Annotated in this window: 180 protein-coding genes and 7 pseudogenes (1 of these 187 only partly in view); 101 read left to right on the top strand and 86 right to left on the bottom strand. The window is 71.8% G+C overall.

The window, feature by feature from the left end; all coding sequences use genetic code 11:
• Together ACWD1U_RS02960 and ACWD1U_RS02955 are read right to left on the bottom strand one after the other, a co-directional pair.
• Positions 1 to 331: the 5' end (the start) of an aldo/keto reductase gene (locus ACWD1U_RS02960; RefSeq protein WP_451103892.1), read on the bottom strand. It extends 725 nt beyond the left edge of the window; 331 of the gene's 1056 nt are visible here — the first part of the coding sequence; its start codon is at positions 329 to 331; its stop codon lies off the left edge, out of view.
• 58 nt (positions 332 to 389) lie between these two features.
• The gene (locus ACWD1U_RS02955) at positions 390 to 1082 is read right to left on the bottom strand and encodes an SDR family oxidoreductase (RefSeq protein WP_451103891.1); all 693 of its coding nucleotides are present in this window, start codon (positions 1080 to 1082) and stop codon (positions 390 to 392) included.
• 115 nt (positions 1083 to 1197) lie between these two features.
• On the opposite strand from ACWD1U_RS02955, the gene ACWD1U_RS02950 reads away from it, so the two are divergent.
• Positions 1198 to 1758 (top strand): TetR/AcrR family transcriptional regulator, encoded by a 561-nt coding sequence (locus ACWD1U_RS02950; protein ID WP_451103890.1) that lies wholly within the window; start codon positions 1198 to 1200, stop codon positions 1756 to 1758.
• Positions 1759 to 2049: 291 nt separating this feature from the next.
• Here the strand turns inward: ACWD1U_RS02950 and ACWD1U_RS02945 are convergent, their stop codons facing one another.
• On the bottom strand, positions 2050 to 3636 hold the full coding sequence (locus ACWD1U_RS02945; protein ID WP_451103889.1) for a (2,3-dihydroxybenzoyl)adenylate synthase: 1587 nt from the start codon (positions 3634 to 3636) through the stop codon (positions 2050 to 2052).
• A 361-nt stretch (positions 3637 to 3997) separates the two neighbouring features.
• On the opposite strand from ACWD1U_RS02945, the gene ACWD1U_RS02940 reads away from it, so the two are divergent.
• The 9 genes from ACWD1U_RS02940 to ACWD1U_RS02900 all read left to right on the top strand — a co-directional run bounded on the left by ACWD1U_RS02940 (position 3998) and on the right by ACWD1U_RS02900 (position 27080).
• Entirely contained in the window at positions 3998 to 4744 is a 747-nt protein-coding gene (locus tag ACWD1U_RS02940) for a thioesterase II family protein (RefSeq protein ID WP_451103888.1), read from the top strand.
• An 11-nt stretch (positions 4745 to 4755) separates the two neighbouring features.
• Positions 4756 to 5790 carry an isocitrate/isopropylmalate dehydrogenase family protein gene (locus tag ACWD1U_RS02935; RefSeq protein WP_451103887.1) on the top strand — a complete coding sequence of 345 codons (1035 nt, stop codon included), beginning with the start codon at positions 4756 to 4758 and terminating at the stop codon, positions 5788 to 5790.
• A gap of 66 nt (positions 5791 to 5856) precedes the next feature.
• Positions 5857 to 7233 (top strand): FAD-dependent oxidoreductase, encoded by a 1377-nt coding sequence (locus tag ACWD1U_RS02930; RefSeq protein ID WP_451103886.1) that lies wholly within the window; start codon positions 5857 to 5859, stop codon positions 7231 to 7233.
• The gene (locus tag ACWD1U_RS02925) at positions 7224 to 7562 is read left to right on the top strand and encodes an antibiotic biosynthesis monooxygenase family protein (protein ID WP_451103885.1); all 339 of its coding nucleotides are present in this window, start codon (positions 7224 to 7226) and stop codon (positions 7560 to 7562) included. Before ACWD1U_RS02930 ends, ACWD1U_RS02925 begins: the two co-directional genes overlap by 10 nt.
• Before the next feature lie 249 nt (positions 7563 to 7811).
• Positions 7812 to 15608: an amino acid adenylation domain-containing protein gene (locus ACWD1U_RS02920; protein WP_451103884.1), complete on the top strand. Its 7797-nt coding sequence runs from the start codon at positions 7812 to 7814 to the stop codon at positions 15606 to 15608.
• Between the two features lie 9 nt (positions 15609 to 15617).
• The gene (locus tag ACWD1U_RS02915; protein WP_451103883.1) at positions 15618 to 25031 is read left to right on the top strand and encodes an amino acid adenylation domain-containing protein; all 9414 of its coding nucleotides are present in this window, start codon (positions 15618 to 15620) and stop codon (positions 25029 to 25031) included.
• Between the two features lie 47 nt (positions 25032 to 25078).
• On the top strand, positions 25079 to 25291 hold the full coding sequence (locus tag ACWD1U_RS02910) for an MbtH family protein (RefSeq protein ID WP_451103882.1): 213 nt from the start codon (positions 25079 to 25081) through the stop codon (positions 25289 to 25291).
• A 204-nt stretch (positions 25292 to 25495) separates the two neighbouring features.
• Positions 25496 to 25903 (top strand): helix-turn-helix domain-containing protein, encoded by a 408-nt coding sequence (locus ACWD1U_RS02905; RefSeq protein WP_451103881.1) that lies wholly within the window; start codon positions 25496 to 25498, stop codon positions 25901 to 25903.
• A 418-nt stretch (positions 25904 to 26321) separates the two neighbouring features.
• Complete coding sequence (locus ACWD1U_RS02900) at positions 26322 to 27080, top strand: TetR/AcrR family transcriptional regulator (protein WP_451103880.1); 759 nt, start codon at positions 26322 to 26324, stop codon at positions 27078 to 27080.
• Between the two features lie 86 nt (positions 27081 to 27166).
• On the opposite strand, the gene ACWD1U_RS02895 is transcribed toward ACWD1U_RS02900, so the two are convergent.
• Positions 27167 to 27853 (bottom strand): tryptophan 2,3-dioxygenase family protein, encoded by a 687-nt coding sequence (locus tag ACWD1U_RS02895; protein ID WP_451103973.1) that lies wholly within the window; start codon positions 27851 to 27853, stop codon positions 27167 to 27169.
• A 197-nt stretch (positions 27854 to 28050) separates the two neighbouring features.
• Between ACWD1U_RS02895 and ACWD1U_RS02890 the strand changes: the two genes are divergently transcribed.
• Positions 28051 to 29238 (top strand): cytochrome P450, encoded by a 1188-nt coding sequence (locus ACWD1U_RS02890; protein WP_451103879.1) that lies wholly within the window; start codon positions 28051 to 28053, stop codon positions 29236 to 29238.
• A gap of 6 nt (positions 29239 to 29244) precedes the next feature.
• Here ACWD1U_RS02890 and ACWD1U_RS02885 read toward each other — a convergent pair whose 3' ends face one another.
• From ACWD1U_RS02885 to ACWD1U_RS02875, 3 genes are all read right to left on the bottom strand, one after another.
• Positions 29245 to 31005: a non-ribosomal peptide synthetase gene (locus tag ACWD1U_RS02885; RefSeq protein ID WP_451103878.1), complete on the bottom strand. Its 1761-nt coding sequence runs from the start codon at positions 31003 to 31005 to the stop codon at positions 29245 to 29247.
• An 89-nt stretch (positions 31006 to 31094) separates the two neighbouring features.
• Positions 31095 to 32303 (bottom strand): erythromycin esterase family protein, encoded by a 1209-nt coding sequence (locus ACWD1U_RS02880; protein WP_451103877.1) that lies wholly within the window; start codon positions 32301 to 32303, stop codon positions 31095 to 31097.
• A gap of 68 nt (positions 32304 to 32371) precedes the next feature.
• Complete coding sequence (locus tag ACWD1U_RS02875) at positions 32372 to 33148, bottom strand: TioE family transcriptional regulator (protein ID WP_451103876.1); 777 nt, start codon at positions 33146 to 33148, stop codon at positions 32372 to 32374.
• A gap of 157 nt (positions 33149 to 33305) precedes the next feature.
• Between ACWD1U_RS02875 and ACWD1U_RS02870 the strand changes: the two genes are divergently transcribed.
• The 5 genes from ACWD1U_RS02870 to ACWD1U_RS02850 all read left to right on the top strand — a co-directional run bounded on the left by ACWD1U_RS02870 (position 33306) and on the right by ACWD1U_RS02850 (position 40813).
• Complete coding sequence (locus ACWD1U_RS02870; protein ID WP_451103875.1) at positions 33306 to 35684, top strand: ATP-binding cassette domain-containing protein; 2379 nt, start codon at positions 33306 to 33308, stop codon at positions 35682 to 35684.
• Between the two features lie 292 nt (positions 35685 to 35976).
• Complete coding sequence (locus ACWD1U_RS02865; RefSeq protein ID WP_451103874.1) at positions 35977 to 36912, top strand: NAD(P)/FAD-dependent oxidoreductase; 936 nt, start codon at positions 35977 to 35979, stop codon at positions 36910 to 36912.
• A gap of 354 nt (positions 36913 to 37266) precedes the next feature.
• Positions 37267 to 37941, top strand: a complete 675-nt coding sequence (locus tag ACWD1U_RS02860) for a class I SAM-dependent methyltransferase (protein WP_451103873.1) — start codon at positions 37267 to 37269, stop codon at positions 37939 to 37941.
• 40 nt (positions 37942 to 37981) lie between these two features.
• Positions 37982 to 39364: a hypothetical protein gene (locus ACWD1U_RS02855; RefSeq protein WP_451103872.1), complete on the top strand. Its 1383-nt coding sequence runs from the start codon at positions 37982 to 37984 to the stop codon at positions 39362 to 39364.
• Positions 39365 to 39430: 66 nt separating this feature from the next.
• The gene (locus tag ACWD1U_RS02850; protein WP_451103871.1) at positions 39431 to 40813 is read left to right on the top strand and encodes an FAD-binding oxidoreductase; all 1383 of its coding nucleotides are present in this window, start codon (positions 39431 to 39433) and stop codon (positions 40811 to 40813) included.
• 285 nt (positions 40814 to 41098) lie between these two features.
• Here the strand turns inward: ACWD1U_RS02850 and ACWD1U_RS02845 are convergent, their stop codons facing one another.
• Both ACWD1U_RS02845 and ACWD1U_RS02840 read right to left on the bottom strand, forming a co-directional pair.
• Complete coding sequence (locus ACWD1U_RS02845) at positions 41099 to 41455, bottom strand: hypothetical protein (RefSeq protein ID WP_451103870.1); 357 nt, start codon at positions 41453 to 41455, stop codon at positions 41099 to 41101.
• A 35-nt stretch (positions 41456 to 41490) separates the two neighbouring features.
• Entirely contained in the window at positions 41491 to 43173 is a 1683-nt protein-coding gene (locus ACWD1U_RS02840; RefSeq protein ID WP_451103869.1) for a SpoIIE family protein phosphatase, read from the bottom strand.
• Between the two features lie 567 nt (positions 43174 to 43740).
• Between ACWD1U_RS02840 and ACWD1U_RS02835 the strand changes: the two genes are divergently transcribed.
• The 12 genes from ACWD1U_RS02835 to ACWD1U_RS02780 all read left to right on the top strand — a co-directional run bounded on the left by ACWD1U_RS02835 (position 43741) and on the right by ACWD1U_RS02780 (position 56725).
• Positions 43741 to 44742 carry an acyl-CoA desaturase gene (locus tag ACWD1U_RS02835; protein ID WP_451103868.1) on the top strand — a complete coding sequence of 334 codons (1002 nt, stop codon included), beginning with the start codon at positions 43741 to 43743 and terminating at the stop codon, positions 44740 to 44742.
• 42 nt (positions 44743 to 44784) lie between these two features.
• Positions 44785 to 45183, top strand: coding sequence for a DUF5994 family protein (locus ACWD1U_RS02830; protein WP_451103867.1), 399 nt, complete (start codon positions 44785 to 44787; stop codon positions 45181 to 45183).
• Positions 45184 to 45435: 252 nt separating this feature from the next.
• On the top strand, positions 45436 to 45948 hold the full coding sequence (locus ACWD1U_RS02825) for a DUF5994 family protein (protein ID WP_451103866.1): 513 nt from the start codon (positions 45436 to 45438) through the stop codon (positions 45946 to 45948).
• Positions 45949 to 46206: 258 nt separating this feature from the next.
• Positions 46207 to 46803, top strand: a complete 597-nt coding sequence (locus ACWD1U_RS02820; RefSeq protein ID WP_451103865.1) for a DUF5994 family protein — start codon at positions 46207 to 46209, stop codon at positions 46801 to 46803.
• Positions 46804 to 46808: 5 nt separating this feature from the next.
• The gene (locus ACWD1U_RS02815; protein ID WP_451103864.1) at positions 46809 to 47126 is read left to right on the top strand and encodes a hypothetical protein; all 318 of its coding nucleotides are present in this window, start codon (positions 46809 to 46811) and stop codon (positions 47124 to 47126) included.
• Between the two features lie 318 nt (positions 47127 to 47444).
• Complete coding sequence (locus tag ACWD1U_RS02810; protein ID WP_451103863.1) at positions 47445 to 47816, top strand: STAS domain-containing protein; 372 nt, start codon at positions 47445 to 47447, stop codon at positions 47814 to 47816.
• Positions 47817 to 47893: 77 nt separating this feature from the next.
• On the top strand, positions 47894 to 48493 hold the full coding sequence (locus tag ACWD1U_RS02805; RefSeq protein ID WP_451103862.1) for a hypothetical protein: 600 nt from the start codon (positions 47894 to 47896) through the stop codon (positions 48491 to 48493).
• 241 nt (positions 48494 to 48734) lie between these two features.
• Positions 48735 to 49835, top strand: coding sequence for a carboxylate-amine ligase (locus tag ACWD1U_RS02800; protein WP_451103861.1), 1101 nt, complete (start codon positions 48735 to 48737; stop codon positions 49833 to 49835).
• A 563-nt stretch (positions 49836 to 50398) separates the two neighbouring features.
• Positions 50399 to 52183 (top strand): N-acetylglutaminylglutamine amidotransferase, encoded by a 1785-nt coding sequence (locus ACWD1U_RS02795; protein WP_451103860.1) that lies wholly within the window; start codon positions 50399 to 50401, stop codon positions 52181 to 52183.
• Positions 52156 to 54387: a S9 family peptidase gene (locus ACWD1U_RS02790; RefSeq protein WP_451103859.1), complete on the top strand. Its 2232-nt coding sequence runs from the start codon at positions 52156 to 52158 to the stop codon at positions 54385 to 54387. The genes ACWD1U_RS02795 and ACWD1U_RS02790 overlap by 28 nt, the downstream gene beginning before the upstream one ends.
• Before the next feature lie 260 nt (positions 54388 to 54647).
• A complete protein-coding gene (gene ctaD / locus ACWD1U_RS02785; RefSeq protein WP_451103858.1) occupies positions 54648 to 56363 on the top strand; it encodes an aa3-type cytochrome oxidase subunit I in 1716 nt (571 codons plus the stop codon).
• Positions 56360 to 56725, top strand: coding sequence for a hypothetical protein (locus ACWD1U_RS02780; RefSeq protein ID WP_451103857.1), 366 nt, complete (start codon positions 56360 to 56362; stop codon positions 56723 to 56725). The genes ctaD and ACWD1U_RS02780 overlap by 4 nt, the downstream gene beginning before the upstream one ends.
• Before the next feature lie 131 nt (positions 56726 to 56856).
• On the opposite strand, the gene ACWD1U_RS02775 is transcribed toward ACWD1U_RS02780, so the two are convergent.
• Positions 56857 to 57348 carry an SPW repeat protein gene (locus ACWD1U_RS02775; protein WP_451103856.1) on the bottom strand — a complete coding sequence of 164 codons (492 nt, stop codon included), beginning with the start codon at positions 57346 to 57348 and terminating at the stop codon, positions 56857 to 56859.
• A 708-nt stretch (positions 57349 to 58056) separates the two neighbouring features.
• On the opposite strand from ACWD1U_RS02775, the gene ACWD1U_RS02770 reads away from it, so the two are divergent.
• Positions 58057 to 59118, top strand: coding sequence for a peptidoglycan recognition protein family protein (locus tag ACWD1U_RS02770; RefSeq protein ID WP_451103855.1), 1062 nt, complete (start codon positions 58057 to 58059; stop codon positions 59116 to 59118).
• A 161-nt stretch (positions 59119 to 59279) separates the two neighbouring features.
• A complete protein-coding gene (locus ACWD1U_RS02765) occupies positions 59280 to 60407 on the top strand; it encodes an acyltransferase family protein (RefSeq protein ID WP_451103854.1) in 1128 nt (375 codons plus the stop codon).
• Positions 60408 to 60737: 330 nt separating this feature from the next.
• Here the strand turns inward: ACWD1U_RS02765 and ACWD1U_RS02760 are convergent, their stop codons facing one another.
• From ACWD1U_RS02760 to ACWD1U_RS02730, 7 genes are all read right to left on the bottom strand, one after another.
• Complete coding sequence (locus tag ACWD1U_RS02760) at positions 60738 to 61160, bottom strand: hypothetical protein (RefSeq protein WP_451103853.1); 423 nt, start codon at positions 61158 to 61160, stop codon at positions 60738 to 60740.
• A gap of 102 nt (positions 61161 to 61262) precedes the next feature.
• Positions 61263 to 61436 carry a hypothetical protein gene (locus ACWD1U_RS02755; RefSeq protein WP_451103852.1) on the bottom strand — a complete coding sequence of 58 codons (174 nt, stop codon included), beginning with the start codon at positions 61434 to 61436 and terminating at the stop codon, positions 61263 to 61265.
• Between the two features lie 205 nt (positions 61437 to 61641).
• A complete protein-coding gene (locus tag ACWD1U_RS02750; protein WP_451103851.1) occupies positions 61642 to 61869 on the bottom strand; it encodes a hypothetical protein in 228 nt (75 codons plus the stop codon).
• 391 nt (positions 61870 to 62260) lie between these two features.
• On the bottom strand, positions 62261 to 63283 hold the full coding sequence (locus tag ACWD1U_RS02745; RefSeq protein ID WP_451103850.1) for a hemolysin family protein: 1023 nt from the start codon (positions 63281 to 63283) through the stop codon (positions 62261 to 62263).
• Positions 63280 to 64632 carry a hemolysin family protein gene (locus tag ACWD1U_RS02740; protein ID WP_451103849.1) on the bottom strand — a complete coding sequence of 451 codons (1353 nt, stop codon included), beginning with the start codon at positions 64630 to 64632 and terminating at the stop codon, positions 63280 to 63282. Before ACWD1U_RS02740 ends, ACWD1U_RS02745 begins: the two co-directional genes overlap by 4 nt.
• A gap of 283 nt (positions 64633 to 64915) precedes the next feature.
• On the bottom strand, positions 64916 to 66595 hold the full coding sequence (locus tag ACWD1U_RS02735; protein ID WP_451103972.1) for a hypothetical protein: 1680 nt from the start codon (positions 66593 to 66595) through the stop codon (positions 64916 to 64918).
• A gap of 209 nt (positions 66596 to 66804) precedes the next feature.
• Complete coding sequence (locus ACWD1U_RS02730) at positions 66805 to 70824, bottom strand: molybdopterin-dependent oxidoreductase (RefSeq protein ID WP_451103848.1); 4020 nt, start codon at positions 70822 to 70824, stop codon at positions 66805 to 66807.
• 193 nt (positions 70825 to 71017) lie between these two features.
• On the opposite strand from ACWD1U_RS02730, the gene ACWD1U_RS02725 reads away from it, so the two are divergent.
• The 10 genes from ACWD1U_RS02725 (at position 71018) to ACWD1U_RS02680 (ending at position 83829) form a co-directional block, all read left to right on the top strand.
• Positions 71018 to 71413 (top strand): cell division protein SepF, encoded by a 396-nt coding sequence (locus tag ACWD1U_RS02725; RefSeq protein ID WP_451103847.1) that lies wholly within the window; start codon positions 71018 to 71020, stop codon positions 71411 to 71413.
• Between the two features lie 296 nt (positions 71414 to 71709).
• The gene (locus ACWD1U_RS02720; RefSeq protein WP_451103846.1) at positions 71710 to 73005 is read left to right on the top strand and encodes an ATP-binding protein; all 1296 of its coding nucleotides are present in this window, start codon (positions 71710 to 71712) and stop codon (positions 73003 to 73005) included.
• Positions 72998 to 73357 (top strand): nucleotide pyrophosphohydrolase, encoded by a 360-nt coding sequence (locus ACWD1U_RS02715; protein ID WP_451103845.1) that lies wholly within the window; start codon positions 72998 to 73000, stop codon positions 73355 to 73357. The genes ACWD1U_RS02720 and ACWD1U_RS02715 overlap by 8 nt, the downstream gene beginning before the upstream one ends.
• 198 nt (positions 73358 to 73555) lie before the next feature.
• Positions 73556 to 74122, top strand: a complete 567-nt coding sequence (locus tag ACWD1U_RS02710) for a DUF6099 family protein (protein ID WP_451103844.1) — start codon at positions 73556 to 73558, stop codon at positions 74120 to 74122.
• A gap of 420 nt (positions 74123 to 74542) precedes the next feature.
• Positions 74543 to 75466, top strand: coding sequence for an LLM class F420-dependent oxidoreductase (locus tag ACWD1U_RS02705; protein ID WP_451103843.1), 924 nt, complete (start codon positions 74543 to 74545; stop codon positions 75464 to 75466).
• A gap of 201 nt (positions 75467 to 75667) precedes the next feature.
• Complete coding sequence (locus ACWD1U_RS02700; RefSeq protein ID WP_451103842.1) at positions 75668 to 77131, top strand: 3' terminal RNA ribose 2'-O-methyltransferase Hen1; 1464 nt, start codon at positions 75668 to 75670, stop codon at positions 77129 to 77131.
• On the top strand, positions 77128 to 79668 hold the full coding sequence (locus tag ACWD1U_RS02695; RefSeq protein WP_451103841.1) for a polynucleotide kinase-phosphatase: 2541 nt from the start codon (positions 77128 to 77130) through the stop codon (positions 79666 to 79668). Before ACWD1U_RS02700 ends, ACWD1U_RS02695 begins: the two co-directional genes overlap by 4 nt.
• 128 nt (positions 79669 to 79796) lie before the next feature.
• Positions 79797 to 81020, top strand: a complete 1224-nt coding sequence (locus ACWD1U_RS02690) for an arginine deiminase (protein ID WP_451103840.1) — start codon at positions 79797 to 79799, stop codon at positions 81018 to 81020.
• A 103-nt stretch (positions 81021 to 81123) separates the two neighbouring features.
• On the top strand, positions 81124 to 82131 hold the full coding sequence (argF, locus tag ACWD1U_RS02685; RefSeq protein WP_451103839.1) for an ornithine carbamoyltransferase: 1008 nt from the start codon (positions 81124 to 81126) through the stop codon (positions 82129 to 82131).
• 267 nt (positions 82132 to 82398) lie between these two features.
• Positions 82399 to 83829, top strand: coding sequence for an amino acid permease (locus ACWD1U_RS02680; RefSeq protein ID WP_451103838.1), 1431 nt, complete (start codon positions 82399 to 82401; stop codon positions 83827 to 83829).
• On the opposite strand, the gene ACWD1U_RS02675 is transcribed toward ACWD1U_RS02680, so the two are convergent.
• Positions 83786 to 84253 (bottom strand): ATP-binding protein, encoded by a 468-nt coding sequence (locus ACWD1U_RS02675; RefSeq protein WP_451103837.1) that lies wholly within the window; start codon positions 84251 to 84253, stop codon positions 83786 to 83788. The two genes, ACWD1U_RS02680 and ACWD1U_RS02675, sit on opposite strands and share 44 nt — an antisense overlap.
• A 307-nt stretch (positions 84254 to 84560) precedes the next feature.
• On the opposite strand from ACWD1U_RS02675, the gene ACWD1U_RS02670 reads away from it, so the two are divergent.
• Both ACWD1U_RS02670 and ACWD1U_RS02665 read left to right on the top strand, forming a co-directional pair.
• The gene (locus ACWD1U_RS02670) at positions 84561 to 85388 is read left to right on the top strand and encodes an enoyl-CoA hydratase family protein (RefSeq protein ID WP_451103836.1); all 828 of its coding nucleotides are present in this window, start codon (positions 84561 to 84563) and stop codon (positions 85386 to 85388) included.
• 86 nt (positions 85389 to 85474) lie between these two features.
• The gene (locus ACWD1U_RS02665) at positions 85475 to 87730 is read left to right on the top strand and encodes a bifunctional salicylyl-CoA 5-hydroxylase/oxidoreductase (protein ID WP_451103971.1); all 2256 of its coding nucleotides are present in this window, start codon (positions 85475 to 85477) and stop codon (positions 87728 to 87730) included.
• Between the two features lie 11 nt (positions 87731 to 87741).
• Here the strand turns inward: ACWD1U_RS02665 and ACWD1U_RS02660 are convergent, their stop codons facing one another.
• The 3 genes from ACWD1U_RS02660 to ACWD1U_RS02650 all read right to left on the bottom strand — a co-directional run bounded on the left by ACWD1U_RS02660 (position 87742) and on the right by ACWD1U_RS02650 (position 90873).
• Complete coding sequence (locus ACWD1U_RS02660) at positions 87742 to 88311, bottom strand: cysteine hydrolase family protein (RefSeq protein ID WP_451103835.1); 570 nt, start codon at positions 88309 to 88311, stop codon at positions 87742 to 87744.
• A 110-nt stretch (positions 88312 to 88421) separates the two neighbouring features.
• Complete coding sequence (locus ACWD1U_RS02655; protein WP_451103834.1) at positions 88422 to 89234, bottom strand: PaaX family transcriptional regulator; 813 nt, start codon at positions 89232 to 89234, stop codon at positions 88422 to 88424.
• A gap of 16 nt (positions 89235 to 89250) precedes the next feature.
• Complete coding sequence (locus tag ACWD1U_RS02650; protein WP_451103833.1) at positions 89251 to 90873, bottom strand: AMP-binding protein; 1623 nt, start codon at positions 90871 to 90873, stop codon at positions 89251 to 89253.
• Between the two features lie 127 nt (positions 90874 to 91000).
• On the opposite strand from ACWD1U_RS02650, the gene ACWD1U_RS02645 reads away from it, so the two are divergent.
• Together ACWD1U_RS02645 and ACWD1U_RS02640 are read left to right on the top strand one after the other, a co-directional pair.
• A complete protein-coding gene (locus ACWD1U_RS02645) occupies positions 91001 to 92275 on the top strand; it encodes an acyl-CoA dehydrogenase family protein (RefSeq protein WP_451103832.1) in 1275 nt (424 codons plus the stop codon).
• The gene (locus ACWD1U_RS02640; protein WP_451103831.1) at positions 92272 to 92670 is read left to right on the top strand and encodes a RidA family protein; all 399 of its coding nucleotides are present in this window, start codon (positions 92272 to 92274) and stop codon (positions 92668 to 92670) included. The genes ACWD1U_RS02645 and ACWD1U_RS02640 overlap by 4 nt, the downstream gene beginning before the upstream one ends.
• A 13-nt stretch (positions 92671 to 92683) precedes the next feature.
• Here the strand turns inward: ACWD1U_RS02640 and ACWD1U_RS02635 are convergent, their stop codons facing one another.
• The 7 genes from ACWD1U_RS02635 to ACWD1U_RS02605 form a co-directional block, all read right to left on the bottom strand.
• Entirely contained in the window at positions 92684 to 92878 is a 195-nt protein-coding gene (locus tag ACWD1U_RS02635; RefSeq protein ID WP_451103830.1) for a DUF5999 family protein, read from the bottom strand.
• A 352-nt stretch (positions 92879 to 93230) separates the two neighbouring features.
• A complete protein-coding gene (locus tag ACWD1U_RS02630) occupies positions 93231 to 93542 on the bottom strand; it encodes an ArsR/SmtB family transcription factor (protein WP_451103829.1) in 312 nt (103 codons plus the stop codon).
• 66 nt (positions 93543 to 93608) lie between these two features.
• Positions 93609 to 93908 carry a hypothetical protein gene (locus ACWD1U_RS02625; RefSeq protein ID WP_451103828.1) on the bottom strand — a complete coding sequence of 100 codons (300 nt, stop codon included), beginning with the start codon at positions 93906 to 93908 and terminating at the stop codon, positions 93609 to 93611.
• Between the two features lie 144 nt (positions 93909 to 94052).
• Entirely contained in the window at positions 94053 to 94817 is a 765-nt protein-coding gene (locus ACWD1U_RS02620) for a class I SAM-dependent methyltransferase (RefSeq protein WP_451103827.1), read from the bottom strand.
• 90 nt (positions 94818 to 94907) lie between these two features.
• Positions 94908 to 96104, bottom strand: coding sequence for an aminotransferase class V-fold PLP-dependent enzyme (locus tag ACWD1U_RS02615; RefSeq protein ID WP_451103826.1), 1197 nt, complete (start codon positions 96102 to 96104; stop codon positions 94908 to 94910).
• A gap of 5 nt (positions 96105 to 96109) precedes the next feature.
• Positions 96110 to 97429 (bottom strand): pyridoxal-phosphate dependent enzyme, encoded by a 1320-nt coding sequence (locus ACWD1U_RS02610; RefSeq protein WP_451103825.1) that lies wholly within the window; start codon positions 97427 to 97429, stop codon positions 96110 to 96112.
• Positions 97426 to 98892 (bottom strand): Y4yA family PLP-dependent enzyme, encoded by a 1467-nt coding sequence (locus tag ACWD1U_RS02605; RefSeq protein ID WP_451103824.1) that lies wholly within the window; start codon positions 98890 to 98892, stop codon positions 97426 to 97428. Before ACWD1U_RS02605 ends, ACWD1U_RS02610 begins: the two co-directional genes overlap by 4 nt.
• Positions 98893 to 99199: 307 nt before the next feature.
• Between ACWD1U_RS02605 and ACWD1U_RS02600 the strand changes: the two genes are divergently transcribed.
• Positions 99200 to 100273 (top strand): type I phosphomannose isomerase catalytic subunit, encoded by a 1074-nt coding sequence (locus tag ACWD1U_RS02600; protein WP_451103823.1) that lies wholly within the window; start codon positions 99200 to 99202, stop codon positions 100271 to 100273.
• A gap of 115 nt (positions 100274 to 100388) precedes the next feature.
• The gene (locus tag ACWD1U_RS02595) at positions 100389 to 101021 is read left to right on the top strand and encodes a hypothetical protein (RefSeq protein WP_451103822.1); all 633 of its coding nucleotides are present in this window, start codon (positions 100389 to 100391) and stop codon (positions 101019 to 101021) included.
• Positions 101022 to 101026: 5 nt separating this feature from the next.
• Here the strand turns inward: ACWD1U_RS02595 and ACWD1U_RS02590 are convergent, their stop codons facing one another.
• From ACWD1U_RS02590 to ACWD1U_RS02580, 3 genes and pseudogenes are all read right to left on the bottom strand, one after another.
• A complete protein-coding gene (locus tag ACWD1U_RS02590) occupies positions 101027 to 101629 on the bottom strand; it encodes a DUF488 domain-containing protein (RefSeq protein ID WP_451103970.1) in 603 nt (200 codons plus the stop codon).
• A gap of 111 nt (positions 101630 to 101740) precedes the next feature.
• Positions 101741 to 102091: pseudogene (locus tag ACWD1U_RS02585) on the bottom strand (IS3 family transposase); the annotation flags it as partial.
• A gap of 98 nt (positions 102092 to 102189) precedes the next feature.
• Positions 102190 to 102326 (bottom strand): annotated as a pseudogene (locus ACWD1U_RS02580) (IS630 family transposase); the annotation flags it as partial.
• Between the two features lie 212 nt (positions 102327 to 102538).
• Here ACWD1U_RS02580 and ACWD1U_RS02575 point away from each other — a divergent pair.
• Entirely contained in the window at positions 102539 to 103270 is a 732-nt protein-coding gene (locus ACWD1U_RS02575; protein WP_451103969.1) for an RNA polymerase sigma factor, read from the top strand.
• The gene (locus ACWD1U_RS02570; protein WP_451103821.1) at positions 103267 to 104196 is read left to right on the top strand and encodes a CU044_5270 family protein; all 930 of its coding nucleotides are present in this window, start codon (positions 103267 to 103269) and stop codon (positions 104194 to 104196) included. Before ACWD1U_RS02575 ends, ACWD1U_RS02570 begins: the two co-directional genes overlap by 4 nt.
• A 381-nt stretch (positions 104197 to 104577) precedes the next feature.
• Here the strand turns inward: ACWD1U_RS02570 and ACWD1U_RS02565 are convergent, their stop codons facing one another.
• Positions 104578 to 106077, bottom strand: coding sequence for a helix-turn-helix domain-containing protein (locus tag ACWD1U_RS02565; protein WP_451103820.1), 1500 nt, complete (start codon positions 106075 to 106077; stop codon positions 104578 to 104580).
• A gap of 344 nt (positions 106078 to 106421) precedes the next feature.
• Here ACWD1U_RS02565 and ACWD1U_RS02560 point away from each other — a divergent pair, with 344 nt between their 5' ends.
• Complete coding sequence (locus ACWD1U_RS02560) at positions 106422 to 106736, top strand: DUF4232 domain-containing protein (protein ID WP_451103819.1); 315 nt, start codon at positions 106422 to 106424, stop codon at positions 106734 to 106736.
• A complete protein-coding gene (locus ACWD1U_RS02555; RefSeq protein ID WP_451103818.1) occupies positions 106730 to 106963 on the top strand; it encodes a hypothetical protein in 234 nt (77 codons plus the stop codon). Before ACWD1U_RS02560 ends, ACWD1U_RS02555 begins: the two co-directional genes overlap by 7 nt.
• A 38-nt stretch (positions 106964 to 107001) precedes the next feature.
• On the opposite strand, the gene ACWD1U_RS02550 is transcribed toward ACWD1U_RS02555, so the two are convergent.
• From ACWD1U_RS02550 to ACWD1U_RS02540, 3 genes are all read right to left on the bottom strand, one after another.
• A complete protein-coding gene (locus ACWD1U_RS02550) occupies positions 107002 to 108531 on the bottom strand; it encodes a helix-turn-helix domain-containing protein (RefSeq protein ID WP_451103817.1) in 1530 nt (509 codons plus the stop codon).
• A gap of 84 nt (positions 108532 to 108615) precedes the next feature.
• A complete protein-coding gene (locus ACWD1U_RS02545) occupies positions 108616 to 108816 on the bottom strand; it encodes a DUF4236 domain-containing protein (RefSeq protein ID WP_010033921.1) in 201 nt (66 codons plus the stop codon).
• A gap of 514 nt (positions 108817 to 109330) precedes the next feature.
• Positions 109331 to 110062, bottom strand: a complete 732-nt coding sequence (locus ACWD1U_RS02540) for a dienelactone hydrolase family protein (RefSeq protein WP_451103816.1) — start codon at positions 110060 to 110062, stop codon at positions 109331 to 109333.
• Positions 110063 to 110900: 838 nt separating this feature from the next.
• Between ACWD1U_RS02540 and ACWD1U_RS02535 the strand changes: the two genes are divergently transcribed.
• Positions 110901 to 111791 (top strand): aminoglycoside phosphotransferase family protein, encoded by an 891-nt coding sequence (locus tag ACWD1U_RS02535; protein ID WP_451103968.1) that lies wholly within the window; start codon positions 110901 to 110903, stop codon positions 111789 to 111791.
• 120 nt (positions 111792 to 111911) lie between these two features.
• Here ACWD1U_RS02535 and ACWD1U_RS02530 read toward each other — a convergent pair.
• Positions 111912 to 112151, bottom strand: a pseudogene (locus ACWD1U_RS02530) (TnsA-like heteromeric transposase endonuclease subunit); the annotation flags it as partial.
• A 326-nt stretch (positions 112152 to 112477) separates the two neighbouring features.
• Between ACWD1U_RS02530 and ACWD1U_RS02525 the strand changes: the two are divergent.
• A complete protein-coding gene (locus ACWD1U_RS02525) occupies positions 112478 to 115285 on the top strand; it encodes an aconitate hydratase (RefSeq protein ID WP_451103815.1) in 2808 nt (935 codons plus the stop codon).
• 332 nt (positions 115286 to 115617) lie between these two features.
• On the opposite strand, the gene ACWD1U_RS02520 is transcribed toward ACWD1U_RS02525, so the two are convergent.
• The 5 genes from ACWD1U_RS02520 to ACWD1U_RS02500 form a co-directional block, all read right to left on the bottom strand.
• A complete protein-coding gene (locus ACWD1U_RS02520) occupies positions 115618 to 116973 on the bottom strand; it encodes an ABC transporter substrate-binding protein (protein WP_451103814.1) in 1356 nt (451 codons plus the stop codon).
• 61 nt (positions 116974 to 117034) lie between these two features.
• Positions 117035 to 118321 carry a sugar ABC transporter permease gene (locus ACWD1U_RS02515; RefSeq protein WP_451103813.1) on the bottom strand — a complete coding sequence of 429 codons (1287 nt, stop codon included), beginning with the start codon at positions 118319 to 118321 and terminating at the stop codon, positions 117035 to 117037.
• Positions 118312 to 119091 carry an ATP-binding cassette domain-containing protein gene (locus ACWD1U_RS02510; protein WP_451103812.1) on the bottom strand — a complete coding sequence of 260 codons (780 nt, stop codon included), beginning with the start codon at positions 119089 to 119091 and terminating at the stop codon, positions 118312 to 118314. Before ACWD1U_RS02510 ends, ACWD1U_RS02515 begins: the two co-directional genes overlap by 10 nt.
• 10 nt (positions 119092 to 119101) lie before the next feature.
• Positions 119102 to 120187, bottom strand: coding sequence for a sugar ABC transporter substrate-binding protein (locus ACWD1U_RS02505; protein ID WP_451103811.1), 1086 nt, complete (start codon positions 120185 to 120187; stop codon positions 119102 to 119104).
• Positions 120184 to 123114, bottom strand: a complete 2931-nt coding sequence (locus ACWD1U_RS02500; protein WP_451103810.1) for a SpoIIE family protein phosphatase — start codon at positions 123112 to 123114, stop codon at positions 120184 to 120186. Before ACWD1U_RS02500 ends, ACWD1U_RS02505 begins: the two co-directional genes overlap by 4 nt.
• Before the next feature lie 553 nt (positions 123115 to 123667).
• On the opposite strand from ACWD1U_RS02500, the pseudogene ACWD1U_RS02495 reads away from it, so the two are divergent.
• Positions 123668 to 123793, top strand: a pseudogene (locus tag ACWD1U_RS02495) (dihydropteroate synthase); the annotation flags it as partial.
• Between the two features lie 243 nt (positions 123794 to 124036).
• On the opposite strand, the gene ACWD1U_RS02490 reads toward ACWD1U_RS02495, so the two are convergent.
• Positions 124037 to 125128 (bottom strand): lytic polysaccharide monooxygenase auxiliary activity family 9 protein, encoded by a 1092-nt coding sequence (locus tag ACWD1U_RS02490; protein WP_451103809.1) that lies wholly within the window; start codon positions 125126 to 125128, stop codon positions 124037 to 124039.
• 374 nt (positions 125129 to 125502) lie between these two features.
• Positions 125503 to 125633, bottom strand: a pseudogene (locus ACWD1U_RS02485) (hypothetical protein); the annotation flags it as partial.
• A gap of 605 nt (positions 125634 to 126238) precedes the next feature.
• Between ACWD1U_RS02485 and ngcE the strand changes: the two are divergent.
• From ngcE to ACWD1U_RS02440, 9 genes are all read left to right on the top strand, one after another.
• Positions 126239 to 127693, top strand: a complete 1455-nt coding sequence (gene ngcE / locus ACWD1U_RS02480; RefSeq protein ID WP_451103808.1) for an N-acetylglucosamine/diacetylchitobiose ABC transporter substrate-binding protein — start codon at positions 126239 to 126241, stop codon at positions 127691 to 127693.
• A 42-nt stretch (positions 127694 to 127735) separates the two neighbouring features.
• Positions 127736 to 128662, top strand: a complete 927-nt coding sequence (locus tag ACWD1U_RS02475; RefSeq protein ID WP_451103807.1) for a carbohydrate ABC transporter permease — start codon at positions 127736 to 127738, stop codon at positions 128660 to 128662.
• A complete protein-coding gene (locus tag ACWD1U_RS02470; protein WP_451103806.1) occupies positions 128662 to 129585 on the top strand; it encodes a carbohydrate ABC transporter permease in 924 nt (307 codons plus the stop codon). The genes ACWD1U_RS02475 and ACWD1U_RS02470 overlap by 1 nt, the downstream gene beginning before the upstream one ends.
• Positions 129586 to 129904: 319 nt before the next feature.
• Entirely contained in the window at positions 129905 to 131116 is a 1212-nt protein-coding gene (locus ACWD1U_RS02465; RefSeq protein WP_451103805.1) for an ROK family transcriptional regulator, read from the top strand.
• Positions 131117 to 131249: 133 nt separating this feature from the next.
• A complete protein-coding gene (locus ACWD1U_RS02460; protein WP_451103967.1) occupies positions 131250 to 132350 on the top strand; it encodes an ABC transporter substrate-binding protein in 1101 nt (366 codons plus the stop codon).
• Between the two features lie 199 nt (positions 132351 to 132549).
• The gene (locus tag ACWD1U_RS02455; RefSeq protein WP_190903104.1) at positions 132550 to 133341 is read left to right on the top strand and encodes an ATP-binding cassette domain-containing protein; all 792 of its coding nucleotides are present in this window, start codon (positions 132550 to 132552) and stop codon (positions 133339 to 133341) included.
• The gene (locus tag ACWD1U_RS02450; protein WP_451103804.1) at positions 133338 to 134630 is read left to right on the top strand and encodes a sugar ABC transporter permease; all 1293 of its coding nucleotides are present in this window, start codon (positions 133338 to 133340) and stop codon (positions 134628 to 134630) included. Before ACWD1U_RS02455 ends, ACWD1U_RS02450 begins: the two co-directional genes overlap by 4 nt.
• Positions 134631 to 134810: 180 nt before the next feature.
• A complete protein-coding gene (gene dxs / locus ACWD1U_RS02445) occupies positions 134811 to 136742 on the top strand; it encodes a 1-deoxy-D-xylulose-5-phosphate synthase (RefSeq protein WP_451103803.1) in 1932 nt (643 codons plus the stop codon).
• 154 nt (positions 136743 to 136896) lie between these two features.
• Complete coding sequence (locus ACWD1U_RS02440) at positions 136897 to 138384, top strand: amino acid permease (protein WP_451103802.1); 1488 nt, start codon at positions 136897 to 136899, stop codon at positions 138382 to 138384.
• 402 nt (positions 138385 to 138786) lie between these two features.
• Here the strand turns inward: ACWD1U_RS02440 and ACWD1U_RS02435 are convergent, their stop codons facing one another.
• From ACWD1U_RS02435 to ACWD1U_RS02420, 4 genes and pseudogenes are all read right to left on the bottom strand, one after another.
• Positions 138787 to 139227 carry a pyridoxamine 5'-phosphate oxidase family protein gene (locus tag ACWD1U_RS02435; RefSeq protein WP_451103801.1) on the bottom strand — a complete coding sequence of 147 codons (441 nt, stop codon included), beginning with the start codon at positions 139225 to 139227 and terminating at the stop codon, positions 138787 to 138789.
• Positions 139228 to 139273: 46 nt separating this feature from the next.
• Positions 139274 to 140193 (bottom strand): annotated as a pseudogene (locus ACWD1U_RS02430) (MFS transporter).
• Positions 140194 to 140415: 222 nt separating this feature from the next.
• The gene (locus tag ACWD1U_RS02425; protein ID WP_451103800.1) at positions 140416 to 140901 is read right to left on the bottom strand and encodes a MarR family winged helix-turn-helix transcriptional regulator; all 486 of its coding nucleotides are present in this window, start codon (positions 140899 to 140901) and stop codon (positions 140416 to 140418) included.
• 115 nt (positions 140902 to 141016) lie between these two features.
• The gene (locus tag ACWD1U_RS02420; RefSeq protein WP_451103799.1) at positions 141017 to 141388 is read right to left on the bottom strand and encodes an NTP pyrophosphohydrolase; all 372 of its coding nucleotides are present in this window, start codon (positions 141386 to 141388) and stop codon (positions 141017 to 141019) included.
• Positions 141389 to 141468: 80 nt separating this feature from the next.
• Between ACWD1U_RS02420 and ACWD1U_RS02415 the strand changes: the two genes are divergently transcribed.
• Positions 141469 to 142488 carry a hypothetical protein gene (locus ACWD1U_RS02415; RefSeq protein ID WP_451103798.1) on the top strand — a complete coding sequence of 340 codons (1020 nt, stop codon included), beginning with the start codon at positions 141469 to 141471 and terminating at the stop codon, positions 142486 to 142488.
• A gap of 105 nt (positions 142489 to 142593) precedes the next feature.
• Here the strand turns inward: ACWD1U_RS02415 and ACWD1U_RS02410 are convergent, their stop codons facing one another.
• The 4 genes from ACWD1U_RS02410 to ACWD1U_RS02395 all read right to left on the bottom strand — a co-directional run bounded on the left by ACWD1U_RS02410 (position 142594) and on the right by ACWD1U_RS02395 (position 149497).
• The gene (locus tag ACWD1U_RS02410; protein WP_451103797.1) at positions 142594 to 144723 is read right to left on the bottom strand and encodes a 3-hydroxyacyl-CoA dehydrogenase NAD-binding domain-containing protein; all 2130 of its coding nucleotides are present in this window, start codon (positions 144721 to 144723) and stop codon (positions 142594 to 142596) included.
• Positions 144720 to 145937: a thiolase family protein gene (locus ACWD1U_RS02405; protein WP_451103796.1), complete on the bottom strand. Its 1218-nt coding sequence runs from the start codon at positions 145935 to 145937 to the stop codon at positions 144720 to 144722. The genes ACWD1U_RS02410 and ACWD1U_RS02405 overlap by 4 nt, the downstream gene beginning before the upstream one ends.
• A gap of 120 nt (positions 145938 to 146057) precedes the next feature.
• Complete coding sequence (locus ACWD1U_RS02400; RefSeq protein WP_451103795.1) at positions 146058 to 147095, bottom strand: LacI family DNA-binding transcriptional regulator; 1038 nt, start codon at positions 147093 to 147095, stop codon at positions 146058 to 146060.
• The gene (locus ACWD1U_RS02395; RefSeq protein ID WP_451103794.1) at positions 147092 to 149497 is read right to left on the bottom strand and encodes a glycoside hydrolase family 2 protein; all 2406 of its coding nucleotides are present in this window, start codon (positions 149495 to 149497) and stop codon (positions 147092 to 147094) included. The genes ACWD1U_RS02400 and ACWD1U_RS02395 overlap by 4 nt, the downstream gene beginning before the upstream one ends.
• Positions 149498 to 149660: 163 nt before the next feature.
• On the opposite strand from ACWD1U_RS02395, the gene ACWD1U_RS02390 reads away from it, so the two are divergent.
• From ACWD1U_RS02390 to ACWD1U_RS02380, 3 genes are read left to right on the top strand one after another with little or no spacing between them, the layout of a single operon-like run.
• On the top strand, positions 149661 to 150974 hold the full coding sequence (locus ACWD1U_RS02390; protein ID WP_451103793.1) for an ABC transporter substrate-binding protein: 1314 nt from the start codon (positions 149661 to 149663) through the stop codon (positions 150972 to 150974).
• Positions 150974 to 151921 carry a carbohydrate ABC transporter permease gene (locus tag ACWD1U_RS02385; RefSeq protein WP_451103792.1) on the top strand — a complete coding sequence of 316 codons (948 nt, stop codon included), beginning with the start codon at positions 150974 to 150976 and terminating at the stop codon, positions 151919 to 151921. The genes ACWD1U_RS02390 and ACWD1U_RS02385 overlap by 1 nt, the downstream gene beginning before the upstream one ends.
• Entirely contained in the window at positions 151918 to 152748 is an 831-nt protein-coding gene (locus tag ACWD1U_RS02380; protein ID WP_451103791.1) for a carbohydrate ABC transporter permease, read from the top strand. The genes ACWD1U_RS02385 and ACWD1U_RS02380 overlap by 4 nt, the downstream gene beginning before the upstream one ends.
• A 111-nt stretch (positions 152749 to 152859) precedes the next feature.
• On the opposite strand, the gene ACWD1U_RS02375 is transcribed toward ACWD1U_RS02380, so the two are convergent.
• The 3 genes from ACWD1U_RS02375 to ACWD1U_RS02365 form a co-directional block, all read right to left on the bottom strand.
• On the bottom strand, positions 152860 to 154149 hold the full coding sequence (locus ACWD1U_RS02375; protein WP_451103790.1) for a ribonuclease D: 1290 nt from the start codon (positions 154147 to 154149) through the stop codon (positions 152860 to 152862).
• A gap of 185 nt (positions 154150 to 154334) precedes the next feature.
• Complete coding sequence (locus tag ACWD1U_RS02370) at positions 154335 to 154997, bottom strand: response regulator transcription factor (RefSeq protein WP_003993737.1); 663 nt, start codon at positions 154995 to 154997, stop codon at positions 154335 to 154337.
• 324 nt (positions 154998 to 155321) lie between these two features.
• Positions 155322 to 155996, bottom strand: coding sequence for a DUF3000 domain-containing protein (locus ACWD1U_RS02365; protein WP_451103789.1), 675 nt, complete (start codon positions 155994 to 155996; stop codon positions 155322 to 155324).
• A 102-nt stretch (positions 155997 to 156098) separates the two neighbouring features.
• Between ACWD1U_RS02365 and hemE the strand changes: the two genes are divergently transcribed.
• Together hemE and ACWD1U_RS02355 are read left to right on the top strand one after the other, a co-directional pair.
• Positions 156099 to 157166: a uroporphyrinogen decarboxylase gene (gene hemE / locus ACWD1U_RS02360; protein ID WP_451103788.1), complete on the top strand. Its 1068-nt coding sequence runs from the start codon at positions 156099 to 156101 to the stop codon at positions 157164 to 157166.
• A 114-nt stretch (positions 157167 to 157280) separates the two neighbouring features.
• Positions 157281 to 157613, top strand: a complete 333-nt coding sequence (locus tag ACWD1U_RS02355) for a hypothetical protein (RefSeq protein WP_451103787.1) — start codon at positions 157281 to 157283, stop codon at positions 157611 to 157613.
• Positions 157614 to 157738: 125 nt separating this feature from the next.
• On the opposite strand, the gene ACWD1U_RS02350 is transcribed toward ACWD1U_RS02355, so the two are convergent.
• Positions 157739 to 159130 carry an FAD-dependent oxidoreductase gene (locus tag ACWD1U_RS02350; protein ID WP_451103786.1) on the bottom strand — a complete coding sequence of 464 codons (1392 nt, stop codon included), beginning with the start codon at positions 159128 to 159130 and terminating at the stop codon, positions 157739 to 157741.
• Positions 159131 to 159157: 27 nt separating this feature from the next.
• Positions 159158 to 160147: a DUF4349 domain-containing protein gene (locus tag ACWD1U_RS02345; RefSeq protein ID WP_451103785.1), complete on the bottom strand. Its 990-nt coding sequence runs from the start codon at positions 160145 to 160147 to the stop codon at positions 159158 to 159160.
• Positions 160148 to 160305: 158 nt separating this feature from the next.
• Between ACWD1U_RS02345 and hemG the strand changes: the two genes are divergently transcribed.
• Together hemG and hemQ are read left to right on the top strand one after the other, a co-directional pair.
• The gene (gene hemG / locus ACWD1U_RS02340; protein ID WP_451103784.1) at positions 160306 to 161766 is read left to right on the top strand and encodes a protoporphyrinogen oxidase; all 1461 of its coding nucleotides are present in this window, start codon (positions 160306 to 160308) and stop codon (positions 161764 to 161766) included.
• A 5-nt stretch (positions 161767 to 161771) separates the two neighbouring features.
• Positions 161772 to 162515 (top strand): hydrogen peroxide-dependent heme synthase, encoded by a 744-nt coding sequence (gene hemQ / locus ACWD1U_RS02335; protein WP_451103783.1) that lies wholly within the window; start codon positions 161772 to 161774, stop codon positions 162513 to 162515.
• On the opposite strand, the gene ACWD1U_RS02330 is transcribed toward hemQ, so the two are convergent.
• The 3 genes from ACWD1U_RS02330 to ACWD1U_RS02320 form a co-directional block, all read right to left on the bottom strand.
• Complete coding sequence (locus tag ACWD1U_RS02330) at positions 162516 to 164183, bottom strand: alpha/beta hydrolase (protein WP_451103782.1); 1668 nt, start codon at positions 164181 to 164183, stop codon at positions 162516 to 162518.
• A 114-nt stretch (positions 164184 to 164297) separates the two neighbouring features.
• Entirely contained in the window at positions 164298 to 165068 is a 771-nt protein-coding gene (locus ACWD1U_RS02325; RefSeq protein ID WP_451103781.1) for a TIGR04222 domain-containing membrane protein, read from the bottom strand.
• 128 nt (positions 165069 to 165196) lie between these two features.
• The gene (locus ACWD1U_RS02320) at positions 165197 to 166738 is read right to left on the bottom strand and encodes a DUF692 domain-containing protein (protein WP_451103780.1); all 1542 of its coding nucleotides are present in this window, start codon (positions 166736 to 166738) and stop codon (positions 165197 to 165199) included.
• A 239-nt stretch (positions 166739 to 166977) separates the two neighbouring features.
• On the opposite strand from ACWD1U_RS02320, the gene ACWD1U_RS02315 reads away from it, so the two are divergent.
• Complete coding sequence (locus tag ACWD1U_RS02315) at positions 166978 to 167547, top strand: potassium channel family protein (RefSeq protein WP_451103779.1); 570 nt, start codon at positions 166978 to 166980, stop codon at positions 167545 to 167547.
• Positions 167548 to 167554: 7 nt separating this feature from the next.
• On the opposite strand, the gene ACWD1U_RS02310 is transcribed toward ACWD1U_RS02315, so the two are convergent.
• On the bottom strand, positions 167555 to 168016 hold the full coding sequence (locus ACWD1U_RS02310; protein ID WP_451103778.1) for a DUF7144 family membrane protein: 462 nt from the start codon (positions 168014 to 168016) through the stop codon (positions 167555 to 167557).
• 70 nt (positions 168017 to 168086) lie between these two features.
• Positions 168087 to 168848 carry an aminoacyl-tRNA hydrolase gene (locus ACWD1U_RS02305; protein ID WP_451103777.1) on the bottom strand — a complete coding sequence of 254 codons (762 nt, stop codon included), beginning with the start codon at positions 168846 to 168848 and terminating at the stop codon, positions 168087 to 168089.
• 42 nt (positions 168849 to 168890) lie between these two features.
• Here ACWD1U_RS02305 and ACWD1U_RS02300 point away from each other — a divergent pair, with 42 nt between their 5' ends.
• Together ACWD1U_RS02300 and ACWD1U_RS02295 are read left to right on the top strand one after the other, a co-directional pair.
• Entirely contained in the window at positions 168891 to 169757 is an 867-nt protein-coding gene (locus tag ACWD1U_RS02300; protein ID WP_451103776.1) for an ABC transporter ATP-binding protein, read from the top strand.
• A 118-nt stretch (positions 169758 to 169875) separates the two neighbouring features.
• On the top strand, positions 169876 to 170547 hold the full coding sequence (locus ACWD1U_RS02295) for an ABC transporter (protein WP_451103775.1): 672 nt from the start codon (positions 169876 to 169878) through the stop codon (positions 170545 to 170547).
• Here ACWD1U_RS02295 and ACWD1U_RS02290 read toward each other — a convergent pair.
• The 3 genes from ACWD1U_RS02290 to ACWD1U_RS02280 form a co-directional block, all read right to left on the bottom strand.
• Positions 170539 to 170718: a hypothetical protein gene (locus ACWD1U_RS02290; protein ID WP_451103774.1), complete on the bottom strand. Its 180-nt coding sequence runs from the start codon at positions 170716 to 170718 to the stop codon at positions 170539 to 170541. The two genes, ACWD1U_RS02295 and ACWD1U_RS02290, sit on opposite strands and share 9 nt — an antisense overlap.
• Positions 170719 to 170736: 18 nt before the next feature.
• Positions 170737 to 171588, bottom strand: coding sequence for a polysaccharide deacetylase family protein (locus ACWD1U_RS02285; protein WP_451103773.1), 852 nt, complete (start codon positions 171586 to 171588; stop codon positions 170737 to 170739).
• Between the two features lie 62 nt (positions 171589 to 171650).
• Positions 171651 to 173168, bottom strand: coding sequence for an FAD-dependent oxidoreductase (locus ACWD1U_RS02280; RefSeq protein ID WP_451103772.1), 1518 nt, complete (start codon positions 173166 to 173168; stop codon positions 171651 to 171653).
• Between the two features lie 84 nt (positions 173169 to 173252).
• On the opposite strand from ACWD1U_RS02280, the gene ACWD1U_RS02275 reads away from it, so the two are divergent.
• Both ACWD1U_RS02275 and ACWD1U_RS02270 read left to right on the top strand, forming a co-directional pair.
• Positions 173253 to 173642 carry an ArsR/SmtB family transcription factor gene (locus tag ACWD1U_RS02275; RefSeq protein WP_451103771.1) on the top strand — a complete coding sequence of 130 codons (390 nt, stop codon included), beginning with the start codon at positions 173253 to 173255 and terminating at the stop codon, positions 173640 to 173642.
• On the top strand, positions 173639 to 174124 hold the full coding sequence (locus tag ACWD1U_RS02270) for an SRPBCC family protein (RefSeq protein ID WP_451103770.1): 486 nt from the start codon (positions 173639 to 173641) through the stop codon (positions 174122 to 174124). Before ACWD1U_RS02275 ends, ACWD1U_RS02270 begins: the two co-directional genes overlap by 4 nt.
• A gap of 9 nt (positions 174125 to 174133) precedes the next feature.
• Here ACWD1U_RS02270 and ACWD1U_RS02265 read toward each other — a convergent pair whose 3' ends face one another.
• The 6 genes from ACWD1U_RS02265 to zapE all read right to left on the bottom strand — a co-directional run bounded on the left by ACWD1U_RS02265 (position 174134) and on the right by zapE (position 181476).
• Positions 174134 to 174991, bottom strand: a complete 858-nt coding sequence (locus ACWD1U_RS02265) for a PPK2 family polyphosphate kinase (RefSeq protein ID WP_451103769.1) — start codon at positions 174989 to 174991, stop codon at positions 174134 to 174136.
• Between the two features lie 86 nt (positions 174992 to 175077).
• A complete protein-coding gene (locus ACWD1U_RS02260; protein WP_451103768.1) occupies positions 175078 to 176460 on the bottom strand; it encodes a PhoX family protein in 1383 nt (460 codons plus the stop codon).
• A gap of 90 nt (positions 176461 to 176550) precedes the next feature.
• Entirely contained in the window at positions 176551 to 177414 is an 864-nt protein-coding gene (locus ACWD1U_RS02255; RefSeq protein WP_451103767.1) for a slipin family protein, read from the bottom strand.
• 166 nt (positions 177415 to 177580) lie between these two features.
• Positions 177581 to 179068, bottom strand: a complete 1488-nt coding sequence (locus ACWD1U_RS02250; RefSeq protein ID WP_451103966.1) for a SulP family inorganic anion transporter — start codon at positions 179066 to 179068, stop codon at positions 177581 to 177583.
• Between the two features lie 18 nt (positions 179069 to 179086).
• On the bottom strand, positions 179087 to 179668 hold the full coding sequence (locus ACWD1U_RS02245) for a carbonic anhydrase (protein ID WP_451103766.1): 582 nt from the start codon (positions 179666 to 179668) through the stop codon (positions 179087 to 179089).
• 710 nt (positions 179669 to 180378) lie between these two features.
• Positions 180379 to 181476, bottom strand: coding sequence for a cell division protein ZapE (gene zapE, locus ACWD1U_RS02240; protein WP_451103765.1), 1098 nt, complete (start codon positions 181474 to 181476; stop codon positions 180379 to 180381).
• Between the two features lie 37 nt (positions 181477 to 181513).
• Here zapE and ACWD1U_RS02235 point away from each other — a divergent pair, with 37 nt between their 5' ends.
• From ACWD1U_RS02235 to msrB, 4 genes are all read left to right on the top strand, one after another.
• Complete coding sequence (locus ACWD1U_RS02235; protein WP_451103764.1) at positions 181514 to 182317, top strand: pyrimidine reductase family protein; 804 nt, start codon at positions 181514 to 181516, stop codon at positions 182315 to 182317.
• A gap of 250 nt (positions 182318 to 182567) precedes the next feature.
• A complete protein-coding gene (locus tag ACWD1U_RS02230; protein WP_451103763.1) occupies positions 182568 to 183041 on the top strand; it encodes an indole-3-glycerol phosphate synthase in 474 nt (157 codons plus the stop codon).
• 141 nt (positions 183042 to 183182) lie between these two features.
• The gene (gene murC, locus ACWD1U_RS02225) at positions 183183 to 184574 is read left to right on the top strand and encodes a UDP-N-acetylmuramate--L-alanine ligase (RefSeq protein ID WP_451103762.1); all 1392 of its coding nucleotides are present in this window, start codon (positions 183183 to 183185) and stop codon (positions 184572 to 184574) included.
• A gap of 14 nt (positions 184575 to 184588) precedes the next feature.
• Entirely contained in the window at positions 184589 to 184996 is a 408-nt protein-coding gene (gene msrB, locus ACWD1U_RS02220) for a peptide-methionine (R)-S-oxide reductase MsrB (protein WP_451103761.1), read from the top strand.
• 282 nt (positions 184997 to 185278) lie between these two features.
• On the opposite strand, the gene ACWD1U_RS02215 is transcribed toward msrB, so the two are convergent.
• The 3 genes from ACWD1U_RS02215 to ACWD1U_RS02205 are packed head-to-tail and all read right to left on the bottom strand — an operon-like array spanning position 185279 to position 187778.
• Positions 185279 to 186007 carry an FAD:protein FMN transferase gene (locus ACWD1U_RS02215; protein WP_451103760.1) on the bottom strand — a complete coding sequence of 243 codons (729 nt, stop codon included), beginning with the start codon at positions 186005 to 186007 and terminating at the stop codon, positions 185279 to 185281.
• A 3-nt stretch (positions 186008 to 186010) separates the two neighbouring features.
• On the bottom strand, positions 186011 to 186424 hold the full coding sequence (locus ACWD1U_RS02210; RefSeq protein WP_451103759.1) for an FMN-binding protein: 414 nt from the start codon (positions 186422 to 186424) through the stop codon (positions 186011 to 186013).
• A 13-nt stretch (positions 186425 to 186437) separates the two neighbouring features.
• Entirely contained in the window at positions 186438 to 187778 is a 1341-nt protein-coding gene (locus tag ACWD1U_RS02205; RefSeq protein ID WP_451103758.1) for a ferredoxin reductase family protein, read from the bottom strand.
• 152 nt (positions 187779 to 187930) lie between these two features.
• Between ACWD1U_RS02205 and ACWD1U_RS02200 the strand changes: the two genes are divergently transcribed.
• From ACWD1U_RS02200 to ACWD1U_RS02170, 7 genes are all read left to right on the top strand, one after another.
• Complete coding sequence (locus tag ACWD1U_RS02200) at positions 187931 to 188629, top strand: response regulator transcription factor (protein WP_451103757.1); 699 nt, start codon at positions 187931 to 187933, stop codon at positions 188627 to 188629.
• Positions 188626 to 190107, top strand: a complete 1482-nt coding sequence (locus ACWD1U_RS02195) for a sensor histidine kinase (protein ID WP_451103756.1) — start codon at positions 188626 to 188628, stop codon at positions 190105 to 190107. The genes ACWD1U_RS02200 and ACWD1U_RS02195 overlap by 4 nt, the downstream gene beginning before the upstream one ends.
• Positions 190108 to 190172: 65 nt before the next feature.
• Positions 190173 to 191294: an ABC transporter ATP-binding protein gene (locus ACWD1U_RS02190; protein WP_451103755.1), complete on the top strand. Its 1122-nt coding sequence runs from the start codon at positions 190173 to 190175 to the stop codon at positions 191292 to 191294.
• Complete coding sequence (locus ACWD1U_RS02185; protein ID WP_451103754.1) at positions 191291 to 191989, top strand: ABC transporter permease; 699 nt, start codon at positions 191291 to 191293, stop codon at positions 191987 to 191989. The genes ACWD1U_RS02190 and ACWD1U_RS02185 overlap by 4 nt, the downstream gene beginning before the upstream one ends.
• A complete protein-coding gene (locus ACWD1U_RS02180; RefSeq protein ID WP_451103753.1) occupies positions 191986 to 192651 on the top strand; it encodes an ABC transporter permease in 666 nt (221 codons plus the stop codon). The genes ACWD1U_RS02185 and ACWD1U_RS02180 overlap by 4 nt, the downstream gene beginning before the upstream one ends.
• A 90-nt stretch (positions 192652 to 192741) precedes the next feature.
• Positions 192742 to 193713 carry an ABC transporter substrate-binding protein gene (locus tag ACWD1U_RS02175; RefSeq protein WP_451103752.1) on the top strand — a complete coding sequence of 324 codons (972 nt, stop codon included), beginning with the start codon at positions 192742 to 192744 and terminating at the stop codon, positions 193711 to 193713.
• Between the two features lie 158 nt (positions 193714 to 193871).
• Complete coding sequence (locus tag ACWD1U_RS02170; RefSeq protein WP_451103751.1) at positions 193872 to 194804, top strand: hypothetical protein; 933 nt, start codon at positions 193872 to 193874, stop codon at positions 194802 to 194804.
• A gap of 32 nt (positions 194805 to 194836) precedes the next feature.
• Here ACWD1U_RS02170 and ACWD1U_RS02165 read toward each other — a convergent pair whose 3' ends face one another.
• From ACWD1U_RS02165 to ACWD1U_RS02145, 5 genes are all read right to left on the bottom strand, one after another.
• A complete protein-coding gene (locus tag ACWD1U_RS02165; RefSeq protein ID WP_451103750.1) occupies positions 194837 to 195421 on the bottom strand; it encodes a GTP-binding protein in 585 nt (194 codons plus the stop codon).
• Positions 195408 to 195767 carry a DUF742 domain-containing protein gene (locus tag ACWD1U_RS02160; protein WP_451103749.1) on the bottom strand — a complete coding sequence of 120 codons (360 nt, stop codon included), beginning with the start codon at positions 195765 to 195767 and terminating at the stop codon, positions 195408 to 195410. Before ACWD1U_RS02160 ends, ACWD1U_RS02165 begins: the two co-directional genes overlap by 14 nt.
• Before the next feature lies 1 nt (position 195768).
• On the bottom strand, positions 195769 to 196200 hold the full coding sequence (locus tag ACWD1U_RS02155) for a roadblock/LC7 domain-containing protein (RefSeq protein ID WP_451103748.1): 432 nt from the start codon (positions 196198 to 196200) through the stop codon (positions 195769 to 195771).
• Between the two features lie 14 nt (positions 196201 to 196214).
• Complete coding sequence (locus tag ACWD1U_RS02150) at positions 196215 to 198689, bottom strand: sensor histidine kinase (RefSeq protein WP_451103747.1); 2475 nt, start codon at positions 198687 to 198689, stop codon at positions 196215 to 196217.
• Positions 198690 to 198883: 194 nt separating this feature from the next.
• Positions 198884 to 199897, bottom strand: a complete 1014-nt coding sequence (locus ACWD1U_RS02145) for a substrate-binding domain-containing protein (RefSeq protein ID WP_451103746.1) — start codon at positions 199895 to 199897, stop codon at positions 198884 to 198886.
• A 521-nt stretch (positions 199898 to 200418) separates the two neighbouring features.
• On the opposite strand from ACWD1U_RS02145, the gene ACWD1U_RS02140 reads away from it, so the two are divergent.
• The 3 genes from ACWD1U_RS02140 to tatA all read left to right on the top strand — a co-directional run bounded on the left by ACWD1U_RS02140 (position 200419) and on the right by tatA (position 203679).
• Positions 200419 to 200763 (top strand): ArsR/SmtB family transcription factor, encoded by a 345-nt coding sequence (locus tag ACWD1U_RS02140; RefSeq protein ID WP_451103745.1) that lies wholly within the window; start codon positions 200419 to 200421, stop codon positions 200761 to 200763.
• Positions 200753 to 203245, top strand: a complete 2493-nt coding sequence (gene mgtA, locus ACWD1U_RS02135; protein WP_451103744.1) for a magnesium-translocating P-type ATPase — start codon at positions 200753 to 200755, stop codon at positions 203243 to 203245. Before ACWD1U_RS02140 ends, mgtA begins: the two co-directional genes overlap by 11 nt.
• Before the next feature lie 221 nt (positions 203246 to 203466).
• A complete protein-coding gene (gene tatA, locus ACWD1U_RS02130) occupies positions 203467 to 203679 on the top strand; it encodes a Sec-independent protein translocase subunit TatA (protein ID WP_451103743.1) in 213 nt (70 codons plus the stop codon).
• On the opposite strand, the gene ACWD1U_RS02125 is transcribed toward tatA, so the two are convergent.
• Positions 203676 to 204113, bottom strand: a complete 438-nt coding sequence (locus tag ACWD1U_RS02125; RefSeq protein ID WP_451103742.1) for a DUF6114 domain-containing protein — start codon at positions 204111 to 204113, stop codon at positions 203676 to 203678. The two genes, tatA and ACWD1U_RS02125, sit on opposite strands and share 4 nt — an antisense overlap.
• On the bottom strand, positions 204113 to 204784 hold the full coding sequence (locus tag ACWD1U_RS02120) for a DUF6230 family protein (protein ID WP_451103741.1): 672 nt from the start codon (positions 204782 to 204784) through the stop codon (positions 204113 to 204115). Before ACWD1U_RS02120 ends, ACWD1U_RS02125 begins: the two co-directional genes overlap by 1 nt.
• A gap of 645 nt (positions 204785 to 205429) precedes the next feature.
• Between ACWD1U_RS02120 and ACWD1U_RS02115 the strand changes: the two genes are divergently transcribed.
• Positions 205430 to 206071: a Tat pathway signal sequence domain protein gene (locus tag ACWD1U_RS02115; protein WP_451103740.1), complete on the top strand. Its 642-nt coding sequence runs from the start codon at positions 205430 to 205432 to the stop codon at positions 206069 to 206071.
• Between the two features lie 18 nt (positions 206072 to 206089).
• Here the strand turns inward: ACWD1U_RS02115 and ACWD1U_RS02110 are convergent, their stop codons facing one another.
• Positions 206090 to 206995 carry a lytic polysaccharide monooxygenase gene (locus ACWD1U_RS02110; protein WP_451103739.1) on the bottom strand — a complete coding sequence of 302 codons (906 nt, stop codon included), beginning with the start codon at positions 206993 to 206995 and terminating at the stop codon, positions 206090 to 206092.
• Positions 206996 to 207353: 358 nt separating this feature from the next.
• On the opposite strand from ACWD1U_RS02110, the gene ACWD1U_RS02105 reads away from it, so the two are divergent.
• The 7 genes from ACWD1U_RS02105 to ACWD1U_RS02075 all read left to right on the top strand — a co-directional run bounded on the left by ACWD1U_RS02105 (position 207354) and on the right by ACWD1U_RS02075 (position 217063).
• A complete protein-coding gene (locus tag ACWD1U_RS02105; RefSeq protein WP_451103738.1) occupies positions 207354 to 209153 on the top strand; it encodes a S8 family peptidase in 1800 nt (599 codons plus the stop codon).
• Positions 209154 to 209440: 287 nt separating this feature from the next.
• Positions 209441 to 210088: a ScbR family autoregulator-binding transcription factor gene (locus tag ACWD1U_RS02100; RefSeq protein ID WP_451103737.1), complete on the top strand. Its 648-nt coding sequence runs from the start codon at positions 209441 to 209443 to the stop codon at positions 210086 to 210088.
• Positions 210089 to 210132: 44 nt separating this feature from the next.
• Entirely contained in the window at positions 210133 to 211368 is a 1236-nt protein-coding gene (locus ACWD1U_RS02095) for a damage-control phosphatase ARMT1 family protein (RefSeq protein WP_451103736.1), read from the top strand.
• Between the two features lie 51 nt (positions 211369 to 211419).
• Complete coding sequence (gene cyc2, locus ACWD1U_RS02090) at positions 211420 to 213585, top strand: germacradienol/geosmin synthase Cyc2 (RefSeq protein ID WP_451103735.1); 2166 nt, start codon at positions 211420 to 211422, stop codon at positions 213583 to 213585.
• A gap of 362 nt (positions 213586 to 213947) precedes the next feature.
• Entirely contained in the window at positions 213948 to 214520 is a 573-nt protein-coding gene (locus ACWD1U_RS02085; RefSeq protein WP_451103734.1) for a PDZ domain-containing protein, read from the top strand.
• 426 nt (positions 214521 to 214946) lie between these two features.
• Entirely contained in the window at positions 214947 to 216074 is a 1128-nt protein-coding gene (locus ACWD1U_RS02080) for an aminopeptidase P family protein (protein WP_451103733.1), read from the top strand.
• Positions 216075 to 216121: 47 nt separating this feature from the next.
• Positions 216122 to 217063 (top strand): aminoglycoside phosphotransferase family protein, encoded by a 942-nt coding sequence (locus ACWD1U_RS02075; protein ID WP_451103965.1) that lies wholly within the window; start codon positions 216122 to 216124, stop codon positions 217061 to 217063.
• Between the two features lie 121 nt (positions 217064 to 217184).
• Here the strand turns inward: ACWD1U_RS02075 and treZ are convergent, their stop codons facing one another.
• Positions 217185 to 218930: a malto-oligosyltrehalose trehalohydrolase gene (treZ, locus tag ACWD1U_RS02070; protein ID WP_451103732.1), complete on the bottom strand. Its 1746-nt coding sequence runs from the start codon at positions 218928 to 218930 to the stop codon at positions 217185 to 217187.
• A 173-nt stretch (positions 218931 to 219103) separates the two neighbouring features.
• On the opposite strand from treZ, the gene ACWD1U_RS02065 reads away from it, so the two are divergent.
• Together ACWD1U_RS02065 and ACWD1U_RS02060 are read left to right on the top strand one after the other, a co-directional pair.
• A complete protein-coding gene (locus tag ACWD1U_RS02065; RefSeq protein ID WP_451103731.1) occupies positions 219104 to 219655 on the top strand; it encodes an FHA domain-containing protein in 552 nt (183 codons plus the stop codon).
• Between the two features lie 176 nt (positions 219656 to 219831).
• Positions 219832 to 221173, top strand: a pseudogene (locus tag ACWD1U_RS02060) (M14 family zinc carboxypeptidase).
• Positions 221174 to 221186: 13 nt separating this feature from the next.
• Here the strand turns inward: ACWD1U_RS02060 and ACWD1U_RS02055 are convergent.
• Together ACWD1U_RS02055 and lpdA are read right to left on the bottom strand one after the other, a co-directional pair.
• Entirely contained in the window at positions 221187 to 222437 is a 1251-nt protein-coding gene (locus ACWD1U_RS02055) for a M14 family zinc carboxypeptidase (RefSeq protein ID WP_451103730.1), read from the bottom strand.
• Positions 222438 to 222592: 155 nt separating this feature from the next.
• The gene (gene lpdA / locus ACWD1U_RS02050; RefSeq protein ID WP_451103729.1) at positions 222593 to 224032 is read right to left on the bottom strand and encodes a dihydrolipoyl dehydrogenase; all 1440 of its coding nucleotides are present in this window, start codon (positions 224030 to 224032) and stop codon (positions 222593 to 222595) included.
• Between the two features lie 85 nt (positions 224033 to 224117).
• Here lpdA and ACWD1U_RS02045 point away from each other — a divergent pair, with 85 nt between their 5' ends.
• The gene (locus ACWD1U_RS02045) at positions 224118 to 225056 is read left to right on the top strand and encodes a LysR family transcriptional regulator (protein ID WP_451103728.1); all 939 of its coding nucleotides are present in this window, start codon (positions 224118 to 224120) and stop codon (positions 225054 to 225056) included.
• Positions 225057 to 225058: 2 nt separating this feature from the next.
• Here the strand turns inward: ACWD1U_RS02045 and treY are convergent, their stop codons facing one another.
• Both treY and glgX read right to left on the bottom strand, forming a co-directional pair.
• The gene (treY, locus tag ACWD1U_RS02040; protein WP_451103727.1) at positions 225059 to 227428 is read right to left on the bottom strand and encodes a malto-oligosyltrehalose synthase; all 2370 of its coding nucleotides are present in this window, start codon (positions 227426 to 227428) and stop codon (positions 225059 to 225061) included.
• Positions 227429 to 227555: 127 nt separating this feature from the next.
• Positions 227556 to 229688 carry a glycogen debranching protein GlgX gene (glgX, locus tag ACWD1U_RS02035; RefSeq protein ID WP_451103726.1) on the bottom strand — a complete coding sequence of 711 codons (2133 nt, stop codon included), beginning with the start codon at positions 229686 to 229688 and terminating at the stop codon, positions 227556 to 227558.
• A 181-nt stretch (positions 229689 to 229869) separates the two neighbouring features.
• Between glgX and ACWD1U_RS02030 the strand changes: the two genes are divergently transcribed.
• A complete protein-coding gene (locus ACWD1U_RS02030; protein ID WP_451103725.1) occupies positions 229870 to 230682 on the top strand; it encodes a Tat pathway signal sequence domain protein in 813 nt (270 codons plus the stop codon).
• The last annotated feature ends 4 nt before the right edge of the window (positions 230683 to 230686 follow it).

The following is a 230686-nucleotide window of genomic DNA, read 5'->3' as shown; positions in this document are numbered from 1 at the left end:
TGGCCTCGACAGAGGCGACCATGTTCTTGCGGCTGTTGCCGGTCTTGGAGATGTCCGGCTGCGGGGCGGCGCCGAGGGTGAACTTCGTGGCCAGGACGAAGTGGTCGCGGTCGGCGGAGATCAGCTTTCCGGTCAGTTCTTCCGACTCGCCGAACTGGTAGCCGTCCGCGCTGTCGAGAAAGGTCCCGCCGGCCTCGGCGAACCGGTCGAAGATCCGCCGGGCCTCGTCGGGCTCGGCGCCTGCGCCCCAGCCGGTGCCGAAATTCGCGGTGCCGAGCGCGTACTCGGAGACGCGCAGCCCGGTCCGGTGGCCGAAGGTCGTGTAGCGCAATGAGATGTCCTTGCATGAGGGGTGTGAGGGCGGTCGCGCCTGAGTGGAGGGGTGAGCGTCAGTCCGCGTTCGGCTGGGGTGCCGCGGACAGGCTCTGCTTGACGTACCGGCTGGTCTCGTCGGCGAGGATCTCGGGCAGGCCGGTCTCGATGCCGTACAGGGCCTGGGCCGCGACGTCGGCGGCGGCGACCTTCTGATCGGCGGGCACGCCGGCGGCCATGTCGGTGTCCATATAGCCGACGTGCAGCGCCGAGACGGTGATCCCGCGCGGTGCCAGCTCCTCACGGATCGCGTCGCTCAGAGCCCAAGCGGCGGCCTTCGACGCGGCGTAGGAGCCGAGTCCTGCCGGGTGGAACCAGGACAGGGCGGACAGGACGTTGAGCACGGCGCCGCCGCCGTTGCCCTCGATCACGGGGGCGAAGGCGCGGGTCGCGGCGAGCGGGCCGAAGAAGTTGGTCTCCATCTCCCGGCGCACCTCAGCGACGTCGCCTCCCATCAGCGTCGCGCCGGTGGAGATGCCCGCGTTGTTGATCAGCAGTGTCGCGTCGGACGCCACGCGCGCGGCCTCTCGTATCGACGCCTCGTCCGTGACGTCCAGCCGCAGCGGGATGACGCCCGGCACGTCGACCGTCTCAGGGCGTCGGGCCGCGCCGTACACCTTCGCGCCGCGCTCGACGAGCTGGGCGGCCAGGTGTCGCCCGAAGCCCCGATTGGCGCCGGTGACGACTGCGACCGCGTTCTTCAGTTCCATGTCCACTCCTGGTCGTGGCGGGCGCCGTCGGCCACCCGCAACTACTTAGATTATGAGAGCAATCTAAACACAGGCCTATGATAGATGCCAGTCGACATCCAAATGGGAGGTGGTCATGGGCCGCGTATCGCAGGCGCAGGCGGAGGAAAATCGCAGGCGGGTGGTGGACACTGCATCCCGGCTGTTCCGGGAGCAGGGCATGCAGGTCAGCGTCGCCGACCTGATGAAGGCGGCCGGTCTGACCCACGGCGCCTTCTACAAGCAGTTCGCCTCCAAGGAGGCACTCGTCGACGAGGCCACCGCCCACGCCTTCGCCGAGCTCGCCCAGCGCTACAGCGCCGGGCTCGAGCGGCACGACGGGCAGCGCGCCGCCGCCCAGCAGGCGCTGATCGACGCCTACCTCTCCGTCGAGCACCGCGACGCCCCGGCGGACGGCTGCCCCGTCGCCGCGCTCGCCACCGACATCGCGCGCGAGGGCGGGGGGCGCGAGGCCCGTCGCGTCTACGCCGAGGGGGTGGCCGACTTCGCCGGTTTCCTGGCCAGTGACGACCAGGACGGCATCGTCCGCCTCTGCACACTGTTCGGTGCGCTGGTCCTGTCCCGGGCCACCAAGGGCTCCCCGCTCTCCGGGGAGATCCTCGCCGCCGCGCACGCGGCCTTGACTGAAGCGGGCTGATCACGGGCGCGGTGGCCGCGTCGTGGCAGCCGTCCGGTCCCTGGGGAAGTGACGAGCCGGTCGTCATGACGCTCGTTTGACGCTCTGCGCACGTGGAGAGGGAGGCAGAGAGCCGACAAGCGCTCTGACCTGGTCGATGACGATCTCAGGGGCGTCAAGAGGTCTCGGTGCCGCGGTCTGTTTGCCGCCCTGCAGCATTCCTCCGTAGGCGAGCGAGTTGGCCGGCGGCATCACCACCGGGCCGAGGCAGGCGCGGGACGGAGCAGAATCCGTCCCGCGCCACGGGCATCGTCAGCGTTCCGAGGTGGCGATCCCCGCACGCAGTGCCTTCTTGTCGACCTTCCCCATCGGTGTGCGCGGAAGCTGAGGCATCGGTATCAGCCGGTCGGGGATCTTGTAAGCGGCCAGGCCGCGGCCCCTGAGGAACTCCTTCATGGCGGACGGGCGGACGTCCACGTCGCTGAGGACGACGAACGCGTAGGTCCGTTCGCCGAGCACGGTGTCCGTCACGCCGATCACGGCCGCGTCCTGCACGGCGGGGTGGGTGCGCAGCTGCCGCTCCACCTCCTCCGCGGAGACCTTCTCGCCGGCCCGGTTGATGACGTCCTTGATCCTGCCGACGATCATGATGTTGCCGTCCGGCCTGCGCCGGACGAGGTCGCCGGTGCGGAAGAAGCCGTCCGGCGTGAACGAGCGGGCGTTCTCCTCGGGGGCCCGGTAATACCCGCGGATGGTGTACGGCCCCCGTACCTGCATCTCGCCCGCCTCCCCATCGGGCACGGGGTTCCCCGACTCGTCGACGATCCGGACCTCGTCATCCGGTGACATCGGGCGGCCGTCCGTGTTGACGGCCACCTCCTCCGGGTCGTCGAGCCGGGTGTGGGTCAGCACCCCCTCGCTGATGCCGTACCACCGCTGGACCCGGCAGCCCAGCACCTGGGCCGCACGGCGCGCCAGGGCCGGGTCGAGCGGCGCGCTGCCCACCTGGATCAGCAGGCGGGACAGTTCGCCGGGCGGTCGTCCGGAATCGGCCCACAGCCGCAGCACCGAAGGCACGACCGTGGTCACGGTGACCCCCTCGCGACGGATCAGCGAGAAGACGTCATCGGGCCGCACGCTCGACGTGAGGACCGCCTTCCCGCCCAGCAGGAGACTGCCGAACACACCCGGACAGGCGAGGGCCGCCTGGTGCGCGACCGGGTTGACGGCCAGGTACACCACCTCCGGGCCGACCCGCATCGCCTCCGCGCTGGCCCGCATGACGTACTCGTAGTCGTCGTGGGTCCGGGGAATCAGCTTCGGCAGTCCGGTGGTGCCCCCGGAGAGCAGGAACAGCGCGGGGTCGGACGCGTCCACCCGGGGCAGCGCGACGTCCGGGGCATCCAGCGACTCCAGCTGTGTGAACTCCTCGGCGTCGCCGCTGACGATCACGTGCGGGACCGACGGGAGCTCCCGGGCGATCGTGCGGTAGTCGAACCCGCCGAACTCGTCCTTCGCCACATAGGCAACGGCGCCGGAGTGCGCGCACAGATGCGTGATCTCGGCCCTGCGGTGACCGGGCAGCGCCAGCACCGGGATGGCTCCGGCCCGCAGCAGCGCGAAGACCAGGACGACGAACTCCGGGATGTTGGGGAGGTGCACCACCACCCGGTCCAGGGGCTTGATGCCCAGTCCGATCAGGCCGCCCGCCAGCCCGTCCGCCCGCTGGGACAGCTCCGCGTAGGTCATCCGGCGTGCGCCGCACACCACGGCCACCCGCTCGGCGTTCCGTTCGCACGACTCGTGCAACAAGTCACTGAGCGGCCGGCCGAGCCAGACCCCTGTCCGGCGCAGCTCCGCCGCGAGCTGTTCGGGCCAGTGCACAAAGCCGTCAAGCATGATCGCGTTCCCTTTCAGCGGTCGGTCGAGGCGTGGATCGAGGGGGCGCGGAGGTCCGGGTGGAGCCGCGGGTGCGCTCGGTCCGTCCCGGCCGGCCGGCGGCAATGCGGCCGGAGGGCGGGTGCCTCCACGCGGTGGCGGGCGGTGTCCGGTGCGGTGGTGCGCGAGGTCCGCGCACGACGTGAGCCTGGTGCTGTGCGGCGGCGTGCCTGCGGTCCTTGCTGTCCTGTCCCTTGGCATCGTCAGCGCCGCGGTCCACCGCCCCCCGATCTCTTGCCGACATCTGTCGCGGGCCGCGCGAATCCGCGGCGAGTGGAAAACATGGTGCGGACGGAACGACGGCCGGCCAGGAGGGAAGAGGATGAGCCGGATACGGGAACGCGGATGGGTGCGGTCGATGACCACCGGTGACCCGCTCGGCGTGCGCGTGGTGTGCTTCCCGCACTCGGGGGGCTCGGGGATCGCCTTCGGTGCGTGGTCCGCCGCGGTGCCGCCCGGTGTGTCGCTGATGGCCGTCCAGTACCCGGGCCGCGGCGACCGCTTCGGAGAGCCGCCCGTGGACGATGTGGTCGCGATGGCCGGCTGCGTGGCGGCGGAGCTGCTGCGGTTGCCGCCGGGCGACCACATACTCTTCGGGCACAGCCTGGGCGCGCTGGTCGCCTACGAGACCGCCCTGCTGCTGCGGGACGCCGGCGAGGAACCCCCGGCGCTCTGTGTGTCCGCCGCTCTGCCGCCCGGACGGATGAACAACAGAAGCATCCACCTGGCACCCGACGACGAGTTCTGGACGACGCTGTGCGCGCTGGGCGGCATCGAACCCGCGATCGCCGAGAACGCCGAGCTGCGCGACCTCCTCCTGCCCGTGATCCGCTCGGACCTGCGGGCCCACGCGACCTATCGGCCCCGTCCGGGCACCCCTTCGCTGTCCTGCCCCGTGCGCTGCTACCACGGCGAGGGAGACCCGCTGGTGGAGCAGGCCCAGCTGGCGGGGTGGGCGAGCATCACCTCCGGCGGCTTCACGGAAACCGTGCGGCCGGGCGGGCACTTCCATGTGACGACCGACGTCGCGGAACTCGTCGCGGACGTGCTGAGCCAGGGCCGGAAGTGAGGCGGGCGGCCTTGACCACCATCGCCGTGATCCCCGGTGACGGCATCGGCCCCGAGGTCATCGAGCCGGCGCTGGACGTCCTCGACGCCCTCGGCCTCGGGGCGCGGACGGACGTCCTGGACCACGTCAACGCGGACACCTACCTGCGCACCGGAACGGCCCTGACCGGAGCCGACCTCGACCGGATCAGGTCCAGCGAGGCGGCGCTCCTCGGCGCGGTCGGCGATCCCCGGCTCAGCGACACCGCGTACGTGCGCGCTGTCCTCACCACCCTGCGTCTCGAACTCGACCTCTACGTCAACTACCGGCCCGCCAGACTCTGGCACGACAGGCTCAGTCCGCTGCGCGACCCGGCCCGCCGGGCGATCGACTGCGTGATCGTCAGGGAGAACACCGAGGGCCTCTACAGCGGCATCGGCGGCGGTACGCGCACCGGGACCCCCCACGAGATCGCCATCGACGTGGACCTCAACACCCGTCAAGGCGTGTCAAGGGTCCTGGAGTTCGCCTTCTCCGTGGCGCGCAGGTCGGTGTGCCTCGTCGACAAGGCCAACGCCGTCCGCAACGGCGGGCAGTTGTGGCAGCGGTGCTGGAGCGAGGCGGTCGCACGGCACCCGCACGTCGAGACGTCCCACCTCTACGTGGACACCGCCGCCCTGCGGCTGGCCACCGATCCGACCGCCTTCGACGTCATCGTCACCAACAACTCCTACGGCGACATCCTCAGCGACCTCACGGCCGCGCTCGCCGGCGGCCTGGGCGTCGCGGCGTCGGCGAATCTCAACCCCGTGACCGGACAGGCGCTCTTCGAGCCCGTGCACGGCAGCGCCCCGGACATCGCGGGTACCGGCACCGCCAACCCGTTCGGCGCGATCCTCTCCGTGGCCCTGCTGGCCGAGCACCTGGGCCGGACCGAGGAGGCGGACGCGGTCCGCCGGGCGGTCGCCGCTGCCGTGGCGGCCGGCCGCGTCACCCGCGATCTCGGCGGATCCCTCAGCACGAAGGAGGTGGGCACCGTGGTCCTGACCGAACTGCGGCGGCCATAGCGAGGTGCGGACGCGGACACGACCGCGGAACCGCGGGCGGAACGACGGACGAAGGGCGGGGACAGCATGAACGGCAACGGCACGAACCGCACGGACGGGAACCCGGAGACCGTCATCGTGGGGGCCGGTCTGGTGGGCGCGGTCACGGCTTGCTACCTCGCCCGCCGTTTCGGACCGGTCACCCTGCTGGAGAAGCGGGCGGACCCCAGACTGGAGCCCGGCCGAGAACGCCGGTCGCTCGTCGTGATGCTGTCGTCGCGCGGCTGGCGCGCCCTGTCGGACCTGGGCGTTGCGGACGCCGTGCGCCGGAGCTGCGTCCCCCTGCACGGACGCTGCGGGCACCTGCCCGACGGCCGGACGCGGTTGACTCCCTACAGCCGGGACGGACAGCCCATCTGGGCGGTGGAGCGCCGGCGGCTGCACCAGATCCTGCTGGACGCCGCCGAGGCCACCCCCGGAGTGCGCATCCGTTTCGGGCAGCGGGTGCGCTCGGTGGACCTGGACGAACCCGCGGTGCTGGTGGAGGACCGGCACGGCTCGCGCCGGCTGACGTGCCGCCGGGTCCTCGGCTGCGACGGCGCACACTCCGCCGCCCGGGCCGCCCTGGAGGAGCGCAGCGCCCGGGTCGAGGTGCGCAAGCTGGACCTGGCCTACCAGGAGATCGACGTACCGGCCGGCCGGCTGGACCCGACCATCACGCACTACTGGCCCACCGGGAAGGCGATGTTCGCCGCGCACCCCCTGCCGTCGGGGAGGCTCTCCGGCTCCTTGTTCATGCGTCTCGACGGCCCTGCCCCGTCCTACGCGGCGGCCCGTGGCGGCCAGGACCTGTACGAGATGTTCGCCGCCCACTTTCCCGAGCCGACCGCGATCATCCCCGACATCGCGGAACAGCTGGCCGCCAAGGCCGTCTCGACCCTCACGACCGTCCGCTGCGACCGATGGGTCTGGCGCGACACCTTTGCCCTGCTCGGTGACTCCTGTCACGCGATGGCGCCCTTCATGGGGCAGGGCATGAACTGCGGCTTCGAGGACGCCCGGGTCCTCGTCGACTGCCTCGACGCCTCCGCCGGCTGGGCGGCGGGCCTGGCCGCCTACGAGAAGTCGCGGACCGAGGACGCCGACGCGATCTCCCGGCTCTCCTACCGCCACTACTTCACCATGGCCGACCCACCTCGCGAGGAGACCGCCGCGGACGTGCTGCGCGGGCGACTGACGGCCCTCTTCCCCGACCGGTTCGTGCCGCTGTACGAGCGATGCGCCTTCACCGAGGAGAGCTACGCCTCCGTACTGCGCGACGACCGGCGTCTGGACCGGCTCGTGGCGGATCTGCTGGCCCGGTACGGCACCGAGCTGGTCTCGGCGCCCGACGACCGGCTGCGCGCCTGCACCCCGCCCACCGCCCCGACCACAGCCACCCTGGAGGACTCCGGATGTTCGTGATCCTGTTCAAGTCGCACCTGTCCGAGCAGGCCGGCGAGGAGTACCACGCCACCGAGGAGCGGATGCAGGAGCGGGTCCGCGCCATCGCCGGGTCCGACCCGGTGGAGGTCAAGCACTACACCGGGGAGGACGGTGAACGTCTCGCCGTCATGATGTGGCGCGACGAGGAGACGTTGGACCAGTGGCGTTGCGACCCCGAGCACCAGGTGGCGCAGCGCATGGGCAGGAGGCACTGGTACTCCGCCTACGAGCTGACCGTCGCCCAGGTGATCCGGACCAGCGCGCACGACAACCGGAGCTCGGCCGCAGCGGCCGAGGAGGCGCGCTAGCAGGCGGAGGACGGCCGCGGGAACGACCGGATGCGCCGGCGCAGGAAGTCCTCCGAGGGCGGTTGCGGCGGGCGACGGACGGACGCCGGCCCGTGCCGTGTGGCGGAGTTCTTTCGGGTGATGGCCAGTTCCTCTTCGATCTCTGGCCAACATCTTTCATCGCAGTTGTTCAACCACATGGGCCGCGACAAGCATCGGCACGGCGAGGGGCCGCCGACCGGGAAAACTACTTTGCTGGGGGGCATTTGGATGGGTTGCACCGGCGTCACATCCGCGCAGGAAGCCATGTGGCTCGCGCAGGAGTTCACCCCTGACGTACCGAACAACGTGGCGACTCTCTGGGACATCGACGGTGACCTGGACACCGCCCTGCTCGCCGAGGCCCTGCGGGCGGCGGTGGCGGAAGCCGACGCGCTGAGGGTGAACTTCCGCCGCGACGACGACGGACTGCGGCCGGTCGCCCGGGACCTCGGGGCGTGGGAGCCGTTCCGCCTCGACGTCGGCGATGCCGCCGACCCCGCCGACGCGGCCCGCGCCGTCGTCGCCGATCTCGTGCGCCGGCCCTTCGACCTGACCGAGGACGCGCTGCTGCGGATCGGCTCCATCCGGCTGGGCCCCGGCCGTCACCTGCTCGTGCTCGTCTTCCACCACATCCTCACCGACGCGTTCGGCGTTCTCACCCTGCTGTCCCGGCGGATCGCCGAGATCTACCGCGCGCTGCGCGCCGGCTCCGCGTTGCCGGAAAGCGCCCCCAACCCGCCGGAGGACGCGGCGGTGAAGGACGCCGCCTACCGGGCGTCGAAGCGGTTTGCCGACGCCGAGCGGTTCTGGTCCGACTACCTCGCCGGAGACCTGCCCGCCGCCCGCCTGCCCGCCGGTGTCCGTCCCGGCGCCGGCGCCCCCGCCGGTGAGCCCGGGTACTGGGACGGCCTCACCGCACCGCAGGGGATGTCCACCCGCACCGTGACGGTCCCGGCCGCCGAACTCGCCGCCTGGGAACACGCCTCCACCGCGGCCGGGACCTCGGTGCCCGACCTGATCGCCTCGGCCGCGACCGCGTTTCTCGGGCACATGTGCGGTCTGTCCGAGCCGCTGCTGACCATCACCGTCAATCACCGCGTCGGCGCACTGCGCCGCTCCCTCGGCCTGCTCTCCAACCGGGTGCCGCTGCGCTCGCGGGTGGACCCCGCAGCCGACTTCGTGGAACTGGCCGAGGCGCTCGGCCGGGAGCGACGCCGTGTCCTGCGGCACGCCCGGCACGACATATCCCTGATCAAACGGGCCACCGGCCACGCCGGCGACGCGCGCAGTCCGTTCGGTGCCGTCGTCAACGTGCTCCCCGCCGTCGAAGCGCTCGACCTGGCGGGCGCCTCAGCCCACTTCGCCGGTGGCACCTTCGGCGTGATCGACGAGGTGATGGTCTGCGTCTACACCGACGGAAGGGCCGACAGCGACCTGTACGTCCGGTTCGACGCGCCGCGGGCCGAGTACGACGACCAGGACATCGCCGGGCTCGCCGAGCGGTTCGTGACGTTCCTGCGGACGGCCCTGGCCGACCCGCACGCCCCGGCCGGGACCGTCACCGCGCTGCACCCCTCCGAACGCCGCGCGCTGCTCACCGAGTACGCCGGCCTCACGGTGACCCCGCCCCCGGCGACCCTGACCGAACTGCTGGACCGGCAGGCCCGCGCCACCCCGGACGCCGTCGCGCTGACCTTCGAGGATTCCCGGACGACCTACCGGGAACTGGCCGAGAGATCCGGCCGGCTCGCCCGCCTGCTGACCGAGCGCGGCGCCGGGCCCGAGCGGTTCGTCGCGGTCGCGGTGCCCCGCTCCCCGGAACTGGTCGTCGCGCTGGTCGCGGTCCTCAGGGCGGGCGCCGCCTACGTCCCCGTCGATCCGGACTACCCGGCCGCGCGGGTGGAGTTCATGCTCGCCGACGCCAAGCCCGCGCTGCTGCTGACGGTCAAGGACACCGCGGACCGGCTGCCCCGGACGGATGTCCCCGTGGTCATGGTCGACGACACCCCGCTCACCGAAGAACCCGTCACCTCCGCCCCGCACGGTGTCGACCATCCCGCCTACATGATCTACACGTCGGGATCGACCGGGCGGCCCAAGGGCGTCGTCGTCACGCACGCCGCGATCGTCAACCGGCTGCTCTGGATGCAGGACCGCTTCCGGCTCGACGGCACCGACCGGGTCCTGCAGAAGACGTCCGCCTCGTTCGACGTGTCCGTCTGGGAGTTCTTCTGGCCGCTGATCACCGGCGCCACCCTGGTGGTCGCCCGGCCGGACGGGCACCGGGACCCGGACTACCTCGCCGAGGTGATCAGGCGGGCCGGTGTCACGACGGCGCACTTCGTCCCGTCGATGCTGGCCGAGTTCGTCACCGAGGAGACGGCCGCCGCGTGCACCGGTCTGCGCCGCGTCGTGTGCAGCGGAGAGGCGCTGCCGGCCGAGCTGGCCGCGCGATTCCACCGGACCTTCGGCGTGCCGCTGCACAACCTCTACGGGCCGACCGAGGCGGCCGTGGACGTCACCGCGTGGCAGTACCGGCCCGGGGTGCGCACGATCCCGATCGGCACCCCGATCTGGAACACCGCGCTCTACGTCCTCGACAGCCGCCTGCGACCGCTGCCGCCCGGCGTCTTCGGTGACCTCTACATCGCGGGCGTCGGACTCGCCCGGGGCTACCACGACCGCCGGGGCCTGACCGCGGAGCGCTTCGTGGCCTGCCCCTTCGGGGAACCCGGGCGGCGCATGTACCGGACCGGCGACCTGGCGCGCTGGAACGCCGACGGCGAGCTGGAGTTCGCCGGCCGCGCCGACCAGCAGGTGAAGATCCGCGGCTTCCGGGTCGAGCCCCAGGAGATCGAGGACACGCTGACCGACCACCCCGGAGTGCTCAGGGCGGCCGTCCTCGCCCGGCCCGGCCGGGGCGCGGACGGAGCCGCGCAGCTCGTTGCCTACGTCGTCCCGGCCACCTCCGGCGGCAGCGGCCCGGCCGGCGCCGACTGGGATCTGCACGCCGGTCTGGACCTCGCCGAGCTGCGGGGCTTCGTCGCGGCCCGGCTGCCCGCCCACCTGGTGCCCGCCGTCTTCGTCGCCCTGGACCGCATGCCGGTGACCGCGAACGGCAAGCTGGACCGGGCCGGGCTGCCGGAGCCGGAGATCACCGGCCGCGCCCACCGGCCGCCCCGGACCGGTGACGAGAGCCTCCTGGCCGCCGCGTTCGCCGAGGTGCTCGGCCTGAGCGAGATCGGGGTGGACGACGACTTCTTCGTCCTGGGCGGCGACAGCATCCGGGCGATCCAGGTGGTGGCCCGCGCCCGCGCCGGCGGTCTCGCGTTCAGCCCGCGCACCGTGTTCGAGTGCCGCACCGTCGCCGCGCTCGCACAGGCCGCGACCCGCGACACCGCCCCGGCCGCCCTCGCCGAACTCGAGGGCGGCGGCGTCGGCCTGCTGCCGCTGCCCCCCATGGCCCGGCTGTACGCCGAGCGGGGCCCCGGCCTGGACCGCCTCACCCAGTGGCTGGTGCTGGAACTGCCCGCAGCCGTCGACCTCCCCGGCCTCACCGCGGCCCTGCGCTGCGTCCTGGACCGGCACGACGTCCTGCGCTCACGGCTGACGGACGACGGCCTGCTGGTGCGGCCACCCGGGACTGTGGACGCCGGCGCGCTCGTCGGCCGGGCCGACTGCCCGGGGGACTGGGACGGGGAGGCGTGGCAGACCCTGCTGCGCGCCGAGGCCGCCGAGGCCGTGCGGCACATCGACGCCCGGGCCGGGCAGATGATCCGGCTGGTCTGGTTCCGGGGGGCCGCGGGCGGGCCCGGGCGGCTGCTGGTCGCGGCCCACCACCTGGTCGTCGACGGCATGTCCTGGCGGGTGCTGCTGCCCGACCTGGCCGCGGCCTGGCACCAGGTCCAGGAAGGCCGGATCCCCACGCTGCCGCGGGTGGGCACCTCCCTGCGCCGATGGCTGCACGCCCTGGCCGACGAGGCGGCCCGCCCCGAACGGGTGGCGGAGGTGACGTTGTGGCGCGACCTGCTCGCGGCCCCCGTCGCACCCGTGGGCTCCCGGCCGCTCGACCCCGGCCGGGACCTCACCTCCACCACCGACACCGTCCGGGTGGAGCTCCCGGCCGACCTCACGAACGCGATCCTGACCTCCGTCCCCGCGGCCTACCGCAGCGGCGCGGACGACGTCCTGCTCACCGCCCTCGTCCTCGCGCTGGCCCGGGAACGGCGGGGCCCCACCGGCGGCACGACGGTCGTACGGATCGAAGGGCACGGCCGGCAGGAGGAACTGGTGCCGGGTGCGGACCTGTCCCGCACGGTCGGCTGGTTCACCACGGTCACCCCCGTACGCCTCGATGTCTCGGGGATCGACGTCGACGCCGCGATCACCGGAGGAGCCGCCGCCGGTGACGCCCTGAAGCGGGTGAAGGAGCAGCGGCGGGCCCTGCCCGACCAGGGCATCGGCTACACCCTGCTGCGCTACGTCAACGACGACACCGCGGCGCTGCTGCGCCCGTATCCGGCGGACGACATCGGATTCAACTTCCTGGGCCGCTTCTCCTTCGAACGCCCGGAGCCGGTGTCCGGCCGGGACCCCACCCGCGGCTCCGGATGGACCCCGGCGCCCGAATGCGCCGAGCTGGTCGCCGCGCCCGCCGCGGACATGCCGACGCCCAGCGCGCTCGAACTGAACGCCCTGGTGACCGGCACCGGCGACGACGCGCGCCTCACCGCCCTGTTCACCTTCGCCACCGGAGCTCTGACCGCCGACGAGGTCCGCGCCCTGTCCCGCACCTGGTGCGCCGCCCTGCGCGGGCTGCGGAGCCTGGTCGAGTCCGGCGGTCGGGGACTGACCCCGTCCGACGTCCCGCTGGTCACCGTCGGCCAGGAAGAACTGGACGACTGGCAACGGCGCTTCGGACGCGTCGGCGACGTATGGCCGCTCACGCCGTTGCAGGACGGGCTGCTGTACCACACGATGCTCGCGCAGAGCGCGTCCGAGGCGTACCAGACGCAGTTCGTGTTCCGGCTCGAAGGCCCGGTGGACCCGGCGCGCCTGCGGGCGGCGGGCCAGGCCCTGCTCGACCGGCACCCGAACCTGCGGGTCGCGTTCCAGCCGAGCGCCACCGGTGAGCCCGTGCAGGTCGTCGTGGACGACGTCCCGCTGCCCTGGCGGCACCTCGACCTCACCGGCACGGCCGACGCCGCCACGCGGCTGGAGGAGATCCTCGCCGAGGAGCGGGACGCCCGCTTCCGCCCGGACAGCCCACCGCTGCTGCGCCTGACCCTCGTCACCCTCGGCCCCCGGCACGCCGAACTGGCCCTCACCGCCCACCACGTGCTGCTCGACGGCTGGTCCGTGCCGCTCATCGAGCGCGAGCTGATGGACCTGTACACGGCCGTCGGCGCCGGCACCGCACCGGCGCGCCCGCACGGCTACCGGGACTTCCTGAGCTGGCTGTCACGGCAGGACACGGCACGCTCCGCCCGCGCGTGGGCCGAGGAACTCGCCGGTGTGGCGGAGCCGACCCTGCTGGCGCCCACGACGCCCGGGCCCCGGCCGGCCGGCAGCGGCAGCGGGCAGATCGACGTCCCGCTCACCGGCGAGGACACCACCAGGTTGGCGCGCCGCGCCGCGGAGTGGGGCGTGACCACCAACACTTTGGTGCAGGGCGCGTGGGCCATGGTGCTGGCGCAGCTCACCGGCGGCCGGGAGGTGCTGTTCGGCGCCACGGTCGCTGGCCGTCCCTCCGCGCTTCCGGGCGCGAACAGCACGATCGGCCTGTTCATCAACACGGTGCCGGTGCGGGTGCGCTGCACGCCGGCCGACCCGGTCCCGGAGGTGCTCGGCCGGCTCCAGGACGCCCAGGCGAGACTGCTGGACCATCACCATGTGGGGCTCGCCGACATCCAGCGGGCGACCGGCCTGAACGAACTGTTCGACACGCTGGTGGTGTTCGAGTCGTTCCCCGTCGACCGGTCCGGCCACGCGGCGGCGGGCGCGTCGGCGCAACCGGTGGTGACCGGTATCCGTCCCTACGCCCCGCCGCACTATCCGCTGACCGTGATCGCGGCGGCCGACCCGCTGCTGCGGATCTCCTTCCAGTACCGCCGCAACGTCTTCGAGCGGACCGCCGTGGAGGCGCTCGCCGACCGGCTGGTGCGGGTGCTGCGGCAGTTCGCCGCCGATTCGCGGGCCACCGTCGGCGCGCTCGACGTGCTGTCCGACGCCGAGCGCGAACAGGTGCTGCACGGCTGGAACGACACCGCGGTCCCGCCGCCCGAGCGGACCGTCCCCGACCTGCTCGCGGCGCGGGCGGCCCAGACGCCGGACACGGTCTGTGTCGAGTACCGCGGGCACCGGCTGACCTACCGGGAGCTGGACGAGCGGGCCGGCCGGCTGGCGCACTGGCTGGCCGGGCAGGGCGTCGGTCCGGAGTCCCGGGTCGTGGTGCTGCTGCCCCGCTCGGCCGACCTGGTGGTGGCCCTGCTGGCCGTGTGGAAGGCCGGCGGCACGTATGTGCCGGTGGACCCGGAGTATCCGGTCGCCCGGGTGCGGGCCGTGGTCGAGGACAGCGCACCGGTGCTGGTCCTCGATGAGAAGCGGCTGGCCGGGGTGGACCTGTCCGACCGGTCCCCGCACCCTTCCCACGGCCCGCGCGTTCCGGTCGGCGCCGACCACGCCGCCTACGTCATCTACACCTCCGGCTCCACGGGGACGCCCAAGGGCGTGGTGGTCCGGCACGGTGCGCTGGCGATCCTGCTGACCGGCATGCAGAATCGATTCACCCTGACGCCGGACGACCGGTTGCTGGCCTGCGCCACCGTCGCGTTCGACATCGCCGCGCTGGAACTCTTCCTGCCCCTGCTCGTCGGCGGCCGGGTGGTACTGGCCGGCAAGGACGACATCACCCAGCCGTCAGCACTGCTGGACCTCGTCGAACAGTCCGGCGTCACCGTCATGCAGGCCACCCCCGCGCTCTGGCAGAGCCTGGTCACCCACGCGCCGGCCTGCCTGACCGGGCTGCGGGTGATCTCCACCGGCGAGGCCCTGCCCCTGGCGCTCGCCGAAACCCTGTGCCGGCACGCCGCCGAGGTCACCAACCTCTACGGCCCGACCGAGACCACCGTCTACGCCACCGCCGCTCGTCTGCTCCCCGGCCACTGCGGCATGCCTCCCTCCGTCGGCGGCCCGGTCGCCGGCACCCGGATCCTCGTGCTGGACCATGCGTTGCGCCCGGTGCCGCCCGGCGCCACCGGTGAACTCTGGATCGCCGGCGAGGGCCTGGCCCGTGGCTACCACGACAAGCCGGGCATGACCGCGGAGCGGTTCGTGGCCTGCCCGTTCGGGCCACCGGGCGCCCGGATGTACCGCAGCGGGGATCTCGCCCGCTGGACGGTCACGGGTGAGGTGGAGTACCTCGGCCGCTCCGACCACCAGATCAAGCTGCGCGGTTACCGGATCGAGCCCGCCGAGATCGAGTACACCCTGACCCGCCACCCCGTGGTCCGCCGGGCTGTCGTCATCGCCCGCGAGGACCGGCCGGGGGACCGCCGGCTGGTGGCGTACGTGGTGCCGGAGACCGGCGCCGAACCGCCCACCACGGAGCTCCTGCGGGAGTCGGTCGGAGAGCGGCTGCCGGCCCATATGATCCCGGCCGCGTTCGTGACGCTCACGGAACTGCCGCTGACGCCCAACGGCAAGCTCGACCGTTCCGCCCTGCCCCGCCCGGAGTTCGCCGCGGACGAGTACCGGGCTCCCCGCACGCCCCGGGAACAGACGCTGTGCGCGTTGTTCGCCGAGGTTCTGGGCGCTGAGCGGATCGGTCTCGACGACGATTTCTTCCTCCTGGGCGGCCATTCGCTGATGGCCACCCGGCTGGTGGCCCGGGTACGCGCGGAAATGGGCGTGGAAATCCCGATGCGCATCCTCTTCACCGCCCCGACCGTCGCCGAACTGACCGCCCGCTGGAACGAGATGTCGGCCTCCACTCGAAAGCCGCTGCGGAGAATGACCGAAAGGTAGGAAAAACCCATGACCCCCCTGTCGTACGCGCAGCGGCGAATGTGGTTCATCAACCGCTTCGAAGGCCCTTCCTCCACCTACAACATCCCGCTGCTCCTGCGCTGCCACGGCCCGCTCGACACCGTCGCGCTGCGGGCGGCGTTTCGTGACGTGATGGTGCGCCACGAAGTCCTGCGCACGGTCTTCGGGGAGACCGACGGCCAGCCGTACCAGCGTGTTCTCGACCCTGCGGAGATCGACCTGCCCTGGCAGGACTGGGGCCGGGTGGCCCCCGAGCGGGTGCCCGGCGTCGTGGCGTCGGTGAGCGGCAGCTGGTTCAACCTGTCGACGGACGTGCCGCTGCGCGGCTGCGTCCTCCAGAGCGACGACGAGGAGTTCCTGGTCGTCCTGGTGATCCACCACATCGCTGGCGACGGCGGCTCGCTGGCCCCGCTCGCACGTGACGTGTCGACGGCCTACCGGGCCCGGGTGACCGGCACGGCACTGGACTGGCCCGAACTGCCCGTGCAGTACTCGGACTACGCGCTGTGGCAGCAGGAAATGCTGGGTGACGAAAATGACCCGGACAGCGTCGTCTCGGTGCAGAGCGCCTATTGGCGCGAGGAACTGGCCGGTCTGTCCAAGCCTCTTCCCTTGCCCCTGGACCGGCCCCGTCCCGAGGTGGCGAGTTTCCGGGGCGGAACGGTTCCGGTCGGGTTGTCCGCCGAACTGCGCGCCGCCACTGAGAAGTTGGCGCAAACCAATGGTGTCACGACGGCGATAGTGCTCCAGGCCGCCTTGGTGGTATTGCTGCATCGTCTGGGAGGAGGCAAGGATGTGACCGTCGGCTCGCCGATCGCGGGCCGTACGGAGGAGGCACTGAGTGAACTGGTGGGCTTCTTTGTCAATACCTGGACGCTGCGCGTGCAGGTGACCGCGGACCGGACCTTCGAGTGGGTGCTCGAACAGGTACGGAAGAAGGCGCTTGCCGCCTACGATCACCAGGATGTGCCGTTCGAGCGGCTCGTGGAGCTGCTGCGGCCGGAGCGGTCGACCGCGTACCACCCCTTGTTCCAGGTGGTGCTGGCGTGGCAGAACAACATTGCACCGCACCTGGACCTGCCGGGTCTCACCGTAACGATGGAACCGCTGCCCACCGGCAGCGCCAAGTTCGACCTGTTCTTCAACCTGGCGCCGGACGACTCCACCGGCTCCGTCGTCGGTGAGATCGAGTACGCCACCGATATCTTCGACCGCTCCACCGTGGAGGACATCGCGGCACGGTTCGTGGCCGTTGTCGAAGAGGTCGTGGCCGACCCGAGGACCACCGTCGCCGCAGTGGCCGAGGCCGGGCCCGGCCGGTCCGGCGACACTCTCGACGCCGCCGAGCGCCACAAGATCCTCGTCGAGTGGAACCACACCGCCCACCCCGTCCACTGCCCGGGACCGGTCCACCTGCTCTTCGAGGAGCAGGCCGCACGGCGCCCGGACGCCACCGCCCTGCGCTGGGCCGGCGGCACCATGACCTACGGCGAGCTGAACCGGTGGGCCAACCGCGTCGCCTGGGACCTCAAGGAACGCGGCGTCGGCCCGGAGACCGTCGTCGGCGTCGGCGTCCCCCGTGGGCCGGCCATGATCGCCGCCGTCCTGGGCGTGCTCAAAGCGGGCGGCGCCTATCTGCCGCTCGAACCGGCGCTGCCCGCCGACCGCGTGGCCGGCATGCTCGCCGACGCCGGGTGCTCCCTCGTGCTGTCCACGCCGGACACCGAACGCTGGTCCCTGCCGGACGGCGTCCGGCTCGCCGAACTCGCCGACGCCCGGTCGCCCGGCGCCGACCACGATCCGGAGCCGGCCGCGGGACCGGACAACACGGCGTACATCATCTTCACCTCCGGCAGCACCGGGAAACCGAAGGGCGTCGCGGTCACCCACCGCCCGGTGCACAACCTGCTCGACTGGTGTTACCGCACGTTCGCGTTCGGCCCCGACGACGTCGTCCTGTGCGTCACCTCGCTCGGCTTCGACCTCTCCGTCTTCGACATCTTCGGCCTGCTCGGCTGCGGCGGCGGCGTCTACATCGCGGACGCCGTCCAGCAGCGCGATCCGCAGCTGCTCCTGGACGTCCTGCTCACGGAGCCGATCACCTTCTGGGACTCGGTGCCCACCACCCTCAACCAGGTCGCATCCCTGCTCACGGAGGACGGCGGGTACGAGGGCACCGACGACCTGCGCCTGGTGTTCCTCTCCGGTGACTACACCCCGCTGGCGCTGCCCGACGAGGTCCGGCGGGTGTTCACCGGCGCGGAGATCGTCAGCCTCGGCGGCGCCACCGAGGCGACGGTGTGGTCCAACTACTTCCGGGTCCGGGAGATCGACCCGTCCTGGCGCAGCATCCCCTACGGCCGTCCCATCGACAACGCCCGCTACTACGTGCTCGACGACAACATGGAGCCGTGCCCCGTCGGCGTCGAGGGCGACCTGTACATCGGTGGGGACTGTCTCTGCGTCGGCTACGTCAACCGGCCCGAGCTGACCGCAGAACGATTCGTCCGTGACCCGTTCAGCGCGCGTGAGGGCGACCGGCTGTACCGCACCGGCGACCGCGCCAGCTTCTTCCCGGACGGCAACATCTGCTTCCTCGGCCGCGCCGACAACCAGGTCAAGCTGCGCGGGTTCCGCGTCGAGCCCGGCGAGATCGAGCACGCCCTGGTCCGGCACCCGGCCGTCCGCCAGGCCATCGTCACCGCCCGCGAGGACCAGCCCGGCGACCTGCGCCTGGTCGCCTACGTCGTCCCCGACACCGGCGCCCTGCCGCCCGTCGGCGGCACCGACGACCAGGTGGGGGAGTGGCAGGAGGTCTACGACCAGACCTACTCCGACGACGGCGGACACGGATTCGGTGAGGACTTCACCGGCTGGAACAACTCCTCCACCGGTGAGCCGATCCCGCTCGACGAGATGCGGGCCTGGCGCGACGCCGCCGTGGAAGGCGTCCTGCGCTGGTCACCCCGGCGCGTCCTCGAACTCGGCGTCGGCACCGGACTCCTGCTCGCGCACATCGCCGGCCGGGTGGAGGAGTACTGGGCCACCGACTTCTCCCGGGCCGTGATCGACCGGCTCGGCGACCAGGTGACCCGGGCCGGCCTGACCGACCGGGTCCGGTTGCGCCACCAGGCCGCCGACGATCTCACCGGACTGCCCCGGGGCGGATTCGACACCGTGGTGCTCAACTCGGTCGTGCAGTACTTCCCCGACGAGCGCTACCTCGCCCGGGTCCTGGACGGCGCCTGGGAACTGCTCGCGCCGGGCGGCCGGATCGTCCTCGGCGATATCCGGCGGGCGGCCTCCCTGCGCACGCTCCAGACGGGCGTCCAGCGGGCCAAGCACCCCGATGCGGCACCGGCCGTCCTGCGCACCGCGGTCGACCAGGCCGTCCTGCTGGAGAAGGAACTGGTGGTCGACCCCGAGTGGTTCTTGCGCTGGGCAGACGGGGCCGGGGCGGCCGGAGCCGACATCCGCGCCAAGGACGGCATCCACCACAACGAACTGACCCGGCACCGCTACGAGGTCGTGCTGCACAAGCCGGGCACGGAACCGGCGGACGCCCCGCGACGGCTCGACGGCGTCCCCACTCTGGCCTGGGAGGGCGACCTGGGCCGGCTCGCCGACCGCATGGGCGACCGGCCCGAGCCGACGGTGCGGATCACCGGAATCCCGAACGCCCGCCTCACCGAGGAGGCCGCAGCGGCCCGCGCCCTCGGCGTCGACGGCTCCGCCGCGCCCGAGCTGCCGCCGCTCGACCCCGCCGAGATACGCGCCTGGGCCGCCCGGCACGGCTGGGACGCGGTGCCGACCTGGTCGGCCGACGCGGTCGACCTGCTCGACGTCGTCGTGCTGCGCGACGGCCCGGCGGCCGGCACCCCCCTCACCGGCACGTACCTGCCGGCCACCGACGGACGCACCCCGGCGAACGCCCCCGCGGCCGCCGCCGCCGTCACGGCACTGCTGCCCGGCCTGCGCGGCCATCTGCGGGAGACTCTGCCCGAGTACATGATCCCGGCCGCCATCGTGCCCATCGCCGCCGTGCCGCTGACCGACAACGGCAAGCCCGACCGGAGCGCCCTGCCCACGCCCGACTACACGGCCGGTGGCGGCCGGGCCCCCGCCACACCGCAGGAGGAGTCGCTGTGCGCGCTGTTCGCGGCGGTCCTCGGTCTCGACCGGGTCGGCGTGGACGACAACTTCTTCACCATCGGCGGCCACTCGCTCCTGGCCACCCGGCTGGTCAGCCGCATCCGGGCCGAGCACGGCGTGGAGATCCCCATCCGGGCCGTCTTCCAGTCGCCCACCGTCGCCGAACTCGCGGTCCACCTGACCACCCTGAATCACCTCCGCGCGCCCCTGCGGCCCCAGGTCCGGCCCGAACGGCTGCCCCTGTCCTACGCCCAGCAGCGGCTGTGGTTCATCCACCGCTTCGAGGGACCCTCGGCGACCTACAACATCGCGTTGGCCCTGCGGATGCGCGGCGCGCTCGACGCGGCCGCGCTGCGCCGCGCCGTGCACGACGTCGTCGTGCGGCACGAATCGCTGCGCACCGTCTTCGGCGAGGCGGATGGGCAGCCGTACCAACGGATCATGCCCCCGGCCGCGGTCGAGGTCCCGTGGGAGGAACGCGAGGTCACCGAGGCCGAACTGCCCGGCGTCCTGCGGGCGGCGGCGCGCCGCCCGTTCGACCTGGCGGCCGAGATCCCGCTCCGCTCCTGGCTGCTGCGGACCGGTGAACGCGAGGCGGTTTTCCTCATCGGCGCGCACCACATCGCCGCCGACGGCTGGTCCGCCCTCCCGCTCGCCGAGGACCTCACCACCGCCTACGAGGCCCGCCGCGCGGGCCGGGCGCCCGACTGGGAACCGCTTCCCGTGCAGTACGCCGACTACACGCTCTGGCAGCGGGAACTGCTGGGCGACAGTGAGAACCCTGGCAGCCTCTACCGGCGGCAGCTGGACTACTGGACGACCCAGCTGGCCGGCCTGCCCGAGACCGTCACGCCCCCCACCGACCGGCCCCGGCCCGCCGTCGCGTCGTACGCCGGCGATCTGGTGCCGCTCGCACTCGACCCCCAGCTGACCGACGGCGTGCGCCGGATGGCCCGGGAGTCCGGCGCCACGGTGTCGATGGTGCTCCAGGCGGCCCTCGCCGCGCTGCTCACCAGGCTCGGCGCGGGCACGGACGTGCCGATCGGCTCACCCATCGCCGGACGCACCGACGAGGCGCTCAACCGGCTGGTCGGCTTCTTCGTCAACACGTGGGTGCTGCGCGCGGACACCTCCGGTGACCCCTCCTTCGCCGAACTCGTCGGCCGGGTCCGCGAGAGCAGCCTCGCCGCCTACGACTACCAGGACATCCCGTTCGAGCACCTGGTCGAGGTGCTCAACCCGGCCCGCTCGCCCGCCCACCACCCGCTCTTCCAGGTGTGCCTGGCCCTCCAGAACAACACGCGGCCGGAGTTCCACCTGGCCGGCCTGACCGTGACCGAGGAGCCGTTCTCCCTCGGCACCGCGCGCTTCGACCTGTTCATCAGCGTCACCGAGCGGGACGAGGAAGGCGAACCGGCCCGCATCGAGGGCTTCGCGGAGTACGCCACCGAACTCTTCGACGCCGGGACGGTCAGGGCCCTGCTCGACCGCTGGCTGCACTTCCTGCGCCAGGCGGTCGCGGCGCCGGACACGCGCATCGGTTCCGTCGGTGTCCTGACCGAGCACGAACGCGCGGCGCTGAGTGCCTGGGGCGGCCCGGCCCGAGACGCCGGGTTCGAGGCCGACACCCTTCCCGAGCGGTTCGCCGCCGCGGTCGCCGCGACTCCGGACGCGACCGCGCTGGTCTCCGCGGACGGAACGCTCACCTGGACCTACGCCGAACTGGACCGCTGGGCCAACCGCCTCGCGCACCACTTCCGGGCCCGCGGCGCCCGCCCGGCCGACCGCGTCGCGCTCGTGATGGAACGCTCGCCGCTGCTGGTCGCCGCCATCCTCGGTGTCCTCAAGGCCGGTGCCGCCTACGCGCCGGTCGACCCGACCTACCCGCCCGAGCGCATCGACTTCGTGCTCGCGGACCTTGATCCGGCGGTCACCGTGGACGAGGGACTCGCCGAGGAGGATCTCGACGGGCTGCCCGACTCGCCGCCCGAGGTGGAGGGCGTCGGCGAGCACGCCGTCGCCTACGTGATGTACACCTCGGGCTCCACCGGCCGCCCCAAGGGCGTGGAGGTGACCCACCGCAACGTCGTCGACCTCGCGCTCGACGGCTGCTTCCGCACCGGCGCCCATCGCCGCGTCCTCGTCCACTCGCCGCACACCTTCGACGCGTCGACGTACGAGATGTGGGTGCCGCTGCTCGGCGGCGGCACGGCCGTGGTGGCCCGCGCCGGCCAGCCGGGCACCGCGGAACTCGCCCGGGTGATCGCCGAGCGGGGGGTGACGGCGCTGTGGCTGACCGCCGGACTGTTCGCCGTGATGGCCGAACAGCACGCCGAGTGCTTCGGCGCCGTCCAGGAGGTGTGGGCCGGCGGGGACGTCCTGTCGCCGACCGCCGTCCGCGCGGTCCTCGACGCCTGCCCCGGCGTCACCGTGGTCAACGGCTACGGCCCGACCGAGACCACCACGTTCGCCTCCCGGCACCGGATGACTGCCGCGGCGCAGTGCACCGACCCGCTGCCCATCGGCACCCCGATGGACGGCAGTCGGCTCCTCGTCCTGGACGACCGGCTGCGGCCGGTGCCACCCGGCGTGGTGGGCGAGCTGTACATCGGTGGCGACGGCGTGGCGCGCGGTTACGCGGGCCGCCCGGGCCTGACCGCCACCCGGTTCGTGCCCGACCCGTCCGCACAGCCCGGAGCGCGCGTGTACCGCACCGGCGACCTGGTGCGCTGGGACACCGCCGGTCGCCTTCACTACGTCAGCCGCAGCGACGACCAGCTCAAGCTGCGCGGCTTCCGCGTCGAGCCCGGCGAGTTGGAGGCGGTGCTGCGCGAACAGGACGGCGTGGCGAACGCGGTGGTCGCCGTGCGCCGGGACCGGCTCGGCGAACGCCGCATGGTCGCCTACGTGGTGCCCGACAGCATCGCGTCCACCGGCCGTGACGCCGCCGAACAGATCGGCGAGTGGCGCGAGGTCTACGACACCATGTACGGCGGGACAGAGGTCGCCACCGACACGGTCGGCGAGGACTTCACCGGCTGGAACAGTTCCTACACCGGCCGTCCCATCCCGCTGGCGCAGATGCGGTCCTGGCGCGAGGCGGTGCTGCGGCGGGTGCGGTCCCTGCACCCGCGCCGGGTGCTGGAGATCGGCGTCGGCTCCGGCCTGCTGCTCGGCCCGCTCGCACCGGAGGCCGAGGAGTACTGGGGCACCGACTTCTCGTCGCCCGTCATCGAACGACTGCGCACCCAGACCAGCGCCGACCGGCGGCTGTCGGGCAAGGTGACCCTGCGCTGCCAGCCCGCCGACGACGCCGACGGCCTGCCCGCCGGGTACTTCGACACGGTGATCCTCAACTCGGTCGTGCAGTACTTCCCGGACGCCGACTACCTCACCCGGGTGCTCGATCTCGCGATGGACCGGCTCGCACCCGGCGGGCGCGTGGTGCTCGGCGACATCCGCAACTACCGCACCCTGCGCCCGTTCGCCGCGGCGGTGCACCGCTGCCGGCAGCCCGCCGACGGCCCGGCCGCCGTGCAGGCCGCCGTCGAACGCGCGGTGCTCGCCGAGAAGGAACTCGTCGTCGACCCGGGCTTCTTCACCCGTTGGGCCGAGGCCCGCCCGGACGCCGTCGCCGCCGACATCCGCCTCAAGCAGGGCACCCACCACAACGAGCTGACCCGCCACCGCTACGAGGTCGTGCTGCACAAGGCGCCGGCGAAGCCGCTGGACCTCGGGGACCTGCCCGAGGCGGTCTGGGCGTCGGAGGTCCGCGAACTGGCCGACCTGGAGACCGCGCTGGCCCGGCACGGCGGCCGGCTCCGCCTGACCCGCATCCCCAACGCCCGCCTGGCCGGCGAGGCCGCCGAATGGGGCGCTCCCGCCGAGCTGGGCGGCACCCTCGACCCCGCCGAACTGGAGGCGTGGGGCGCCCGGCGCGGGCTCGCGGTGTACTGCACGTGGTCGGCCCGGGCAGGTGACTGCTTCGAGGCGGCCATTCTGCCCGACGTCGACGCCGTCTGCTGCGACGGCCTGTACCGGCCCGCAGACGCCCCCTCGGCCCGGCTGGCGAACGTCCCCGCGGTCTCCCGCCGTGCCTCCCGGCTGCCCTCCCTGCTGCGCGAGCGGCTCGCCGGCCGACTCCCGGAGTTCATGATGCCCGCCGAGATCGTCGTCCTCGACCGGCTCCCGCTCACCGAGAACGGCAAGGTGGACCGGGCCGCGCTCCCCGAGCCGGACCCGGTCGGCGGGCAACACCGGGCCCCGCGCACCCCGCGCGAGGAGGAACTCGCCGCGCTCTTCGCCGAGGTCCTGGGCCTGGACCGGATCGGCATCGACGACGACTTCTTCGCCTGCGGTGGCCACTCCCTGCGGCTGACGCGTCTGGTCTGGCGGATCCACGAGAAGATGGGCGTGGACGTCCCGATCCGCACCGTGTTCCAGTATCCGACTGTCGCCGAACTGGCGGCACAGCTGTCCACCGACGCCGACGCCGACGCCGACTTCGAGGACCCGTTCGCTGTCCTGCTGCCGATCCGCACCGAGGGGCAACAGCCACCTCTGTGGTGGCTGCACCCGGGTGGCGGGCTGAGCTGGCCCTACCTCGGCTTCGCCCGCCACCTGGACCCGGCCTGGCCGCTGTACGGCATTCAGGCACGCGGCTTCGACGGGACCACTGCGCCGGCCGGCTCCATCGAGGAGATGGTCGAGGACTACCTGGGACAGGTGCTCCAGGTCCAGCCGAGCGGCCCCTACCACCTGCTGGGCTGGTCCTTCGGCGGCACCCTCGCGCACGCCATGGCGGCCGAACTCCAGCGCCGCGGACACGAAGTGGCACTCCTGGCGCTTCTGGACGCCGCGCCCTCCAGCCACTTCGCCGGCCTGGAAGCGCTGGACGAGTCCATGGTCCGCCGCTACCTCGCCAACTACATGGGACACCTGGCAGGGATGGAGGAATACCCGTCGCTCGTCACCACCGCCTCCTCGATCTTCATCGGACAGATGGAGCAGATGCGGCGGTTCACCTCACCGCGGTACCGAGGTGACGTCGTCTTCTTCAACGCACTCCTCGACCCGGATACCCACGACAAGCGGGAACTGGCCGAGGACCTGGACGTGCTCTGGCAGGACCACGTCGACGGTCGTGTGCAGCGCATCGACATCGCCTGCGCTCACAACGAGATGTACTGGCCGCGGAACGCGGCCGAGATCAGCCGAACCATCAACCGGATGCTGCGGGCGGCGCAGTGACCCTGTTCCAGCCCGCAGCTGCTGAGACGATATCTGGAGGACACAAGGTGAGCACCAACCCGTTCGATGACGAGAACGGCCAGTTCCACGTGCTGGTCAACGACGAGGACCAGCACTCACTGTGGCCGGCCTTCGCCGAGGTGCCCGCTGGATGGCGCAGCGTCTTCGGCCCCGCCGCGAGACCGGAGAGCGTCGCCTACGTGGAGGAGCACTGGACCGACATGCGGCCGCGCAGTCTCCGGGAGACGGCGAACGGCTAGCGCCGTGCCGCGGCCTGCGGCCTGTTGCGTTTGTTCGGTCGGCGTGAGAACGCCGTGGGCCGGCGATGACAGTGACCACCTGTATGCGTCGACGGGGAGGCGCACGCTGTGCGATGCACGACCAGCGATGTCATGTTCGTCCGATGGCCGGCCCAGACAGACCTTCGGAACCGATGTAGGAGGGACGGCGTACCCCGTCTCCTCGTGGTGGAGGCGGGTGCCCGTCCGCCGGTCTGCAACGACCCCTTCGAGGATTGGGTCCGGGCGCCCATCTCCCGGGACGATCTCGACGCCCGGGTCAGGGCGCTCCAGAACCGGCTCGACAGCCGGCAGACACCCACCCTCGACTCCGCCGGAACACTCACCTTCGGTTCGCACTCGATCACCATCTCCAACGTCCAGACCGAATTGATGGAACTGCTCATCGAGCACTTCGGGGAGGTGGTGTACCGGCACGAACTCTCACAACGGCTCGCGGAACGCGTGCAGAGGCCGACGAGGAACTCGCTCGACCTCCACATCATGCGGCTCCGACGCCGTCTGTCAGCGACCGACCTGGTGATCCGCACGGCCTGGGGCCGCGGTTATGCCCTGGAGGTCGAAGCCCGCTAGCTCCTGTCGTCACACTCCCGCTGCGCCCGGAGGACGGGCCTCGCGGCGTCAGGTGTGTGCTCTGGAAGCCCCGGCCGGAGACCGGGGGAAGTCCCGGCACTGAGCCTCTCACTGGACGTGCTCGGGTCTTAGGGGTGTTTTCACTGTGAGTGTCCGATCAGGTCGCGTGGTCTGCGCGGTGCCAGGCCGCGCGACCCGGGCGGGCACAGTGCGAGGACCCCTTGGCCCGGTGCCGCGAGAGCGCGTATGGCGTCGCCGGGCAGGCGGGGAGTGTGACGGCAGGGGCCGGCCACTCCGGGGCGTTGGGGCCGGTTGCCTCCGCGCGGCCGGGTCACGCAGCGTGTCGGCCTCACCCCCCTGCGGGCCGGCCGCGGCCCTAGCATCTGAGAACTGATCTCAGTCGGAAGAAGGTGCGTCGGTGACGAAGCGGGCAGATCGGTCGACGCGGGACAGTCTCTGGCGGAAGGGCGAGGTCCGGCGCCGGGGGCGCGGCGGGCAGCCCTCCGGGCTGGACCGGGAGCGGATCACCGCGGCGTCGGTGCGGCTGCTGGACGCCGAGGGACTCGCCAAGTTCTCCATGCGCCGGCTGGCCGCCGAACTGAACGTCACCGCCATGTCCCTGTACTGGTACATCGACACCAAGGACGACCTGCTCGAACTCGTCCTGGACGCGGTTTACGCCGAACTGGAGCTGCCCGACCCGGACCTCACCGACGAGGACTGGCGCGAGCAGCTGCGGGGGCTGGCCGGTGCGTACCGGGGACTGCTGGTCCGCCACCCCTGGCTGTCGCCGCTCGCCGGGCGTTACCTCAACATCGGCCCGAACTCGCTCGCGTTCTCCCGCGCGGTCCAGCGGCTCGTCCGCCGGGCGGGGCTGCCCGCGCACGGGGTGACCGGGGCGCTCTCGGCCGTCTTCCAGTTCGTCTATGGCTACGGCACGATCGAGAGCCGCTTCCTGACCCGGATCGCGGACACCGGACTGTCCCCGGAGGAGTACTTCCAGCAGGTCATGTCCCTGGTGGACGAGGCCCCCGGAAGCGCCGAGATCATCCGGAAGTCCAAGGACATCATGGCGGCACGCGGCGGCGACACGGTGGCCGAGATGCTGGACAGCGACTTCAGCTTCGCCCTGGACCTGCTGATCGCGGGTATCGAGGCCTTGGCCGTCCGGAGCTGATGATCTTTCTCGACCAGCCGCGCCGGAAAACCGCCCGTCGCCACTGCCGCCACCGCCGTGGATGCACGTCGGCGGCGGCCGGAAGGCTATGTGTGGTGCACCTTACCGCGCAGCCGGCGAAGTTCCGGGAAGGGCCGGGTGACTCGGCGGGCGAGGAAGTCGACACCGCTCGAGCCGCCGGTTCCGCTCTGCTCCCCGATCATCTTCGACACCAGCGCCAGGTGAGCCACCTTCCAGTGCCAGTACCCGTTCCCCAAGTCCACCAGTGCTTCCGCGAGGCGGTGCAGCACGCCGGACTCCACGCCACGTCGGCAGACGTCGTGCACGGACTGCCCGCGGTACTCGACCGCCGCCGCGAACGCCTCGTAGAGACTGCCCTGGTGGTGACTGTTGCCCAGCAGTGCCGTCAGCCGCCGGAACTGCGCGGACTGCGCGCCGCTCGCCGTGTCCAGATAGGTCCGGAACTGGGCGAAGTACCGCAGTGGCAGTTTCTCCAGCACCAGCAACTGCTGCTGAAGCACTCGTATCAACTCGCCGGACCGCAGGAGGAATTCCAGCCCCAGCTCCAAATCGTGCGGGTCACAGGGCGGCAGGAGCGCCTCGGCGGCGGCGTCCAGATCAGCCGCGAGCTGCTTCAGCCACAGCTCGCAGGACTGGTGGGTGATGATGAAGAACTGTTCGGCCAGGACGACCGCGCGGCCGGCTGTGTGGGGGGCCTGCGGCTCTTGGAGCGAAAGCAGGGTCTCCATGTGGAGATAGTCCCCATACGTCAGAGTACTCAGGACGCCGCCTCCTCGTCATAGGTGAGCTGCCGGCCGCAGCCGGACGATCCGGCGGCGTCCAACGACCCATATTTCTGAGCGTGACACGGGAAGAACCGGCTGATCAGCAATCTTTCGTCTCTCATTCAAGAAGAAAGACCTGCGCAAGAGCTGCCCGGCGTCGGTGCCGCCGATGTGACGATTTGGGCATGACCACCCCGCCCGAGCTGGACCTGACCGACGCGACCGCCTTCGTACGGCACGACGCATACGAGTTCTGGCGCGACGTGCGCAAGCACCGGCCCGTGTACTGGCACGAGGGAAATCCCGGTTTCTGGGTCGTCGCCCGTCACGCCGACGTGCTGTCCTGCTACGCCGACGTACGCTCCCTGAGCTCCGCTCGCGGGACCGTACTGGACGTCCTTCTGAGCGGCGGTGACTCGGCAGGCGGCAAGATGCTCGCGGTCACCGACCGGCCCCGCCACCGCGAGCTGCGCAACCTGATGCTCCGCGCCTTCTCCCCGCGCGTCCTCGGCGCGGTGGAGGAGAAGGTGTGGAAACGGACCTCACGGCTCATCAGGACCGTCGCTCAGCAGGGGGAGTTCGACTTCGCCGCGGAGGTCGCCGAGCACATCCCGATGAACACGATCTGCGATCTGCTCTCCATTCCGGAGGCGGACCGCGAGAAGCTGCTGCGCTGGAACCAGCTGGCCCTCTCCTCGGACGACGCCGAGTCCGACCGGCTGGACTCCCTGGAGGCCCGGAACGAGCTCATCGGCTACTTCATGGACCTCGCCCGGCACCGCCGCGGCGACCCCGGCGACGACGTGATCAGCATGATCGCGACGGCGGAGGCGGGAGGCCGCCCGCTGACGCTGGAGGAGGTCGCGCTCAACTGCTACAGCCTCGTGCTCGGCGGCGACGAGTCCTCCCGCGTGTCCGCGATCTGCGCGGTGAAGACGTTCGCCGAGCACCCCGCCCAGTGGCGGGCGTTGCGCGAAGGGTCGGCCGCGATCGACACGGCCGTCGAGGAGGTGCTGCGCTGGGCCACACCGGCCATGCACTTCGCCCGCACCGCGACCCGGGACATGCGGATAGGCGGCCGGCAGGTGCGCGCGGGCGACATCGTGACGCTGTGGAACACCTCCGCCAACAACGACGAGGAGGTGTTCGACCAGCCGCGCCGGTTCGACCCGGCCCGCTCGCCCAACAAGCACCTCTCCTTCGGACACGGCCCGCACTTCTGCGTCGGCGCCTTCCTCGGCCGAGCGGAACTGCGCGCACTGCTGAGCTCGCTCACCGAGTCGGTCGGCGAGATCGAGGTGTGCGGCGAGCCCGCCCCGATCTACTCCAACTTCCTGAACGGCTACGCCAGTCTGCCGGTCGCCTTCCGCTGACGGCCGTCAGCCGGGCAGCCGGCTCTCGACGGCCGCGGCCAGCTCGCCGATCGTCGCCGCCTCCAGCACGGTCCGGATCGACAGCGCGACCTCGAACCGCTCCCGGATCCGGGCGACCAGCCTGGTCGCCTGCACGGAGTGCCCGCCGAGCTGGAAGAAGTTGTCGGCGGCCGTCGCCTCCGGTGTCCCGAGGACTTCCCGCACGATCGCGCAGACCACGGCCGCGTAGTCGTCCGCCTCGACGGCCTCCGGCGCCCGCCCGCCGCCCGGAAGTTCCCCGGTGCCCGCGTCCGGCTGCGGCAGGGCCCCCCGGTCGATCTTGCCGTTGGCCAGCGTCGGGAACCGCTCCAGCACCGTGACCCGTGCGGGCACCATGTGTACGGGCAGCGACTCGGCGACATGGGCGCGCAGATCACCCGGCTCGACCGGCGCCGTGGTGGTGACGTAGCCGACGACATGCGCGTCGGCCAGCTCACCCCGCAGCACGGCGACGGCGACGTCCACCGCCGGATGGGCGGCGAGCTGGGCTTCGATCTCACCGAGCTCGACGCGGAAACCGCGCAGCTTCACCTGGCCGTCGGCGCGGCCCGCGAAGAACAGCTCGCCGTCCGGCCGCCTGCGGCCCCGGTCGCCCGTACGGTACATCCGGGTGCCCGGCGGCCCGAACGGGTCGGCCACGAACTTCGCCGCGGTCGCCGGGTACCGGTTGAGATAGCCGCGCGCCAGCCCGCTGCCGGCGATGTACAGCTCGCCTTCCGTGCCGGGCGGCACCGGGCGCAGGCGCTCGTCGAGCACGTGCACCTCCTTGCCGACCCAAGGAGTGCCGATCCCGATGTCACCGGCGTCGCGCACCGGCCCGGCGATCGTCGCCCCGACGGTCACCTCGGTCGGACCGTAACCGTTGAACATCCGCCGCGCCCGCGACCACTTGCGCACCAGCGTCGGCGTACAGCTGTCCCCCGTGGACATGACGGTACCGCCGGGCAGGACGTCCTCGGCGTCGGTCTCGCTGAGCGCCACCGGGGGCAGTACGGCGTGCGTGATGCCGTACTTGAGAAGGGTGTTCCACAGCGGATGGCCCGGCAGCAGGTCGTCGGCGGGCACCATGACGAGGGCCGCCCCGGACAGCAGCGCCAGGGACACGTCCCAGAAGGCGGCGTCGAAACTGATGGACGCCCACTGGAGCACGCGGTCGCCCGGGCCCGCCCGCAGGACGGCCGCCTGGGTGGCGGCCATGTCGCGCACACCGCTGTGCGGCACGGCGACGCCCTTTGGTTTCCCGGTCGACCCCGAGGTGTAGATGACGTACATCAGGTGCTCGGGGCGCAGTGCGGCGCGGCGCTCGTGCTGGGCGACGTCGTGCCCCGGCAGAGCCGCGCACGCGGCATGGAACGCCGGGTCGTCGAGGACGAGTTCCTCCGGACCCGCTCCGAGGGGCGCCACCGAGGAGGACCGCAGCAGCAGCACCGGCCGTGCGTCGGACAGCATGAACGACAGTCGTTCCGCCGGATAGTCCGGGTCGAGCGGGAGGTAGGCGCCGCCGGCCTTGAGCACCGCCATGATCGCCACGATCAGTTCTCGCGACTTCGGCATCGCGATCGCGACGAGCGAGTCGGGACCGACACCGTGCGCGATGAGCCTGCGGGCGAGCCGGTTGATCCGGGTGTTCAGCTCCGTGTACCCAAGGGTGCCCTCCCCGTCGACGAGGGCGGGTTCGCCACCCTGTCGGGCGACGATTGACTCGAACAGTGCAGGAACCGTGTTCAAGCGCGGTCAGCTCCTTCGAGAGGCTCCCCGATCGACGGCGAATCTAATCTCCGGCGCCCGGGGAGCCCGGCGAATCCTTCCCGTCTCTGTCAGTGCTCGCTCCGGGCGCCGGCGGGGGTGCGCAGGAGGTCCCCCGACCGGGTGACGGCGGAGCCGTCGCGGACGTGCAGGACCGCGTCGGCGGTGTCCAGGAGGGCCTGGTCGAGCGGAAAGTAGCCCTGCTGCGGGGTGGTGTCCGTCCGGGTCCGGGCGGCGGTGACCGTGCCGGTGGGGGCCAGGGCCCAATCGGTGACGCGGTCCTGCAGAACGCTCTCGTGGGTGCCCGGCTCGGGGTCGCCCAGCCCGATGGCCTCACTGCGGCCCAGGCTGCCGGCGACGAAGACGTACTGCTCGCCCAGCAGCGGTGCCACGACGGTGCCGGCCCCGGGCCAGCCGACGCGCAGGTCTCCCAGGCTCCAAGTGCTCGGGGTCCGCTGGAGGTGCACGTTGTGGGCGAAGACCAGCGTCGCGCCCCGGCGGCCCTCGATGCTGCGGATGTCGAGGAGGTTCTGCGCCATGAGCGCGTCCCGGGTGGCGAACAGCCGGGACAGCCGGGTGTTGTTCTCCAGGCGCTGGGCCGCCTGCCGGTGGTAGCGCAGCAGCCCGAGGCCGGCGGTGAGGTGCGTCCTGGCCCGGAGCCACTCCGCGCGCGAGGTCTGCGCGATCCGCTCGGCGGCGTTGGAGTGGAGCAGGGCGAGCATGTCGTCGGCGAGGGACCGCAGCCGCTCGGCCTCGGGCGTGGCGCCGACCGACATGGCCGGGTCCATCACCGCCTCCGTACGGCTCCACTGGTCGTCCGCGCCGAGCAGCCCGGTCAGGTCGAGGTCGAGCCCCAGATAGTCCCGGGCGTGCTCGAGACAGGTCCGCGGGCTGGGGGCGCTCGTCGTCTCCGTCGGGACGTCGAAGCCGTGGAAGGTCAGCCTTTCCTCCGGCGGCAGGTTCGCGTTGTGGTCGCGCATCCAGGCGACGAGGCGCCGGTTGGTCTCCAGGTTCCCGAAGCCGTGGGAGAAGCCCTCCCGCGCCACCTCGTCGAGATCCCCGTCGCCGCCCTTGACGAAGTCGTCGACGCGCAGCGCGGCCACGCGGTCGGTCTCCAGGGCGATCGAGCGGAAGCCGAGGCGGGCCAGCCGGGCGAACAACTCGTTGCGCACCCACCCGAAGGCGGGTTCCCGGTGGGTGGGTTCGCCGAGCGCCAGCACGGAGCACGAGGCAACGGGCAGGTCGTGGAAGTCCTTTCTCATGTCTGTCCATCGAATCATTGAAAGACCTGTTGAGGCTTACGGCGGTGCCGTCGGCGCCGCGGGCGGACCCGCCGGGTCGCGAGGTCTCAAACCGTCGGCGGGGACCCCGGCGCGGGAGCGGGTTCCGCGGCGGCCGGCGGTCCGGCCGGGGCGATGCCGAGGAGGGCCACGTACCCGCCGAGACGGGCTGCCGCGTCGAGCATGGACACACCGCGGGCCGTGAGCCGTCGCCGCCAGTCCTCGAGGGCGGCGGACAGCGCTTCGGTGCCGCCGGCCGTGCGGATCTGCCGAACCACCGTGCTGATGTGCTCCAGTGGGTAGCCGCCGCGCCGCAGGAGATGGGTCAGTTCGGCGTCGCGCACGTCCGTGGCGCCGAACGAACGGTGGCCGGTGACCGGCTCCCGGGCGGGGATGAGGATGCCCACCGCCTCCCAGTTCCGCAGGGTCGCCGCGGTCACCCCCAGACGGCGCGCGAGTTCGCCGATGCTGAGCGGCTCGCTGCCGGCGGTGGTGTGCTCGGCGGGGCCGGGGCCGCTGGTGAGGTGCGCCACCGCCCGCCCCACCGCGTCCAGCGTGCTGCGGTCGCGCAGCAGTTGGGCGTGGCCGCGGTCCACGGCCGTCAGCGCGGCGTCGAGGTCGCCGGTGTTGAGCGACCGCATGATCTCGCCGCCCGTGGCGTAACCGTATGCCTGGACGAGCGCCAGATAGGCGCGCAGGGCCGCCGCGTGGATCTCGGTGTAGGTGCGGTAGCCGGACGGGGTGCGCCGGGCGAGCGGGATGAACCCGTCCCGCTCGTAGTTGCGGACCGCCTGGGTGGAAATGCCGTGCTCACGGGCCAGGTCGTAGGGACGCAGGTACTTCACGGTTTGAGACTCTATCCGAAGAGATCCGCGTGGTGCCTCCAAAACCCTCAACCGGCTTTGCAGGTATACGCTTGAGCCCATGAACCGGGACGTTCAGGAACTGGTCACCACGTCGCATGACGAAGGCGTGCCGCGTCCGACAAACGGGAGGGACACCATGACGGCCGGCACCGAGACGGACACCCAGCCCGCTGCGCTCTGTGCCGCCGACAGCCATGACATGATCCGTGTGTACGGAGCACGTGAGAACAACCTCAAGAACGTGCATGTGGAGATCCCTAAACGGCGGCTGACCGTGTTCACCGGGGTCTCCGGCTCGGGCAAGAGCTCCCTGGTGTTCGACACGATCGCCGCGGAGTCGCAACGGCTGATCAACGAGACGTACAGCGCCTTCATCCAGGGCTTCATGCCCACTCTGGCGCGGCCCGAGGTCGACGTGCTCGACGGGCTGACCACCGCGATCCTGGTCGACCAGCAGCCGATGGGCGCCAGCCTCCGCTCCACGGTCGGCACCGCCACCGACGCGGGCACACTGCTGCGCATCCTCTTCAGCCGGCTCGCCAAGCCTTACATCGGGTCGCAGAAGGCGTTCGCCTTCAACGTCGCGTCGGCCGACGCGTCGGGTGTCCTCGTGGTGAACGGCAAGAAGATCGAGAAGGGCTTCAGCGTCGTCGGCGGCATGTGCCTGCGGTGCGAGGGCATGGGCACCGTCTCGGACATCGATCCCGCCCAGCTGTTCGACGATTCCAAGTCGCTCGCGGACGGCGCGATCACAGTCCCCGGATGGAAGCCCGACGGCTGGGTGGTGCAGTCGTTCACCGAGTCGGGCTTCCTCGACCCGCACAAGCCGATCCGCGACTACACCGAGGAGGAACGGCACGACTTCCTGCACCGGGACCCGGTCAAGGTCAAGGTGAAGGGGGTCAACACCACCTACGAGGGCCTCCTCGCGCGGGTGCGCAAGTCGTTCCTGTCCAAGGACAAGGAGACGCTCCAGCCGCATATCCGTGCCTTCGTGGAACGGGCGGTGGCGTTCTCCGTCTGCCCCGAGTGCCACGGCACCCGGCTCAGCGAGACCGCCCGGTCCGCGAAGATCGACGGCCTCAGCATCGCCGACGCCTGCGCCATGCAGATCAGCGACCTCGCGGCCTGGATCCGCGGTCTGACCGACCCGTCGGTCACGACACTGCTCACGGTGCTCGGCCAGACCCTCGACTCGTTCGTCCAGATCGGCCTCGGCTACCTCTCGCTCGACCGGTCCTCGAGCACGCTCTCGGGCGGTGAGGCCCAGCGCGTCAAGATGGTCCGTCACCTGGGCTCCTCGCTCACCGACGTCACTTACGTCTTCGACGAGCCCACCGTCGGCCTGCACCCGCATGACATCCAGCGGATGAACGACCTGCTGCTGCGGCTGCGGGACAAGGGCAACACCGTGCTGGTCGTGGAGCACAAGCCGGAGACGATCGTGATCGCCGACCACGTCGTCGACCTGGGACCGATGGCCGGTACCAAGGGCGGCGAGGTGGTCTTCGAGGGCACCGTCGAGGGTCTGCGGGCCAGCGGTACCGTCACCGGGCGGCATCTGGACGACCGGGCCTCGCTGAAGCCGTCCGTGCGCGAGCGGTCCGGTGTGCTGGAGGTGCGCGGCGCCAACGCCCACAACCTGCGCGACGTCGACGTGGACATCCCGCTCGGCCTGCTCACCGTGGTCACCGGGGTCGCGGGCTCCGGCAAGAGTTCACTGATCCACGGCTCGGTAGCGGGCCGGGACGGCGTCGTCACGGTGGACCAGTCGCCCATCAAGGGCTCCCGGCGCAGCAACCCGGCCACTTACACGGGCATGCTCGAACCGATCCGCAAGACGTTCGCCAAGGTCAACGGGGTCAAGCCCGCCCTGTTCAGCCCCAACTCCGAGGGTGCCTGCCCCACGTGCAAGGGCGCCGGTGTCATCTACACCGACCTGGCGATCATGGCCGGTGTCGCCACCACCTGCGAGGACTGCGAGGGCAAGCGGTTCCAGGCGTCGGTGCTCCAGTACCGGCTCGGCGGCCGGGACATCAGCGAGGTGTTCGCGATGCCGGTGGCCGAGGCCGCCGAGTTCTTCCGCAGCGGTGAGGCACGGACGCCGGCCGCGTACACCGTCCTCGACCGGCTCGCCGAGGTCGGTCTGGGCTACCTCAGCCTCGGCCAGCCGCTCACCACCCTCTCCGGCGGCGAGCGGCAACGGCTGAAGCTCGCCGGCCACATGGGGGGAACGGGCAGCGTCTACATCCTCGACGAGCCGACCAGCGGCCTGCACCTGGCCGACGTCGAGCAACTGCTCGCCCTGCTCGACCGGTTGGTGGACGCCGGCAAGACGGTCATCGTCGTGGAGCACCACCAGGCGGTCATGGCCCACGCCGACTGGATCATCGACCTCGGCCCCGGCGCCGGCCACGACGGCGGCCGGATCGTCTTCGAGGGCACTCCCGCCGAACTCGTCGCCGCCCGCCCGACCCTCACCGGCGAGCACCTCGCCCAGTACGTCAGCGCCTGACGCGACGCGGCCGTCCGCCTGCCCCCGCCTGGTGACTCGGGGCGGGGGCGTCGACCGTGGCCGGCTCGTACCCGGGCGCCAAGTCGGCATCGGGCGTGCCGCGCGGGCGCACGACTGTCTGGCTCACCTCTTTCGCCCGCACCTTTCCACCAGCGCGGCGGCGACCACAATGCGGGCCGACGGCTTCCGCCCGCCGACAGCCCATTCCGGCGTTCCCACACCGAGCACCTGCCGGACCGCTCCTGCGGTGGACGGACCCCGCTCATGCCGCCCGACGGAAGGGATCACACCGATGTCCTCGCACACCGACCACACCACCGTGATCGTGGGAGCCGGCCCCGCCGGGCTCACAGCGGCGCTCGGTCTGGCCAGATACCGGCACCCGGTGATCGTCGTGGACAGCCCCCGGGCACCGCGCAACAGCGCGTCGGCGGGCGTTCACGGCCACATCGGCATGGACGGCCTCACTCCCGCCGAGTTCCGGGAGCGCGCCTGGCGGGAACTCTGCCGGTACACGACCGTGGAGCGGCTGGAGGACGACGCCGACAGCGTGTCCCCCGCTCCCGGCGGGGGCTTCCGGGTCGCCCTCGGCGGCGGTGAGACCGTCGAGGCCCGAACCGTCCTGCTCGCGACCGGTGTCGTCGACGTCCATCCGGCCGACGTGGACGGCTTCACGGAGTGCTGGGGCCGCAGCGTGATCCACTGCCCGTTCTGCCTCGGTGAGGAGAACGCCGGTCGGCGCTGGGCGACGGTCGCCGACAACGCGGAACTCGCCGGACTGTCGGCCGTGGCCTTCCGCGCCTGGAGCGAGGACACGATCGCGATCTGCCAGGAGTCGATGCCCGGCCTGGAGACCGCTCGCGCGACCGCGCGAAGCAGGGGAGGGGACGTCGTCACGGGAACGGTCCGCCGCCTGCACCACCGGGAAGGGGACCTGTACGGCATCGAGTTGGCCGACGGCAGGGTCCTGGAGCGGCAGACCCTGGTGTGGACGCCGCGACAACGGCAGCAACCCGTCGTGCAGCGGGCGGCCGACGAACTCAAGCTGACGGTCGACGACGCCGGCTTCGTCGGCGTCGACGCCTCCCAGTGCACCAGCGTGCCCGGCCTGTACGCGGCCGGGGACCTGACCAGTCGCTGGAAGCAGTCGGTCACCGCGTCGACCGCGGCGGGCGCGGCGGCCGCCGACGCCATCCACACGTCAGCCTTAGGGGTCCTTGCACTATGAGCGTCCGATCAGGCCGCGCGACCCGGGCGGGCATAGTGCAAGGACCCCTTACTCGGTGCCGTGCACCACTGAACCGGGTCGCCGCCCCGCCACCCCGCACCCCAGGGCGCGCCGGACCGGGAAAGGAGTCACGGCAGATGCCGGCAGCGATCAGAACGGCCGGACTGTGCAAGCGTTTCGGCTCGCTCCCCGCACCCGACCGCCTCGTGGTTCGGTCCGCACGTACGGCTTGCGCTGACCGGCGGACGACACCACCGTGACAGAGTTCCGCAAGAGACCGAGGAGGCGCCGGGGGGCGACGCAATCATGGCAGCCATGACTGAACCTGCCGGCGCACCCGACGGACCCGCGGTGATGACTGAGGTATTCGACGCCGTCTACCGCGGGGAGAGCCCGTTCGGCAAGCGCCCGCCGTGGGACATCGGGGCGCCCCAACCCGCCTACGTCGCCCTTGAGGAAGCGGGGCTCATCCGCGGCACGGTGCTCGACGCGGGCTGCGGCACTGGCGAGGACGCCCTCCACCTGGCGGGCAAGGGCTACGCGGTGACGGGGCTGGACCTGTCCCCGACGGCCATCTCCCTCGCCCGGGACAAGGCCGCCGCACGCGGACTGGGCGCCGTCTTCGAAGTCGCCGACGCCCTCGACCTCACGGGCTACGAAGGACGTTTCGACACCGTGATCGACTCCGGCCTCGCCCACACCTTCGAGGGCGACAGGCTGCGCGCCTACGCGGCGGCCCTGCACCGGGCCTGCCGCCCGGGGGCGGTGGCGCACATCCTCTCGATCAGCGACCGGGGATCCGCGGAGATGCAGGCGCGGCTCGCCGAGGCCATCGAGGAGATACCGGCGCCACTCCCGGACGACGACGAGCCGCCCGCCCTCAAGCGCTCCGCCGACCACTTGCGCGACGGCTTCGCCGACGGCTGGACGGTCGAGTCGATCGACGAGGCCCTCATGCGCGGCATCATCCCGCCCACGTCGGAACTCCTCGACGTGCACGCCTGGCTCGGACGTTTCCGCCGTAGCTGACCGCGACCACCGAAGACGGCCCCTGAGAAGGTGATGAACGATGAACGTGCGAGTAGGCAAGTGGCTGCGGAACGTCGCGTCTTCACCGGCCGGCCGTGCGGCCAGACGCGCGTTCCCGCCGGGCGGCACCTCCCCGGCCCCGCCGAAGTGGGCCGGGGCCGCCCGCACCGCCTACCGGTTCGGCTGCGTCTACGCCGGCCTCTACTGCCTGACCTCGCCGCAGGTCTATCTGGCCCTGCGCGGGGGCGGAATGGGGCGTCTGCAGGAAGCGGCCGACGCCTGGGCGAAGGTCTGGGCGATACGCCCGGTGCGGAACTGGATGTCCGTCCGGTTCCTCGGCAGGGAGCTGGGTGACCGTTTCGACGGCGGCGACGACCCGCACACCTGGGCCGGGCAGCTCTGCTGGCTCGCGGGTGCCGCCGCGGCCACCCCGGTCTGGTCCGTGCTCGACCGGCACCGGACGGACTGCGCGACGCTGGACGAGTGGTTCCGTCTGGCCGCCCGTTTCTGCCTCGCGGGGCAGATGTTCTCCTACGGCGCGGCCAAGGCTGTCCCGCTCCAGTTCCAGCTGCCGCCGTCCAAGCTGGTCGAGCCGCTCGGCGACCTGAGCCCGATGAGCCTGCTGTGGGCGCAGACCGGATCCTCGACGCCGTACCAGATACTGCTCGGCTGTGCGGAGATCGCGGGCGGGCTGCTCCTCATCGTGCCGCGCACGGCGTCGCTGGGCGCGCTGCTGTCCGCGGCGGAGATGGCCCAGGTGCTCCTGCTCAACATGACCTTCGACGTCCCCGTCAAGGTCCACTCCTTCCAGCTGCTCCTGCTCAGCCTGCTTCTGCTGGCCCCGCACGCGCCTCGCCTGGCCGGGGCCGTGCTCACGGAGCGCCCGCTCCCCGGGGCCGCCCGCGCGGACCTCTTCCGTTCCCACCGGGCGAACCGGATCGCCACCGCCCTCCAGGCCGGGGCCGGACTCTGGCTGCTCGGCGCGCAACTGCGCAACGACTGGACGTTCTGGAAGAATCACGGAGGCGGACGGCAGAAGCCCGAGTTGTACGGCGTCTGGGACGTCATCGACTTCTCCGCCGACGGCGAGCAGCATCCGCCTGTGACGACCGACGGCCGGCGCTGGCGCCGAGTCGTCGTGGACTCCGTCGACGCCGTGGCCATCCAGCACATGGACGACTCGCTCGCCCCCTGCATGGCCGCGATCGACATGAACGCCCGTTCGATCGCCCTGACCAAGATGGCCGACCCGAAGTGGCAGGTGACGTTCGCCTTCGAGCGCCCAGCCGACGATCACCTGATCCTGGAGGGCAAGGCCGACGGCTGCCACCTCCGCCTGCAACTGCGCCGCCGCGACCTCGGCACCTTCCCGCTGGTCAGCCGTGGCTTCCACTGGGTGCAGGAGAACTCGTCCCTGCGCTAGCGGACCTGTGGGCCGAGCGGCACTCGCGGGGCGGTGGCCACGCCGTCCACGGAAGGAGAACAACGGATGAGCGTGGACGTGGCGACGCTGGCCGCCGAGGTGCGAGGACCCGTCCTCCTGCCCGGCAGCCGGGAGTACGACGAGGAACGGACCGGTTTCCAGGCCGGCTTCCGGCACCGCCCCGCCGTCGTCGTCGGCGCCACCCGCCCCGAGGACGTGCGCGCCGCGGTCCGCTTCGCCGCCGAGCGGAGGCTTCCCGTCGCCGTGCAGTCCACCGGACACGGCATCGTCACCGCCCTGGACGGCGAGGGCGTTCTCATCACCACCCGCCGGATGAGGGCCGTCGCGGTGGACGCGGAGGCCGGAACCGTCAAGGCCCAGGCCGGCGTGCTGTGGGGAGAGGTCATCGAGCGGGCCGCCCCGCACGGCCTGGCCCCCGTCAACGGCTCGGCCCCACACATCGGCGTCGTTGGCTACCTCCTCGGCGGCGGTATCGCCCTGCTCGGCCGTCGGACCGGTTACGCCAGCGATTACGTCCGCGCCATCGACATCGTCACCGCGGACGGCGCGCTGCGCCACGTCACGGCCGGCTCCGACCCCGACCTGTTCTGGGCGCTGCGCGGTGGCGGCGGCAACTTCGGCGCCGTCACCGCCATCGACACCGCCCTCGTGCCGGTGACGCGGCTCTACGGCGGTGGCCTCCACTTCGCCGCGGACCACCCCGTCGACCTGCTGCACGCCTACCGGGCATGGACCCTGACGCTGCCTGAGGAGCTCACCTCCTCGATCTGCCTCATGACCTGCCCGCCGTGGCCGTCCGTCCCCGAACCGCTGCGCGGACGCTACGTCGCACACGTGCGGATCGCCTTCACGGGCCCCGCCGAGGAGGGCGAACGGCTCGTGGCGCCCCTGCGGGCGCTCGGCCCGCGGCTGGTCGACACCGTCCGGGAGATGCCGTACACACAGGTCGGCACCATCTACCAGGACCCGCACGTCCCGCACGCCTACTTCGGCGACAACGTCCAGCTGCGCGAACTCGATCCCGCGGCCCTGCGGACCGTCGTGGATGTGGCCGGGCCCGATGCGGCCGTGCCCTGCATCGTGGAGATCCGTCACCTCGGCGGGGCCTTCGCCCGCCGGCCCCCCGACCCGGGCGCGGTCGGCGGACGGGACGCTGCTTACATGCTGCGCGTGATGACCGGCGGTACGGCCGCGCCGTCCACGGCCGCCCGACCGGTCCATCAGCGCGTCTACGACGCCCTGAAGCCCTGGACCGTCGGCCGCAGCCTCAACTCCGTCTACAACGACGGCGCCCCGGTCTCCCAGGAGCGGGTGCGGGAACTCTTCGCGGCCGAGGATTACGAGCGGCTGCGACGCGTGAAGACGCTGTACGACCGGCACAACCTGTTCCGGTTCACCCATAACATCCGACCGGAAGAAAGCGATTGACTGAGGTTTTTCGCATGCACGCGGGAACCGTGCCGCTCGCCGAGGTCCCCGGCGTCCGGGCCCGAGACGTCCGTAGGGGTGGTGCGGGGTGCTGTGGGCTGGAGGACGCTGACCTGGGAAACCGGTTCTGACCAGGGCTTTTCTGAGACCTGTTCAGGCCGACATCTTTCCGATGACGTCGCACGTGGAGTGCGTGGCCATTCTGGAACCGGCCAAGTAAGTCCTGGCGGTGTGGGTCCGGCCGGACCCACACCGCCGGCAACGGCCTTCCGCCGCAGCGATGGCTCAGCGGTCGGAATAGCTGAAGTCGCCCATGGTCCAAGCGCTGACGTCTTCGATCGCGACGCGGTACATGCCGCCCGTCTCGGGGATCCCCACCGTGCCCTGCAGGATGCGGGCGACATGGAAGTGGAGATGCGTAGGAGGCCCGTTCTTCGCGGGCGTGTCGAACACGGCGGAGAACTCGGCCAAGTGGTCCGAATCCGTGAGCACATCCGACACCCTCTGCCTCCACAGTGCTTCGGGAGCCAGCCGACCGGTGATGACAGCACCGCCGGTGACCACGGTCAGGGACATCTGATTGCTCTGCCCGGATTCCACCAGGGCGGCGACTTCGACCAGCAGCTCGTCAGGCTTCGACATGAGGCAGATTGTATTCACCGTCCGTCCGGCTGCTGTCACGCACCAGGCAGACGCAGCACCAGAAGCGCCACGTCGTCGGTGCTGCGCGGCATGCGGGCGAGCAACTGGTCGCACAGGGTGTCCAGCGGGGCGTCGGCGAGTGCGAGGGCGTGGCGGCGCAGGCGGCCGAGGCCGGTGTCCAGGTCGCTTCCGGGGATCTCGATCAAACCGTCGGTGTAGAGCAGGAGGGTGGAGCCGGGTGGCAGGGGCTGTGTGCCGTTCGGCCTGCTGCCGCCGGTGCCCAGGCGGGCGCCGAGGAGGAGTCCCTGCCCGGCTTCGAGGTACTGCGCGTGCCCGCCGGGGGTCAGCAGGAGAGGCGGCGGGTGTCCGGCGCTGGTCCAGCGCAGGGTCCACGGGCCCGTTTCGAGGTCGCCTTCGACCCGGGCGAGGACGAGGGTGGCCAGGGGGACGGTGGTGATGGCGGGCATGGCGTCGTCGAGGCGGTCGACGACGGTGCCCGGCGGCCCCGCGTGGTCCCAGGCCATCGAGCGCAGGATGCCGTGCAGTTGGGCCATCCCGCCCGCCGCGGTCAGATCGTGGCCCACGACGTCGCCGATGACCAGCGCGAGCGTGCCGTCCTTCAACTCGAACGCGTCGTACCAGTCGCCACCGACCTGGGAACCGGCCGGTGCCGGCTGGTAGCGGGCGGCCAGCCGCAGGCGGCCGGGCTGGGGGAGCGGGGCGAGCAGGTTGCGCTGCATCGCCTCGGCGACTGCGCGCTGGCGGCCGAACCGCCGGGCGTTGTCGATGACGAGGCCGACCCGGCGGCCGATGTCGCTCACCACCTCCAGGTCACCGCCGTCGAAGGGGTGCGCGGGAGCGGTGCGCACCAGCGTCAGGGCTCCGGTGACCTGCCGTCTCGAGCTCAGCGGCACCGTGATGGCGGACGTCGCCCCCACCGTCCGCAGGAAATCGCCGTGCGCGGCGGCCAGGGGAGAGCCGGGCGGTGCGGCCGTCCGCGCCTCGTCCAGCAGGACGGGATCACCGCCGTTCAGCACCTGGACGAGAGGTGAGTGATCCCCCTCCGCGGGGTCGGGCAGGCGCTCGCGCCTGCTCTCCAGCGCGGCGTCCCGACCCGCCGGACCGGTCACCGCCACCCGGTGGACCTGCCCCGAGCCGGTACGGAGATCCACCGCCGCCCAGTCGGCCAGGCGCGGCACCAGCAGGCGGCCCAGCCGGGCGAGGGCCTCGTCGGTCTCCAGGGTCTGGCCCAGGACGTCGGTGATCTCCGCGACCAGCGTCAGCCGCTCGTTGAGGTCCTCCAGCGCACTGGTATAGGCCGCACGTTCCCGGCGCGCGCCGTGGTCACCCGTGACGTCGGTGAACAGCACGGCCGTGCCCTCGAACGAGCCGTCGCCCGTCAGCGGAGAAGCGGACCAGGAGATCGTGACCAGGCGACCGTCACCGCGCAGATAGCGGTCGCCCTCCCCGCGCGCGGAAGTCCTCTCGGCCAGCGCCTGGAGCAGCGGACACCGCTCCCGGAGCAGTGCGCCACCGGCCGCATCCCGGTGCAGCAGCTCGTGCGCGTCCTTCCCGTGCATCGCGTCGGCGGCCCGGCCCAGCAGCCGCTCGGCAGCCGGGTTGACGGCCAGGATCCGTCCCGCCGGATCGACCACCATCACGCCTGTGCTCAGCTGTGCGACGACCCACTGCCACCAGCCTGCTCCCTCACCGGCCACGACCCACCCTTCACTCGCCGAACCTGGCACCCCACCTTCCCCCACACCGCCCTGAAAACGCGGCGCAGCCTCGCGGGGAGCTGTTTTTCCCTACGCCTTCCGACGTCAGCGGACGGGACGCCGCCCGGCGCGCCGGGACAGCCACACCTAGAAGAAGATCACGTCGACGGCGAGGAGCGCGATGCCGACGGCCAGGAGTCAGCGCGAGCCCTGGGCCGTCGCACCGATGATCCCCGATGCGACGGCCACGAGGACGACGAGCGGGGAGAGCTCTGTCACCCGGCCACCTCTTCCTGTCGAAACATCCTGCCTGACGGGGAGTACGTCACGGTCAGTACGGCGACGGGTGAACGCGATGCCGATTCCGCTCGGGCTCGGTTGTTACACAAGCGGGAGTACGGTGGAGAGCACGCGCACTTCCGTATGCCGGAATCCCCGGCCCTGGACCGTCGCCTCGTCTCCGGCGAGTCCTCCCGAGCACGTCTCTCCGACAGCACGTCACCGTCCCTTGCCGGTTCAGCCCGTGACCCCGGCCGCGCCATCCGCATCCAAGCCGAGGAGCCACGTATGCCGTCCGATCCGAGCACGACCACGACAGTCACGCCATCGGGCCCCGCCCCGCCGGCCCAGGGCTACGACGGGACCTCCCCCTTCCCGTCCGACGGCCCGGCGCCCGCACGCGACGGCGGTGACCGGCTGTACGTCGCGGTGACGGGGGTGATCGTCGTTCTGCCGTTCGTCGCGATCGCGCTCGCTGGCTGGCTCATGTGGGGGAGCCTCATCCACCCTGCCGACATCGTGCTCGCCCTCGTCCTCTACACGATCACGGGGCTCGGCGTCACGGTCGGCTTCCACCGCGGCCTCACCCACGGCGGCTACCGTGCCGCCCGCCCCGTGCGCATCGCCCTGGCGGTGGCAGGGTCGATGAGTTTCCAGGGCGACGTCATCGGCTGGGTCGCCACCCACCGCCGCCATCACGCCTTCACCGACCGGCCGGGGGACCCGCACTCCCCGTACCGCTACGGCACACATCTGCGAGGTCAGTTGCGCGGGCTGCTGCACGCCCACGTCGGTTGGTTGTTCCGCAACGACCGCACACCGGCGGACCGGTACGCCCCCGATCTCCTCGCCGACCGCGACATCCGTGCCATCTCCCGGGCCTTCCCGGCCCTGTGCGTCCTCACGCTCGCCCTGCCGTTCGCGGTGGGCTGGGCCATCGGCGGCAGTTGGTGGTACGGCGTGACCGCCCTGCTGTGGGCGGGACTTGTGCGCATAGCGCTGCTCCATCACGTCACCTGGAGCGTGAACTCCCTCTGCCACCTGATCGGTGAGCGTCCGTTCCGCACCCGGCGCCACGACCGGGCCACCAACCTGTGGCCCCTCGCCCTGCTCTCGTTCGGCGAAAGCTGGCACAACCTCCACCACGCCGACCCCACCAGCGCCCGCCACGGCGTCGACCGCGGTCAGGTCGACCCCTCCGCCGCCTTCATCCGTCTCCTCGAACGCCTCGGCTGGGTGCGCGACGTGCGCTGGCCTGCCGCGGAGCGGGTCGCCGCCCGTCGCGTCTGACACCGCCCACCCGATCCCGCACACAGCCGGCAGGAGCCCGTCATGACCACCGCACTACAGCCCCCGCTCTCCTCCCACCCCGTCCTCCGGTTGCGTCTCGCACCCCGCAGCGGCATGCCGCGGCCCATCGACGGCGCGTGGTGGCCCCGCTCGTACGACCTGCTCGCGGAACTCCCGACGCTGCTCGCCGGACTGCCTCGTGCGTGGGGTCACATCACCAGCGTCACCGTCAACGGGGGGACCTGGTCCCCGGCGCCCGGCCGGATGCTCGTCTGCAACCAGGTGGTACAGCTGCACAGATCCTTCGCGGCATCCGCCCCGGACACCGTCCTCCTGCTCGCGCCGGGCCGGGGGCGCTGGGACCTGCTGGTCGTGCCGCCGGACACGGCCGAGGAGGCCGCGGAACCGCTCATGGCGGCCGCCGCGGGCGAACATGTGTGACCACCCCCGCCGGGCGCTGTCCCGCTGAGGCGGCGGTGCGTGCCGCGCGCTGTGCCGCGCTGAAGGGAACGGGCGACCTCGAAGTCCGATGTCCCGGTACGAGACGGGACGGATCTCCCACCCTGCTCCGGCATGCCTCACGGCCCTCGCGTCTGGTGGCATGAGGGCTCTCCGGGCCGCCGCCGGCCGGGAGAGTACCGTGAAACGAGGAGGCCGGTGGGTCCCTCATCCCAGGCAGGGCAGGCGAGAGCGATGTCCGAAGCAGACTCCCCGCGTGCGCCCAGGCCCCTGCCGGACGCCTTTCACCAGGGCGTGCGGCCCGGGACGGCTGTCGTACGGCTGGAGACGACACACGACCGGCAGGGCGTGCTGGACGGGGCGTGGTGGCCGCGTTCCCGCGACCTCGCCACCGAACTCCCCGGCCTGATCACCGCACTGACCGAGTACCTCGGGCCCATCACCCGTGTCGGCGTGGACGCCGGTGCCTGGGAAGGGCCGCCGACGCGGATGACCGTCGACGACCGGGTCGTCCACATCGACTCCTCCCCGGTCGGCGACGACACCGTCCTCATCACCCGGGGCGAGCAGGACCTCTTCTCCCTCCTCGTGGTCCCGCCGCACGCGACGCTCGATGCCGCACGCGCCGCCATGACCGAGGCCGTCCGCGCCGGCAGCGTGACGCAGGCCGAGCAGATCCTCATAGAGACCGGGACCGGGCGAGTGGAACCGGGTGGCACGGACGTGGCGGACGCCCCCGGCGAATAGCCGCGGGATCGTCCGCGGTGTTCATATCGCCCGGGAGTTCGCGGCGATGATCACGAGGGAGTGTTGCCTCAGGGACACGGTTGCAGGGCAGGGGTGAATGGGGCCGTTCCTCCCTCGGCCGTACGGTCCGTTGGGCCTGTCGGAGGAGTACGCTTGAATCACCGAGGATATTTCGCGCACCGGCTTCCAGGCTCGTGTCGTTTTCGGCGAAGGAATATGCCGGGCCGGTTGCGGTCGGCCCGGGGCAGGGTTCGCGTCATGACTGCGACCATCTCCCACCGGCCGACAGCCGAAGCCGATGACCGGTTCTCCTCGTCCCCTCCACGTCTGTCGCTCGCCCCCGACGGTCTCGCACCGTCTCTGCTGGACGGCGCCTGGTGGCCCCGCTCCCGCGATCTCGAAGCCGAACTCCCCGCCTTGGCCGCCGTATTGGATCCGTTGTGGGGCCGGATCACGCGGGTCACGGTGAATCCCACCCAGTGGCCGGCCATTCCACGCAAGGTGCGGGTCGCCGGCCATGTCGTGAACGTGGGCTGGTTCCTGGACGAACAGGACCCGCACGAGTTGCTGTTGCTCTCGTACCACGTGGGCCGCTGGAACCTGCTGGTGGTCCCGCCGCAGACGACTCCCGACTCGGCCGCCTGGCTGATGGCCGCCGCGAGTGACCCGCACGGCACGTGGTCCGGGAGCCGGTTGATGGAGGAGGCGGCGCGCCTGACGACGCTGACCGCTGCCGACCGGGCCGTGGAAGCGGTCTGGCTCTCCGAAGGGGGACACGAGGCCCGCGACTTGGCCGCACGCCCACGGACCCCGGCCGTGAACGTCGCGATGCCGCGGCAGCCGATGGGAAGGTGAGGACCGTGGAGATCCTCGTGACCGTGGCGGCGATCCTGGCGATGACCGCCCTCGGCGTGCTCCTCATCCGCCTGCTCAACTCGCAGCACGGCGACCGCTTCGGTGCCATGCACTACGGCCGCTCCGGGATGCCCATGGCGGGACCGGCTCCGTCGGCACCGCGCAAGTCCCGCGGCCGGAAAGGGCGAGCGGCACCGGCCGCCCCGACCACCCCGGGCCCGGCGGACGCGGACGGTGCCACCGGCGCCGCCCCCGTGGCCGAGCCGGATGAGCCCACCCACGATGCGGGCTCTCAGAGCCCGTCACCGAACGGGCCGAAGTGACCGGACCGAACTGACGACAGCACAGCCCGCAGCCCCGGCCGCAGCACCACAGGTGAGAGGCCGGGGTCCTGCCGCGTCCCGTGCCTCCGGGGCGGGCGACACGGAGCCACCAAGACCTCAGGACACGATGCCCGCAGGGCACGGACCTCCCGTCCGTTTCACGGCGCATCCCGGACAGCCACGGCGCTCGCCGACTCAGGCTTGAGGACCGGCCGTTCACCCGCCTCCCCGCACACCCCGTTCGGCGGCTCGCCGTGGCGGCCCGGACCTGGTCCGGCCCCCACGGCACCTGCGACGGGCACTTCGAACCGAGGAGCCATGCCCCTTCCACGGCTGTACGTCCACCGGCACGACCACACCACCCGCGCGCTGGTCACCCTCGCGGGCGAGATCGATCTGGCCACCGTGCCGCTCGTGCGGGTCACGCTGGCCGCGTGCCTGCACGACGGCATCCGCACCACCGATGTCGATCTCACTGCGGTCACCTTCTGCGACGCCAGCGGACTCAACGCCTTCCTCACGGCATCCCGGCTCGCCACCGATGCCGGAACGACCCTCCAAGTGCACTACCCGCCCCCGGTGCTGGCCCGCATCATCGAGATGACCGGCTCCTCGTTCCTGCTCCACGCGCCCCACGCCGATCGGCCCCCCTCACGCCGGGTCGCCGCTGCCACGGACGGTGCGCCGTGACGGCCCCGCTCCGCCGGCAGCCGCCCCAGGGCGAGGGAAGCACACCGACTCCCGCCCATGCCGTAAGACTGCGCCGGTTGAACCGCTGGCAGGCCGAGACCCTGCAGGAGGACCTGGCCGATCTGTACGTGGAGTCCTCCAGCACGCAGACGGGCCGGCAGTACCGGGCCCGGGAGGCGTTCCTGCGACGGCTCACCGGTGCCATCCGGCGAGCCGGGTTCGCCCTGCTGATCGGGGAGGACACGGCCTTCGCCGGGTGTGCCTACGGGTTCCCCGTACCCCGCGAGGGGACATGGTGGAGGGGGTTCGACGGGGCTCTTCCGCAGAACGTCGAACAACTCACCGCGTCCGGACACGTCTTCGCGATCACCGAGATCGTGGTGCACCCCCACACGGACGACCAGGGGCTCGCTCGCAGGTTCCAGGAACGCCTGCTGGCCGACCACCACGCCTCGCTCGGGGCGACACTGGTCGACCAGGCCGACGCTCCGGCCTACGACGCCTTCCTGTCGTGGGGCTGGCAGGACATCGGGGCGATCCGCCGGCCGACGGATCCCACGGCCCTCCGGCCGCCGCCTTCCGTGCTGCTGCGGGCCCTGGTCCTTCCCATCGGGTCACGCGCGACTGCCCGCACGGACGGCCTCGCACACGACAACCGCACCCAACGGCCCGGCTGACGACCGACATGCGATCCGGGCGGGCCGGCCCACAGGCCGGCCAGGCCCGCTGCCCGACGCGAGCGCGTTCGCGCTTCTCGTGATCGGCGCCACTTCTCCCCATTCGTGTGGGGTTTGTGATGAAGGGATCGCGGCACTCGGTGAGCCCCCAGGGCGCGCGCCTCGCCGAGGCGATCCGCACCGCGACGGGCGTCGAGGATCGCGAGCCGGAGCACGGCAGCGAGGAAGCAGAGGGCGGTCGATGACGACGATCGGCGTGGAAGAGGAGTACCTGCTGGTCGACCCCATAGCGGGGTTTCCGGCGCCCCAGGCGGAAAAGGTCTGCATGGCCGCCGGCCTGGCGCACTGCGTGGGTGATCGGGAGATCCAGTCCGAACTGCTCCAGGCGCAGGTCGAGGTGGCAACGCCCGTGTGCGGGACGCTCGACGAGGTCGGTGGGCATCTGCTGCGTCTGCGACACGCCGTCGGGGCGGCGGCCGAGGAGCACGGTTGCCGGATCTCGGCCTGCGCGACTCCGCCGCTGCGCGACGGGCGGCCCGTGCCGGTCACCGACCGGGCTCGCTACCGGGCCATGGCCGCGCAGGCGCCGCAGCTCGTCGCGGAGCAGCTGGTCAACGGCATGCATGTGCACGTCGGCGTGCCCAGCCGGGAGGCAGGTGTCGAGGTCCTGAACCGCCTCAGGGTGTGGTTGCCGGTCCTGACGGCGATGTCGGCGAACTCTCCCTTGTGGGACGGTCACGACACCGGCTTCGCCAGCTGGCGCACGGTGATCTTCAACCGGTGGCCGGTGGCCGGTGTGACTCCGGCCTTCCGTGACGCCGCCGACTACGACCGACGTATCCAGCACCTCGTGGAGAGCGGTCTGATCTCGGACACCGGTCAGGTGTACTGGCAGGCGCGCCTTTCCGAACGGTATCCCACCGTCGAGGTGCGCTGCCTGGACGTCCAGCTGCGCGCGGACGACGCGGTCATGTGCGCCGGAATCGTCCGGGCTCTGATGGAGACCGCCCTCGCGGAGGCGACCGCCGACCGGGTCCCCGCCGCGGACTGCGCGCCGGAACTGCTGCACGCGAGCATGTGGCACGCGGCCCGGCACGGTCTCGGCGACACCTTGATCGATCCCAGCGGCGGCGAGCGACGCCGTGCCGGGGACGTGCTGTGCCGGCTCCTGCGGTACGTGGCTCCCGCACTCGACGCGTCCGGTGACACCCGGCAGGTCACGGCCCTGGTCCATCGGCTTCTGCGCAACGGCACCGGCGCTGACCGGCAGCGCGCTGCCCTTGCGGAAGGCGGCCTCGGTGCGGTCGTCGGCCTGATCATCGACGAGAGCACGACGCCGTGACCACACGGCGTCCGGCTTATCCGCTCATGGTCTGGGAACCCGGTAGGCGGCACAGCCACCGAAACCGCCCGGTGCCGGGACGGGTCCCACGGTGGGCGCGCCGCGCCCGGCACCCTTGGGAGTGACCGTGAGCATCGGCATCCGTGTGGGGGCGCGGGATGCCGGGCCGTGCCGACCTGCTGATCGCCGGGAAACGCGGCGAGCGCGGGGGCCGCGGGGGTCTCGGGGGCCGCGGGGGTCTCGGGCCCGCTCCGCGCGCCCGCGGTTCCACCCCGGCCGTCGGCGCGGGCGGCCCGCACGCCAAAGCAGTTCCAGGGATGTCCGACGGCATCGACCGCTGATGTACCGGCGCGGGTCACCGGGGGATTCGCCGGCGCGTCGCGGGTGCGCCCGGCAGGGGCCGTCACCGCCTCCGCGCGCCTCACAGCCGTACGACGAAGTCCGTCCCCGAGCAGAAAGGATCTTGTCATGTCTCGCAGAACCGTCCGGGTCCTCACCGGAGGGCGTGCGCCCGGACTCCGGTCGCGGCGCGTGACCGCCGGTACGCGGAAGGGAGGCGGGCCATGTGCGGGCTGAGCGGGGAGATCCGGTTCGACGGCGCCCGAGCCGACCTGGCGGCCGTCGAGCGCATGAGCGGCCGACTTTCCGCCCGCGGACCCGACGGGCAGGGCACCTGGACGCGGGGCGCGGTCGCGCTGGGGCACCGGCGGCTGAAGATCATCGACCTGTCGGACCAGGGAGCCCAGCCGATGACCGATGCCCGCGGGCAGGTCACCGGCGTCTTCAACGGCTGCGTGTACAACTATCCGGAACTGCGCGAGGAACTGCGCGGTCTCGGGTACCGCTTCGAGTCCACATCGGACACGGAGGTGGTGCTCAACGCCTACCTGCAGTGGGGAACCGCCTGCGTCGAGCGCTTCCGCGGCATGTTCGCCTTCGCGATCGTCGAGCACCGGACCGGCCGTGCCGTCCTCGCCCGGGACCGGCTCGGGATCAAGCCCCTGTACCTGGCGCGGACGCCGGGCCGGCTGCGGTTCGCGTCGACACTGCCCGCCCTCCTCGCCGCCGGGGACGTGGACACCTCACTCGACCCGGTGGCCCTGCACCACTACCTGAGCTGGCACGCGACGGTCCCGGCGCCGCGCACGGTCCTCAACGGAGTGCGCAAGCTCCCCCCGGCCACCGTGCGGGTCGTCGAGCCGGACGGCACCCACCGGGACCACCGCTACTGGCAGCCGTCCTACACGCGCCGGCCCGAGTACGCCGGCATGGGCCCCGACGAATGGCGTGACGCCGTGCTGGACGCGCTGCGCACGGCCGTGCGCCGCCGGATGGTGGCCGACGTACCGGTCGGTGTCCTGCTCTCGGGCGGCCTCGACTCCAGTCTGATCGTCGGGCTGCTCGCCGACGAGGGCCAGCGTGACCTGATGACGTTCAGCGTCGGGTTCGAGTCGGAGGGTGGGGAGAAGGGCGACGAGTTCCGGTACTCGGACCTGGTGGCCCGGGAGTTCGGGACCGACCACCGTCGGCTGATGGTTCCCTCCGGCCGGGTGTCGACGGCTCTGGACGGTGCGGTGGCCGCGATGAGCGAGCCGATGATCAGTCACGACGTGGTCGCCTTCCACCTGCTGTCCGAACAGGTGTCCAAGGAGGTGAAGGTCGTCCAGAGCGGGCAGGGCGCCGATGAGGTCTTCGCCGGTTACCACTGGTATCCGGAGCTGGCGGAGGTCCCGCGCGAGGACGAACCCGAGCAGTACGCGGCGACCTATTTCGACCGGCCGCACGCCGACCTCGCCGCCGTCCTGCGTCCGGACACGCTGCCCCGGAGCGACGTCTCGGGCCGCTTCGTCCGCGAGCACATGGCGGCCCCGGGGGCGCAGACCGCGCTGGACGCCGCTCTGCGGCTGGACACGCACGTCATGCTCGTCGACGACCCCGTCAAGCGGGTCGACAACATGACCATGGCCTGGGGCCTGGAGGCCCGGGTGCCCTTCCTCGACCACGAACTGGTGGAGCTGGCGGCGGCCTGCCCGCCGGAGCTCAAACTGGCCGACGGCGGCAAGGGCGTGCTGAAGGAGGCGGGCCGCAAGCTCCTGCCCCACGAGGTCGTCGACCGCCCCAAGGGCTACTTCCCGGTGCCGGCCATCCGGCACATGGCGGGCCCCGTGCTGGAACGGGTGCGTGAGGCGCTCGAAGCACCCGAGGCGAAGCGACGCGGCCTGTTCCAGGAGGCCTACGTGGCCCGGTTGCTGGCGGCGCCCGACGAGCACCGGACCAAGCGGGGTGCGAACGCCCTGTGGCAGATGGCTTTGCTGGAGATATGGCTGCAGACCCACGGGATCAAGTGACCGACGACGGCGGGCGGACGACGCACGGTCCGGCGCCCCGGCTCGCGGGCTCCGGGGCACTCGGTTCCGTGCCCGTGCGGCCCCCGGACCGCCGGACGGGGGACCTGCGCGGCGCCGCCCGCGACGCCGCTCCCGCTCCGGTGCTGCTGCCCGGGGCGGAAGGCCCGCAGGACCCGGTGACACGGCTGCGCGTACACGGCTGCTGGTACCCCTGCGCCGACGCCGACGGCACCGAGGCGGCCTTCATCTGCGACCGGGGCGGCGTGCCCCAGCTCTGGGCCGGCCCCGTCGACGGCGAGGAGGTGCGCCTGCTCGACTCCTCACCGGACCCCGTCAAAGAGGTGGCCTGGTCACCGGACGGACGCTGGATCGCGTACACCACCGCGCCGGGCGGTGGTGAGCACTCACGGGTGCTGTGCGTGCGGCCCGACGGGACCGGCCGCCGCATCCTGGCGGGGGCCGACCCGGCCAGTTCCGCCCATCTGGGGTGCTGGGCGCACGACGGCTCGGCCGTCGCCGTCACCGTCGCGGCTCCGGCCGTCACCGCGTCCGTGGGCCGCGCGGGGCAGGCCGCCCCGGACCACGGCCCGGCCGACGGCCTGCTCGCCGGGGCCCGTCCGGCGGCCGACCGGGCGGACCGGGACGGTCGTGCGACGCTCCTCGGCCCGGCCGCCTACGACGTGGCACCGGGGGCGTCGCCGAACGGGACGCCGGCCGGCACCACGGTCCCGGCGGCCCGGTCCGGTGGGGCCCTGTCGGTCTACCTGATCGATCCCGACGGTCTGGTCTCCCCCGTGCTGCTCACCACGGAGGCGCACGCCGCCTCCCTGCGTGCGTGCGACCTCAGCCGTGACGGCGGACTCGTGCTGCTGCGCCGGGGACCGCGCGGACGACGTGAGGCGGTCGTCCGGCGCACCGCCGACTCGGCGGCCACCTTCGCGGTGCCGGTCGCCGACGGCGACCCGTGGATCGGCCGGTTCTCCCCGGACGGGCGGACCCTGTGGCTGCGCAGCAACGTCGACCGCGAGTACGCGGCGCTCCTCGCGGTCGCCCTGGACGCCGACGGCGGACCGCGCGCAGTGTCCGTCGCGGCGGAACGCGAGGGAAGCGACCTCGAACTCCTCGCGCCGGCGCACGACGGCCGCACTGCCGCGCTGGCGTGGAACACGCAGGGCGCGAGCGAGCTGGAACTCGTCGAGACCTTCCCGACCGGCCACGCCGCGGGCAGCGCGGGACCGGCGAGGCCCCTCGCCCTGCCCCACGAGGTCGTCACGCGCGTGACCGCCGCCGGCGCCGGGCGCCTGCTGCTCGCGTTGTCCGGGTCGCAGCGCCGTCCGGGCGTCTGGTGGGCCCACGAAGGCGTGTCGCTGCTGCGCACGCCGTGGTCCGCCCAGGACGCGGACGCCGTTCCCCCGGGCCGCCCACCGGTACGCCCCGTACCCGTGCGTCTGACAGCACGGGACAGGCTGCCCCTGAGCGGTTGGTACTACAGGGCGCCGGGGCGTGCCCCCGGCGAACCGGCGCCCTGTGTGATCCATCTGCACGGCGGCCCGGAGGAACAGGAACGCCCGGTGTTCAACCCGCTCTACCACGAGCTGGCCGACCGGGGCCTGGACGTCTTCGCCCCCGACGTCCGGGGGTCGTCGGGGCACGGCCGGTCGTTCGTCGACGCGGACCTCGGCGCAGGCCGCTTCGCAGCTCTGGACGACGTCGCGGACTGCGCGGCCCACGCCGTCACGGCGGGCCCCGCGGATCCGACGCGGCTGGCGGTCATGGGCCGCTCCTACGGCGGCTATCTGACGTTCGCCTCGCTCGTGTGGCACCCGGACCTCTTCCGTACCGGGGTCGCGGTCTGCGGCATGTCGGACTTCCTCACCTTCTTCGCCGGTACGGAGCCCTGGATCGCAGAATCGGCGGCGCACAAGTACGGCCATCCGGAGCGGGACCGCGAGCTGCTGCGCGCACTGTCGCCGATGAGCCGCATCGACGCGCTGCGCGTCCCGCTGCTCGCCGTCCACGGCGAACACGACACCAACGTGCCGCCGGGGGAGTCCCGGCGTTTCGTACGGGCCGCGCGCGAACGGGGCGTCCCCGCCGAACTGCTGACCCTGCGCGACGAGGGCCACGACTTCCTGCGTGCGGACAACCGCCGGCTGTTCCGCCGGGCCGCCGCGGACTGGCTGGCGCGGCACCTCCACGTGTGAAACGCGTCCGAGTCGGCGTCATGACCGATGTTCGGGCGCGGGACGCACCTCCAGGTCACTCGCGGTCCGGGCCATGCACCCGGATGGCTAGAAAAATCGGCCGATCGGCGTATACCCCTCGGCTGCGCGTGGGGGTTGTCGAAACAGCGGGACTAGGTTCCTGGCACATCGTCACGCGCTGCCCGACAACGCGGGCGACGTACAGGCGCAGCACCGCTTACCGACAATTCCGTGTTTTCAGTTATGGACTAGGGACGCTGATGGCGACACATGTGACGGAGCCGGTCTCTCCCGTGCCGGCGGTGGAACGTCGCACCAAGGGGCAGGTGATCGTCTCGTGGCTGACCACCACCGACCACAAGAAGATCGGCCATCTCTACCTGATCACGTCGTTCGCGTTCTTCCTGGTCGGAGGAGCGCTGGCGATGGTGATCCGGGCCGAGCTGGCCCGGCCGGGGCTGCAGATTCTGTCCAGTGAGCAGTACAACCAGTCGTTCACGATGCACGGCACGATCATGCTGCTGCTCTTCGCGACGCCGACCTTCGCCGGGTTCGCCAACGCGATCATGCCTTTGCAGATCGGTTCCCCGGACGTCGCCTTCCCACGACTGAACATGCTTTCCTACTGGCTGTTCGCCTTCGGCGGCCTGATCGTGCTCAGCAGTTTCCTCACCCCGCAGGGCGCCGCCGACTTCGGCTGGACCGCGTACACCCCGCTCAGCGGTGGTGAACGCACCCCCTACGTCGGCGGAGACCTGTGGATCATGGGCCTGGCCCTGGCCGGGTTCGGCACGATCCTCGGTTCGGTCAACTTCGTCACCACCATCATCTGCATGCGGGCCCCCGGCATGACCATGTTCCGCATGCCGATCTTCACCTGGAACGTGCTGCTCACCTCGGTGCTGGTACTGCTCGCCTTCCCGGTGCTGGCGGCGGCACTGTTCGCCCTGGAGGCCGACCGCCGCTTCGGGGCGCAGGTGTTCAACCCGGAGAACGGAGGAGCGGTCCTCTGGCAGCACCTGTTCTGGTTCTTCGGCCACCCCGAGGTGTACATCCTGGCGCTGCCGTTCTTCGGCGTGATCACCGAAATCATCCCGGTCTTCTCACGCACGCCGATCTTCGGTTACACGGGGTTGATCGGAGCCACCATCGCCATCACGGGCCTGTCGGTGACGGTATGGGCGCACCACATGTTCGCCACCGGCGCGGTGTTGCTGCCGTTCTTCGCCTTCATGACCTATCTGATCGCGGTGCCGACGGGCGTGAAGTTCTTCAACTGGATCGGCACGATGTGGAAGGGCTCGCTGTCCTTCGAACCACCGATGCTGTGGGCGGCCGGTTTCCTGGTGACCTTCCTGTTCGGCGGACTGACCGGCGTCATTCTCGGCTCGCCGCCGCTGGACTGGCACGTCACCGACTCCTACTTCGTGGTCGCCCATTTCCACTACGTGCTCTTCGGTACCATCGTGTTCGCGATGTTCGGCGGATTCAGTTTCTGGTGGCCGAAGATGACGGGCACCATGCTCAACGAACGCCTCGAGAAAATTCACTTCTGGACGCTGTTCGTCGGCTTCCACACCACGTTCCTCGTGCAGCACTGGCTGGGTGCCGAGGGCATGCCCCGCCGTTACGCCGACTATCTCGCCGCCGACGGCTTCACCGCCCTCAACACCGCCTCCTCGATCGGCGCCTTCCTCCTCGGCCTGTCCACCCTGCCCTTCCTCTACAACGTGTGGCGGACCGCCCAGAAGGGCGAGAAGGTCGAGGTCGACGACCCGTGGGGGTACGGCCGTTCCCTGGAGTGGGCCACCTCCTGCCCGCCGCCGCGGCACAACTTCGTCACCCTGCCGCGGATCCGCTCGGAGTCCCCGGCCTTCGACCTGACCCACCCGGACATCGCACAGGTGGACCAGGCGGAGAACACCGGACGGCGCGACGTGGTGGAGGCCGAGGGCCACAAGGGCGACCGCTCATGACCAAGGGCCGGCGGAGCCGTGCGCCCGCCGGCGAGGGCCCGGCCCTCGCCGGCGAAGTCGAGGGCTACCTCAAGGCCCAGACCTACTACGCCGAGGCATGCCACGAAGCGGAGCTGCTGCGCGCGAGACTGCCGTGGATGACCACTGCGCAAACCGAAGAGGTCACACGCCATTACGTCGAACTGCGCATCGGTCTCACGCGGCAGACCTTGGTCCGCCACATCGAGGATCTCCGCGAGCAGTACGAGACCCGCTATCGGGAGCTACGGCGGAACCTGCTCAGACGCCACGCCGCGGTCGCCTGCGCGGTACTGGCCGCCTCGGCGGGCATCAACGCGGCTGCCGGCGTCCTATGGCGCTGACGCCGGTCACGCCCCGTGCGCGTGCCTGCGGGGAAGCGGCCCGCATCATGGCGGCACCGGCGGCGACGCCGAGGTCCTCCGGTCGGCCGGCGCCTGAGCCGGACCGGCCGACCGGGCCCACCGCCCGGCCCTCAGGTGGTCCCCGCGGTACCGGACATCCCGGGGTCTCCAGCCGCTGGCCGGGACGGGCGTTCGGTGCGGGCGGCGGCGCTGGCCGCCAGGGCCAGCAGCAGGGCGAGGACACCGACGATGATGTTGTTGACGATGCTCCGCGTGGTGCTGACGTCACCCGCTATGACCCAGGGGGCGACGACGGTCCACACGCCGAGGGCGCAGGCGGCCCACGCCATGCTGTGGGTGCGCTCGTAGGCCCGGCCGAAGCCGCCGCTCATCAGGAGGGCGTACGCGATGCCGACGATCAGGTTGGTGACGGCCAGCCGGGTGAGGTTGTCGAATCCGGCGATCCACGGCGATGCCGCCAGGTAGATGCCGGTGAGGAAGGCCATGGTCTCGACGGCCTGCGCCCGGGGTGTGGTCGCCGCGCGTTCGGCCATCTCGTGGCGGGAACGCATCTCGATGATGTCCGGGTGTGTCTCCATGGACGACCGGGGGGAAGTGGCCATTCCTGTCACCTCCAAGGTGACGCATCGAAGTGCTGACATGCCCGAGTACCCAGGTCGCACGAACAAACCTTCACGGTCGTGTCCCTCACGTGCGCGAGCTGCGGACTTTCGTCCCCCGCACAGCCGGGAGACGGCGAGCGCCCCGCCCGTCGCCCGCACGATCCACGTGCTCAGGCGGTCGGAGGAGAGGGCACGTACGCCATCGGGTCGGACCGGCGCAGCGGGAGCCGGAGGAAGGCCCGTAGCGCCGGGGCAGCCTCGTTGCGCGCGCACCTCGCGGTGAGGTCCGCTTGTCCCGGTGATGCACCAGCGTCGTAATCCCGCCGATTTTGCGGACGTGGCGTACGGGGAGGTGAGCGATGGGGCGAGCGGCGGGAGAATGGTAGTGCCTGGCGAGTTCGGCGCGGCGCATCGGGCGAAACCATCCGCCGGACGCGTGCCGCCGCCCCGTCCCGGCACGCGCCGCCGACCTGGCCGGCACCCCGCTACGCGCACGCACCACCCCGCCACGGCACGTGCCCCGGACGCACGGCACGTGCCCCCGACAGGGCACGCTCCCGAGACACGCGGCACCTGCCCCCTACAGGGCACGTACCCGATCCGGCCTCCCCGGACAGGCAAGCGCACGTCCCGAGATCGGCACGCTCCCCAGATGTGATCGGACCGTCTTCAGACCGGCACCCGCGCGCCGGAACGGAGGACTGACTCATGGCCATCCCGCTCACCGCCGCCCGGCTCGTCGCCGCGCTGAAGGCCGAGGGCTGCACCGTTCACGAGGTCGGCGGATGGCGCACCAACAACCGCAACCACAAAGGCCCTTGGGGGCCCGTGCACGGTGTGATGATCCACCACACCGTCACCGGCCCCGGCGCGGACGTCGTCGCGCTGATCTACCGCGGTCACAGCGCCCTGCCCGGCCCGCTCGCCACCGGCTGCATCACCAAGGACGGTGTCGTCCACCTGACCGGCAACGGCCGGGCGAACCACGCCGGCGGTGGTGACGGCGACGTGCTCGACGCCGTCATCGGCGAGTCGTACGGCGCGTACCCGCCCCCGACGCACGAACACGACGGCTCGGCCGGAGCGGTCGACGGCAACGCCCGGTTCTACGGCTGGGAGTGCGAGAACAAGGGCGACGGCAGGGACCCCTGGCCGCCCGCCCAGTACCTCGCGATGGTCAAGGCCACCGCCGCGATCTGCCGCGCGCACGGCTGGGGCGCCAGGAGCACGATCGGCCACCTGGAATGGAGTGACTGGAAGGTCGACCCGCGCGGGGTCGACATGGCCGGCTTCCGCCGTGACGTCGCCGACGCCCTGGCCCTCCCGGCGGGCCTGTGGGAAGGAGAGGACCCCATGCCCCAGTACGTCAACCTCGGTGTCACCCGGCCGTACCAACTCGCGCCCGGCGCCTGGGACTCGGTGGAGCTCACCACGGAGTGGACCGACGAGACCGGCGACCACGCCACCGGCGGCAGCGTCTTCGCCCGTGGCCCGGCCCGCTTCACCGGCACCGTCAGCCTCCACATCGACAATCTGCCGGCGGGCGCGGTCGTCCAGGCCCGCATGTCGGAGTACCAGGGCGACCAGCCCCGCGCCGACCACCCGATCCACGAGATCGTCGGGACCGGCGGCGGCACCTTCGCCGTCCTGCCCGTGACGAAACGCCTTCCGTCGGGGCGCAGCATGCGGGTCCGGCTGCTGAACCAGGCCGCCGTCCCCGTCACCGTCGCGAGCGCCGTGCTGACCGTGCTGGTGTGGCAGGAGACGTGAGTACCCATACCCGGGCTTGAACCGAAGCAACGCACACGCGTTGCGAGTTGAACCGGAGTGCCGCCCTGTGATTAGGGTGCGGGTGATGTTCTGCGCAGCCGCCCCACCCTTGTCCCGAGCAAGAAGAGGCACCGCCGCCGCGAGTCGCTTCGGGAGGGCCCGTGAGTGACACGGTGACGACGCCCCGCCCGGTGGCCGCGACGACCCGGGCGCCCCAGCCGAGGGAACAGGGCACGCCGGCCCGCCCGGCCCGGCAGCGGGACGCGTTCTTCGACAACGCCAAGTACCTGGCGATCGTGCTGGTGGCCGTGGGACACGCATGGGAGCCGCTGCGGCCGGGCAGCAGGGCCGTCACCGCCCTCTACATGCTCGTCTACGCCTTCCACATGCCGGCGTTCATCATCATCTCGGGCTACTTCTCCCGCACCTTCGACGGCAGCCCGGGCCGGCTCAAGCGCCTGGTCACCGGTGTCGTCGTCCCGTACGTGGTGTTCGAGACGGCGTACACGCTGTTCACCAGATGGACCAGCCAGCACCCCGACCGCCCGGTCAGCCTGCTGGACCCCCTGTATCTGACCTGGTTCCTGGCGGCGCTGTTCGTCTGGCGGCTGACCACGCCGGTGTGGCGGCAGGTGCGGTGGCCGCTGCCGGTCGCCCTCGTCATCGCGATGCTGGCGACGCTCTCGCCGTCCATCGGCCACGACCTCGACCTGCAGCGCACCCTGCAGTTCCTGCCGTACTTCGTGTCCGGCCTGCTGCTGCGGCCGGAGCACTTCCGGCTGGTGCGACGCCGCAAGGCGCGGATCCTCGCCGTGCCGGTGGCCGTCGGTGCCCTGGGTGTGGCGTACTGGGCGGTCCCGCGAATGAACTACGCCTGGTTCTTCCACGCCGACAGTGCCCGGGACCTGGCCGCGCCCCCGTGGTACGGGCCCCTGATGACCCTGGCAGCCTTCGGCTGCTCGGTGGTCCTGGTGGCCTGCTTCCTCGCCTGGGTGCCCGGACGCCGCATGTGGTTCACGGTGCTGGGCGCGGGCACGTTGTGCGGCTATCTGCTGCACGGATTCGTCGCGCAGGCGGCCAAGCACTGGGGCTGGTACGAGCCGGACTGGGTGCGGGGGCCTCTCGGCGCGGTCGCCGCCACCCTGGTCGCGGCCGTGGTCGTCACCGCGCTGTGCACGCCTCCCGTACGGCGGGTGTTCCGCTGTGTGACGGAGCCCGGGATGGCGTGGGCCTTCGCCACGGGGCACACGGCCACGCCCCCGGGCGATGCCCGTCGAGCTGCGCGGTGAGGGCCGGGCCCGCACGCTGCGATCCGAACCCTGGCCGCCGGGTGAGCGGCCGTGCCACCCGCTGTCCTGCCACTGCGGCAGCGCCTGGCCCCACGACCACGCGTCATCGCGCCCGGCCTCGTCCGCCACGGACTGCCGTGGGAACTCGCGTGGCTCACGGAGGGGCTCGTGGCGACGTCCGCCCGTCACGGGCACCGGCTGCCCGAGGTCATCGCCGGCTACGACCGCTCCGTCGCGCCGAAGCCGGTGCCGTACCCGTACTCGCCGCAGGCGTGGGCGGCGGCGAGCACGCTTCGCCCTGCGCACGGCACGGGGCTGACGTGCACCGGGTCAGGCGTGGCGCGTGTGGAGTCGGTAGAACAGCAGCAGGAAGAGGCCCGCCGTGAGGGCCAGCGACATCAGGACCATGGCCCGGGGATCATTGTCGGACCGGCTGTAGAGGAATCCGAACGCGACACCGGCGAACACGGCCCGGCTCAGGGCGCGCAAGGCGTGCAGGTCTGGCCGCAGGCTCCGGGCCACCAGGTCCACGGCGGCGTACAGCACGAAGAACGCGAGTGCGCTGAACACTCCCAGCCGGACGTCGCCCGCGGTGATCGGACCGCCGTGACGCCAGTTGACGGCAGCCCAGTTGCCGTAGACGGGGGCGATGACCCCGGGCAGGCCCCATCGCGCGATCTTGTGGGTCCGCTCGCTGAAGACGTCGGGCCTCCCGGTGCGGATGCCGCTCGGCGCGGGTGCTGTCGGTGCCATCGGTCCATTCCCTTCCTCCGCGCTCACGCGGTCACAGCGGCCCAATCTCGCATGCCCGGCATAGGGGTGGCGTCAGTTTTCGCTGTGTGCCGCGCGGTATGCCTACTGCGGGGGACGGGGCTCGTGCTCCACCCCCGCGTGCCCGCTCAGCGCCAGGCTCATCTGCTGCTGGGTCTCCTCGGCCACCACACGAGCCTCCTCGACGACGTCACCGCGCTCGCGGATGAGGCTCTCGTAGATGGGCAGTTCTTCGGTCCGGGTCGAGTCGGGTTTCACAGGGGTTTCCTATCGCTTCGCAGCTGAAATCTGGGGGGTCCGAGTAAGTCTGCGTCATGGCCCCTCTCCGCGTTACCCACCCCCGTCCTGTCCAGAATTCGGTCACGTACTTCGCGAATTCCCCATCTTTGCGACCGCGAGTTGTGCATACCGCACGTGAAAGGGCCCCGGGAATCGCTTCCCGGGGCCCTTCACGCGGAAATCGTCAGAGCGAGGTCGTGTGAACGCCCGCGCTCGTGCCCGCCGCAGCGCCCTCCGTCGAGAGAACCGCCTGCACGGTGGCGCAGGCCTCGCCGGTCAGGGGACCGACCAGGCCGGCGGAGAGGCCGCCCACGAGGCCCGCGGAGGCGCTGACGCCCGCGTTGCCGCCGGAGACCTGCTCCAGGGCGGCGTCGGACAGCTCGGCGGTGTCGACCCGAGGGGTGAGGTTCATAGGGGTGTTTCCCTTCACGTGAATGTCTCGCCATGGCGGTGAGCGCGGGATGGTCGCCGGATCCGTGAACCGGGATTCCGTCCCCGGCGGTACCGCCGTACGCAGGATCAAAACACTTCCCGGGAGGAGACGGCCAGTCGCCCGCCGACCGCGCACGGTGCTTTTCGGTGACCGTCTTCACCGCTATGACCACGGAGTCACCGGATATACACACTCCTTCACGCGGCCCGCCGCCCGGCCCCGCCCGGGAGTGTTGCGCGCTCATTCCCGAAGCGGGCACTTCGGCCCCAAGCCCTCTTGCCCGTGCGCGGATCCGGCGGCGGGACGGGTGTCCCGCCGCCGAATCCGCCCACGGTGTGCAGATGTGCTGGAGCTTCGGGCCACGTCCCCGTCAGGCCGCCGCGGCCGGCTGCATCAGACGGGCCAGCAGGTCGTCCAGGGTGACCAGACCGGTGAGCCGGCCGGAGCCGTCGCGGACCACGGCCAGAGAGGCCCGGCGGCGGCGCAGCACCTCGATCGCGTCGGCGACCGTGGTGGCCTCCGTCAGCTCCGGCACCGGCCGGGCCAGTTCCCGCGCGGACGTGGCACGTCCCCGGGCCCGGGCGACCAGGGCGTCCCGGGCGTGCACCGACCCGAGGACGACGCCGTTCTCGCGCACGAGCAGCCGGGTGCGGTCGTGGGCGGCGGCCAGCCGCAGCAGCGCCTCGACATCCGCGCCGCCCTCGACCCAGCTGATCTCGGCCGCCGGGATCCGCAGTGCGGCCACCGGCGTCTCCGGCTCGGTCAGCGAGCGGGTCAGCAGCTCCGAATCGGCCGCGCTGATCAGGCCCAGCCGCTCGGACTCCTCCACCAGACGCGTCAACTGCTCCCGGTTGTGCACCGAGGCCAGCTCGTCACGCGGCGCCACCCGGCACAGCCGTACCAGGGAGTTGCTCACCCGGTTGAGCAGCCGGATCAGCGGACGTACGGTCCGCACCACCGCCCGGAAGGGCGGCGACAGCAGCATCGCCGAACGCTCGGGGTGGGCGATCGCCCAGGACTTGGGCGCCATCTCGCCGACCACCATGTGCAGGAACACCACCACGACCATCGCCACGGCGAACGCGACGCCGTAACTCACGGCGCTGGGCAGGCCCAGCTCGTGCAGCAGCGGGTCGAGTTCGTGCGAGATCGCCGGCTTCGACACCGAGCCCAGCCCCAGGGTGCACACGGTGATGCCCAGCTGGGCGCCGGCCAGCATCAGCGACAGCTCGCGCATCCCGGCCAGGGCCGCCCCGGCGCCGCGCCGGCCCTCGGCCGCCGCCTTCTCCATGCGGTGCCGCTTGGCGGCGACCAGCGCGAACTCGGCCGCCACGAAGAAGCCGCTGCCGATGAGCAGCAGCACGGTCACGAAGACCGCCATCGGGAAACTCACGCCATCTCCTCGGCTTCCGCGGCTTCCTCGGCTGCCGCGAACGGACTGATCCGTACGCGGTCGGCCACGTGCCGGTCGAGCGTGCGGACGTCGATCACGGCCCGGCCGCCCTCGGGCAGCTCGGCCGTGACCCGGTCGCCCACCGTCGGGAAGCGGCCGAGCCGGTCCACGACCAGGCCGGCCACGGTGTCGTAGTCGTCGTCCTCCGGCAGCCGGATCCCGGTGGCCTCGGCCACCTCGTCCAGCCGGCGGCCCGCGTCCACCAGCCAGCCGTCGCCGTCCGCGACGGCGAGCACGGTGACCTTGTCGGACTCGTCGGCGATGTCACCGACCAGCTCCTCGGCGATGTCCTCGTACGTGACGATGCCGGCCACGCCGCCGTGCTCGTCCAGGACGACCGCGAACTCGTCGTCCTGCTCCCGCATCCGCGCCACGGCGTCGGGCAGCGCGAGCGTGTCCGGCAGCAGCAGCGGCTTCCGGGCCACCTCACCGGCGGTGGCGCCGGCGAGGGGGGCGGCGGGCAGCGCCATCAGCTCGCGCACGCCCAGCACACCGGCGATGTCGTCCGGGTGGTCGCCGAGCACCGGGTAGTTGGAGTGACCGTGCTCGGCGATCAGGCCGATCGCCTCCTCGGCGACGGCGTCCTTGCGCACGAAGACGGCGTCGGCGCGCGGCACCATCACCTCGTCGAGGGTGCGCTCGGAGAACTCCAGCGCGTGGTCCAGCAGCGCGGCGGTGTCCTTGGGCAGCTCGCCCCGCTCGTGGGACTCGCCGATCAGGTGGCCCAGCTCCTCCAGCGTGGCGCCGTGGTGCAGCTCCTCGACCGGTTCGATGCCGGCCTTGCGCAGCAGCCTGTTCGCCGCGCTGTCGAAGACGTGCACGAGGGGGCCGACGACCTTCAGATACGCCAGCGTGGACGGAGCCAGCGCCTTCGCCAGCCGCTCGGGCACGGCGATGGCGAGGTTCTTCGGGGCCAGCTCGCCCAGCACCATCTGCACGACCGTGGCCAGCACGAAGGCGAGCACCACGGAGACGCCGCTCACGGCCGCGTCGGGCAGGCCGAGCCCGGACAGGGCGGGCTTCAGCAGTGCGGACACCGACGGCTCGGCGGTGAAGCCGACGACCAGCCCGGTGACGGTGATGCCGAGCTGCGCGCCCGACAGCATGAACGACAGCCGCTCCAGCACCCTCAGGGCGCGGGCGGCCTTGCGGTCACCGGCCTCGGCCTCACGCGCGAGGGTGAGCCGGTCGGCGGAGACGTAGGCGAACTCCTGGGCCACGAAGTAGCCGGTGCCCGCGGTCAGCACGAACACGGCGAGCAGACCCAGCAGGGCCTCGGCGGCACTCATCGAACACCACCCCGCCATGTGCCGCGATCACTGGTGCCGTGGCGGGATGGTCGGGGACTGTGCCCCGGAGGGTCCGTCGGACTGGCGGACAAGAACGTGCTCCTCATGTGTGGTCTGTATCCGGGACAACGTTCGCCGTCGCGCCGGTGTTCCCGGATTCTACGACCGTGTAGATCACACCGTCGGAGGACGCGACGCCCGGGGCTGCCCGGCAGACGGGGGTGCGGCCGGACCACGGTCACCGTCACCCTCCGCTTCGCCCGTGCCGTTCGGCCTGACGGCCTCAGGGCGTTCGGCGCACCGCCTGCTGCACGTCCGCGCTCGACAGGGTCTGCGGAGACGCCGTGAACGCCCGCAGGCGGATCCGGACCCCCGGCCGGGGCAGGCCGTAGCGGCCCGCGGGCGGGCGCAGTTCGTACCGGGCGGTGCGGTGTGCCGGCAGCGTGCGCGGGCCCCGGACGATCCGCCAGTACGGGTCCATGCCCTGGCCCGTGGTCAGGGTGAAGTGGGGGGCGAGGGGGGTGTCGTCCGTGTTGGTGACCTGGAGGGCGAGGCGGGAGACGGTCGCCGGGGTGGCGTGGCGGACCGCCGTGACCCGCATGCGCAGGGGCGGCGTGCCCGTTGCCGCCACCGCGGCGCTGCCCAGCGCGGGCACGAGCAGCAGCGCCACCGCCACGTGACGGGCCGGACGGCGGCGCGGCCCGGACAGCAGGCGCAGGCGCGGCTGCCACCCCCGGGCGAAGGCCGACGCCGGAGCGGTCACCGCCGCCGCCAGCCACAGCGGCGTCATCATCAGGTAGTAGCCGTCCTGCGACCGGGTCGCCAGAAAGAAGGCACACCAGGGCAGGACGGTCGCGGCCGGGCCCAGCCGCCGGACGAACAGCACGAACAGCGCGAGCAGGCCGGCGAGCAGCAGCAAGCTCGCGTGGGAGTACCAGTCGAGCCGGTCGCTGCCGTTCGTCAGGTACAGCGAGATGCCCACCACGCCCTGCCCGTGCAGCACCGCACCCTGCGTCAGCGGCAGCGCGACCCCCGCCAGCCAGCGGCCGGGTTCGGTCACGATGAAGTAGGCGTTGATCAGCAGCCACACGGCCGTCGCCGCACCGGCGTACCGCAGCACCACCCGTGCCGCAGCCCGTCCGCCCAGTTCGCCGCGCCGTACCGCGTAGATCCCGGCCAGCAGGAACGGCGCCAGGAACCACGGCAGTTGCTGCGCCGCGCACGCCGCCCCCAGACACGCGGCCCGCGCCAGGCCGGCCGTTCCGAGCAGCCCGCCCTCACCGGTCCGATGCCAGCGCACCACCACCGGCACCAGCAGGGCCAGCGCCACGATCGCCGGGTAGCCGAGCCGCCCGTACGACGGCAGCATGCCGAAGCCCAGGCACACCATGGTCGCCGCCGACCGCCACGGCGCCGGCAGCATCCGCCACAGCACGACCGTGCCGGCGATCAGCGCGCTCGTGCTCACCGCCGTCGCCGGCGCACCACCGTGCCCCAGCCACAGCAGCGGCGCGGCCAGCAGCGGGGCCAGCGGCGGATAGCCGTAGGTGAGGTCGTAGCCGCCGCTGACCGTCGGGGTGAGCGCCACGCCGTGGCCGAAGAGCCAGGGCCACGGCTGTCCGTACACCGCATGCCCCGTGGCCAGTTCCCGTGCCGCCTGGGTGGTGAGCAGCGCCTCGTCGGAGCCGTTGTGGAGCATGATCCACGCGCACAGCGTGATCGTCACGCCCGTCACCAGCACGCACAGGTCCACCCGGGCCAGCGAACGGGACCGGCGGACGACCAGGGCCAGCACCCCGCACGCCAGGATCGAGGCGTAGCACAGCGAGATCACCGCGGCCACGGCCGGCCGGTGACTGGCCGCAGCCGTCCACACCGCCCGCGTGCCGATCAGCAGACTGATGTCGGCGAGCAAGGTCAGGACGCGATGCCACTGGGCCGGGGGAGGCGGCGGCACCGACACCGCCGACTGCGTCCGCGGGCCGGGCACCACCAGCGTGGTTTCTGCCGAGTACACGCCGCAGGACGCTAGTCGCCGCCGGTGAGGGAGGCCCGGACGGAGGTGAAGATTCCGGTGTGAGCCGAGTAAGGGGTCCTTGCACTATGAGCGTCCGATCAGGCCGCGCGACCCGGGCGGGCATAGTGCTAGGACCCCTAAGCGGCCCAGCCGTTTCAGTACACGTCCCGCACGTACCGCTTGTCCGCCGCGAGCTGCTTCACGTACGCGGCGGCCTCCGCCTCGCCCAGCCCGCCGTGCGCCACGGCGATGTCCCGGAGCGCCCGGTCCACGTCCCTCGCCATGCGGGAGGCGTCACCGCAGACGTAGAAGCGGGCCCCGTCGCGCAGCCAGTGCCACAGCTCCGGCCCGTGCTCGCGCATCCGGTCCTGCACGTACACCTTGTTGCGCTGGTCGCGGGAGAAGGCGGTGTCCAGACGCGTGAGAGTGCCCTCGTCGAGCAGGGCCGTCAGCTCGTCCTCGTAGTAGAAGTCCGTCGTGCGGTGCTGCTCGCCGAAGAACAGCCAGTTGGGGGCCCGGTGCCCGAGCGCCCGCCGCTCCTCGAGGAAGCCGACGAAGGGCGCCACGCCGGTGCCCGGGCCGACCATGATTATCGGCGTCGACGCGTCGGCCGGCGGCCGGAAGTGCGGCGAGCGCTGCACGAACACCGGCACCTCGGTGTCCGGTTCCGAGTCGGCCAGGAACGGCGAGCACACCCCGCCCCGCGCCCGGCCGTGCAGGTTCTCGTACCGCACCACGGACACGGTCAGCGACACCCGCCGGGGATCGACCAGGGGGCTGGACGATATGGAGTACAGCCGCGGCTGGAGCTTCCTGAGCACCCCCGCCCACTCCCCGGCGCTCGCCCGCACCCCGTACTCGGCGACCACGTCCACGGCCTGCCGACCCCAACTCCACTGCGCCAGCCCGTCCTTGTTGTCGGGCCGCAGCAGCCTGCGCAACTCGTGCCTGTCCCGGGCGCGTTCGGCCACGAAGCGCAGCAGGTCCGGGGTGATCCGCGTGATGTCGAGGTGCCGGTGCAGGGCTTCGGAGAACGGGACCTCGCCCACGCCCGCGACCTCCACGGCCGCCGACGCGTCCAGCCCGGTCACCGCCAGCCACTCCTCCACCAGCGCGGGCGCGTTGACGGGCCGCACCCCCAGCGCGTCCCCGGCCTCGTAGGCCAGGTCCGTGCCGCTCGTGTCGAAGGTGAACCGCCGCACCTCCTTGCCCGCGCCCGGCCCGCTGAGCAGCCGGTTGCCCACGAGACGGGCGGTGGTGACGGGCTCGGCCTTCGTCCTGGGCTTCTCGGTGGGGCCGCCGGCCGTACCGCCCAGCGCCGAGAGCACCTGGTCGAGCCACTCCCCGGCGGACGGCTCGTAGTCCGGCTCGCAGTCCGTACGCGGGGCCAGCCGCACCCCGCCCAGTTCGCCGAGTCGCGCGTCCAGCCGCCGCCCGTGCCCGCAGAAGTCGTCGTACGAGGAGTCGCCGAAGGCCAGCACGGCGTACCGCACCCCGTCCAGCCGCGGGGCCCGCTCGCCGCAGAGCGCGTCCCAGAAGCCGGAGCCGTTGTCGGGCGCGTCGCCGTCCCCGAACGTGCTGGTGATGAAGAGCAGGTCGGCCGTGCGGGCGAGCGCCCCGACATCGGCGTCGTCCATGCCGACGAGGGTCGTACGGTGCCCGGTCGCGGTCAGCCGTTCGGCGGTGGCGGAGGCGAATTCCTCGGCGTTGCCGGTCTGCGAGGCCCACAGCACGACGACCTCACGGCCGGACTTCTCCTGCGGGGCCGCGGCCGCGGTCCGCGAGTACATGCCGGCGAGGACCCCGTTGACCCACAGCGCGTGCTCGGGTGAGAAGGGCGCGTCGGGCGGCAGCACCGGCACGCCCGGGGCGCCCGAGCCGAGCCCGGCCAGGAAACCGGTGAGGTACTGGCGTTCCTGGGCGGACAGGACCGGGGGCGGGGAGGGTTCGATGCCGAAGGGGCCGGTGCCGCCCGGCGTCACGGCCGTGGGTGTCAGGGCCGGTCCCTCCGGCGCGGGCGTCGCCACCCTCGCCAGCGACACGGCACACACCTTGAACTCCGGCTGGAACGACAGCGGATCGACCGCGTCGCTCGTCACCGCGTTGATGCTCAGGTACTCGCCGAACAGGTCGTTCCAGTGGAACGGCGCGAAGCAGCACCCCGGCCGCACCCGGTCCGTCACCACCGCCGGCAGCACGGCCCGCCCGCGCCGCGAGGCGACCTCGACGAGATCGCCCTCCGCGACGCCGAGCCCGTCCGCGTCCTGCGGATGGATCTCCACGAACGGCCCGGGGTTCAGCTTGTTGAGCTTGGCGACCTTCCCGGTCTTCGTCAGGGTGTGCCACTGGTGCTGCACCCGCCCGGTGTTGAGCACGAACGGGTAGTCGTCGTCCGGCATCTCGGCGGCGGGCAGGTGCGGCCGGGCGAAGAAGACGGCCCGCCCGCTCGCCGTCGGGAACCGCAGCCCACCGCCCCCGACGTACCGGATCGGATTGCGCGCCGGCCCGTCCTCGCTCGCGGCCGGCCACTGCACGGGTGTCTCCCGCAGCCGCTCGTAGCTCACCCCGTGCAGATCCCACCCGGTCTTCGGGTTCCCGAACCGCCGGATCTCCTCGAAGACCTGCTCCGCGCTGTCGTACGAGAACCCCTTCTCGTACCCCATCGCGCACGCGACCTCCGCGATGATCCGCCAGTCGGCCATCGCCTCCCCGGGCGGGTCCGCGGCGGACTGTGTCAGCGTGAGGTTGCGCTCGCTGTTGACGAAGACGCCCTCCGCCTCGGTCCACATCGCGCCGGGCAGGACGACATCGGCGTACGCGTTCGTCTCGGTGTCCGTGAACACGTCCTGCGTGACGACGAACTCGGCGGCCTCCAGACCCTCGATGACCGTGCGGCGGTTGGCGACCGAGGCGACCGGGTTGGTGCAGATGATCCAGCAGGCCTTGATCTCCCCGTCGGCCATCTTCCGGAACATCTCGACCGTGCCCTGCCCGACACCGTCCTTGCGCAGCGTCCCGGGCGGCAGCTCCCACACCTCCTCGGTGAACGCCCGCTCCTCGTCTACGAGCACGGACCGCTGCCCCGGCAGCCCCGGGCCCATGTAGCCCATCTCGCGCCCGCCCATGGCGTTGGGCTGTCCGGTCAGGGAGAAGGGCCCGGCGCCGGGACGGCAGATGGCGCCGGTCGCCAGATGCAGGTTGACCAGGGCGTTGGTGTTCCAGGTGCCGTGCGTGGACTGGTTGAGGCCCATGGTCCAGCAGGACATCCACCGGGTGCCGGCCTCGCCGATCAGCCGGGCGGCTTCCCGCAGGTCGTCCTCCGCGAGTCCGGTGATCTCCGCGACGGCCGCCGGGGTGTACTCGGCGAGGAAGCCGGGCAGTTCCTCCCAGCCCTCGGTGTGCGCGGCGACGAACTCCGCGTCGGTGTGCCCGCTCTCGTACAGCAGATGCAGCAGACCGTTCAGCAGCGCCAGGTCGGTCCCCGGTTCGAGCTGCAGGAACAGATCGGCTTTGGCGGCGGTCGCGGTCCGCCGCGGATCGACGACGATCAGCTTGGCGCCCGCCTTGACCCGCTCCATCATCCGCAGGAAGAGAATCGGATGGCAGTCGGCCATGTTCGACCCGATGACGAGGAACGCGTCCGCCCGGTCGAAGTCCTCGTACGACCCGGGCGGCCCGTCCGCGCCCAGCGACAGCTTGTAGCCGGTGCCCGCGCTCGCCATGCACAGCCGCGAGTTCGACTCGATCCGGTTCGTCCGTACGAACCCCTTGGCCAGCTTGTTCGCCAGGTACTGCGCCTCCAGGCTCATCTGCCCGGACACGTAGAAGGCGACCGCGTCCGGCCCGTGCTCGTCGACGATCGCCCGCAGCCGTGCGGCGGTCCCGGCGATCGCGTCGGCCACCGGCGCCGGGGCCGCCTCCTCGCCCCGGTCGTCCCGCACCAGCGCGGTGGTCAGCCGGCCGGGCGCGGCGAGCATGTCGGCCGTGGTCGCGCCCTTGGTGCACAGCCGGCCGGCATTCGCCGGGTGCGCCTTGTCACCGGAGGCCTTGAGGACGGTGCGCCGCCCGTCGGGCCCCGTCCCCACGTCGAGCACGAGGCCGCAGCCGACACCGCAGTACGAGCAGACGGTGCGCACCTGCCGTGTGTCCTGCGGGGTCCCGGGAATCGTGGTCATGCCCCCGACGGTACGAATCGCCCGTTACGCCACTGTCACACGGCTTGATCATCAGGGGTTACGCCCGTCACACAGCCGCCTTCCGGCCGTTGTGAGGTGCGGTGAGGTCGCGGAGCGTGTCGCATTGGGCCGAACGGGTGACCGTGCGCAACAATTGACCGATGCAGACAGCCAGCGCGAGCCAGGACGGAGCATGCCGGTGAACAGCCACGATGTCACCGACGAACAGTGGGAGGGGCTCGCCCAGGTCGTGCCGCTGCGGGGCCGGGACGCCTGGCCTTCCTCCGTCGACCACCGGTCCGTGCCCGAGGCCGAGACAGAGGCTCGGCGCCGCTTCGTCGTCCTGCGGGTGAACGTCTTCGCCGACGCCCGCGACGTCGCCGAGACGTTGATGGCGGGCGTGCCCGTCCTCCTCGACCTGACCAGCGCGGAGACGGAGGTCGCGAAGCGGGTGCTCGACTTCAGCACGGGGGTCGTCTTCGGCCTGGCGAGCGGGATGCATCGGGTGGACCGCAACGTGTTCCTGCTGACACCGGCGGGGACCGAGGTGACGGGGCTGATGGAGGGGGTCGGTGTCCCCGATCTGTGACGCCGACGGTGCCGAGGGCTGCGTGGTGGCCCCGGAGGCCTTGAGGCATGAGTGCGCCCGGCTGCCGGAGCGGCCGGGAGGCACTGGGGTGTGAGGGGGCCGGCAGCCCCTGAGGCGTGAGCGGGCCTGGCTGCCGGAGCGGCTTTGTGGTTCCGGGGCGCGAGCGTGCACGGGTTGCCGGAGTGGCCGGGCGGTTCCGAGGCGCGTGAGCGGGCCGTGCTGCCGGGTCGCCCGATCGTAGGAACCCCCCGGAGACGGAACGGTTCGTCCCGCCTGCGGAGCCCTACCGTCCGCGTATGACCCACCCCCCGCACCCCGACCGCACCCGTGTCACGGAACTGCGTCTGGCCGCCTTCGCCGCCCACCGCCGCGCCTCGTTCCCGCTCGGGCCGCTGACCCTCCTCGCCGGTCCCAGCGGCTCCGGAAAGACCAGCGCGCTGCGGGCGTACGAGGCTCTCGCCCGGCTCGGCGGCGGCGCCGGACTCGACGAGGCGTTCCCGGACCCCGTGGCCTGCGTCCCGGAGCGGGCCCGGCCCGACGCGCAGCACCGCCGCGGCTTCCGCATCGGCTGTACGGCCGACGGCCCCGCAGGCCCGGTCCGGCTCGATGTCGCCGTGCAGGCCGAGCCCGAGCTGCGCATCGTCGGTGAGCGCCTGACGGCCGACGGACTGGTCCTGCTGGAGACCGCCCTGCGCGACCCGGGGAAGCGCACCGTCCAGGCCGCCTGGCACACGGCCGGGCCGACACCGGTGACCCGCGGCCCCCTGCCCGACGACCGGCTCGGCACCGCCCTGCTCCCGCTGCGCGTGGCCGGCACGACGCCTGGGCAGCGCAGGGTGCTGGCCGCCGCCGAGCAGATGGTGGTCGCCCTGCGCTCCGCCTTCTCGTGCGACCCCGAACCCGCCCGCATGCGCGGCCCCGCCCCTACCGGCTCCGGCCGGCTGCTCGGCGACTGCGGCAACCTCGCCGACGTCCTGTGTCGCACCCGCGCCGAGTGCGGCCGGCGGCACGCGCAGTTCGTGGCGGCGGTGCGGGCGGGCTGTGCCGGGCCCGTGGCGGACGTGCTCGCGGAGCGGACGGCTCACCCCCTCGCCGGACCGGTCGGAGGCAGGCCCACTGGACCGACTGCGGACGGGCTCGCCCCGCCGGCGGGGGGCAGGCTCACCCGCAAGGCCGGGGACACGCCCCGGCCGCCTGCGGACGCGCTCGCCCGCCCGGCGGGCAAGCTCGTCCGGCCGGACGCTCCGGCGACCGTCCGCGCGGTGCTCGATCGCGGCGACGGCGTCCGCACGGACCTGGGACGGCTCGGCCACGGCGAACTCCGCTACGTCGCCCTCGCACTCGTCCTGCTCACCGGCCCCGGCGTCCTGGAGGTCGACCCGGCCGGTGAAGTGCCCGCCGCGCTGCAGACGCTCACCGTCCTCGCCGACGGCTTCGACCGGGGCCTGGACCCGCGGCAGCGGCAGGAACTGCTGCGGCTGGCGGCGCGGATGTGCGAGCGGGGGCACATCCGGCTCCTCGGCGCGGTCGGCGACGCCTCCTGGGCCGCCGGGGTGGAGGGAGTCACGGTGGTACACCTGAACCGTGACTGATCCACTGGACGCACCGCAGCGCGGCCCCCGTGACGAACCCCTGGACGTGGCGGGGCTCCAGCGCCGGCTGGCCGAATTCGCCGCCGCGCGGAACTGGCAGCCGTACCACACCCCCAAGAACCTGGTCGCCGCCCTCAGCGTGGAGGCGTCCGAACTGGTCGAGATCTTCCAGTGGTTGACGCCCGAGGAGTCGGCCCGGGTCATGACAGATCCGGACACCGCGCAGCGCGTCACCGACGAGGTGGCCGACGTGCTCGCGTATCTGCTCCAGCTGTGCGAGGTGCTCGGCATCGACCCGCTGGCCGCGCTGGACGCGAAGATCGACCGGAACGAGGGGAGGTTCCCGATCTAGCAGCGGCCCCCGATCCAGGAGCCGAACAGTCCACTTGTACTCTGCGTGACCAAGGTGCGGTCCGAATCCGAATTGTTGTCCGCAGATTTCCGTCTTCCTCTGGCTTTTCGTCTCACTCGCCCTCACTCTGGGTAGTGAACAAGGGAGTTCGGGCAGCGGACGCGCGGAGCGCGTCGGGACAGACGGGGGCAGCGCATCATGGACGCAGTGCGGCTCATCGTGACGAGCAGGCGGTCCCTGGCCGCGGGCGGCGAGGTGCGGGAGATCCTGGCCGAGGTGTGGCAGGCGCAGGCCCTCGCACAGGCGATAGGCAGCCGCCTCGCGGTCGCCGGGCCGCCCGAACTGCGCGGCGAGGCACTGGGGTTGACGGAGCTGGCGGGCCGGGGCTGCGGCGTCCTCGACCCGCCCGAACTGGGTCCTGGTGAGCTGCGGGCGGGCCAGCTCACCGACTTGGGCGACGCCCGCCCCACCCTGATGTACCTCGGCGGCCTCCTCGGCGAGGTCGGCATCGCCCTCGTGGGCCTGGCCAGCGCCGCGGACGACGAGGGCACGTACTGGCAGTGCATGGAGGCGATCGACGCGGCCGACGAGTCCCGCGACCGGGTCCTGGAGATGCTCCGCAGACTCGCCGACCGGGAGCAGGCGTTACCGGAGAAGGAGGAGGAGCGGGCGGAGCAGCGGGAAGGGGGAGCCGGGCGGCGCGGATCCCCGGGCGCGGTGGCGGCCTCGGGCCCTGTCGCCACATTCCCGTCCGCCCCACGATGACGACAGGGCCCTAACCGGCCTGCCCTTCCTCGACAACCCCCGACCCGAATCCCCCGCGGCCTGAAGGTCCGCGTCCAGTGCCGACAGATCCGCGTTCAAGGCCGCCGTCAGCTCCTCCATCTGCTGCAACAGCCCTCTCGGCTGCCCCGTCCCGCCCTGCTGCGGCACGGTCTCTTCGACATGACGGCCTCCTCGGGCCCCTGGCCCCCGGGGAGGCCGACGCGGGTGACGCCCCGGCGTCACCGGCCGGTGCGGAAGCCGCTGGCTCCGGCTCCGCCCGAGCCAGCGATCATCACCGGGGCCGGTCACCGGCCGGGTCAGGCCCGACCCGCGGTATGGATGTGATTTCACCCGACCGGGGACCGGCCGGGACGGGGGACCGACCTCATGATCGCGGAACCCGGCGTGCAGGATGGAAGCATGGATCTCCGCATCTTCACCGAGCCCCAGCAGGGGGCCACCTATGACACTCTGCTCGCCGTCGCCAAGGCCACCGAGGACCTCGGCTTCGACGCCTTCTTCCGTTCCGACCACTACCTCCGCATGGGCAACGCGGACGGTCTGCCCGGCCCCACCGACGCCTGGATCACCCTGGCCGGGCTCGCCCGTGAGACCAAGCGCATCCGCCTCGGCACCCTGATGACCGCAGGCACGTTCCGGCTGCCCGGCGTACTCGCCATCCAGGTCGCGCAGGTCGACCAGATGTCCGGCGGCCGGGTCGAACTCGGCCTGGGCGCCGGCTGGTTCGAGGAGGAGCACAAGGCCTACGGCATCCCCTTCCCCAAGGAGAAGTTCGCCCGCCTCGAGGAGCAGCTGGAGATCGTCACCGGCCTGTGGGCGACGGACCCCGGCAAGACCTTCGATTTCCACGGCACCTACTACGACCTCACGGACTCTCCCGCGCTGCCCAAGCCGGCGCAGAAGAAGATCCCCGTGCTCGTCGGCGGCCACGGCCCGGCCCGCACCCCGCGGCTGGCCGCCAAGTACGCCGACGAGTTCAACATGCCGTTCGCCTCCGTCGAGGACAGCGAGCGCCAGTTCGGCCGGGTGCGCGCCGCCGCCGAGGAGGCCGGCCGCCGCGGCGACGACCTGACCTACTCCAACGCCCTGGTCGTCTGCGTCGGCCGGGACGACCAGGAGGTCGCCCGCCGGGCCGCCGCGATCGGCCGCGAGGTCGACGAGCTGAAGCTCAACGGCCTGGCCGGCTCCCCGGCAGAGGTCGTCGACAAGATCGGCCGCTACGCGGAGGCCGGCTCCCGCCGCATCTACCTCCAGGTCCTCGACCTGGACGACCTGGACCACCTGGAACTGATCTCCTCGCAGGTGCAGTCACAGCTGTCGTAACAAGGACCGGCCGCCCCCGGCCCGCCGCGGCGGCCCTCACCAGGGCACCCGCCCCCACCGCTACCGATAAACGAAGGCGCTGGTGGGCACGCGTGTGCGAAGCTGTGGGCGTCGTCCTGCCGAGCCCCCAGGATCACCCCTCCTGGGGGCTTTCGCGCGCACGGCACCGCAGTCGTCCACCCAGCCGGAGAGGCCCTCCGCATGTTCCTGACGATCAGTACCACCGGCACTCCAGAGCGCCCCGCGACCGACCTCGGCTACCTGCTGCACAAGCATCCCGACAAGGCGCAGGCGTTCTCCACCTCCTACGGCACGGCCCACGTCCTCTACCCGGAGGCGGACGCCCAGCGCTGCACGGCGGCGCTGCTGCTGGAGGTGGACGCGGTGGCCCTGGTCAGGCGCGGCAAGGGCAAGGGCCGCGGCGGCGCCCCGGACGCGGCACTCGCGCAGTACGTCAACGACCGCCCCTACGCGGCCTCCTCCCTGCTCGCCGTGGCGCTGAGCGGCGTCTTCTCCAGCGCGATGAAGGGCGTCTGCAACGCCCGCCCGGAACTCCCCGGACAGGCCAGGCCCCTGCGGGTCGAGGTGCCCGCGCTGCCCGCCCGTGGCGGCCCCGGCCTCGTACGGGCCCTCTTCGAGCCGCTCGGCTGGACGGTCACCGCCGAGCCCGTGCCGCTGGACACCCGGTTCCCCGAGTGGGGCGACTCGCGGTACGTGCGCCTCGTCCTGGAATCGCCCGCGCTCACCCTCGCCGAGGCGCTGCGCCACCTCTACGTCCTGCTCCCGGTCCTGGACGACGCCAAGCACTACTGGGTCGCCGCCGACGAGGTCGACAAGCTGCTGCGCGCCGGTGAGGGCTGGCTGCCCGGCCACCCGGAGCAGAAGCTGATCACCAGCCGCTACCTCTCGCGCCGCTGGTCTTTGACCCGTGCCGCGACGGAGCGGCTGGAGCTCGTGCGGCTCGCCGAGGCCGACGACAGCGAGGTCGAGGAGATCGACAACGCGGTGGAGGCCGAGGCCGAGACCGAGGAGAAGCCGACCCCGCTGGCCGTGCAGCGCCGCGAGGCGATCGTCACGGCGCTGCGGCAGTCCGGGGCCGCCCGGGTGCTCGACCTCGGCTGCGGCCAGGGCCAGTTGGCGCAGACACTGCTCAAGGACCCGGCGTTCACCGAGATCGTCGGCGTCGACGTGTCGATGCGCGCGCTCACCATCGCCTCGCGGCGGCTGAAGCTGGACCGCATGGGCGAGCGGCAGGCCGCGCGCGTGCGGCTCTTCCAGGGTTCGCTCGCCTACACCGACCGCCGGCTCAAGGGCTACGACGCCGCCGTGCTCAGCGAGGTGATCGAGCACCTCGACCTGCCCCGGCTGCCCGCGCTGGAGTACGCCGTGTTCGGCTCGGCCCGCCCGCGCACGGTCCTCGTGACCACCCCGAACGTCGAGTACAACGTGCGCTGGGAGAGCCTCCCGGCCGGCCACGTCCGGCACGGCGACCACCGCTTCGAGTGGACCCGCGCCGAGTTCCGGGCCTGGGCGGAGCCGCTGGCCGAACGGCACGGCTACGCCGTCGAGTTCGTACCCGTCGGCCCCGACGACCCCGAGGTGGGGCCGCCCACCCAGATGGCCGTGTTCACCATGACCACCCCGAAGGAGGCGAAGGCGGCATGACCGACGTGACGCAGGGGCGCGTGCTGCCCGTCACCGACCTGTCCCTGGTGGTACTCGTCGGGGCTTCCGGCTCCGGCAAGTCCACCTTCGCCCGCAGGCACTTCAAACCGACCGAGATCATCTCCTCCGACTTCTGCCGGGGCCTCGTCTCGGACGACGAGAACGACCAGAGCGCCACCAAGGACGCCTTCGACGTCCTGCACTACATCGCGGGCAAGCGCCTGGCCGCCGGCCGCCGCACCGTCGTGGACGCGACCAGCGTGCAGCCCGACGCCCGCCGCCAGCTGATCGACCTGGCCCGGCAGTACGACGTCCTGCCGATCGCCCTCGTGCTCGACGTGCCCGAGGATGTGTGCGCCGAGCGCAACGCGGCCCGCACCGACCGGGCGGACATGCCCCGCCGGGTCATCCAGCGCCACATCCGCGAACTCCGCCGCTCCCTGCGTCATCTGGAGCGCGAGGGCTTCCGCAAGGTGCACGTCCTGCGGGGCGTGGAGGAGATCGAGTACGCCACGGTCGTCACCGAGAAGCGGTTCAACGACCTGACCCACCTCACCGGTCCCTTCGACATCATCGGCGACATCCACGGCTGCGCCGCCGAACTGGAGGCGCTGCTGGGCAAGCTCGGCTACGTCGACGGCGTCCACCCGGAGGGCCGTACCGCCGTCTTCGTCGGCGACCTGGTCGACCGCGGCCCGGACAGCCCGGGCGTGCTGCGCCGCGTGATGGCGATGGTCAAGTCCGGCAACGCCCTGTGCGTGCCCGGCAACCACGAGAACAAGTACGGCCGTTACCTCAGGGGCCGCAAGGTCCAGCACACCCACGGCCTCGCCGAGACCATCGAGCAGATGGCGGACGAGAGCGAGGAGTTCGTCGCCGAGGTACGGGAGTTCCTCGACGGCCTGGTCAGCCACTACGTCCTCGACGGCGGCCGGCTGGTCGTCTGCCACGCGGGTCTGCCCGAGAAGTACCACGGCCGCACCTCCGGCCGGGTCCGCTCGCACGCCCTGTACGGCGACACGACGGGCGAGACGGACGAGTTCGGCCTGCCGGTGCGCTACCCGTGGGCGGAGGACTACCGCGGCCGGGCGGCCGTGGTCTACGGCCACACCCCGGTCCCGGAGGCCACCTGGCTCAACAACACGATCTGCCTGGACACCGGAGCCGTCTTCGGCGGCAAGCTCACCGCGCTGCGCTGGCCGGAGCGCGAGCTGGTCGAGGTACCGGCCGAGCGGGTCTGGTACGAGCCGGCGAAGCCGCTGCGCACCGAGGCGCCCGGCGGGCAGGACGGCCGCCCGCTGGACCTGGCGGACGTGCAGGGCCGCCGGGTCGTGGAGACCCGGCACCAGGGCCGCGTCTCGATCCGTGAGGAGAACGCGGCGGCCGCGCTGGAGGTCATGAGCCGCTTCGCGGTGGACCCCCGGCTGCTGCCGTACCTGCCCCCGACGATGGCCCCGACCGCGACCTCGCACGTCGAGGGCTTCCTCGAGCACCCGGCCGAGGCCTTCGCCCAGTACGCGGCCGACGGGGTGGCGCGGGTCGTGTGCGAGGAGAAGCACATGGGCTCGCGGGCGGTGGCCCTGGTGTGCCGGGACGCCGAGGCGGCCCGCAAGCGTTTCGGTGTGGACGGCCCCACCGGGTCCCTCTACACCCGCACCGGCCGGCCCTTCCTCGACGACGTGGTCCTCACCGAGGAGATCCTCGACCGGGTGCGCACGGCGATCGGCGAGGCCGGTCTCTGGGGCGAGCTGGAGACGGACTGGCTGCTGCTGGACGCCGAGCTGATGCCCTGGTCGCTGAAGGCGTCCGGGCTGCTGCGGTCGCAGTACGCCGCCGTGGGTGCCGCGTCCGGCGCGGTGCTCCCGGAGGCGCTGGCCGCGCTCGACGGCGCGGCGGCGCGAGGGGTGGACGTGACCGGGCTGCTGTCCCGCACCCGCGACCGGTCCGCCGACGCCGCCGCGTTCACCGAGGCGTACCGCCGCTACTGCTGGACCACGGACGGCCTGGACGGCGTCCGCCTGGCACCGTTCCAGATCCTCGCGGTCCAGGGCCGCAACCTCGCCGGCCTGCCGCACGACGAGCAGCTCGCCCTGCTCGACCGGCTCGTCGAGCACGACGGCAGCGGCCTGCTCCAGACCACCCGGCGGCTCTACGTCGACACCGCCGACCCGGAGTCGGTGCAGGCCGGCGTCGACTGGTGGCTGGAGATGACCGGCCGCGGCGGCGAGGGCATGGTCGTCAAGCCGGTCGGCGCCCTGGTCCGCGACAGCCAGGGCCGCCTGGTGCAGCCCGGCATCAAGTGCCGGGGCCGCGAGTACCTGCGGATCATCTACGGGCCCGAGTACACCCGCCCGGAGAACCTGACCCGTCTGCGATCCCGGTTCCTCAACCACAAGCGGTCCCTGGCGATCCGCGAATACGCGCTGGGCCTGGAGGCCCTGGACCGCCTGGCCGAGGGCGAGCCGCTGTGGCGGGTGCACGAGGCGGTGTTCGGGGTGCTGGCGCTGGAGTCGGAGCCGGTGGACCCGCGGTTGTAGCGAGAGCCGGGCCGAGCACCCCGCCCGGGGTGCTCGGCCGGGTCGTTGTCGTCAGAGCGACGCGAACAAGACGTGCGGAAACGCGCAAGGAGCGCGTCAACGCGGGCTTGGATGGTCAGGATGGAGGCATGGCATACCACGTCCACTCCGAGGCCGGGCGGCTGCGCCGTGTCATCCTGCACCGGCCCGATCTCGAGCTCAAAAGGCTCACCCCCAGCAATAAGACCTCGCTGCTCTTCGACGACGTGCTGTGGGTGCGCAGGGCCCGCGCCGAGCACGACGGGTTCGCCGATGTGCTGCGCGACCGGGGCGTCGCCGTCCACCTCTTCGGTGACCTGCTGGCCGAGACACTGGAGGTCCCGGCGGCCAGAGCCCTCGTCCTGGACAGAGTCTTCGACGAGAAGGAGTACGGCCCGCTGGCCGCCGACCACCTCAGAGCCGCCTTCGAGGACCTGCCCGGGCGGGAACTGGCCGAGGTGCTGGTCGGCGGCATGACGAAACGCGAGTTCCTGGACGTGCACCCGGAGCCGACCTCCGTGCGCTTCCACGTCATGGAACTGGACGAGTTCCTGCTGCACCCCCTGCCCAACCACCTCTTCACCCGCGACACCTCCGCATGGATCTACGACGGCGTCTCCATCAACGCCATGCGCTGGCCCGCCCGGCAGCGCGAGACCGTGCACTTCGAGGCGATCTACCGGCACCACCCGCTGTTCCGGGAGGAGACGTTCCACGTGTGGTCCGAGGGGCAGCCCGACTACCCGTCGACCATCGAGGGCGGGGACGTGCTGGTCATCGGCAACGGGGCCGTCCTCATCGGCATGAGCGAGCGCACCACCCCGCAGGCCGTCGAGATGCTCGCCCACAAGCTGTTCGCCGCCGGTTCAGCCGAGACGATCGTGGCGCTGGACATGCCCAAGCGGCGTGCCTTCATGCACCTCGACACCGTGATGACGATGGTCGACGGCGACACCTTCACCCAGTACGCGGGGCTCGGCATGCTCCGCTCCTACACGATCGAACCGGGCGTCGGCGAGACGGAGCTGAAGGTCACCGACCATCCGCCGGAGCACATGCACCGTGCCATCGCCGCCGCGCTCGGCCTGAACGAGATCCGTGTCCTGACCGCCACCCAGGACGTGCACGCAGCCGAGCGGGAGCAGTGGGACGACGGCTGCAACGTCCTGGCTGTCGAGCCCGGGGTCGTCGTCGCCTACGAACGGAACGCCACCACCAACACCCACCTGCGTAAACAGGGCATCGAGGTGATAGAGATCCCGGGCAGCGAGCTGGGGCGGGGCAGGGGCGGGCCGCGCTGCATGAGCTGCCCGGTGGCACGGGACCCCGTGTAGGCGTCCGGCCCCCGGCCCCGGGCACCCGTCCGGCTCCGTATAGGCATGCCGAGCCTCGTATAGTATTTCAAGTGTCTGTGTCCCCTTATTCCTGGAGCGCCCCATGGCGACTGTCCCGACCGCCCTCGCCGGCCGCCACTTCCTCAAGGAGCTGGACCTCACCGAGGAGGAGTTCCGCGCCCTGGTCGAGCTGGCCGCGGAGTTGAAGGCCGCCAAGAAGGCCGGGGCGGAGACCCAGTACCTGCGGGGCCGGAACATCGCGCTGATCTTCGAGAAGACCTCCACCCGTACCCGCTGCGCGTTCGAGGTCGCGGCCGCCGACCAGGGAGCCTCCACCACGTACCTCGACCCCTCCGGCTCCCAGATCGGGCACAAGGAGTCCGTCAAGGACACCGCCCGGGTGCTGGGCCGGATGTACGACGCGATCGAGTACCGAGGGGACAGCCAGCGGAAAGTGGAGGAGCTGGCGGAACACGCCGGGGTGCCCGTCTACAACGGGCTCACCGACGACTGGCACCCCACCCAGATGCTCGCCGACGTGCTCACCATGACCGAGCACTGCGCCAAGCCGCTGACCGAGACCGCCTTCGCCTACCTGGGCGACGCCCGCTTCAACATGGGCAACTCCTACCTGGTCACCGGTGCCCTGCTCGGCATGGACGTCCGCCTCGTCGCGCCGAAGGAGTACTGGCCGGCCGAGGAGGTCGTGGACCGGGCCCGCGCGCTCGCCGAGAGCAGCGGCGCCCGCATCACGCTCACCGAGACGCTGGACGAGGGCGTCCGCGGCGCCGATTTCGTCGCCACGGACGTCTGGGTCTCCATGGGCGAGCCGAACGAGATCTGGGCCGAGCGCATCACCGCCCTCGCCCCGTACGCCGTGACCATGGACGTCCTGCGCGCCACCGGCAACCCGGACGTGAAGTTCCTGCACTGCCTGCCCGCCTTCCACGACCTCGGCACCAAGGTCGGCCGGGAGGTCCACGCGGCGCACGGCCTGGAGTACCTGGAGGTCTCCGACGAGGTCTTCGAGTCGGCCCACTCGGTCGTCTTCGACGAGGCGGAGAACCGCATGCACACCATCAAGGCGGTCATGGTGGCAACCCTCGCCTGAACAGGCCTCAGGGGTCCTCGCACGATGCCCCGCCCGGGTCGCACGGCCTGGCACCGCGCCTCGCCGCGTTGCCGAAGCGCCCAGGCAGCTCCACTACCAGGGCACTCCGGCGCCTTGCGATGCACGGCACCGGACCACGCGACCTGATCGGACGCTCATGGTGCAAGGGCCCCTTATGCTGACGGGCGGCCCGGAACCACCCCTTTCCGCGGCCGTCGCGCGACGAACCCGTCGCGACCCGCACCACCAGAAACGAGCACCACCCGTATGCCCCGCTACAAGTCGCCCCATCTCCTGGTGGCCGAATCCGGCGCCGACCGTGAAGGCCACGGCCTCCAGCGCACGATGGGCCTCTTCCAGCTCGTCTGCTTCGGCGTCGGCGCCATCGTCGGCACCGGCATCTTCGTCGGACTGTCCGACTCGGTCGCCCAGGCCGGTCCGGGCGTCGTCGTCTCGTTCCTCCTGGCCGCGATCACCTGCGTCTTCACCGCGTTCGCCTTCGCCGAGCTGGGCGGCGCGATCCCGGTCTCCGGTTCCTCGTACTCCTTCGCCTACGCCGGACTCGGTGAGAGCACGGCCTTCCTCGTCGGCTGGTGCCTGCTGCTGGAGTACGGCGTGTCGGTGTCCGCGGTGGCGGTCGGCTGGAGCCAGTACGTCGACGAACTGCTCGACAGCCTCGTCGGACTGCACCTGCCCACGACCCTGTCCGCCGGTCCCGGCGAGGGCGGAGTGGTCAACCTCCCGGCCGTCGTCGTCATCGCCATGGCCGCCGTCCTGCTGGTGCGCGGGGTGCGCGAGAGCGCCCGGGCCACGGCCGCGATGGCCGTGCTGAAGCTCGCCGTCCTCGTGGCCTTCGTGGCGATCGGCTTCACCGCCTTCGAGGACGGCAACCTCACGCCGTTCTCGCCGGAGGGCCTGGCCGGCATCGGCGCGGGCACCACCGCCGCCTTCTTCTCCTACATCGGCTTCGACGCGATCACCACGGCCGGCGAGGAGGCGAAGAACCCCCGGCGGGACATCCCCGTCGCGATCCTCGTCTGCATCGGCCTGGTCACGCTGCTCTACTGCGCGGTCGCGCTCGCCGCGATCGGCGCCATCGGCGGCGACGCGGTCGGCGGCCGGCCCGCGGCGCTCTCCTATGTCGTCGACCAGGTCACCGGCTCCACCGTCGGCGGCGGCGTGATCGCCTTCGGCGCGGTCGTCGCCATCGCCTCGGTGGTGCTCGCCGTGATGTACGGCCAGACCCGGATCCTGCTGTCCATGTCCCGCGACGGTCTGATCCCGCGCGTCTTCGAGAAGGTCTCGCCGAGGACCTCCACCCCGGTCGCCGGCACGCTGATCGTCGCCGTGGTCTTCGCGCTCCCCGCGGCCTTCGCCCCGCTGGACGCGGTGGTCAACCTGTGCACCATCGGCACGCTCGCCACCATGGCCGCCGTCAACATCGCCGTCATCGCCCTGCGCCGCCGCGAGCCGGGCCTCGCCCGCACCTTCCGGGTGCCGCTGTACCCCGTCATCCCGCTGCTCGGCGTCGGCTTCTGCCTGTACCTGATGTACGAGACGGGCCGGACGACGTGGATCCAGTTCGCGGTGTTCCTCGCGGTGGGGATCGCCCTGTACCTCGTCTACGGGCGCCGGAACTCCCGGCTCGCCCGCGTCACGCCGACGGACGCCGCTGAGCCGGTACCACAGGGAGTCTGAACCACACCGCCTTGCCGGAGTCGGTCGGCCGGTGCCCGCAGGAGGAGCTCAGGGCGCGGATCAGCAGCAGCCCGCGCCCGTGCTCCTGCCACGGGTCGGGCGGCCCGCCGGCCGGGCAGGTGAGGTCGCCGGGCGGTGCCGGGTCGGTGTCGTGCACCTCGACCTGGCAGCCCGACGGCATCAGCTCCACGACCAGCTCTATGGGCGTCTCGCCGGTGGTGTGCTCCACGGCGTTCGCCACCAGCTCGGCCGTGAGCAGCTCCGCGGTGTCGCAGTCCGCCCCGTGCTCCAGCTCGGTCAGCGCCGTACGGACCAGGGCACGGGCCACGGGCACCGCCGCGGCGGTGTGCGGCAGCGCGATGCGCCAGGAGGCAGGGGCTGAGGAGAGTTCGTACAAGGCGGGTCCGTTCATGGAGCAGGACATCCTGCTTTCAACCTTATGAATGGTACGGCGCCGCTTCTCGAAGGCGTCCGAGGGGCACCGCCGGGGCATCTTCGTCCCTCTGCCGGACGGCTTACCCAGGTGAACGCGGTGCCGCGCACCGCTGCTCCCGCCGTTACGCCGGTGTGGACGATCTGTGACGGATGTAACCGGCCCAGGTCACACCCGGGCCCCTCAGGATTCCTACCCGGACGGTCTATCGCGCACTCATGACGACAGTCACGAATGAGTGATAGCTTCGTGGGGTAGAGCTCAGTGAGGCAGTGCCCGCCCGAGGAGGCCGCACGTCATGAGTCCCTTCACCGGCTCCGCCGCCCGCACCCCACGCTGGGAGCAGCTGCGCGTCGACCTCACCGACGGCGTCGCCACCGTCACCCTCGCCCGGCCCGAGAAACTCAACGCGCTCACCTTCGGGGCCTACGCCGATTTGCGCGACCTGCTCGCGGAGCTGTCCCGGGAGCGGTCCGTACGGGCCTTGGTGCTGGCCGGTGAGGGCCGCGGCTTCTGCTCCGGCGGCGATGTCGACGAGATCATCGGCGCCACGCTGTCCATGGACACCGCCCAGCTCCTCGACTTCAACCGGATGACCGGCCAGGTGGTCCGCGCGATCCGCGAGTGCCCGTTCCCGGTGATCGCGGCCCTGCACGGCGTGGCGGCCGGCGCCGGGGCGGTCCTCGCCCTGGCCGCGGACTTCCGCATCGCCGACCCCAGCGCCCGCTTCGCCTTCCTCTTCACCCGCGTCGGCCTCTCCGGCGGCGACATGGGCGCGGCCTACCTCCTGCCCCGGGTCGTTGGGCTGGGCCACGCGACCCGCCTGCTGATGCTCGGCGACCCGGTCCGCGCCGCGGAGGCCGAGCGCATCGGCCTGATCAGCGAGCTGACGCAGGACGGCCGAGCGGACGAGGCGGCACAACAGCTGGCCCACCGCCTGGCAGGCGGCCCGGCTCTGGCGTACGCCCGGACGAAGGCGCTGCTGACGGCCGAACTGGACATGCCGCTGGCGGCTTCGGTCGAACTGGACGCCTCCACCCAAGCCCTCCTGATGACGGGCGAGGACTACGCGGAATTCCACGCGGCGTTCACCCAGAAGCGCCCTCCGAAGTGGAGCGGACGGTGAGTGCGTCCCCGTCACAGGCGCGGCGCCGGCTCGGCGGCGGGACGCGACCGGCCGGCGCGCACCGGCGCGACAACAGCAGCCATCCCCTGCGCGTCGCCGTCATCGGCGGCGGCCCCGGCGGCCTCTACGCCGCCGCCCTCCTCAAACGCCTCCACCCCGCCCGAGAAGTCACCGTCTGGGAACGCAACCCCCCGGACACCACCTTCGGCTTCGGCGTGGTCCTCTCCGACGAGACCCTGGGCGGCATAGAACACGCCGACCCCAAGGTCTACGAAGCCCTCCGGGGGCACTTCGTCCGCTGGGACGACGTCGGCATCGTCCACCGCAACACTCGCCACACCTCCGGAGGCCACGGCTTCGCGGCCCTGGGCCGCCAACGCCTCCTGGAGATCCTCCACGGCCGCTGCCACGACCTCGGCGTAAACCTCCGCTTCCGCACCGAGGCCCCGGCAGACCTCCCGCAGACCCACGACCTGGTCATCGCGGCCGACGGCATCCACAGCACGACCCGTGAAACGTACGCGGGCGTCTTCCGCCCCAGGGTCACCGCCCATCGCTGCCGCTACATCTGGCTCGCCGCCGACTTCCCCTTCGACTCCTTCCGCTTCGAGATCGCTGAAACCGAACACGGCGTGATGCAGCTCCACGGCTATCCCTACGCCCCCGATGCCTCCACCGTGATCATCGAGATGCGCGAAGAGGTCTGGCACGCGGCCGGTTTCGACGAGCTCGGCGAAGCGGAGTCGATCGAGCGCTGCGCCAAGATCTTCGCGGAAGCGCTCCGCGGCCGCCCCCTGCAGTCGAACAACTCCACGTGGACGACCTTCCGCACGGTCGTCAACGAGCACTGGTCGCACGGCAACGTCGTCCTCCTCGGCGACGCCGCCCACACGGCCCACTTCTCCATCGGCTCCGGGACCAAGCTCGCCGTCGAGGACGCCCTGGCCCTGGCCGCCTGCCTGGAGGAGCAGGACTCACTGCCCGAGGCCCTGGCCCGGTACGAGGCGGAACGGCGCCCGGTCGTGGCCTCCACGCAGCGCGCTGCCCGCGCCAGCCTGGAGTGGTTCGAGAACCTTGCCCTCTACCTCGACCAGCCGCCGCGCCAGTTCGCCTTCAACCTGCTCACCCGCAGCCGCCGTGTCACGCACGGCAACCTGAGACTGCGCGACGCCCGTTTCACGGAGACGGTCGAGCGCGAGTTCGGCTGCCCGCCCGGCACGCCGCCCATGTTCATGCCGTTCCGGATGCGCGGCCTGACCCTGCGCAACCGGGTCGTCGTCTCGCCGATGGACATGTACTCGGCGGCCGACGGCGTTCCCGGCGACTTCCACCTGGTCCATCTGGGCGCACGGGCGCTGGGCGGGGCGGGGCTGGTGATGACCGAGATGGTGTGCGTCAGCGAGGAGGGCCGGATCACGCCCGGCTGCGCCGGCCTGTACACCGGACGGCAGGCCGAGGCCTGGAGACGGATCACGAACTTCGTGCACGACCGGGCACCCGGCACCGCCATCGGCGTTCAGTTGGGCCACAGCGGCCGCAAGGGCTCCACGAAGCTGATGTGGGAGGGCGTGGACGAGCCGCTGGAGGAGGGAAACTGGCCGCTCGTGGCCGCCTCGGCGCTCCCGTACAAGCCGTTCAGCCAGACCCCGCGGGAGCTGTCCCGGGCCCAGCTCACCGACCTCCGGGAGCAGTTCGCGGCCGCCGCCTGCCGGGCCGCCCGGGCCGGCTTCGACCTGCTCGAACTGCACTGCGCCCACGGTTACCTGCTCTCCGGCTTCCTCTCCCCACTGACCAACCGCCGCACCGACGCCTACGGCGGCTCCCTGGAGAAGCGGCTCCGCTTCCCGCTGGAGGTCTTCGACGCCGTACGGAACGCCTGGCCGGGGGAGCGGCCCATGACGGTCCGCATCTCCGCGTCCGACTGGGCGGAAGGCGGCACCACGGTCGAGGAGGCCGTCGAGATCGCCCGGGCCTTCGCCGCGCACGGTGTCGACGCGATCGACGTCTCGACCGGGCAGGTGGTGGCGGACGAGCGGCCCGAGTTCGGACGGTCGTACCAGACACCGTTCGCCGACCGCATCCGCCATGCCACCGGCATCCCGGTGATCGCGGTCGGCGCGATCTCCTCCTGGGACGACGTCAACTCCCTGATCCTGGCGGGCCGTACGGACCTGTGCGCCCTGGCCCGACCCCACCTCTACGACCCGCACTGGACCCTGCACGCGGCGGCCGAACAGGGCTACACGGGCCCGGGCGCCGTCTGGCCGGCCCCTTACCGGGCGGGCAGCCGCCGCCCGCAGACCGGCCGCACGGATGCGCCGAAACCGCGCTTGAGTCTGTGACGACAGGGCCTCTAGCGCGCGGTCGGCGTGAAGTCGGTTTCCTTCGCCGTGACGATCCGGGCGCCCATGTTGCGCTCCATCATCTCCAGAGCGGCGGAGGCCAGGTGAGGGTGGATGGAGGCGACGGCGTCCTTGGGCACCGTGACTTCCAGGTGCCGGATGTGCGCGTCGAGGGCGGAGTAGAGGACGCACTGTTCGGTGACCTGGCCGGTCAGCACCACGTGTCCGACGCCCAGGCTCCACAGGAGGTAGGCCAGCGGCGTCTCGTAGAAGACGGAATGGCGCGCCTTCATCACGAAGAGCGACTCGTCGTCGGGCCGGATCGGCTCGATCAGGTGGGCGTGCGGCCGGGTCAGCGCGGTGTCGACGAGCTCTCCGTGGTGCGAGCGCCACCGTCCGAAGTTGTCGTTCACGTAGATCACCGGCACGTCCGCCTCCCGGGCCCGGGCGATCAGCTCCGCGATGACCGGCACGACCTGTTCGACGGACGGCAGGAGCAGCTCGGCGTCCTCGTGGTCGTACGTGTTGATCATGTCGACCACGATCAGAGCCGGCCGCGTCGGGCCTGCCTGCCGTTCCATCGATCGTGTCTCCCGAGTGAAGCGTGTGGTGCGGGTTCCGGGATCGCGCTGACGAGTACCCGGTGGTCCGGTGGACGTAACAGGGGCGAGGCTTCGGCTCCCGCCGGGGCTCACACCCCCACGAACCCCGCCCCCGCGTCCCGCAACCGCTCGTGCAGCCCCTGGAACACCGCCGCCGAGCGCACCCCGGGCCAGTCCTCGGGCAGGAGCGCGGAGGGCAGGCCCGGGTCGGTGTAGGGGAGGTGGCGCCAGGAGTCGAGGGCGAGGAGGTAGTCGCGGTAGGCCTCCTCGGGCGGGGTGTCGTCCCGCTTGTCCCATTCGTGCAGGACGCGCTCGTGGCGGTCGAGGAACGCCTCGTGCTCCTTGGCGATGGCGGCCAGGTCCCACCAGCGGGCGACGGCCTCGGCGGTCGGGGCGAAGCCGAGGTGGGCGCCGCGGAAGAAGTCGACGTACGCGTCCAGCCGCAGCCGCTGGAGGGTGTGCCGGGTCTCCTCGTACAGCCGCGCGGGCGCGATCCACACGCCCGGAGCGGCCGTTCCGAAGCCGAGACCGGCCAGCCGGGAGCGCAGCACATGCCGCTTCTGCCGCTCCGACTCCGGCACGGAGAACACCGCGAGCACCCAGCCCTCGTCCTCGGGCGGGGCCGTGGCGTAGATGCGGCGGTCGCCGTCGTCGAGCAACTGGCGGGCGTCCGGGGACAGTTCGTACCCGGCCGCGCCCTGCGCGGTGCGGGCGGGCACGAGCAGTCCGCGTCTCTTGAGCCGCGACACCGAGGAGCGTACGGACGGGGCGTCCACGCCGACCGCGGCCAGCAGCCGGATCAGTTCGGCGACGGGCACGGGGCCCGGCGCGAAGCGCCCGTACGCGCCGTAGAGCGTGACGATGAGAGACCGTGGTGCATGCTGGTCGGACACGTTGATCATCTTAGGTCGTTACGGATCATTCCCGGTCGCCTTCCGCCGAGCAGTCCGGGGTTCCTCCCGTGCGCAGTCTGAAACGCTGCAGCTTGCCGGTGGCCGTGCGCGGCAGCGCTTCCAGGAAGACGATCTCGCGCGGACACTTGTACGGCGCCAGTTCGGTCTTGACGAAGGCGCGCAGCGCCTCGGCGTCCCGTGCGGCACCCTCCTTGAGGACGGCGAACGCCGTCACGACCTGACCGCGTGCCTCGTCGGGACGTCCCACGACCGCCGTTTCCACCACGTCCGGATGCCGTAGCAGCGCGTCCTCGACCTCGGGGCCCGCGATGTTGTACCCGGCCGAGATGATCATGTCGTCGGCGCGCGCGACATAGCGGAACCAGCCGTCGGGTTCGCGGACGTAGGTGTCGCCGGTGACGTTCCAGCCGCCGCGTACGTACTCCCGCTGCCGTGGGTCGGCGAGGTAGCGGCAGCCGACCGGCCCGCGTACGGCGAGCAGCCCCGGCTCCCCGTCGGGCACGGGCTGCCCGTCCGCGTCCTGCACGCGGGCCTGCCAGCCGGGCACGGGCGTCCCCGTCGTCCCGGGCCGGATCCGCTCGTCGGCCGCGGAGATGAAGATGTGCAGCAGCTCGGTGGCGCCGATGCCGTTGATGACGCGCAGGCCGGTCCGTTCGTGCCAGGCCCGCCAGGTGGCCGCGGGCAGGTTCTCGCCGGCCGAGACGCAGCGGCGCAGGGACGACACGTCGTGGCCGTCGAGCTCGTCGAGCATCGCCCGGTACGCCGTCGGGGCGGTGAACAGCACGGTGACCCGGTGCCGGGCGATGGCGGGCAGCAGCTGCCTGGGGCCCGCGTGCTCCAGCAGGAGCGTGCTCGCCCCGGCCCGCAGCGGGAAGACCACCAGCCCGCCGAGGCCGAAGGTGAAGCCGAGCGGGGGGCTGCCGGTGAACACGTCGTCCGCGTCGGGTCTCAGGATGTGCCGGGAGAAGGTGTCGGCGATCGCCAGGACGTCCCGGTGGAAGTGCATGCAGCCCTTGGGGCGGCCGGTGGTGCCGGAGGTGAAGGCGATCAGCGCCACGTCGTCGGCCGCCGTCCGGACAGCCTCGTACGGGGTGTCGGGCGCCGGGCGGTTGAGCAGGTCGTCCGGGGCGTCACCGCCGTAGGTCGTGATCCGCAGATCCGGGATCTCGGCCTTGGCGAGGTCGTCGACGGCCCGGATGTCGCACAGCGCGTGCCGCACCCGTGCGATCTCGCACATCGTGCTCAGCTCGTGCGGGCGCTGCTGGGCGAGCACCGTGACCGCCACGGCCCCCGCCTTCAGCACCGCCAGCCAGCAGGCGGCGAGCCAGGGTGTGGTGGGGCCGCGCAGCAGCACCCGGTTGCCGGGGACGACGCCGAGCTCGCCGGTGAGCAGGTGGGCGATGCGGTCCACCCGGGCCCGCAGATCGCCGTAGGACCACGGCTCGCCGGCCGGGGTGAGGAACGCCGGGCGGTGGTCGGGCGGGCCGCTCAGCAGCGCGGCCGCGCAGTTGAGCCGTTCGGGGTAGCGCAGCTCCGGCAGGTCGAACCGGAGCTCGGGCCATTGGTCCAAGGGTGGCAGATGGTCGCGCGTGAAGGTGTCGACGTGGGCCGTGCGCCGTGAATTCATACGGTTCGCCCCCTTGGCGTGGTGGGCTCGCCTCCGGAGCGTATCGTGTTGGTGACGACAGTCAACGGTCCGCGATAGTCTCGGAGTGGCCCGGCCGGAACGCAGGGTGGCGGAGAAGGGACCGGCGATGACCGCATTCTCGCTCGAACCGGCACAACTCGCCTGGTGTGCCGAGTTGCGCACCCTGGCCGCGGAGCGGCTGCGCCCGCTGGCCGAGAAGGGTGAGCCCGGCCATGTGAACCGGACCCTCGTCGCCGAACTCGGCCGACTTGGCCTGCTGGGGCGCCTGTTCACCTCGGGCGCGCTCGACCTGTGCCTGATGCGCGAGTCCCTCGCCCACGGCTGCACGGAAGCCGAAACGGCCCTCGCCCTCCAGGGCCTCGGCGCCCACCCGGTCCACGCCTACGGCACGGCGGCGCAACGGGCCCGCTGGCTGCCCGGGGTGGCCGACGGCACCGCGATCGCGGCCTTCGCCCTGAGCGAGCCGGGGGCGGGATCGGACGCGGCGGCGCTGGAGTTGCGGGCGGAGCGGGAAGGCACGCGGGCCCCGGCACCGCCCACCGCCCGCCCACCGGCCTCGGCGGCACCGGCCGCCGCACCCGGCGGTTCACCGGCCCCTGCGGCACCGGCCGCCGCCCCCGGTCGCTCACCCGCCCCCGCCGACCTGACCGCCACCCCCGACGGCCCCACACGCTGGCGTCTCACCGGTGAGAAGTGCTGGATCTCCAACGCCCCCGAGGCCGACTTCTACACCGTCTTCGCCCGGACCACCCCGGGTGCCGGGGCCCGCGGTGTCACGGCCTTCCTCGTGCCCGCCGACCGGCCGGGACTGACCGGCACCGGGCTCGACATGCTCTCCCCGCACCCCATCGGCGCCCTGGACTTCGACGCCGTGCCCGTGACCGCCGACGACGTGCTCGGCGACGTCGACCGCGGCTTCCAGGTCGCCATGGGCACGCTCAACCTGTTCCGGCCCAGCGTCGGCGCCTTCGCGGTCGGCATGGCGCAGGCGGCTCTGGACGCGACTCTCGCCCACACCGCCGGCCGGGACGCTTTCGGCGGCAAACTGCGGGACCTGCAGGCCGTCTCCCACCAGGTCGCCGAGATGGCTCTGCGCGCGGAGGCGGCCCGGCTGATGGTCTACGCGGCGGCGACGGCGTACGACGAGAACGCCCCGGACGTGCCCCGGCGTTCCGCGATGGCGAAACTGCTCGCCACCGAGACCGCGCAGTACGTCGTCGACACGGCCGTTCAGCTGCACGGTGCCCGGGCGCTGCGGCGCGGCCATCTGCTCGAACACCTCTACCGCGAGGTGCGCGCCCCGCGCGTCTACGAAGGTGCCAGCGAGGTCCAACGCGGCATCATCGCCAAGGAGTTGTACGCCCACCTGGAGGTCCGGTGACCGCCCAGCGCGTCAATCCGCCCGGCCTGTCCCCGGCGACCGGCTTCTCCCACGCCGTCGTGGCCTCCGGGTCCCGCGTGGTGTTCCTGGCGGGCCAGACCGCCCTCGACGCCGACGGCAAGGTGGTCGGGCGGACCCTGCCCGAGCAGTTCGAGAAGGCCCTCGCCAACCTGCTTGCGGCCCTCACGGCCGTCGGCGGCACCCCGTCCGACCTCGCCCGTGTCACCGTCTACGCCACCGACGTCGAGGCCTACCGCACCCACGCACCCGAACTGGGCCGGATATGGCGCGAGTCGGCCGGACGCGACTACCCGGCCATGGCGGTCGTCGAGGTCGTCCGGCTGTGGGACGCGGAGGCGATGGTGGAACTGGACGGCTTCGCGGTCCTGCCGTAGCGCGATCCTGCGGTCAGGCCGCGACGGTCAGCCCTTCCGCCGTGACCCGGTGGGGCTCCACCACGCGTCCGTCAGGCAGGAGTTCGCCGGTGTCGTCGAAGACGATCGCCCCGTCGCAGAGCAGGCTCCACCCCTGTTCGTGGTGGGCGGCGACGACGTGCGCGTCGGGGGAGTCGGTCGCGGGGCACAGGGGCTGGTGGGCACACATGGCGCACCTCCACGTCGGTAGGGCCGTCCGAAGGGTTCGAATGGCTCTTACGGACAGACGATCCTCCCATCTCGAACACATCGGAACGACGTGATGGGAAACGTGACACGCCCCGGACATTCCGGAACCGTTCGACCACGGCCGGCGCGGACTCGCCGCCGAAGAGGTGAGAGGGCCGGCGGCCGCCCTGGTCCGCGGGGTGCCACCGGTCCTTTCCGTCCCCGGCGGCGTGGGTCTTTTCGCCGGGCAGTGGTGCGCCGGAGCCCTCCTTGGCCGAGAGGGGACTCCCGCACGGGGAGCCGAGTCGGGACGGGGTGTCGGCCTACTGTGGCGCGGCCTGGCCCGAGGTGCGCTACTCCTGGGCGTGCCGGATGGCGTCCAGCACGATGTGCGCCACATGGTCGTCGGTGAGGGTGTACCGCGTCTCGCGGGCCTCGCGGCGGGCGCTGACGATCCGGGACGTGCGCAGCACCCTCAGGTGCTGGGAGACCAGCGGCTGGCTGGCCGCCAGCGCGGTCACCAGCTCATGGACGTACTTCCCGCCGCCGGACAGTTCCCGCACGATGCCCAGCCGTACGGGCGAGGCCAGGGCGCGCAGCAGCTCGCTGGCCGCCTGCAGGGTCTGGTCCGGCTCGTCCGAGGAGGCGGAGGACGTCGTTGTCATATGCGCACATTAGCATATGACAACGATTCCCAATACGTTCGCCCGCGAGGGATCCCGGGCGTGCCGTCAGTGATCGTCCCAGTGTCCCTCGTGGGCGGCGTGCCGGTGATCGTCGTGCACGTAGTCGGTGTGGTCGTCGTGCCGGACGGCCAGATGGCCGCAGTGGTCGCCGTGCTGGTGGTCGTGGTTCTGGTGCACCGTGTGGCCGCCGTTCGCGCACTCGTCGACGTGGTCGCCGTGCATCCGGTGGATGTGGCCGTCGTGGGCGTAGTCGGTGTGGTCGCCGTGGGTGAAGGCGACGTGGCCGCACTCGTCACCGTGGGTGTGCGCGTGGTCCTGGTGGCTGATGTGCTCGGCGGTGGTCATGAGGGGGACTCCTTGCGTGTGCTCGTGGCTGCCCGGGTAGGCATGGCGACATTAACATATAGTGATTCCTGCATGTATTGTCCGGCGAACGGTCGCCGCCCACCACCTGACGGGTGCGGAAGGGTGACCGCCGGACCTCCGGACCTAGCGGACCGCCACGACCACGCAGCTGTCGCCGTACTGCCAGACCGGTCCAGCCTTGCGGAAGCCCGCCTGCCGGAGCAGGTCCAGATGGGCGGAGAGGGGGAGTTCGGCCGGGCGGCCGGTACCGACAGGGGTCTCGCGGCGGCGGCGGTCGGCCAGGAGGTCGGTCAGTTCCGGGTCGTGGGCGACGGCGGCCCACCAGGAGCCCCAGTCCTCGTGGGCGAACACCCGCTGACGCTCGGCCCGGCACCGCCCGACATGGGCGGCGATCCCGGCCGGGCCCGTGTCGCCCTGGGGGAGATGGTCGCCGTTCACGAGGACACCCCCGGGGCGCAGCAGTGCGGCGAGCTGACGGTACGTGGCGAGCAGGGTCTCGCGGTCGAGGTAGTGCAGGGCCGTGGTGGAGACGGCCGCGTCCAAGGGACGGTCCAGGTCCAGGGCCCACACCCAGCCGGGTGCGCCGATCTCCGCGTCGACGTAGCGGGCCGCGTCGGGGTGGTGGGTGCGGCCCAGTTCCAGCAGGAGTGGATCCCGGTCCACGGCCACGATCTCCGCGGCCGGCATTCGCCGGATCAGCCGGGCGGCCAGCGAGCCGGGTCCGCAGCCCAGGTCGACGACGAGGGGCGGGGTCACCTGCCCAGCCGTGACGTGCTCGACGACGTCCGCGATCACTGTGAACCGCTCCTCGCGGTCTACGGCGTACCGCTGCTGCTGGAGCTCCCAGCGCTCCACCCATCGCTCCGCCGTCGCCAGACTCAGCCCCATCCGGTCGCGCCACCTCGCCGTCTCGCACCTGGTTCCTGTCGTCCCGAGCCTACAGGTGGAAACGGTTCCCATTACGCCCAGCGGGCTGAGTCACTCGAGTGATGCGAGAACGGACAGCAGCCGGTCGATCTCCTCAACGGTGTTGTAGACGTGCAGACTCACCCGCACCGAACCTGTCTTCTCGCCGGCGTCGCCCTGGCAGTGGTTGTCCGAGCGGACCATGAACCCGTGGCTGAAGAGGATGAAGCCCAGGTCGCCCGAGTCGATGGCGCGATGCCGCAGGGTGACGATGCTCTGTCGCCGCTGCACGGTCGAGTCGGCGGCCAGACTGAGCGGGCAGCCGAGGATCTCGTAGGAGTCCAGCCGGCGCAGCCCGTCGGTGAGCCGGGCCGCCAGGCCGACCGTCCAGCGTTCGATGCGCTCCACACCGGCGGCGTCCAGCCAGTCGAGGGCCGCTTCGAGGGAGGCGATGCCCACGGTGTTCGGGGTGCCGCTCCACCCCCCGGGCGAGAACGCCGGGCCGCGCTCCTGCCGCGCCCACACCGCCCCGGAACCGGGCAGCGCCAGCGCCTTGTGCCCCGAGAAGACCACGAAGTCGACGTCCGACTCGGTCACGGACAGCGGCAGATGACCGACACTCTGCGCCGCGTCCAGACAGATCACCGCGTCCGGGCCCACCGCCCGGCGGATGCGGTGCACGTTCATGTCGCCGCCGTACACATGGTGCACGTGCGTGGTGGCGACGAACCGGGTCCGCGGCCCGGCCCGTTCGGCCAGCGCGCGGTGGTCGTAGTCCCCGGAACCGCTCTGGTACGGCATCGGCACCACCCGCACGTGCACGCCCTCGCGAGCGAGCAGCCGCTGGGCCTCCAGCCAGGGCGCGATGTTGGCCTGGTGATCGGCGTCCGGTACGACGATCTCGTCGCCGTCACGCAGGAACCCGGGCAGCCAGTCCCGGGCGATCGCGCGCAGCCCCTCGGTCGTGCCGCTGGTGAAGTGCACGGCGGAGCGCTCGGGCCGGCTGTCCCCGAGGAACCGGGCGACGCGCTCGCGGGTCCGCTCGACCAGCTCCGTGGTCCGGTTCGCCCAGGTGTAAGTGCCGCGCGCCGCGTTGGCGTTGGAGGTGGTCAGGTACGTCTGCACGGCATCCAGGACGGCCTGCGGCTTCTGTGCCGTGGCCGCGCTGTCCAGGTACGCCAGCTCCGGGTGCCCGGTGACGATGGGGAACTGGGCGCGCAGCGCCTGCTGCCACTGGTGCAGATCCTCGCGGGTGGTGGGTGCGGTCATGGCGGTCAGTCCCGCACCAGGGGCGCGCCCGCGTCCCGCCAGGCGATGATGCCGCCGGCCAGGCTGCGCACGTCCGGGTGGCCCATCCGGGTCAGCAGCGCCGCGTACCGGGCGGACTGCTCGCCCACCGGGCAGGCCAGCAGCACTGGTCGGCGCCGGCTGAACGGCAGGCCGCCCTGGACGAGTTCGGCGAACAGCTCGTCGACGATGTTGACCGACCCGTCGATGTGCAGCGCCGCGTACGCGAACGGGCTGCGCAGGTCGATCACCAGCGGCCCGTCGGTCTCGATCCAGCGCCGGGCCTCGGCCACGGTGACCGACGGCGCCTTGCCGACCTCGGCGTCGGTCAGGTCCGCCGGCGAGTTCTTCCGGGGCGGTCGGCCCAGCAGGTCGGGCCGCCGCTGCCGGACGTAGCTCAGATAGCTCTCCACGCGGTCGCAGACGATGAACACCGCGGTCCGCCGCTCGTCCGACTCCTCGTCCACGGCACGCAGATGACGGACGGCGCCGAAATAGGCGGCCCCTCCGGTGGGGCCGCCCAGGATGCCGCAGCGGCGGTTCAGGGTGAGCATCCCCTCGATGGCCTCGTCGGCGCTGACCGACTCCATCGTGTCGTACGTCTCCGGGTCGAACAGACCGACCTCCTGCACCTCATCGATGGTGCGGATCCCGGGGATGAAGTCGGACTTGGCCGCGACCAGGCCGACCACCCGCACGGCCGGGTCCTCCTCCCGCAACGCGCGGGCGACGCCCGTGGACGATCCGGCCGTACCCACACAGGCGACGAACCAGTCCGGGACCCGGCCGTCCAGGTCCTTCACGATCTCCGGGCCGGTGCCGGTGAGATGGGCCTCGGTGTTGCGCGGGTTGAAGTACTGGTCGGTGTGCAGATAGGCGTTGCCGGAGGCGGACAGGGTCCGGTGGAAGAGGGTCAGCGGGTCGTCCGTGGCGGTCGGGTCCAGGCACTCGCTCTGGCCCGGCAGCTCCTCGATCTCCGCGCCGAGCAGCAGCAGGAGGTCCTTGATCTCCGGAACCCGCATCCGGTTGGTGACGCTCTTGAAGCCCAGCCCGTGCATGCCCGCGACGACCGCCAGCGCCTTGGCCGTGTTGCCGCTGGACAACTCGACCACCTGGCTGCCCTGTTCGACCGCCTCGGCCAGCAGGGGCCGTGCCATGTTCCAGGCGGCCCGGTCCTTGACCGATCCGAACGGGTTGAGCATCTCCAGCTTGGCGTACAGGTCGATGTTGCGCAGCCCGTGCACGGCCGGGTCGATCCGCACCAGTGGGGTGTTGCCTATCGCCTCGGTGATGCTGTCGTACCTCACTGGACTCCCCCCGAGGGCGTGATCGGCCAGAACTGGTCGTCGAGGCACCACCGCCAGGCGTCCCCGTCCTGCCAGGCGGCGACCTTGCGGGCGGCGGGCTGGTGCTGGGCACCGGTGGCGTGGAAGTCCATGGCGTAGCCGGCGGTGTTGGCGAAGGCCAGGAGGTCACCGGGCTCGGGACGGCGGGGCAGGAACACCGTGCGCCGGGTGATCAGATCTGTCTCCAGGCACAGACTGCCGAAGAGGTGGACGGCGACGGGCCCCGCGCCGGGCCCGCCTCCGCTTCTGGGTATGACGACCGGGTCCATCAGCACTCCGTGGTCCTCCAGGGCGATGTCGTCCGCCTTCGCGGCCAGCCGTACCAGCAGCTCGCCCCCCGCCTCCTGGGGGCGGACCTCCAGCACTCTCGCCAGGGTCAGTCCGCACTGGTCCAGCAGCGCCCGGCCGGGCTCGGTGTGCAGGTCGTAGAGGTGCTCCAGCAGCAGCGAGGCCAGGGGGCGGCCACCCAGGGAGGCGGCGGGCTGGGCCAGCAGCTCGTCCAGGTAGGCGGCGCCGGCGACGGACCGGTGCGCCGGGTAGAGGCCGAGCGTGCCGCGCAGGGTGCCGGACTCGTTGCGCAGCCCGTAGCCGTGCCCACCCCAGGCCAGGGGCGGGCGGCGGCCCAGGACGGCGGCGGTGAGCTCCGACGTGTACGCCTCCCACTGCTCCCGCTCGGCGAGGTAGCTCACGCCGAACCCGCCACCGATGTCCACGGCCCGGGGCCGCAGCCCCCGGCTCCTGCACGACTCCAGGGCCGCCAGGCACCCTTCGAGCGCGGCCGCCTTCTCCGCGACACTCGTCGTGTCCAGATGGAAGGCCACCCCGGTCAGCTCGACCGCGTCACCATGCCGCTCGGCCGCCTCCAGCAGCGGCTCCAACTCCCTTACAGGCGTGCCGAAGCGACTGCGCCGGCTCAGCACCCTGACCCCCGACGTCTCGAACCCCGACAGCCGCAGCAGCACCCGCACCGGGGCGAGCGCGTGCTTGCGCACCAGCGTGGCCAGCTGATCCAGCTCCGAGGCGGCATCGACGCCGACCGTCACGCCCGTGCGGGCCGCGAGCCACAGGAACTCGGGGTTCTTCGGCCCCGTGGCCGTGATCCGGCCGGCGCTGAAACCGGCACCGAGTGCGTGCTGCAACTCGCCCAGCGAAGCGACGTCCACCCCCGCGTCCGTCGCCGCGAGCCGCCGCAGCAGCGCGCTGGACCGGTTGGCCTTGTGCGCGTAGAAGACCTGGCCGGGCAGATGGTGCGCGCGGTACACGGACCTGAACCGCTCCAGGTTCTCGGCGATCTGGTCGGGCACGACGACGTGCAGGGGTGAGCCGAGCGCGTCGATGAGCGAGCGCAGTGTGCCGTGCGCCGCCACGAGTGACCTCAGCCGAGGCTCCAGCCGCGGTTCGAGATACAAGGGCCGGCCGTCCATGCACGCTCCCTCCCCTGAAGCCGCAGCGCCCGGCATCCGGGCACGTCGGACACTCCCCGCGTTTCGCCGTATGACCCATATCCATTCTTCGATCGCTTTACGCCATGTAAGGCACGGGCCTGCCCCTCCGTCGGTGTGAAGTGGATCACGGGCCGTGCGTGCGGCGCGCGCCGGGCGCGAAGCGGCGGCGCTCGTCGTTCGGCGGCTCGTCAAGGGCACGACCCGGCGCTTCCCTCAGCCGCACGCATGCGCCTCTCGCCCCAGGGGTACCCCGGCCGAAACCGGCACCGATCCGCAGAGGAGGGACGTGGACTGGCATCCGCTGCGGCTCACCACCCCCGTCAAGCAGCACGTCTTCGGCGGGCGGGCCATCGCCGAGCGGCTGGGCCGCACCGGCCTGCCCGACGGCCCGGTCGCCGAGACCTGGGAGGTCAGCGACGTCGAGGGCGAGGCCTCGACCGTCCTCGAGGGCCCCCTGGCCGGGCGCACCCTGGGGCAGATCACGGCCGACCATCCCGAGGAGCTGCTGGGCCCCCGGCTCGACCCCGGCCCCCGCTTCCCGCTGCTCACCAAGTTCATCGACGGCAGGGGCCCGCTCCCGGTCCATCTGCACGCCGACGACGCCACCGCCCGGCGCCTGGAGGGCCAGCCCAACGGCAAGACCGAGGCCTGGCACGTCCTGGACGCCGCCCCGGGAGCCACCGCCCTGGTCGGCGTACGCCCCGGCGTCGACCGCGACACCCTGCACCGCGCGCTGCTCGCGCAGGACTTCGACGCGGTCATGCGCCGCCTGCCGGTCCGCGCCGGGCAGACGGTCTACGTCCCCGGCGGCACCCTGCACAGCTTCGGCCCGGGCACGCTCGTCTACGAGATCGAGCAGACCTCCGACATCCAGCAGCACGCCATGCGCAGCCACATGGAGGACGGCTCACCCGTCCCCGACCCGGAGTGGCACGCCAACCTCGGCCGTCTGCTCGACGAGTGGCGCCCTGACCCCAGGCCCGCGTTCCACCCGGGCCTGAGCATCCGCGAGGACGACGGACCGGAGCGCACCGTCCTCTGCGCCGGCCCGCACTTCGCCCTCGAACGCCGCACCTCCGGCGCGGCGACGCCCCTGGTGCACCGCTTCTCCACCGCGCGGATCCTCACCAACGCGGGCGCCCCGGTCAGCGTCACCGCCGGCCCCTGGACCGGCCGCCTGGACCGTGCCCGCACCCTTCTCCTCCCCGCCGCCCTCGGCGAGGTCCGAATCCAGGGCCCCGCCGACGTCCTCATCGGCTACGTTCCCGACCTGGACCGTGACATCCGCGCCCCACTCCTCGCCGCCGGCCACGGCCCGGCCGCCATCGCCGCCCTCGGTGAGGGGCTCGACCCGCGGTAGCCCGCCGGTGACATTCGGGACGGATCCGTAGCGGGGCCCCAGGGCAACGGAAGCCGCCAGTGACGGGTCGTAGGAGAAGCAAGGGCAGAAGCCCGCGCATCCGACAGGGGGAACCATGGGGGAGACCATGCAGATCCGCACCCGAGGCATCCGCACCACCGTGGCCGCGCTGGCGGCCGTGGCCGGTGTCGCCGCAGCCGCCGTCCCGGCCGTAGCCGTCACCGCGCCGGCCTCCGGCACACCCCGGTTCCTGGAGCCGGCCGACCTGCCGCCGCACCCCACCTCGCCCTGGTACGCCGGCCCGGTCACCGCCGGTCAGCCGGACCCGCTGCCGGTCTGCGTCGGCGAGGCGCTGCCCTCCACGACCACCCACCGCTCCTACTGGACCGAGTTCGACACCAGCGCCCGGCAGATCACTGTCGTGGAGCGCGACGAGAGCCGCGCCAAGGACTTCGCGGCACTGCTGCGCAAGGACATCGCCGGCTGCGCGAGGAAGCTCATGGAGCAGGACCCGGACCTGACGGCGACCCAGAAGACCTACGGCCGCCTCGACGTCGAGGAGGGCGCCCACGTCTACGGCCTCCACACCGCCTCGGCCTGGGGCTCCTCCGACATCGGCCTCTTCTCGGTCGGCCGCGACGGCCGCACCGTCACGGTCGTCCTGTGGGGTCGGATGGGCACCTTCCGGCACGCCCAGGTCGCGGACTTCAAGGCCACCACCGTCAAGGCGGTGAACAAGCTGTACTGACGGACTCAGGCACCGGCCTGCCCCGCGCCCCCGTCATGGCCGTCGTACACGAGCAGCCCGTCGTCGCGCAGCCGTACGCCGGGTGTCGGCGTATGGGTGCGCAGACGCCCGTCGTGCATGAGGTGGTGAACCGGTACGCCGCGGGCGAGCACCGCGAAGTCGGCGATCAGACGGCGGTGGCAGCGCCACCAGACCGCCTCGCTGCACATCACGGCGGTGCGGGCGTCCGCGGCCTCGCGCAGCACCCGGTCCATCGCGGCGACGAACTCGGGGGAGCGGGTGTGGGCGGCGTATCCGCGGAAGGAGGAGTTGCGCCAGACGACGTCCGGGCTGTCCGGGGGCAGGGGGCGGAACCCGCCGAGGGCGGGTTCCCACCGGTAGCCGATGCCGCTGCCCGGCAGCCACTCGGCGAGCCGCTCCCGCAACAGGTCGGGGTCGCGGCGGCTGCCGGGAGCGGTCCGTACGTCCACGACGGTCGTGACACCGGCGCGGCGCAGCAGCTCGGTGATCCGCTCCCGGCCGGCGGTGCTGTGCCCGAAGGTCAGCAGAAGCGCGTCCACAGTGTCGGTCTTTCCCGTTCGGGCGGGCGCACACCTCGGCCGCGCCATCGGGTCGGATGTCCCGGAAGAGACCAGCGGACGCGGTGACCTGCCGCTATGTATTCGCTGCCCCCGATCGTTGTCCGGCCGGGTCAACGCTTTCCGTCGGCGCGGCGGCTTGCGACCCCGCAGGCCGAGCTCGGCCATGATATCGGCGACGGTGTTCTCGGAGACCTGCCGGCCCTCCTCCCACAGGTCCATCGGGACCCTCGGTGCCCCGCCACGCCTTTCCGGAACTGTCGAAGAAGTAGCCGCGAGCGCGGGCGACCCGGCTGCAGGGTGGTCTCCTTCACCCCAGGTCCTTGGCCTCGGTGACGACCCGCCCGGCCCCCTGGCGGAACTCCGCGTCCTTCCATTCGAGTTCCAGTCGAGGCCCCCAAGATGCTTGATCCCGACTGACGGCAGAACATCGAGGACCCCAAGCGCATCACGGTCGCGAAGAAGCTCGCCGGCAAGCAGGCGGCCTGACACCGCCGGTGGCCCAGGTCGTCACGCGCGACGCGTCGTCGGAACTCTGGGAAGGGCTTCCGGCGGCGCGAGGTGACGGGTGACGGTGAGAAGCCAGGCCGACCGTGGAAGTAGCGCACTCCGTGGATGCGGTGGAAGGTGGCCGGGTGCCGGTCGGGCCTGCTCCGGCCCAGCAGGTCCCGGCGGCCGGGCGGATGCCGAGCGAGCCGAACTCGTCGAAGGCGAAGGTGCGGTCCGGGCGCTTGGGCCAGCCGACGGAATTCGCTGACCTGCTGAAACGCGGCCTCTTCGGCGTGGGGTTCCCGCGCAGGAGCGTGGAGTTTCCCGTTGAACCGCGTGCGGGAGTGCCTGTTCTCCGTCGTCCTTGACAGCTGGGCGACGTACTGGGGCTCGCACACTGGTGTGAGCAGCGTCACGGAGATGCCTGGTGCCGGGCGGACAGAGGTGGGTGTGGAAATTTCTCTGCGCGCCCGGATACGGGCCGGTGATCCGCAGGCGTTCGCCCAGCTCTTCCGCGCCCACGCACAGGCGGTGTACAGCCATGCGGCTCGGATGACCGGGGACCGGAACACGGCGGAGGACGTCGTGTCACTGACGTTCCTGGAGGCGTGGCGGCTGCGGGAGAAGCTGAAACCCGACGCCGAGTGGCCCGATCAGGGTGAGGGCGAAGGTGACGGACTGCGCGCCTGGCTGTTCGGCGTGGCCACCAACGTTCTGCGCAACACGCGGCGGGCCGCCCGGCGCCACGCGGCCGCCCTCGCGCGGCTGCCGGGCCGGGCGGCTGATCACGAGACGGTGCCCGACTTCGCCGACGCGCTGGTCGGCCGCATGGAGGACGCGGACCGGCTGGCGGCCGCCCGTGCGGCCCTGGACCGGCTGAGCAGACGCGAGCGGGAGGTGTTCGCGCTGTGCGTCTGGTCGGAACTGAGCTATGCGGCCGCCGCCGAGGCCCTCGACGTGCCGGTCAGCACCGTACGGTCCCGGCTGTCCCGCGCCCGGCAGCGGCTGCGCCGCCTGGCGGAGGCCGAACTCGCCCGCCGCACCAGCGCGTCCGCAAAGCCCCCGGCACCACCGACTCCGACAGCCGAAAACGAAACGAGATCCCCCCGCGGCAGCGGACAGGAACGGGGTGGCCGCACCGACGCGGTCCGGTCGACACAGGCACAGGAGAATCGCCGATGAAGCCCGCAGAAAGCGAAGAACTGGCCCGGCTGCTGCCGAGCCCGGGTGACCCGGTCCTGCCGAGCGACCGTCTGTCGCAACTGGAGGACCACCTGATGCAGGAGATCACCCGTCAAGCCGCCCCGCACACACGTGTCACACCCCCGGCACCGCGCGCAGCCCATCGCCCCCGGCGGCGGCTCGCCCTGATCGCCGTTCCGCTGGGCACCGCCGCCGCACTCGTCGCGACCGTCCTCGCGCTCGGCGTGAGCGGCGGGACCGAACGCCCGGCCACCGACAAGGAGGCTGTGAACCTCTTGAACCGTATCGCCACGGTCGCCGCCGCGAAGAACACCACCCAGGTCCGCGACGACCAGTACGTCTACACGCAGACCCAAGGCACCCAGCAGGTCATGGACCAGGGCGAGGACACCTTCCGCCGCTCCGACTGGCACACCGTCGACGGCAGCCGGGACGGACTGGCCCGGATCACCGTCCTCTCCGGCCCCTCCGACCCCTCCGGCCAGGGGACCTACGACATGAAGCTCGAGGCCGACCCGAACGCCACCACCTACCGCGAACTCCAGGCTCTGCCCACCGACCCCGACAAGCTGTACCAGCAGGTCTGGGCCGCCACCGAAGGCCAGGGCCCGACGCACGAGGAAGCGGCCCTGGAGAAGATCGGCACCATGCTGCCGGGCGCCATCCTGCTGCCCCAGGTGGACGCGGCCCTCTACCGTGCCGCCGCCAGGATTCCGGGCGTCACCGTCGTCGACAACGCCGAGGACGCAGCCGGCCGCCCCGGCGTCGGCCTGACCTTCGGCGACGGCGACGACCGCCAGGTATGGGTCTTCGACAGGAACAGCCTCAACTACCTCGGCTCCGACGAGGTTGCCCTGCTCAAGGTCGGCGTCGTCGACAAAATTGGCGAAACCCCGGCCGACTGAGGCCCCGTAAGGCGGCGCCGGCACCAGACGACCCGGCGCCGCTTGGGCTCCCCTCCTGCGCATGCCTCCCCAGTCCGTGGAACTCACCGCGGCGCAAGCGCCGACGAACCGCAGGGCGCGTCCAGCTCGCTGACGCCGTCCCGTGCCTTCCGTCACTGTGGGAGCCACATGTCGTCGATCCCCTGCTTGTTGAGGGCGTACTCGATCCGGTCCAGCTCGGCGTCCTTGTCCGGGTCAGTGGACTCCAGAATTGCCAACCCATCCGGACCAAGCCGGCGCAGTCACCCGAAGCGAAACAGGGAGGCTGGTACGCGGTGGGCCGGCCGGACTTCTGAAGTCCGGCCGTCCCACCGGCATTTTCGGTGATGTGTGCGGGGACGGCTACCGCTGCTGCTCCTGCTCGATCCACTCGGTGCGGCCGGGGACGTGACCGTAAAGTGGGCGGCCCGTCATGGACGTGGTGTGGAAGGGCTTTTCGCCGTCCCTGATCTCTATCGTTCCCTGGCGGCCGCCGCTGCTCCACTGCAGCTCCAGGTACCACTTCACGTCACGGGTGTCGGTGTGGGAGGTGATGTGCAGCACCTCGGGGTCGGATTGGCTGACCTTGTAGGGGAAGCCGCGCTGGCCCCCCTTCGGCTTCACAGTGGGCCGTGCCGCGTCGAGGTCCAGCCCGAACTCCCGTGGTTCCACCCCTCCGCCGCAGCCCACCCCCATCACGTACGCGGTCCAGGGCAAAGGCACGTTCGAGCCGACCACGCGGACGTGCAGCGACTCGATGACGACGGCTTTGTCCCCGGTGCCCTGGACGGTCACCGACACACGATGCCTGCCGGCGGAGACGGCACCGACGTCGCTCGCCCACTTCGGGGCGTCCCGGATCGTGGGCGGTGGCAGGGGGACCTGGGCGGGGAGGCGGTCGACCAGGTAGAACGTCCCGCAGTAATCCTCCCAGTCGTGGGCGCGGGCGCTCACCGTCAGCGGCACGGGTCCATCCTCCGGGGCGGCATCCGGTGGGCTGTCCGGGGCCGCGGCGGCAGCACCGCCGCTCACCGACGCCGACGGCTTCGCGCTTGGCGTCTTCGAGGCGGACGAGCGGCTCGGCCGCGCTGAGGGGGACTTCGACGGGGACGCCGACCCGGGCGATGCCGAGGGAGCGGTGGACAGGGTGACGGCGCCCTCCGGTCGGACGTCTGCCGAGTCCTCGCCACGGTCCGGGTTCATGATGATGGCTGTGGACAAAGCGACCACGGCCACGGTGCTCGCGGCGACCACGGCCCCCCGCTTACGGAAGCCGAAGCGGCGCAGCACCGAGCCCTGAGTGCGGACCTCCACTTCCGGTGGCAACGCGGAACCGGGTGCGGGCACGCTCTCGGGCGTGGGCCCGGGCCCGGATACGGACGCCGGTACCGCTGCCGCTGCCGCTGCCGCCCCGGGCTCCGGCACGGCCGCCGACTCGCGACCGGCCGCCGGTCGCGCCGCGGGCCCGGCTGCGCGTTCGGGAGCACGCTCCGGCTCGGAGCCGGGTTCGGGTGCCCGGTGCTCCCGCGCGGAGCCGGGTTCAGGCGCGCGCTCCTGGCCCGCGGCCGCCGGCGTCCTTTCCGCCCGGCCCGCCGCGGCTTGCCGTGAGCGTTCCCGTGCCGCGTCCGCCATGACCCATCGACGGTGCAGCTCGACCACTTCCTCCGGGGTCGCCTTGCACACCCGCGCGAAACGCGAGACCGACGCGTAGTCGGCCGGCACCCCCTCCCCCTTGCAGTAGCGGTGCAGCGTCGACGTGCTCATGTGCGCCCGCTTGGCCAGGGCTTCGTAGCTCAGCCCCGAACGTTGCTTCAACGCGCGTAGAAGCGCGGCGAAATCAGCTGTCTCCTCAGCCGCCCCCACCAGTCCTCCATCTCGTTCGGCGTCCCGCGAAGGGACGTTCCCCCTGTTCAAAGCCGGTGCCGGCGTCCCAGCGTTCCAAAGGTCAGCTTGGAATGGGACGGAGCGTGGCACAGGCTTTGGCCATCGAAGCACGCCGCTCCGCCCGACGCGGTGACGGCGCTCTCAACTTCGTTTTTCGGGCGCGTATCTGACCTGAAAGCAGTCGGTCGCACAGTTGCGAGAACCGGCACCCGGCCGGGCAGCGGTCCGCAACCCACGCGGCGCACCAAGCAGGACCGAACGGCACCCATCAATCAGAAGATCGCCTTCCAACCATGAGAAACCCACAGAAAGCAGTGCATTCCATGCGTATCGCAAACCGCTTCCCCACCCGCGTGGCCGCCTCCTCCGTGGTCGTCGCCGCTGTCGCGCTCGCCGGTGTCCAGACCGCCTCCGCCGCCATCCCGAAGAAGGCCGCCTCGATCGTCGACTGCACCACGGCGAACACGAAACTGACCGTCGAGGAGGTAGTCCGACCCATCAACCACCTGCTGCTCACGGCCACCAACACCGGCACCAAGCCCTGCAACCTCGACGGCGCGCCCTACCTGGCCGCCGGCGAGGGTGCCCAGGCCCCCCCGTCCCGTGGCTGGAGTCCAGCCGCCCTCAGGCTGTGGTGACGCTGGCTCCCGGAGCGTCCGGGTACGCCGCCGTCGGGACCAGCGGCCCCGACGGTTACGAGGGCTACACCGCCAAGACCCTGGGCGTGACCTTCTCCAGCAAGAAGCTGAACGGCTCGATCGGCAAGGGCATCACGCTGAAGCTCCCCAACGGCGGCGTGTACTTCAACAGCTCCAACTACGTCACCTACTGGCAGAGCGACGTGCAGGACGCGCTGATCCACTGAGCCACCCGGCGTCCCGCGGCACCGGCGGCATCCGCGGTTCAGATGTCCCGGAAGATCTCGATCTGCGCCCCGATCGAGTTCAGCCGCTCCGCCAGGTCCTCGTAGCCCCGGTTGATGACATACACGTTGCGCAGCACCGACGTGCCCTCGGCCGCCATCATCGCGAGCAGGACGACCACCGCGGGGCGCAGGGCCGGTGGGCACATCATCTCGGCGGCGCGCCAGCGGGTCGGGCCCTCGACCAGGACGCGGTGGGGGTCCAGCAGCTGGAGCCGGCCGCCGAGGCGGTTCAGGTCGGTCAGGTAGATCGCGCGGTTGTCGTAGACCCAGTCGTGGATGAGGGTCTTGCCCTGCGCGACCGCCGCGATGGCCGCGAAGAAGGGGACGTTGTCGATGTTCAGGCCGGGGAACGGCATGGGGTGGATCTTGTCGATCGGCGCCTCCAGCTTGGAGGGCCGGACGGTGAGGTCCACCAGCCGGGTGCGGCCGTTGTCGGCGAAGTACTCGGGCGTGCGGTCGTGGTCGAGGCCCATCTCCTCGAGCACGGCCAGCTCGATCTCCAGGAACTCGATCGGCACCCGACGCACCGTCAGCTCCGACTCGGTGACGACGGCCGCCGCGACCAGGCTCATCGCCTCGACCGGGTCCTCGGAGGGGGAGTAGTCCACGTCGACGTCGACGGTCGGCACGCCGTGCACGGTGAGCGTGGTCGTGCCGATGCCGTCGACCTTGACGCCGAGGGCCTCCAGGAAGAAGCACAGGTCCTGGACCATGTAGTTCGACGAGGCGTTGCGGATGACGGTGATGCCGTCGTGCCGGGCGGCCGCCAGCAGCGCGTTCTCGGTCACCGTGTCGCCGCGCTCGGTCAGCACGATCGGACGGTCCGGGCGGACCGAGCGGTCCACCACCGCGTGGTACTGGCCCTCGGTGGCTGCGATGTCGAGACCGAACCGGCGCAGCGCGATCATGTGGGGCTCGACCGTGCGGGTACCGAGGTCGCAGCCGCCGGCGTACGGCAGCATGAAGCGGTCCATGCGGTGCAGCAGAGGGCCGAGGAACATGATGATCGAGCGGGTGCGGCGGGCCGCGTCCGCGTCGATCGCCGCGAGGTCCAGCTCGGCCGACGGCACGATCTCCAGGTCCACACCGTCGTTGATCCACCGGGTGCGCACCCCGATGGAGCCGAGCACCTCGAGGAGGCGGTACACCTCCTCGATGCGGGCGACGCGACGCAGCACCGTGCGCCCCTGGTTGAGCAGTGAGGCGCACAGCAGCGCCACGCACGCGTTCTTGCTGGTCTTCACGTCGATGGCACCGGACAGTCGGCGGCCGCCGACGACGCGCAGGTGCATCGGGCCGGCGTAGCCGAGCGACACGATCTCGCTGTCGAGGGCCTCCCCGATGCGCGCGATCATCTCAAGGCTGATGTTCTGATTGCCGCGCTCGATCCGGTTGACGGCGCTCTGACTGGTGCCGAGCGCCTCCGCCAGCTGCGACTGAGTCCAGCCCCGGTGCTGCCGGGCGTCACGGATGAGCTTGCCGATGCGTACGAGGTAGTCGTCTGCCATGTGGTTGAGGTTATCTCAGATATGAGATGGCACCTGCCCGGGGGGTCCGTTCGGGTGACGCGGCGTCAATCCTGCCCGGCGGCCTCAGTGGCGCCGCGCCGTCCGGGTGCGCCGCCACCCGAAAGGTCCGGGCAGATCCATCGATGTCGTACGACGTCCCGTGCTGCTGCGCGTGTGGCGCGGGCCGTTCTTTCCGCCGCCGGTGGTGATGGACCAGGAGCGCTTGTTGATGTTCAGTCGCACTCCGGGAAGGATCCGGAAACTCTTGCGGAACGTGAGGGGCATTCAGGGCCTCCTTCCGGTGTTCACCGGGCTTCCCCGGTTCCGTTCGGTTACCCCGAGTTCGTCCACTGATGGCAGAACGGGAGGCGTCGTCTCGTCGCACCCACGGCACCGCGAGCGCTCCCCGCTCCGCCCGACCGCCCTGGGGAGCGAAGGTGGCCTGTATCCACGGCCGGCCGGTATCGGGACGGCGTCGCCGAGGTGCCGGAAAGTCCGGACCGCTCTCGCTCAGCGAATTGGTCGCCACAGATGCCGCTGACCTGTCTGGACTGGATCGGCTGAGGAAGCCGTCACGGCCTGGGACGTCCCGTTCGGCGGGACGGCCCGGCGGCGACGGCGAGCAACTCCGCGGCGCCGAGCGAGAGCATTCGGACGAAGTCCGGCTGCTCGACGGCCATCCGGCGTTCGTTGGCCGGGCGGGCCGGCCACGTCGACATCGGTGTGGCCCGCCGGGCCTTCTGCCGGTCGCAGTCGTGTGCTTCAGCTCTGGTTTCCGAGCCGGAGCCTCAGCTGCTGGCTAATGAGTCAGTGCGCCGTCGAGAAGCGGGAGCAGGCGGTCCCAGTGGCGCTGCAGTCCGGCGGGGTCGAAGGCGTCGGTGTCGGACATGGTGAACCCGTGGAGGGTGCCGGGGTAGATCTCGGAGGTGTAGTCGACCTTCGCGGCGTCCAGGGACCGGTTGAGCTCGCCCAGAGCCTCGGGCGTCAGGTCGCTTTCGGCATGGCCCAAGTGGATCTGGGCGGTGATCTTTGCGAAGGTCTCGGGCCCGTCGGCACCCACGGGGCCGTGGAACGCGGCGACTGCGGCCACCTGGCCGGAGTGGGCCGCGGTGGTGCGCATCGCCAGGAGGCCGCCTATGCAGTAGCCGGTCACCGCGACCGGTCCGGCGGCGACCTCGGGCTGGGTGGTGAGGAACCTGAGGTAGGCGTCGGCGTCGCTCAGTGCGCGTTCGGCGGTGTGCGCCTCGATCAGGGGCATCAGTTGGGCCATGAGCGTGGGCCGGACCTCTTCTCCGATGTGCTCGGGAAGTTCGATCAGTGGTGCCGGGCCGTGCCGGTAGAAGAGGTTGGGGACCAGCACGTAGTACCCGTGACCGGCCAGTTCGCAGGCCATCTCCCGCAGCACAGGCCGGATGCCGAAGCCGTCCGCGTACATCAGCACCGCCGGGTGACGCTCGCCGTGGTCGGGGAGGGCGGCGAAGGCGTCCGCGTGGCCGTCCGCGGTGGGGATCTGCAGTGTCTTGGTGGGCATGAGGTCTCCTCCTGTCGTGGTTGATGTGTCGAGCCTGTGATCAACACGACGGAGGCGGAGCCCGTGCAGCGGCGCGGGATCCCCGTTCGAAGGGCGGGCCCGAACCGGCCCGAACGGCGCTCAGAAGGGCACCGGGTCACCCATCAGTGTGTGGCGCGATGCCGTCCCGGTATTCATGGCCGGACAGCCTAGCCCACCGGGCAGAGGTGTCTGCTTCGCGGCGGTGGCAAGGCGGGTCGGGGCTGCCGTTTCGCGGCGTAACGCTGAGGGCGGCGCGAGCGGACGTAGGGGCGGAGGTCCCGTCGCCCGCCGGCCCGCGAAGTGACGCTCGCCACGAGGCCGGCGAAACGGCCGCACCGGCGCGGCGTCCTCGGGCCGGGCCGACACCCGATCCAGCAGCGGACGGCGTTGCCGCTCGCGTACCGCGTCCACGCGAGCTCGACGTACGGCTCCACCGGATCCACTCAGCAGGTACGGCAAACCCGGCACCCCCGGTAGGGCTGGGTCCGCCGAGTGGACGCCGCTGTGGGATGAGAGCGGTCAGCGACGACTGTCCTTTGACTTCGAAGTTAGTCGGTTGCGAGGCTTTGACCTCGAGCGACTAGGTTCGATGGCAAACGATCGCTCTCGGTGGGTGCCTCTCGTGTTCCGTCTCAAGTGATCTGGTCCAAAGCCGCGGCTGTGACCTGGGGCGGCCAGAACGGTTGAGACACCTGGGTGGCCGAAAAAATCTCAGTTGATCTGGAACCTGGCGCCTGAATACTGGCTGTCGTCTCAGTTGATCTGGACCGCTTCCGTCGTTTCGAACCGGCTAGTGGAAGGGCCTGCGAGATTGACCATGCACGATGACCAAGTGGATGTGACCACCGACATCGTCGCGACCTTGATCCAAGAACAGTTCCCTCAGTGGAGCGGCAAGGCGATCCAACTCCTGTCGTCGACCGGGACAGTCCACGCCATCTTCCGCATCGGGGATGACCTCTCCGCGCGTTTCCCGCTGCGTCTGACCGATGCCGCTCAGGCGCTGGCGGTTCTGGAAAGGGAAGCCCAGGCGAGCGCGGAGCTGGCACAGGTGTCTCGGTTCCCCGTTCCGGAACCCGTCGCCCTGGGAAAGCCTGGAGCGGGTTACCCCATGCCGTGGTCGGTCCAGACATGGCTGCCGGGAACGGTCGCCTTTGATGCCGACCCGAGTGGGTCGGACGCTTTCGCCGAGGATCTTGCGGCCTTCATCGCAGCCCTGCGGGACGCCGAGACGTGGGGGCGGCGTTTCAGCGGCGAGAACCGTGGCGGCGTTCTCGCTCACCACGACGATTGGATGGCGCAGTGCTTCGAGGAGAGTAAGGGGCTGCTCGACGTGCCCCGGCTGCGCCAGGTGTGGAGCCACCTCCGGGAGTTGCCACGCACGGCTGCCGACGTGATGAGCCATGGTGACTTGATTCCCGGCAACGTACTGGTCACGGGAGACCGGCTCAGCGGCGTACTCGACACCGGCGGCTTCGGCCCGGCCGACCCCGCGCTGGATCTGGTCAGCGCCTGGCACCTGTTGCAACCGGGCCCACGGGAAGTGCTCCGGCGGGGACTGGCCTGCGACGATCTGGAGTGGGAGCGCGGCAAGGCATGGGCCTTCGAACAGGCGATGGGTCTCGTCTGGTACTACGTCGAGAGCAATCCGACGATGAGCAGAATGGGGCGCCGGACACTCGACCGCATTCTGGAGTCGACGAAGTGATGTCGCCCCGATCGTAGGCCGTGGCAGAGACGATCGCTTGCCGCCCCCAACCGACACAGCACCAACGTGAACAGATCTACTGAGACCAGACATCTCGTCTCGACTCAGCATCTTTTCCTCCGGAACGCCGACCCGCTCGAAGTCCCACCCCGCCTGACGGCAGGCCCGGCGCGTCACCTCGAACGCCTCCGCGTCCCTCGGCCCGATCCGCTCATCAGCGCGGACATCCACAACCACCGCCGAACCGTCCACGCGGCGCACGAAGGAGTCCGGAGCATGCCGACGCTCACGCTCACCGTCGTGCCAGTTCAGCCAGAACGGCCGCGAGGTGATCCCCACCACCCCGGGATCGAAATCCATCATGACTCCGCAAGATCCACCCCGCCCGGTACGGCCACCCAGCACCCCCAGTACGTCCCCTCGTACGACTGGGTTCGCCGGCAAGGAAGCCAGAACGACTTGGTTCGCTGTCAAACGCCTGGATCGGATGACAGCGGACAACGATTCCGGGCATGACCAACCGGCTCGGGTGTACTAGAGTTATCTCGACATCGAGATATCTGCCGAGGAGCACCGCAGCGCACGTCGCCATCGGGTCCCACGGTAAGGCTTGCCTAACTTAGCCTTACCTTAGCGGATCGGTCGAGAGGCCGTGGCGGCAGGATCGTGGTGGTACGCGCACATCAATGAAGGAGACTGTCGTGTCGGCGAACAGCTTCGACGCCCGCAGCACGCTGCAGGTGGGCGACGAGTCGTACGAGATCTTCCGGCTGGACAAGGTGGAGGGCTCGGCCCGCCTCCCCTACAGCCTCAAGGTCCTGCTGGAGAACCTGCTCCGCACCGAGGACGGCGCGAACATCACCGCCGACCACATCCGTGCCCTCGGTGGATGGGACTCGCAGGCCCAGCCCAGCCAGGAGATCCAGTTCACGCCGGCCCGCGTGATCATGCAGGACTTCACCGGCGTGCCCTGCGTCGTGGACCTCGCGACCATGCGTGAGGCCGTCAAGGAGCTGGGCGGCGACCCGGCGAAGATCAACCCGCTGGCCCCGGCCGAGCTGGTCATCGACCACTCCGTCATCGCCGACAAGTTCGGCACCAACGAGGCCTTCGCGCAGAACGTCGAGCTGGAGTACGGCCGCAACAGGGAGCGCTACCAGTTCCTGCGCTGGGGCCAGACCGCCTTCGACGAGTTCAAGGTCGTCCCGCCCGGCACCGGCATCGTCCACCAGGTGAACATCGAGCACCTGGCCCGCACGGTCATGGTCCGTAACGGCCAGGCCTACCCCGACACCCTCGTCGGCACCGACTCGCACACCACCATGGTCAACGGCCTGGGCGTTCTCGGCTGGGGCGTCGGCGGCATCGAGGCCGAGGCGGCCATGCTCGGCCAGCCGGTCTCCATGCTCATCCCGCGTGTCGTCGGCTTCAAGCTCACCGGCGAGCTCACCCCAGGCACCACGGCCACCGACCTGGTGCTCACCATCACCGAGATGCTGCGCAAGCACGGCGTCGTCGGCAAGTTCGTCGAGTTCTACGGCGAGGGCGTGGCGGCCACCAGCCTCGCCAACCGCGCCACCATCGGCAACATGTCGCCGGAGTTCGGCTCCACCGCCGCGATCTTCCCGATCGACGACGAGACCATCAAGTACCTGAAGCTCACCGGCCGCTCCGAGCAGCAGCTCGCGCTGGTCGAGGCGTACGCCAAGGAGCAGGGCCTCTGGCTGGACCCGAAGGCCGAGCCGGACTTCTCCGAGAAGCTGGAGCTCGACCTGTCGACGGTCGTCCCCTCCATCGCCGGCCCGAAGCGCCCGCAGGACCGCATCGTCCTCGCCGAGGCCGCCCAGCAGTTCGCGAAGGACGTCCTCAACTACGTCGAGGCGCCCGTCGCCCAGCAGACCGCCGCCTCCCCGGTCGACGAGGCGAGCGCCGAGTCCTTCCCGGCCTCCGACGCCCCCGCCTACGGCAACCAGGAGAACGGCGCCGGCGCGCCGCAGCACGCCGAGGGCACCGGTGCCGCCGTCCCGTCGAACCCGGTCACCGTCACCGCCCCCGACGGCTCGACCTACGAGATCGACCACGGCGCCGTGACCGTCGCGGCCATCACCTCCTGCACCAACACCTCCAACCCGTACGTCATGGTCGCCGCCGCCCTGGTGGCCAAGAAGGCGGTGGAGAAGGGCCTGACCCGCAAGCCGTGGGTCAAGACCACCCTCGCGCCGGGCTCCAAGGTCGTCACCGACTACTTCGACAAGGCGGGCCTGACCCCGTACCTCGACAAGGTCGGCTTCAACCTCGTCGGCTACGGCTGCACCACCTGCATCGGCAACTCCGGCCCGCTGCCGGAGGAGGTCTCCAAGGCCGTCAACGACAACGACCTCGCCGTCACCTCGGTCCTCTCCGGCAACCGCAACTTCGAGGGCCGTATCAACCCCGACGTCAAGATGAACTACCTGGCGTCCCCGCCGCTGGTCGTCGCCTACGCCCTCGCGGGCTCCATGAAGGTGGACATCACCAAGGACGCCCTGGGCACCGACCAGGACGGCAACCCGGTCTTCCTGAAGGACATCTGGCCGACCGAGGCCGAGGTCAACGACGTCGTCGCCAACGCCATCGGCGAGGACATGTTCTCCAAGTCCTACAGCGACGTGTTCGCGGGCGACGCCCAGTGGCAGGCGCTGCCGATCCCGACCGGCAACACCTTCGAGTGGGACGCCGAGTCCACCTACGTGCGCAAGCCCCCGTACTTCGAGGGCATGACGATGGAGACCACCCCGGTCTCCGACATCTCCGGCGCCCGCGTCCTCGCCAAGCTCGGCGACTCGGTCACCACCGACCACATCTCCCCGGCCGGCGCCATCAAGGCCGACACCCCGGCGGGCAAGTACCTCACCGAGCACGGCGTCGAGCGCCGCGACTTCAACAGCTACGGCTCCCGCCGCGGCAACCACGAGGTCATGATCCGCGGTACGTTCGCCAACATCCGCCTGCGCAACCAGATCGCGCCGGGCACCGAGGGCGGCTACACGCGTGACTTCACGCAGGACGGCGGCCCGGTCTCCTTCATCTACGACGCCTCGCAGAACTACCAGGCCGCCGGCATCCCGCTGGTCGTCCTGGCCGGCAAGGAGTACGGCTCCGGTTCGTCCCGCGACTGGGCGGCCAAGGGCACCGCGCTCCTCGGCGTCAAGGCCGTCATCGCCGAGTCCTACGAGCGCATCCACCGCTCGAACCTCATCGGCATGGGCGTCCTGCCGCTGCAGTTCCCGGAGGGCCGGTCCGCCGAGTCCCTCGGCCTGTCCGGTGAGGAAACCTTCTCCATCTCCGGCGTCACCGAGCTCAACGACGGCACCACCCCGCGCACGGTGAAGGTCACCACCGACACCGGCGTCGAGTTCGACGCGGTCGTCCGCATCGACACCCCGGGTGAGGCTGACTACTACCGCAACGGCGGCATCATGCAGTACGTGCTGCGCAGCCTGATCCGCAAGTAAGCGGAGCGGCACGGCGGTTCGAAGGCCGCGTTCCCGGGTGACCGGGGGCGCGGCCCCGCGCCGTTCGGCGCGCGGACGGCGCCGGGGCCCGGCCTCAACACCGGGTTCTCCCGGCGGACGGGGACACGATCGGTACGTGCCCGGCACCCTGAAGCCCCCAGCGGCCGTATCCGAGCCCGGTCCTCCGCCGGCTCGTCGGGACCGGCGGAGGACGGCAGGTGATGACGTGCCGTCCGCCCGCCGGATACCGGAGATGAGGAAGCGCCGTCCGCCCGCCGGATACCGCAGATGATCACGCGCGGCTCCCCGAGGAGCGGTGAGTGACCGTCGGCTCACTCGTCCCGGTACTTCGCCGCCGCGGCGTGCGCGAGGTCCTGCGCCTTGTCCAGGGCGGCGTCCACCGACTGCTGCCCGGCGATCGCCGCGGCGATCTGCTCGGAGACCGCCGTACCCAGCACCGCGAACTCGGGAATGCTGAGGAAGCCGATGCCGGAGTAGGGGCGCGGGCCGACGCCGGGGTTCTTCGGATCGGCGGAGTCCGTCGCCGCCGTGTACTCCTGCCGGTACCAGGCGCCGGCCGCCTGCTGGTACTCGGGGTTGTCGTAGAGCGACCTGCGGTTCCCGGCGGGTGCCGAGGTCCAGCCCACCTCCTGGCCGACCTGCGCCTGGTACTCCTTGGAGGAGGCCCAGGAGATGAACTCCCAGGCGGCGTCCTTCTTGTCGGAGGCCTGCTGGATACCCCACGCCCAGGTCCACAGCCAGCCGGCCTTCTCGGTTTTGTGGTGCGGGGCCGGGACGTAGCCCACCTTGCCCTTGACCGAGGAACCGTCGGCCTCGATCGACGAGGCCAGCGACGTGGCGTCGTACATCATGGCGCACTCGCCCGCGACGAAGCTGTCGAGGATCTCCATCACGCCCATCCGCTCGGCGCCGGGCTGCCCGTGCGAGCGGAGCAGGTCGACGTAGAACCGGACGGCCTCCTTGAACTCCGGTGAGGTCAGACGGGCGTTCCAGTCCATGTCGTACCAGGCGCCGCCGAAGGTGTTGACGACCGTGTTGATCGGGGCGAGGTTCTGGCCCCAGCCGGGCAGGCCGCGCAGGCAGATGCCGCTCGCGCCGTCGGTGCCGTCGACCCGGGCGGCGAGATCGGCGACCTGCTTCCACGTCGGGTTCGCGGGCATCGTCAGCCCGTCCTTGTGGAAGAGGTCCTTGCGGTACATCAGGAAGGAACCCTCGCCGTAGAACGGCTCGGCGTAGAGCTTGCCCTCCTCCCCGGTCAGCGACGCCACCAGGTTCGGGAAGACGTCGTCCTGGTCGAAGTCCTCGTCCGCCGCCACATAGGAGTCCAGGGGGGCGAGCCAGCCGTTGTCCGCGTAGATCGGCACCTCGTACGCGCTGACGCTCGCGACGTCGTAGTTCCCGGCCTGCGTCGCGAACTCGCGGTTCATCCGGTCCCGGCCCTCGTTCTCCGGCAGCAGCGTGTAGTCGACCGTGATGCCGGTCTCCACCGTGAAGTGCTCCTTGGTGAGCCTCTTGAGGGTCTGCATCTGGGGCGCGTCCACCGCGAGCACACTCAGGTCGGCCTGATCCGTGCCGCCGGGCGGATCGGTGTCACCGCATCCGGCGGCGGCCAGACCCGCGGCGACCGTCGCGGCCACGGCCCATTTGGCGAGGCGGCTCCGTGTCATGGCATTCCGGCCCCTACCCGCCTTTGCCGGATCTTAGACATATCTAGACAAAAGGAATGGATCAGGGGAGGCCTCGCCCGGCCTGAGCCCGTCTGGAGAGCGCGTCGGCGGCTACGGCGGCCAGCAGCACGCCTCCCGTGATCATGAACTGCACGGCGTCCTCGACCCCGAGCAGCCCCATGCCCGAGGCGATCGACTGGATGACCAGCACCCCCAATAGCACCGACCAGGGCGAACCCCGCCCGCCGAACAGACTCGTCCCGCCGATCACGGCCGCCGCGATCGCGTTGATCAGCAGCATCCCGGAACCGGCGGCACGGGCCGTCGTGGGGCTCGCCGAGGTCAGCCCCGACGCCACGAACAGCCCGCCCACCGCGGCCAGCGTCCCCGACACCATGAACATCGCGACCCGCACCCGCTCCACCCCGATGCCCGCCCGCCGCGCCGCCTCGACCCCGCCGCCCAGCGCGTACACCCGCCGCCCGTAGCGGGTGCGGCGCAGCACGTAGTCCGAGACGACCAGCACCACCAGGAAGATCAGCAGCGCGAGCGGCAGCCCCTGGAAACGGTTGAGGGTGTGCGCCGCAGCGAAGGCGACCACCGCGAGGAGAGCGGTGCGCAGCCAGATCTCGCCCTCCGGCTGGTACGGCATCCCGGCGGCCCGGTGCCGGCTCCGCCTGCGCCGGGCGGCCAGGAAGTACCCGGCCGTGCCGAGCGCCGCGACCGCGTACGCCACGATGTCGTCACCGAAGTGCCGGCTGGTCAGGGAGGCGACCAGCCCCTCCTCGTCGATGTTGATCGTGCCGCTCGCGCCCAGCAGGTCGAGCGTCAGGCCGTTCCACACCAGCAGCCCCGCGAGCGTCACCACGAACGCGGGAACGCCGAGCCAGGCGAAGAAGACCCCGTGGAAGGCGCCCACGGCCATGCCGGCGGCCACCGCCACGATCACCGCGAGCCACTCCGGCACCCCGTGGTTCACGTTCAGGACGGCGAACGCGGCCCCCGCCAGACCGCTGACCGAGCCGACCGACAGATCGATCTCCCGGATCAGCAGCACGAACACGATGCCGACGGCGACCAGACCGGTCCCGACGATGTCCACGCCGATGTTGGACAGGTTGCGCGGCGAGAGGAACTTGTCGTCCAGCGCCTGGAAGACGGCCCAGATCACGATCAGCCCGGCGATGACCAGGAGCGGCCCGCGCTCGCCGTCCCGCACACTGCCGCGGACGTCCGAGGCGTACTCCCGCAGGTTGTCCTGCCAGCCGCGGGTACGCGCTTCCCGGCCGGCCGTGACGGGCCCGGTCCCCCCGCCGTCCCGGTGCGGCCCGCCGCGGCTCACGGCCATGCCTCCTCGCCGCCCTTCGAGCGATGGGCCACCGCGTTGTCCGCCGCCCCGGTGACCGAGGAGATGATCTGTTCCTGCGTCACCGTGCTCACGTCGAACAGACCGTTGTTGCGGCCCAGTCGCAGCACGGCGACCCGGTCCGCGACGGCCTTGATGTCCCCCATGTTGTGACTGATCAGGATGATCGCCATCCCGCGGTCGCGCACCTCCTCGATGAGGTCGAGCAGGTGGCTGGTCTGCTCCACCCCCAGGGCCGCGGTCGGCTCGTCGAGCAGCAGGACCTTGGGCGCGCCCAAGAGCGAGCGGGAGATCGCGACGGCCTGCCGCTGCCCGGCGGACAGCGCCGCCACGGGCATCCGCACATCCGGGACACGGATCGACAGCGCGCGCATCAGATCACGGGCACGGCGCTCCATCTCCACCTCGTCGAGGATGCCCACCCGGTCGATCTCCCGGCCGAGGAACAGATTCCCCACGACATCCAGGTTGTCGCACATGGCGACGTCCTGGTACACGGTCGCGATGCCCAAGGCGTGGGCGTCGTGCGGGCGCTTGATCTGCACCAGGCGCCCCTCCCACTCGATGACGCCCCGGTCGGCCGGGCTGACCCCGGAGACCACCTTCACCAGCGTGGATTTGCCGGCTCCGTTGTCACCCGCGAGGGCCACGACCTCACCGGCCCGGACCCGCAGGTTCACGTCCACGAGCGCCTGGACGCCGCCGAACCGCTTGGAGATGCCGCGCAACGCCAGCACGGGCGGATGAGCCACGGGGACCACCTCACTCACCGGTGAGTCCGATCCGGTCGCAGGCGGGCCGGAGCTTCGGGATGCAGATCTGGTCGATCGTGTAGACACCGTCCCGGACGAGCGTCCGGCCGATGTCGTCCCGCGTCACCGGGATCGGGCTGAGCAGCAACGCAGGCACGTCCCGGGTCGTGGGACTGTCCACCGTCGTCGTGACGAGGGCGTCCAGATCGTTGCCGCGCGCCAGGGCGACGGCCATCGCGGCGGCCGCGTCGGTCTCTTGCCGGAAGGGCTTGTAGACGGTCATGTACTGCTCGCCCTTGACGATGCGCCGCACCGCGTCGAGGTCGGCGTCCTGGCCGGTGACCGGGGGCAGCGGCGAGATCCGGGCGCTCTTCAGCGCCGCGATGACACCGGCGGCGATGGAGTCGTTGGCCGCGAGCACCCCGTCGATCCGGCTCGGGCCCAGGGTGCTGATCGCGGCGGACATGTGGTCGTGGGCGTTCTCCGTGCGCCAGCCGAGGGTGTCGTACGACTTGAGGATCCGGACCCGGCCCTCGAGGACGGACCTGGCCCCGCCCTCGTACCAGGCGGCGTTGGGGCTGGAGGGGTCGCCGTTCACCAGGACGGCACCGCCGCCGTCGGCCCTCGCTCCCATGCCCTTCAGGAGCGCCTCGCCCTGGAGCCGGCCGACCTGGCCGCCGTCGAAGCTGACGAACCCCGAGATCGGGCCCTCGGCGAGCCGGTCGTAGGCGATGACCGGAATGCCCTCGCGCTGCGCCGCCCGGACCGAGGAGCGCAGGGCCTTGGGGTCGACGACGTCCAGGATCAGCACCGAGGCGCCCCGGGTGATCATGGAGTTCATCTGCTGGCGCTGGCTCGCCGCGTCGTTCTCGGCGTTGGCGTACATCACAGCGCATTCGGCGCACAGCTCCTTGACCCGCTTCTCGATCATGGGCTTGTCGGAATGCTCCCAGCGCGGCACCGCACGGCTCGGCAGCAGCAGTCCGACGGTGAGACGCTCCCCGCCGTCCCCGCCGTCGTCGGTGCACCCGGGGAGGGACAGCGCCAGCACGGCCGCCAGCAGGACGACAGCCGCACGCCACGTACGTCCTCTCATGGCGGACCTCCCTCGCCGGACCGCCACCGGCCCCGGCCGAGCCCCCGGTTCCGGGCGTTGTCGGGGTTCCGGTCCCGTCCTCTGTTCCGGTCCCGGTCCTTGTCCGGTTCCCGGTCTCCGCTCCGATCGGCGTCCTGATACCGGTCCCGGTCCGCCTCCCGCTGCCGGACCCTGTTCCGGTCCCGGATCCGGCCCACGCCCCAGCCCCTGCCACGGCTCCGGTCGGGGGCCCGCTCCTTCTCGGGCTCGGGCTCCGGTTCCGCCTGCGGGTCGGGTTCCGGCGCCGGCTCCGGCCGGGACACGACGATCTCGCTCCACACCTGCTTGCCGCCACCGATCGGCACCGAGCCCCAGGCCGCCGACATGGCCTCGACGAGGAAGAGCCCCCGGCCGCCCGTCGACTCCCAGTCCACGACCACCGGCTTGGCCGGTGCGCGCGGCGAGGAGTCGCTCACGGTCACCCGCAGCCGGTCCGCCGCCAGGGTCAGGTCCACACGGACCGCGCCCTGCGTGTGCACCAGCGCGTTGGTGACCAGCTCCGACACCACCAGCAGGACGGTGTCGGCCTCGTCCACGACGTCCCACGACCGCAGCGTGCGCGCACTGAACCGGCGGGCGTGCATCACCGCGTCCGGCAGCCGCCACACCACCCAGCCCGCCCGCACCGGCCGTACCCGCATCCCGTCGTAGCGCAGCAGCAGCAACGCCACGTCGTCCTCCCGGCGACCCTCCTCGCCGAGCAGTTCGTCGGCCATCCGCCCCGCGTCGGCGGGATCGGCCGCGGCGAGCGCCTCCCGAACGAGCCGCATGCCCTCGTCCAGATGCAGATCCGCCGACTCGACCAGGCCGTCCGTCACCAGCGCGAGCACGGAACCCGGGGCCAGCGCCAGCGCCGTCAGCGGGAACTCCGCGTCGGCGAGGACGCCCAGCGGAAGCCCGCCCTCGACCGCGATCTCCTCGGTGCCGCCGTCGGGATACCGCACCAGCGGGGCCAGATGGCCGGCCCGCACGAACAGCGCGTTGCCCTCCTCCATGTCCAGCTCGACATAGCAGCACGTGGCGAACAGGTCGGTCTCCATGCCGACGAGCAGCCGGTTGGCGTGCGCGACGACCACGTCCGGCGGATGGCCCTCGACGGCGTAGGCCCGGACCGCGGTACGCATCTGGCCCATGATCGTCGCGGCGGCGGCGCTGTGCCCCTGAACGTCCCCGATGACCAGGGCCACCTTCCCCTCCGACAGGGCGATCACGTCGTACCAGTCGCCGCCCACCTGCAGGCCCCGCCGGGCGGGCAGGTAGCGGGCCACGGCGATGCCGCCGGGCAGCCGGGGGAGGCGGCGGGGCAGCAGGCTGCGCTGGAGCATCGTCGCGAGTTCCTGCTCGGCGTCGTAGGCGTGCGCGCGCTTCAGCGCCTGCCCCACCAGCCCCGCGGTCGCGGTCAGCAGGGCCCGCTCCTCGGGGGCGAACTCGTGCGGGGTGTCCCAGCCGACCAGGCACACCCCGGCCACCCGGCTCTTGGCGGGCAGCGGCAGCACCGCGAGACCGCCGGGGCCGATGCCCGCGAGGCCCGGTTCCAGCGCGGCGCCCGCCGGCCACAGGCTCATCCGCCCGTCCCGCAGCGCGGCGTGGAGCGTGGGCAGGGCGCTGACCGGTGCGTCCGGCCACTCCGAGCGCCACTCGGAACGCCACAACTCCGGCCAGGCGCCCGGACCCGGCGGGTCGAGCACCGTGACCGCCAGCCGGTCGTCCAGCAGCTCGGCGAGTGCGACCCGGTCGGCTCCCAGCGGCTCGCGCAGCGCGGCGACGACCACCCGGCTGACGTCCCGCACCGTCGTCGCGTCGTCGAGCGCGGCCGTCAGCCACTGGATGCGGGCGACGTCGCTGGCGCCGCGGCGCAGCACGGGCGCCGCGCTCACCACACCGAGCACGCGCTCCGGAAGGCCCTCCGGCCCCTTCAGCACACGGCAGTCCAGGCGCAGCCAGCACAGTTCACCGGTGGGCCGGCGGATACGGAACTCCAGCTCACGGCGCCCCGGGGCCTGCGCGGACGGTTCGATGACCGACAGCAGTGCGGGCACGTCCTCCGGGACGCTGCAGGAGAGCAGGGTGTCGGTCTTGCCGTCGAAACCGTCCTCGGGGATGCCGACGAGTTCGAGCAGGGTCGTGTCCGTCTCGACCAGCCCGGTGCCGGGCGTGAGGGCGAAGGAGCCGACCCCCATCGCCCGCAGGGCGGAATCCAGCAGGGGCAAGGGCGCCGACCGGTCGGCCTCGCCCCGCAGCCGCCCGGCGACCGCCTCGGCATACCGCTCCAGGAACTCCCGCTGCTCAACCCCGAAACCCTCCCCGGCCTCTCCCACCACGACCAGACACCCCAGCCACCCACCCGCCGCCCCGAGCGGCAGCGCCCCGACCGGAGCGGCGGCGGCTCCGCCTTCTCCGGCGGCGGCGAGCACCGCGCCGTCGAGCCAGCGGGGCCGCCCGCGCAGGTAGGCCTCGGCGATTGCGGATGCGCTGTTTGTCCTGGCCGATGCGGCAGGGGGTGCCGGGGTGGGGGCGCTCGGGTGCGAGGCGGGTGCGGGAGGGGCGCCGGGGGCCGGAGCGGAGCCGTCCCCGAGCCCGGCCGCCGCCCCACCGTCCCTCGGCGGCGACGTGCCCTGCCGCGGCTCTTCGACCTCGGGCGAGCCCTCCGGGACCCGTACGCGGCCCGGCAGCCCGTACCGCTCCGGTTCGCCCCCGGACGACTCCACCACCCGGAGTTCCGCCCCGTCCTCGCTCCGTACGTACACCGCCGCCAGCGCCACCCCGGCGAAGGCCAGGACGCGCTCCCTCGCGGCGAGCTCCGGCGTGGGGCGAGGCGGACCGGTGCCCCCGTTCCCGGGCGCCCGAAGACCGGGGGCCGCGGCCAGGGCATCGCCGTCATGGGGCATCTCCGCATCCACCTCCCGTCCGTGCCGCGGCCACCGGCAGGTGGGAGTCCCGGGACCCGGGCGACGCCGACGCGGGCACAGGACCGGCGGCGCCGGGGCACGCCTCCCACGGCGGAGCCACGCCGCACACGAGCGGCAGGGCACCCACACCTCAGAATCGCACACCTGGATAACAGCGACATATGGGGCGGACGGGCCGACTCGGCCAGTACGTCCGCAGCCTCGGCTCGGCCCCTCGCCCCCTCGACCCCTGGCTCGGGCGACCGGCGCATTTCCGATCACACACCCGGCACCCCGGGCCGCCGCCCCCCGTGCGGCCGCGCCGCATGTCCACCACGCGGATCGAGATCACACCGGCACCGGTCCGGGACCTCCTGCGCGGCCAGCACCCGACCCCGGCCGATCAGCCGGTGCTGCTCGGCCCGCGCGGCTGCGACAACCGGCTCTGGCGGCCCGGCGACGACCTCGCCGTCAGGCTGCCGGGGCGACACGGTCCGCGGACGCGTTACCGCGCAAGGAACACGCCTGACCGTCCGCCCTCGCCGGGCACCTGGAGGAGGTCCGGCGGACGATCGGGTTCGTGGCGGAGGTGCGGCGGCGGTTCCCGGACGTGATCATCAGCGTGGACACGTGGCGGGCCGAGGTCGGCCATGCCCTGTGCGAGGCCGGGGCAGATCTGCCACCCCTCCAGGTCCCGGTCCCGCGGCGCCTCGACCCTCCGCCGCCCCGGTGGCTGGGCCCTCCTGCGCACTCTCGCCTGCCTCCTCATCGGCGAAGCAGGCTCCACAACCGCCCCGGCGGCAAACCCACTCGGCGCGCACCGGCCCTGGCCGCTCCGCGCCGCCTCGTCGCGACGGCCGGTCACTGAAGACGGGCCCGATGACCGAGGCTCCCCGGCCCCGGGCCCGTCGGACGCACCGGTTCACCCCACCCGGCAGGGCAAACTAGTCGTGCCGTCGCCCCCCGAGCCGGAGACGACGTAACCGAACGTCGTGCTTCTGCCCGGATCGAGGGAGCCGTTCCAGCCGGAGTTGTGGACCATGACCGCCTGGCCGTTGTAGGTCGCGGCGCCGTTCCACAAATTCTCGATCTTCTGGCCGGACGGGAGGGTCCAGTCGACCATCCAGCCGAGCATCGGGACCGTGCCGGTGTTGGTGACGGTCACCTCGGACTGGTGGCCGCCGTTCCAGGTGCCGGTCGTCTTCCGGGTGGCCGTGCAGGTGCCGGGCACCGGCTCGGACGGGTTGCCCGGCTCCTTGATGCCCGTCACCTCGCCGTTGCCGCCGTCGAAGACGACGTCGGAGCAGGAGTAGAAGGTCTCCTGGCTGTCGGAGCGCTGCCAGACCATGTAGATGATGTGGCGGCCCGATTTGCCCTCGGGGAGCTTTCCCTTCCAGGAGTAGTTGGCCTCGACCGTGCCCGGTGAGCCGTTCAGGGGCGGGTGGTCGACGCTGAGGAACGGCCGTTCCTCCATGTCGTTCCAGGTGAGCGTCTTGGCCGCGTCGAAGCCGTCCTTGGTGATGTAGACGTGGAACCAACCGGGGTGGGCCGCCCAGGCGTTGTACGAGAAGTCGACCGTCGCGCCCGAGGTGAGATGGGTGAGCGGCCAGTCCTTGCTGGGCTTGTCGAACCCGGTGAAGTTGGGGTTGCCGCCGCTGCACAGCTCGCCGTCCGGTACGAAGCCCCGGGTGCGGCCGGCGCCGTCCGAGCGGAGGACCGAGAACCAGTTGTAGAACGGCGTGGTGCCGCTGACCTGCTGCGCGGCCCGGCACGCCGGATTGACCGGCTTGATCTCACCGGTGTCGGTCAGACCGTCCTGCCAGCACAGGAAGGTGCGGCTGCCGGGTTTCATCGGGGTGCCGTGCGCCTCGGCATCCCCGCCGGCCGTCATGACAAGGCCGAGCGCCGGGACGGTGACGAGGAGGGAGATCAGGACCAGGAAGAGGGCTCCGGCCCGGGTGGGGGGGGCTGATCGGGGCGGCGGAGCGCCTCCCGGCTTTCTTGTCAGGATCATGACAGCATCATCCGTTTCTTCGGGATGCGGGTCTGCGGATGCGTGTGCGGGGATGCGCGGGGCGGGAGCGACTTGAAGGGCGGGTTCCGGTCCACCGTTATGGGAGCGCTCCCACCCCGCTGTTGCGGAAGTTAGCGCCGGGCGGCGCAGTTGTCTACGGCTGCCGCGGTGCCGGTCCGGCCTCGGCGGAAGGAGCCGTTCGTCGTCGGCGGAAGGGGCCGATCGTCGTTGGCAAGGCGGTCCCCCTTCTGGCTGATGGAGCAGACCCCCGGGCGCCGCGGGCGATGCCCCGGAAGGTGGCGAGGCGGAGGTCACCGAGGCGACGGAGCGGATTGACGTCCCGGCAGGCCGTGGTCGACACGCCGCCCCCCGCTGTCCGCGTGACTGCGGCCATGGGCGGACGGGCCCGGCTGCCCCTCCGAGTCGGCCTTCACGACGTACCCCCGAAGTCGGCCATCGCGCCGTACGCCCTCCGAGTCGCCGTGTTCCATCGACTGCGCACCGCCGCCGTCGACGCCCGAGGCGCGCCTGCCGCCGTCCGGGCCGGTGTCGACCGAGTTCGCCGGCCCGGAACCGGGTCATCCGCCACGAAGGAGGGCACGAAGGGGGGCGCGTACTCCCGATCGGGCTTCTCGAAGCTCGGGGCAGTGCGACCGCAACGCCCTGCGAACCCAGGGTCAACGCGAAGGCGGTCGCCGACACGACCGCCGAACCCCCACCGTGCCGAGCTTTCCCTTGCGTCAACGGGTACCCTCCCTGCGCAGTGGACAACGTTGTCAACTTCGATGCGCAAGGACCAGTGGTTGCTCAAGTGCCGGAGCGTTCCAAGGTGTTTGTCTGTGGCATTCGGGGGCGACGACCGGGATTCTTCCGTCGCGGAATACGCAGGCCGCTCATCCTTCCGCGAGGTCTCGACTCGGACAAGACCCGCGGCCAACCTTGTGTTCGATCTTGATCCGTTAGTGGGAAGTGGACTATACCTGTCGGGCGATTCACGCGATGCGCACGTCACCACCCGCACTTTCCTGCACGACCCAGCTTGACCCGATCGCGGTGCCGGGGAGGATCCGGTTCACCGCCTGAGTCCCTGGAGAAGGCGTGGACTTGAGCATGGGATCCACTTCCGCCGAGAACCGCGGCACCGAGGGTGTCGGCCGCCGTGATCTGATCAAAAGGTCTGCCGCGCTCGGGCTGATCTCCGTACCGGCCATGAGCTTCCTGTCCGCCTGTGCCAGCAGCGGCGGCGACGACAGCGGCGACAAGGCGAAGGCCGGCAAGAAGACAGCGAAGAACCCGCTCGCCGTCAACGACACGGCGGGCATGGAATTCGTCCTGTTCGACGGCGGTTTCGGCAAGGAGTACGCCGAGGACGCCGTGAAGATCTACGAGAAGAACTTCCCCGAGGTGACGGTGAAGTTCGCCGCCACCCAGAAGATCCAGTCCACGCTCCAGCCCCGCTTCAACCAGGGCACCCCGCCGGACCTCATCGACAACTCCGGCGCCGAGCAGATGGACATGGGCGTCCTGGTCGGCAAGAACCAGCTCACCGACCTCACCCCGCTCCTGGACGCGCCGTCCTACGACGACCCGGGCAAGAAGGTCCGTGACACGCTGCGTCCCGGCATCGTGGAGATGGGCCAGTTCGACGGCGAGAAGGTCTGGATCCTGTACTACGCCTACACGGTGTACGGCGTCTGGTACTCGCAGAAGGCACTGGACTCGCTCGACGAGCAGTACCCCGAGACCTGGGACCAGATGCTCGCGGTCTGCGCGAAGGCCAGGAAGAAGGGCATGGCGGGCTGGACGTACGCGGGCAAGTACCCGTACTACATCCCGTTCTCGCTCTACCCCATGATCGGCAAGGTGGGCGGCCGCGAGGTCCTCGACGCCATCGACAACCTGGAGCCGAACGCCTGGAAGCACCCGGCCGTCAAGGCCTGCTTCGACGCCTACTACGAGCTCTACAAGAAGGGTTACGTCCTCAAGGGCACCCCGGGCCTGGACCACATCCAGTCGCAGACCGCGTGGGCCCAGGGCAAGGCGCTGTTCGTCCCGAACGGCTCCTGGGTGGAGAACGAGTCGGCCAACGTCATCCCGAAGGACTTCGGCCTGGCCGTCTCCGCGCCCACCGGCCTCGACCCCTCCGACAAGCTGCCCTTCGGCACTCTCTGGGCCTCCGGCGGCGAGCCGTTCATCGTCCCGGCCAAGGCGAAGAACGCCGCCGGCGGCATGGAGCAGCTGCGCATCATGCTCAGCGAGGCGTCCTCGAAGAACTTCACCAGCAAGGTGAAGTCGCTGACCGCGTACCACGGAGGCACCGACGGCATCGCCCTCACCCCCGGTCTGAAGTCGGGTGTCGCGGCGCTGGACAAGGCCGGCGAGAACGTGGTGAATCCCCGTCTGCAGGACTGGTACGTGCAGTTGCAGAAGGAGAAGATCGGCGTCTCCGGCCTGGGCGAGATGATGGCCGGCCGCCTCACCCCGGCCGAGGCCGTCAAGAAGATCCAGGGCTTCGCCGACGAGGCCGCCAAGGACGACTCGATCAAGCACTACAAGCACCAGTAACGGCACCGGAAACCCAATGTCCGCAACGGCACCGGAGTGGCGATGCAGCACGGCAAGTACCGGTTCATCGTGGGCTTCCTCGCGCTGCCCCTGGGACTGTACGCGCTCTTCGTGGTCTGGCCGTTCATCCAGTCCATCTACTACTCGTTCACGGACTGGACCGGCCTGAGCCCCGAATTCAAGATGGTCGGTTCCGACAACTACAGCCGGATGCTCGACGACGACATCTTCTGGAAGTCGTTGCAGCACAGCCTGCTGTTCGCCCTCCTGCTGCCGGTGGTGACGATCAGCCTCGCGCTGTTCTTCGCTTTCATGATCAATGTGGGCGGCAGAAAGAGAAGGAACGGTCCGGTGATCACCGGGGTCCGCGGCTCCTCCTTCTACAAAATCGTCTACTTCTTCCCGCAGGTCCTCTCGATCGCCATCGTGGCGCTGCTGTTCGCGTTCGCGTACAACCCGGACAGCGGCGCGATCAACTCGGTCCTGCGCGGGATCGGCCTCGGTGACGTCCAGCCCCTGTGGCTCGGCGACCCCGACCTGGCGCTGTGGGCCGTGATGGCGGTCCTCGTCTGGTCCACGGTCGGCTTCTTCGTGGTCCTCTTCTCCGCCGGTATGGCCTCCATCCCGGCGGACATGTACGAGGCGGCCCTGCTGGACGGCGCGAACCGCTTCACCACCTTCTTCCGGATCACCCTGCCCCTGCTGTGGGACACCGTGCAGTCCGGCTGGGTGTACATGGGCATCCTCGCCCTGGGCGCCGAGTCGTTCGCGGTCGTGCAGATCATGACGACCGGGCCGGGCGGTCCCGACTACTCGACCACCGTCATGGTCCTGTACGTGTACCAGAAGGCGTTCCGCGACGGTCAGGCCGCCTACGCCACCACCATCGGTGTCGCCCTGCTCGTCGTCACACTGGCCTTCGCCGCCGTGGTGATGCGGCTGGGCCGTCGCGAGCGGCTGGAGTACTGATGAAGACGACCGAAACCCCCGCCCCCCTCCCGGCCGAGTCCGGCGCCTCCCTCACCGAGGCGGACCTCCCGCCGGCCGTACCGCCCAAGGAGAAGAAGGAAGGCACGGTCCTCAACGTCTTCTCCCACGGCGTCCTCGTCATCTGGGCGATCATGGTGGTGATGCCGCTGCTCTGGGCGGTCATGACGTCCTTCAAGGACGACCGCTCCATCTTCGGCTCCCCCTGGTCGCTCCCGGACTCGCCGCACTTCGACAACTGGTCGCGGGCGTGGACCGAGGCCAACATGAGCGACTACTTCCTCAACACCGTTGTGGTGGTGGGCGGTTCGCTCATCGGCACACTCGTCCTCGGCTCCATGGCGGCCTACGTCCTGGCCCGCTTCGACTTCCCGGGCAACCGCTTCATCTACTACCTGTTCATCGGCGGTATGAGCTTCCCGATCATGCTCGCCCTGGTCCCGCTGTTCTACGTCGTGAACAACATGGGCCTGCTGAACACCATCCACGGCCTGATCCTGGTCTACATCGCCTACTCCCTGCCGTTCACGGTGTTCTTCCTGACGGCGTTCTTCCGCACCCTGCCGACGTCGGTGGCGGAGGCGGCCTTCGTCGACGGCGCCTCCCACAGCCGCACGTTCTTCCAGATCATGGTCCCCATGGCCAAGCCGGGCCTGATCAGCGTCGGCATCTTCAACTTCCTCGGCCAGTGGAACCAGTACATGCTCCCCACGGTCCTCAACACCGACCCCGACACACGCGTCCTCACCCAGGGCCTGGTCCAGCTGGCAGTGAGCCAGGGCTACAAGGGTGACTGGTCGGGCCTCTTCGCGGGCCTGGTGATGGCCATGCTCCCGGTCCTGGCGGCGTACATCGTCTTCCAGCGCCAGGTGGTACAGGGCTTGACGGCCGGGGCGCTGAAGTAGCCGCAGGGGACCCCGTCGCCCTCAGCGGCACGATGCCCGCAGCCGGGCGGCCGAGCCCGAGCCACGACGCTCCCGCAGCCCCGCCGACCCACCCCCACGGCGCAGGCGCTGCCCGCACCCCACCCCACGTCCACAGGCCGCCGCAGGCACCCGGCGACAGAAAGCGCGAACCACCACGTAGCCCTGCGCAACCACCCGCGCACCCCCCGGAATCAGTTCAACCTCTTGACGGGAGGCAACCCGAACGGCTCAGCTTAGAGTTCACTAGTTGGACATAGACGGGGTCTCATCGAAGCGGCCCCGTGCGCAGGAGGTCGTCGTGGAGACTCCGGGGTCGCAGTCATCGCTGCACCGAGCCAACCTGGAGCGGGTCGTACGAGCCGTGCGCCTGGCGGGTTCCCTCACCCAGGCCGAGATCGCGCGGACGACAGGCCTGTCCGCGGCGACGGTGTCCAACATCGTCCGGGAGTTGAAGGACGGCGGCACGGTCGAGGTCACACCGACCTCCGCGGGCGGCCGCAGGGCCCGCAGCGTGTCACTCAGCGGTGACGCCGGCATCGTCATAGGGGTCGACTTCGGCCACACCCACCTCCGCGTCGCCATCGGCAACCTCGCCCACCAGGTCCTCGCCGAGGAGTCCGAGCCCCTGGACGTGGACGCCTCGTCCACCCAGGGCTTCGACCGGGCGGAACAGCTGGTCACCCGCCTGATCGAGGCCACCGGCGTCGACCGCTCCAAGATCGCCGGCGTCGGCCTCGGCGTCCCCGGCCCGATCGACGTGGAGTCCGGCACCCTCGGCTCGACCGCGATCCTCCCCGGCTGGACCGGCACCAAGCCCGCCGAGGAGCTCCGCGGCCGCCTCGGCGTCCCCGTGCACGTGGACAACGACGCCAACCTCGGCGCCCTCGGCGAGATGGTCTGGGGCAGCGGCCGGGGCGTCCGCGACCTGGCGTACATCAAGGTCGCCAGTGGTGTCGGCGCCGGCCTGGTGATCAGCGGAAGGATCTACCGAGGACCCGGCGGCACTGCCGGAGAAATCGGGCATATTACACTCGATGAATCCGGCCCCGTCTGCCGCTGCGGCAACCGCGGCTGCCTGGAGACCTTCGCGGCCGCGCGCTACGTGCTCCCGCTCCTCCAGTCCAGTCACGGCACCGATCTGACCATGGAAGGCGTCGTACGGCTCGCGCGGGACGGAGACCCGGGCTGCCGTCGGGTGATCGCCGACGTCGGCCGCCACATCGGCAGTGGAGTGGCCAATCTCTGCAACCTGCTGAACCCGAGCCGCGTGGTCCTCGGCGGTGATCTCGCCGAGGCCGGTGAGCTGGTGCTCGGGCCGATCCGGGAGTCCGTCGGCCGCTACGCCATCCCCAGTGCGGCCCGCCAGTTGTCCGTTCTCCCCGGCGCTCTCGGTGGCCGTGCGGAGGTGCTCGGAGCGCTCGCTCTCGCCCTCAGCGAGATGGGCGATTCGACCCTGTTGGACGGGACTGCCGCAGGACCGCTGAAGGCGGCGCCCCCTGCCTTCACTTAGAGAACGGATGGCACCGTTGCCATCTCGTTAAGGATTTACTTCTTGACGTCGCACGTGTGGCCGAGTTGACTTCCAGCCACCTCGGTCGCAATGTCGCGGCCTCGTCAGGGAGGTTTTTGAAGTGAACACGCGTATGCGTCGCGCCGCTGTCGCCGTTGCCGCCGGTGTGATGGCCGTTTCGCTTGCTGCCTGTGGCAGCGCCAAGGAGTCCGGCGAGAAGGCCGACTCCACCGGGTCCGCCAAGAAGGGCGACGACATCAAGGTCGGCCTGCTCCTTCCGGAGAACGCGACCGCCCGTTACGAGAAGTTCGACCGGCCGCTCATCGAGAAGAAGGTCAAGGAACTCACCAACGGCAAGGGCGAGGTCGTCTACGCCAACGCCAAGCAGGACGCCAGCACGCAGAACCAGCAGGTCGACACGATGGTGACCAACAAGGTCGACGTGCTGATCGTGGACGCGGTGGACTCCAAGGCGATCGCCGGCTCGGTGAAGAAGGCCAAGGACGCGGGCATCCCCGTCGTCGCCTACGACCGCCTGGCCGAGGGCCCGATCGACGCCTACACCTCGTTCGACAACGTCACCGTCGGCAAGACCCAGGGCGAGGCCCTGCTGAAGGCCCTGGGCTCCAAGGCCAAGGACGGCCAGATCGTCATGATGAACGGGTCCTCCACCGACCCGAACGCCGCCCAGTTCAAGCAGGGCGCGCACTCCGTCCTCGACGGCAAGGTGAAGATCGGCCGCGAGTACGACACCAAGGAGTGGAAGCCGGAGAACGCCAACTCCAACATGGAGGGCGCCATCTCCGCCCTCGGCAAGGACAAGATCGTCGGCGTCTACTCCGCCAACGACGGCATGGCGGGCGGCATCATCACCGCCCTGAAGGCGGCCGGCATCGCCGACATCCCCGTCACCGGCCAGGACGCCGAACTCGCGGGCGTGCAGCGCATCGTCAGCGGTGAGCAGTACATGAGCGTCTACAAGCCCTACCCGCAGGAGGCGGACGTCGCGGCCGAGATGGCCGTCGCCCTCGCCCAGGGCAAGTCGCTCGACTCGATCGCCAAGGACAAGGTCGACAGCCCGACCACCAAGGCCGTCCCGTCCGTCCTGGTCCCGGTCGTGTCGCTGACCAAGGACAACATCAAGGACACCGTCATCAAGGACGGCATCTACACGGTGAACGAGATCTGCACGGCCAAGTACAAGGCCGCCTGCGACAAGATCGGTCTCAACTGAGCAGCCGTCAGGTCCCCTGAGGGAGACGGGAGTCCGCGTCCGGACTCCCGTGACTCCCGTGTGTATCCGTACGGGACCCGCTGCCCCGAGTGACTCCGGCGCCCCGCCACACCAGCCCCGCAAGCTCCGCGGGGCGCCGGAGCGATCACTCCTCCCCTACTTCTGCAACAACCTCCCGCCGGGTCAGGCGGCGAAGGAGATGGTTCACGTGTCCGCTACGCCCGTGCTGGCGTTGCGCGGGGTCTCCAAGCGGTTCGGTGCCGTTCAGGCGCTCACCGACGTAGAGCTTGAGGTCCACGCCGGTGAGGTGGTCGCCCTGGTGGGCGACAACGGCGCCGGAAAGTCCACGCTGGTCAAGACGATCGCCGGCGTGCACCCCATCGATGAGGGCGTCATCGAATGGGACGGCAGGTCCGTCCAGATCAGCAAGCCGCACGACGCCCAGAACCTGGGCATCGCGACCGTCTACCAGGACCTCGCGCTCTGCGACAACATCGACGTCGTCGGCAACCTCTACCTGGGCCGGGAGATCCGCAAGCGCGGTGTCCTGGACGAGGTGGAGATGGAGCGCCGCTCCCGCGAACTGCTCGACACGCTCTCGATCCGCATCCCCAGCGTGCGCATCCCGATCGCCTCGCTCTCCGGCGGCCAGCGCCAGACCGTGGCCATCGCCCGGTCCATGCTCGGCGAGCCCAAGCTGGTCATCCTCGACGAGCCCACCGCCGCCCTCGGCGTGGAGCAGACCGCGCAGGTCCTCGACCTCGTCGAGCGGCTGCGCGAGCGCGGCCACGCCGTGATCCTCATCAGCCACAACATGGCCGACGTCAAGGCGGTCGCGGACAAGGTCGCCGTGCTGCGCCTCGGGCGCAACAACGGCGTCTTCGAGGTCAAGTCGACCTCCCAGGAAGAGATCATCTCCGCCATCACCGGCGCCACCGACAACGCCGTGACCCGCCGTGCGGCGCGCACGAACGGGGAGGTTTCCAAGTGAACATCGACAAGACCTCCGCGGCTCCGGAAGACCACGTCGTGGCGAACCCCGAGGCGGCCAAGGCCGCCGTCACGGTGGTCGACCCCCGGCTGCTGGTGCGCGAGCAGGGCCTCGCGGGCTACGTCACCGAGTTCAAGCGGAAGATGAAGTCCGGTGACCTGGGCTCCATTCCGGTCGTCATCGGCCTGGCGATCATCTGGCTCATCTTCACGAGCCTGAACTCCAACTTCCTCACCGCGGGCAACCTGTCCGACATGTCCGTCGCCATGGTCGGTACGGGCATGATCGCCGTCGGCATCGTGTTCGTGCTGCTGCTCGGCGAGATCGACCTGTCGGTCGGCTCGGTCTCCGGTGTCGCCGGCGCCAGTTTCGCGGTGCTGAACGTCACCAACGGCATGAACGAGTGGCTCGCCTTCGTGCTGGCCATCCTCACCGGTACGGTCGCCGGCGTGCTGCACGGCTTCTTCTTCGCGAAGATCGGCGTCCCCGCGTTCGCCGTCACCCTGGCCGGTCTGCTGTTCTGGAACGGCTTCATGCTTCAGATTTTGGGCGACAACGGCACGATCAACCTCGACCCGGACGGGGTCGTGGCCCAGCTGACCAGCTACTACTTCTCCGACGTGGCTGCCGCGTACGGTCTGGCCGCGGTGGTGACCGCCGGGTTCTTCCTCAGCTCCTTCCTCGGCAACCGGCGCCGGGAGGCCGCCGGCGTGCCGTCGCGGCCGCTGAGCGAGACGATCGTGCGGACCGTGCTGCTGGCGGTCCTCGCCTTCACCGTCGCCATCGTCTTCAACCAGTACAAGGGCCTGCCGCTGGCCGTGGTGATCTTCATCGTGGTGCTGCTGGTCACGGACTTCGTGCTGCGGCGCACGGCGTACGGCCGGAAGGTGTTCGCGCTCGGCGGCAGCGTCGAGGCGTCGCGCCGGGCCGGCATCAACGTGGAGATGGTCCGGATCTCGGTGTTCGCGATCTCCGGGACCTTCGCCGCGGTGGGCGGTCTGTTCATCGCCTCCAAGATCGCCGCGGCGAACCAGGGTGCCGGTGGCGGTGACCTGCTGATGAACGCGATCGCCGCGGCGGTGATCGGCGGCACGTCGCTGTTCGGTGGCCGTGGGCGCACCTGGAACGCGCTGCTCGGTGTGCTGGTGATCGTGTCGATCCAGTACGGGCTCGCCCTCGAGGGCATCGCCTCTCCGGTGCAGTACATGATCACGGGTGGTGTGCTGCTGGCCACTGTGGTGATCGACGCGGTGACGCGCAAGACGCAGAAGACCGCGGGTCGCGCGTAGCGCCGAAGGACAAGACCGTGCCCGGCACTTCCCGGTGCCGGGCACAGTCTTGTCGTAGGTGAGGCACAAGTTGGGTACAGCCGAACGCGTGACGTACGACGCACGGCCACGGCGCCGCCCACGAAGGCGGAACATTAGACTCGACAAGCCCGGCAACAGCTCTACTGCAAGGAGGCACGGGTGCCGCTGCTGACCCGTATCAGGGGACCGCGCGATCTGGACCGGCTCAACCTGGAGGAGCTGAACCAGCTGGCGGAGGAGATCCGGACCTTCCTTGTCGAAGCGGTCTCCAAGACCGGCGGTCACCTCGGCCCCAACCTCGGCGTGGTGGAGCTCACCATCGCCCTGCACCGGGTCTTCGACTCGCCCAAGGACAAGGTGCTCTGGGACACCGGTCACCAGTCCTACGTCCACAAACTGCTCACCGGCCGCCAGGACTTCTCCAAGCTGAAGATGAAGGGCGGCCTGTCCGGCTACCCCTCACAGGCCGAGTCCGAGCACGACGTCATCGAGAACTCGCATGCCTCGACCGTCCTCGGCTGGGCCGACGGCATCGCCAAGGCCAACCAGCTGCACAAGCGTGACAGCCACGTCGTGGCCGTCATCGGCGACGGAGCCCTGACCGGCGGCATGGCCTGGGAGGCGCTGAACAACATCGCCGACGCCAAGGACCGCCCGCTCGTCATCGTCGTCAACGACAACGAGCGGTCGTACGCGCCGACCATCGGAGGCCTCGCCAACCACCTGGCGACCCTGCGCACCACCGACGGCTACGAGCGGTTCCTCGCCCGTACCAAGGAGGTCCTGGAGCGCACGCCCGTCGTCGGCCAGGCCCTGTACGACACCCTGCACGGCGCCAAGAAGGGCCTGAAGGACTTCATCGCCCCGCAGGGCATGTTCGAGGACCTCGGCCTGAAGTACGTCGGTCCGATCGACGGGCACGACCTGGAGGCCCTGGAGTCCGCCCTCGCGCGGGCCAAGCGGTTCGGCGGGCCGGTCATCGTGCACTGCCTCACCGAGAAGGGCCGCGGCTACCAGCCCGCCCTGCAGGACGAGGCCGACCGATTCCACGCCGTCGGCAAGATCCACCCCGACACGGGCCTGCCGATCGCCACCTCCGGCGCCGACTGGACCTCCGTCTTCGGCGAGGAGATGGTCAAGCTCGGCGAGGAGCGCGAGGACATCGTCGCCATCACGGCCGCCATGCTCCAGCCGGTGGGCCTGGACAGGTTCGCCAAGCGCTTCCCGGAGCGGGTCTACGACGTCGGCATCGCCGAGCAGCACGGCGCGGTGTCCGCGGCCGGCCTCGCGACGGGCGGCGTCCACCCGGTCTTCGCCGTGTACGCCACCTTCCTCAACCGCGCCTTCGACCAGGTGCTGATGGACGTGGCCCTGCACAAGTGCGGCGTCACCTTCGTGCTCGACCGGGCCGGTGTCACCGGCACCGACGGGGCCTCCCACAACGGCATGTGGGACATGTCGATCCTGCAGGTCGTGCCCGGCCTGCGGCTCGCCGCGCCACGCGACGCCGACCAGGTGCGCGCCCAGCTGCGCGAGGCCGTCGCCGTCGAGGACGCGCCGACCGTGGTCCGCTTCTCCAAGGGCGCCGTAGGCCCCGCCGTGCCCGCCGTGGGCCGCGTCGGCGGCATGGACGTGCTGCGCGAGCCCGGCGCCGACCGGCCGGACGTGCTGCTGGTCTCCGTCGGCGCCCTCGCGCCCATGTGCCTGGAGATCGCCGCCCTGCTCGACAGGCAGGGCATCTCCACCACCGTCGTCGACCCGCGCTGGGTCAAGCCCGTCGACGAGGCCTTGGCCCCGCTCGCCGAGCAGCACCGCGTTGTCGTCACCGTCGAGGACAACAGCCGGGTCGGTGGTGTCGGCTCCGCCGTCGCGCAGGCGCTGCGCGACGCGGGCGTCGACGTGCCGCTGCGCGACTTCGGCATCCCGCCGCGCTTCCTCGACCACGCCTCCCGCGCCGAGGTCCTGGCCGAGATCGGCCTCACCGCGCCCGACATCGCCCGGCAGGTGACCGGGCTGGTCGCCAAGCTCGACGGCCGGTACGAGCGCAGCGCCGCGGACGCGGTGGACTCGGTGGAGCCCGCGCGCGACTGACGCCGCCGACAGGGCCGAACGGGTTCGAATGGGCCGGTTACCCCACCGTGAGGGTGGTGCAACCGGCCCATTGGCGTGATTTCGTCCGTGCCGGGGCATACGGATCCTCCCACCTCTCGATCATGTCGAGGACGACAAGCGTGGGAGGTACCCCGTGAGCAGTACCCTCTTCCGGACGAAGAAGGTCGAGCAGTCCATCCTCGACACCGAGGAACCAGAGCACGCGCTCAAGAAGTCGTTGTCCGCGCTGGATCTGACCGTCTTCGGCGTCGGCGTGATCATCGGTACCGGCATCTTCGTCCTCACCGGCACAGTGGCCAAGAACAACGCCGGGCCCGCGGTGGCCCTGGCGTTCGCCGCGGCCGGCGTCGCCTGCGCCCTCGCCGCGCTCTGCTACGCCGAGTTCGCCTCCACCGTTCCGGTCGCCGGGTCCGCCTACACGTTCTCGTACGCGTCGCTCGGCGAACTGCCCGCCTGGATCATCGGCTGGGACCTCGTCCTGGAGTTCGCGCTCGGGACGGCGGTGGTGGCCGTCGGCTGGTCGGGCTACATCCAGTCGCTCATGGACAACGCGGGCTGGACGATGCCCGCGGCCCTGGGCAGTCGCGAGGGCTCCGACACCTTCGGCTTCGACATCCTCGCCGCCGCGCTCGTCCTCGTCCTCACGGGCATCCTCGTGCTGGGCATGAAGCTGTCGGCGCGGATCACGTCGCTCGTCGTCGCCATCAAGGTGACCGTCGTCCTCGTCGTGATCATCGCGGGCGCTTTCTTCATCAAGGGCGAGAACTACGACCCGTTCATCCCGAAGGAGAAGGCCGTGGAGGCCGGGTCGAGTCTCGACTCCCCGCTGATCCAGCTGATGTTCGGCTGGGCGCCGTCCAACTTCGGCGTGATGGGCATCTTCACCGCCGCCTCGGTCGTGTTCTTCGCCTTCATCGGCTTCGACGTCGTGGCCACGGCCGCCGAGGAGACGCGGAACCCGCAGCGCGACATGCCGCGCGGCATCCTCGGCTCCCTCGTCATCTGCACCGCCCTGTACGTCCTCGTGTCGATCGTCGTCACCGGCATGCAGCACTACAGCCGGCTCTCCGTCGACGCGCCGCTGGCCGACGCGTTCAAGGCGACCGGGCATCCGTGGTTCGCGGGCTTCATCAGCTTCGGGGCCGCGGTAGGCCTGACGACGGTGTGCATGATCCTGCTGCTCGGGCAGACCCGGGTGTTCTTCGCGATGAGCCGCGACGGACTGCTGCCGCGGTTCTTCTCGCGCGTGCACCCGCGGTTCAAGACCCCGCACCGGCCGACCATCCTGCTCGGTGTGATCATCGCGATCCTCGCTGGGTTCACGCCGCTGACCGAACTCGCCGCGCTGGTGAACATCGGCACGCTCTTCGCCTTCGTGGTCGTCGCCATCGGTGTGCTGGTCCTTCGCCGGACCCGCCCCGATCTGCACCGGGCGTTCCGCACCCCGTGGGTGCCGGTCATCCCGATCCTGTCGGTGTGCGCCTCCCTCTGGCTGATGATCAACCTGCCCGCCGAGACGTGGGTGCGGTTCGCCATCTGGATGGCCGCCGGGTTCCTCTTGTACTTCCTGTACGGCCGCACACACAGCCGCCTCGCAAGGAGCGAGCAAACACAGCCCTAGCTCCGGCGGTTCGGCCCTTGCGCCTGCGCGCGGGTGGCGGGTCGGGGCCGCGCCGGTGGCTGCGGGTCCGCCCAGCTGCGGGCCAGCCGAATACGCACTCCACCCGGAAGCCTCCCAGCAGCACGGTCCGTGGACTGAGTGGTCTCCACATCCAGGGTGGCCACCGAGCGGCGCCGGTCTGCTTGCAGGCGTACTCGGCCGTGGTCGCGGGCCAACCGCCAGCGCACGCGTACTTCACCGAACTGAGCCCGGCCCCAAGAGCCGATACGGCGGACTCACCCTCTACCAGATTCTCGACGCCGTCCAAGACCTGCTGAACTACTGGACCGGCACCTGCACCACCTGCCACCGCCCTGCGCTGGTCCATCGATTCTTCCGCGATCCGGCGTACGCACTGATTTCTCAGTCCTGGGAGGGGATGTCCAGGGCGGTCCCGTACAGGCGGGATACCCGGATCAGGATCACCACGCGCCGGTCGGGCAGCGGCTGTTCGCCGGGGGCCGCCCCGTCGGCCGGGTCCACGATCTCCGCCTCGCCCTCCGCCACGGCGAACGACCAGACGTCCGGACCGCTGACGTGCAGTGAGGTGTGCGGGTCGCGGCGCAGTTGACGGACCTTGAGGCGGTCGGCGGTGGAGGAGATGCGCAGTACGCGCTCCTCGGCGTTCCAGTCGTAGAGGACGGTCGACAGGTGCGGGTGGCCGGTACTCCTGACGCTCGCGAGTACGCCGAACTGCTGCTGCCGCAGCAGCTGGGAGAGCTCCTGGTCGGTGAGAACCCGGGGGGCGGGGCCGTCGTTCTCGGTGGTGCCGGTGGTGGTTTCGGTGGCGGTGTTCTCGCTCATTGGGATCAGCCTTTCAGCGGTCGGGGCGGGAGGGGGAGAGGGTGGGTCAGACGGCTGCGGCGTGGGAGGGAGTCTGCGTGTCGGCGGCCTGCTCCTTGGCGGCCTGGCGCTCGGGGCGGCGCAGCATCGTGAAGGCGACGGCGAAGGCGACGACGAGGATCCCCGTGCCCACCGCGAAGGCGAGCCGGTAGCCGCCGGTCAGCGCCTCGGCCGCCGTCCGGCCGTCAGCCGCGAGGCTCTCGGTGCGGGAGGCGGCCAGAGTGGACAGGACCGCGACGCCCAGGGCCATGCCGATCTGCTGGGTGGTGTTGAACAGGCCGGACGCGAGACCGGCGTCCTCCTCGTTCGCGCCGGACATACCGAGTGTGGTCAGCGCCGGCAGCGCGAGGCCGAAGCCCGCGGCGAGCAGCATGACCGGAAGGAGGTCGACGGCATAACTGGCCTGCACGGGGACGCGGGTGAGGAGAGCGAGGGCGCCGATGAGGAGCGCGATGCCCGCCAGCAGGACGTTGCGCTCACCGAAGCGGGCGTTGAGACGGGCGGAGCGTCGGTGAGTGCACCGCCGAGGACCTGGCCGATGGACGCGCCCGCCGCGCCGGTGAAGCTGAAGGCGGCGATGGCCTTGGCGCGCTCCCTGGGCTCGGTGAACAGCGTCACGAGGATGCCCAGGCTGACGGCGGAGGCCATCGCGCTGCCGATGCCCTGGAGGAAGCGGGCGGCGATCAGTACGGCGGGCGAGGTGGCCACGCCGGCCAGCAGCGAGGCGGCGGTGAAGACGGCGGTGCCGGCCAGGAACATGCGCCTGCGACCGATCAGGTCGCCGAGCCGGCCGGCCAGCAGGAGCAGGCTGCCGAACGCGATGAGGTAGGCGTTGACGACCCAGCTGAGGCCGGCGGGGGTGAACCCCAAGTCGTTCTGGATGGCCGGCATCGCCACGGTCACGATGGACCCGTCGAGGATGATCATCAGCATCCCGGTGGCAATGACTCCGAGGGCGAGCCGTCGTGAGCGCGGGGCGGCGGGATAAGCGGGCGACGGCGCGGAGCCGGATGCGGCATGCGGTCTCTCCTGTCAGTTGGGGCAACAGGAGAGACCGTAGCAGATGGTTTTGTTGCAGACTATTTTCTTCGGTCTTACTTTGGTCTCGCCGCCCCGCCGCCCCGCCGCCCCGCCGCCCCGCCTCCCCGCCTACCTGGACTGGCGCGCCCGGCGGGCGGTGCGCGGGGCCTCGACAGGGTTCGCCAGACCGCCGCCGACGAGGCGCTTCAGGGCCCGCAGGAGGGCCTCCCTGTCCCCGTCAGGGAGCGTGGCCAGGGCGTCGCGATGCACGCGGTCGACGATCTTCTGACTCTGCTCGGCGACGCGGGCGCCCTCGTCGGTGACGGCGATGATCCGGGCCCGCCGGTCCGTACTGGAAGGACGGCGCTCGGCCAGACCCGCCTCCTCCAGGGCGTCCACCGTCACCACCATCGTGGTCTTGTCCATGTCGCCGATCTCGGCGAGCTGGATCTGAGTGCGCTCCTCCTCCAGGGCGTGGACGAGCACGCAGTGCATTCGAGCGGTCAGGCCGATCTCGGCGAGGGCGGCGGACATCTTGCTCCGCAGGACGTGACTGGTGTGGTCGAGGAGGAACGACAGGTCCGGTTCGGTGCGCGCGGGCGTCATGGCGGTCATGCCGGCCAGCGTAGGGCAAATAGATCCGAGGCGGATTATCCAGAAGAGACCTTAAGGGTGGTACCCGTTCCGCCGGGTTGCGGACCCACTCCGCCCCAGCAGAAAGGCCGGGCGCCTACGGACGTACCGTACGCGGTCCCGCCACCTCCGCCCCCAGCTCTCCGACCCGCCGCCGCAACTCCCGGTCCGCCGTGATCACCAGTACGGAGCGGTCGCCGGCGGACGCCACCACTTCCACGATGTGGTCGTCCCCACTGCCCGGCGCCGACGTCACCCGTACACCCGGCACGGACTCGACCCCGCGCGCCGCACCCTCCACCACGAGCACGATCTCCACCGGCCCGGGAACACCGGGAACCCCCTCGGACGCCAGGCGGTCCCGCAACCGCTCCGCCGCCCCCCGCCGGTCCCGCCACCACCCGTCGGGTACCGACCCGACGACATTCGCGGCATCGACGACGACGAGGACAGGCGCGGTGTCGTTCATCTGGCCAGGGTCGCACGGCAGGTGACCCCCAGGCAGGGGTGGCCGCGCGCCGAGGCGTCAGGCCCGCATAAAGTGAACTGGTGAACGGCGACTGGCTCATCCGCGGCCGCGACGGCCGCCTCACCGTCTATCTGCCCTCCGGCGACGCCGTCCTGTGCCGTGCGGAACGCGGCCCCGCCGGCCCTTGGGACGGCGCCCCCCGCACCGTCGGCGGCACGCAGAAGCTGCACCCGGGCGCGGCGGTCGGTCAGGGCGCCGACGGGTACGCCCACCTGGCCGCCTGGCGGCCCACCGTGCCGGGGGAGTCGGGGCTCGTGCACTCCACGCACTTCCGGCCCCGGCTCGCCCCCCTGGACTGGATCCCGATCGGGCACCCCGACAAGAAGGGTGACCGGACGGGTCCGCCGGCCGTCGCGGTCGACGGTGCGGGGCGTGCCTATGTCTTCGTCAGGAACGCGGGCGGCGGGGTGAGCATGCGCAATCAGAAGGTGAAGGGCGGCTGGGGGGCCTGGCACAACCTCGAAGGGAGCGATGTCGAGGGGGAGCCGGCAGCCGTGGCGGGGGAGTCGGGGCTGGTCGAGGTGTACGCCTCCGTGTCCGGCGGGATTCTGCACTGGCGGCAGGAGGGGGACGGGAAGACGCCGGTGCGGACCGAGGGTGTGGATGTCGCCGTCCGTCCGGGGACCCTGCGTGCGCTCGCCACGTCCGCCGAGCACACCACGGTCTTCTTCACGGACGTGTCCGGGGACCTGTGCGCCTGGCGGCCCGGTGAGAAGCCGGTGCCCCTCCTCGCCGCTGCCGGGCCGGGGCCGGTCTCCGCCGTGCGGTGCGACATCGAGGGTCACGACTGCACCGTGCTGGCGCAGCGGTCGTCGAGCGGCCGGGTCGCCTTCGCCGCCTATCCGACCGAGCAGGAGTCGGCCGGTGCATGGTGGACCGAGTCCGGGCCCGAGTTGCCCGCCGACGCCCTGGTGTCGGTGGCGCTGGACGAGCACGACGAGGTCGTCGCGGCCTCTCTCTCGCCCTCCACCGGGACCCTGCTCCTCACCCGCCGCAAGGACGAACCGGGGCTCGCGCTGGAGGCCTGGCGGGAGATCTGACCCCCACCGCCCCGGACACGCGAGGTTCACGGCGACGGCATACACCAAAGGGGGGCGGGTGCACGGATGGTGACCGTGCGCCCCACCCCCCTCAGGGGGAACGCGTTACTCCGGGACGCTCGCCACGCCCGGAGCCAGGAACCTCTTGCCGTTCACGCGCTCGGAGACACCCTCGCGGTCCAGGTACGGCGTGATGCCGCCCAGGTGGAACGGCCAGCCGGCGCCCGTGATGAGACACAGGTCGATGTCCTGGGCCTCGGCGACGACGCCCTCGTCGAGCATGATGCCGATCTCCTGAGCCACCGCGTCGAGCACACGCTCGCGGACCTGCTCCTCCGTCAGGACGCTGTCGCCCTGCTTCAGCAGCGCGGCGACCTCCGGGTCCAGCTCCGGCTTGCCGCTGTCGTAGACGTAGAAGCCGCGCTTGCCCGCCTCGACGACCGCCTTGAGGTTCGGGGAGACCGTGAAGCGGTCCGGGAACGCCTTGTTGAGCGTCTCGGAGACGTGCAGGCCGATCGCCGGGCCGACCAGCTCCAGCAGGACCAGCGGGGACATCGGCAGGCCCAGCGGCTCGACGGCCTTCTCGGCGACCTCGACCGGGGTGCCCTCGTCGATGACGTTCTGGATCTCGCCCATGAAGCGGGTCAGGATGCGGTTCACGACGAACGCCGGGGCGTCCTTCACGAGCACCGCGGTCTTCTTCAGCTTCTTGGCGACGCCGAACGCCGTGGCCAGGGAGGCGTCGTCGGTCTGCTCGCCGCGGACGATCTCCAGCAGCGGCAGCACGGCGACCGGGTTGAAGAAGTGGAAGCCGACGACCCGCTCGGGGTGCTTCAGCTTCGACGCCATCTCCGAGACCGACAGCGAGGAGGTGTTGGTGGCGAGGATCGCGTGCGCCGGGGCGACCGCCTCGACCTCCGCGAACACCTTCTGCTTGACGCCCATCTCCTCGAACACGGCCTCGATGATGAAGTCCGCGTCCGCGAAGCCCTCGGCCTTGTCCAGGACACCGGTGACCAGCGCCTTGAGACGGTTGGCCTTGTCCTGGTTGATCCGGCCCTTGCCGAGCAGCTTGTCGATCTCGGCGTGGACGTAACCCACACCCTTGTCGACGCGCTCCTGGTCGATGTCGGTCAGCACGACCGGCACCTCCAGGCGGCGCAGGAACAGCAGCGCGAGCTGGCTGGCCATCAGACCGGCGCCGACGACACCGACCTTGGTGACCGGGCGGGCCAGGGACTTGTCCGGGGCACCGGCCGGGCGCTTGCCGCGCTTCTGCACCAGGTTGAAGGCGTAGATGCCGGCGCGCAGTTCGCCGCCCATGATGAGGTCGGCGAGGGCCTTGTCCTCGGCGTCGTAGCCCTGCTGGAGGTCGCCGTTCTTGGCGGCGGCGATGATGTCCAGGGCGCGGTAGGCGGCCGGGGCGGCGCCGTGCACCTTGGAGTCCGCGATGAACCGGCCCTTGGCGACGGCCTGGTCCCAGCCCTCGCCGCGGTCGATCACCGGGCGCTCGATCTCCAGCTCGCCCTTGAGGACGGCCGCGGTCCAGATCAGCGACTGCTCCAGGAAGTCCGCGCCCTCGAAGATCGCGTCGGCGATCCCGAGCTCGTAGACCTGCGCGCCCTTGAGCTGCTTGTTCTGGTTCAGGCTGTTCTCGATGATCACCGAGACGGCCTTCTCGGGGCCGACGAGGTTCGGCAGCAGGGTGCAGCCGCCCCAGCCCGGGACCAGGCCCAGGAAGACCTCGGGCAGCGAGAACGCCGGGACGGCCGCGGAGACGGTCCGGTAGGTGCAGTGCAGACCGACCTCGACACCGCCGCCCATCGCGGCGCCGTTGTAGTACGCGAAGGTCGGCACGGCCAGCTTGGACAGCCGCTTGAAGACCTCGTGGCCGCCCTTGCCGATGGCGAGCGCGTGCTCGTACTCCTTGAGGATCTCCACGCCCTTGAGGTCGGCGCCGACCGCGAAGATGAACGGCTTGCCGGTGATGCCGACGCCGACGATCTCGCCGTCCGCCGCCTCCTTCTCGACCTGGTCGATCGCGGCGTTGAGGTTCGCCAGTGAGGCGGGGCCGAAGGTGGTCGGCTTGGTGTGGTCGTGGCCGTTGTCCAGGGTGATCAGGGCGAAGCGCCCGGCACCCAGGGGGAGGTCGAAGTGCCGTACGTGCGCACTCGTGACGACCTCGTCCGGGAACAGCTCGGAAGCCTGCTTCAGAAGCTCGGCGGTGGTACTCACTTGTCCCCCTCGAAGTGCGGGTTCTCCCAGATGACCGTCGCGCCCATGCCGAAGCCGACACACATGGTGGTCAGGCCGTAGCGGACGTGCGGCTGCTCCTCGAACTGGCGGGCCAGCTGCGTCATCAGGCGCACGCCGGAGGAGGCCAGCGGGTGGCCGAAGGCGATGGCGCCGCCGTACTGGTTGACGCGCTCGTCGTCGTCGGCGATGCCGTAGTGGTCGAGGAAGGCCAGCACCTGGACGGCGAAGGCCTCGTTGATCTCGAACAGGCCGATGTCGGAGATGGACAGGCCGGCCTGGGACAGCGCCTTCTCCGTCGCCGGGATCGGGCCGTAGCCCATGACCTCCGGCTCCACGCCCGCGAAGGAGTAGGAGACCAGGCGCATCTTCACGGGGAGGTCGTTCTCCCGCGCGAAGTCCTCGGAGGCGATGAGCGAGGCGGTGGCGCCGTCGTTCAGACCGGCCGCGTTACCGGCGGTGACCCGGCCGTGCACGCGGAACGGGGTCTTCAGACCGGAGAGGTTCTCCAGCGTCGTGCCCGGGCGCATCGGCTCGTCGGCGGTGACCAGGCCCCAGCCCGTCTCACCGGCCTCGGGGGAGGTGCGGCGCACCGAGACCGGCACCAGGTCGGCCTGGATCTTGCCGTTGGCGTACGCCTTGGCGGCCTTCTCCTGGGAGCGCACGGCGTACTCGTCGGCGCGCAGCTTGGTGATCTGGGGGTAGCGGTCGTGCAGGTTCTCCGCGGTCATGCCCATGAACAGGGCCGACTCGTCGACCAGCTTCTCGGACACGAACCGCGGGTTCGGGTCGACGCCCTCGCCCATGGGGTGGCGGCCCATGTGCTCGACACCGCCGGCGATGGCGACGTCGTAGGCACCGAAGGCGACGGAACCGGCGACCGAGGTCACGGCCGTCAGGGCGCCCGCGCACATGCGGTCGATGGAGTAACCCGGCACGGACTGCGGCAGACCGGCGAGGATCCCCGCCGTACGGCCGATGGTGAGGCCCTGGTCGCCGATCTGCGTGGTCGCGGCGATGGCGACCTCGTCGATCTTCTTCGGGTCGAGACCGGGGTTGCGGCGCAGCAGCTCCCGGATCGCCTTCACGACGAGGTCGTCGGCACGGGTCTCGTGGTAGATGCCCTTCGGGCCCGCCTTGCCGAACGGGGTGCGGACGCCGTCGACGAAGACGACGTCCCTGACGGTACGAGGCACGATGGCTCTCCTCCAGGGTCAGGATCTGCATTGCTGCTGCGATGCGCTGAGCGCGCGCTCAGTCCCATGCTACTTGTGGGTAACGTAGCTGCACAGTCCTGGCGTGGGGAGCGGCGAAGGTCACACCTTCGGGGGTGCCGTGGACCCCCGGGGCGTCAGCACGGGCGTCGGCACAGGGTGCGAGCCTCCCTCACCCCCTGTGATCACCGAGAACAGGGTCCTGGCCACCTCCGCCCCGAATCCGTGCACGTCATGGCTCATCGCGGAGAGGGTCGGATGCGTCAGCCGGCACAGCTGCGAGTCGTCCCACGCCAGCAACGACACCTCCTCCGGCACCCGCAGCCCCATCTCCGCCGCGACCGACAGCCCCGCCACCGCCATGATGTCGTTGTCGTACACGATCGCCGTCGGCCGGTCCGTCGCCGCCGCCGTCAGCAGCGACCGCGTCGCCCGCGCCCCCGCGTCTCCCGAGAAGTCCGTCGCGACCTGCCACGCCCCGGCCAGCCGCAGCGCCCCCGCAGTCTCGTCGAACGCCGCCGTCCGGATCGCCGTGTGCCCTAGGTCGGCCGCCCCGCCCACCCGGGCGATCCGCCGATGCCCGAGCGCGGCCAGATACCGGACCGCCTCCGCCACGGCCGTGGCGTCGTCCGTCCAGACGGAGGTGAGCCCGCCGGTCAGGCAGGGATGCCCGACGGCGACCACCGGCAGCCCGAGCCGGTCCACCAGGTCCACCCGGGGATCGTCGGCCCGGAAGTCGACGAGGATCGACCCGCCGACCTGCCGCCCACGCCACCACGCCTCCTGGACTCCCACCTCCTCGTCCAGATTCCGTACGAGCCTCAGCAGCAGGGAGCAGGAATGCTCGGCCAGCACGCTCTCGACGCCCGAGACGAACTCCATGTACCAGGGCTCGAGTCCGAGCACCCGGGCCGGCCGGCACACCGCGAGTCCCACCACGTCCACGCGTGAACCGGCCAGGGTCCGCGCCGTGAGGTTCGGCGCCCAGCCCAGTTCCCGCGCCGCTTGGAAGATCCGGTCCCGGGTGGCCTCCGACAGGCCCGGCTTGTGGTTGAAGGCGAGCGACACGGCACCTTTGGACACGCCGGCGCGCGCGGCGACGTCCTTGATGGTGACGCGGGGGGTCGGTGTTGCCGTCATCGGGTGGGCTCCACGCAGTACAGGGCCGAACGGGCAGCCTCCGCGTCCGGAGTCTTCCAGCCGCGCACCCCGATGGTCACCTCTTCGCCCGGCAGCAGCGTGACGAGCCCCCGGTCGGCCCGCGCCTCGGGGTCCAGCCTGTCGGCCTGCAGCAGCAGGTCCCGCACCAGGGTGCGCGCGGTCACGGTGATGCCGCCCGGGGCGAGCGCGACATCGAACTCGGGCCTGGGGTAGGCAACTTCACGGTCGGGCAGCGGAAAGTACAGGGCCCGCAGCCCTCCCGCGCTCACGGCTTCGCTCGAGCGGGGGGACCCCCACGCGTCCGCGACCAGGAACTCCCTCGGCCCCGCGGGCGTCACCTCGCGCGGCACGTCGACCCGCGCCACGGTCCGCGCCCCGGCCGCCAGTTCCACGCCCGCCTGTCCCAGCACCTGCCCCTCGACGGACATCCGCCGCAGGGTCAGGGTCCCCGTCCAGTCCCCGGCCGCCTGGTTCACGGCGGCCAGCACCAGCCGGCCGTCCTCCGCCCGCAGAGTCAGCAACCGGTCCGCGTACAGCCGCTTCAGCTCGTGGTACAGAGGCTTCTCCCGGCCGTCCCCGTCGATCGCCGCCCACGAGGTCACCGGCCAGCAGTCGTTGAGCTGCCAGACGATCGTGCCCGCGCACACCGGCCAGTGAGAGCGCCAGTGCTCGATCCCGGCCGCGACCGCCCGCGCCTGGTTGAGCTGCGTGAGGTAGTGCCACCGGTCGAAGTCCTTCTCGGGCACGGCGAAATGCCGGGCCAGCCCTCGTTCCAGCTTGCCGTTGCCGTCGTCGGCCCTCTGGTGGTGCAGCATGCCGGGGGAGTGCGGCGTGAGCTCCTCCCCGGGCAGGGCGCGCCGCAGGGTGGCGTGGGCGGGCGGTGCCTGCCAGCCGAACTCGGCCACGAACCGCGGCACGCTCAGCCGGTAGTCGGCGTAGTCCTCCCGGTTCCACACCTCCCACGAGTGATGCGTGCCGTGCGCCGGGTCGTTCGGGTGGTGCCGCCAGGACCCGGACCACGGACTGCCCGCCGTGTACGGCCTGCTGGGGTCCGACTCGGCCACCACACGCGGCAGAACGCCCAGGTAGTAGCCCTCACCCCAGGAGTCCCCGGCCAGCCGCGGCTCCCACCCCCAGTCCCGGAAGCCCCAGAGGTTCTCGTTGTTGCCGTTCCACAGCACCAGCGACGGATGCGGCATCAGCCGTACGACGTTCTCCCGTGCCTCGGCCTCCACCTCACCGCGCAGCGGCTGCTCCTCCGGGTAGGCCGCGCACGCGAACGGGAAGTCCTGCCAGACCAGCAGCCCGAGTTCGTCGCAGGCGTCGTAGAAGTCCTCGCTCTCGTAGATCCCGCCGCCCCAGACCCGGACGAGGTCCACGCCCGCCCCGGCCGCCTGCTCCAGCCGCTGCCGGTAGCGCTCGCGGGTGACGCGGGACGGGAAGACGTCGTCCGGGATCCAGTTCACGCCCCGCGCGAAGAGCCGTTCGCCGTTGACGACGAGGGTGAAGCCGGTGCCGTGCGTGTCGGGCCGCTGGTCCAGTCCGACGGTCCGGAAGCCGATCCGCCGCCGCCAGACGTCCAGTGTGTCCTCGCCGTGCAGCAGCTTCAACTCGATGTCATAGAGCGACTGTTCGCCGTAGCCGCGTGGCCACCACAGCTCCGCGTCCGGTACCCGGAGGCGCACGACCCCGCCCGTCCCCTCGATCTCCCTCCGGGCCCGCACCCCCGCGACGGTCGCCTCCACTGCGAGCGGCGCCTCCACCCGGGTGCGCTCGAGGTCGACGGCCAACTCGACGACTCCGGTGCCCTCTTCGACGGTGACCAGCGGGCGCACCCGCGCGATGCGGGCCGTCGACCAGTGCTCCAGGCGCACCGGCCGCCAGATCCCGGCCGTCACCAGGGTCGGCCCCCAGTCCCAGCCGAAGGAGCAGGCCATCTTGCGCAGGTACTGGTAGGGCTCGGCGTAGGCGGCGGGTCGTTCGCCCAGCCGTCCCCGCACCGCCTCGGCCTCGGCGTAGGCGGAGACGAACCGCACGGACAGCCGTCCGGACAGGCCCGTCACGTCGAACCGGTACGAGCGGTGCATGTTCCGCACCTTCCCCAGCAGCCGCCCGTCCAGCGAGACATCGGCGACGGTGTCGAGTCCGTCGAAGACCAGGTCGGTCTGCTCCTGGAAGGGCGAGCAGCCCAGCTCGCGCTCGTAGGTCCAGTCCCGGCGACCCACCCACGCCACCTCGGTCTCGTTCCGGCCGAGGAACGGGTCCGGGATCACTCCGGCCGCCATCAGGTCCGTGTGCACGCAACCCGGCACGGCGGCCGGCAGCGTGTCCGACCCGTGCCGCAGGATCCATCCGTCACCGAGCGGTGTGGCCTCCAGCATGCGCACTCCCTTAACCGGTCAAGTGGAAGGTCGAGAGCTCGTCCCCAGCGATGGCGGGAATGGGACTTTACCGGTTGAGGAAAGCGCTGCCAGAGTGCCGAACCAGCCATACCGCACGTGCTCGTCCGTCCCGAGTTCCCCTCCGTGAACGGAGCTGATGCACATGAACCGCCGTACCGTCCTCGCCCTGGCCGTGGGCGCCGCCCTGCTGGGCGCCGGCTGCACCGGCACCGGAGGCTCCTCCAAGGGCGCGGACGCCGAGGCGCCCGACGACCCCTCCAAGGTCTCCGGGACCATCACCGTCCTCACCCACCGGACCGACCTCGTGCAGGACGGGACGATGAAGAAGTACGCCGCCGAGTTCCGCAAGACCTACCCCGATGTGAAGGTCGAGTTCGAGGGCCTCACCGATTACGAGGGCGAGGTCAAGATTCGGATGAACACGGAGAACTACGGCGACGTCCTCATGATCCCGGCCGTGATCGAGAAGAAGGACTACCCGAAGTTCTTCGCATCGCTGGGCACGCGGTCCGAGCGGAGTGCGAAGTACCGCTTCACCGACTACACCACGGTGGGCGGCAAGGTCTACGGCCAGAGCCCGCTCGGCGCGGTCCCGGGCTTCATCTACAACAAGAAGGTGTGGCAGGAGGCCGGGATCACCGACTGGCCCACGACACCGGACGAGTTCCTGGACGACCTGAAGGCGATCAAGTCGAAGACCGACGCGATCCCGTACTACACCAACTTCAAGGACATGTGGCCGCTCACCCAGTGGACGCAGGTCAACGGATCGGTCAGCTGCGACGAAGAGGCCACCACGAAGCTCGCCGAAGGCGACCCCTGGGCCGAGGGCGCCGACCTGCGGACCGCCGACACGCTGCTGTACGACATCGTGCGCGAAGGGCTCGTCGAGAAGGACCCGACGACCACCAACTGGGAGGCGTCCAAGCCCAAGTTGGCCAAGGGCGAGATCGCCACGATGTGGCTCGGTTCCTGGGCCGTGATCCAGATGCAGCAAGCGGCGAAGCAGGCAGGCGCCGACCCGGACGCCATAGGGTTCATGCCCTTCCCCGCCCAGAAGAACGGCACGTTCTGCGCGGTGACGCTGCCCGACTACAACCAGGCCGTCAACGTCAACTCCGATCACAAGGCCGCCGCCCGCGCCTGGATCGACTGGTTCACCGACAAGTCCGGCTACGCGGACGCCAACCTGGCCCTCTCGCCCCTCAAGGACGCCCCGCTGCCCGACGTTCTCAAGCCGTACCAGGAGGCGGGCGTGAAGCTCCTCGACCTCGACGACACCAAGGGCGCCGAGGTCAAGTCCATCGACAACCAGTCCGAGGTCGGCATCTACAAGCCCGACTACCGCCAGGACCTCGTCGACCTCGCCCGCGGTGCCCGCAAGGGCGGCCTGGACGACTTCCTGACCGGGCTCGGCGAGAAGTGGACCGAGGCGCGCAAGAACCTGGGGTCCTGATGACCGACACCACCCGGAAGGCGGCGCGGCCGGGTCCGCCGGCCGCGCCCGCCGGGCCGACACCGCCGACCCCGCTGCGCCGGGGGCGACGACAGGGCGTCACCCCCTGGCTGTTCCTGATCGCCCCGCTCGTCCTGCTGATCGCCTTCACCTACGCGCCGATCGTCAACATGGTCGCGTACAGCTTCACCGACTGGGACGGCGTCAGCCCCGAGCTGCACTACACGGGCGCCGAGAACTACGCCGAACTCTTCACCCGCTCCGAGCTGTTCGAGGTCTTCTTCGTCAGCGGCTACTACCTCGCCGCGTCCGTGGTGCAGATCGCCGCGGCCCTCTACTTCGCCACCGTCCTGAGCTTCAACGTCCGCTTCCGCACCTTCTTCAAGGGCGTGCTCTTCTTCCCGTACCTGATCAACGGCGTCGCGATCGGCTTCGTCTTCCTGTACTTCTTCCAGGACGGCGGCACCCTCGACTCGATCCTGAGCCTCTTCGGCTACGACGGCGACCGTGCCTGGCTCGGCACACCCACGTCGGCCAACGTCTCCCTCGCCGGTGTCTCCGTCTGGCGCTACCTGGGCCTGAACTTCGTCCTCTTCCTCGGCGCCATCCAGTCCATCCCGGGGGAGCTGTACGAGGCGGCCGAACTGGACGGGGCCAACCGCTGGCAGCAGTTCCGCCACATCATCGCGCCCGGCATCCGGCCGGTGCTGAGTCTGTCGGTGATCCTGTCCGTCTCCGGGTCGCTGTCCGTCTTCGAGATCCCGTACATCATGACCGGTGGCGCGACCGGCACCGAGACCTTCGTGATCCAGACCGTGAAGCTGGCCTTCCAGTTCAACAAGACGGGCCTCGCGTCGGCGGCGGCCGTCGTACTGCTGCTGATCATCCTGGCGGTGACCTGGGTGCAGCGGCGCCTCGTCCCGGACGACAAGGTGGACCTCGTATGACCCGCCGTACCGTGGCCCGCGCTCTCGTGTACCTGTCCCTCGTGCTCGCGACGCTGGTCGTGCTGTTGCCGCTCGCGGTGGTCTTCCTGACCTCGCTCAAGACATCCGGGGAGATGGCCGGCGACAGTGGCGCCCTCACTCTGCCCGACGACCCGTTCCATTTCCACAACTACGTGACGGCGTTCCAGGACGGCCGCATGCTCTCGGCGTTCGCCAACACGGCGGTCATCCTGGTCGTCGCCATCGGCGGCACGATCCTCATCGGCTCCATGACGGCGTACGCCATCGACCGCTTCCGGTTCCGTCTCCGCAAGCTCGTCCTGGCCCTGTTCCTGGTCGCCGCGCTGGTCCCCGGGGTGACCACCCAGGTGGCGACCTTCCAGATCGTCGACAGCTTCGGCATGTTCGACAGCCTGTGGGCACCGATCGCGCTCTACATGGGCACCGACATCGTCTCGATCTACATCTTCCTGCAGTTCGTCCGCTCGATCCCGGTCTCCCTGGACGAGTCGGCCCGCATCGACGGAGCCAACGCCTTCACGGTCTACCGCAAGGTCATCTTCCCGCTCCTGAAACCGGCGATCGCGACGGTCGTGATCGTGAAGGGGATCAACGTCTACAACGACTTCTACATCCCCTTCCTCTACATGCCCTCCGAAGATCTTGGCGTGATCTCGACGTCGCTGTTCCGCTTCAAGGGACCCTTCGGCGCCCACTGGGAAACCATCTCGGCGGGAGCGATCCTGGTCATCGTCCCGACACTGATCGTCTTCCTGTCCCTGCAGCGGTTCATCTACAACGGTTTCACTCGCGGTGCCACGAAGTAGGCGACCCGTCTCCTCGCGGCGCGGGGGCGTGTCTGACCTGCGGCTGGGCCGCGTCGGCGCGAACAACCACACCTCAGCCGCGGCCGCCGTACGACGAAAGCTCTACGGCGGCTACGCCCCCTTGGCGGACAGCGCCTCCACCAGCACCGGCGTCACCTGCTCGACCTGCCACTGTCGCGCGCCGTTGCCCGCGAGCGCAGCCGCCACGGACTCGGCATCCAGCACCGCCGGCGGCTCCCAGCAGACCCGCCGCACGGTGTCCGGCGTGATCACGTTCTCCTGCGGCATGTTGAGCTGCTCGGCCAACGCCGAGATCCCCGCGCGCGCCGCGGACAGGCGGGCCGCGGCCACAGGGTCCTTGTCGGCCCAGGCCCGCGGCGGCGGCGGCCCCGCGACCGACTGTCCCGGCTGCGGCAACTGCGCCTCGCTCAAGGCCTTCGCCCGGTCCACGGCCGCCTGCCACTGCTCCAGCTGCCGCTTGCCCATCCGGTGTCCGAAGCCGTTCAGCGCGGCGAGCGCGTGCACGTTGGCCGGAATCGCCAGCGCGGCCTCCACGATGGCCGCGTCCCCGAGCACCTTGCCGGGCGAGACATCCCGCCGCTGCGCGATCCGGTCCCGCGTCTGCCACAGCTCGCGCACGACGGCCAGCTGCCGCCGCCGGCGCACCTTGTGCATGCCCGACGTGCGCCGCCAGGGATCCTTGCGCGGCTCGGGCGGCGGGGCGGAGGCGATCGCGTGGAACTCCTGGTGGGCCCACTCCAGCTTGCCCTGCCGGTCCAGCTCCTTCTCCAGCGCGTCGCGCAGGTCGACGAGCAGCTCGACGTCCAGCGCCGCGTACCGCAGCCACGGCTCGGGCAGCGGGCGGGTCGACCAGTCGACGGCGGAGTGGCCCTTCTCCAGGACGAAGCCCAGTACGTTCTCGACCATCGCGCCGAGGCCGACCCGGGGGAACCCGGCGAGCCGCCCGGCCAGCTCCGTGTCGAACAGCCGGGTCGGCACCATGCCTATCTCACGCAGGCAGGGCAGGTCCTGGGTGGCGGCGTGCAAGACCCACTCGACGCCGGACAGGGCCTCGCCCAGGGAGGACAGGTCGGGGCAGGCGACGGGGTCGATCAGGGCCGTGCCGGCGCCCTCGCGGCGCAGCTGCACGAGGTAGGCGCGCTGGCCGTAGCGGTAGCCGGACGCCCGCTCGGCGTCGACGGCGACGGGGCCGGAACCCGCCTCGAAGGCGGCGATCACCCGGGCGAGGGCGGCCTCGTCCGCGATCACGGGCGGAATGCCCTCACGCGGCTCCAGCAAAGGGATCGGCGCCTCCGTAGCAGAAGATCCGCCGTCGTCCGGAGGAGCGCCTCCGGTGGTTCGCAGTGAGCTGTCTGCTGCGGTGTCGTGGGCGTCGGTCACCTGTCAAGGGTATCCATGTATGGACAGCGCCCGCCGACGGAACGTTCCGTCGACAGGCGCCGGGGGGTCGCAAACCAGTCATGTCGGGGAAGCAGCGGGTTCGCGAACCGTGAGTGACGTGAACGGGAGCGACGTGCGGCCCCGTTCACGTGAGTGAATGATCACGAAAGTCATGATGGAGCGGGTCAGTGGATGATCCCGGTGCGCAGTGCCACCGCGACCATCCCGGCGCGGTCGCCCGTGCCGAGCTTGCGGGCGATGCGGGCGAGGTGGCTCTTGACGGTCAGTGCGGACAGGCCCATGGAGACGCCGATCGCCTTGTTCGACTGGCCCTCCGCGACCAGCCGCAGCACCTCGACCTCGCGACCGGACAGCTCGCGGTAACCGCCCGGGTGGCTCGGGGCGCCCGGGGGGCGGCGGTGCAGGCGCGCGGCGGCGGCGCCGATGGGGGCGGCGCCCGGCCGGGTGGGGAGCCCGACGTTGGTACGGGTGCCGGTGACGACGTAACCCTTCACACCGCCGGCGAGCGCGTTGCGCACGGCGCCGATGTCGTCGGCCGCCGAGAGGGCGAGCCCGTTGGGCCAGCCGGCGGCGCGGGTCTCCGACAGCAGGGTGAGGCCGGAGCCATCGGGCAGGTGGACGTCGGCGACGCAGATGTCGCGGGGGTTGCCGATGCGGGGACGAGCCTCCGCGATGGACGAGGCCTCGATGACATCGCGCACACCGAGCGCCCACAGGTGGCGGGTGACGGTGGAGCGGACGCGCGGGTCGGCCACGACCACCATGGCGGTGGGCTTGTTCGGGCGGTAGGCGACCAGGCTTGCGGGCTGCTCGAGGAGAACGGACACCAGGCCTCCTGGGGTGCGGGACGGGGCCGGCTCGTGGGGGTTGAAGCCGGGACGAACCGTGCTTTCAAGGTCACAGTCGTCTTCGGCACCGAACCCGTCGGCCTTTAGGGAATGATCACGAATCGGTGATAACAATCCGTGCAATTCGGACACGCGGTCGATCATTCGAAGGCCGGACGGTTTCGGTCTGCGTCGGTACGCGGTCGAAAGTGGCCGTATCGACAAAGTGATTCGGCCAAGAGGGGGACGCAGGTGTGATCGTCGACAGGGCATGGTTGACCGCCCCGTACAGGTTCGATCAGTACGGGGTCGGAACAGGTTGGATCAGCGGGACTGCGGTCCCCGCCGCTGGGGCAGCGTCACCACCGACGCGTCCCCCGGACCGGCCGGCGGCAGCCCCGCGACCTGGGCGAGCAGATCGCACCAGGACGCCAGGTGCGCGGCCGTGTCCGGCGCTCCGCCCAGGCTCTCGCGCGGCGTCCACGACGCACGGATCTCGATCTGCGAGGCGGGCGGGCGCGCGGACAGCCCGCCGAAGTAGTGGGAGCCGGCACGCGTGACCGTGCCGCTCGGCTCCCCGTAGGTCAGCCCGCGCGTCTGCAGCGCGCCGGTCAGCCACGACCAGCACACCTCCGGCAGCAGCGGGTCCGCGGCCATCTCCGGCTCCAGTTCGGCGCGCACCAGCGTCACCAGCCGGAAGGTGCCCCGCCAGGCGTCGTGCCCGGCCGGGTCGTGCAGCAGCACCAGCCGGCCGTCGGCCAGATCCTGGTCGCCGTCGACCACCGCGGCCTCCAGCGCGTAGGCGTAGGGAGCGAGCCGCTTCGGCGGGGGTGTCGGCTCTACCTCGATCTGGGGCCGCAGCCGCGCAGCCCTGAGCGCGTCGACGGCGGCCCGGAAGGGCAGCGGGGCGGTGTCCGCCTCCCGCCGGTCGTTCTCGGTGTCCTTCGCTTCGTCCATACCGCCAGCGCCGTCCGACAGTCGTCCCTGAGCCGCAGCCATGCGGGAAGGTTACGGGGACCGGAGCCCCGGTGCGGGGCTAGACACCCCGCGCCTGTCCAGGGGCTGGATCGCGCCGTCGGGCAGCATGCGAAACTTGGCCCCGTGAGTGCCAACGACGCCCCCCGGGCCCAGCAGCCTTCCGCTCCGTACGACTCCGCCTTTCTCAAGGCCTGCCGGCGTGAGCCCGTGCCGCACACGCCGGTGTGGTTCATGCGGCAGGCCGGGCGCTCACTGCCGGAGTACCGCAAGGTGCGCGAGGGCATCGGGATGCTCGAGTCCTGCATGCGGCCCGAACTGGTCACCGAGATCACGCTGCAGCCGGTGCGCCGGCACAACGTCGACGCGGCGATCTACTTCAGCGACATCGTCGTCCCGCTGAAGGCCATCGGCGTCGACCTCGACATCAAGCCGGGCATCGGCCCGGTCGTCGAGCGTCCGATCCGCACCCGCGCGGACCTCGCGCAGCTGCGCGATCTGACCCCCGAGGACGTCTCCTACGTCACCGAGGCCATCGGCCAGCTCACCCGCGAGCTGGGCGCCACGCCGCTCATCGGCTTCGCCGGCGCCCCCTTCACCCTCGCCAGCTACCTCGTCGAGGGCGGCCCGTCCCGCACGTACGAGAACGCCAAGGCGATGATGTACGGCGACCCCGAGCTGTGGGCCGATCTGCTGGACCGCCTCGCGGACATCACCGCCGCGTTCCTGAAGGTGCAGATCGAGGCGGGCGCCTCGGCCGTCCAGCTGTTCGACTCCTGGGCGGGCGCCCTGGCCCCCGTCGACTACCGGCGCTCCGTCCTGCCGGCGTCGGCGAAGGTCTTCGAGGCGGTGGCCGGCTACGGCGTCCCGCGCATCCACTTCGGCGTCGGCACCGGCGAACTGCTGAACCTCCTGGGCGAGGCCGGCGCGGACGTCGTCGGCGTCGACTGGCGCGTCCCGCTCGATGAGGCCGCCCGCCGCGTCGGCCCCGGCAAGGCACTCCAGGGCAACCTCGACCCGACCGTGCTGTTCGCCCCGACGGAGGCCGTCGAGGCCAAGACCCGCGAGGTCCTGGACACGGCGGCGGGCCTGGAGGGCCACGTCTTCAACCTCGGCCACGGCGTCATGCCGTCGACCGACCCGGACGCGCTGACGCGGCTGGTGGAGTACGTGCACACGCGCACCGCGCGCTGACGCTAGGCCGAATCGGCCGGCCCGGTGAACGCAGGCGTCCGGGCGTGCGTATCTGTCGGCAACCGCCCGCGGCGCGGGGAAGGCGGGTCGCGGGGCCGACGTGAGGAACAGGCGATGAACGACCGAGTTACTCCTGCGATGCACGCCCTGCCGGACGGCGAGGCGGAGCTGACGCTGGTGGTGCGGCTCCCCTGGGAGGACGTGGCCCGGCTCGGCCAGGAGGCCGGGCGGCTGGCGACCCAGATGCGGCGGCCCGTGACGCTGGAGGAGGCGGTGAGCCACCGGTTGCGGTCGACCCGGGTCGCCGCGCACGCGAAACCGGCGGGGGAGCAGCCGCCGGCGGTGACCGCGGCGTCGGCGTCGGTGTCGTCCCTGCCGTCGCGGCCGCCGGCGGAGCAGGCGCGGCAGGCGATCGACCGGATCACCGGGACGGCCGGGACCGCGTAGGGTTCGCCGTGGGCGTGCGGGTGACGTAGCCGGGTGCGGGCCCGTCGTGGCCGTTCGCGCCCACGCGGCGGAGCCGGATCGATACAGCCCCGCGCCCCGGAGAACAGGGGCGTCGCCCCGCCGCCCTACGAAGTCTCGCGCACCTTCGCCGCCGCCTTGCGGGCCGCTACGAGAACCGGGTCCCAGACGGGGGAGAACGGTGGGGCGTAGCCGAGGTCCAGGGCCGTCATCTGTTCCGCGGTCATGCCCGCCGTGAGAGCCACCGCCGCGATGTCGACCCGCTTGCCCGCGCCCTCCCGGCCGACGATCTGAACGCCGAGGAGGCGGCCCGTGCGGTGTTCGGCGAGCATCTTGACCGTCATGGGGGAGGCGTCGGGGTAGTAGCCCGCGCGGCTGGTCGACTTGATGGTGACCGACTCGAAGCGGAGCCCGACGCGGTCGGCGTCCTTCTCGCGCAGGCCCGTGCGCGCGATCTCCAGGTCGCACACCTTGCTGACCGCGGTGCCGACGACGCCCGGGAACGTGGCGTGGCCGCCACCGATGTTGGTGCCGATGACCTGGCCGTGCTTGTTGGCGTGGGTGCCGAGTGGAATGTGCCGCTCCTGTCCGGAGACCAGGTCGAGGACCTCGACGCAGTCGCCGCCGGCCCAGATGTTCTCGTGGCCGCGCACCCGCATCGAGCGGTCCGTGAGGAGGCCGCCGTGCGTGCCGAGGGGGAGACCGGCCGCACGCGCGAGTGCCGTCTCGGGGCGCACGCCGATGCCGAGCACGACGACGTCCGCCGGGAACTTGGCGTCCTGTGTGATCACCGCCCGCACCCGGCCGTCGTCCCCGGTCAGGATCTTCGTCACCTCGGCGTCGTTCACCATCGTGATGCCCAGGCCCTCCATGGCCTCGTGCACCAGGCAGCCCATGTCGGGGTCGAGGGTCGACATGGGCTCGCTGCCGCGGTTGACGACCGTCACCTCGTAGCCGCGGTTGATGAGCGCCTCGGCCATCTCCACGCCGATGTAACCGGCCCCGACGACCACCGCGCGGCGGCCACGCGTGCGGGCCAGCGTGTCGAGCAGCGCCTGGCCGTCGTCCAGCGTCTGCACACCGTGCACTCCCGCGGCGTCGGCCCCGGGCATGTCCGGCCGGATCGGCCGGGCGCCGGTCGCGATCACGAGCTTGTCGTACGACGTCCAGGACTCGGCGCCGGACTCGACGTCACACGCGCGTACCCGCCGCCCCTCGATGTCGAGCCGCGTGACCTCCGTGCGCAGCCGCACCTCGATGTCCCGTCGGCGGTGCTCCTCGGGTGTGCGGGCGATGAGCTGGTCCCGGTCGGTGACCTCGCCGCCCACCCAGTAGGGGATGCCGCACGCCGAGTACGACGTGAAGTGGCCCCGTTCGAACGCCACGATCTCCAACTCGTCGGGGCCCTTCAGACGGCGGGCCTGCGACGCCGCGGACATGCCCGCGGCGTCGCCGCCGATGACGACCAGTCGCTCCCTGCGCGTACGGCTCATGCTCATGCGAACACGCTACGGGAGCAGGGCATTTCAGTCCCGCTCACCCGGCTCCCGAGTGGGCGCCTCGGGCGCCGGGCGGGCCGTCGGCAGCGGGCCGAGCGCGCTCGTCGCGGGCGCGGGCCGGGGGCGGCGGGGGAGACGGGGGCGTACGACGCGCAGCCACAGCAGGACGATCAGGGCCGTCACCGCCGCGAACGGCAGCACCGCGCCGAGGGCGACCGCGAGCCAGCGCAGCATCGTCACGAACGCGTTCCAGCCGCCCGTGAGCGCGTCCAGGAACCCCGGGTCGTCGCCCTCGGCGGTCTCCTTCACCGGTGGCTCGGACAGCGACAGGGTGATGGTGGCCAGGCTGGTGCGGTCCTTCAGGGACGCCTGCCGGGCGAGCAGCGCCTCCAGGTCGGCCTGGCGGGTGCTCAGCTCGCTCTCCAGGGTCACCACGTCGCTGAGTTTGGTCGCCTGGTCCATCAGCTCGCGGATCCGGGCCACGCTCGCACGCTGCGATGCGATCCGGCTCTCCACGTCCACGACCTGGTCGGTGACGTCCTCGGCCTTCGCGCTGCGGTCGAGGAGCTTGCCGGTGCCCTCCAGCTCGGCGAGGACCTCGTCGTACTTCTCGACGGGCACGCGCAGCACGACCCGGGTGCGTTCACGGCCCTCCTCGTCCCGGGTGGTGGTCTCGTTGCCGACGTAACCGCCCGCGTTCTCGGTTTTGGTGCGGACCTCTTCCAGGGCCTTCGGGACGTCCTTGACCCGCACGGTCAGCGACGCGGTGCGGATGATGCGGCTCGTGGAGAGCTTCGGCGGCGCCGTCGCCCTGGCTCCGCTCCAGGTACCGCCGGGGGCGGCCTCGTTCGCGCCGGCCTTGCCGTTCGCATGGGGGGCGGCGATCGGGCGGTCGGCGGCGGTGCTGCCGGCGGAGTCCTCGCCCGCGCCGCTGCATCCGGTGAGCGCGAGGGCGGCGGCCAGCAGGAGCGCGGCGAGGGCCGGGACGGGGTGGCGGGCGGGTCGTCGTGTGCGCATGCGGGCATCCCCGGGGATCGATTTCGGCTGACGCTTCTTCGACGCCCGGACCGCGCCGGACGTTTGGCCCGGGACGGTTCCGATGCGGTCACGGTCGGGACTCGTGCGGGACACCGGGGCGCGGGAGCGCTGTCAGTGAGGTTTGAGAGGCTGGGGCCATGCGCGAGGTTCAAGCCCGTCGGGGCACAGGGCAGGTCGTCGTCATCGGGGCGGGTATCGCGGGGCTGGCCGCCGCGCACCGGCTGCTGGAGCGCGGGGCGCGGGTGACCGTGCTGGAAGCCGCCGACCGGGTCGGCGGCAAGCTGCTGCCCGGGGAGATCGCGGGCGCGCGGGTGGACTTCGGCGCCGAGTCGATGCTGGCCCGCCGCCCCGAGGCGGTGGCGCTCGCGCGCGAGGTGGGCCTCGCCGACCGCCTCCAGCCGCCGGCCACGGCGACGGCCTCGATCTGGACCCGGGGCGCGCTGCGCCCGATGCCCAAGGGCCATGTGATGGGCGTGCCGGGTACCGCCGCCGCCCTGTCCGGCGTGCTGTCGGAGGAGGGCCTGGCCCGCATCGACCGCGACGCCGAGCTGCCCCGCACGGAGGTCGGCGACGACGTGGCCGTCGGGGAGTACGTGGCGGCGCGCCTCGGCCGGGAGGTTGTCGACCGCCTGGTGGAACCCCTGCTGGGCGGCGTGTACGCGGGCGACGCGTACGGAATCTCGATGCGCTCGGCCGTCCCGCAGCTCTTCCAGGCCGCCCGGTCCCACACGTCCCTGACGGAGGGTGTCCGCGAGATCCAGGCGAAGGCGGCCGCCGCCCGGCAGACCGGCCCGGTGTTCATGGGCCTCCGCGGCGGCGTGGGCACCCTGCCGCTCGCGGTGGCGGAGTCGGTTCGGGAGCGCGGGGGCGAGATCCTCACCGGGACTCCGGTGACGGAGCTGCGTCGCACCCCGGAGGGCGCCTGGCAGGTCGCCTCCGGCGATCGCGCGTGGCAGGCGGACGCCGTGGTCGTCGCCACCCCCGCCTCCGCCGCCGCTCGGCTCCTGCGCTCCGAGACCCCCGAGGCCGCCGCCGAGCTCGGCTCCGTCGAGTACGCCTCCATGGCCCTGGTCACCCTCGCCTACCGCCGTGCCGAGACGGCCCTGCCCGACGGCAGCGGGTTCCTCGTGCCGCCGGTCGACGGACGCACCATCAAGGCCTCCACCTTCGCCTCGCAGAAGTGGGGCTGGATCGCCGACGAGAATCCCGACCTGGTCGTCCTGCGCACCTCCGTCGGGCGGTACGGCGAGACGGAGATCCTCCAGCGCGACGACGCCGGGCTCGTGGACGTCTCCCGACACGATCTGAAGGCGGCGACCGGCCTGGACGCCACCCCCGTCGCCACCCGCGTCACCCGCTGGGACGGCGGCCTGCCCCAGTACCCCGTGGGCCACCACGCGCGCGTGGCCCGCATCCGCGAGCACGTCGCCCGGCTCCCCGGGCTCGCCGTCTGCGGCGCCCCGTACGACGGCGTCGGCATCCCCGCCTGCATCGCGAGCGCCTACGCCGCCGTCGACCAGATCCACGGTGACCTGCGCGGTGTGCAGGAGCTCACCGCCCACCCGGTGCAGAGTCTGCACGGCGGAGCGGGAGAATGAGGAGCATGAGTGACGACGCCTCCACCCCGGCCTCCAGCACCGCGCCCGACCGCATCCCGAACAAGGGCAAGCTGGCCAAGGACCTCAACGAGGTCATCCGCTACACGCTCTGGTCCGTCTTCAAGCTGAAGGACGTCCTCCCCGAGGACCGCGCCGGGTACGCCGACGAGGTCCAGGAGCTGTTCGACCAGCTCGCCGCGAAGGACGTGACCATCCGCGGCACGTACGACGTCTCGGGCCTGCGCGCCGACGCCGACCTCATGATCTGGTGGCACGCGGAGACCAGCGACGCGCTGCAGGAGGCGTACAACCTCTTCCGCCGCACGAAGCTGGGCCGTGCGCTCACGCCGGTGTGGTCGAACATGGCGCTGCACCGGCCCGCCGAGTTCAACCGTTCGCACATCCCGGCGTTCCTCGCCGACGAGACGCCCCGCAACTACGTGAGCGTCTACCCCTTCGTGCGCTCCTACGACTGGTACCTGCTGCCCGACGAGGACCGCCGCCGCATGCTCGCCGACCACGGCAAGATGGCTCGCGGCTACCCGGACGTGCGCGCCAACACGGTCGCCTCGTTCTCCCTCGGCGACTACGAGTGGCTCCTCGCCTTCGAGGCCGACGAGCTGTACCGCATCGTCGACCTCATGCGCCACCTGCGCGCCTCGGAGGCCCGTCGGCACGTCCGCGAGGAGGTCCCCTTCTTCACGGGCCGCCGCAAGGACATCGCCGAGCTGGTCGCGGACCTGGCCTGATCAGCGCGTTCGCTGCCCGGCCCCGGGGTTTTCCGGGGCCGCCGGCTGCGTCTGCGGCCCGGTCTGCGAAGCCGGCTCCGTCTCCGGGGCCGGCTTCGTCTTCGCGTAAGGCTTCGGCTCGGCGTGCGGCGCGCACTGCGCTCGCCGCCCCGGCAGCCGCCCCTCCAGCAGATACGCCTCCATGTGCCCGTTGACGCAGGCGTTCGGCCCGCCCGCCAGGCCATGGGCGCCCGCGTCCCGCTCGGTCACCAGTACCGAGCCCGCGAGGCGGCGGTGGAGTTCCAGGGCGCCGTCGTACGGTGTGGCCGCGTCCCGCTCGGCCGCCAGGATCAGCGTCGGCGGAAGCTCGCCCGGCCCGGCGAAGACGTCGAGCGGCCGCTGCCGGGGCGCCCGCCAGTAGGCGCACGGCAGGTTCGTCCACACGTTGTCCCAGGTCTCGAAGGGCGCCACCCGCGCGAGCCGGGTGTTGTCCCGGTCCCACACCGCCCAGTCGGTCGGCCAGGGGGCGTCGTTGCACTCGACGGCTACGTAGACCGCGCGTGAGTTCTCCGCCTCGACGGCGGCCTGAGGATGCTGCTCCGCCTGCTCGATCAGCGGCCGCGGGTCGCCCTGGAGATAGGCCGACAGCGCGTGCGCCCGGTGCGGCCACTGGTCGTCGTAGTACCCGGCCTGCAGGAACGCGCCCTGCAACTGCCCCGGCCCCACCTTCCCGCCCGCCGGCTCGGCGGCCAGCCGCGCGCTCGCCCATTCGTAGCTGCGCTGCACCTGCCGCGCCGTCCCGCCCAGCCCGTACACGTCGTCGTGCCGGGCGATCCACTCCCGGAAGTCCCGCCAGCGGATCTCGAACGCCGCCGACTGGTGCAGGTTGTTGCGGTACCAGATCCGTCTCGGGTGGGGGTCGACCGCCGAGTCGAACACCATGCGCCGCACGTGTGACGGGAACAGCGTCGCGTACAGGGCGCCGAAGTACGTGCCGTACGACGAGCCCATGAAGGTCAGGCGCTCCTCGCCGAGCGCGGCGCGCAGCACGTCTAGGTCGCGGGCGTTGTTCAGCGAGTGGTAGTGCCGCAGCGTACCGCCGGCCCGCTCGGCGCAACCGTGCGCGTACGCCTTCGCCTGCGCGACGCGCTCCTTCTTGTACGACTCGGAGGGGTGCGTCGGTGCCTGCGTGGGGCCCTTGAAGAACTGCTCGGGGTCCTCGCAGGACAGCGGCGCCGAACGGCCGACGCCGCGCGGGGCGTAGCCGACGAGGTCGTACGCGGCCGCGATCCGCTTCCACTCGGGGAGCAGGCCGATGAGCGGGAAGTACAGACCGGTGGCGCCCGGACCGCCGGGGTTGTGGACGAGGGCGCCCTGCCGGCGGACCTCACGCTTGCCGTGCGGGCCCTTGCGCGTGGCCCGGGACCGGCTGACGGCGAGTTCGATCTGCCTGCCGTCGGGCCGGGCGTAGTCCAGCGGGACGGTCACCGTGCCGCACTGCATGCTGCCCGGCAGGTCCTGCGCGTCGGGGCACGGGCCGAAGTCGACACCGTCCGCCTTCGCGCGGGCGGCGGCGACGGCGGTGCCGCGCGCCTCGGCCTCCCCCGTCCGGCCTTCCAGGGCCGGGGCCGCGGTGAGGGTGCTCAGCAGCAAGGACCCCGCGGCCGAGTAGAGGAGAGCGGCTCTCATCGCGTATCCCTTCGAGGCACGGTGGCGACGAAAGGGATGGTTCGTGCGGCGCGGAGGGAAGGCAAGCACCGTCCGCCGGTGTCGGGACCCATGCCTCCCCGCGCCCCCGGTCTGTCAGTCGTGCGCCTCGCGATGCGCGAAGGCCGCGCGCAGCTCCGGTTCACCGATCGCGTGGACGCCGCGTACCGCCACGGACGTGAGGTACGTGCGGTCGTCGGCGGTGCCGTCCGCGGTCCGGGTCAGCGTGCCGAGCAGCCGCTGACCGGCCGGGGAGGCCCAGTGCGAGTACGGGTGCACCTCGATCCGGGCGATGGCGAGGCAGCTCAGGGTGAGGGCCAGCGGCAGCGCGAACCACAGGGCGACCAGGTGCCGCGCCATGTCGGGCGGTGCGGGCGTCAGCAGCGCGACGATGCCCAGCGCGAGGACGGCGACGGCCGCCCCGCGCACTTGCCGGACCCCCGAGGCGACCGTCGTGCGGGCGCTGTCGGGCACCGCGAGCCCCGCCCGGACCAGCCCGTCGGCGACGCCCCGCACCGCGTCCGCGGCGGCGGCCGCGGCCCGCACCGGCGCGATCCGGGACTGTCCGTCGGGACCGATGGCCCCTATCACCGACCGTTCCATCTCGTCCCGCCCGCGCGGGTCGACGACCGTCGCCCAGCCGGTATGGGCCAGCAGCAGACGGCGCTGGCGTGCCATGGCGACCAGCGTCACGTCGGCGACCCGCCGGGGACCGCCGGAGAGGAACGCCGCCTCGTACAGCGTGAGTTCGTGGACCCGGCCGGTGTCCGCGGCACCGGCCGCGGCGCGTACGGCGGCCAGGCACAGACGCGTGCACGCCGTGCCGGCCACGGCCCAGGCCGCCAGGAGGAGAAGAACCCCGAGCATGTGTTGTTTGTATGTGACACGGTCGCGAAAGCACCATGCCCTGTTCACCATCCGGACGGAGTGTTGTCGGGATGTGACGTTCCGTTTCACCGCTCCGCGGGCGGACCGCAGGCGGGCGGCGGGAGCGGCTAGGCCGACGACGCGGACGACGGCAGGGGGGCGACGCGCCGCAGCAGCATCCTGCGCGTGGCGCGAGCCAACCGGTGGGCCGGACGGCCGGAGCGGGGCTTCGGCCCCGACCGCTCCAGCCACCACCCCCGCAGCTCCCGCCGGGCGACGGCGTCCCCGGGCCGCCCGGCGGACAGCAGGTGCTCGGCGAAAGTGAGGGCGTCGCGCCGGTAGCCGCCGGTCATCGGCCGGGTCTGGGCGTAGGCGAGGAAGGCCGGGCGGTACTCCTCTCCCAGGATCACCGGCAGCTCGGGCGCGACCTTCGCCACGACGTCCGCCCGCTTCGCGGCGAGCGCCCGCGCCTGCACGCCGATCCGCACCCGGTCGAACCCCTCGGGCACGGGCGTGCCGGCGACCAGCGCCGACAGCAACGCCGCCTGCGCGAGTCCGAGCCGCTGCCGCGCCTCGTCGACGCCCCCGTGCGCGGGCCGGCCGAAGGCGCCCGGTGCAGCCCCGGCCGCCCCGGTCTGCCGGCCCCGCGGCATCGCCCCGGCTGCCCCGAGCAGCCCGCGCTCCCCGCCCCGGGACACCCCGCCGGGCTCGTCCGGCGTCAGCGTGGCGACGGCCCCCGGTGCGTCGCCGCCCGCACGGGCCCCGCTCCAGCGTCCGGGTGCCGCCCCCGCCCGCACGGCGAGCGCGTTGCCCGCCGCGCGCACCTCCGCCTTCACGCGCTCGACGGCTCCCGCCTCCACAGCCCGCCGAATGGACGCCAACTCGGCTTCCAGCTCCGCCGGTTGGGGGAATTTCTCGTCGCGTTCCAGGAGGACGCCGGGCGGGCGGACGCGGGAGGCCAGGTCGGTCAGGATGGCCAGGACCGGCTGCGGGACGGGGTGGGCGTGGCTGTCGTGCCAGACGCCGTCGCGTTCGAAACCGCCGGCGACGTGGACGTAGGCGATGGCCTCGAGGGGCAGCTCGGCGAGGGCCCTGGCCGGGTCCTCGGCGCGGTTGACGTGGTTGGTGTGCAGGTTGGCCACGTCGATGAGGAGCCGGACACCCGTACGGTCCGCGAGTTCGTAGAGGAACTGGCCCTCCGTCATCTCCTCGCCCGGCCAGGAGATCAGCGCGGCGATGTTCTCGACGGCCAGCGGCACCGGCAGGGACGCCTGGGCGATGCGGATGTTCTCGCACAGCACGTCCAGGGCGTCCCGGGTCCGGGGGACGGGCAGCAGATGACCGGCCTCCAGGTGCTGGGTCGCCGTCAGCGCCCCACCGGCGCGTACGAACGCGATGTGCTCGGTGACCAGGGGCGAGCCCAGTGCCTCCACCCGTTCGGCCAACGCGGCCAGACGGCCCTCGTCGGGCCGGTCGGCGCCCCCGAGGCCCAGCGAGACGCCGTGCGGCACCACGGTGATGCCGCGCTCGCGCAGCCGCCGCAGCGAGTCGGGCAGATGCCCGGAGCAGATGTTCTCGGCCACCGCCTCGACCCAGTCGATGCCCGGCATGCGCTCGACGGCGTCCGCGATCTCCGGTCGCCACCCGATGCCCGTCCCCAGTCGCTCCATCGTCCCCTCCTCCACCCCGCCGGATCCTCGAACGTGAGGGGGGTATGGCCCAGCCGTCCGCCCCCGAACCCCGACCCGGCCGCCTTCAGAGCAACATTTGAGGTTCGGCCCGTCCGCCCCGTGCCGAGCCGGCCGCCGAACCCACCGCCGGCGTCCCGGGCTCCCGTCGCCGCCACCCCCGCCCCACCGACGGAGTCCCCGGGCTCGCGCCACCCCCCGATGCGTCGTACACCGGACCTATGCGCGAAGGCAGCGAGCAGGCGCACGGCCCCGCGCGGAAGCGGGAGCAGAACTCGCGGACCGCGGTCCGCGGGCTCTGGGCCGGGGCCGGGGCTCTGGTCCTGGCCGTGGGCACGGCCTACTTCCTGCTCCCGCTGGAAGGGCTCGGCGACGACCGCCCCTGGGTGGGCTGGCCGCTGTTCGGCCTGTGCCTGGGGCTCCTGGCCGCGCTGCTGCTGCGCCAGGTCCGGGACGTGGTGCTGGAGAAGCCGCACACCCGGTCGGGCATCATGATCCCGCTGCTGATGTGCCTCGCCGTGCTGGTCTTCTCGTCCGGTTACTACACACTGGCCCAGCAGCCGGGCCAGTTCACCGGCCTGCGCACCCGCATCGACGCGCTGTACTTCACCGTCGTCACGCTGGCGACCGTCGGCTACGGCGACATCACCCCGCGCGGGCAGGAGGCCCGCCTGGTGACCGTCGCCCAGATCCTGTACACGTTCGTCTTCCTCACGGCGGCGGCCACCGCACTGTCCCGCCGGATGCACGCGGTGGTCGCCGAACGCGACCGGCGCCCACCGCCGCCCTGAAGCGGGCCTACGCCGTGCGGGGGGAGCGGTAGTTGAACACCGACCACAGGACGAACAGGCCGGTCACGATCATGATGATCGACCAGAACGGCTGGTAGGGCAGCCACATGAAGTTCGCGATCAGGGCGAGGCCCACCACGACCGCGCCCACGACACGGGCCCAGGCGGCCCCGGTGAACAGGCCGAACCCGGCCGCCACCACGAGCACGCCGACGATCAGGTGGATCCAGCCCCACGCGGTCAGGTCGAACTCGAAGACATACTCCCCGAAGCTCGTGTACACCTCGTCGTCGGCGATCGCCGCGATGCCCTGCAACACCGCGAACAGGCCGTAGACGACCATCAGAGTGCCGCCGAGAGCGAGGCCCCCGGCCGCCAACGGGTCGCCGGAGCCGCCGGGGCCGGAGCCGCCGGGCGGCCGGTCGGCGGGGGCGGGCGGAGCGGGGGGAGGGGGTGCGGCGCTGGACATGGCTGCCTCCGGGAGTCGGGTTGTCCGGTAACCCCACTGGAGCACTCGACCGCGGCCTGCGCGCCTGCGGCTACTCCGAACGGGTGGCCGCCGGGTCGGCGCTCCCGTACGGCTCCAGGCGCAGCGCCGGGTGGTCCGCGACCACCGTGCACGAGCCGGGCGCGATCTCCGTGAACCCGGCGTCGCGGACCAAGGGCAGCCCGGCGCTCGTCAGTTCGGACCAGCCGGCCGGGTCGGCCGTGCGGACGGCGAGCGGGAAGCCCGCGCCGTGCCAGGCGGCGCGCTCCTCGTCGGACAGCTGCCACCAGGCCAGTTGGGCGGCGTGCCCGGCCTGGGCCATGGCCTTGCCGGCCGACATGCCGAGGTCGGGATTCATCCACAGCACGGGAGCGGCCGGGTCGGCGTCCGCCGGCGGTTCCGGGTCGTCCAGCTCGGTACCGGAGACCTGGAGCCGTGCCAGGTCCTTGGGCCAGCCGTCCACCGGCACGGGTGGGAAGACGCGCACCTCGGCCGACTTGCCGGTGACCGTGATGCCGGGCAGGGCCTCGGCCCGCCGCCACTCGGCGCCGCGTGCCCGGCGCACCACCTTGCGGATCCGGGCGTCCTGCCAGTCCCGCATCGCCCGGGCCCATTCACCTGCGTCGGCCGACCGCTCGTCGGCCAGGATCGTCAGCACGGCCCGCGCGGCGGTCTCCAGCGCGTCCGTGCGCGCCGGCGGGTCCGCCCGCTCGATCCGCGCGACCAGCGGAAGCACGAACTGCGGTGCCGCGTCGCGCGCCGAGGGCTCGGAACGGAAGGGACTGTCGCTCACGGGCGTGGGGTCTTCGCTCACGAATCCCAGTGTGCCAGCCGCAATATCGTGCAGGATGGCCGCATGCGACCCGACCTGTGCCTTCAGAACGCGGGCCGCCGCCACGGTCTGCGCGGTCCCTGGGTGCTGCGCGGTGTCGACCTGACGGTCGCCCCGGGCCGGCTCGTCCGCGTCGAGGGTGCCAACGGCAGCGGCAAGTCGACGCTGCTGCGGCTGCTCGCCGGCATCGACGCCCCGAGCGAGGGCCGCATCACGGGCCGCCCGCGCACGGCCTACGTCCCCGAGCGGTTCCCGCCGGCCCTGCCCTTCACCGCCGTCGGCTACCTCGCCCGTCTCGGCAGCGTGCACGGCCTGTCCCGCACGGCGGCCTCCCGTGCCGCGGGCGAGTGGCTGGAGCGCCTCGGCGCCGCCGCGTACGCCGAGACGCCGATGGCGCGGCTGTCGAAGGGCGGCTGCCAGAAGGTCGCGGTGGCCCAGGCGCTGCTGGCGGAGCCGGAACTGCTGGTGCTGGACGAGGCGTGGACGGGCCTGGACACCGAGGCTCGGGCGGCGCTGGAGCGGGCGGTCGCCGAGCGCACGGCGGCCGGGGGATCGGTGGTGTTCGTCGACCACGACCCGCGCCGCCTCGCGGGCCTGCCCGACGCGACGTACGTGGTCCGCGACGGAGGCCTCGTGCCGGGGGACGCGCCTGCCCCGGGCCCGTCCGGCCCGTACGTGACCGTCGAGGTGCAGGGCCCGCCGGACGGACGGCTGCCGGACGACGCGCACCGGACACTCACCTGCGTCGAGGAGACCGGCCCGGGCGGCTACCGCCTCTCCGTCCCCGCCCCGCACTCCGACGTCCTGCTCCGCGCCCTGCTCACGGCCCGCCCGCCCTGGCACGTGGTGAGCGTGACCCCGCCGACGACCCGCTCGGGGAGCAGCCGATGACTCGCTTCCTGCCGTGGCACGCGGCGGCCACCTGCCACCCGAAGGCGCCGATGACCGACTTCCCGCCGCGGCACGCGCTGACTGCGACAGCGCGGACAGCTGCCCCCAGGAGCCCCCGATGACCGCCCTCCTGCGCTACCACGCCGCCCTCCTGCTGCGTTCGCAGCGCTGGCTGCCGCCGTTCCTGCTCTACGCGGTCTTCCTCGCGATCAGCGTGCGGGCCGGACAACCCGTGCTCGACTCGCTCGGGTACACGGCCGCCGCCCTGCTGCCCACCGCCGCCTGGCTGGCGCGGATCTGCGTCACGGGTGAGCCGGCCGCCGCCCGCGGATGTGTGGCGGCCGCTGCCGGGCCCGCCCGCGCCCATGTGGCCTGCCTGCTGGTCGCGACGGTCGGCGCGGTGGCGCTGGGCACGCTCGCGACCCTCGCCGTGACGCTGCTCAGCGACCCGGTCGCCTCGGACCACCGCACCCGGGTGCCGCTCGCCGCCGCCGGCGGAGCCGGACTGCTCGCCACGCTGGCCTGCGCCCTGCTCGGCACGGCCGTCGGCGCGCTCACCAGCCCGCCCCTGCTGCGGTCCCGGGGCCGTGCCGTCCTGGCCCTGCTGCTCGCGGCGCTGCTGGCCCTGGTCGCCACCGGCTCCCCTGCCCAGGCGGCCGTGCAGGACCTGGTCACCGGCTCGCAGGAGGGCACCGTGCCGGTTCCGCTGCTGCCCCTGGCCGCGGCAGCCCTGGTCACGGCCGCGGCGCTGGCCCTGGCCGGTGCGCTGGCCTCCCGCCGGTCAGCCTGAGCAGGCCGTGCGCTGCGCCTCCTGCCACTCGCAGGCCGGGCACAGGGTGATGCCCTTGTACGAGTCCGGGTACTCCGTCGGTTCCCGGCACAGCACACACTCCGCGTACGGCGGCCCGTCCGCCCGGGGCGGCCTGGTCGCGTCGATCAGGCAGTAGTCGTTGTCGCTCATGCGTCCAGCGTAGGCCGGTCAGGGGCGGCCGCCCACGGCCCCGATCAGCTCGGAGACCTTCACGAACCGGAAGCCCTGGCGCCGCAGCTCGGGCACGATCGTCCGCACCGCCCGTTCGGTCGCCGGGGCGGCGCTGCGGGTGCAGTGCAGCACGACCACCGACCCGGGCCGTACCCCGTCGAGGACCTGCCGGACCACCGTGTCCGGGTCGGTCTCGAACGCGTCGCCGCCGACCACGTCCCACTGCACGGCGGTCACACCCGTGGGCGTCAGCGCCCTGAGCGCCCGCCGGTCGTAACAGCCGCCGGGGAAGCGGAAGTACGGCATCGGGTCGGGCACGCCGGCCCTGCGGAACGCGGCGTAGGCCCGCTCCACGTCCGACCGCATCCGCTGACCGGGCACGGTCGGCAGGCCGTAGCAGTCCGGTGTGAACGCGTAGTGGCTGTAGGAGTGGTTGGCGACCTCGAAGAGCGGGTCCCGGCCGATGGAGCGGGCCTGGTCCGGGTACTCCTCGGCCCACCGGCCGGTCATGAACACGGTGGCCGGCACCTTCAGCGCCCGCAGGGTCGCGATCAGCCGTGGGTGGTCGAAGGGCTCACCCGCCGCCGCCCGCGCCCCCTGACCGGCGGTCATGTCGGCGTCGAAGGTGAGCGCGACGGTCCTGCCGCGCGTGCGGGGACCGTGCTCGAAGACGGGGGTCAGGCCGGCGGGGCCGGGAGCCAGGGTCGGCGGCCTCGACGGCGGTGCGGACACCTGCGCGGAGGGCGCGTGCGGGGAGGGCGCGGGCGGGGGCCGGTCGGTACCGCAGGCGGCAAGGGCCACCGCGCCCAGGGCGCACACGGCGACTGTACGGCGGAGAAGGGCGATCACCGTAAGAAGATATGAACGGGATCGTCCGCTTATGCGTGTCCGCTGCCGGTGTCACCCGGCCGTCAGATGTCCCGCTGCTCCAGGGGCTTGGTCGCCGGGCCCTGGATCACCTTGCCGTCCGTGTCGAAGCGGGAGCCGTGGCAGGGGCACTCCCAGGCGCGCTCGGCGGCGTTGAAGTCGACGAGGCAGCCCAGGTGGGTGCAGCGGGCGGAGACGGCGTGGAGGGCGCCGTCGTCGTCCCGGTAGACGGCGAGACGGTGGCTGCCGGCGCGGACCACGGCACCCTCCCCGGGCGGCAGGGACTCCACGGGCGGCGACGGCCGCAGCCGGTCGCCCACGAAATGCCCGGCCACCTTGGCCTGGGTCTTGAGGAACGACGGCGCCTGCCGCACGGCGGGCTTCACCCGGCGCGGGTCGTACAGCCCGCTCCACTCGCACTCCTCGCCGGTGATCTGCGCGGCGAGCAGGCGGCCCGCCATGATGCCGCCGGTCATGCCCCAGCCGCCGAAGCCGGTGGCCACATAGCTGTGCCGGGCGCCCGGGTGCAGCGGGCCGACCATCGGCACGGTGTCGGTGGGGCTGTTGTCCTGCGTGGCCCACCGGTGCGTGACCTCCAGGTCGGGGAAGTGCCGGGTGGCCCAGGAAGTGAGACGTTCGAAACGGGCCCGTGTGTCGCCCGTGCCCGGCGTGAAGTGCTCACCGGTGACGATGAGCAGACGCCGGTCCCCTTCGTACGGGGCCGTGCGCACCGAGCGGGTGTTCTCGTCGGGCGTGATGAACATGCCGTCCGGGTCCTGGTCCGCGGGGATCGTCCCGGCGACGACCAGTTCCCGTTTCGGCGTCAGCCGGGTGAACAGCAGGGCCCGGTCGAAGATCGGGTAGTGCGTCGCGACGACGACCTCCCGGGCCCGGACCGTCGCCCCGGCCGCGGTCGACAGTCGGCACGGCTCGCCCTCCTCCAGGCCGAGGACGGTGGTGTCCTCGAAGATCCGCCCGCCCCGTTCGACGAGGTCGGCGGCGAGGGCGAGCAGGTACTTGCGCGGGTGGAACTGGGCCTGACCGGTGACCCGGACCGCGCCCGCCACCGGGAAGGGCAGCCCGGTCTCCGTCACGAACGAGGCGGGCAGCCCGGCCTCGGCCGCCGCCCGCGCCTCTGCCCGCAGCTCCTCCACCCGGCCCGTGTCGCCGACGTAGGTGTAGGCGCTCCGTGTCTCCCAGTCGCAGTCGACGCCCAGTTCCCCGGCGACCGCGGCCGCGTGCTCGATCGCCTCGGACTGGGAACGGGCGTACAGCCGCGCGCCCTCGGGGCCGCGGGTGCGCCGCAGCTTCTCGTAGACGAGCGAGTGCAGGGCGGTGACTTTCGCGGTGGTGTGCCCGGTGACCGAGGCCGCGACCCGGCCGGCCTCCAGGACCGCCACGCTCCGTCCGGCCCGCGTCAGCTCCCAGGCCGTGCACAGTCCGGCGATCCCGGCGCCGATCACCGCCACGTCGACGTCCAGGTCCTCCGCCAGCGCCGGATGGCGGCCGCCCGGTGCCGTCTCGAGCCAGTACGACCCTCTGACCTGCTGGTTCTCGCTCATGGGCACCGAGTACCCCGCCCGGTCCGCGTCAGTGCCGGCCGGATCGCTTCACAACGGCGACCGGCAGGGCTAAAGTACAACCAAATGGTTGTAGATGAGCTGGGTGACGAGATCGTGGACCGGCTGTTCCATGCCCTGGCCGACACCACGCGCCGGGACATACTGCGCCGCTGCGGACGCGGGGAGCTGTCGGTGTCCCGGCTGGCCGAGGCCTATCCGATGAGCTTCGCCGCCGTGCAGAAGCACGTCGCGGTGCTGGAACGGGCGGGTCTGGTCGTCAAGCAGCGCAGCGGACGGGAGCAGCTCGTGCGCACCGACCCCGACGCGGTGGGCCGCGCACGCACGGCCCTCGAGGAGCTCGAGTCGGCATGGCGCGGACGCGTCGACCGGATGGCCCGGCTGCTCGCCGACGATCCCGGAACCGGGACATCCGCAACCGCGGGGAACGACACGACGGAAGGACCCGAGAGATGAGCGTCACCAGTGTCGACAAGGATCTCGACAACCTCACCCTGACGTTGATCGCCGACTTCTCCGCCCCGGTCGAGCGGGTGTGGCGGCTGTGGGCCGACCCCCGGCAACTGGAGCGCTGGTGGGGCCCGCCGACCTACCCGGCGACCGTGGAGGAGCACGACCTGACCCCCGGCGGAGAGGTCACCTACTTCATGACCGGCCCGGAGGGCGACCGGCACCGCGGCTGGTGGCGGATCACCTCCGTCATCGAGCCGACCTCCCTGGAGTTCACCGACGGCTTCGCCGACGACGACGGCAAGCCCAAGGACGACCTGCCGACCACGTCCGTGGCGGTGCGGCTCAGCGAGCACGGCGGCGGCACGCGCATGGAGTTGCGCTCCCTGTTCGACTCCCGCGAGCAGATGGAGCAGCTGGTCGCCATGGGCATGGAGGAAGGACTGAAGGAGGCCGTCGGCCAGATCGACGCCCTGCTGGCCGCCTGACCGGCCGGATCACGCCTCCCCGAGCAGCCGCCTGCGGCACTCGGCCACGTCGAAGTCCGCCTCCGGGTATTGCGGGTCCAGCTTCCGCAGGTGCTCCAGGAGCAGCGTGCTGACCGCCCAGTTGCGGTACCACTTGTGGTCGGCCGGGACCAGGTACCAGGGCGCGTACGAGGTGCCGCAGCGCTCCAGGGCGATCTCGTAGGCCTCCTGGTACGCCGGCCACAGGGCGCGGTCGTCGATGTCGGAAGCGGTGAACTTCCAGTGCTTCTCCGGCTTGTCGAGGCGGCTGAGCAGCCGGCGGCGCTGCTCCTCGTAGGAGATGTGCAGGAAGCACTTCACGAGGGTCACACCGTCGTCGGCGAGGGACTTCTCGAAGCGGTTGATCTGCTCGTAGCGCCGGACGATCTCGGCGGCGGGCGCGAGATCCCGGACGCGGGCGATGAGGACGTCCTCGTAGTGCGAGCGGTCGAAGATGCCCAGTTCGCCGGGGGCCGGGAGCGCCTTCTCCACCCGCCACAGGAAGGGGTGGGCGCGTTCCTCGGCGGTGGGTGCCTTGAACGCGGTGATCCGGCAGCCGGAGGGGTTGAGCAGGCCGATGACGTGCTTGACCGTGCCCCCCTTGCCACTGGTGTCCATGCCCTGCAGCACCAGCAGGACACGGCGCCGGTCGCCCGCGGTGCTCGCCGCCCACAGCCGTTCCTGGAGGACGGCCAGGTGCTCGCCGACCCGGGCCGTGGCGGCCTTGCCCGCCGCCTTGCCGTCCGGGCCTCCCGGGGTGGCGGCGGTGTCGTGGTGCGCCAGGCTGACCGGCTCGCCGTCCGCGACGCGCAATCGCCTGCGCAGCGAGGTGCTGTGTTTCCGCGCCACCGGGCCCCCTTACGGTCCTGTGCCTGGATGGTCCGGCGGGGCACCGGGCCGCGCGCCCGGCGCCCCGGCCGCAAGCCGGGCCGCTGCTACCGGCGCCAGGGGCCCGTCACCGCGAAGGTGGTGCCGGGCGAGTAGCAGTTGACGTACATCGTGTCGCCGTCGGGGGAGAAGGTCACGCCGGCGAACTCACCCCACTCCGGCTCCTCCGGGGTGCCGATGTTCTGCCGGTTGCGGGCCATCGCGTAGACCTCGCCGCGCCTGGTCACCCCGAAGACGTGCTGGGCGCCGTCGCCGTCCTCGCAGACCATCAGGCCGCTGCTGGGTGCCAGGCAGATGTTGTCCGGCGACTCGCCCGGCATCTGCACGTCGGTGTCCGGGCCGAAGACGATCACCAGGGTCAGCCGGCGGCGGTCCGGGTCGTAGCGCCAGACCTGCCCGTAGTGGTCGCCCGCCGAACCGTCCGAGCGGCGCGCGAAGGACGACACGAAGTACACCGACCGGCCGCCCCAGTAACAGCCCTCCAGCTTCTGCGCGTGGGTGATGCCCTTGCGGCCGAAGTCCTGGAACCGGATGGGCGTCCGCGCGGCCCGCGGGTCGGGTACGTCCACCCACTCGATGTCGTCGAACTCGGCGCCGATGTCCTGGATGGGGGACAGGTCGGGCACACCGGGCACGCGCATCGCCTGGAGCCGGCCGCCCGCGCGCAGCGAACCCCGGCCGCCCAGCGGCTTCGTCGGCAGGAAGCGGTAGAAGAGGCCGAAGGGCTTCTCGAAGGCGTCCTCCGTCTCGTACACCACACCCCGCCGGGGGTCCACGGCGATCGCCTCGTGCTGGAAGCGGCCCATCGCGGTCAGCGGCACGGCTCCGGTGCGGTGCGGGTCGACCGGGTCGACCTCGAAGATGAAGCCGTGGTCCTTGGTGTAGCCGTTGGTACCCGCCTTGTCCTCGGTCTCCTCGCAGGTCAGCCAAGTGCCCCACGGGGTGGGCCCGCCCGCGCAGTTGACGGCCGTGCCGGCGATCCCCACGCGTTCCGACAGGACGTTGTTGCGGGAGTCCAGCGTCAGCGTCGTACAGCCGCCCTTGCCGGCCGGGTCGTAGGTGAGGCCCTCGATCGCAGGGACCGGGACCTTGCCGTTGTGGCGGTTCTCGTGGTTGCGGACCAGGTGGACCCGGCCGCCTCTGCCCGCGAAGGCCGACATGCCGTCGTGGTTGGAGGGGACCTCGCCCTCTCCGGAGCGGAGCGGGTCTCCCTCGCGCGAGAGGATCCGGTAGCGGAAACCTTCCGGCAGATCGAGGACGTCCTTCGGGTCGGGGACGAGCGGGCCGTAGCCGGTGCGGCCGAGGGTCTGGGCGGCGGCGGTGCCGGCGAAGAGTTCGGAGAGGGCACCGGAGAACGCGATCCCGATGCCCAGGGCGCCCGTCCCGGCGAGCACCTGACGTCGTGTGGCGGAACGACCGGTTTCGGTCATGGGACAACCTTCCTGCTGGCGGACAGGAACTGTGATCCCGCTGTGTCTATCACCTGGTGCGGGCGGCGGGAACCACGCGCGTAGCGCGGGTCACCGCTCGACGGGGTGCCGCAGCTCCTCCACGGCCTCCACGGCCTCCTCGGCCTGCTCCGTGCGGTCGAGGGCGTGCTCGACGGCTGCCTGCGCACCACCCTCGTGACCGCCCCGTTCGAGGAACCGGAGCAGCTCCACCGGGATGGGCAGCACCAGCGTGGAGTTCTTCTCCGCCGCCACGGCCATCACGGTCTGCAGCAGCCGGAGCTGGAGAGCCGAGGGAGTGTCGGCCATCTGCTGGGCGGCCTGTGACAGCTTCTTGGAGGCCTGATACTCGGCGTCGGCGTTGATCAGGCGGGCCCGTCGCTCGCGGTCGGCCTCGGCCTGGCGGGCCATGGAACGCTTCATCGTGTCGGGGAGGGAGACGTCCTTGATCTCCACGCGGTCGATGGTCACGCCCCACTCCACGGCCGGGCTGTCGATCATCAGCTCCAGGCCCTGGTTGAGCTTCTCCCGGTTGGACAGCAGGTCGTCCAGCTCGCTCTTGCCGATGATCGAGCGCAGCGAGGTCTGGGCCATCTGCGAGACGGCGAAGCGGTAGTCCTCCACGTTGACGATCGCCGCCGCCGGGTCCACGACCTTGAAGTACACCACCGCGTCGACCCGCACGGTCACGTTGTCGCGGGTGATGCCCTCCTGCGCGGGGATCGGCATGGTCACGATCTGCAGATTGACCTTGCGCATCCGGTCCACCGCGGGGACGACCAGGTTGAACCCGGGCCGCCGCACGTCCCCGTGCAGGCGCCCGAGCCGGAAGACCACCCCGCGCTCGTACTGTTTGACGACCCGCGCCGCCGAGGCCAAATACGCCAGCCCACCGGCCCCGACCGCCGCCACCGCCGCGATCAGATCTTCGACCATGCCGACCTCCCCGTCGAGGTTCGGTTTTCGTGTACTTCTGTAACGATATGCCCGGAACGCTGTAAGGGGCCATGCCCGGGGGCCGGGGCGGGGCCGGGCCGGACATACGAAAGTCCGGGGCGCGCAGGGTGTGCGCGCCCCGGACCAGGGGATGCCGGGCGGTCGGCTAGGCGGCGGTGACCTTCTCCGCCGGGGCCTCCTCGGGCTCGGTGACCTTCACCGGCTCCGTGCCCGTCGCGCTGTGGCGCGCGGCCCAGTTCTCCAGGGCCGTCTGGCAGGCGTGGTCGAGGTGGTGCAGACCCGAGAGGTCCAGCTCGACCGGGCGGTCCTGCGGCAGGCCCTCCAGGCTGTCGAGGATCTTCGGCAGCCGCAGGAAGGTCGCGTTGCCCGACAGGTACGCCTGGATCGGGCCGGCGCCCTTGTCGATGATCTCGAGCTTGACGTGCGAGGCCTCCCACGCGGTCTTGACGACCGACAGGGCCAGACCGATGAGCACGCCCTCGAACATGTTCACCGCGACGATGGACACGGCGGTGACGACCAGGATGAGCGCCTCACCCTTGTGGGCCCGCCACAGCTCCGTGACCTGGCGGAACGGGATCAGCTTCCAGCCCGCGTGCACCAGGATGCCGGCCAGGGCGGGGATCGGGATCAGCGCCAGGGCCCACGGCATCGCGGCGGCGAACAGCAGCAGCCACACGCCGTGCAGCACCCGGGACGCCTTGGTCTTCGCGCCCGCGTTGACGTTGGCGGAGCTGCGCACGATGACCGCGGTCATCGGCAGTGCGCCGAGCAGACCGCACAGGGTGTTGCCCGCGCCCTGGGCGATCATCTCCTTGTTGTACTCGGTACGCGGACCGTCGTGCAGCCGGTCCACGGCCGCCGCGCTGAACAGGCTCTCCGCGGAGGCGATCAGTGCGAAGGCGATGATGGTGCCCCAGATGGCCGGGCCGGCCAGCTCGCCGAAGGCGTCGGCCCCGGGCGGCTGGATGACGCCGAGCAGACCCTCCACCTGGACGGTGGCGACCGGCAGGCTGAAGGCGAGCGTGGCGACCGTGGCCAGGACGACCGCCGCGAGGGCGCCCGGCACGGTCTGCACCGCCTTGGGCAGCTTCTTCCACAGCACGATGACGGCGATGGTGCCCGCGCCGATCGCGAGGGAGGTCAGGGCCTCGGTGCTGCCGAGCGCGTCGGCGAACGCCCCGGGCAGGCCCGCGATCTTGCCGATTCCGGACTCCGGGGCCTTCAGGCCCGCCGCCGCGTAGATCTGACCGGCGATGATCACCAGGCCGATACCGCAGAGCATGCCCTCGACGACGGAGATGGAGATCGCCCGGAACCAGCGGCCTATTCCGAGGAAGCCCATGGCGAGCTGGAGCAGCCCGGCGAGCAGCACGATCACGCCGAGCGTGGCCACCCCGAACTCGCTGACGGCCTCGAAGACCAGCACAGTGAGGCCGGCGGCGGGCCCGGACACCTGAAGGCTGCTGCCCGGCAGGAGCCCGGTGACGAGCCCGCCCACGATGCCGGTGATGAGGCCCAGCTCAGCGGGAACGCCGGAGGCGACCGCCACGCCGACGCACAGCGGCACCGCGACCAGGAAGACGACGATGGAGGCGAGGAAGTCCTGCCTCAGGTAAGGGAACTTCGACAGCAAGGTCACCAGCCCCCCTCAGAGCGTCTCGAACGAGTCGGACTCCGCGCGGTGTTCCCGCACGACGCCGGTGTGGACCTCGTAGTACCAGCCGTGCAACTGGAGTTGGCCGGTTTCCAGGCGCTCACCGATGCACGGGTAGGAACGCAGCCGCTCCAGCTGCGCCAGGACGTGGTTCTGCACGGCCTCGGCGACCGTGGGGTCACCGGGGTCGGAGCACTTGGGCTCGTCCGCCGCGTGGGCGAGCCAGTCGCGTACGGCGGGTACGGCGGTGAGGTCGTCGTGGCGCACCACCGCGCCGACGGCGCCGCAGTGGGAGTGGCCGCACACCACGACGTGTTTGACGCCGAGCACCCGCACGGCGTACTCGATCGTGGCCGCCTCGCCGGTGGGGGTGGCGGAGGCGTACGGGGGGACGACGTTGCCCGCGGTGCGCAGCTCGAAGAGCTCGCCGGGACGGGCGCCCGTGATCAGGGCCGGTACGACCCGGGAATCGGAACAGGTGATGAACAGGACGTCGGGGGACTGGCCCTCGGCGAGGCGGGCGAACTCCTCAGGGCGCTGTCCGAACATGCGGGCGTTGTCGATGAGGGGTTGCATGAGTGTGGTGACTCCTCCTGGCGCGCAGTGGGGGCGCGTCGGACGGGCATGACAAAGGGTGGGGGGGAACTGCTCTGCTGCTCAGCAGCGGAAGACCTGCAGCGCTGCCGGAGCGTGCGACGTCGAGGATCTCGACGTGCGTTGATGCGCCGCGCCGGGGCCGACCGGTTCGTCTGCCATCGGCTGGATGCGCCTCAGGAGCGGCCGCTCGGGCGTGGACGGCGCGGAGTCGGCGGTGTGGGACCGGTCGCGGGTCCGCAGGGGACCGGTCGGGTCCCCGTGGTGTCCTGTGTGGCACGAGGCCGCCTCGTCACGCAGGGCCTTCCCGGCGATTTTGATTCCGGGTCGGGAGGACTTCCCGGAGGGCTTGATTCCGGAGGCAGTCTTGGCCTGGGCTTCACCATGCGTGTGCGCGGAAGCGAACGATGCCGTGGGCGCGAAGAGCTGAAGGGCGAGCAGGACGGCGGCGAGGATCGAAACCACGGTCCGTGCCGTCGTACCTCGGTACATGCGCCCCCCCTTCAGGTGTGCCACACGTCTAGCGCGGACCAATGGTTGGTCAACGGCTGGTCAAGAAACACGTTAACCCCGCAAAGCCATTTGCAGGGTTAACTTAACGTTTCAAGCTGAAGAGAGCCTGAAAAACGTGGGTGGGATGGCTTGAAACAGCCCTTCCCTCACGGCCGTTGGCGCGGTATCGGGGGTGGGAGCTACCGGGTGTCCGTCAGTTTGGCCGCGTCGCGGGCGAGGGCGGTGAGCCGGGAGATGGCTCGGAAGTACTTCTTGCGGTAGCCGCCGTTGAGCATCTCGTCGCTGAAGAGCTGGTCGAAGGGCAGACCCGACGCCATCACCGGTACCTCGCGGTCGTAGAGCCGGTCCGCGAGGACGACGAGCCTGAGGGCCGTCGACTGGTCGGGAACGGGCCGCACGCCGGTGAGGCACACGGCCTTGATCCCGTCGGTCAGGGCGCCGTACCGGCTGGGGTGGACGCGGGCGAGATGCTCCAGGAGGGGCGAGAACGAGTCGAGGGAGGCGCCCTCGGTTGCGTGCGCCGTCTCCGTCACCTGTTCGTCGGAGTACGGCGGCGGCGCCTCGGGCAGGCCGCGGTGGCGGTAGTCCTCGCCGTCGATGCGCAGGGCGCGGAAGTGGGCGGACAGGCCCTGGATCTCGCGCAGGAAGTCGGCGGCGGCGAACCGGCCCTCGCCGAGCTTGCCGGGCAGCGTGTTGGAGGTGGCGGCGAGCGCGACGCCCGCGTCGACGAGCTTGCCGAGCAGCGTGGAGACCAGGACGGTGTCGCCCGGGTCGTCGAGCTCGAACTCGTCGATGCACAGCAGGCGGTGGCCGGACAGCGTCTGAACCGTCTTCTGGAACCCGAGGGCGCCGACGAGGTTGGTCAGCTCCACGAACGTGCCGAACGCCTTGAGCGCGGGCTCGGCCGGGGTGGCGTGCCAGAGGGAGGCCAGCAGGTGGGTCTTGCCCACGCCGTAGCCGCCGTCGAGGTAGACACCGCGCGGTCCGGAGGGGGCCTTCTTCGCCGCCTTGCCGAAACCGAACAGCCGCCGCTTGCCCGGGCCGGCGCTCCCGCCGAGTCCTGCCGCGAAACCCTCCAGGACCTGGACGGCCTCGGTCTGGCTGGGCTGGTTCGGGTCCGGGAGGTACGTGCTGAAGCGGACGGAGTCGAACCGGGGCGGCGGCACCATCTCGGCGACCAGCCGGTCGGCGGGGACGTGCGGCTCACGGGTGCACAGGGAGAGCGGGGCCGGTTCGGTTATGGGGCCGGTTCCGGACCGGGCTGGGGGAGAGGACACGGTTCACCATGCTACGGCGCGTGGAACACTGCACGGCATGCGACGTCTGTTCCCTGTGACCGATGAAACAGCAGCTCCGACCCCGGACGGCGGGTCCGGTGAGGGCGCCGGACGGGAGTGGAGTCCGGCCGAGCTGGCCGCCGCGTACGCCTATCCCGAGCCGGGGCCCGCGGGGCCGGTGCCGTGGCTGCGGGCCAACATGGTCTCCACGCTGGACGGAGCCGCCCAGCACGACGGACGTTCGCAGCCCATCTCCAGCGCGACCGACATGCGGATCTTCGGCACGCTGCGGGCGCTTGCGGACGTCGTGCTCGTCGGGGCCGAGACGGTACGGCGGGAGGAGTACCGGCCGGCGCGCGCGCGTGCGGACTTCGCGGCGGCACGGGAGGCGGCCGGGCAGACCCCCGCACCGGCGATCGCGGTCGTCACCGCCACTCTGGACCTCGACTTCTCGCTGCCGCTGTTCACCTCCCCCCGGGTCCCCACCCTGATCCTCACGGGCGCCGCGGCCGCCCCGGACCGCGTCGCCACCGCGGAGAAGGCGGGCGCCCGGGTGCTGAGCGCCGGGGACGGCATCGGCGTCGACCCCGCCCGGGCCGTCCGGGTCCTCGCCGATCTCGGCCACACCCGGCTGCTGACCGAGGGCGGTCCGCGGCTGCTGGGCCAGATGGTGGCGGCCGGAGTGCTCGACGAGCTGTGCCTGACCGTCTCCCCGATGCTCACGGCGGGCGGCGCGCAGCGCATCGCCGGAGGGCCGGCCGTCACGGTCCCGCACCGCTTCGGGCTGGTGTCGATGCTGGAGGAGGACGGGTTCCTCTTCACGCGGTACCGGCGGTCCTGACGTACTGAACCGCCGGAGGCGGGGTACAAGGTGTCGGCGGCCGAGGAAAACCGGCCGGTTACGTCCCGAAACGGGGGCGATGGTCGCCGTCGGTGCGGCCATCGACGGAATATGCCGTTCCGTTCGGGTTCAGGAGGGCACACTGGATCCGGCACCACCCGTGCGACACGGGGCAGGATGGTTTCCGCAGGGCCCGCCACGGCCCACGGAGGAGTGGGGCCACTGGCCCCCGGAGCAGAAGGGGCGCCTGGTGTTCACAAGCGTTTTGATGATCGAGAAGGCCCTGACGTCCGCCGACGTGGAGTTCGTCACGACCTTGCACGGGGAGGAGGAGGTCTCCTTCCAGGTGCTGCTCCAGCCACGCGGCGAGCAGGCGGACCGGCTGCTGCGGGCCATCGACGACGTGGCGCTCGGCGAGCTCGACGAGGCCGTGCGGGAGGGGGAGACACCGGAGGGGGAGGAAGCGCTGAGCGTGGGGCAGCGGGCGCTGGAGGTGTCGCTCGCGGCGTTGCGGGCTTCCGGGAGTGAGGCGCAGGGGCGGTTGATCGAGGATCATCCGCTGGACGCGCTGAAGTCCCTCGTGGAGGAGGTCGGGGCGGACGAGGTCATCGTGCTGACCGACCCCCACTACGTGGAGGAGTTCTTCCACCGGGACTGGGCTTCGCGGGCTCGGCACAAGGTGGGAGTTCCGGTGCTGAAGCTGTTCTCGCACAGCAAGGCGTAGGGCCGGATCGTGGGGTGCGTCGGGTGCCGGTGGCGGGTTGTTGCCCGCGCGGTTCCCCGCGCCCCCGGGGTGGCGCAGTGCCGCGCGCTCCTGAAATAGGCTGGGGGCGCTCATCGTCCTCACTCGCTCTTGGAGACCTGCATGGCACCCGGCCTTCCCTCCGCCATGGACCGACCGCACTTCATCGGGATCGGTGGGGCCGGGATGTCGGGGATCGCGAAGATCCTCGCGCAGCGCGGGGCTGTCGTGGCGGGCAGTGACGCCAAGGAGTCGGCCACGGCCGAGGCACTGCGGGCGCTGGGCGTGACCGTGCACATCGGGCACGCCGCCGGGCATCTGGCCGATGACGCCAGCTGCGTGGTCGTGTCGTCGGCGATCCGGCCTGACAACCCCGAGCTGGCCCGCGCGGCCGAGCTGGGCATCCCCGTCGTGCACCGGTCAGACGCGCTCGCCGCCCTGATGGACGGGCTGCGGCCGATCGCCGTCGCCGGGACGCACGGCAAGACGACCACCACCTCCATGCTGGCCGTGTCGCTGAGCGAGCTGGGTCTGAAGCCGTCGTACGCGATCGGCGGCGACCTGGACGCGCCCGGCTCCAACGCGCTGCACGGCGAGGGCGAGATCTTCGTCGCCGAGGCGGACGAGTCCGACCGCAGCTTCCACAAGTACGCGCCCGAGGTCGCCATCGTCCTCAACGTCGAGCTCGACCACCACGCCAACTACGCCTCCATGGACGAGATCTACGAGTCGTTCGAGACGTTCGTGGACCGGATCACCGAGGGCGGCACGCTGGTGATCGCGGCCGACCACGAGGGTGCGCGGGAGCTGACGCGCCGCGTCCGGGCGGGCGGTGTGACGGTGGTGACGTACGGCGAGTCCGAGGACGCCGGCGTGCGCATCCTGTCGGTGGTGCCGCAGGGGCTGAAGAGCGAGGTCACCGTCGTGCTGGACGGTGAACAGCTGACCTTCGCGGTCTCCGTCCCCGGGCGGCACTACGCGCACAACGCGGTCGCGGCCCTCGCGGCGGGCGTGGCGCTCGGTGTCCCGGCGGCGGAGCTGGCCCCGGCGATCGCCGCGTACACCGGGGTGAAGCGGCGGCTGCAGCTGAAGGGCGAGGCCGCGGGCGTGCAGGTGATCGACTCCTACGCGCACCACCCGACCGAGATGACGGCCGACCTGGAGGCGATGCGCGCGGCGGCGGGTGAGTCACGGATCCTGGTCGTCTTCCAGCCGCACCTGTTCTCGCGGACCCAGGAGCTCGGCAAGGAGATGGGCCGGTCCCTGGCCCTGGCGGACGCCTCGGTGGTGCTGGACATCTACCCGGCCCGCGAGGACCCGATCCCCGGCGTGACGAGCGAGCTGATCATCGAGGCGGCCCGGGCCGCGGGCGCCGACGTGATGCCGGTGCACGACAAGGCGGACGTCCCCTCGGTGGTCGCGGGAATGGCGAAGCCCGGGGATCTCGTTCTCACCATGGGAGCGGGCGACGTCACCGACCTCGGCCCGCGCATCCTGGACCGTCTGTCGAACTGAGGGGCTTGAGGCTCATGCCGTACGACGTGGAGAAGCCGGACGAGCAGTGGCGCGCGGAGCTGTCCCCGGGCGAGTACGCGGTGCTGCGGCAGGCGGCCACCGAGCCCGCCTTCACCGGTGAGTACACCGACACCAAGACCCGGGGCGTGTACTCCTGCCGTGCCTGCGGAGCGGAGCTGTTCACCTCGGACACCAAGTTCGAGTCCCACTGCGGCTGGCCGTCCTTCTTCGACCCCAAGGACACCGACGCGGTGGAACTGATCGCGGACCGTTCGCACGGCATGGTGCGGACCGAGGTGCGGTGCGCGCGGTGCGGCTCGCATCTCGGGCACGTCTTCGAGGGCGAGGGGTACCCGACGCCCACGGACCAGCGGTACTGCATCAACAGCATCGCGCTGCGGCTGAGCCCCGAGGAGGGCTGAGCCAGGCGCTCAGCGGAGCCGGCACGCCAGGGGCTTCCCGGCGCGGCCCGGCTCGGTGGCAGGAAGACGAGACCGGCGCACACGGCCATGTACCAGGTCATGCGCCGCGCCCGCAGCGAGGACGAGGGCGGCCGCGGCCTGTTCCTCGCCGACCAGCTCACCGAGCGCTGGGGGACCCGCTACCCAGCCGACGGAAAGACCATCTGGACCAGCAGCCACTGCCGTGACGCCGACCGCGCCGGCCGACGCAGCCAACGACACGGCCGGGGTGCCCTCGCGGGCCTACGCCGCTGCCGCCCCCGCCACCGGGAACCCCGTACTCCGCCACACCCGCCTCTCCGCGTCCACCGCGAACACCTCGCAGTGCTCCCGGGCCGCCGCCCACTCCACGCCCTCCACCCCGAGCGCGAACGCCGCCGTGGCGACGGAGTCCGCCTCCGTCAGGGTCGGGGCCACGACGGTCATGCTGAGCAGCCCGGTGGCCGGACGGCCGGTGCGGCCGTCGAGGATGTGGTCCCCGCGTTCGTAGCGGGCGGAGGTCGCGACCGCCCGGTCCGTCAGGGCGAGGACGGTGCAGAGCCGGTCGGCGTGGTCGGGGTGGCGCACGCCGACGCGCCAGGGGCCGCCGGAGGCGACCACGTCGCCGCCCGCGTTGAGGCAGAAGCGGCGGGCACCGGCCGCCGACAGCAGCTCCGCCCCCTTCTGCACCGACCAGCCCTTCACCACGGCGCAGGGGTCGAGGCCCCGGCCGGGCAGCCGGGCGTCGAAGGCGCCCCCGGTCGCGAGCCGGTATTCCTCGCACAGGTCCAGCACCTCGCGGAGGGACGGGCTGGGCTCGGGGGCCTCGCCACGGTCCAGCCGGGACACCTCGCTGTCCGGGCGGAACGGGCTGAACCGCTCGTCGACCTCGCGCAGCCACGCGAACAGGTCGTCCACCACTGCCTCCGGGACGTCCCCGTCGTCGATCCGGACCGACACCGGGAACCCCATGACGTGCTCGACGCGCCGCATCCGTCAGCCCTTCGCGTCGATGGCGGCCTGGAGGGACTCCTTGTAGCCGTCGCTGGTGATCGTGGCGCCGGACACCGTGTCGATGTCGGCGCTCTGCGCCCGGAGCGTCTCCTCGATCAGTTTCGGCACGGCGGCCGTGGTCTGCGGATGGTCCGGCTGCCGCAGCATCCGCACCGAGGCGATCTTGTCTCCGTCGAAGGTGACCTCGACCTGCACCGGCCCCTTCTCGGTGTCGACGGTGGAGCCCGCCACGACCGTGGAGGTGGTACCGCCCGACGACGAGACCGAGGGCGCCGACGCCGGCGCCGGGGGCTGTGCGGTGGCCGACGACGACCCGGTGTCGGGCGAGGGCGCGTAACGCCAGACCGGGATCAGACCCGCGACGCTGAGGACGAGGACGGGCAGGGCTCGCTTCACGACGGTCTCCTCGTCATCCGGCCAGGCTGAAGCGTTCGAAGTGGATCTGCGGCTTGGGCACGCCCAGCTCGCGAAGGCTGCCGAGCACCGCGGTCATCATCGGCGGCGGGCCGCACAGGTAGACGTCGCGGCCGGTGATGTCCGGCACCAGACGCGCCAGTTCTCGCGGCGCCAGCCGGTCGGGCACGGGCGGGCCGGTGACCAGGTGCAGTTCGGCGCCCCTGGCGAGCGCGAGGTCGCGCAGCTCGTCGTAGAGGACGGCGTCCTGGTCCGTGGCGACCCGGTAGATCACGACCGTGTGGCCGTGCAGCTCCTCCAGCAGGGCCCGGATCGGGGTGACACCGACGCCGCCCGCGATGAGCAGCGCGTCCGGGCGGGTGCGGTGCAGGGTGGTGAAGGCGCCGTAGGGCCCCTCGGCGAACACGCGGGTGCCGGCCTTCAGGTGCCGCAGGGCCGCGCTGCCGGCGCCGGCCCGCTTGGCGGTCAGGCGCAGGGTACGGCCGTCCGGCGCGGCGGACAGCGAGAACGGGTTCGCCTGCCACCAGCGGTCCTTCGTCAGGAACCGCCACAGGAAGAACTGCCCGGCCCGGGCGGGCAGCCGGTCCAGGTCGCGGCCCGTGACGTAGACCGAGACCACGTCGTCGTTCTCCGGGACGACGGCCGTGACCCGGAGCTGGTGGCGGAGGTTGCGCCACAGCGGCAGCACCAGGCGGCCGAGGAACACCGACGCGAGGGCCACGCCCCACACGGCGTACCAGTACGTCCGCGCCACGGACGACGAGGTGAACGTCGTACCGGCCGCGACCTGGTGCGTGAACGCCAGCACCACCGCGACGTAGGTGTACAGGTGGATGAAGTGCCAGGTCTCGTACGCCAGCCGGCGCCGGGCGTAGCGCGCCGAGACCGCGCCGACCACGATGATGATCGCCAGCGCGACGATCGCGCGCAGCACGCCCTCGACGGTCTCCGCGAGATCCACCAGCTGGTTCACCGGGTCCAGGGACGAGGCCCGCGCGTAGCCGAAGACGATGAACACCGCGTGCGCCAGCAGCAGCCACAGCACCGAGAAGCCGGTCCAGCGGTGCCAGGACGTGAGCCGGTCCATGCCGATCCGCCGGTCGAACCACGGCAGCCGCGCCACCAGCAGCAGCTGGAACGCCATGAGAAGCGCCGCGTACAGCCCGGTCAGCCGGCCCAGCACGATCAGCGCGTTCGAGGCGAAACCGGCCTGGACGAAGAACACGGCCACCACGACCGCGTTGGCGAGCAGCACCGCGTACAGGCCGGTGCGGCCCACCGCTCCGGGGCGCACGCCCGGACGGATCGCCACGGGAGGTTGTCGGAGGGTCGTCACCGTGGGCAGCTCCTTGATCGCATCCTGGGACACCGAGCTTGGCGCGGGGGAGCTGTCGGAAAGCTGTCGCTCAACTTTCAAGTGCTTATCGATTCCGCGGTGGGAGGGCAGGCGGCTGGGGCGGCGCCGGACACGTGCAGCACTATGAGCGCGTGGAGAAAGTACGACTTCTCGTCGTCGACGACGACCCGCCCATCGCCGATCTCGTCGCGACCGTGGCCCGCTACGAAGGCTGGGAGGCGGTCACCGCGTACACCGGCGAGGACGCGCTGAAGCGGGCCGCCGACTTCCACCCGGACATCGTGGTGCTCGACCTGATGCTGCCCGGCGTGGACGGCTTCGGCGTCCTGGACCGGCTGCGCGCCTCCGGCACGATGGTGCCGGTGGTGTTCCTCACCGCCCGTGACGGCGTCGCCGACCGGGTCGCCGGTCTCACCCGGGGCGGCGACGACTACCTGGTCAAGCCGTTCGCCGTGGAGGAGCTGATGGCCCGGCTGCGGACCGTGCTGCGGCGCAGCGCCGGCCCCGCCTTCCAGCGGTCCTTGCTCCAGGTCGGCGACCTGACGATGGACGAGGACACCCGCGAGGTGCGGCGCGGTGACAGGTTGCTGTCGCTGACCCCGACCGAGTACGAGGTGCTGCGTTACCTCATGCGCAAGTCACCCACGGTGCTCACCAAGGCGCAGATCCTCGACCACGTGTGGGAGTACGGCTTCGGCGGCCGCTCCAACGTCGTCGAGCTGGTCGTCAGCCGGCTGCGCCGCAAGCTCGACGAGAACGACGACGGCGCCGCTCCGCTCATCCACACCGTGCGCGGATTCGGGTACGTGCTGCGGCAGGCCTCCGCGTGATCGCCCGACTGAGTCGGACCTACCGCAGGATGCGCCTGGGCACCCGGCTGGCCCTCGGCCTGGGCGCCCTGTCAATGGTCGTGTTCGCCGTCGTCGGCACGGCCCTGACCACGTACATGCGGGACTACCTGTCCGCCCAGCTCGACACCCAGCTGGCGCAGGCCCAGATCGCCCAGTCCAAGAGCATCGCGGACTACGGCACCCTCTCGGGCAAGAAGTACTACAGCTGGTTCTACGCCGTGTACGACGTGTCGAAGGGCACCCCCGAGCTGCGCCGCCCGGAGGATCCGGCCGACCTGCCGGAGGACGTCGACGACTTCACCGCCCTGGCCTCCGCCCAGACCGCCGCGCACTCGGAGCTGCTGCGCACCGAACACCTCAAGGGCGCGGGCACCTACCGGCTGCGCGCCTGCCAGGTGCAGCCCGGCGTGGTCCTGGTCAGCGCCGCGCCCATGGAGGACATCGAGGACACGGTCGGACAGCTGATCACCCTCCAGGCCGTCACCTTCGCGCTCGCGCTGCTCGCCCTGGTCGTCTTCGGCCGCAGGATGCTGCGCCGCGGCCTGAAACCGCTCAGCGACATGGCGTCCACCGCGCACGGCATCGCCTCGCACGACCTGACCGAGTCGGCGGCCCGGCTGCCGCTGCGCGCCGACGGCCGGGACGGCGGTCCCGAGGTGGACGAACTGCGCACCGCCTTCAACACGATGCTGGAGCACATCGACGACGCCCTCGCCGTGCGCGCGGAGGCCGAGCAGCGGCTGCGCCGGTTCGTGGCGGACGCCTCGCACGAGCTGCGCACCCCGCTGATGTCGGTACGCGGTTACGCCGACCTCTTCCAGTACGCCGCCGCCAACGCCCCCGAGGAACGCGACCGGCACCTGGCCCGGCTGCGTACCGAAGCCGCCCGGATGGGCATCCTCCTGGACGACCTGCTGCTGCTCGCCCGGCTGGACGCGGCGGAAGTGGCGGCGCCGCTGCGGCTGGAGGACGCCGACCTGGTGGACCTGGTCCAGCAGGCCGCCGACGCCTTCCGGGCCAGCCGGCCGGACCACCCGCTGACGGTGACCACCGGCCCCGGGGTGCTCAAGGTGCGCCTGGACCCGCAGCGCGTCCGGCAGGTCCTGGACAACCTTCTCGCCAACGCCGCCGTGCACACCCCGCCCGGGACCCCGGTGTCCGTGGACGTCGCCGTCACCTCCGGCACCGCCCTGGTCCGGATCGCCGACGCCGGTCCCGGCATCCCGTCCGAGGACCAGGAACGCGTCTTCGACCGCTTCTACCGCGTCGACAAGGCCCGCAGCCGCGACCGCGGCGGCAGCGGCCTCGGTCTCGCGGTCGCCCAGTCCCTGGTCGGGGCCCACGGCGGCCGCATCGAGCTGGACAGCGAACCGGGGGCGACGGTGTTCACCGTGCGCCTGCCGCTGGACGGGGCGGGGCTCCCGGCCACCCCGGGGCCGGAAACGACCGCCGTCTAGACTCGACCGGCGACAGCCCGTACGACCACGGCCAAAAGTCTCCGCAACCGAAGGACTCCGGCGTCTTGATACGGATGGAAGCAGTCACCAAGCGGTACCCGGACGGCACGGTGGCGGTCGACCGGCTCTCGCTGGAGATACCCGACCGCTCGATCACCGTCCTCGTCGGACCGTCGGGCTGCGGCAAGACGACCACCCTGCGGATGATCAACAGAATGGTCGAACCGAGCGAGGGAACCATCCTCCTCGACGGCGAGGACATCCAGCGACAGCCCGTCACCACCCTGCGCCGGTCCATGGGTTACGTCATCCAGAACGCCGGCCTCTTCCAGCACCGCACGATCGTCGACAACATCGCCACCGTCCCCCGCATGCTCGGCTGGGGCAAGCAGAAGGCCCGGGCGCGGGCGGCCGAACTGATGGAGCGGGTGGGGCTCGACGCCGCGCTCGCCAAGCGGTACCCGTACCAGCTGTCGGGCGGCCAGCAGCAGCGCGTCGGCGTCGCCCGGGCCCTCGCCGCCGACCCGCCGGTGCTGCTCATGGACGAGCCTTTCTCGGCGGTCGACCCGGTGGTGCGCAAGGGACTCCAGGACGAACTGCTGCGCATCCAGGACGAGTTGGGCAAGACCATCGTCTTCGTCACCCATGACATCGACGAGGCGATCAAACTCGGCACGATGGTCGCCGTGATGCGCACCGGCGGCCACCTCGCCCAGTACGCGCCCCCCGCCGAGTTGCTGTCCAGCCCCGCCGACACCTTCGTAGAGGACTTCCTCGGCGGCGACCGCGGCATCCGGCGCCTGTCGTTCTTCCCGTCCGCCGGGCTGGAGTTGACGAGCGACCCGGTGATCCAGCTCGACGCCACCACCGAGCAGATCGCCGCCCCCGACGCCCCCTACCTCCTGGTGACCGACGCGGACGGCCGGCCGCTCGGCTGGAGCGAACCGCGGGACCTCGTCGCGGGGGACATCCGGCCGGACCGGCTGCTGTCCCACGGGCGGCCGTTCGTGCCCGGCACCGACTCGCTGCGGGCCGCCCTGGACTGCGCGGTGCTGTCGCCCACCGGCTGGGCCGTCGCCGTGGACACCGGCGGGCGTGTGACCGGCGTCGTCTCGCAAGCGACCATCGGCGAGGCGATCCGCAGCGCCCACGCGGCCGGGCGCGACGACGAGAAGGTCGCCGGATGAGCGACTTCCTCCACGACTTCTTCGACATCCCGAGCGACCTCCAGCACAGCTGGATCGGGCTGGTCGGACTGCACCTGAGGGAGGCCCTGCTGCCCGTCGCGGCCGGGCTGCTCCTCGCCCTGCCGATCGCCCAGCTCTGCGTACGCTTCCGCTGGCTCTACCCGCCCGTCCTCGGAGTCACGACCGTGCTGTACGCCATCCCGTCGCTGGCGTTCTTCGTCGTCCTCATCGACTACACCGGGCAGACCGAACTCACCGTGATGATCCCGCTGGCCGTGTACAGCCTGGTGGTGCTCGTGCCGGCGATCGTCGACGGGGTGCGCTCGGTGCCGCAGGAGACCCTGTCCGCGGCCACCGCCATGGGCTTCGGGCCCCTACGGCGGTACTTCCAGGTCCAGTTGCCGATCGCGGTCCCGGCGATCATCGCCGGCCTGCGGGTGGCGACCGTGTCGAGCATCTCCCTGGTCAGCGTCGGCATGCTCATCGGCAACCAGGGCGCGCTCGGCAACCTGCTCCACGACGCGCAGATCTACAACCGGCCCGAACTGACCTGGAACTCCGTGATCACCACGGCCCTCCTGGCGATCCTCGTCGACGCCCTGCTGGTCCTCGTGCGCGTGCTGCTGACTCCCTGGATGCCCAGCGGCACGGCCGGCCGTAAGCAGGCGCCCGCCCTCAAGGACGCAGCCCGGTGAACGTACTCAACTTCGTCAACGCCTTCTTCAGCGACAGCGCCCACTGGCACGGCTACGACGGCATCCCGGCCCGCCTCGCGGAACACGTGCGGTACACCCTGGAGGCGCTCGCTCTCGCCGCCGCGATCGGACTGCCGACCGGCCTGGTCACCGGTCACTACGGGCGCGGCGGGAACGCCCTGTCCCTGCTCGCCACCGCCGGGCGGGCCCTGCCCAGCTTCGGCCTGCTCGTGCTGATGACGACCCTGCTGGGCTTCGGGATGCTGCCCGTGATGATCCCGCTGGTCGTCCTCGCCGTCCCGCCGATCCTGGTCACCACCTACGAGGCCATGCGGTCCGTCGACCCCACACCGGTGGACGCCGCCCGCGGCATGGGCATGCACGAGTCACGCATCCTCTTCCAGGTGGAACTGCCGGTCGCGCTGCCGCTGATCCTGAGCGGCCTGCGCTCGGCGGCCATCCAGATCGTCTCGACGGCGACCATCGCCGCGTACGTCAGCCTGGGCGGCCTCGGCCGGTACATCGTCGACGGTCTCTACCAGCGCGACTACGAGAAGGTGGTGGGCGGCGCGACGCTGGTCGCCGTCCTGGCGCTGGTCACGCTCGCGCTGTTCTGGGCGGTGGCGCGGGTCGCGGTGTCGCCCGGGGTGCGCAGGAGATGAGAGGCAGGGCGCGGCAATCTGCTGCAAATCTGCCGTAGATCGACGCCAGTTGTAACCGGGGTGCTCTTGACTGACTGAATATCTGCTGGCTTGGATCAGTGGGTGATTACTACGGCGAAGAGCAGCACCCGGTCCCTCACGAGGCACCCCGGCGCGGTCGCAGTCGCGCTCGCCGCGGCGGCGGCTCTTCTCGGAGGCTGTTCCTCCGGCGGCACCTCGGACGACCCGCTCAAGGGCGGCGGAGCGGAGAGCGGCACCGTCGTGGTCGGATCCAACAACTTCGCCGAGAGCATCCTGCTCGCCGACATCTACGGCGAGGCCCTCAAGGCCAAGGGCATCAAGGTCACCTACAAGCCCAACATCGGCAGCCGTGAGACCACCTACGGCCTGATGAAGAACGGCGCCGTCACCGTGCTGCCGGAGTACAACGGCTCCCTGCTGGCGTACCTCGACGCCAAGGCCAAGCCGAAGACGGTCGAGGAGACCACGACCGCGATCAACGGCAAGCTCGACTCCGAGCTGGAGCTGCTGAAGCCCTCGGCCGCGCAGAACAAGGACTCCGTGACCCTCAACGCGGAGACGGCGAAGAAGTACGAGCTCACGTCGGACTCCTCCATCGGCGACCTCAAGGGCATCGCCAAGGACCTGGTGTTCGGCGGCTCCCCGGAGTTCCAGACCCGGCACCAGGGCCTGGTCGGCCTGAAGTCGGTGTACGGGCTGGAGTTCAAGTCCTTCAAGTCCCTCGACGCGGGCGGGCCGCTGACCCAGGCGGCGCTGAAGCGGAACACCGTGCAGGCCGCGGACGTCTTCACCACCGACCCGACCATCGCCCGGGAGAGGTTCGTCGTCCTGAAGGACCCGGAGAACCTCTTCGGCTTCCAGAACGTGCAGCCGCTGGTCCGCAAGGGCGAGCTGTCCAAGGAGGGCGTCGAGGCGCTCGACGCGGTCTCGGCCAAGCTCGACACGAAGGCGCTCCTCGACCTGGACGCGCAGGTGCAGTTGGAGAAGAAGGACCCGCTGGACGTGGCCAAGGCGTGGCTGAGGTCGGCGGGTCTGGACTGACCCGACCCGGCTGCCTGTCAGAGGCTGCCTGTCATGAGGCTGCCTGTCACGATGCGATAACAGGCTCGACCGGACCGGAAAGGGATCGAACGCGGGCCGGGGGCGGGGCGTCACAGGAGCGGAACCATCACCGGTCACCGTGATCCCCTGGGAGAGCCATGCGTACCGACTTCAAGCGCACCGCCCGGATCCTCACCGTTCTCGCCCTGTGCGCCGTCGGAGCCGGCGCCGCGGCGGGGTGCGGCAGCGCGGAGGCGGGCAACGACGGCGGCAAGACCCGTGGCACCGAGTCGGCCCCGCGGTCGGAGGCCCGCGACCGCCGGGTCGCCGACGCCTGGGACGGCTCCGAGGCGGCCCGGCAGTGGCACGAGGGCTACCACCCCATGGGAGCGGTCGTCCAGCCGCCCGGGACCGGCCTCCTCCGCGACGCCGCCGACCGGCGCGCCTACGAGATCGGCAACTTCGAGCTGCGGGGGAAGCTGCCCGCTTCGCCGGGCGGGAGCGGACGGGTGACCTGGCCGAGCGGGGACTCGCTCACGACGCCGCTCATGGACGCCGAGAAGGCCTACAAGACGCTGGACAGTGCCGACAGCCCCGGGCCGCGCCTGACCGTCACCGGGGCGAGGCTGGGCGAGATGACGGTGGTCACCAGCCGCGGCCCGGCGACCGTCCCCGCCTGGCTGTTCACCTTGGAGGGCTACGACAGTCCCCTCAAGCGTGCCGCGGTGAGCCCTTCCCCGCTCCCCAGGCCGCCGATCGGGCCGCTCGGGCAGGACGTCCCCGCTGACGTGCTGGCGCCGCTCGGCGGCCTCACGGAGGTCGCGGGGAACGGCCGGTCCGTCACCGTCGTGGCCCAACACGGAGCCTGCGACGACGGCCCCGCCGTGGAGGCGCTGGAGACGAGCGGCAGCGTGGTGCTGTCCGCCGCCGTGACGGGCGTCAAGGACGGTCCCTGCACGGGTGCCCTGCGCGGTGAGAGGGTGACGGTGAAGCTGGACCGGCCGGTCGGCGACCGCATCGTCCTGGACGCGTTCACGGGCCGTCCGGTGCCGTACACCGAGTGGCCCGGGGACACACACGGCCGAAGCTGAGACACCCCTGGTGCAGGCTTGCGCCGCCTGGTTCAGGCCTGCACCGCCGTAGCGATCAGCTGGTCGATCAGGGCGATCAGCACGTCCCGGCACGACTCCCGGTCCCGCGCGTCGCACAGCAGCACCTGCACGTGCTCCGGGACCGCGAGCGCGTCCCTGATGTCCTCGGGCGGGTAGGGGTGTTCGCCGTGGAAGCCGTTGACGCCGACGACGAACGGGATGCCCCGGCGCTCGAAGAAGTCGATCGCGGCGAAGCTTGAATCGGGGCGGCGCACGTCGACCAGGACCACGGCGCCGAGCGCGCCGAGGGCCAGGTCGTTCCACATGAACCAGAACCGCTGCTGCCCCGGCGTGCCGAACAGGTACAGCACCAGATCCCGGCTGATGCTGATCCGGCCGAAGTCCAGGGCCACGGTGGTGGCCCGCTTCTCCTCGATTCCGTCCAGGTCGTCGACGCCCAGACCGGCCATGGTCAGGGGTTCCTCGGTGCGCAGCGGGACGATCTCGCTGACCGACCCGACCATGGTGGTCTTGCCCACGCCGAAGCCCCCGGCGATGAGGATCTTGACGGTGTCGGGTGCCGAAGAAGCGTCAGTGGCAAGGTCAGAGCCGGCCAAGGCCGTCCCTCACTTTCTGCAGCAGGTCCAGGTCCGGAGTGGTACGGGAGACGAGGCGCGGCGCACGGACCGTGATCCGGCCCGCTTCCAACAGGTCGCACAGCAGGATGACGACCACGCTCACCGGCAGGTCCAGCCGGGCCGCCAGCTCCGCCACGGCGACCGGCTCGGCGCACAGCCGGAGGATCCGGGTGTGCTCGGGCTGGCACCGGGCCGTCGTGGTCGGCGGCGGATCGACAGCGGTGACCGTCGCGATGAGTGTGAAGTCGGCGCGGCTGGGCCGGGTCCGGCCACCGGTCAGAGCGAACAGCCTGACGAGCCGGCCCGCCCCATCACCTTCGCCCACCTCACACGCCGGGGTCGATGGCGGGTCCGGCCACGCCCCGCGGTGCCGCGCTGAGGTGCTCGCCGATCTTCTTCACCAGCATGTTCATCTGGTACGCCACCACCCCGACGTCCGCTCCCGGCCCGGTCAGCACGACCAGATGGGCGCCGGGACCGGCGGAGGTGAGGATCAGATAGCTGTTGGCCATCTCGATGAGCGCCTGGCGCACCGGACCGCCCCGGAAGTCCATGCTGACGCCCTTGCTGAGGCTCATCAGTCCGGACGCGGTCGCCGCGAGCCGCTCGGCGTCGTCGCGCAGGAAACCGGTGGACCTGCTGACCACCAGACCGTCCTCCGAGAGCACCACGGCCTGGTTCACATCGGCGACCCGCTCCACGAGTCCGGTCAGCAGCTGGTCGAGCTGGGAGTGCGTGGCGGGGATGGGGCGTGTCATTGCGGTGTCCTTCGTCAGCGGTCGGCGGGCGGAGTCGAGGGGACGGGGCCGGCGGCGGCCTGCCGGGCTGACGCGGCGGCGTCTCCGTCGTAGGGCGGCTCGGCGTCGTCGTCACGGGCCCGGAGCGTGCCGCGCTGGAAGCCGGCCAGGGACGAGGCGGCGGCTTCCGCGGTGAAGTCGCCGAGGGAGCCGTCGTCCGCGGCGGGTGGGGCCTCCTCGCGCAGCTCCTCCACCAGGCTGGTCTGCGGCACCCGGCGGGGGAGCGGGGCGAGACCGTCCTTGCGGGGGATGACGGTGCGGGCGGCCAGGGGCGCGACGGCGGTGGCGGTGCGGGCCGTCACGAGGGGCCGGGGTTCGCGAGCGGACCCGGCGGTGTGTTCGGCTGCCCCGGCGCCCTGGGACGGCTTCGCCTGCCCGGCGTCCGTCGCACCCGGTCCGTCCACCGGAACCCGCCCGTCCTTCGGGGCATCGCCCGCGTCTTCCTGGCCGGCCGGGGCCGCCGGGCCGTTCGCGCCGGACTCGCCCCCGGCGTCCCGCGCCTGCGGTGCCCCGCTGCCCGGCATCTCCCGCACCACGATCTCGTGCGGCACCAGCACGATGGCCGTGGTCCCGCCGTACGGCGACGAGCGCAGCGTGACGGTGATGCCGTGCCGGTGGGCCAGCTGGGCGATCACGAACATGCCCAGACGCAGGTCGTCGGCGAGTGCCACCACGTCGAACTGCGGGGGCACCGCCAGCTGTTCGTTGAAGGACGCGTAGTCCTCCTCCGACATGCCCAGACCGCGGTCCTCGATCTCGACGGCCAGGCCCTTGGCCACCATCTGGGCCCGCACCGTGACGGGGCTCGGCGCGGGGGAGTAGGTGGCCGCGTTGTCGATGAGCTCGGCCAGCAGATGGATGACGTCGGCCACTGCGGGCGGGGCGACGTACAGCTCCTCCTCGGTGAGCACCTCCACCCGCTGGTACTCGGCGACCTCCCCGACCGCGCTGCGCAGAATGTCGATCAGTGCCACCGGCTCGCTCCAGCTGCGGCCCGGCCGTTCACCGCTGACGATGACGAGGTTCTCCTCGTAGCGGCGCAACTGGCTTGCCGTGGAGTCCAGTTCGTACAGGCCCTTGAGGATGTCGGGGTCGGTGTGCCGGCGTTCCAGCGTGTCGAGCTTGCTCAACTGGAGGTTGACCAGGTTCTGGCTCTGCCGGGCTATGCCGAGAATGACCTTCTGGAAGCCGCGCCGGGTGTCGGCGAGTTCGACGGCGGTGTGCACGGCCGTGCGCTGGGCGGCGTTGAACGCCCGGGCCACCTGACCGAGTTCGTCGTGGCCGTAGTCCAGCGGGGTGGCCGCCGACTCCGGGTCGACCGTCTCGCCCCGCTCCAGCCGCGCCACCACGTCCGGCAGCCGCTCCTGCGCAAGGCTGACGGCGGCCCGGCGCAGCCCGCGCAGTCGCCGGGACAGCGAGCGGGTGATCCGCCAGGACATGCCGACGCACAGCAGCAGCGCGAGCAGCCCGCCGGCACTCAGCAGCGCCGCCTTGAGCAGCAGGGCGTCCGCCTTGTCGGCGCTGCGCTCCAGCAGTTCCGTCGTCTGCTGCCGGATGAGGCCCGCGTACTGATCGGACAGCCTGTCCATGGCGGCGTTCCACCGCTTCTGCGCGTCCGGGAGGGCGATCCGGTCGGACGCGGCGCCGGAGTTGCGGGCCGCTATCACCCGGTCCTCGATCGACTGCAGCGTCTGCCACTCCGGGCCCGCCAGGATCCGCTCGGTCTGCGCCTTGGCGTCACCGGTCAGCTGGGGCACGATCTGGTCCTGCACCAGCCAGCGCCGCGTGTTCACCAGCTCCGTGAACTGCGTCCACGCCGTGTCGTCCAGATGCCCGGACGGCCAGGCCAGCGTCAGCTGCGCGTCCTCCTGGGAGACCAGCTCCGCCGCGTGCTCCAGCCCGACCAGCGGCCCGGCCTGCGAGGTGAGGTCGCCGTCGTCGACCTGCGACAGCTCCTGGAAGGCGTGTATCTGGTCGTCGATGATCGAGGAGTACTGGTCCAGCGCCTGCTGCGCGCTGATGTCCTTGGGGTCGTCCACCTGGTCCCGGTAGTACTCGAGGCTGCCCACCGAGCCCAGCACCGAGTACAGCCGGTCGGAGACGCGGGCAGGCGCCTTCTCGATCGCGTCCGCCTGCCCGACCAGCTTGGCGACCGCCTTGTCGGTCTCCTCGCGCTGCGCGTCGAGGGCGGCCCGGGAGCCCTTCGGCGAGGCCAGCCAGGCGGCCGACAAGCTGCGCTCCCGCTGCAGGGCGAGCGTCGCGTCGGTGCCCATGGCGCCGGTCGACCGGCTCAGCTCCGTCTGGTCGCGCAGCCTGAGCCCCTCCGAGAACATCTGAATCGTCGTCACGCCCCACATGGCGGCGAGGGTGACGCTCGGCACGAGGGCCAGGAGGACCAGGGAGATGCGTATGGAGCCGAGACGGCGCCGGGGACCTGTCCGTCGAGACATCGTCGTCCTAGGGCGATCAGCGGGGGGCGAGGAACGGGGAGGCGGAACGGTCGGGGAAGAGGGCGGGGGACGGACGCGGTGGTGCGGGTGTGCCGGGAGCGGCACATGGGATGCGCAGGATGTTATCCGTACAAGACGGCGTAAGGGCACGGCCTGACCGAATCTTTGGCGACACCGTCACAGGAAGGGTCCGGTCACCGGGTCCCGGCGGCGGCGAACCGTGCCACGGCGGACACGTTCGACCTGGTGACGAACACGGGGCCGGTGAGCACCGGAGCCGTCCCGCCGCCGCTGACGTTGCCGTTGGTGCGGTACAGCCACAGGGCGTCCACCGCGAGGTAGCCCTGCAGGTACGGCTGCTGGTCCACGGCGAACCGCACGGTTCCGTTCCGGACCGCCTTGACCAGGTCCTTGTCGAGGTCGAAGGTCGCGACCTCGGCCCTGCTGCCGGCCTGCCGCACGGCCTCGACCGCGCTGAGCCCGTACTGGGCGCCCAGGGTGACGACCTCGTCGATGCTCGAGTCCTGCCGCAGCCGGGACGCGATCGCGGCGGTCACGGCGTTCATGTCGGCGCCGTCCACGTAGAGGTTGTCGGTCTCGCCGTCGAACGCCTTCCGCACGCCGGCGCAACGGGCCTCCAGCGCGACGTTGCCCCGCTCGTGGACCACGCACAGGGCGTGTTCGGCCTTGAGGTCGTCCAGCTTGTCGCCGACGGCCCGGCCCGCGACGGACTCGTCCTGGCCGAAGTACGCCAGGAGTCCCGCCGGCCGCCAGGCGTCGATGCCGGAGTTGAGCCCGACCACCGGGATGCCGGCCGCCTTGGCCTGCGCGACCGGGCCCCGCATCGCCGCCGGCTTGGCCAGTGTCACGGCGATGCCGTCGACCTTGTCCCGGACGGCGTCCCGCACCAGGCCGGCCTGCGCGGCCGGGTCGGCGTCCCCGGCGTACGTCAGGTCGATGCCGTCCTTGGCCGCCGCCGCCTCGGCACCCCTGCGCACCAGGTCCCAGAAGGCGTCGCCTTTGCCGCCGTGCGTGACCAGGGCGACCCTCATCCCGGCACCGGACCCGCCCGTCGAGCCCCCGCTCCCCGACCCGTCGTCGGCCACGCCGAACGAGGAACAGCCGGACACCAGCAGACACAGGGCGGACGTCAGGGCCGCGATCCGGGTGAGTCTGGCGGAGGCGGACGGCGGGGGAGGAGTGTTCATGAGGGGCGGACCTCGCTGTGCGGCCGAGCAAGAGCAGGATGAGAGCGCAGGCGGGGCCGCAGGATGTGCACCGACCGGATCTCGCTGGCTCGGAGCCAACCGTGTGCGAGCACCGGTCGTCAAGTGAGCGGCCACATGCCGTGAGTTGACGCTGCCGCATCGTGATGATCTGTGCGACCGGTCGAACAGCCGGATTCCGGTTGTGGCTCGCGGAGCACCGTCCCGCACCTCCCGATGTCCTCGTCGCAGCCCCTCCCACCTCCGCTTTCCGTACCGTCCATGCGGTTCGGCCGCCCCCCGCGATCAGGCCGATCCCGCGTTCCGCCGGGGCTCGGCATCCGGGCCTCACGGGGCTCGACTCGGCTTCCGGCGGGCGTCCGCGGCCCGCCTAGACTGGTGCGGCTGAGGGGTCCTTGCGCCATGAGCGTCCGATCAGTTCGCGCGGTGCCGGACCACGCGACCCGGGCGGGCATGGTGCAAGGACCCTGAGAGGACGACTCGGACGACGGGAGGGCGGCGGGGTGGCGGCAGCCGGCAGTGGCTTCGAGGACCCGTCCGCCGATGTGCTCGCCCGGGCGGCCGCGACCTTCGGGCTGCTGGCCTCGCCCGCGCGGCTGCACATCGTCTGGGCGCTGGCCCAGGGCGAGAGCGACGTCACCGGGCTCGCCGAGCGCGTCGGCGGCGCGCTGCCCGCGGTCAGCCAGCACCTCACCAAGCTGAAGCTGGCCGGACTCGTCCGCTCCCGCCGCGAGGGCCGCCGGCAGGTGTACTACGTCGACGACCCGGACACCGTCGACGTCGTCCGGCTCATGGTGGGCCGGCTCACCGACCGCGCCGCACCGGCGCGTCGCCTCCGTGGCCTCTGAGACCGCCGAGGGCACCACCCTGGAGGTGCTGCGGCGGCTGGAGTCGGGCCCGCGCGGACTGACCGACCCGGAGGCCGCATCCCGGCTGGCCGTCTTCGGTGAGAACACCCTGCCGGAAGTCCGTACGCCCGCCTGGCCCCGCCGGTGCGCGCGCGCCCTGCGTGACCCGTTCACCGCCGTCCTGCTCTGCCTCGGCCTGGTGTCCGCCGCCGTCGCCTCCTGGGGCACCGCCCTGGTGATCCTCGCCCTCGTGGCGGTCAGCTGTGTGCTGCGCGCGAGCGGGGAGCACCGGGCCGACCGGTCGATGGCCGCCCTGCGCGATCTGGTCGCCGGCACCGCCACGGTGCTGCGCCGCGCCGACGCCCAGGAGTCGCCGCAGCCGCGCGAGGTGCCGGTCGCCGAGCTGGTCCCCGGTGACGTGCTGCGCCTCGGACCCGGAGACCTGGTCCCGGCCGACGTGCGCCTGCTCCGGGCGCGGGGGCTCACGGTGCAGCAGGGGGCTTTGACCGGGGAGTCGGCGCCGGTGGGGAAGACGGCGGCCGACCAAGGCGCGCCGGACGAGTCCCACCTCTGCTTCCAGGGCGGCACCGTCGCCTCGGGAAGTGCCACCGCCGTCGTGGTCGCGACCGGCGCCGGGACGCGGTTCGCCGCTGCCCACCGGACGCCCGAGGCGCGCCCGGAGGGCGGGGCCTTCGACCGGTCGGTGCACGGCATCTCCTGGGTGCTGATCCGGTTCATGTTGCTGACCCCGCCGCTGGTGCTGATGGCGAACGCGGCGTTGCGCGACCGCGGTCTGGAGACGCTGCCCTTCGCCGTCGCGGTCGCCGTCGGGCTGACCCCCGAGATGCTGCCGGTGATCGTCACCACCTGCCTGGCCCGGGGCGCCGCCCTCCTCGCCCGCACGCACGGAGTGATCGTCAAACGGCTGCCCGCTCTGCACGACCTGGGTGCCGTCGACGTGCTGTGCGTCGACAAGACCGGCACCCTCACCCAGGACCGCCCGGTCGTCGAGGGGTCCCTCGACCCGGCCGGACGCGACGATCCGGAGGTGCTGCGCTGGGCCGCGGTCGGCGCCTGGTGGACCCTCCAACTCGCCGATCTGCCCGCACCCGACGCCCTCGACGAGGCCCTGCTGGAGGCGTCCGGGCCGGTGGGCGAGGAGTACGACGGGGTGGACGCCGTACCGTTCGACCCCGAGCGGCGGATCGCCACGGTGGTGGTGCGGGGCGGCCTCGGGCGGCACACCGTCGTCGTCACGGGCGCCCCGGAAGCCGTCCTGGCGCGCTGTACGCAGGAGCACGGCGAGCACGACCGGCTGCTCGCCCTCGCCGCCCGGGAGGCAGAGGCCGGGCTGCGGGTGCTGGCCGTCGCCACGGCCGACCGCCCCGCCGACGCGCGTACGCCGGCCGAGCCCCGGGGTCTGGCCTTCCGCGGCCTGGTGACCTTCCGGGACGCCCTCGCCCCGACCGCCGCCGAGGCCCTGCGAGGCCTGGCCGAGCGCGGCGTCACCGTGAAGGTTCTCACCGGCGACCACCCGGCCACGGCCGCCCGGGCCTGCCGCGAACTCGGCCTGGAGCCGGGGCAGGTGACCACCGCCGGACAAGCGGAGGACGCCGGTGCGGCCACCGTCGTCGCCCGTTGCACACCGCAGGACAAGGCCCGCGTCGTCGCCGCCCTGCGCGCCGCAGGGCACACCGTCGGCTTCCTCGGCGACGGCGTCAACGACGTGGCCTCGCTGCGCGCCGCCGACGTCGGCATCGCGCCCCGCTCCGCCGTCGGCGTGGCCCGGGAGAGCGCCGACGTCGTGCTGGCCGGGAAGGACCTCACGACGATCGGCCACGCGATCACGGCCGGCCGCCACGCCAGCGGCAACATCGCCTCGTACCTGCGTGTCACGCTCTCCTCGAACCTGGGCAACGTCCTCGCCATGCTCGCCGCGGGCCTGCTCCTGCCCTTCCTGCCGATGCTCCCCGCCCAGGTCCTCGTGCAGAACCTGTGCTTCGACGCGGCCCAGCTGGCCTTCGCCCACGACCGTCCCGGCGCGGCGGCACTGCGCGGCCCGGCCGTGCTGAAGCCGCGCTCCTTCCTCCGGTTCGTCACCGGCTTCGGCCTCCTCAACGCGGTCGCCGACCTCGCGACCTTCGCCGGCCTCGCCCTCGCGCTGCACGGCCCCGACGCCCTGGACGACGAGGCCGTCTTCCACTCCGCCTGGTTCACCGAGAACCTGCTCACCCAGGCCGTGGTGATGCTGCTCCTGCGCACCGGCAGCCGCGGAGCGGGGAGCCGCGTGCCGGGCCCGGTCGGCCTGGCGGCGGCCGGCCTCGCCGCCGTCGGGCTGCTGCTGCCGCCCAGCCCTCTCGGCGGGGCCCTCGGCATGACGGCCCTGCCCGCCGCCTACTTCGTGCTGCCGGCCGTGGTCCTCGGCCTCTACTCCCTGGCCCTGGCGGCGGCCCGGGCCCGGCACCGGCGGCATCAGCCGTAGGTGAGCTCCCAGCAGGGGTGGCCGTCCGCGGACCGGGCCCCGTCGGCGACCTCGGACGGCACGGGGTTCGGCCCGGCTGCCCCGGATCGCGCTCGCGCTGCGGTGCCGCGGCGGCTCCGTCCCCCGATCGCCGGTGACCGGAATCGGCTCCTGCTCGCCTCTCGCCCGAGGGGTTGTACAGTTGCGCAATGTAGCAACTGTCGAGAGAGGGAGGGCGGGACGTGCTGCGCAACGGACTGGAGCCCTGGCACCTGCTGATCGTGGCGATCGCCGTGATCGTCCTGTTCGGCTCGAAGAAACTGCCGGACACGGCGCGTGCACTGGGCCGCTCGATGCGGATCCTCAAGAGCGAGGCCAGGGCGCTGAAGGAGGAGGGTTCGGCCCCGGCTCCCGGGGAACGGGCCCGGACCGCCGCGCCCGCCGACGCCGACTAGGGCTGCCGCACCGGCGCCGGGAGCGCCGCCTTCGCCGCCTTCCGGCGCTGCCGGCGGCTGACGCGGGCCTCCTGGTCCGGAAGCCAGCCGAAGGTGAGGCAGCTGCCCACCACACCCAGGAGGAGACCGACGAAGAACCCGCCCAGGTTGGACGTCAGCCAGCTGCCCAGGGAGACCAGTACTCCGATGACCGAGTAGAACAGGCGCTGGGCGGGGTTGCAGAGGATCAGCACGCCGCACAGCAGCATCACGACCGGGAGCAGGTAGCCGGCCAGGCCCTGCATGCCGACGTGCAGGATGACGTCCAGCGACGCTTTCAGGGTGAGCAGGATCTCCGCCCCGCCCAGGGTGAGCAGCAGCCCGCCCCAGAACGGGCGGTCGGCCCGCCACCGCCGGAAGGCGGGCCGGAACGTCTCGCGCGGGCCGCCGGGCATCAGCAACCCGATCCGCTGAAGCCCAGCTTCAGCCCGGGCAGCTTGAACACCCCTGCCGTCGTGGCGTAGTTGGTCTGCCGCAGGTTGGCGATGTGCACGGTGTCGGACTGCTGGCTGAAGACGCCCTTCGGCCCGCGGCCCCGCGGCCCGGCCTTGTCCAGCGTGCTGGCGTCGTTGCCGATCTCGATGTTGTTGAACGCGGCGTCACCCGACAGCTCGGTCGAGTCGGTCGTCAGATCACTGGCGGAGACCTTCTGTGCGCCGCCACCCGCCCTGATGACCAGGTTGGTGCCGCCCAGGTCGACGCTCTGGCACAGCTTGGTGAGCGTCGCGTTCTTGATCACGGACGTGACGACCAGTACCTGACCGCCGGTGTCACCCGCGTTCGGGCTGCCCTCGGCCATCTCGTCCAGGCCGCCGAACTGCGCGAAGCCGGTGCCGTTCAGCTCGGTCGCGGTGACCGTGAACGGCATGCCGGAGATGGCGAACTGCACACCCAGCGCCCCCTGGGCGGTGAGGATCGCCAGGCCCGCGGCGACCGCGGTGGCGGGCACCGCCATCACCGCGGCCCGACGCGCCCGGACCCGCCCGCGGCGCGCGGGAGCGTCGCTGACGTCCGGGGTGGCGGCGCCCTCCGGTCTGTCGGGGGTGTGCTCGGTGGAGGAGGTCATGTCTGCTCCAGGTGCATGTCGGTGCGGATCGGACGTCGGTGGCACGTTGCCCTGGCGCGGACACCGACCGCGTACGCACGTCTCCTCGCAACTCCCGGGGGTTGCAAGGGCTTTCTCGTCACGCCGCAGTAGCCGACTCGGAAGTTACCGGGGGTTACATGAAGGGTCAAGGGAGTTGTGAACAAAGAGTGGCGGTTGTGTCCTCAGGGTGAGTCGCCGATGTCCCGAAACGCTCAGCGAACGCACAACTCTCCTACGAGACCTTGACGTTGACTCGGAACCAGGTCTACAACTTCCCTCGTCCCACCGGATCCGTGGCGCCGGATCCGCCGCGCGGCACCGTCCGCGCCTCCCGGACCCCGCCCGTCCCGTACGGGCATCTCGTCACCCGGTGCGTCCGCACGGGCTGTCCATCGTCCGGGTTCCGCTCTTCACGGCACGGCGGCTTCCCCTGAGCCGTGCCGCCAGCCACCCCCCGCCCGGCCCGGCCGGAGGACGGTTCCCGTGCGTCCCCTCCGACCGGTCACCGGTCACCGGTCTGCAGTTGCCGGTCCGTCACGTACGGAGAAGGCGTGACGGGCCGGCGGCGGCGGACGCCCGGAGCTCCGACTCCCCTCACCCCGCCAGTGAAAGAGGTACCTCCCCATGCGCACTCGCACCCTCCTCACCCTCACCGCCGCCGTCGCCGCCCTGGGCCTCGCCGCCCCCGCCTCCGCGGCCGACACCCCGGTCCTGACCACCACCGACGGCACGGCCGTAGCGGTCGGCGACGTCCTCGACGCGTCCCTGGCCCAGGGCACCGCCGCGACCTTCCGCTCCAGCGCGACCGGCACCAGCGGCATCTCCTGCACCTCGTCGGCGTTCGCCGCCACCGTCACCGACAACCCGGCCGCGCCCGGCACCGCCACCGAGTCCCTGACCTCGCACAGCTTCGACACCAGCGGCTGCAGCGCCAACGTCGTCGGTGTGCTCGGCGTCAGCGGCATCACCGTCGACAACCTGCCGTACACCACGAGCGTGTCCTCCGACGGCACCGTCTCCGTGACCCCGGCGGCGGGCTCCACCATCCAGTCCACGGTCAAGCTGCGCACCTTGCTCGGCACGATCACGTGCGTCTACCAGGCCCCCAGCCTGACCGGCACGGCGAGCAACGCCGACAACAGCATCTCCTTCACCAACCAGCAGTTCACCAAGACGTCCGGCTCGTCGCTGTGCTTCGCCAACGCCTTCTTCACCGCGAAGTACGCCCCGGTGACCACGGGCGGTGTCGCGGTCAACGTCAACTAGCCCTCACGAAAGGTCCAGTCAGCGCCGCCGCAGACGTGCGGCCAGGGCGGCGCCGCCGGTGAGTACCAGCACCGCTGCGGCGCCGCCCGCAAGGGTGCGCGCGGACGGGCCGGAGGCGGGGGCGGGCGTGGAGGCCGGCGGCGAAGGCCGGACGGCCGTGTCCTGCACCTCTTCCTCTTTCACCTCTGCCTCCCGCACCTCCTCCTCCTTCACCTCTGCCTCCCGCACCTCCTCCTCCTTCACCTCTGCCTCTCGCACCTCCTTCTCCGGCTTCTCCTCCACCTGCTCCGGGAACACCACGTCCGAGCACGAGTAATAGGTGTCCGGCGTACCGCTGTTCCGCCACACCGTGTACAGGACGTGCCGCCCGGCCCGGTCGGACGGCAAGGTCGCCTCGAAGCGGTACGCGCCGTCCGTCAGCTCCGGGTCCGTCACCTCCGCGAACGGCTTCCCGGGCAGGTCGGACCAGGACAGCGGGCCTGCCGGGTCGTAGCCGGGCTTCGTCAGGTACATACGGAACGTGCCGGTGTGCGGGATCGTCGAGACGTACCGCATGGCCAGTGTCTCGCCAGGCGTCACCCGGGTCGACGGCCAGTCGGCGCGGGCGAGATCGAGCCCCCGGTAGGCGGCCAGACCCCCGCTGCACAGCTTCCCGTCAGGGACGACCTCTCGGTCCCGGCCGTTCACGTTCGCCACCCGCAGGTTGTCCCACGCCGTGAAGGGCGCGCCGTTCGCGGCGACGGCCGCACGGCACGCCACCGAGCCGGCACGCTCTCCGCCTTCGGGGGAGCAGGCCACCACCCGGCTCACCGGATCGGTGGGCGCACCGTGCGCCCGCGCCGGCCCCACCGCCCACAGCGGCAGCAGCAGCGGGGCCACCAGGGCGGCAGCGAGCGCGGTGCGGTGGGCGGTCGTACGGGGCATGCGTCTGTGTCTCCTCGGCGGGCGGGAGGGTCGGTCATGCAGTACGGGAAACCGGCCTCGTGCGTTCACCTCGCCACGAGCCGTTTGAAAAGGGGCCATTCACGCTCGACCCGCCCGCCATAGAGGGTCGGTGCCCGGCTGGATCGAGGGTTTCCCCCGTATCCCGATGACCTTCCCTTTGCCTATCGTTCGAGCACAGCTGACCCGCAGGTAACCCCGAACGGTCCGCTCCCCACTCGCGCCTGGCCGGCCATCGCGTCGCTCTTCGCTTTTCGAACCACCCCCCTCCGCTTCGACGACGAAGCGACTCCACCGCCGCTCCGTTCAGCCCGGAGTCCGGCCACGAAAGGCAACGACCGTGCGTACCTCCCCAGAGCTCAGACGGAAGCTGATATCCGTCGCCGCCGTCTCCGTCGCCCTGCTGACCGCAGCCCCCGCCTCGGTCGCCGTCGCCCAGGAGTCCGCCCCCCGCCCGGCCGCCGTTCCGGCCGCCCAGACCGAGGCCGCCCCGGGCACCCCGGCCGAGCGCCTCATCGTCGGCTACAAGTCCGGCGCCAGCGAAGCCGAGTCCAACAAGGCTGCCGCCGCCGACGCCGCGGCCAAGGCCGAGAAGACCGGCGAGGACGTCGACTTCCAGCGCCGTCTGGGCACCGGTGCCGCCCTCGTCGAGCTGGGCACCGCCCCCTCCAAGGCGTCCGTCGCCGACGTCGTCGCCGCGTACCGGGCCGACCCGCAGGTCGCCTACGTCGTGCCGGACCGCCTGAACAAGCCGACGGCCGTCACCCCGAACGACACCGACTACAGCAAGCAGTGGGACCTGTTCGAGTCCACCGCGGGCATGAACGTCCCGGCCGCCTGGGACACCACCACCGGCAGCGGCGTCACCGTCGCCGTCATCGACACCGGCTACGTCGCCCACTCGGACCTGGCCGCGAACATCGTCGGCGGCTACGACTTCATCTCCGACACCGCGGTCTCCGTCGACGGCAACGGCCGCGACAGCAACCCGGCCGACCCGGGCGACTGGTACAACGCCAACGAGTGCGGTGCGGGCATTCCGGCCTCCGACTCCTCCTGGCACGGCACCCACGTGGCCGGCACCATCGCCGCCGCCACCAACAACGGCAAGGGTGTCGCCGGTGTCGCCTACGGCGCGAAGATCTCCCCGGTCCGCGTCCTCGGCAAGTGCGGCGGCTACGACTCGGACATCATCGACGCCATCACCTGGGCCTCCGGCGGCTCGGTCTCCGGCGTTCCCGCCAACACCAACGTCGCCAAGGTCATCAACATGAGCCTCGGCGGGGGCGGCGCCTGCTCCACCGCCACCCAGAGCGCCATCAACGGCGCCGTGAACCGCGGCACCGCGGTCGTCGTCGCGGCCGGCAACGAGAACCAGAACGCCTCCAACGCTTCCCCGGCGAACTGCAACAACGTCATCACCGTCGCCGCGACCAACCGCGCGGGCAGCCGTGCCTCGTACTCCAACTACGGCACGGTCGTCGACATCTCCGCTCCCGGCGGCGAGACCCGGACCTCCACCGCCAACGGCATCCTGTCCACGCTGAACTCCGGCACGAAGACGCCGTCGAGCGAGAACTACGACTACTACCAGGGCACCAGCATGGCCGCCCCGCACGTCGCGGGCCTCGCCGCCCTGATGAAGTCGGCCAGCTCCGCCCTCACCCCGGCCCAGATCGAGTCGGCCATCAAGGCCAACGCCCGTCCCCTGCCCGGCACCTGCTCCGGCGGCTGCGGCGCGGGCCTCGCGGACGCCGCCAAGACGGTCCAGGCCGTCAAGGGCGGTACGTCCACCGGCACGACCTTCTCCAGCACCACCGCCGTCGCCATCCCGGACAACGGTGCGGCGATCGAGTCGCCGATCAGTGTCACCGGCCTCAGCGGCAACGCCCCCTCGGCCCTCCAGGTCGGCGTCGACATCACCCACACCTACCGCGGCGACCTCGTCATCGACCTGGTCGCGCCGGACGGTTCGACGTACCGCCTGAAGTCCGCCGCGTCGGACTCCGCCGACAACGTGAACACCACCTACACGGTGAACGCGTCCGGCGAGAGCGCCAACGGCACCTGGAAGCTGCGCGTCCAGGACACCGCGACGCAGGACACGGGCAGGCTCAACGGCTGGAAGCTGACCTTCTGATCCATGTGATCCTCCTTCGGGAACTCTGAACGAGGCAGGCCGCGAGCGGGCGGGCCGGCCGGTGCGGATGGGCACCGGCCGGCCCGTCTTCACGTCTGGCCCGGAACCCCCACGGTTAGATACCGAACGTGCTGTTTCCTTTCATGGATTGTGATTGTTTTGCCGGATGTGCACCCGCACTCCGGCACACTGGTGTGATGAGTGCCGTCTCAGGGTGAGTTATCGTCTACGGGGGGTAAAAACAAACGGCATGGCCCGTTCATTTCCGTCTCGGGAGAGTTCAGTCGATGGCGAGGCAGTTGCGAGCCGAGCAGACCCGCTCGACGATCATCACGGCCGCCGCTGACCTGTTCGACCGTCGCGGCTACGAATCGACCAGTCTCAGCGACATCGTGGAGCACGCCCAAGTCACCAAGGGCGCGCTGTACTTCCACTTCGCGGCGAAGGAGGATCTCGCCCACGCGATCCTCGAACTCCAGTCACACACCGCCCGTCGGCTGGCGACGGAGACCGACAACCGCGGACACACCTCCCTCGAGGCGCTGATGCGCCTCACCTTCGGCATCACCCGCATGTCCGTCGAGGACCCGGTGCTGCGGGCCGGCCTCCGGCTCGCCACCGGCGGGATCCGGCCCCGGCCGCCGCTGAGTCACCCGTTCACGGAGTGGCTGGACATCGTCACGGCCCGGCTCGTCGGCGCGGTCAGGGAGTCCGACGTCCATCCCGACATCGATATCGACGTCGTCGCCCACTCGCTGGTCTGCTTCTTCGTCGGCACCCGGGTCGTGGGCCGCTCCCGTGAGCCCGTCGCACGCCAGCCCCGCCGGACGGCCGAGATGTGGAACATACTCATCCGCGGCCTGGTCCCGGTGACCCGCCGCGCCCGGTATCTGAGCCTGGCGGCGCGGCTGGAGCGGGAGATCGCGCCGGTCTGACGCGGTGGGCCGGGACGAGACGCCCGCGCGTTACGGTGAGGCCCATGCCCGACACCCCCTCCGCACCCGTGCTCCTCGGCGACCAGCCGGGCTCGTTCCCCCACAGCGTGCTGGCCGAGCGGCATCCCGCGATCATCCGGCAGGTCCGTGAGGCCTTCCCGTACGAACCAGGGCAGCACCGCGCGCTGGACGACCTGCTGGCGAACTGCACCACGGGCGAGATCGAACCCCTCCCGGCCGACGCGCACGACCGGGCCCACTGGGAGAACTGGGGGCTGCGCGCGTACGCCGGCCGATCCTGGTTCGACGTGCCGTGGCTGTGGTCCGAGAGCTGGTTCTACCGCCGGCTGCTGCAGGCCGTCGGCTACTTCGGCCCCGGCCCCTGGCAGGGCATCGACCCCTTCCGCCCCTTCAAGCTGGCCGAACTCGACTCCGTCGAGACCGACCAGGAACTGGCCGCGCTCGGCGACCTCGCCGATCGGCCCGCTGACGAACAGGCCCGGGCCCTGCTGCACGGCTCCCTGTGGGGCAACCGCGCCGACCTCGGTTTCCGCCTCTCCGCGGAAGGCGCTCGGGACGCGGACGCCGCGCCCGGTCTGGTGGCCGACGACAGCGCGCGGTTCTGGTCGCTGCTCGACACCGCCGACTCGGGCGGCGGCCCCGGCACGCTCTGCCTGGTCGCCGACAACGCTGGCCGCGAACTCGTCCCCGACCTGCTCCTCATCGCCCACCTCCTGGGCAGCGGCCGCATCGGCCGGGCGATCCTGCACGTCAAGCCGTACCCCTACTACGTCTCCGACGCCACCACCGCCGATGTCGTCGACGCCCTGCGCCGCCTGACCGGCGCCGGCCAAGCGGCCGCCCGGTACGGGCGGCAACTGTGGTCCGCCCTCGCCGACGGGCGCCTCGTCCTGCGCGCCCACCCCTTCTCCTGCGCCCCGTTGCCGTACGAGGAGATGCCCGGCGACCTGCGCGCCGAGTTCGCCTCGGCCACGCTGACGGTGTTCAAAGGCGACCTCAACTACCGCCGCCTGGTGGGCGACCGGCTCTGGGCGCCGACCACGCCGTTCACCGACGTCACCGCGTATTTCCCCGGCCCGGTCGCGGCGCTGCGCACCCTGAAGTCCGATGTGATCACCGGTCTCGACGCGGGCACCGAGGCCGAGTTGGCCGCGGCGGAGGGCCGGCGCTGGCGCACCAGCGGCACGCACGCCCTGATCCAGGTACGCGACGCCCGGCCGGAACTCCCGCATTCGCCTTCGATTCACCTGATGGTGTGATCATGTCCGGCCCCGCGGATGCCGCCCCGGGGCACCGGGTAGGGCCCGGCCATGACGCAGCCGTTCGTACTCCCGCACTTCTACATGCCGCACCCAGCGCGGCTGAACCCCCATCTCGACGAAGCGCGCGCCCATTCGACCCGGTGGGCGCGCGAGATGGGCATGCTGGAGGGCTCCGGCGTCTGGGAGCAGGCCGACCTCGACGCGCACGACTACGGTCTGCTCTGCGCCTACACCCACCCCGACTGCGACGGCCCCGCCCTGTCCCTCATCACCGACTGGTACGTCTGGGTCTTCTTCTTCGACGACCACTTCCTGGAGATGTACAAGCGCAGCCAGGACCGCGCCGCGGGCAAGGCCCACCTGGACCGGCTGCCCCTGTTCATGCCGCTGGACCCGACGGCGCCCGTACCGGAGCCGGAGAACCCGGTCGAGGCGGGCCTCGCCGACCTGTGGGCGCGCACGGTGCCGAAGATGTCCGAGGACTGGCGCCGCCGCTTCGCCGTGGCCACCGAGCACCTGCTGAACGAGTCGATGTGGGAGCTGTCCAACATCAACGAGGGCCGTATCGCCAACCCGGTCGAGTACATCGAGATGCGCCGCAAGGTCGGCGGCGCCCCCTGGTCGGCGGGGCTCGTGGAGTACGCGACCGCCGAAGTGCCCGCGTCCGTCGCCGGGTCCAGGCCGCTCAGGGTGCTGATGGAGACGTTCTCCGACGCCGTGCACCTGCGCAACGACCTGTTCTCCTACCAGCGTGAGGTCGAGGACGAGGGCGAGAACAGCAACGGTGTGCTGGTCCTGGAGACCTTCTTCGGCTGCACCACGCAGGAGGCCGCCGACACCGTCAACGACGTCCTCACCTCCCGCCTCCACCAGTTCGAGCACACGGCGTTCACCGAAGTGCCCGCGGTGGCCCTGGAGAAGGGGCTCGGGCCCGACGAGGTCATGGCCGTGGCGGCGTACACCAAGGGGCTGCAGGACTGGCAGTCCGGCGGCCACGAGTGGCATCTGCGCTCCAGCCGCTACATGAACGAGAACGCGGCGCGCGGTGGCAGTCCCTGGACGGGCCCCACGGGCATGGGCACCTCGGCCGCCGATGTCCGCGCCCTGCTCGCCTCGGCAGGGGCCGAACGGCTGCGCTCCTACACGCACGTGCCGTACCAGAAGGTCGGGCCGTCACAGATCCCCGACATCCGCATGCCGTTCCCGCTGGAGCTCAGCCCGCACCTCGACAACTCCCGCAGGAATCTGCGCGCCTGGGTGGAGCGCATGGGCATCCTCACCGAAGGCGTCTGGGACGAGGACAAGCTCAGGGCCTACGACCTCCCGCTCTGCGCGGCCGGCCTCGACCCGGACGCCACCCCCGAGGCCCTCGACCTCAGTTCGCAGTGGCTCGCCTGGGGCACCTACGGCGACGACTACTACCCGCTGGTCTACGGCCACCGCCGCGACCTGGCCGCCGCCCGGCTCACCACGGCCCGCCTGTCCGACTGCATGCCGGTCGACGGCGAGGAGCCACCGGTCCCGGCCAACGCCATGGAGCGCAGCCTCATCGACCTGTGGCTGCGCACCACCGCCGAGATGACGCCCGAGGCGCGGCGCACGCTCAAGGACGCGATCGACGCCATGACCGAGAGCTGGGTGTGGGAGCTGTCCAACCAGCTCCAGAACCGCGTCCCCGACCCGGTCGACTACCTGGAGATGCGCCGGGCGACCTTCGGCTCCGATCTCACCCTGAGCCTGTGCCGGATGGGCCACGGCCCGGCCGTCCCGCCCGAGGTCTACCGCAGCGGCCCGGTCCGGTCCATGGAGAACGCCGCGATCGACTTCGCCTGCCTGCTCAACGACGTCTTCTCGTACCAGAAGGAGATCGAGTTCGAGGGCGAGATCCACAACGCGATTCTCGTCGTGCAGTCCTTCTTCGGCTGCGACTACCCGACCGCGCTCGGCGTCGTGCACGACCTGATGAGCCAGCGCATGCGGCAGTTCGAGCACGTCGTCGAGCACGAACTGCCCGTCCTGTACGACGACTTCCGGCTCTCCGGCGAGGCACGCGCCGCCATGGGCACGTATGTGACGGACCTGCGGAACTGGATGTCCGGCATTCTCAACTGGCACCAGAAGGTGGACCGCTACAAGGACGAGTGGCTGTCCCGGCGGGCGCACGGCTTCCTCCCGGACCGGCCGCCGTCCGTGCCGGTACCCGCTCTCCGCTGAGGCGGCGTTCTCCGGCCGGCCCCACTCGGAACGGGACGTCGAGAAGACCCCCGGCGGCGTGCCGGGGGTCTTCTCGCGTGAGGGGACGGACGCCGCGCGTCATGGGGACGCCCGACGACGCGCACGGGGACCACTGGACGGGCCACGCGGGCCGGCCCAGCCGGGGGTGCCCGCGGCTCGCCCCGCGCCCTCCCGCGGGGTGCGGGGCGAGCCGTGCCCGCGTTCGGCACGTCCCGCGTTCGCATCCGCGCCGGTCAGTCTCACTCGTTCGTGGCTCGTGGGCCGCCGATGCGCCGGGTAGAGCACCTGCCGTGATCGTTCAGCATCCGCCGGAGGCGATCGGCACCATCCGGAGGCGAGCCATGGAACAGACCGCGCTGCGACCCAAGCCCATGCCGGGCCAGGAGCCCGAGGGGGCGGCGCCGGCGACGGGGTCCGCCCCGTCACGACCGCGCCCGCACGCCGCCGGGCGGCGCGCGAGGCGGCTCCTCAGCCTGCTGTTCGCCGGGTTCGCCGGCGCGGTCCTGGTGCTGTCCGGGATCGGCCTCGGGGCGATGGGCACCACGGTCGTCGGCAAGGGCGGCCTCATCGACCCGCGCGCACGGCACACGCCGCCGCTCACCGGCCCCTCGGCTTCGCCCTCGCCGTCCGCCGCCGCGTCCGCGCCCGTCGCGGTGACCCTCGGCGTGCAGGTCATGGACGCCCCCAAGCCGGGCGCCCTGGTCGTCGGGCTGCACGTCCCCGGGCCGGCCCAGGCGGCGGGGCTGGTGCGCGGCGACGTCCTCCTCGTCTTCGGTACGACCCGGATCGACACGGCCGCGGACCTGGTGCGAGCCGTCGCCCGCGCCCGCCCCAACTCCGAGGTGAGGTTGACGGTGCGCCACCGCAGCGGCGGCTACGAGCAGCTGAAGGTCGTACCGGCCGTCACCGCGTGAGCCCGCGTGCGGCAGGTCGTCGTACGACCACCCGGAAGTGGCTCGTCAGCCGCCCCGCGTCCGCCCAGGACGTGGAAGGCGGGACCGGGCGGCGCGTCGCGGTCCGCGATCATCCCCAACGCCCACGTCACTGTGGGTGGTGCAGCGCCACCGGCGGGTGGTGGAAGACGAGCGGTGGAAGGCGAACAGGGTAGGCGGGCCGGTCACCAGCAGCGCGTCCACCCTGCGGGGCGGCTCGCACAGCCGGTCGCGCACCCGCTCGGCGCGTTCGGTCGCCCGCGAGCTCCCGTCCCTGTACGGCGCGCGGAGCAAGGCTCTGCCGTTCGACAGGGTTCCCGGGAGGAAAGCCCGCAGACGGCTCGCGCCGCCCCCTCCGGCCGGGCAGGATGCTGCCCGTAGCCCCTTCGTCCGCCCTGGGAGGCCCGGATGACCGGAAGCACGGCCGCGTCCTTCACCGCCGACGACTACCGGGCCCGCATGGAGCGCGCCGCCCGGACGGCCGCCGAGGCCGGTCTCGAGGGTCTGCTGGTCGCCCCGGGGCCGGACCTGGTGTGGCTCACCGGCTACACACCCCCCGCCGTCACCGAACGGCTCACCCTGCTGGTCCTCGCCGCCGGCCAGGACCCCGTCCTCGTCGTCCCCGCACTGGAGGCCCCGGACGCGCAGAAGGCGGCCGGCGCGGCCGCCCTGACCCTGCGCGACTGGACCGACGGCAAGGACCCCTACGCCGCCACCGCCGCCCTCCTCGGCTCCTCGGGCCGGTTCGGCGTCAGCGACAACGCCTGGGCCCTGCACCTGCTGGCCCTCCAGCGGGCCGTGCCCGGCAGCTCGTACGCCTCGCTCACCGACGCCCTCCCGATGTTGCGCGCCGTCAAGGACGGGGCCGAGCTGGACCTCATGGCGGCCGCCGGTGCCGCCGCCGACGCGACGTTCGAGGAGCTCCGGAACCTCCCCTTCGCCGGCCGCCGGGAGTCCGAGGTGGCCGCGGACCTCGACCGGCTGCTGCGCGGGCACGGCCACGAGCAGGTCGACTTCACCATCGTCGCCTCGGGCCCGAACGGCGCCGACCCGCACCACGAGGCCGGGGACCGCGTCATCGAACGCGGCGACATGGTCGTCCTCGACTTCGGCGGCCTGAAGGACGGCTACGGATCCGACACGTCCCGCACGGTCCACGTCGGCGAACCCACCGACGAGGAACGCCGTGTGCACGACACCGTACGCGCGGCCCAGGAGGCCGGTTTCCGCGCGGTGCGGCCGGGCGCCGCCTGCCAGGACATCGACCGGGCCGCCCGCGCGGTCATCGCCGACGCCGGCTACGGCGAGTACTTCATCCACCGCACCGGGCACGGCATCGGCGTCACCACCCACGAGCCGCCGTACATGATCGAGGGCGAGGAGCGGCCTCTCGTGCCCGGCATGTGCTTCTCCGTGGAACCCGGCATCTACCTGCCCGGCCGGTTCGGCGTGCGCATCGAGGACATCGTGACCGTCACCGAGGACGGCGGGCGGCGCCTGAACACGACCACCCGCGAGCTGGTCATAGTGGGATGACGCCACCGATGTCCCCACCACGCCTCCCGAACGGCAACGGCTCGACCATGACCCAGGCACCCACCCCCACCGCGGACACCGTCCGCCGGCTGGTCCGTTCCCTGCTCAACGACGGCAACGACGGCAAGGACGGCAAGGACGGCGGCCCCGACGTCCGCCCCGCCACCGAGGGCGCCGAACCCGCGACCTGGTGGGTCGGCACCCGCCATGTGCTGCGCCTGGCCCCCGACCGCGAGGCCACCGTCCGCCAGCGCCGCGAACTGCGCCTGCGCGACCTCGTCCGCCCGCACGTCCCGGTGGCGGTGCCGGCCAGCGTGGCGCACGGCGAGTGGGCGCCCGGGCTGGCCTACACGCTGGACACCAAGGTGCCCGGCGGCTCGGGGGAGCGGCACGATGTGTCCGCCGTCGGCGAGGCCGACCTCGCCGGACTGCTCACGGGCCTGCGCGAGGTGCCGGTCCGGCAGGCCGAGGCCCTCGGCGTGCCGCGTGCCACGCCGCGTTCCCTGGAGGCGCTGCGCCGGGCCGCCGTACGCGCCGCCGAACGCCTCGCGCAGGCCGACGAGTTCGACGCCGCCCGCGTGGGCCAGCTCACGCCGCCCGCCGCGGCCCAGCTCGCCGCCCATCCCGGCTCGGCGGTCCTCACCCACCACGCCCTCACGGGCGGACACCTCGTGGTCAGCGCCGACGGTCGGGTGCGCGGCGTCCTCGGCTGGGGCGGGGCGGTCGTCGCCGACCCGGCCGAGGACATCGCGGGCCTCGCCCTCGCCGTCGGCTCACCGGCCGCCGTACGCGCCGCCACCCTCGCCGGATACGGCGCCCGCCCCTGCCTGCGCGGCCTGTGGCTGGCCCGCTGCGACACCGTCGTCCACCTCGCCGAGGCCCTCACCGGCAAGGACGCCGCCCTGCTGCGGACCCGGCTGCGCCGCGCCTGGGAGCCGATCCTGCTGGAACGAGTGACGGACCTGGGGGACACGGACGACGCCCTGTAGCGGGCCGGGCGGGTGGAATGTCGTACGGCTGTCCTTCGCCCATGGCGCCGGTGTCGCGGACCGGGGATCCTCGCGCCCGTGATCGAGCCGCAGGACGCCAAGCTCGGCTGCCCCCCCGGGCTCAGTCCTGCGTGAGCACGACGCCCGACTCCCCGGGCACATGCACCACCCCGTCCGCCCCGGGGGTCTCCACCGGATCCCACGCGGCCAGCACGCGGGCGTGGGGCACGCCCAGCGAAAGGGTCGCCGACTCCCGCGCCAGGTTCACCGCCACGAGCACGTCCCCGCGCCGGAAGGCGATCCAGCGGCGCTCCTCGTCGTAAGCGACCTTGGTGTCGGCGAGGTCGGGGTCGGTCAGGTCGGGCTGCTCGTGGCGCAGGGCGAGGAGCTGCCGGTACCAGGCCAGCACGCGCGCGTGGGGCTCGCGCTCCGGTTCCGACCAGTCGAGGCAGGAGCGGCCCCGGGTCGCCGGGTCCTGCGGGTCGGGCACGTCCTCCTCCTTCCAGCCGTGCGCCGCGAACTCCCGCCGCCTGCCCCGCCGCACGGCGTCCGCCAGCTCCGGGTCGGTGTGGTCGGTGAAGAACTGCCAGGGCGTGCCGGCCGCCCATTCCTCGCCCATGAAGAGCATCGGCGTGAACGGCGCCGTCAGGATCAGTGTGGCCGCGCACGCAAGCAGCCCGGGGGAGACCAGGGCAGAAAGCCGGTCCCCCTGGGCACGGTTGCCGACCTGGTCGTGGGTCTGGCCGTAGCCGAGCAGCCGGTGCCCGGCCACCCGCGTGCGGTCCAGGGGGCGCCCGTGGTGCCGGCCGCGGAAGCTGGAGTACGAGCCGTCGTGGAAGTAGCCGCCGGTGAGGGTCTTGGCGAGAGCGCCGAGTGGGGCGCGCGCGAAGTCGGCGTAGTAGCCCTGCGACTCGCCGGTAAGCGCGGTGTGCAGGGCGTGGTGGAAGTCGTCGTTCCACTGCGCGTGCAGCCCGAGGCCGCCCTCGGCGCGGGAGGTGATGAGCCGCGGGTCGTTCAGATCCGACTCGGCGACCAGGAACAGCGGCCGTTCCACCTCGGCGGCCAGGGCGTCCACGGCCGTCGACAGCTCCTCGAGGAAGTGGTGCGCGCGTGTGTCCACCAGCGCGTGCACCGCGTCCAGGCGCAACCCGTCGAGCCGGTAGTCGCGCAGCCACGCCAGCGCACTGCCGATCAGGTACGCGCGCACCGCGTCCGAGCCGGGCGCGTCCAGGTTGACCGCGGCGCCCCAGGGCGTGTGGTGCGTGTCGGTGAGGTACGGCCCGAAGACGGGCAGGTAGTTGCCGGTTGGGCCGAAGTGGTTGTGCACCACGTCGAGCACCACCCCCAGGCCGAGTTCGTGGGCCCGGTCGACGAAGCGTTTCAGCGCCTCGGGTCCGCCGTACGGCTCGTGCACCGCCCACAGCGAGACGCCCTCGTAGCCCCAGCCGTGCGTGCCCGGGAAGGGGCACAGCGGCATCAATTCCACGTGCGTGATGCCCAGTTCGGCGAGATGGCCGAGCCGCTCGGCGGCCGCGTCCAGCGTGCCCTCGGGTGTGTACGTCCCCACGTGGAGCTCGTACAGCACCGCGCCCGGCAGCGGACGCCCCTGCCACGCCGCGCGCCACGCGTAGCGCTCGTGGTCGACGACGGCGCTCAGGCCGTCCGGGCCGTCCGGCTGCCGGCGCGAGCGCGGATCGGGCAGCACCGGACCGTCGTCCAGTGCGAAGCCGTACCGCGACCCGTCGCGCGCTTCCGCCTCGCCCCGCCACCACCCCGCCCGTTCCGGATCGCGCTCCAACGCGCGCGTCACGCCGTCGCACTGGAGCGTCACTCGGCCGGCCTGCGGTGCCCACACCTCGAACTGCACGGACGGTTCCCCTTCGTCTGCTCACCGTGATGTAGCCCGTCCATGGTGCGTCAAACGAGATCGATCCGCTGGTGCATCCACCCTTTTGCGGCGGGTGTCGCCTGGTACGCGCGCGTGGCGGCCGTTCTCCCGTTTTCTGGACAGGCGGGCCGCGCTGCCCGACAATCACGAACGTGACGTCGTCCTTCGAGTTCAACACGTACCCCGCGCGGCTCTCCGACGCGGAGCGCGACAGGGCGCTGAAGGTCCTCCGAGACGGCGTCGTGCTGGGCCGCCTGTCCCACGACACGTTCGTCCGCCGCATGGAACTGGCGCTCGCCGCCCGCCGCCCGGACGAACTCGCCGTGCTCACCGCCGACCTGCCCACGGAGAGCCGGTTCTCCCGCCTGGTGCTCGGCACCGTCGAGGCGGTCTCCGGGTTCACCGTACGGCTGCGCAGGGCCTGGCAGGCCGAGCGGCTGCCCAAGCTGCTGCTGCCGCACCCGGCGCACGGCCATCCGCTGCGCATAGGCCGCGACCCCGCCAGCGGGTTGCGCCTCAGCCACGAGACGGTCTCCCGCGTGCACGCCGAACTGCGTCACCAGGGCGGCATGTGGGTCCTGCGTGACCTCGGCTCCACCAACGGCACGACGGTGAACGGACGGCGGGTCGTGGGCGCGGCCGTCGTCCGCGAGGGGGACCAGGTGGGCTTCGGGCGGATGGCGTTCCGGCTGTCGGCCGACTGACCGGAAACCAACGTATGCCTCAGCTCTGGCCTGGGGATTACCGGTTGTCGATCGAAACAGCATGGCTCAAATCCCTTCACGGTTCACGGTGTTGACGTACCCCTGAAGTCGTGACTGACTGTGCCTACGCCATCTGCACCTGGTGAATCGACGGCATCGCATGGGGGAGGTGTGCCCTGCCACCCCTCCCGCGCTACCCGACCGTCGACGAACTGGGCGCCCGGGCCGCCGCCCTCGTCGCCCGCCACCCCCGCGAGTCCCGACTGCGCCGGGTCGGCACCTCCCGCGACGGCACCCCCCTGTGGCTGCTCTCCGTCGGCCACGGCAGCCGCCAGACCCTCGTCGTCGCCGGACCCCACGCCAACGAACCCGTGGGCGGCGCCACCGTGCTGCGCCTGGCCGAGCGGGCCCTGGCCGACCCGCGGCTCACCGAGGGCGCCGACACCACCTGGAACCTGTTGCTGTGCCTCGACCCGGACGGGCTGCGCCGCAACGAGGGCTGGCTGACCGGCCCCTACGCCCTCGACCGGTACTTCCGGAACTTCTTCCGGCCCGCCTTCCTGGAGCAGCCCGAGTGGCTGCCCGACGGCGCGGCCGGTGCCGCCCTGCCGGAGACCCGCTGCCTGCTCGACCTCCAGGACGGACTGCGGCCGGTCCTGCAGTGCTCCCTGCACGGCGTCGACGTCGGCGGCGGCTTCGTCGAACTCACCCACGACCTGCCCGGTCTCGCCCAGCGCCTCGCCCACATCGCCGCCCGGCTCGGCATCCCCCGCGAACTCGGCGCCTACGACACCCTGTACTGGCCCGGCCTCGGCCCCGCCGTCTACCGGATCCCGCCGCCGCGCCGGGGCGATCTGGCCGCGGCGATCACGGAGGCCGCGGTCGAGTCGACCTGGTTCCACCCGTACCGGCACGGCACCGTCACCGCGGTCGTCGAGGCGCCCATGTGGGGCGTGGCGGAGGTGTCGGACGGCTCCCCGCCGCCGGACCGGGACGCGGTGCTCCGGGCCGTCAGCCGCACCCTGCGCCACGACACCGGCCTCCTGCGGCACCTGCTGGCCCGGATCCGGCCGCATCTCGCCGGCGTGCCCGACGCGGAGCGCCTGCTCGCCCCGGTGGACGACTATTTACTGGTCTGCCCCGGCCTCGCCGATGCCTGGGACCCCGACACCGGCGACGGCGGGGCCCGCGCCCTGCCGCCCCTGAGCACCGCCCATCTGGCCGCCCTGCGCATCTCCGGGCGCCGGCTGGCGCTGCGCACCGCGGGACTGCTGCACCAGCTCGTACGGGCCGCCGGCCGCGACCCGGGTGGCGTACTGCCGGAGCTGGACCGGCTGATCGACGCGTGGTGCGCCGACTACCGCGACGGCTGGGCCGCGCGCTGGATACCGGTCGCCCGTCAGGCGGAGTACCAGGCACGCGTGGTGCTCTCGGCCTTCGAACTGGCTGTGCGGCACACGCGTCCGCCCGCACCCCTCCGGTGAGCCGGGACGGGAGTCCGGGGCGGCCGTGCCGTAGCCGGCCGGAGGCGCTACCGCGTCTCCTCACGCGCGTGCATCGCCGCCGCGACCACGGTGCGCGACTGGTGCTCGACCTGGTTCTCCAAGGGCACCCAGCGGGCGCGGAAACGTTCCGCGAAAGCATCGCTCCAGGTCGCGACGAGCTCCTCGAGCTGTTTCGCCGCCCGGTCGTCGGTTCCGCGCAGCACCCGCAGCAGCATGGCCGCCGCCCGCAGCGGCACGCGCCGCGCGAACGCGTCCACGCTGCCGACATACGCCCGGGTGCGGGCGGCGGGCGGCGTGCCGAGCAGGTCCGCCGCCAGGCCCGGCACGAGCTCCAGCCCCCAGCGGGCGGCCCGCAGCAGCGGCCCGTCCAGGTCGGCGAGCCGGGGCAGCGCGCTGTCGAGCACACGCGTCACCTCCAGCGCGTCGCGCTGCAGCCGCCGGGCGAGCCGCCCGATCGCCGCCGCCGGAGCCGGATGCGGGGCCGGGTCGTCCACCAGGTCGCTCGCCCACATCGGCACCTCGACCACCGCGGTCAGGCCGCCGTACCGGTGGGCGTGGTACCAGGTGCTGTGCCGCGCGTCGTCCGGCAGGCTCGGATATGCCGGACCGATCCCCGGCGCGGGCATCACGTGCACGCCCGGGCCGGACGCGGGCCAGCCCGCGGCGTCCGACGCGCCGGTCTCCACCGGGATGTGCAGCTCCGCCGCGGACTTGGCGAACGGCTCGGCCAGACCGGGTATGTCCTTCGTCAGCTGCACCCAGCTGCCGCCCAGGTCCGTGCCGTGCAGGGTCACCTGGAGGTAGGGGCGCAGCTCGTCGATGACGCCGGTCAGGGCCCGCGTCTCGGGCGGCAGCCGGTCCGGCGGCAGCACGGACGGCGCCCACTCCGGCTGCTCCGGGCCCGCGGGCCGGAAGAAGCCGAGGTGGTAGTCGTACAGGCTGCGCGGCGCCGGCGTCACATGCAGGCTCGCCCCGTCGGGGTCCGCGCACAGCAGGAAGTGCCAGGAGACGCCGTCGCGCAGCTCCCGCTGCTCCAGCACCCGGCGGGCGACCGCGAGCAGGGTGCAGGAGCCGGTCGGCTCGTTGGCGTGGGCGCCGGCGACCACCAGCACGGCGCGGCGGGCGCGGCCCACGGACAGCAGGTGCAGGGGTCTGCCCGCGCGTGAGGCACCCACCTGCCGCAGGGTGCAGACACCGGGGCGGCGAGCGGTCAAAGCCCGGGCAGCCGAGACCAGTTCGCTCAATGTCGGGTAGCGCAGCTCCGGCAGGACACTCACCCCCGTCATATCCGCCCGGGTTCGCAATCGCAGTACCCCACGGCCATGGTGCGGTGTCAAGGGCGCGCCGGGGGAGGCTTCAGGGGGCGCCCGGTAGCACTGGCGGCCGGTGCGCCGCAGGGCACCCTGGACGGTGTGCCGCCACCGGGGCGGTGTCACTGCTGGTGCAGCCCCCGCCCCGCCAGCGTCAGGAACGCCTCGCCGACCGCCTCAGAGAGGGTCGGGTGCGGGTGGATGTGCCGGGCCACGTCGGACGGCTCCGCGTCCCAGCCGACGATCAGCTGGCTCTGGGCGATCATCTCCGACACGTGCGGGCCCACCAGGTGCACGCCCAGCACACGTCCGCCGCCGGCCTCGGTGACGACCTTCACCATGCCGCCCTGGCCGTGCACCATGCCCTTCGCGACGGCGGTCAGCGGCATGCTGTTGGCCTCCACCTCGTGCCCACGCGCGCGTGCCTCGGCCTCGCTCAGACCCACGGCCGCGGTCTGCGGCGACGAGTACGTGACCCGGGGCACGGCCGCGTAGTCCACGGGCGCGGACGGCACGCCCGCCAGCGTCTCGGCCACCGACAGCCCCTCCGCGAACGAGGCGTGGGCCAGTCCGAGCGACGGCGGCGGCAGCAGGTCGCCCACCACATGGACGCCGGGCACGGCCGTCTCCAGCCGGTCCCAGTCGGCCGGTACGACAAAACCGCGCTCGTCCGTGGTCAGGCCCGCGGCGGCCACGTCCAGGCCGTCGGTGACCGGGACTCGCCCGACCGCCACCAGCAGCCGTTCGGCCTCGACCGTGAGGGTCTCGCCCCGGGCGGTACGCACGCGTGCGCGTACCCCGTCGTCGAGGACCTCGGCGTCCAGGAGCCGGGAGCCGGTCCTCACGTCGATGCCGCGTTTCTTCAGACCGCGGGTCAGATGCCGGCTCACATCGGCGTCCTCCAGCGGCACGATCCGGTCGGCGGCCTCCACGAGGGTGACGTCGGCGCCGAGGGAGCGGTGGAACGAGGCGTACTCCACGCCGATCGCACCGCCTCCGAGCACCAGCACGGACGCCGGGAGCCCGGGCGCGAAGAGCGCGTCGTCGCTCGTCACCACCCGCCGACCGTCCGGTGCGAGCCCCGGGAGCGTGCGCGGCCGTGAGCCGGTCGCGAGCACGAGCCCACGGCGCGCGGAGAGGTGGTACGCGTCAGGTTCGCCGTCCACGCCGGGTGCGCCGTGCAGGCCCTCGACCCGCACGGAGCGTGGCCCCGTCAGCCGCGCGCTGCCCCTCACCACCCGTACGCCCGCGTGTGCGAGATGCGCCTCCACGCCCCTGTGGTTGCGGGCCACGATGTCGTCGCGCGTGGCCACCAGAGCCGGCCAGTCGACGGAGTCCAGCGTCGCCTTCACGCCCCAGCGTTCGCGGGCCTCGGCGATCCCGTCGACGAGTTCGGCCGCGTGCAGCATCGCCTTGCTCGGGACGCAGCCGCGGTGCAGACATGTCCCGCCGACCTTGTCCCGCTCGGCGAGCACGACTTCGAGGCCGAGGGCCGCGGCGCGCAGGGCGGTGCTGTAACCGCCCGTGCCGCCGCCGATGACGATGACGTCCGGTGAGTCCATGCCCTCAGCCTCCGCCCGGCCCTTGCCATGCGTCCAAGGCAATGTTCTTGTGGAATCGATGCACGACGCTTATGGGGGAGGGGCCGTGAGCCTGCGGCAGATGGAGTACTTCCTGACGGTCGTCGAGGAGGCGTCCTTCACGCGCGCGGCGGAGCTCCTGCACGTCTCGCAGCCCGCACTCTCCCACCAGATCAAGGCTCTGGAACGGTCCGTCGGCGGCGCCCTCCTGGAGCGCATGCCGCGGGGCGTGCGCCTGACGCCGATGGGACGCGCCTTCCGGCCGCACGCCGAGCTCGCCGTGCGCAGCGCCGCCCAGGCGCGCCGCGCGGCCCGCGCCGCCGCCGGGGCCGAGGGCGGCGAACTCCACATCGCCGCCGTCCACTCCGTCGCGGTCGGCATCCTCCCGGACGTCTTCGCCCGCTGGCGCGCCGCCCACCCGCGCGTGCTGCTGCACCTCCACGAGTACGCCACCTCGCAGGCACTGGAGGAGCAGGTCGAGCGCGGCGCCGCCGACCTCGCCGTCGGCCCGGCGCCCGCCGACCCGCCGGGCACCGTCGTACCGGTCGGTCAGGAGGAGATCGTCCTCGTCGTGCCCTTCGACGATCGCTTCGCGGGCCGGACGACGGTGACGCTGCCGGAGCTGGCCGACCGCCCCTGGGTGCGCTGCGCCATGGAGCCCGTCGTCCACGGTGAGCGTTTCCTCGACCGGGCGTGCGGCCGCGCGGGCTTCGCCCCGCGCACCGCCGTGTTCACCGAGCACACCTCGACGGCGGTACGGATGGCCGCGGCCGGTGTCGGCGTCTGCGCCGCCCCCGCCCACCTCGTCCGCGACGTGATCGGCGGGGGCTGCGTCGTCCTCACTCCCGACCCGGCCTGGAGGCGCACACTGACGGTCTTCTCGCGCGTACCGCCGACCGGCGCGGCGGAGAGGTTCGTGGACCTGCTGCGGACAGCGTGGCCGCGCCCGCGAGCCCCTCTGCCCGCTTACGAGGACTGCCCCCAGGACGGCCCCGCGGTCGCCTGAGCTCAGTCACCCACCCGTTCCAGCAACGCCACCGGCAGCCCCGTGAACAGCTCCGCCACGCGCGCGCGGCCCGTGAACTCGCGCCCCGGCTCCAGCACGTCCGCCCAGCGGCCCGGCGGCAGCGTCAGCTCCGTCTCCCGCCAGCCGCCCGCCTCCGCGAGCCGCAGCGACAGGCGGGTCACGGCCGTGAGCACCTCACCGGAGCGCACGAACGCCAGGCAGTGCCGGGCCGCCGGGCCCTCCGCCGGCAGCGGCAGGTACGTCGCCGTGTCACCGAAGACGCCGGGGCGGCGGGCCCGCAGCCCGAGCGCCGCACGCGTCACCGCCGCCTTCTCCCCGGAGATGCCGCCGGACTCCCCGGGCGGGAAGCTCACCGCCCGCCGGTTGTCCGGGTCGACCAGGGCCCGGTACTCGGCCTCCGTGCCCTGGTAGACGTCCGGCACGCCCGGCATCGTCAGCTGGACCAGGGCCGTGCCCAGCACATTGGCGCGGATGTGCGGCGCGAGCGACTCCCGGAACGCGGCGACCCGCTCGCCCGGCGCGCCGCACGGCCCGGCCGCCACGAACCGCGCCACCGCCTCCTCGTACGACGGCTCCTGCTCGGTCCAGCTGGTGTGCAGGCCCGCCTCGCGCACGTGCTTCAGCAACGCCCCCTGCACCCGGTCCCGCGCCCCGGACGCCGGGCCGAGCCCGAACACCGTCTGCCAGGCCGCCCATGCCAGCTGGGCGTCCGGCACGCCCTCGCCGGTGCGGGTCACCTCCGTGAGGACGTCCGCCCAGCGGTCGGGGCACTCGGTGAGCACGTGCAGCGCCGCCCGCACATCGGCACTGCGTTTGGTGTCGTGCGTCGAGGCCACCGTCCCGGTCACCGGCCAGTCGCGCTGCACGCGCGCACAGTAGGCGTGGAACTCCTCCGGCGGCAGTGCCGGACTGCCCGGGTCGCCGCCCACCTCGGTCGCCGACAGCAGCGGCACGTACCGGTAGAACGCCGTGTCCTCCACGGACTTCGCCCGCAGCGCCGAGGCGGTCTGCGCGAACCGCGTCCGGAACTCCACGTGCGCGGGCCCGTCGCCGTACCGCCCCAGGACCAGGTCCCGTACGACGTCCACCGCGTCGGCCTCCTCGGGTACGGCGAAGGCGTGCCGGGCCTCGGCCGCCGCCTGCTCGGTGACCACGGACGCCGCGTCGACGGACTCGTAGGGCCGGTAGACCTCCATCCGCACCAGCAGCTCCTGGAGCGCGGTGCGCAGCGCCCAGGGCGCGCGGTCGCGCAGCGCCGGCTCCGGCGAGGTCGCGCACAGCCGGTTCGCCACCCGCGTCAGCCGCTCCATTTCGGTGGCCAGCTCGTGCGTGAGGACCTTGTACGCGGCCCGCCGCACCGTCGCCTCCCACTGGCCGCCCCGGTCCGTCGGCGGGGCCGCGAAGCGCCGGTACCGCCCCAGCAGGTCCCCGAACCCGGCCGGGTCCGTGAAGACCCCGTCCACGTGCCTGAGGGCGTCGTAACCGGTGGTGCCGGCGACGGGCCAGGAGGCCGGCAGGTGCTCCCCGTCGGCCAGGATCTTCTCCACGACCGTCCAGCGGCCCCCCGTCGCCTCGTGCAGCCGCCGCAGGTACCCGTCGGGGTCGGCGAGCCCGTCGGGGTGGTCGACGCGCAGTCCGTCGATCACGCCCTCGTGCAGCAGCTGGAGGATCTTGTCGTGGGTCGCCTCGAACACCCCGGGGTCCTCCACCCGTACCCCGATGAGCTCCGAGATGCTGAAGAACCGCCGGTAGTTGAGCTCGGTCCGGGCCAGCCGCCACCACACCGGGCGGTACCACTGGGCGTCCAGCAGATGCGGCAGGGGCAGGTCCTCGGTGCCCTCGCGCAGTGGGAACACATGGTCGTGGTACCGCAGGACGTCGCCGTCGACGCGCAGCTCGTCGAGCACCTCGCCCAGCGGCCCGCCGAGCACCGGCAGCAGTACCTGCCCGTCCTGCGCCTCCCAGTCGATGTCGAACCAGCGCGCGTACGGCGACTTCGGGCCCTCGCGCAGCACCTCCCACAGGGCGCGGTTGTGGCGCGGGGACATGGCCATGTGGTTGGGGACGATGTCCACCACCAGGCCGAGTCCGTGCTCGCCCGCCGTGCGCGCCAGCGCCCGCAGCCCGTCCTCGCCGCCCAGCTCCTCACGCACGCGCGCGTGGTCGACGACGTCGTAGCCGTGCGCCGAGCCCGGCACCGCCTCCAGGACGGGGGACAGGTGCAGGTGCGAGACGCCTAGCGAGGCCAGGTACGGCACGACGGCCGCGGCTGCTCCGAACGGGAACTCGGGCTGCAGCTGCAGCCGGTACGTGGCCGTGGGCACCACCGGGTCAGGTCGCTCAGGTGTCATGGAAACGTACGTACCCGCCCCGCCGCCGTTCGTGCCCTCGTCCCCGCCGGGTGCGCCGCGCGTCGCCCGGACGAGTGGCTCTTTCCGGACGACGCGGCGGCGGGCGGCGCTGTGGCGCGCCAGGCGGCTACACGGGCCGCTGGAGCACGGTCAGGCTCCGGTCCGCCAGGGTCAGCCGGTCCCCGGCCTGCACTTTCGGGCCGGTGTCCGGCGGCACGCCCTCCGCGCGGGCCGTGTCGACCACGACCTGCCACTGCCGCCCGTGGTTGACCGGGACGGCGAATTCCAGCGGTTTCGGCGAGGCGTTGAACATCAGCAGGAACGAGTCGTCGGTGATGCGCTCCCCGCGCGCGCCCGGCTCCGAGATCGCGTTGCCGTTGAGGAACACCGTCAGCGCCGACGCCTGCGCGGAGTCCCAGTCCCGCTGGGTCATCTCCCGGCCGTCCGGAGTGAACCAGGCGATGTCCGAGAGGTCGTCGTGCGTGCCCTCCACGGGCCGTCCGTGGAAGAAGCGCCGCCGGCGGAGGACCGGGTGGTCCCGGCGCAGCCACACCATCGCGCGTGTGAAGGCCAGCAGCTCTCTGCTCAGGCCCTCCTCGGCGTCCTCTCCCTCCTCCGGCCACTGCACCCAGGCCAGCTCGTTGTCCTGGCAGTAGGCGTTGTTGTTGCCGCGCTGGGTGCGGGCGAACTCGTCGCCGTGGCTGATCATGGGCACGCCCTGGGACAGCATCAGCGTCGCGATGAAGTTCCGCATCTGCCGGGCCCGCAGCCGCAGCACGTCAGGGTCGTCCGTCTCGCCCTCGGTGCCGCAGTTCCAGGACCGGTTGTGGCTCTCGCCGTCCCGGTTGTCCTCGCCGTTGGCCTCGTTGCGCTTGTCGTTGTACGACACGAGATCGTGCAGCGTGAAGCCGTCGTGGCAGGTCACGAAGTTGATGGAGGCCAGCGGGCGGCGCCCGTCGTCCTGGTACAGGTCGGACGAGCCGGTCAGCCGCGAGGCGAACTCCGCGAGCGTGCGCTGCTCGCCCCGCCACAGGTCCCGCACGGTGTCCCGGTACTTGCCGTTCCACTCGGTCCACAGCGGTGGGAAATTGCCCACCTGGTAGCCGCCCTCGCCCACGTCCCACGGCTCGGCGATCAGCTTCACCTGGGAGACCACCGGGTCCTGCTGGACCAGGTCGAAGAACGACGACAGCCGGTCCACCTCGTGGAACTGCCGGGCCAGCGTCGCGGCCAGGTCGAAGCGGAACCCGTCCACGTGCATGTCCGTGACCCAGTACCGCAGCGAGTCCATGATCAGCTGGAGTACGTGCGGGGACCGCATGAGCAGGGAGTTCCCCGTCCCTGTCGTGTCCATGTAGTAGCGGGGGTCGTCCGTCAGCCGGTAGTAGCGCGGGTTGTCCAGGCCCTTGAAGGACAGCGTCGGGCCCAGGTGGTTGCCCTCCGCGGTGTGGTTGTAGACCACGTCGAGGATCACCTCGATCCCGGCCTCGTGCAGCGCCTTCACCGCCGACTTGAACTCCAGCACCTGCTGGCCCCGGTCGCCCCAGGACGCGTAGGCGTTGTGCGGGGCGAAGAAGCCGATCGTGTTGTAGCCCCAGTAGTTGTTCAGGCCCATGTCGACCAGGCGGTGGTCGTTCACGAACTGGTGGACGGGCATCAGCTCCAGGGCGGTGACCCCGAGCTCGGTGAGGTGCTCGATGATCGCCGGGTGCGCGAGGGCCGCGTAGGTGCCGCGCAGCTCCTCCGGCAGGCCCGGATGCCGCATCGTGAGGCCCTTGACGTGGGCCTCGTAGATCACTGTGTGGTGGTACTCGGTGCGCGGGAGCCGGTCGTCGCCCCAGTCGAAGTAGGGGTTGACCACGACCGACGTCATCGTGTGCGGCGCCGAGTCCAGATCATTGCGCCGGTCGGGGTCGTCGAAGTGGTAACCGTAGACCTCCTCGCCCCAGCGGATCGAACCGCTGATCGCTCGGGCGTACGGGTCGAGCAGCAGCTTCGCGGAGTTGCAGCGCAGCCCGCGCTCCGGGGCGTACGGGCCGTGCACGCGGAACCCGTACCGCTGCCCCGGCATGATGCCCGGCACGTACGCGTGCCGCACGAACGCGTCACTCTCCCGGAGCTCGATCGCCGTCTCCGAGCCGTCGTCGTGCAGCAGACACAGCTCTACTCGGTCCGCGGCCTCCGAGAACACCGCGAAGTTGGTACCGGCGCCGTCGTACGTGGCACCGAGTGGATACGCCTCTCCAGGCCAGACCTGCATGGATACGACTCTTTCAGGTGTGCGGCGCCGGTGGGGACGCCTAGGTCCCGAGTCTCCCCGAAAGTGAGGGAACCTCCTATGACTTATCTCCCTCTTACCGAGTGACCAGTGCATACGCGGTATGCCGAATTAATGAGGCAAACACATACTCCCGGGGCTGTTGGGGGAGTAGGGGGAAGACGTGCGCAACACAGTGCACCGCCACCTGGGCAAGATGGTGGCCGGTACGGGCATCGCGGTGGCCGGGACCGCGGTGATGATCGGGATCACCCTCCCGGGCACGGCGGGGGCGGACGACACGGGGACCGGGGCGGGGCAGTCCGTCGCACAGCAGACCGGCGAGGGCCGGGCGGGCCGAGCCGTGGCGCCGGGGGTCGTCGAGCAGGCACCGGCCGAAGGGGAGAAGGGCAAGGGCCGTGACCCGCTGACCGGCGACGAGATCGAGCGGGTCGAGAAGATCGCCCTCAGCCGGCAGCTGTTCCGGAGCAGCGAGAGCGTCGACGGCGACCGCGGCCCGGAGCGCCTCGGCGTCGACCTCGCCGAACCCGAGGCCGACGAGGTCGGCGACCCGGACGCGCCCCGGCGCGCGGACGTGACGTTCTACGACTACCGGGACGACACCCTCGTCACGCGGACCGTCGATCTCGGCACCGGCACGGTGGTCGACACCGGCACCCAGCGCGGCGTCCAGCCGCCCCTCAGCCGCGCCGAGAAGGCCGAGGCGGCCGGGCTCCTGCTCGCCGACCCGCTGGGCGCGGGACTCAGGGCCGACTACCGGGACGCCACCGGCAAGCAGCTCACCTCCCCGGACCAGTTGCAGCTCAGCGGCGCCGTCTACCGGGCCGCGCCGGGCGCACAGCCCGCCGTGCTCGACCGCTGCGGCGAGCACCGCTGCGTCCGGCTCTTCCCGAAGATCAAGAACGGGCCGTGGGTCGACGCCAGGTCGCTGGTGATCGACCTGAGCGCCCGCAAGGTCGCCGAGCTCGACCGCTGACCCG

This window comes from Streptomyces sp. NPDC002788 (assembly GCF_053592115.1).
Note: the sequence above shows the minus strand (reverse complement) of the source record. Positions and strands in the feature narration are given on the sequence as shown.

What these genes read in the sequence shown, in the direction of transcription:
- ACWD1U_RS02435 (WP_451103801.1), bottom strand. Translation starts at nt 139,227, where the DNA reads ATGAGCGAGAACACCGCCACCGAAACCACCACCGGCACCACCGAGAAC.
- ACWD1U_RS02645 (WP_451103832.1), top strand. Translation starts at nt 91,001, where the DNA reads ATGACCGCATTCTCGCTCGAACCGGCACAACTCGCCTGGTGTGCCGAG.
- ACWD1U_RS02855 (WP_451103872.1), top strand. Translation starts at nt 37,982, where the DNA reads ATGAACGTGCGAGTAGGCAAGTGGCTGCGGAACGTCGCGTCTTCACCG.
- ACWD1U_RS02280 (WP_451103772.1), bottom strand. Translation starts at nt 173,168, where the DNA reads ATGAGCGAGAACCAGCAGGTCAGAGGGTCGTACTGGCTCGAGACGGCA.
- ACWD1U_RS02310 (WP_451103778.1), bottom strand. Translation starts at nt 168,016, where the DNA reads ATGTCCAGCGCCGCACCCCCTCCCCCCGCTCCGCCCGCCCCCGCCGAC.
- ACWD1U_RS02560 (WP_451103819.1), top strand. Translation starts at nt 106,422, where the DNA reads ATGCGTATCGCAAACCGCTTCCCCACCCGCGTGGCCGCCTCCTCCGTG.
- ACWD1U_RS02315 (WP_451103779.1), top strand. Translation starts at nt 166,978, where the DNA reads ATGCGCGAAGGCAGCGAGCAGGCGCACGGCCCCGCGCGGAAGCGGGAG.
- ACWD1U_RS02615 (WP_451103826.1), bottom strand. Translation starts at nt 96,104, where the DNA reads ATGACCGCACCCACCACCCGCGAGGATCTGCACCAGTGGCAGCAGGCG.
- ACWD1U_RS02780 (WP_451103857.1), top strand. Translation starts at nt 56,360, where the DNA reads ATGACCAAGGGCCGGCGGAGCCGTGCGCCCGCCGGCGAGGGCCCGGCC.
- ngcE (WP_451103808.1), top strand. Translation starts at nt 126,239, where the DNA reads ATGGGATCCACTTCCGCCGAGAACCGCGGCACCGAGGGTGTCGGCCGC.
- ACWD1U_RS02350 (WP_451103786.1), bottom strand. Translation starts at nt 159,130, where the DNA reads ATGAGCATGAGCCGTACGCGCAGGGAGCGACTGGTCGTCATCGGCGGC.
- ACWD1U_RS02355 (WP_451103787.1), top strand. Translation starts at nt 157,281, where the DNA reads ATGAACGACCGAGTTACTCCTGCGATGCACGCCCTGCCGGACGGCGAG.
- ACWD1U_RS02290 (WP_451103774.1), bottom strand. Translation starts at nt 170,718, where the DNA reads ATGAGCGACAACGACTACTGCCTGATCGACGCGACCAGGCCGCCCCGG.
- ACWD1U_RS02680 (WP_451103838.1), top strand. Translation starts at nt 82,399, where the DNA reads ATGCCCCGCTACAAGTCGCCCCATCTCCTGGTGGCCGAATCCGGCGCC.
- ACWD1U_RS02100 (WP_451103737.1), top strand. Translation starts at nt 209,441, where the DNA reads ATGGCGAGGCAGTTGCGAGCCGAGCAGACCCGCTCGACGATCATCACG.
- ACWD1U_RS02390 (WP_451103793.1), top strand. Translation starts at nt 149,661, where the DNA reads ATGAACCGCCGTACCGTCCTCGCCCTGGCCGTGGGCGCCGCCCTGCTG.
- ACWD1U_RS02215 (WP_451103760.1), bottom strand. Translation starts at nt 186,007, where the DNA reads ATGCGGCGCGTCGAGCACGTCATGGGGTTCCCGGTGTCGGTCCGGATC.
- ACWD1U_RS02750 (WP_451103851.1), bottom strand. Translation starts at nt 61,869, where the DNA reads ATGAACCTCACCCCTCGGGTCGACACCGCCGAGCTGTCCGACGCCGCC.
- ACWD1U_RS02625 (WP_451103828.1), bottom strand. Translation starts at nt 93,908, where the DNA reads ATGACCACCGCCGAGCACATCAGCCACCAGGACCACGCGCACACCCAC.
- glgX (WP_451103726.1), bottom strand. Translation starts at nt 229,688, where the DNA reads ATGCAGGTCTGGCCTGGAGAGGCGTATCCACTCGGTGCCACGTACGAC.
- ACWD1U_RS02145 (WP_451103746.1), bottom strand. Translation starts at nt 199,897, where the DNA reads ATGAACACTCCTCCCCCGCCGTCCGCCTCCGCCAGACTCACCCGGATC.
- ACWD1U_RS02550 (WP_451103817.1), bottom strand. Translation starts at nt 108,531, where the DNA reads ATGGCAGACGACTACCTCGTACGCATCGGCAAGCTCATCCGTGACGCC.
- treY (WP_451103727.1), bottom strand. Translation starts at nt 227,428, where the DNA reads ATGACACCTGAGCGACCTGACCCGGTGGTGCCCACGGCCACGTACCGG.
- ACWD1U_RS02925 (WP_451103885.1), top strand. Translation starts at nt 7,224, where the DNA reads ATGTTCGTGATCCTGTTCAAGTCGCACCTGTCCGAGCAGGCCGGCGAG.
- ACWD1U_RS02275 (WP_451103771.1), top strand. Translation starts at nt 173,253, where the DNA reads ATGGTTGTAGATGAGCTGGGTGACGAGATCGTGGACCGGCTGTTCCAT.
- ACWD1U_RS02705 (WP_451103843.1), top strand. Translation starts at nt 74,543, where the DNA reads ATGGATCTCCGCATCTTCACCGAGCCCCAGCAGGGGGCCACCTATGAC.
- ACWD1U_RS02955 (WP_451103891.1), bottom strand. Translation starts at nt 1,082, where the DNA reads ATGGAACTGAAGAACGCGGTCGCAGTCGTCACCGGCGCCAATCGGGGC.
- ACWD1U_RS02890 (WP_451103879.1), top strand. Translation starts at nt 28,051, where the DNA reads ATGACCACCCCGCCCGAGCTGGACCTGACCGACGCGACCGCCTTCGTA.
- ACWD1U_RS02385 (WP_451103792.1), top strand. Translation starts at nt 150,974, where the DNA reads ATGACCGACACCACCCGGAAGGCGGCGCGGCCGGGTCCGCCGGCCGCG.
- ACWD1U_RS02710 (WP_451103844.1), top strand. Translation starts at nt 73,556, where the DNA reads ATGGACGCAGTGCGGCTCATCGTGACGAGCAGGCGGTCCCTGGCCGCG.
- ACWD1U_RS02490 (WP_451103809.1), bottom strand. Translation starts at nt 125,128, where the DNA reads ATGATCCTGACAAGAAAGCCGGGAGGCGCTCCGCCGCCCCGATCAGCC.
- ACWD1U_RS02300 (WP_451103776.1), top strand. Translation starts at nt 168,891, where the DNA reads ATGCGACCCGACCTGTGCCTTCAGAACGCGGGCCGCCGCCACGGTCTG.
- ACWD1U_RS02125 (WP_451103742.1), bottom strand. Translation starts at nt 204,113, where the DNA reads ATGCCCGGCGGCCCGCGCGAGACGTTCCGGCCCGCCTTCCGGCGGTGG.
- ACWD1U_RS02120 (WP_451103741.1), bottom strand. Translation starts at nt 204,784, where the DNA reads ATGACCTCCTCCACCGAGCACACCCCCGACAGACCGGAGGGCGCCGCC.
- ACWD1U_RS02660 (WP_451103835.1), bottom strand. Translation starts at nt 88,311, where the DNA reads ATGGAACGGCAGGCAGGCCCGACGCGGCCGGCTCTGATCGTGGTCGAC.
- ACWD1U_RS02545 (WP_010033921.1), bottom strand. Translation starts at nt 108,816, where the DNA reads ATGCCCCTCACGTTCCGCAAGAGTTTCCGGATCCTTCCCGGAGTGCGA.
- ACWD1U_RS02150 (WP_451103747.1), bottom strand. Translation starts at nt 198,689, where the DNA reads ATGTCTCGACGGACAGGTCCCCGGCGCCGTCTCGGCTCCATACGCATC.
- msrB (WP_451103761.1), top strand. Translation starts at nt 184,589, where the DNA reads ATGCCGTACGACGTGGAGAAGCCGGACGAGCAGTGGCGCGCGGAGCTG.
- ACWD1U_RS02075 (WP_451103965.1), top strand. Translation starts at nt 216,122, where the DNA reads ATGACCCAGGCACCCACCCCCACCGCGGACACCGTCCGCCGGCTGGTC.
- ACWD1U_RS02455 (WP_190903104.1), top strand. Translation starts at nt 132,550, where the DNA reads ATGGTTCACGTGTCCGCTACGCCCGTGCTGGCGTTGCGCGGGGTCTCC.
- ACWD1U_RS02860 (WP_451103873.1), top strand. Translation starts at nt 37,267, where the DNA reads ATGACTGAGGTATTCGACGCCGTCTACCGCGGGGAGAGCCCGTTCGGC.
- ACWD1U_RS02365 (WP_451103789.1), bottom strand. Translation starts at nt 155,996, where the DNA reads ATGGCTGCGGCTCAGGGACGACTGTCGGACGGCGCTGGCGGTATGGAC.
- ACWD1U_RS02325 (WP_451103781.1), bottom strand. Translation starts at nt 165,068, where the DNA reads ATGCTCGGGGTTCTTCTCCTCCTGGCGGCCTGGGCCGTGGCCGGCACG.
- ACWD1U_RS02080 (WP_451103733.1), top strand. Translation starts at nt 214,947, where the DNA reads ATGACCGGAAGCACGGCCGCGTCCTTCACCGCCGACGACTACCGGGCC.
- ACWD1U_RS02570 (WP_451103821.1), top strand. Translation starts at nt 103,267, where the DNA reads ATGAAGCCCGCAGAAAGCGAAGAACTGGCCCGGCTGCTGCCGAGCCCG.
- ACWD1U_RS02845 (WP_451103870.1), bottom strand. Translation starts at nt 41,455, where the DNA reads ATGTCGAAGCCTGACGAGCTGCTGGTCGAAGTCGCCGCCCTGGTGGAA.
- ACWD1U_RS02460 (WP_451103967.1), top strand. Translation starts at nt 131,250, where the DNA reads ATGCGTCGCGCCGCTGTCGCCGTTGCCGCCGGTGTGATGGCCGTTTCG.
- ACWD1U_RS02790 (WP_451103859.1), top strand. Translation starts at nt 52,156, where the DNA reads ATGGCTGCAGACCCACGGGATCAAGTGACCGACGACGGCGGGCGGACG.
- ACWD1U_RS02920 (WP_451103884.1), top strand. Translation starts at nt 7,812, where the DNA reads ATGGGTTGCACCGGCGTCACATCCGCGCAGGAAGCCATGTGGCTCGCG.
- ACWD1U_RS02690 (WP_451103840.1), top strand. Translation starts at nt 79,797, where the DNA reads ATGGCATACCACGTCCACTCCGAGGCCGGGCGGCTGCGCCGTGTCATC.
- ACWD1U_RS02800 (WP_451103861.1), top strand. Translation starts at nt 48,735, where the DNA reads ATGACGACGATCGGCGTGGAAGAGGAGTACCTGCTGGTCGACCCCATA.
- ctaD (WP_451103858.1), top strand. Translation starts at nt 54,648, where the DNA reads ATGGCGACACATGTGACGGAGCCGGTCTCTCCCGTGCCGGCGGTGGAA.
- ACWD1U_RS02760 (WP_451103853.1), bottom strand. Translation starts at nt 61,160, where the DNA reads ATGGCACCGACAGCACCCGCGCCGAGCGGCATCCGCACCGGGAGGCCC.
- ACWD1U_RS02270 (WP_451103770.1), top strand. Translation starts at nt 173,639, where the DNA reads ATGAGCGTCACCAGTGTCGACAAGGATCTCGACAACCTCACCCTGACG.
- ACWD1U_RS02740 (WP_451103849.1), bottom strand. Translation starts at nt 64,632, where the DNA reads ATGAGTGCCGCCGAGGCCCTGCTGGGTCTGCTCGCCGTGTTCGTGCTG.
- ACWD1U_RS02110 (WP_451103739.1), bottom strand. Translation starts at nt 206,995, where the DNA reads ATGCCCCGTACGACCGCCCACCGCACCGCGCTCGCTGCCGCCCTGGTG.
- ACWD1U_RS02870 (WP_451103875.1), top strand. Translation starts at nt 33,306, where the DNA reads ATGACGGCCGGCACCGAGACGGACACCCAGCCCGCTGCGCTCTGTGCC.
- ACWD1U_RS02850 (WP_451103871.1), top strand. Translation starts at nt 39,431, where the DNA reads ATGAGCGTGGACGTGGCGACGCTGGCCGCCGAGGTGCGAGGACCCGTC.
- ACWD1U_RS02255 (WP_451103767.1), bottom strand. Translation starts at nt 177,414, where the DNA reads ATGGTCGAAGATCTGATCGCGGCGGTGGCGGCGGTCGGGGCCGGTGGG.
- ACWD1U_RS02945 (WP_451103889.1), bottom strand. Translation starts at nt 3,636, where the DNA reads ATGCTTGACGGCTTTGTGCACTGGCCCGAACAGCTCGCGGCGGAGCTG.
- ACWD1U_RS02730 (WP_451103848.1), bottom strand. Translation starts at nt 70,824, where the DNA reads ATGACCACGATTCCCGGGACCCCGCAGGACACACGGCAGGTGCGCACC.
- ACWD1U_RS02930 (WP_451103886.1), top strand. Translation starts at nt 5,857, where the DNA reads ATGAACGGCAACGGCACGAACCGCACGGACGGGAACCCGGAGACCGTC.
- ACWD1U_RS02085 (WP_451103734.1), top strand. Translation starts at nt 213,948, where the DNA reads ATGGAACAGACCGCGCTGCGACCCAAGCCCATGCCGGGCCAGGAGCCC.
- ACWD1U_RS02700 (WP_451103842.1), top strand. Translation starts at nt 75,668, where the DNA reads ATGTTCCTGACGATCAGTACCACCGGCACTCCAGAGCGCCCCGCGACC.
- hemG (WP_451103784.1), top strand. Translation starts at nt 160,306, where the DNA reads ATGCGCGAGGTTCAAGCCCGTCGGGGCACAGGGCAGGTCGTCGTCATC.
- ACWD1U_RS02185 (WP_451103754.1), top strand. Translation starts at nt 191,291, where the DNA reads ATGAGCGACTTCCTCCACGACTTCTTCGACATCCCGAGCGACCTCCAG.
- ACWD1U_RS02595 (WP_451103822.1), top strand. Translation starts at nt 100,389, where the DNA reads ATGGGGGAGACCATGCAGATCCGCACCCGAGGCATCCGCACCACCGTG.
- ACWD1U_RS02320 (WP_451103780.1), bottom strand. Translation starts at nt 166,738, where the DNA reads ATGGAGCGACTGGGGACGGGCATCGGGTGGCGACCGGAGATCGCGGAC.
- ACWD1U_RS02095 (WP_451103736.1), top strand. Translation starts at nt 210,133, where the DNA reads ATGCCCGACACCCCCTCCGCACCCGTGCTCCTCGGCGACCAGCCGGGC.
- ACWD1U_RS02795 (WP_451103860.1), top strand. Translation starts at nt 50,399, where the DNA reads ATGTGCGGGCTGAGCGGGGAGATCCGGTTCGACGGCGCCCGAGCCGAC.
- ACWD1U_RS02605 (WP_451103824.1), bottom strand. Translation starts at nt 98,892, where the DNA reads ATGGACGGCCGGCCCTTGTATCTCGAACCGCGGCTGGAGCCTCGGCTG.
- ACWD1U_RS02650 (WP_451103833.1), bottom strand. Translation starts at nt 90,873, where the DNA reads ATGAATTCACGGCGCACGGCCCACGTCGACACCTTCACGCGCGACCAT.
- ACWD1U_RS02155 (WP_451103748.1), bottom strand. Translation starts at nt 196,200, where the DNA reads ATGACACGCCCCATCCCCGCCACGCACTCCCAGCTCGACCAGCTGCTG.
- ACWD1U_RS02345 (WP_451103785.1), bottom strand. Translation starts at nt 160,147, where the DNA reads ATGCGCACACGACGACCCGCCCGCCACCCCGTCCCGGCCCTCGCCGCG.
- ACWD1U_RS02880 (WP_451103877.1), bottom strand. Translation starts at nt 32,303, where the DNA reads ATGATTCGATGGACAGACATGAGAAAGGACTTCCACGACCTGCCCGTT.
- ACWD1U_RS02295 (WP_451103775.1), top strand. Translation starts at nt 169,876, where the DNA reads ATGACCGCCCTCCTGCGCTACCACGCCGCCCTCCTGCTGCGTTCGCAG.
- lpdA (WP_451103729.1), bottom strand. Translation starts at nt 224,032, where the DNA reads ATGGACTCACCGGACGTCATCGTCATCGGCGGCGGCACGGGCGGTTAC.
- ACWD1U_RS02420 (WP_451103799.1), bottom strand. Translation starts at nt 141,388, where the DNA reads ATGAACGACACCGCGCCTGTCCTCGTCGTCGTCGATGCCGCGAATGTC.
- ACWD1U_RS02245 (WP_451103766.1), bottom strand. Translation starts at nt 179,668, where the DNA reads ATGCAACCCCTCATCGACAACGCCCGCATGTTCGGACAGCGCCCTGAG.
- hemQ (WP_451103783.1), top strand. Translation starts at nt 161,772, where the DNA reads ATGAGTGACGACGCCTCCACCCCGGCCTCCAGCACCGCGCCCGACCGC.
- ACWD1U_RS02525 (WP_451103815.1), top strand. Translation starts at nt 112,478, where the DNA reads ATGAAGGAGACTGTCGTGTCGGCGAACAGCTTCGACGCCCGCAGCACG.
- ACWD1U_RS02425 (WP_451103800.1), bottom strand. Translation starts at nt 140,901, where the DNA reads ATGACCGCCATGACGCCCGCGCGCACCGAACCGGACCTGTCGTTCCTC.
- ACWD1U_RS02830 (WP_451103867.1), top strand. Translation starts at nt 44,785, where the DNA reads ATGACCACCGCACTACAGCCCCCGCTCTCCTCCCACCCCGTCCTCCGG.
- ACWD1U_RS02475 (WP_451103807.1), top strand. Translation starts at nt 127,736, where the DNA reads ATGCAGCACGGCAAGTACCGGTTCATCGTGGGCTTCCTCGCGCTGCCC.
- ACWD1U_RS02540 (WP_451103816.1), bottom strand. Translation starts at nt 110,062, where the DNA reads ATGCCCACCAAGACACTGCAGATCCCCACCGCGGACGGCCACGCGGAC.
- ACWD1U_RS02260 (WP_451103768.1), bottom strand. Translation starts at nt 176,460, where the DNA reads ATGACCGAAACCGGTCGTTCCGCCACACGACGTCAGGTGCTCGCCGGG.
- cyc2 (WP_451103735.1), top strand. Translation starts at nt 211,420, where the DNA reads ATGACGCAGCCGTTCGTACTCCCGCACTTCTACATGCCGCACCCAGCG.
- ACWD1U_RS02675 (WP_451103837.1), bottom strand. Translation starts at nt 84,253, where the DNA reads ATGTCCTGCTCCATGAACGGACCCGCCTTGTACGAACTCTCCTCAGCC.
- ACWD1U_RS02695 (WP_451103841.1), top strand. Translation starts at nt 77,128, where the DNA reads ATGACCGACGTGACGCAGGGGCGCGTGCTGCCCGTCACCGACCTGTCC.
- ACWD1U_RS02500 (WP_451103810.1), bottom strand. Translation starts at nt 123,114, where the DNA reads ATGCCCCATGACGGCGATGCCCTGGCCGCGGCCCCCGGTCTTCGGGCG.
- ACWD1U_RS02470 (WP_451103806.1), top strand. Translation starts at nt 128,662, where the DNA reads ATGAAGACGACCGAAACCCCCGCCCCCCTCCCGGCCGAGTCCGGCGCC.
- ACWD1U_RS02775 (WP_451103856.1), bottom strand. Translation starts at nt 57,348, where the DNA reads ATGGCCACTTCCCCCCGGTCGTCCATGGAGACACACCCGGACATCATC.
- ACWD1U_RS02590 (WP_451103970.1), bottom strand. Translation starts at nt 101,629, where the DNA reads ATGGCGCGGCCGAGGTGTGCGCCCGCCCGAACGGGAAAGACCGACACT.
- ACWD1U_RS02825 (WP_451103866.1), top strand. Translation starts at nt 45,436, where the DNA reads ATGTCCGAAGCAGACTCCCCGCGTGCGCCCAGGCCCCTGCCGGACGCC.
- ACWD1U_RS02115 (WP_451103740.1), top strand. Translation starts at nt 205,430, where the DNA reads ATGCGCACTCGCACCCTCCTCACCCTCACCGCCGCCGTCGCCGCCCTG.
- argF (WP_451103839.1), top strand. Translation starts at nt 81,124, where the DNA reads ATGGCGACTGTCCCGACCGCCCTCGCCGGCCGCCACTTCCTCAAGGAG.
- ACWD1U_RS02820 (WP_451103865.1), top strand. Translation starts at nt 46,207, where the DNA reads ATGACTGCGACCATCTCCCACCGGCCGACAGCCGAAGCCGATGACCGG.
- ACWD1U_RS02940 (WP_451103888.1), top strand. Translation starts at nt 3,998, where the DNA reads ATGAGCCGGATACGGGAACGCGGATGGGTGCGGTCGATGACCACCGGT.
- ACWD1U_RS02635 (WP_451103830.1), bottom strand. Translation starts at nt 92,878, where the DNA reads ATGTGTGCCCACCAGCCCCTGTGCCCCGCGACCGACTCCCCCGACGCG.
- ACWD1U_RS02400 (WP_451103795.1), bottom strand. Translation starts at nt 147,095, where the DNA reads ATGACGGCAACACCGACCCCCCGCGTCACCATCAAGGACGTCGCCGCG.
- ACWD1U_RS02725 (WP_451103847.1), top strand. Translation starts at nt 71,018, where the DNA reads ATGCCGGTGAACAGCCACGATGTCACCGACGAACAGTGGGAGGGGCTC.
- ACWD1U_RS02810 (WP_451103863.1), top strand. Translation starts at nt 47,445, where the DNA reads ATGCCCCTTCCACGGCTGTACGTCCACCGGCACGACCACACCACCCGC.
- ACWD1U_RS02770 (WP_451103855.1), top strand. Translation starts at nt 58,057, where the DNA reads ATGGCCATCCCGCTCACCGCCGCCCGGCTCGTCGCCGCGCTGAAGGCC.
- murC (WP_451103762.1), top strand. Translation starts at nt 183,183, where the DNA reads ATGGCACCCGGCCTTCCCTCCGCCATGGACCGACCGCACTTCATCGGG.
- ACWD1U_RS02670 (WP_451103836.1), top strand. Translation starts at nt 84,561, where the DNA reads ATGAGTCCCTTCACCGGCTCCGCCGCCCGCACCCCACGCTGGGAGCAG.
- ACWD1U_RS02235 (WP_451103764.1), top strand. Translation starts at nt 181,514, where the DNA reads ATGCGACGTCTGTTCCCTGTGACCGATGAAACAGCAGCTCCGACCCCG.
- ACWD1U_RS02520 (WP_451103814.1), bottom strand. Translation starts at nt 116,973, where the DNA reads ATGACACGGAGCCGCCTCGCCAAATGGGCCGTGGCCGCGACGGTCGCC.
- ACWD1U_RS02535 (WP_451103968.1), top strand. Translation starts at nt 110,901, where the DNA reads ATGCACGATGACCAAGTGGATGTGACCACCGACATCGTCGCGACCTTG.
- ACWD1U_RS02865 (WP_451103874.1), top strand. Translation starts at nt 35,977, where the DNA reads ATGTCCTCGCACACCGACCACACCACCGTGATCGTGGGAGCCGGCCCC.
- ACWD1U_RS02630 (WP_451103829.1), bottom strand. Translation starts at nt 93,542, where the DNA reads ATGACAACGACGTCCTCCGCCTCCTCGGACGAGCCGGACCAGACCCTG.
- ACWD1U_RS02950 (WP_451103890.1), top strand. Translation starts at nt 1,198, where the DNA reads ATGGGCCGCGTATCGCAGGCGCAGGCGGAGGAAAATCGCAGGCGGGTG.
- ACWD1U_RS02720 (WP_451103846.1), top strand. Translation starts at nt 71,710, where the DNA reads ATGACCCACCCCCCGCACCCCGACCGCACCCGTGTCACGGAACTGCGT.
- ACWD1U_RS02655 (WP_451103834.1), bottom strand. Translation starts at nt 89,234, where the DNA reads ATGATCAACGTGTCCGACCAGCATGCACCACGGTCTCTCATCGTCACG.
- ACWD1U_RS02380 (WP_451103791.1), top strand. Translation starts at nt 151,918, where the DNA reads ATGACCCGCCGTACCGTGGCCCGCGCTCTCGTGTACCTGTCCCTCGTG.
- ACWD1U_RS02170 (WP_451103751.1), top strand. Translation starts at nt 193,872, where the DNA reads ATGCGTACCGACTTCAAGCGCACCGCCCGGATCCTCACCGTTCTCGCC.
- ACWD1U_RS02835 (WP_451103868.1), top strand. Translation starts at nt 43,741, where the DNA reads ATGCCGTCCGATCCGAGCACGACCACGACAGTCACGCCATCGGGCCCC.
- ACWD1U_RS02915 (WP_451103883.1), top strand. Translation starts at nt 15,618, where the DNA reads ATGACCCCCCTGTCGTACGCGCAGCGGCGAATGTGGTTCATCAACCGC.
- ACWD1U_RS02515 (WP_451103813.1), bottom strand. Translation starts at nt 118,321, where the DNA reads ATGGCCGTGAGCCGCGGCGGGCCGCACCGGGACGGCGGGGGGACCGGG.
- ACWD1U_RS02395 (WP_451103794.1), bottom strand. Translation starts at nt 149,497, where the DNA reads ATGCTGGAGGCCACACCGCTCGGTGACGGATGGATCCTGCGGCACGGG.
- ACWD1U_RS02620 (WP_451103827.1), bottom strand. Translation starts at nt 94,817, where the DNA reads ATGGGGCTGAGTCTGGCGACGGCGGAGCGATGGGTGGAGCGCTGGGAG.
- ACWD1U_RS02505 (WP_451103811.1), bottom strand. Translation starts at nt 120,187, where the DNA reads ATGAGAGGACGTACGTGGCGTGCGGCTGTCGTCCTGCTGGCGGCCGTG.
- ACWD1U_RS02330 (WP_451103782.1), bottom strand. Translation starts at nt 164,183, where the DNA reads ATGAGAGCCGCTCTCCTCTACTCGGCCGCGGGGTCCTTGCTGCTGAGC.